The sequence below is a fragment of the Bathymodiolus japonicus methanotrophic gill symbiont genome (assembly GCF_019721995.1).
Lineage (GTDB): Bacteria > Pseudomonadota > Gammaproteobacteria > Methylococcales > Methylomonadaceae > Methyloprofundus.
This window is the reverse complement of sequence record NZ_BLYC01000005.1, coordinates 1-198,920: the sequence shown is the minus strand read 5'-3', so window position 1 is coordinate 198,920 and position 198,920 is coordinate 1. Positions and strand designations below refer to the sequence as shown.

Here is a 198,920-nt window from a genome sequence, read left to right as displayed (position 1 = left end):
ATTTGCTCTGGGTGAAGGAGAAGGCAATGGTCAAACAAAAGACTCAGAATCAGGCCACGGCTTGATCCCTCTTCATCTAATTGTTTGGCCTCACGCCCCCATCCTTCATAAAGCTTCCAGTCCTCAAAGAAAACCTCAATCAGCCATCTCAACGTATAGGCTTGAATAATATCTTGTGTGCGCCAAGTCAGGTCTGTCGCCACTAAATAGCGATAGTCGTTTTCACCGTCATATTTTAAGGCAATGACAAAGCGTTTTTTACTGTGAGAACTCACCTTTAATCGTGCACTGCTGACAGTCACTTTAATCTCTTTGCCGCCACGTACACGTATTATCTGATCAATGCCTTTGTTAATCGAATTAAAGTAGCTCTCGACTGACCTTATTCTACCTCTATATTCAATATTTTGGTTTTTACGTAATTGGCTAATCACCTGCGAGCCTCCAGATTCTTTAGCGGCTTCGTCCATAAAGGCTTTTTCACCATACAGCGCATCAGCCAGTACGCCTTTAATTTTAATCAGGCTATGCGCAACTTTAAACTCTTTTAATAAGCCTAATGCAATCTCTGTTTTGGTCGGGTAGGCACTGTCACGTTCAGGCTTAATAGGCCGATCTTTTTTTGCTATACCGCTCTTTTTCAACCGTTTATCTTCTTTATCCCACTGCTTTAAGGCTGGATCCGGCATATAAAAGAAAAAACCGACAGGCACTGTAATGGATGAGGTAACTAGCAGCAATAATACTATCGTTTGTCCATTAACATACCCGCCGGAGCCTTTGTGTTTCTGCTTGTAAACCTTATAAATACGTTTTGTAGACTTAGATCGTGCTCGGTCTGATTCATCAAAGGCCAACACACCTTCAGTAATGCCATAACGTTTTAAAATTAAGACCACACTCACCCGTAGCAACCAGTCCCAGGGTATACTTGCTTTACGAAACACCCAGGATAATGCGGCTACTTTGCAATCTCCAAGGCTTGCTCGCTCAAACTTAGCCCAGCAAACAGAGTTCATTAGCAGTATGCACGTTAAACAAGTGCCCAACCAAGCGGCTTGCGCTGTCAGCCCCGGACGGGCTGATAGTCTCCAGAAGGCGCAGGGAAATTTGCCAATCCGAAGTGCGCGATAGCGCGCGAGGGAGGCTAAAATTTTATCCCGAATAGCCGTAGAGCCATTTGTGGTAGCCATGACTGAGCTGCTTTGTGCTCAGTCTGTGGCGGACGCAGGGCGGCTGGAGCATCTCCTATTCGCTGCGTAGGTGAACGAATTACGGCGACAGGAGTCCCGGAATTTCGTGAGGTAGCATGGCGCGCCTGAATCCGTGTCAAAGCGGCTCCGGGTTTTAGCTGATTGAGCGCATCATTTAAATCGTCAATATAGCTTTGGATAAAGGTGGCTGGGGCATTCATTAACATGGGCTTACACCGATAAAATTACAACAACCTCAGAATACCTGATTTTACCTTCTCAATATCAAAAACTTGAACATCGAGTGTCAGCTACTCAATAATTGGGAAACTTCAGTTTAGGAAACAGGTCGTTAATAAAGATTAAATCACCTGTGCCCCAGGTAAGTATCTGCCGGCCAAATTTAATATCCATAAATGAAAATGGACTAAAGGCAATATTTGCTTCACGTAAGTCCACCCAGCCATTACCTGTTTGCAGGTCTGCATGCTGATTTAGCGCGATAGGGTCATAAAGAAAGTCAGAGACGATGTTTATTGACACCGGGCCGATATCTTTTTGCAGGTCGATTTGTAACGGGGAGTCGCTATTTTTGCGAAAGCTTGTTTTGGGCATCCCAGCCCAAGCAAGCAGCAAAAACTTAACGCGACCACTTATGCCTCCGGCGGCCCCGATTCGTCCTCGTCACCTCGTCCCGACCCAACAAGGGGTCGGAACATAGGCTCCAAATGACTTGACGCCGTGTCGGATGGCCTTTTATTTTGTCTCCACCTTCGCTAACGCTCAGACTCCGACAAAATAACGGCCCTACGGCTATCGCGGACTAAAAATCATCACTTCGCTTAGGCTCCGTTTCCCTGATTTTCAGCGGACGCGTTTCACCTAAAGAGAACTGGTCTTCGTAGGGATCATTCTGGGTGCGCACGCCACCGCGTATGTCCCAGAAGCCACTCACATTAACAAACGGCTCATCGGGATCAAATAGACTAAAGTTTTCATCTTCGTCTTCTTGGTCTGTCTGACTACTTTCGCTGTCAGCCCCGGACGGGCTGATAGTCTCCAGAAGGCGCAGGGAAATTTGCCAATCCGAAGTGCGCGATAGCGCGCGAGGGAGGCTAAAATTTTATCCCGAATAGCCGTAGAGCCATTTGTGGTAGCCATGACTGAGCTTCTTTGTGCTCAGTCTGTGGCGGACGCAGGGCGGCTGGAGCATCTCCTATTCGCTGCGTAGGTGAACGAATTACGGCGACAGGAGTCCCGGAATTTCGTGAGGTAGCATGGCGCGCCTGTGGTTGGTCACTGCCTGCGCATTTCGACACTGACTTTTCTGACTCCCTATGTCTTGCTTGAGCTCTTTGAACCCGGATTCTATTTTCCATCGCGCACCATAATACTCAATAATCTGTGTGACGGATAAACTTAGATCGGTCGTAAACAAAGCAATCCACTGTGTGCGACGAAACACCCAGACAACCTGAACGGGTCGTTTCAATGTTTTCAGCATGACAACGCGACTATAAGCCCTGACTTCACGCTGTTTTCCATAGAGATTCACGGTATACGATCGGGCCTTTTGTTGTACTGTTTTTGCCATGTCTGTGGCTGCCCCGAGACGCTGCCCGTACTTTTTATTCCGCCCCCTCTGCTTGGGTTTTCTTTTTTCTGGACGATCGTACAGTACATTATTGCACCTTAACCTAGAGAGAATATTAAACCGGCTTCCGATAGCTTTGTAAACAGGCTTCCATAGGCCATTGTTGCCAAACCAGCTATCAGTGACTGTCAATATAGGAGCGGTGGAAAAATGTTCTGCAATTGCAATCAGCATTTGAGCCGCCTGAGTCATCTTGGTCTGGAAAGGAACGACATCACCTCTTATCGTGGCGGTTTCTTTTTTTTCCTGAATTGTTTTTAAGGGTAGATAAAATCGGAAATCTAAAAATAGGCACGCCCAGCGACCTTTGACCTGTTTCAGCAACCCTACCGATACAATGTTTTTTGCCCATGGATATTTGCTTTGATTCGATTTGGCCGCGTGGTCAAAAATGGCTTCACAGCCGAAGATCTTCTTGCCTACTTTAGTGATAATGGATTCATCCAGTGCAACCAATATGCGCCCATCTGTTTCAGGAGACGGAATCAGCTCCCAGATAGTTTTCCACAGCCCAGCCCACGGCAAAGTTGAAGAAGCCATGAAAGTGTAAAAGCGCTTATTCTTGATCTCAAACCCAAACAACGTATCAAGGCAACGCCAAAGATTAGATGTCATCGACGACGTAAAGGGAACGATAATAGACAGGATCGTGTAAACAAACAGAGAGGCTCGTTCGCGGCCTAAAGTGGTTTTGTAAAAATGATCTTGAAGTGGAAGTAAAGTATCGCGTAAAATGAATATGAATGAGGCCTGTTTGTTTGTATAATCAATGTGTTAGAAACTTTCATTATACACTAAAACTAGGCCTCATTCACGATTAACCTGTTGTTTTTAAAAATAATTCAAGGCTTTTAGTCAGCGGAATGTCATTAATATTAGTAATATCTAATATTTCAGAAAAATAAGCATTAGCTGATATTCTTATGCTTTAAAAACTAGGAAACTTCAGTCTAACTATAACTCAGGATAACCAAATGGCATCTCATCAAGAGAGCACAAAAGCTTCACATAATGTCGGTTTTACCTATCTTTCCCAGGAAGATTTACTAGATGCTGGCTGTTTCGATTTGCGCATGGCAATTGAAGTCGCCGAGAAAGCGATGCTTGCCTATGAAGATCACCGCATTATGTTTCCGGAAAAGGTTGTACAGATTTTTGACCCCGTTAGTCAGGATCGCATTAACTGCCTGCCTGCGACCTTGCTAGATGAAAAAATCTGCGGCGCAAAATGGGTATCGGTTTTCCCACGTAACCCAAAAAAGTATGATGTACAAAATTTATCAGCCATCTTTATTTTATCCGAAATCGAAAAAGGCTTTCCCGTTGCGGTTATGGAAGGCACGCTTGCATCAAATATGCGGGTCGCCGCTATCGGTGCGATTGCAGCAAAGCACTTATCCCGCAAAGATAGCCGCAGCATAGGCTTTATTGGTGCTGGCGAGCAGGCAAAAATGCACCTATTAGGCATGAAAGTGGTGCGCCCTGGCATAAAAGAATGTCGAGTGTCAGCTAAAACCGCACTGGAAGAAGAGCAGTTTATTGATGAACTATCACCTATTCTGCCGGATATAAATTTTATCAGAACCAATACAGTCGCACTCGAAGCCATGCAAGGAGCGGATATTCTTGTCACAGCAACTAGCGCACAGGCGCCATTACTCAAAGCAGAATGGATGAAGCCCGGCGCTTTTTATAGCCATATCGGCGGCTGGGAAGATGAATATGCAGTTGCGCTGCAGTGCGACAAAATTGTCTGCGATGACTGGGATACCGTGACCCACCGTACTCAAACACTGAGCCGCATGTACAAAGAAGGGCTACTCTCGCACAACGATATTCATGCCGACTTGCATGAACTGGTCTCAGGCCATAAACCCGGGCGTGAATCAGATGACGAGCGTACCTATTTTAATGCCGTGGGACTGGCCTATGTGGATATCTCACTTGCGCAAGCAATGTTTAAGCGAGCTGAATCATCACATATCGGATTAAAACTTGACCTGCAGGAAACCATGGTCTATGAGCACCATAATATTATCAGTAAAATCAGGCTATAAACCATGTTTAAACAGCTCCAAAATAATGACCTGGGAAACCTTGAAGTAACTCTTGATGGCTGCAAGATTCTGGTGCCACAAGGAACAAGCGTAGCTGCCGTGGTATTAGCGCAAGGATTACGTTCCACGCGCACAACGCCCATATCGAACAGCCCACGCGCGCCATTTTGCATGATGGGTGTCTGCTATGACTGCCTGATGATTATCGACGGCAAAGCCAATCAGCATAGCTGTGCGACTTATGTAAAACAGGGTATGCACGTTGAGACACAACAAGGCGTAGGCCCCGCTTTGGGAGATGCCAGATGAGAGATCACTATCAGTTAATTATTATTGGCGCAGGGCCCGCAGGTCTTGCAGCCGCTGTCACCGCAACGAATCACGGCATTTCCTGTGCGTTGCTGGATGAACAGGCATCCCCTGGTGGACAAATTTACCGCGCTATCGAGTCCGCTCCAGCAACACGCGCGCAAGTATTAGGCTCCGAATATCAGCAAGGAAAAACACTCGCCGAAGAATTTCGTGCATGCAGTGTCGAGTATTTCCCCGAATGCAAAGTCTGGTCACTTAATAGCGAACGGGAAGTGGGAGTATTGTATAAAGATCAGAGCAAAATCATTAGTGCAGATCAGGTTCTGGTTGCCAGTGGCGCAATCGAGCGCCCCGTACCTTTCCCGGGCTGGACATTACCAGGAGTCATGCAGGCAGGCGCAGGACAAATCCTGTTTAAATCTGCCGGGGTTATACCCAGTGATGGTGTAGTCCTTGCTGGATCGGGACCATTACTGCTTTTACTCGCCTGGCAATATATGCAAGTCGGCGTTGAGATTAAAGCCATGCTGGATGTTACCCCACACAGTAACTTCTTGAGCGCATTAACTAAATTTCCCCGAGCCTTGTTAGCCCATCATTATCTAACCAAGGGGCTGATTTATCAACGCGACCTGAAGCGGGCCGGCATCGTTAGCAAGATGGCCGTCAGCAATCTAAAAGCAGAGGGTAATGGCGAATTACAATCGATCAGCTATCGACACCTTGGCCGCGAGCATTCAATAGAAACGGGTTTATTAATGACTCACTTTGGCGTTATTCCAGATATCTGGCTTACGCAGGCTGCAGGTTGCCAACATCGCAGGGATAGCAGCCAGCAATGCTGGCGGCCCCAGCATAATGAATGGGGTAATACGAGTATAGACGGTATTCTCATTGCTGGTGATGGTGCTGGGATTAACGGCGTCCGATCTGCCGAATATGCCGGCCGCCTCGCAGTGCTACAGGCTTTATTTTCTCTGGGTGTTATTTCACAGGCCGAGCGTAATCAGCAATCGATCAATCCGCGCAAACAGATGCGCAAAGAGCGCCATATCCGGCCATTTCTGGAAGCCTATTTCGCAATTCCACAGAACATGCTGGCAACCACCGATAAGAGCACGATTATTTGCCGCTGTGAGGAAATTACCGCCGGTGAAATCCGTGCTGCGGTCGATAATGCCCATGGCGACAGTAACCAAGTTAAATACCTGTCTCGCTGTGGTATGGGGCCTTGTCAGGGTAGACAATGTGCCAATGCTGTTGCGCATATTGTTGCCGATGCAGGAGGAGAAGCCATATCCGATAGCAGCCTTTTCCGCGGACGACCACCGGTTGCGCCGCTAACATTAGCACAGCTGGCAAGCCTGTCAGCGGAGAACGCATCATGAATACCGATATACTTATTATTGGTGCCGGGCTAATAGGCACCTCTACTGCCTTGCAATTAGCTATGCGTGGATGCCGCTGTATAGTTATAGATAAAGCCAGTCCCGGACGACATGCATCTGGTTCTAATGCCGGGGGGTTACGCCAGCTAAACCGCGATCTAGCTGAAATCCCGCTCAGCGTAGCAGCTGCTAAAATGTGGCACAATATTGAAAATCTGGTGGATTCAGATTGCGATGCGCGATTTCCCGGACAAATACGCGTAGCAGAAAATCAGTCTGATATGCACAAACTGGAACAACGCGCCGCGATGGTTCGATCTATGGGCTATCAGCATGAAGAAATGATTGGCCGCAAAGAACTTTTTCAAATCGTTCCAGCCCTCGCCCCGCATTGCATCGGTGCATTAATTTGCCGGGAAGATGGTTATGCGCGCCCTTACCATGCCTTAACCGCATTTCGCCAGAAAGCAGAGTCTCTGGGCGCAAGCTTCCACTCAGATTGTGAAGTGTACAATATTACTCAGGAAGGTGACGGCTGGTCTGTGCGCACCTCTCAGGGCACTTATAACAGTAGCATTGTGGTAAATTGCGCCGGCGCCTGGGCGGGCGAACTTGCAGCACAAATGCAGGAACCGGTACCGCTAACACCTAAAGCCTTGATGCTGATGGTGACTGAGCGCCTGCCCCATTTTGTCGATCCCGTAATGGGCGCAGAAAGTCGCAAGCTATCCTTTAAGCAAATGCAAAATGGTACGCTGATTATTGGCGGCGCGCTGGTTGCCAAACTTGATTTTGAACAGGAACGCACCGATATCGACTGGCAGCAGCTCGCAGCAAGTGCCAAAACCGTGCTGGATTTTTTTCCACAACTGCAAGATGTGCGCATAGTCCGTGCCTGGGCTGGGATTGAGGGCTTTATGCCGGATAATATCCCGGTGATCAGTGCCTCACACAAAGCGAATAATGCTTACCACGCCTTTGGTTTTTCTGCACATGGCCTACAGCTTTCCCCTGTGATTGGACTTATTATGGCGCAGCTTATACTGGATGGCCTCTCTGAATTGCCCATTGAGCCGTTTAGCATTAGCCGGTTTAATCATTAAAAAATTGGCTTATCAGCTTTTAAAAACTAGACGATTATTTTATTTCCATCCCCCTTATTCTACCCAGCATAGATTAAATACAACTAACCACAAAAAATATGATATTATTCGATTATGCAAGTTGCTTTCGGTAATTGTATAGAAGGCTCTGTAACCCTGATACTTTCAACATAGAAAACAAGTTGAGTGCAAGATTATAGTACAATATATTGATTTAAAAATATTTTCCTGATTACCCGTAACTATCAACCATACTTCGTCATTCCTGCATGCCGTTAGCAGGGTCTCGTAGGTTTAGCATAGATTCCTGATAAAAAATTCGGGAATGGCGTGATTTTTAACCTACTGAAGCTTAAAGTTTTATTCTACTATGGCTGAGAATTGTACGTAATCCGGAAATTTTTTAAACAAACCTTAGCTACACCCATATCAGGTTAAACGGACATCTTTAAGAGTCTTATAATCAATAGCTTACATTAGAAGTCGTGAGCAGCTTATTTTTCTAAGTTAAGCGAGGTGTGTTATGAAAACTCAAACAAAAGCTCAACAAGATCATAGTCTCTTTTTCCTGTTTTTCTCATCAGTGTTCCCCTATCAATTGAGGCCGTGAAACTAACCTCGCCACAAGAGAGCTCATAAAGCACTGTAAAGACATTCCTGTTATTATTGCGTTTTGAACTGCCCGAATGGTATACGAGCTGATACGAGATATTCTTGCCTGGAAAAATAATGGATTCACAAAACGATCTCGTTTTTGGGCCTGTTGCTGCCGCTGAAAATCAGGGAAACGGAGCCTAAGCGAAGTGATGATTTTTAGTCCGCGATAGCCGTAGGGCCGTTATTCTGTCGGAGTCTGAGCGTTAGCGAAGGTGGAGACAAAATAAAAGGCCATCCGACACGGCGTCAAGTCATTTGGAGCCTATGTTCCGACCCCTTGTTGGGTCGGGACGAGGTGACGAGGACGAATCGGGGCCGCCGGAGGCATAAGTGGTCGCGTTAAGTTTTTGCTGCTTGCTTGGGCTGGGATGCCCAAAACAAGCTTTCGCAAAAATAGCGACTCCCCGACTTATCTCCAGAGCCTCGCTATATTTTTTATCCGATGGATGAATCAATTCTGGCTGTTGTGTTTTTGAAATCTCTTCAAACACGCGCATTAAATTATAGCTCATTGCAGTCAGGCGCATTTGATTTTCAAGTGAGCGGGTATTGGAAGACCAAGCTTTCGCTGAAAATCATGGAAACGTAGCTTAGCGAAGTGGTGATTTTTAGTCCCTGATAGGCGACAGGGCAATTCGCTGATTCGACGTGTGCTAGCAGCACGCGAGAGGAGCAAGAATTGCATTCCGAATAGCCGTCCAGCCAGTGAGGTAGTAATGACGAAGCGGCTTTTGTGCGTAGTCGTTGCGGACGCAGGGCGTTCAGGGCATCTCCCATCCGCTGCGTAGGTGAACGAATTATGGCGACAGGAGTCCCGGAATTTCGTGAGGTAGCATGGCGCGCCTGAGTTTCCTTGAAATTACTTTTAGTGTTATTGAATGTCTTTTCAATCGTCCATCGCTTGAAATACAGCATGACAATGGTTCCAGGGTTAATAGTCATTGGCAAGGTTGTCACAAACCGGTGAAGTTTTCCGGTTTCTGGATCACGGTAACGGTGTTTTTCAAGATAGTTTTCGCCTAAATTATTTAAGCCGCTTCATCAGTCCTGTCAGGATTTAATGAAACTGGCCCTGTAGCATCCCAGTTTCTGGTTGAGCCAGACCATCTGGAAGGTTTTTCTTTTTTTTCTTTTTTCTTCTGGAGATATAATTTATCTCGCATTTCAAGAATATTTTTGTCTTTTCCTTCATGTTGTTCCGCAGGTGTGACGAATTTTATTTTGCTGTGCCGGTGCTCGTTGTTATACCATTCGACAAAGTTACCTACCCATTCCCGGGCTTCATCAAGACTATCAAAGCCACTGCCAGGCCAGTCAGGACAATACTTTACCGTTCTAAACAAAGCTTCAGAATAAGGGTTGTCATTACTCACTCGTGGGCGGCTGTATGAGCTGGTTAAGTTTAAATCATACATTTTGCTGCGCAAGGTGAGTGATTTCATTGGTGCGCCATTATCAGAATGGAGCACCAATGGGTTATACATCATTTTTTCCTTTAATAGGCTACGCTCAAGTAGTGTAGCGGCATCTTCGCCACTTTCTTGTTCATACACTTCAGCCCCGACTATTTTTCGGCTATAAATGTCCTCTATCATATATAAATAGTAGAACTGACCCACGATGGGTGTTGGCATGTAGCTGATATCCCACGTCCATACCTGGTTCGCTTTTTCTGCGATATAACTCGTTGGTTTGGAGGTGTTTTTGCGCTCTTTAGCCCGCCCTCTATGTGTGACTTGTTCTGCTTTATGCAACACTCGATAAAATGATGATTCGGAGGCAATGTAGATGCCTTTGTCTGCCAGGATAGGGACGATTTGACTCGGTGGTAAATTGGCATACTCGTCCTCATTACAGGTCATTAAAATAGCAAGTTGCTCATATTCGCTTAATTTATTATTAGGAGATGAACGTATGGCATCCGACCTTCTATCGGCCTCTACTCCTCCGTTAACTTGCCAGTTTTGTAAGGTACGAATGCTGATACCAACAATATCACAGGCTTTGCCCTTTCTGGCACCTTGTCCAATGGCTTCATTGATCCATGTGACATAATTTACGCGCTCTGAGTGAGGAATTAAGCGTCCTCGTTTTCCTCCCAGAGCGCATCCAGCTTTTTTCTAAGCACCAATGCGGGGAGTCGCTATTTTTGCGAAAGCTTGTTTTGGGCATCCCAGCCCAAGCAAGCAGCAAAAACTTAACGCGACCACTTATGCCTCCGGCGGCCCCGATTCGTCCTCGTCACCTCGTCCCGACCCAACAAGGGGTCGGAACATAGGCTCCAAATGACTTGACGCCGTGTCGGATGGCCTTTTATTTTGTCTCCACCTTCGCTAACGCTCAGACTCCGACAAAACAACGGCCCTACGGCTATCGCGGACTAAAAATCATCACTTCGCTTAGGCTACGTTTCCCTGATTTTCAGCGAAGGCCACTGTTTCTGCAAGTGCTTTCTCTTTGCGATTAAGCTCTTTCTTTAATTTTTTGTTTTCACTACGTAATTGTTTTAATACGTTTCTATCTGTTTTTTCTTGCGTCGCGTTTTGCTCTGATCCTTTAATAAAATGGGTCTTCCAGGACTCAAGTTCAGCTTTATAAAGCCCATGTGTACGACAATATTCATTACACTCTTGCTCGCTCAGGGTACTTGTTTCTATAATGGCTGATAATTTTTCCTCGGTTGTCCACTGTATAGGAGAATGGCTTGTGTTTTTAGTGTTTTTGCACTTCTTATCAACATAAGTTTGCTTCCACGTATACAGCGTTCCGTAAGGAATATTTTCGGCCTTAGCTAATTCAGGTACGCTCATATTTAAGGGGGGAAGCATTTTGTTACTGAAGTTTCCCAATAATTATTTATGGTAAAATTGAAACCAGGCGCGCCATGCTACCTCACGAAATTCCGGGACTCCTGTCGCCGTAATTCGTTCACCTACGCAGCGAATAGGAGATGCTCCAGCCGCCCTGCGTCCGCCACAGACTGAGCACAAAGCAGCTCAGTCATGGCTACCACAAATGGCTCTACGGCTATTCGGGATAAAATTTTAGCCTCCCTCGCGCGCTATCGCGCACTTCGGATTGGCAAATTTCCCTGCGCCTTCTGGAGACTATCAGCCCGTCCGGGGCTGACAGCGTATGCTACAACTATATGAAAAAATAGTCTTTTCATTCGTTTCAAATGCTATTGCCTAAGGGGAATTAAGTAGGGGTTTGCTATAAACATGGCAAAACCACCTAAAATAAACCTCGATACACCAGCATTGTGTATTTCAGCTACTCAATAATTGGGAAACTTCAGTACCGTAAATAACGGTTCACCTTTTTGTACCTGCTTGCCTATATAGTCCGCATTTAGCGTACCTATCCAGGCATCATATTTAAGATTAATATCCACCAGACCGGATTCATCATAGCTAACCCGGGCTGCCGCATGGATAGTTTTAGTCATCTTCTGACATAGCACTTCACTGGTGGTCACGCCGATTAGTTGCCGTCGATAGCTATCCACTACAAACATTCCTGTTTGTTCATCTACATGCTCAGCCGATGTTTGCCTGGGCGCCATAGCACTTGAGGTAGCGCTGCTTAGTTTTAGACCCGCACGGCTGGTATTCATATCAAAAACCAGCTCAGCCTTACCCAGTGCAGGCGAAGTAATCTGTATAGCCAGCGGCCAACTACCATTCATCGGCAGGCTAAAATGCCCCTGATAAAACCCGTTGCCTGATTGCTGTACATCCACTACTTCGAGCATTGCCGGCATTGAGCCCATCGCGGGCATTTCTGAACTGGCTTCGAGCGTCGCGTCACTAACAGGCTGATCCTGTTCGTTGCGGATTAATATTCTCAGCGTGTTATTGCCAATTTTAGGCTTGGCAGGGGCCAGCTTAATCTGCACTTTGAAGGCCCCAGCATAATATGTGCTACCAATATTTTCCAACTCAGCAGTTTTTTTATCTGGCTGCTGCAGAAAATAGAACCCTAGCCCAGTCAGTAGTAGCAAGACTCCAACAATAAACTTGAGACTATTTTGTTTCACTGCTGCCTTCCCTGTCACTGTTTATAGAAATTGTGGTCACACTACCCACGGCATATTCAAGCTCGGCAAAACGCCGGTAAGTATCGGCCAGCGCCCGCTCAGTTTGTAATTGTGTTTGCATACGGTTTTTTTCGCTACTGATCAGGGTGAGAAAATCACTTTTTCCTGCCCGGTAATCGGCTATTGCAGCATGCAGATTTTCATCAGCGAGTGGCGTTAGCTGTCGCTGAAAATCCAGGCGCGCCATGCTACCTCACGAAATTCCGGGACTCCTGTCGCCATAATTCGTTCACCTACGCAGCGGATGGGAGATGCCCTGAACGCCCTGCGTCCGCAACGACTACGCACAAAAGCCGCTTCGTCATTACTACCTCACTGGCTGGACGGCTATTCGGAATGCAATTCTTGCTCCTCTCGCGTGCTGCTAGCACACGTCGAATCAGAGAATTGCCCTGTCGCCTGTTTCATCCTGGCTTGCGCTATTTTTTCGGCAGCGATGCGTTTGGCTTGACCCAGCGGCAAGTTAATTCCCACGCCTATGGTAAAGCGCTTATCCTCATTATCCCATAGACTATTGTAACCAGCCGAGAAATCAAAGTCGGGGTAATATTCCAGCGCCGCAAGTTCCATCTGTGTTTTACTCGCATCGAGATTCGCTGCTAATACTTTTAGCTCGGGACGCGACTGTCGTGCTTTGCTACGTAGTGTTTTTAATTCAGGCAAGAATTGAATTTCTGCCAGGCTATGTGGCGGTGGGATAAATGCATCGGGCGAACGGTTCAGCAGGGTATTCATTCGGGCAAGGATAGTTTGCTGTTCACGGTGTAAGACTATCTCGCCTGATGCTTGAGCAAATTCCGCTCAACATCGGCACGCAAAGCATCCTGCTTACTCGCCAGCCCTGCTCCGTAACGAGTCACGGCGATTCTACGAAACTCATCGAATAAATCCCGGTTAACTTGATTGATCCTAATGGCTTGATGAACATAATACCAGTCGGCAAACAGGGACTTTGCCGTTCTAGCCAGGGCTAGTTTTACTGCAGCAATATTTGCGTACTGGGCATCTGCCAGGTGCTCTGCCACTTCCCCACGCAGACGTAGCTTCCATGGCCAGGAAATTTTATGGGATAGTTCAAAGCGCTGCCCGTAACTGGTATTATTGCTGCCTATGGTGAGGGGTGCCATGGTATAGCGAAACTGCGGATCAGCCCAGGCTGATTGAGGTGCTGCTCTCGCACTAGAAGCCTCCCAGACTGCCTGCACCACTTCCATTTGTGGATTGGCTTGTAATATATCTGTGGGTAATTGCGCGGCTTGTATAGAATCGCCGGAGTAAATCAACTCCGATTCATTAGCCTGTGAAATAGAGTGGCTGTATTAAGAACTGAAGTTTCCCAATTATTAAGTAGCTGAAATACACCATGCTGGTGTATCGAGGTTTATTTTAGGTGGTTTTGCCATGTTTATAGCAAACCCCTACTTAATTCCCCTTAGGCAATAGCATTTGAACCGAATGAAAAGACTATTTTTTTCATATAGTTGTAGCATAGTTTCAATTTTACCATAAATAATTATTGGGAAACTTCAGTAAAGTGGGTGTTGCACTTGATAACATAGGTGCATCCAACAATGAAGTACTGCACTATAAACATAATCAGCTTTGTTTAGAGCAGTAATTTGATACCCTCATTGACGACATCCCATTACCCTAAAAACCGCAGTTGAGCACAGAATTTGTGGAAAACCTGTGCAGAGGAGTACACTCACCCAACAAGTGACAAGTTTTTACGATCACTATATTAATATTCAGCTGCTTACAATGTTTTATACTCGATGTTCAAGTTTTTTAACTGATTGATTTTATTGATAATTTTACTGACAAAGAAAGCATCAACATCATTGTAAATCAATCACTTATAAAACAAAGCCGGAAAAATTTACTTTTCTTAGCCCAGTTATAGCTGAAAACTTGAACATCGAGTTATAGCGGTCAACCGCTGTCAGCCCCGGACGGGCTGATAGTCTCCAGAAGGCGCAGGGAAATTTGCCAATCCGAAGTGCGCGATAGCGCGCGAGGGAGGCTAAAATTTTATCCCGAATAGCCGTAGAGCCATTTGAGGTAGCCATGACTGAGCTGCTTTGTGCTCAGTCTGTGGCGGACGCAGGGCGGCTGGAGCATCTCCTATTCGCTGCGTAGGTGAACGAATTACGGCGACAGGAGTCCCGGAATTTCGTGAGGTAGCATGGCGCGCCTGTGCGGTTTCTAGGGTTACGCTCGGTCGAGCCTGAAGACACAAAAGAGCGCTCACTTGACTGCAGAATGGGTATTCGAACCTTCGGGGCAGCGGATACTCTCCTGATGACGAGCGCAGGACGCGCCTACAGGAAGGAGACCTTGAAATACCTACAGAGCAAAAGGGTAGTCTGCCATGCCTGTGCAACCAGACAGGCATGAAAGATACCATAATTGCTAGAAAACAATACCATTATTGATATGTATACGGACATAAAAAAAGCCCAATGCTACGTAAACATTGAGCTTTTAGTGTAATCAATCTGCATTAGAACATTCTAATGGTACCGAGGGCCGGAATCGAACCGGCACTTCCGAAGAAACCGGATTTTGAATCCGGCGTGTCTACCAGTTTCACCACCCCGGCATAGAATATGCTAATAATTATAAGTAATCTTTTTTTATATTGCTAGAAAATTCTATAAAATAGACCCTTTTATTAATTGAGCGGCTTAAGCACTGAATATAGCAAGCATGAAAAAAAGTGATTTTTACTATGAACTTCCTGATGAATTAATTGCTCAGCAGCCATTGCCCGAACGTAGTGCAAGTCGTTTATTATGCCTTGACGAACACAGCAATGCGATTACTGATAAGCAGTTTAGTGACCTACTGGAACTGCTACATAAAGATGACCTGCTGGTGTTAAACAATACCAGGGTTATCCCTGCCCGCCTGTTTGGCCATAAACAATCAGGCGGGAAAGTTGAAATTTTGCTTGAGCGTGTATTGAGCGATGGTGAAGTTCTGGCGCATATGCGCTCTAGTAAATCGCCTAAAGCCGGCGCAATAATCGAATTAGATGCGGGCTTTCAGTGCCTGGTTCTGGGGCGTGTTGATGACTTATTTCACCTGCAGTTTCAAGGCGAACTGGCACTGGCAGATATTTTAGAAGATATTGGGCATATGCCACTGCCGCCATATATAGACCGTGCGGATAATATAACTGACCAGACCCGGTATCAAACGGTTTTTGCTCAGCAAAGCGGAGCAGTTGCTGCGCCAACTGCGGGACTGCATTTCGACGCTGCTATGCTGGATAAAATTCAGGCCAAGGGAGTTGAAATTTCCTATGTTACCCTGCATGTGGCCAGTGGAACATTCAGGCCTGTCAAAGTAGAGAACCTGGCAGAGCATGTGATGCATAAGGAATACTTTGAGGTTCCGCAAGCCACTGTTGAGGCTGTAGAACAAGCTAAAAACAAAGGTGGTCGTGTGGTAGCAATAGGCACGACTGCAATGCGCTCACTGGAATCCGCTTCTCGAAACGGGCATTTAGAAGCCTGTCAGGGCGATACGGATCTGTTTATTACCCCTGGGTATCAGTTTAAGACGGTTGACGCGATGGTGACTAATTTTCATTTGCCTGAATCAACCTTACTCATGCTGGTTTCTGCATTTGCAGGGTATGAGCGGATTAAAAAGGTCTATCAACATGCGATTACTGCAAAGTACCGGTTTTTTAGTTATGGCGATGCGATGTTTATTCAGCGTAAACATTTACCCTGGGCGCTTTGAAATGTTGGTTGTATGATACTTACGGAATATAGGGAAGAGTAATGCACGTTTCCCCGTATTACGCTAAAGCAGGATACGGTCAACATTAGCTTGATGAAACATCGCCTAGTTCTTCATGCTAAATCAAGTGCATGGTAAACTACTGCGTATCTTGTATTGCCTGGCGGACTGAAGTCCGCTCTACAATTTTTACGACTTCAGCTTAATAACTGAAGTTTCCCAATAATTATTGATGGTAAAATTGAAACTATGCTACAACTATATGAAAAAAATAGTCTTTTCATTCGTTTCAAATGCTATTGCCTAAGGGGAATTAAGTAGGGGTTTGCTATAAACATGGCAAAACCACCTAAAATAAACCTCGATACACCAGCATGGTGTATTTCAGCTACTCAATAATTGGGAAACTTCAGCTTAATAATGTCAGATATTCAACCTATTTTTTTACCCGACGTTCCGCATAAAATTAAACAGCCTCTATTCTGGTCTGGTTTAACAGGTTGCGCTGATTCTCTTGCGATTGCGACAGCGATAAAAAACGAATCTCGCTTATTTGTGGTGCTAACGCCCGATAGCCAGACCGCTTTGCGACTGGAACATGAACTGTCTTTCTTTCTACAGGATAAATACCCTATTCTGCATTTTCCTGATTGGGAAGTCCTGCCATATGATGTTTTTTCTCCCTTACCTGAAATTGTCTCCGAACGGCTAAAGGCGCTATCAAAACTACCTGAAGTAACGCGTGGCGCTCTGGTCTTGTCAGTGGCAACCTTAATGCATCGCCTGGCACCTCGGGAGCATATATTAGCCAATAGCTTTTCCATTGATATAGGTAGTATTTTTAATCTGGACTTAAACCGTATTAAGCTAGAAGCCGTAGGTTATCAATGTGTCTCGCAAGTTGTGCAGCATGCCGAGTTTGCAGTACGGGGCGCGATTGTGGATTTATTTCCGATGGGGAGCGAGTACCCGTTTCGTATCGAGCTGTTTGATGAAGAAGTCGAATCTATCAGAACCTTTGACCCGGAAACCCAGCTCTCTATAGAGAAGGTTGATAGCATACAGCTCTTTCCAGCACGTGAATTTCCATTTACTGATGCGGCGATCAATCTTTTCCGGCAGTCATTTCGTGATGCGTTTCCGGATAATCATCAAAATAATACTTTGTATCAAGATGTCAGCAAGGGAATTACTCCCAGCGGAATTGAAGCATATTTGCCCTTATTTGTTGAGAGCACAGAAACACTGTTTGACTACCTACCGCCTACTACCGCTTTTATATTGCCGGAAAACCTAACACAGTTTAGCCAGCAATTTATTGATGAAATTGACGAGCGCTTTCAACAGCGCAAATATGACCTGGAGAGGCCACTATTAGCACCGGAAAAGTTATATATACAGGCAAATGAATTTATCCAGCACATAGAGCAATTTCGCCGTGTGTATATTAGTTCAAAGGTAGAGAATAACTCGTGGCAGGCTAAAAGTGTTGATTTGCCGGAAGTTACGATAGACCATAGGTTAAGAGAGCCAGCCAGCCGGTTAAAGGCATTTGTAGCGAACAGCGACAGTCGGGTGTTATTTGTGGCTGAAACCGCAGGGCACAGAGAAGCCTTAATCGATAAATTACGCAGCTATAAAATCAGTGTAAAACAGTTGGATAACTGGGGGCAGTTTATACAGGCTATTGATTCCCCCTGTATCGTGGTTGCTCCTTTAGACCATAGTTTATATCTACAGCAGGCAGGACTTGCGATTATTACCGAAAGTCAGCTAACAGGTGATAAGGCGCAGCAAAGGCGCAGGCGCAAAAAGTCAGCGGCGCGTGAGCTGGAAAAAATCGTCAATAATCTAAATGAGCTTACCGTAGGCGCGCCGGTGGTGCATCAGGAGCATGGAGTCGGACGTTATTTAGGTCTGCAGGTCTTGAAATTTGGCGATATAGATGCCGAGTTTCTTGCGCTGGAATATGCCAATGAAGATAAGCTCTATGTGCCAGTTTCGGCTCTGGATGTTATAGGGCGGTATACCGGTGTTAATCCTGATACAGCCCCCTTGCATAGATTAGGTGGTGACCAGTGGAGCAAGGCGAAGAAAAAAGCGCTGGAGAAAATTCATGATGTGGCCGCCGAACTATTAGATATTCATGCCAAACGCGCATTGAATAAAGGGCATGCATTTATGTATGAGGAAAGTGAATGCCTGGCTTTTGCCGATGCTTTTCCATTTGAAGAAACCCCAGATCAGCAAACCTCGATTGACAGTATTATTGAGGATATGTCATCCAGTCTACCTATGGACCGGGTAGTATGCGGCGATGTCGGCTTCGGTAAGACCGAGGTTGCGATGCGCGCGACCTTTATAGCTGCACAAAGTGGCAAGCAGGTCGCGGTGTTAGTGCCAACTACTTTATTAGCACAGCAGCATTTTGAGAATTTTCGCGACCGTTTCGCTGATTGGCCGTTTCGCATCGAAGTGCTATCGCGTTTTATTACTCCCAAACAGCAAAAAATCATTATCGCAGACCTGTCAGCAGGCAAGGTCGATATTGTGATCGGCACGCATAAATTACTTTCTAAAGATATAAAATACCGTGAACTGGGCTTAGTAATTATAGACGAGGAGCATCGCTTTGGTGTGCGCCAGAAAGAGCACTTTAAAACAATACGCCAGGAAGTTGATCTCTTGACCCTGACCGCAACACCTATTCCGCGTACCCTGAATATGGCGATGTCTGGTTTACGCGATGTTTCAATTATTGCCACCCCGCCCGCTAATCGGCACTCAATTAGAACTTTTATCACAGAATGGATTGACTCATTGGTTAAAGAAGCCTGTCAGCGTGAATTGAAACGCGGTGGGCAGATGTATTTCCTGCATAATGATGTTAAGTCGATGGATAAAATGGCGCGTGAACTGGAGAAATTAGTACCCGAAGCGCGAGTGGAAATTGCGCACGGGCAAATGCCTGAACGCGAGCTAGAACGCATTATGCTGGATTTTTACCATCAGCGATTTAATGTCTTACTTAGTACGACGATTATAGAAAGCGGTATCGACATACCTACGGCGAATACCATTATTATTAATCGCGCCGATAAGCTGGGTCTGGCGCAATTGCACCAGTTGCGTGGTCGGGTCGGACGCTCGCATCATCGCGCTTATGCTTACTTTATTACCCCACCGAAAAAATTAATCAGCAAAGATGGTCTCAAGCGTCTAGAAGCCGTGGAATCTTCCGGTGAACTGGGCGCTGGATTTTTATTATCCACACATGATATGGAAATACGTGGCGCAGGTGAGCTATTAGGCGATGGGCAAAGTGGACAAATTCAGGAAATAGGCTTTACTCTTTACACTGAATTACTAGACCGCGCGGTGAAAGCCTTAAAATCAGGCAAGCAGCCAGAATTAAATGCGCCGATGCATACGGGTACCGAAGTCGATTTGCAAACAGCCGCACTGATTCCGGAAGATTATTTACCGGATATACATGCACGATTAGTGTTATACAAGCGCATTTCCAGTTGCGACAATAAAGATGATTTGCGCGACTTACAGATAGAAATGATAGACCGATTTGGGCTGTTGCCCGAACAGGTAAAAGTATTATTTTCGATCACTGAATTAAAGCAACAGGCGGAAAAAATAGGCATCAAGAAAATTGATGTTTATGATGAAGGCGGACGGATACTATTTAGTAGCGATCCAAAGCTAAATATGCAGCAGTTGTTGATATTGATCCAGACGCAGGCACATATTTATAAATTTGAAGGCGGAGATAAATTGCGCTTTACGCAGAAATTCGCTACAACAGATGACAAAATAGCATTTTTTAGCACTTTATTGGCACAATTAACGGACGATGATTTATGAGCTATCGATTGAAAATTCAGTACGTGCAGCACCAATTTTGGCAAGCAAAGATCAAAAGATATTTTTTAACACCAAAGCATGATTTCAACAATACATCTATTCACCAAAAGAAAATTGGTGCTGTATTTGCACTTTTAATTTTTTGCTTTAACAGCCGGGCGTTAGCCGATCAACGCTGGTTTCAGCTTGAGTTAATAGTATTTCAGCAACACGCACCTACTAGCGAACAATTTGAGCAAACGACCACAGAAATCACCCCCGTAAACCGCCATGCTCAAGCCAGAGTAGGCAACAAAACCTTGCAAAATACCTATAATAGATTACGCAGATCCGCCGCCTATCGCCCCTTTCATTATCAATCATGGAGAATTCCGGTAGCCAGTGGCAGTGTTAGTCTACCTATTGATGTTTCCGAGCCTGATATAGGCTTAAACGGCTGGATAAAAATTCAGCGCGGGCACTTGTTACATGTCATTGCCGACCTGGAGTTTAGCCCAACAGAATCAGCCGGTGTAATCTATCGCTTAAATGAAAAAAGACGGGTGTTGTTAAATGAAGTGCATTATTTAGACCACCCGAAATTTGCTGCCATAATAAAAGTATCACCCCTAGAAATGGAGAATTTGCAATGAATATAAGAAATAGTGCGTCTGTTGTGCTACTGGTATCAGTGAGCGCCTGTCAAAGCATGCCGGAAAGACCTAGTGATCTGGTCGATTGCCCAGAAGTAAGGCCGCAAGTATGTACCATGATCTATGCACCGGTCTGCGCCATGGAAGAAAATGGTCAGTTCACCAGTTATTCAAGTGACTGTACGGCGTGTAGCCATAAGGAAGTTGTCGGTTATCATTCCGGTGTATGCACTAAGGAAAACAAAGGGATTCGATGAAAGAAAAACTCTAGCCCAGTCTTCGATTTTTAAGTCACAATCATTGATATATTCATCAGTGTTCCCCTATCAATTGAGGCCGTGAAACTAACCTTGCCACAAGAGGGCTCATAAAGCACTGTAAAGACATTCCTGTTATTATTGCGTTTTGAACTGCCCGAATGGTATACGAGCTGATACGAGATATTCTTGCCTGGAAAAATAATGGATTCACAAAACGATCTCGTTTTTGAGCCTGTTGCTGCCTAATCTCCAGAGTCTCGCTATATTTTTTATCCGATGGATGAATCAATTCTGGCTGTTGTGTTTTTGAAATCTCTTCAAACACGCGCATTAAATTATAGCTCATTGCAGTCAGGCGCATTTGGTTTTCAAGTGAGCGGGTATTGGAAGACCAAGCTTTAGTTTCCTTCGCTGTCAGCCCCGGACGGGCTGATAGTCTCCAGAAGGCGCAGGGAAATTTGCTAATCCGAAGTGCGCGATAGCGCGCGAGGGAGGCTAAAATTTTATCCCGAATAGCCGTAGAGCCATTTGTGGTAGCCATGACTGAGCTGCTTTGTGCCCAGTCTGTGGCGGACGCAGGGCGGCTGGAGCATCTCCTATTCGCTGCGTAGGTGAACGAATTACGGCGACAGGAGTCCCGGAATTTCGTGAGGTAGCATGGCGCGCCTGGAAATTACTTTTAGTGTTATTGAATGTCTTTTCAATCGTCCATCGCTTGAAATACAGCATGGCAATGGTTCCAGGGTTAATAGTCATTGGCAAGGTTGTCACAAACCGGTGAAGTTTTCCGGTTTCTGGATCACGGTAATCCACCACATTAAATTTGATGCTCTTGTTTTCGTACACACTGTATGCTTCAACCCCTGTATTGATCTCATGGCGGGAGTCAAAAGGGATAGACTCAACCAGAGTCGCAATTGAATTTTCTTTTAGCATTGAAATCATGTAATTAGCATGTCGTTTCTGCCGATCCCACCAGACAAAGTCGGTGACGGCTTTATCGTAGACATAGAGATGTTTCTGAGAGCTGTTATTTCCCTTGTTTTGCTTTTCAATATGATCTCGTAACACAGGTATTTCTTGATGTCTCTGAGTTCCGTTTGTCAACAGACAAAGAAATCTGAGCAACCCACTTCTGAGATTCAACGCGTAAATCCCCCCGGCCGCATAAACTTTCCCCTTGCTGTTTTTTTCAGTATGGCAGGCATGATCAATAAAATGTCCATCCGCTGCTTCTATGGTGTATTCGTCAAGTTCCGGGAATGCTTTAAGATAATCAATGCCTTGCGATAGCAGTGTTTCAGCGTGAAGATGATAGCTCTGCTGTTCAAATGCCTCAAGCATACTTGTTCGTCTATGCGACTTCAGTGATTTAAAATACGTTGAGTGGGGAAGCAGCTGGCCATAAATCTGTTCATTGGTTTGGAGGAAATGGCGACCACTATCGACTACACTGATACAGCGTAATAACCCAAGGCGAATAAAGTCGATCGCTGAAAATCACATCAGTGTTCCCATTGAAAGAAGAAGTACCTAAACAAAGCAGCCTATAACCTACCTGAAGGTAGCACCACTCGAATATTTCCATCTTTTTGATTTTAATCACTTATAACAGCAAATAGACACTCTGTAGGCACCGTAAAAAAACAACAAATAATTTCAAATAAAGCTTGCAATTGCCGAAAAAATTTTTCTAAAAATTTCCGTTTTAATCACCTCATAAACGGATATCACCCATGCTTAAAGACCTACCACTCTCTGAACATATTCACCAACACTGCAATGAAAGTATGGAACGTGCCCTGTTAGCAGAGCGTCATCCTTTGTGGGCTCGTTCATGCCCAGAGTTGAAGGATATCGACTTTATTCGCCTTGGGTTATTACGCTGTATCAGTGTAGTCGATAGTGGTCGCCATTTCCTCCAAACCAATGAACAGATTTATGGCCAGCTGCTTCCCCACTCAACGTATTTTAAATCCAGGCGCGCCATGCTACCTCACGAAATTCCGGGACTCCTGTCGCCGTAATTCGTTCACCTACGCAGCGAATAGGAGATGCTCCAGCCGCCCTGCGTCCGCCACAGACTGAGCACAAAGCAGCTCAGTCATGGCTACCACAAATGGCTCTACGGCTATTCGGGATAAAATTTTAGCCTCCCTCGCGCGCTATCGCGCACTTCGGATTGGCAAATTTCCCTGCGCCTTCTGGAGACTATCAGCCCGTCCGGGGCTGACAGCGACTGAAGTCGCATAGACGAACAAGTATGCTTGAGGCATTTGAACAGCAAAGCTATCATCTTCACGCTGAAACACGGCTATCGCAAGGCATTGATTATCTTAAATCATTCCCGGAACTTGACGAATACACCATAGAAGCAGCGGATGGACATTTTATTGATCATGCCTGCCAGACTGAAAAAAACAGCAAGGGGAAAGTTTATGCGGCCGGGGGGATTTACGCGTTGAATCTCAGAAGTGGGTTGCTCAGATTTCTTTGTCTGGTGACAAACGTAACTCAGAGACATCAAGAAATACCTGTGTTACGAGATCATATTGAAAAGCAAAACAAGGGCATCAAATTTAACGTGGTGGATTACCGTGATCCAGAAACCGGAAAACTTCACCGGTTTGTGACAACCTTGCCAATGACGATTAACCCTGGAACCATTACCATGCTGTATTTCAAGCGATGGACGATTGAAAAGACATTCAATAACACTAAAAGTAATTTCAAGGAAACTAAAGCTTGGTCTTCCAATACCCGCTCACTTGAAAATCAAATGCGCCTGACTGCAATGAGCTATAATTTAATGCGCGTGTTTGAAGAGATTCCAAAAACACAACAGCCAGAATTGATTCATCCATCGGATAAAAAATATAGCGAGGCTCTGGAGATAAGGCAGCAACAGGCTCAAAAACGAGACCGTTTTGTGAATCCATTATTTTTCCAGGCAAGAATATCTCGTATCAGCTCGTATACCATTCGGGCAGTTCAAAACGCAATAATAACAGGAATGTCTTTACAGTGCTTTATGAGCTCTCTTGTGGCGAGGTTAGTTTCACGGCCTCAATTGATAGGGGAACACTGATGGAAAATCATGGAAACGGAGCTTAGCGAAGTGTTGATTTTTAGTCCCTGATAGGCGACAGGGCAATTTGCTGATTCGACGTGTGCTAGCAGCACGCGAGAGGAGCAAGAATTGCATTCCGAATAGCCGTCCAGCCAGTGAGGTAGTAATGACGAAGCGGCTTTTGTGCGTAGTCGTTGCGGACGCAGGGCGTTCAGGGCATCTCCCATCCGCTGCGTAGGTGAACGAATTATGGCGACAGGAGTCCCGGAATTTCGTGAGGTAGCATGGCGCGCCTGATCCTTCAACTCTGGGCATGAACGAGCCCACAAAGGATGACGCTCTGCTAACAGGGCACGTTCCATACTTTCATTGCAGTGTTGGTGAATATGTTCAGAGAGTGGTAGGTCTTTAAGCATGGGTGATATCCGTTTATGAGGTGATTAAAACAGAAATTTTTAGAAAAATTTTTTCGGCAATTGCAAGCTTTATTTGAAATTATTTGTTGTTTTTTTACGGTGCCTACAGAGTATCTATTTGCTGTTATAAGTGATTAAAATCAAAAAGATGGGAATATTCGAGTGGTGCTACCTTCAGGTAGGTTATAGGCTGCTTTGTTTAGGTACTTCTTCTTTCAATGGGAACACTGATGGATATATTAGATAAATTAAATTTTACGGCATTACGCGGCGTATTTTGGCATTTTTTTAATTCTTGTTTTTAGTATGTGCTGTGTGAATTGTTAGTCACTATTTTCGAACGCTGAGAAAAATATTTTTGATACAACATAAACCTATTTAAGAAACTGCTAGCACTAATGGCTAATAAACATTCTGTACACACTTGGATGCTTATTTAGTTCCAGCTGCTAAACCCTACGCCGACTGAACAAGTACCGTTATAATATACACCATTTACTAGCTACAATAATCACCTGCTTATGCAAGAAAAAGATGTTTTACGCCGTTTTTTATTTGATGGATTAGCCGTTCGGGGAGAGTGGTTAAATTTAACCGCTAGCTGGCAAGCAGCCAAACAACATCATCAATATCCGAAAGCCGTTATGCATTTACTCGGCGAAGCTTTAGCTGCCGCAACCCTGTTATCAGCGACAATAAAATTTGAAGGTAACTTAATTATCCAGGCTCAGGGTGACGGGCCATTAAAATCCCTGGTTGCGCAAAGCACTAATAAGCGAGAAATTCGCGGCTGGGCGCGTTGCGATAAGGCTGTAACGGGCCAAAGCTTAGCCGAAGTACTCGGTACTGGCCGACTGGTTCTCACCATTGAGCCGACGACAGGTGAGCCGTACCAAGGCATCGTGCCATTAGCAGGGACACAGCTTAGTGATGCTGTAGAAGCCTACTTTACACAATCGGAACAATTAAACACACGGCTCTGGGTATTTGCCAATAGTAATCAGGCAACCGCTTTATTTATTCAGGAACTGCCTGCAGAAGAAAATGAAAAATCCCGGGGAGACTGGCAGCGCATAGAAGCATTGGCAAGTACCATTACCGAACAAGAGTTGCTATCGCTACCTTGCAAGGAAGTATTACACCGTCTATTTAATGAAGAGCAAGTACGCCTGTTTGCAGCGGAACCGATTAGCTTTAAATGTCGCTGCTCAACTGAAAAAGTCGAGACGACACTCTTATCGCTAGGTCGTGCAGCAATCGATGAAATCCTCGCCGAGCAAGGTGAGATTATTGCAGATTGTGAATTTTGTAGTAGAAAATATCACTTTGATAAGGTAGATATCGTCCGATTATTTTCAGGTGCTGTAATAAACCCTGATAGCAACACCCAGCATTAATTCAGAATTTTTAAAGAAGATCGAAACTACTCAGCGTAAATAAAGAAAAAAGCTCTTGATACTCGATGTTCAAGTTTTTCCATCCCATTGCCATCACACTCTTACCTTCACCCAGCAGAACAATACTTTAATGATGCTGTTGGCCCTAAGCGCCCTAAATCTCTGCCAGTCATATGTTTTCCTGATGGCATCAGTTGAAACACATCCTTTATTAATTCACCTAACTCTTTCAGCTTATCACCAGGATCTGGAAACTCTAGCAATGACGTGATGAACTCAAGCAGTACATCCATTTGAGACTTGCGCTGTAAGCTTCCTAGGGTATACGCAGGTAGTTTGCTTTCAATGCGGGCTATTTGCTCTGGGTGAAGGAGAAGGCAATGGTCAAACAAAAGACTCAGAATCAGGCCACGGCTTGATCCCTCTTCATCTAATTGTTTGGCCTCACGCCCCCATCCTTCATAAAGCTTCCAGTCCTCAAAGAAAACCTCAATCAGCCATCTCAACGTATAGGCTTGAATAATATCTTGTGTGCGCCAAGTCAGGTCTGTCGCCACTAAATAGCGATAGTCGTTTTCACCGTCATATTTTAAGGCAATGACAAAGCGTTTTTTACTGTGAGAACTCACCTTTAATCGTGCACTGCTGACAGTCACTTTAATCTCTTTGCCGCCACGTACACGTATTATCTGATCAATGCCTTTGTTAATCGAATTAAAGTAGCTCTCGACTGACCTTATTCTACCTCTATATTCAATATTTTGGTTTTTACGTAATTGGCTAATCACCTGCGAGCCTCCAGATTCTTTAGCGGCTTCGTCCATAAAGGCTTTTTCACCATACAGCGCATCAGCCAGTACGCCTTTAATTTTAATAAGGCTATGCGCAACTTTAAACTCTTTTAATAAGCCTAATGCAATCTCTGTTTTGGTTGGGTAGGCACTGTCACGTTCAGGCTTAATAGGCCGATCTTTTTTTGCTATACCGCTCTTTTTCAACCGTTTATCTTCTTTATCCCACTGCTTTAAGGCTGGATCCGGCATATAAAAGAAAAAACCGACAGGCACTGTAATGGATGAGGTAACTAGCAGCAATAATACTATCGTTTGTCCATTAACATACCCGCCGGAGCCTTTGTGTTTCTGCTTGTAAACCTTATACTCGATGTTCAAGTTTTTGATATTGAGAAGGTAAAATCAGGTATTCTGAGGTTGTTGTAATTTTATCGGTGTAATCCCATGTTAATGAATGCCCCAGCCACCTTTATCCAAAGCTATATTGACGATTTAAATGATGCGCTCAATCAGCTAAAACCCGGAGCCGCTTTGACACGGATTCAAGCCGCTTGGTTGGGCACTTGTTTAACGTGCATACTGCTAATGAACTCTGTTTGCTGGGCTAAGTTTGAGCGAGCAAGCCTTGGAGATTGCAAAGTAGCCGCATTATCCTAGCAAGTATACCCTGGGACTGGTTGCTACGGGTGAGTGTGGTCTTAATTTTAAAACGTTATGGCATTACTGAAGGTGTGTTGGCCTTTGATGAATCAGACCGAGCACGATCTAAGTCTACAAAACGTATTTATAAGGTTTACAAGCAGAAACACAAAGGCTCCGGCGGGTATGTTAATGGACAAACGATCATCAGTGTTCCCCTATCAATTGATGCCGTGAGACTAACCTCGCCACAAGAGAGCTCATAAAGCACTGTAAAGACATTCCTGTTATTATTGCGTTTTGAACTGCCCGAATGGTATACGAGCTGATACGAGATATTCTTGCCTGGAAAAATAATGGATTCACAAAACGATCTCGTTTTTGAGCCTGTTGCTGCCTTATCTCCAGAGCCTCGCTATATTTTTTATCCGATGGATGAATCAATTCTGGCTGTTGTGTTTTTGAACTCTCTTCAAACACGCGCATTAAATTATAGCTCATTGCAGTCAGGCGCATTTGATTTTCAAGTGAGCGGGTATTGGAAGACCAAGCTTTAGTTTCCTTGAAATTACTTTTAGTGTTATTGAATGTCTTTTCAATCGTCCATCGCTTGAAATACAGCATGGCAATGGTTCCAGGGTTAATAGTCATTGGCAAGGTTGTCACAAACCGGTGAAGTTTTCCGGTTTCTGGATCACGGTAATCCACCACGTTAAATTTGATGCCCTTGTTTTCGTACACACTGTATGCTTCAACCCCTGTATTGATCTCATGGCGGGAGTCAAAAGGGATAGACTCAACCAGAGTCGCAATTGAATTTTCTTTTAGCATTGAAATCATGTAATTAGCATGTCGTTTCTGCCGATCCCACCAGACAAAGTCGGTGACGGCTTTATCGTAGACATAGAGATGTTTCTGAGAGCTGTTATTTCCCTTGTTTTGCTTTTCAATATGATCTCGTAACACAGGTATTTCTTGATGCCTCTGAGTTCCGTTTGTCACCAGACAAAGAAATCTGAGCAACCCACTTCTGAGATTCAACGCGTAAATCCCCCCAGCCGCATAAACTTTCCCCTTGCTGTTTTTTTCAGTATGGCAGGCATGATCAATAAAATGTCCATCCGCTGCTTCTATGGTGTATTCGTCAAGTTCCGGGAATGCTTTAAGATAATCAATGCCTTGCGACAGCAGTGTTTCAGCGTGAAGATGATAGCTCTGCTGTTCAAATGCCTCAAGCATACTTGTTCGTCTATGCGACTTCAGTGATTTAAAATACGTTGAGTGGGGAAGCAGCTGGCCATAAATCTGTTCATTGGTTTGGAGGAAATGGCGACCACTATCGACTACACTGATACAGCGTAATAACCCAAGGCGAATAAAGTCGATATCCTTCAACTCTGGGCATGAACGAGCCCACAAAGGATGACGCTCTGCTAACAGGGAACGTTCCATACTTTCATTGCAGTGTTGGTGAATATGTTCAGAGAGTGGTAGGTCTTTAAGCATGGGTGATATCCGTTTATGAGGTGATTAAAACGGAAATTTTTAGAAAAATTTTTTCGGCAATTGCAAGCTTTATTTGAAATTATTTGTTGTTTTTTTACGGTGCCTACAGAGTGTCTATTTTCTGTTATAAGTGATTAAAATCAAAAAGATGGAAATATTCGAGTGGTGCTACCTTCAGGTAGGTTATAGGCTGCTTTGTTTAGGTACTTCTTCTTTCAATGGGAACACTGATGCAAACGATAGTATTATTGCTGCTAGTTACCTCATCCATTACAGTGCCTGTCGGTTTTTTCTTTTATATGCCGGATCCAGCCTTAAAGCAGTGGGATAAAGAAGATAAACGGTTGAAAAAGAGCGGTATAGCAAAAAAAGATCGGCCTATTAAGCCTGAACGTGACAGTGCCTACCCAACCAAAACAGAGATTGCATTAGGCTTATTAAAAGAGTTTAAAGTTGCGCATAGCCTGATTAAAATTAAAGGCGTACTGGCTGATGCGCTGTATGGTGAAAAAGCCTTTATGGACGAAGCCGCTAAAGAATCTGGAGGCTCGCAGGTGATTAGCCAATTACGTAAAAACCAAAATATTGAATACAGAGGTAGAATAAGGTCAGTCGAGAGCTACTTTAATTCGATTAACAAAGGCATTGATCAGATAATACGTGTACGTGGCGGCAAAGAGATTAAAGTGACTGTCAGCAGTGCACGATTAAAGGTGAGTTCTCACAGTAAAAAACGCTTTGTCATTGCCTTAGAATATGACGGTGAAAACGACTATCGCTATTTAGTGGCGACAGACCTGACTTGGCGCACACAAGATATTATTCAAGCCTATACGTTGAGATGGCTGATTGAGGTTTTCTTTGAGGACTGGAAGCTTTATGAAGGATGGGGGCGTGAGGCCAAACAATTAGATGAAGAGGGATCAAGCCGTGGCCTGATTCTGAGTCTTTTGTTTGACCATTGCCTTCTCCTTCACCCAGAGCAAATAGCCCGCATTGAAAGCAAACTACCTGCGTATACCGTAGGAAGCTTACAGCGCAAGTCTCAAATGGATGTACTGCTTGAGTTCATCACGTCATTGCTAGAGTTTCCAGATCCTGGTGATAAGCTGAAAGAGTTAGGTGAATTAATAAAGGATGTGTTTCAACTGATGCCATCAGGAAAACATATGATTGGCAGAGATTTAGGGCGCTTAGGGCCAACAGCATCATTAAAGTATTGTTCTGCTGGGTGAAGGTAAGAGTTTGATGGCAATGGGATGGAAAAACTTGAACATCGAGTTATAGCAAACCCCTACTTAACTCCCCTTAGGCAATAGCATTTGAAACGAATGAAAAGACTATTTTTTCATATAGTTGTAGCATAGTTTCAATTTTACCATAAATAATTATTGGGAAACTTCAGTATTTGAATATATTGAGGTGTTTTATAGTCGTGAAAGAATCTATTCTACTAATGATTATATGTCGCCAGTAGATTACGAAATTCAGCATAAAGCTGTGTTACTTTGTGTCCGGAAATGTGTTGACACATCATTACCCTTCTGGATAATGACCATAAGTGTTACACATCAACATCCTTGAAGCTGCAGATGAAATTCAGGAGGCAATCTGTCGCCTAAAACTTGAACAGGCAATGCAGACAGCGAAAAAACAGCCTGTGCTAACGAAGCAAGTAAGCAACTTAAAGACGGTTAGGATAATCTTCGCGACTCAATTATGCGTAAGTTTTCTTGAACACCTCAGCCTTCCTTCTCCTAGTAAAATTATAATCATGTTTAAGGTATTTCTATGAAAAATATAATATTGACAGTTGCACTTGGGGTCTCCATTTTACTTGTAGCGTCTTGTGGGGAAGAATCTACTACGGAAAACATACAAGTAAAATCGAATAAAGTCCAGCGTACTGCGACAGAGACAGTCCATCGTATTGAGGAGGCTGTTTGTACAGGAACTGAAGCAGAATGTTTGGCTAAAAAAGCAAAAAACCGTGCTCAAGAAACAGCTGAGTTTATTAAGGATAAAGCCGAAGAATTAAATAATTAAGATGGGTAATTAATGTAACTTTTGAAGGTATAAACAACTAATGAGGTGAAATTATGGACATAACAGCAATATTAATATTTTAGCCATTGGCGCCGTTGCAGGCTGGTTAGCTGGAACCCACAGGCGCGCCATGCTACCTCACGAAATTCCGGGACTCCTGTCGCCATAATTCGTTCACCTAGGCAGCGGATGGGAGATGCCCTCGCTGTCAGCCCCGGACGGGCTGATAGTCTCCAGAAGGCGCAGGGAAATTTGCCAATCCGAAGTGCGCGATAGCGCGCGAGGGAGGCTAAAATTTTATCCCGAATAGCCGTAGAGCCATTTGTGGTAGCCATGACTGAGCTGCTTTGTGCTCAGTCTGTGGCGGACGCAGGGCGTTCAGGGCATCTCCCATCCGCTGCGTAGGTGAACGAATTATGGCGACAGGAGTCCCGGAATTTCGTGAGGTAGCATGGCGCGCCTGTACTTTAGGGAAATACTGTCTTAATAAGCCATTAGCATTCTCATTTTGCCCTCTTTCCCAAGAGCTGTAGGGAGTCGCAAAATACGTATCACAACCTAGTGCTTCTGCTATTTTTTCATGCAGGGTAAACTCTTTCCCGTTATAAAAAGTAATTGTTTTAACAAAGCTTTTTATAGGATCAAGCATTAAAATAGTTGCGTCTAATACATATTGAGCCTTTTTCCCCGCTAAAGGGAAGGCCAACCGTAATTTAGAGACTCGCTCATCCAACGTTACAATCGATTTTTCCCAATGATTGTATCTGCCTCCCAATCACCTATACGCTCACGGTTGTTGACCTCTTCAGGACGCTCATCTATATCGACTCTATTAGGGATTCCTGTCCTATTATGGGCTGACCCATACCGCTTGCGATAGGTTTTGTTCTGATGCCGAAGATGCTTGTATAGTTCACCCCCTGCCTTTTTGTCCGCCAGAATATGCTGGTAGATTGTTTCATGATGAAGACTAATTATACCCTCTTGTTTTAACCGCCCTGCAATCTGCTCAGGACTCCAGTCATCCTCAATGCGAACATTAACAATGCCTTTTATTTCATCCGTTAATTTAACCTCTTTAGGCTTGTTTATGCCTGTAGCCTCTTTGACCTGTATTGCGTTTAATCTCGCGTGAAATATTGCTTTGGCTTTGTTCTAAGGCTTCTGCTATTTTATTCTGTGAAGTTCCCTTTTTTAATTCAATTTCTATATAATATCTTTCTTCAGGACATAGGTGTGTATAGCTCATTTGTAGCCTCTGTAAATTGTTTGGTAGCTGTTTACTTTACACCTATGTCTTGTCTTAATTCAACAGGTGTTAGTCTAGCCAATACTTGCAGAGGGTTATGCACTTATTATACGAATTCAGGACTTATAACAGCAAATAGACACTCTGTAGGCACCGTAAAAAAACAACAAATAATTTCAAATAAAGCTTGCATTTTCCGAAAAAATTTTTCTAAAAATTTCCGTTTTAATCACCTCATAAACGGATATCACCCATGCTTAAAGACCTACCACTCTCTGAACATATTCACCAACACTGCAATGAAAGTATGGAACGTGCCCTGTTAGCAGAGCGTCATCCTTTGTGGGCTCGTTCATGCCCAGAGTTGAAGGATATCGACTTTATTCGCCTTGGGTTATTACGCTGTATCAGTGTAGTCGATAGTGGTCGCCATTTCCTCCAAACCAATGAACAGATTTATGGCCAGCTGCTTCCCCACTCAACGTATTTTAAATCACTGAAGTCGCATAGACGAACAAGTATGCTTGAGGCATTTGAACAGCAGAGCTATCATCTTCACGCTGAAACACTGCTATCGCAAGGCATTGATTATCTTAAAGCATTCCCGGAACTTGACGAATACACCATAGAAGCAGCGGATGGACATTTTATTGATCATGCCTGCCATACTGAAAAAAACAGCAAGGGGAAAGTTTATGCGGCCGGGGGGATTTACGCGTTGAATCTCAGAAGTGGGTTGCTCAGATTTCTTTGTCTGTTGACAAACGGAACTCAGAGACATCAAGAAATACCTGTGTTACGAGATCATATTGAAAAGCAAAACACAGGCGCGCCATGCTACCTCACGAAATTCCGGGACTCCTGTCGCCATAATTCGTTCACCTACGCAGCGGATGGGAGATGCCCTGAACGCCCTGCGTCCGCAACGACTACGCACAAAAGCCGCTTCGTCATTACTAACTCACTGGCTGGACGGCTATTCGGAATGCAATTCTTGCTCCTCTCGCGTGCTGCTAGCACACGTCCGCTGTCAGCCCCGGACGGGCTGATAGTCTCCAGAAGGCGCAGGGAAATTTGCCAATCCGAAGTGCGCGATAGCGCGCGAGGGAGGCTAAAATTTTATCCCGAATAGCCGTAGAGCCATTTGAGGTAGCCATGACTGAGCTGCTTTGTGCTCAGTCTGTGGCGGACGCAGGGCGGCTGGAGCATCTCCTATTCGCTGCGTAGGTGAACGAATTACGGCGACAGGAGTCCCGGAATTTCGTGAGGTAGCATGGCGCGCCTGGGATCAGCGAATTGCCCTGTCGCCTATCAGGGACTAAAAATCACCACTTCGCTAAGCTCCGTTTCCATGATTTTCAGCGAGGGAAATAACAGCTCTCAGAAACATCTCTATGTCTACGATAAAGCCGTCACCGACTTTGTCTGGTGGGATCGGCAGAAACGACATGCTAATTACATGATTTCAATGCTAAAAGAAAATTCAATTGCGACTCTGGTTGAGTCTATCCCTTTTGACTCCCGCCATGAGATCAATACAGGGGTTGAAGCATACAGTGTGTACGAAAACAAGGGCATCACATTTAACGTGATGGATTACCGTGATCCAGAAACCGGAAAACTTCACCGGTTTGTGACAACCTTGCCAATGACTATTAACCCTGGAACCATTGCCATGCTGTATTTCAAGCGATGGACGATTGAAAAGATATTCAATAACACTAAAAGTAATTTCAAGGAAACTAAAGCTTGGTCTTCCAATACCCGCTCACTTGAAGATCAAATGCGCCTGACTGCAATGAGCTATAATTTAATGCGCGTGTTTGAAGAGATTTCAAAAACACAACAGCCAGAATTGATTCATCCATCGGATAAAAAATATAGCGAGGCTCTGGAGATAAGGCAGCAACAGGCCCAAAAACGAGATCGTTTTGTGAATCCATTATTTTTCCAGGCAAGAATATCTCGTATCAGCTCGTATACCATTCGAGCAGTTCAAAACGCAATAATAACAGGAATGTCTTTACAGTGCTTTATGAGCTCTCTTGTGGCGAGGTTAGTTTCACGGCCTCAATTGATAGGGGAACACTGATGTAGAATACAGGATTGTATTTCGCCATGAAGAACTTGAAGAAAATAAAGAGGCAGAAAAAAGCATTTATCGAAGTGTCTTGCAGTTGGGTGCATAAAACACCATCTAGTTCTTCAAGGTGAAAATATAAAACACTCAGAACTATTTAAATATATACACCTGCAACAGCAACACTTATGTTAATTCAATCTACTTTTAAGCCCGCCTGGTGGTTAAAAAACCCACACCTGCAAACCCTGTATCCGGCTTTATTACGTAAGCCTGAAAATCCATTATTAAAGCGCGAAAGATTGCTTACACCTGATGATGATTTTATAGATATTGACTTCTGCGGTGCAGGCGATCAGCCGCTAGTCATTTTATTGCATGGGCTGACAGGGAGTTCGCAGTCTGTGTATATAAAAGGCCTGCAGCATGCCTTATGGCGACAGGGACTACGTAGTGCAGCACTAAATTTTAGAGGTTGCAGTGGTGAATATAATCACTCATCGCGGTGTTATCATTCAGGAGAAACGGGCGATATCGATTTTTTATATCGTACCCTGCGTGCCCGTGAATCCGATACACAAATGGCTGCAGTAGGTTTTTCCCTGGGTGGCAATGTATTATTAAAATGGCTGGGCGAGCAGGGCAGGCAGGTGCATATGTTTGCTGCTGTCGCAGTATCGGTGCCACTGGTTTTGAGTGTCTGTGCAAGCAAATTGGATAGTGGATTTTCTAAACTGTATCGAGCCAGTTTATTACGCGAACTAAAAGAATATGTGCATTTAAAGCAGCAACATCTGGCATCTTTAGGCAAAAGCGAAGAAGCAGAAATTCTTAGGCAGATAGGCGAGCTGGACAGCATTAATTCTTTTTGGCAATATGATGATCGGGTGATTGCCAAGCTTTATGATTTTGCAAATGTAGAAGACTATTATCAGCGTTCCAGAAACACGCCAGGTATTCGATATTGATATCTCAAGGGTAGTGACAGAATACCAGGCGCAACGGTTGATAAATGGAAAAGGTCAGTGTTTTATCGCTCCTTTTCCAGATGAGGTTACTAAGGCTGCGCAATATGGTAATGGGATAAAAGCCCATGTGGTTTATCTTTCGCAATATCAGTTATTGCCCTACAACCGAATACAGGAGTATTTCGCTGATCAATTAGGTATGCCGATTAGTGAAGGCTCTATCTATAATTTCAATGAACTGGCCTATGAGAAGTTGGCTGGGTTTGAAACTATCAGTAAAGAACACTTAGTCGAATCAGCGTGCATTCATGCGGATGAAACAGGCATTAATATTAATGGTAAGCGCCATTGGCTACATGGGGCCTCCAATGTTCAGTGGACACACTTCTTTCCCCATGCCAAACGTGGCACAGAGGCAATGAATGACATTGGTATTTTACCCCATTTTCATGGGATTTTATGTCATGATCATTGGAAGCCCTACTATAAATATGATTGTACTCATTCGCTTTGTAATGCACATCATTTGAGGGAATTAACGCGCGCCTGGGAGCAGGATAAACAGGAGTGGGCGCTTGAAATGAAACGACTACTTGAAAAAATGAATGATGCCGTCAATGAAGCAGGTGGCATGCTACTACATAAAGAAGCAGAAAAATGGAAGGTACAATACAGAGAATTACTTGGCAAAGCGGAGATCGAATGCCCACCACCCGATAAGCCTAAAGAAGTAAAACGGGAGCGAATAAAACGCAGTAAAGCTAGAAACTTACTGGAAAGGCTGATTAATTATGAAGAGGATGTCTTGCGCTTCATGACAAATACCTGGGTGCCATTTACCAATAATGCCGCAGAAAATTCGATTCGGATGACCAAGGTTCAACAGAAAATATCCGGCTGCTTTCGTAGTACCAAGGGTGCAGAGATATTTTGTCGTGTCAGAGGGTATTTATCAACGTGCCGTAAACAAGGTCTAAGTGCAACTCAGGCAATGACCTTGGTCTTTGAGGGAAAGTTACCTGAATTTGCTTTATAATTTCATTGAACTACTCAGCTTCGCTGAGTAGTTACAGTCAGGTTAAATTAAAATATATCCATTTGATTTTAAAGTTAAAAAACACGCTGAGTAGTTACACACATCCTTTATTAATTCACCTAACTCTTTCAGCTTATCACCAGGATCTGGAAACTCTAGCAATGACGTGATGAACTCAAGCAGTACATCCATTTGAGACTTGCGCTGTAAGCTTCCTACGGTATACGCAGGTAGTTTGCTTTCAATGCGGGCTATTTGCTCTGGGTGAAGGAGAAGGCAATGGTCAAACAAAAGACTCAGAATCAGGCCACGGCTTGATCCCTCTTCATCTAATTGTTTGGCCTCACGCCCCCATCCTTCATAAAGCTTCCAGTCCTCAAAGAAAACCTCAATCAGCCATCTCAACGTATAGGCTTGAATAATATCTTGTGTGCGCCAAGTCAGGTCTGTCGCCACTAAATAGCGATAGTCGTTTTCACCGTCATATTTTAAGGCAATGACAAAGCGTTTTTTACTGTGAGAACTCACCTTTAATCGTGCACTGCTGACAGTCACTTTAATCTCTTTGCCGCCACGTACACGTATTATCTGATCAATGCCTTTGTTAATCGAATTAAAGTAGCTCTCGACTGACCTTATTCTACCTCTATATTCAATATTTTGGTTTTTACGTAATTGGCTAATCACCTGCGAGCCTCCAGATTCTTTAGCGGCTTCGTCCATAAAGGCTTTTTCACCATAAAGCGCATCAGCCAGTACGCCTTTAATTTTAATAAGGCTATGCGCAACTTTAAACTCTTTTAATAAGCCTAATGCAATCTCTGTTTTGGTCGGGTAGGCACTGTCACGTTCAGGCTTAATAGGCCGATCTTTTTTTGCTATACCGCTCTTTTTCAACCGTGATTATCTTCTTTATCCCACTGCTTTAAGGCTGGATCCGGCATATAAAAGAAAAAACCGACAGGCACTGTAATGGATGAGGTAACTAGCAGCAATAATACTATCGTTTGTCCATTAACATACCCGCCGGAGCCTTTGTGTTTCTGCTTGTAAACCTTATAAATACGTTTTGTAGACTTAGATCGTGCTCGGTCTGATTCATCAAAGGCCAACACACCTTCAGTAATGCCATAACGTTTTAAAATTAAGACCACACTCACCCGTAGCAACCAGTCCCAGGGTATACTTGCTTTACGAAACACCCAGGATAATGCGGCTACTTTGCAATCTCCAAGGCTTGCTCGCTCAAACTTAGCCCAGCAAACAGAGTTCATTAGCAGTATGCCCGTTAAACAAGTGCCCAACCAAGCGGCTTGAATCCGTGTCAAAGCGGCTCCGGGTTTTAGCTGATTGAGCGCATCATTTAAATCGTCAATATAGCTTTGGATAAAGGTGGCAGGGGCATTCATTAACATGGGATTACACCGATAAAATTACAACAACCTCAGAATACCTGATTTTACCTTCTCAATATCAAAAACTTGAACATCGAGTGATAGGCGACAGGGCAATTCGCTGATTCGACGTGTGCTAGCAGCACGCGAGAGGAGCAAGAATTGCATTCCGAATAGCCGTCCAGCCAGTGAGGTAGTAATGACGAAGCGGCTTTTGTGCGTAGTCGTTGCGGACGCAGGGCGTTCAGGGCATCTCCCATCCGCTGCGTAGGTGAACGAATTATGGCGACAGGAGTCCCGGAATTTCGTGAGGTAGCATGGCGCGCCTGTATTGCATAACAAGCTGACCGCTTTGCAAAAGCATCAGCCCGAATTGATAGTTACAGCCAATGTAGGCTGCCAATTGCATTTGCAAAGCCAGGCTACTGTGCCAGTTAAGCATTGGATCGAGCTGCTGGATGAAAGTTTTATTTAGCTGATTACAAGTAATATCATAGTGTTTGTTCATGAAGTACCTGAAGATATTAATTGAAGTGTTTTGTGAACTTAGTTACACCTTTTAGATAAATAGCTTTGCGTCTTGCCTTTATTTTCTGTATGACTTTCATGGTGAAAAACAAGATAGACGTACGCGATAATATCTCGCATCAGAATCTACAGTTAGTAAGCAAATATTATGTTTAAATTTTTACCCGGTATTATTTTAATTCAGTTAGCTACTGGCGGTTTGATCATTATGGCACTTAACTGGTCGCATGATTTTCAACTGGTTATTGTAATTGCCATGATTGCATTAATTAGCGCCATTTTATCCGCCTTCTGGTTTTCATCCATTGCGCGTAATATTTACCATGACCAGCAAACAGCACTTCGCGAGCAACACGCGCAAGATAGGGAAAAGCTTTTAAAGGAAGCTGGAGAGGTAAGGGCGAGTGCTATTCAGGAAAAATCGCAACTACAGGATATGCATGCCCGTGAGCGCGAAAGAATACTGCTGGATACCGAACGCGAGAAAAGTAATATTATTGCGGCAAGCTATCAGAAAATTGAAAAAGAAACTCGCAGGGCACATGCTAAAGCAAATTCCAAGGTCGGCGCTGCTTTTGCAACCGCTGTTGGCATGGGAGGTATCATGATATTCAGCCAGCTCGTCACAGTAGGCGTGATGTTTCTGGTAGCCTCGGGAAGTGGTTTAAGCGGTTATATCCTGCGTGCCCGGCAAGAGCGATTAACACGTAATAAACAAACGCTTATTAACGGGCAGCGCTTGTTAACAGATCAGGCAGATACTTCTTCAATCCTGAATTCGTATAATAAGTGCATAACCCTCTGCAAGTATTGGCTAGACTAACACCTGTTGAATTAAGACAAGACATAGGTGTTCGGGGAGTCGCTATTTTTGCGAAAGCTTGTTTTGGGCATCCCAGCCCAAGCAAGCAGCAAAAACTTAACGCGACCACTTATGCCTCCGGCGGCCCCGATTCGTCCTCGTCACCTCGTCCCGACCCAACAAGGGGTCGGAACATAGGCTCCAAATGACTTGACGCCGTGTCGGATGGCCTTTTATTTTGTCTCCACCTTCGCTAACGCTCAGACTCCGAAAAAACAACGGCCCTACGGCTATCGCGGACTAAAAATCTTCACTTCGCTAAAGCTCCGTTTCCAGGATTTTCAGCGAAAGTAAACAGCTACCAAACAATTTACAGAGGCTACAAATGAGCTATACACACCTATGTCCTGAAGAAAGATATTATATAGAAATTGAATTAAAAAAGGGAACTTCACAGAATAAAATAGCAGAAGCCTTAGAACGAAGCCAAAGCAATATTTCACGCGAGATTAAACGCAATACAGGTCAAAGAGGCTACAGGCATAAACAAGCAGAATATTTTGCCCAAGAACGACACAAAAACAAGCCTAAAGAGGTTAAATTAACGGATGAAATAAAAGGCATTGTTAATGTTCGCATTGAGGATGACTGGAGTCCTGAGCAGATTGCAGGGCGGTTAAAACAAGAGGGTATAATTAGTCTTCATCATGAAACACTCTACCAGCATATTCTGGCGGACAAAAAGGCAGGGGGTGAACTATACAAGCATCTTCGGCATCCGCTGAAAATCATGGAAACGGAGCTTAGCGAAGTGGTGATTTTTAGTCCCTGATAGGCGACAGGGCAATTTGCTGATTCGACGTGTGCTAGCAGCACGCGAGAGGAGCAAGAATTGCATTCCGAATAGCCGTCCAGCCAGTGAGGTAGTAATGACGAAGCAGCTTTTGTGCGTAGTCGTTGCGGACGCAGGGCGTTCAGGGCATCTCCCATCCGCTGCGTAGGTGAACGAATTATGGCGACAGGAGTCCCGGAATTTCGTGAGGTAGCATGGCGCGCCTGAGAACAAAACCTATCGCAAGCGGTATGGGTCAGCCCATAATAGGACAGGAATCCCTAATAGAGTCGATATAGATGAGCGTCCTGAAGAGGTCAACAACCGTAAGCGTATAGGTGATTGGGAGGCAGATACAATCATTGGGAAAAATCACAAAGGGGCGATTGTAACGTTGGATGAGCGAGTCTCTAAATTACGGTTGGCCTTCCCTTTAGCGGGGAAAAAGGCTCAATATGTATTAGACGCAACTATTTTAATGCTTGATCCTATAAAAAGCTTTGTTAAAACAATTACTTTTTATAACGGGAAAGAGTTTACCCTGCATGAAAAAATAGCAGAAGCACTAGGTTGTGATACGTATTTTGCGACTCCCTACAGCTCTTGGGAAAGAGGGCAAAATGAGAATGCTAATGGCTTATTAAGACAGTATTTCCCTAAAGTAATGGAGTTGATTGATGTTACGATAAAAGAGGTTTTTATAGCGGTTGATAAGCTAAATAGTCGCCCTAAAAAGTGTCTCAATTACAAAACACCTTATGAGGTATTTGAAGAGCTGACTGGGATAGATATGAAAAATTTATTGGGTTATGTACTTATGACTTGAATTCAGGAATGGATAAAATCAAACGGAAAAATTAAATACCCATGTTCTAAGAACGTGGTTTTGATTTTTAATCAAATGCATCCAGATCAAGTGTGGCTAATTTATGTGCACGATAGGGATTCCGTGTTTACAGCAGGTCTACGCCAAACGCTGGAAGTAGTCTGGCTGTCGCAGGTACGCATCATCAGGCACACCCATACTACAATAAATGCTTAATAGCTTTACGTTCTTCTTTTAATTCCAGCACTGATTCTTTTAGGCGTGCTTTACTAGTGGCATCTAGGTCCAGATCCTGCACGATTGATACTAGGCCAGAGCTTGATACCTGGACAGGGAATGAGCAAAATAGGCCTTTTTCCACACCATAACTGCCATCAGAAATAACTGCCATGCTGACCCAGTCGCTCCAGTCACTGGCTTCGGTACCGAAAACCCATGAGCGCATCTGGAAAATAGCTGCATTCGCAGCAGAAGCAGCACTTGATATGCCTCCTCGTTCTTCGATAACGCTTGCTCCACGGTGTCGTACTGTGGGGATAAATTCATTTTCTATCCAGGCATCACTGACTAATGTTGAGGCACTCAAGCCTTTGACAGTGGCATGCATTAAATCGGGGTACTGCGTTTCGGAGTGATTTCCCCAGACTATAATGTTTTTAACATCTTTTGAGCGTACGCCACACTTTTTAGCCAGCTGAAAGATTGCCCGATTATGATCCAGCATACTCATGGCAGAAAAGCACGTGGGGCTTAAGTCAGGTGCGTTCTTTTGTGTAATCAGTGCATTGGTATTAGCGGGATTTCCAGTAATCAGTACCTTGACATTGCGGTGTGCAACTTCATTCAGTGCATTACCTTGACCGGAGAATATTTCGGCATTGCTTTCCAGTAAATCCTTGCGCTTCATTCCCGGGCCACGAGGTCTTGCGCCTACTAAAAAAGCATAATCTACATCTTTAAAAGCAATTCTAGGGTCGTCTGTCAGAATGACTTTTTGTAATAACGGGTAGGCACAATCATTTAGCTCCATCTTTACGCCGTGTAAGCGGTCTAAGGCGGGAGTGATTTCTAGTAGCCTTAATACGATAGGCTGCTCTAAGCCAAACAATTCTCCTGATGCCAAACGAAATAGTAATGAATAACTAATTTGCCCAGCTGCCCCAGTAACTGCTACGTCAATCGGTGTTTTCATCTATCATCCTTCCTATAGTTATTAATTATGTATGAGATGGGCCTTTAGTCTAGTGTGCCGCATCTATTTTGCTTCTGAAGTTTCCCAATAATTATTTATGGTAAAATTGAAACTATGCTACAACTATATGAAAAAAATAGTCTTTTCATTCGTTTCAAATGCTATTGCCTAAGGGGAATTAAGTAGGGGTTTGCTATAAACATGGCAAAACCACCTAAAATAAACCTCGATACACCAGCATTGTGTATTTCAGCTACTCAATAATTGGGAAACTTCAGTTTTGCTTTAATGGATAGAAAAATTCGTATGTTATTGATACTAAAATTAAAGTTATGATCATTTATTCATCTATCCAACACGGTGCCGCACTAGTGCGAAATTAATATCATCGCGACTAATAAGGCGTTACTATTTTTATACGTTATAATAGCGCTATTTTATATTCGTTTAAACGCATAATTGTTATAAAACTTTTCCCAAACTAATGAAGAAGCTGCTTTTCCAATTTGATACCGATAATTACCCTGCTGTTTTTGATACTGTAGTCGCTTATGATGGTGGTGCTGATCATGTGATTGGTCATGCTAATCTCACCCCGGATAATGTCAGGGCATTGGTAGAAGGCGCTATTTTTACACGTCCGCCTAAAAAGAAAAAAAATACTGCAATTTTTATAGGTGGAAGTAATATGGCCGCAGGCCAGGCTTTATTTAATGCGGTGCAGTCTTATTTTTTTGCTGGCTTCCAGGTTTCGGTAATGCTGGATAGTAATGGCAGCAATACCACGGCAGCAGCGGCTGTTGCTAAATTGGCCAGTAGTGGCGCCTTAAATGGCAAAAAAGCAGTGGTGCTGGCTGGAACAGGCCCGGTAGGGCAGCGCGCAGCGGTAATGCTGGCGGAAGAAGGGGCAGATGTTACCATCGTGTCACGACATATTGAAAATGCGGGCATAGCCTGCCTGAGCATGAAAGAGCGGTTTAATGTCGATTTAACACCAGCAGCGGCAGTTGATTCCGATGAGCGTGGCGAGCTTATAGCCAAGGCGAACATTGTAATGGCAACAGGGGCGGCAGGCGTCGAACTAATAAAGCCTGAACATTGGCAAAATAATAGCAAGCTGGAAATGCTTGCTGATGCCAATGCTACACCGCCTGTAGGGATCGGTGGTACAGATATGATGGATAAAGGCCTCGACCGGCATGGAAAAATAGTCTGGGGTGCGATAGGTTTTGGTTCTTTAAAGCTTGCCTTGCATCGTGCCTGTATCGCCCGTTTGTTTGAGGATAATAAGCAGGTCCTCGATGCAGAATTAATTTATCAGTTAGCTAAAGAAATGGCTTAGTGCAGCACAAGCTATATACGTAGTGAGATTATTCAACATAGGGTGTGTTGTTCTCACTATTTCGAAACTATGCTAACCCAGTTTAAATCATAAATATCTCAACCAGGAGTCCATAATGTATAAAAAATCTATGACCATCAAAGGCTTTGATGATGAACTATTCAAAGCGATAGAGGAAGAACATCAACGTCAGGAAGATCACATAGAACTTATTGCATCGGAGAACTACACTAGCCCGCGTGTACTGGAGGCACTGGGTTCGCAATTAACCAATAAATATGCAGAAGGCTATCCGGGCAAACGTTATTATGGTGGTTGTGAATTTGTTGATAAGGCCGAGCAGCTGGCTATTGAGCGAGCGAAAGATCTGTTTGGCGCGGACTATGCAAATGTGCAGCCGCACTCGGGTTCTCAGGCGAATATGGCGGCTTTTATGGCGATGATCCAGCCTGGCGATACTATTTTAGGTTTGAGTCTGGCAGATGGTGGACATTTGACCCATGGTGCAAAGCCTAATTTTTCAGGCAAAATTTACAACGCTATTCAGTATGGTCTGCATCCGGAAACAGGTGAGATTGATTATGATGAAGTCGAAAGGCTTGCATTAGAGCACAAACCTAAGGTATTAATTGCCGGGTTTTCTGCTTATTCACGTATCTGGGACTGGCAGCGCTTCCGCGATATTGCCGATAAAGTAGGGGCGTATTTGCTGGTTGATATGGCACATGTTGCAGGGTTGGTTGCTGCGGGTCTATATCCAAATCCGGTGCCGATTGCTGATATTGTGACTAGCACCACGCATAAGTCATTACGCGGCCCACGCGGTGGTTTGATTTTATGTAAAAGCAACCCAGACTTAGAGAAAAAACTAAACTCTAATATCTTTCCAGGTATTCAGGGCGGGCCTTTAATGCATGTAATTGCAGCAAAAGCAGTTTCATTTAAAGAGGCAATGCTACCTGAGTTTATAACTTACCAGGAGCAGGTTATTAAAAATGCTCAGGCGATGGCAGGCGTGTTTATCAAGCGTGGCTTTGATGTTGTTTCTGGGGGTACTGATAATCATTTAATGCTGGTTTCTTTAATTCCCAAAGGGATTACTGGTAAGGCTGCCGATGCGGCTTTAGGCAAGGCGCATATTACGGTGAATAAAAATGCTGTACCTAATGATCCTGAATCCCCGTTTGTGACTAGTGGTATTCGGGTGGGCACACCTGCACCCACTTCACGTGGGTTTAAAGAAGCTGAAGTTACTGAAATTGCAGGCTGGATGTGTGATGTCATGGAAAACCTGGAAGATGACGCAGTGATTTCCGTTATACGTGAAAAAGTCTCTGTTTTATGTGCGCGTTTTCCTGTCTATAGCCACTAATAATTAGAGTTTCCGTTCCTGTGCTTTGAATTACTGTCATAAGTTAAGAATCTGAAGTTTCCCAATTATTGAGTAGCTGAAATACACAATGCTGGTGTATCGAGGTTTATTTTAGGTGGTTTTGCCATGTTTATAGCAAACCCCTACTTAATTCCCCTTAGGCAATAGCATTTGAAACGAATGAAAAGACTATTTTTTCATATAGTTGTAGCATAGTTTCAATTTTACCATAAATAATTATTGGGAAACTTCAGTTAAGAATTAAAGCTATTGTAAATAATGTGTTACATCGTAGACTGGGTTAATTCATTGATTTTAATGGCGGTTTTGCATGGAAGGGCTTATGGAAATGAAATATAAATAAAGCCCGCTGTAGATTTAAGCGGGCTTTTTGCGTTTATTGAATACTTGAATTATCTGGAGATGTAAGCATGTCAGACATTGAAATCGCCCAGCAAGCAAAGATGCTGCCTATTATAGGTTTAGCAGTAGACAAACTGGGGATACCAGCCGAACAACTGGAACCTTATAGTCATTACAAAGCCAAAGTGTCGCTGGAATATATTGATAATTTAGCGGATCAGCAAGATGGAAAATTAATTTTAGTGACTGCAGTGAGTCCTACGCCGGCAGGTGAAGGCAAAACGACTACTACTGTTGGTCTGGGTGATGCCATGAATCGTCTGGGCAAAAACACCATGATGTGTTTACGCGAACCGTCTTTGGGGCCCTGTTTTGGCATGAAGGGGGGAGCAGCAGGCGGAGGCTACTCACAAGTTGTGCCTATGGAAGATATTAACCTGCATTTTACTGGTGACTTTCATGCCATCGGCGTTGCGCATAATTTATTATCCGCGCTGATCGACAACCATATTAATCATGGCAATGCATTGAGCATCGATTCACGGCGTATCAAATGGAAGCGTGTGGTGGATATGAATGACCGCGCTTTACGCCAGATTACTGTCGGGCAGGGCGGCTCCGCTAACGGTTATTTACGTGAAGACGGTTATGATATTGTGGTCGCATCGGAAGTGATGGCAATTTTATGTCTGGCAACAAGTCGTGCCGATCTAAAAGAGCGCTTAGGGCGTATTATCGTTGCCTATAAAACCGATAAAGTGACCCCGGTTTATGCACGTGACTTGAATGCACAGGGAGCAATGGCTGCTTTATTAAAAGATGCAATCAAGCCTAACCTGGTGCAAACACTGGAAAACAATCTTGCCATTATCCACGGCGGACCTTTTGCCAATATTGCGCATGGTTGTAATACAGTAACAGCCACCAAGACAGCATTAAAGCTGGCGGACTATGCCATTACCGAGGCGGGCTTTGGCGCAGATTTAGGCGCAGAAAAATTTATCGATATCAAGTGTCGTATGTCTGGATTAAAACCTTCTGCAGTGGTGCTGGTTGCCACGGTAAGAGCGCTGAAATCGCATGGTGGCGTTGCCATAGAGGACTTGAATAATGAAAATCTGCAGGCAGTAGAGGCGGGCTTTGTTAACCTGGAGCGGCACTTAAATAATATTACTCAACACTATGGCTTGCCATGTGTCGTCTGTATTAATCATTTTACTTTTGATACCGAAGCGGAAATTGCGTTAATCATAGAAAAGTGTGCAGCGCTGGAGACAAAATGTGTAGTTTCCAAACACTGGGCAGAAGGTGGCGGAGGTGCAGAGGATTTAGCCAAAGAAGTGTTAGCAATAGTCGATCAGCGTGAGCCTGGTTGTACTTATGTTTACGATGACAAATTACCACTGTGGGAAAAAATTACAGCCGTTGCGACAAAAATATATGGTGCCGAAAATGTGACTGCCAGCCCGAAGGTAAAAGCGGAAATTGAGGCTCTGCAAGAGCAATACGGCCACTTTCCTATTTGTATAGCAAAAACGCAAATGTCTTTTTCCACCAATCCAGCGGCAATAGGAGCGCCGACTGGCCATACTGTAGAAATCACTGAAGCGAGATTAGCTAATGGGGCAGGATTTATAGTGCTGATCGCCGGGAATATGATGACGATGCCTGGTTTGCCCAAAGTACCAGCAGCGGAACGGATAGATATTACAGATGCCGGGGTGATTACCGGGCTGTTTTAAATCAGTAATTAACCCTGCCCTAAAAAATTAGTGGGTTATTAAGCTGCACGTTTCTTTCGATACCAGAATACACCGAGTAAAATAAATACCAGCGCAAAAATCAGTATATTAGCTTGTTTTATATAGTTAATAACACTCTCACCATAGTGAAAATACAAGGTAAAAAAGCTAATCGTTGAGATGGTGCAGGCCAGCAGGTCGGATAAGGCGAATTTGATAAAATTCATTTTCCCAAGGCCTGCTGTTAAAAATAGGGCATTTCTGACACCAAAGGGGATGAAGCGCCCCAGGATTAACGTGATTACGCTATATTTTTTATAATAGGCAGAAATTTTGTTAATTCTTTCCGAGGGTACCATTTTTGCAAAAAAGCGAATGGTAAATAATTTTGGCCCGATAAACCGGCCTAAGCTATAGACTTTCAGAAAATTAATTTCCGAACAAACAAAAACGACAGAGGGGAAACTGGCTTATAATTTTCGTCCCAACACTAACGGAAACAGTCAAAAATGGTATCCCTCACTTTTTCAAAGTCAATTGTAGACCGACTAAAAAAAATATGGCGACAGCTCTCAAGCTAAGTAATATTTGTTTATATCGATTAACTCAAGCTCTACTCTGGTTCAGTGAATGCATGGGAATCAAAGAAATAGCACGCCTAATGGGAGTCTGTGAAAAAACCATTATAAATTGGCTGAAAACATTCATGCATAAAGGTGTCGGTTGGTTAATAGGGCAACACTATCAAGGATGTGGTCGGAAGTCAAAGTTAACTAAAGACCAGAAAAATAGATTGGTTGAGTTGATAAAGAAAGGCCCAGAAGACAATGGATTTCATTGTGGAATATGGAATACTGCGATGATTGCCGAGCTTATTTGGTTAAAATTTGAAGTTCGTTATAACTTGAACTATTTATCAAGCCTAATGAAAAAACTGGGCTTCAGTTATCAAAAAGCTCGTTTTGTGACTGATCGCCAAGAAGAAGAAAAGTACGAGCTTGAAAGAAAAACGTGGCTGGAAGAAACATTGCCTGCCATTATGGAAAAGGCGGTAGAAGAAAAGAGTGTCGTTTTATTCGGTGATGAGGTGTCATTTGCTATGTGGGGTTCATTGGCACGAACCTGGGCTCCAATAGGAGAGCAACCCACAGTGAAAACATCAGGGATTCGAAAAGGGTTGAAAATGTTTGGTACGATCGAACTCGAAGGAGGGAGTTTTCAATACCGAGAATCATTGGCTTATGAGATAAAACCAAAGTCACTTAGACTTTTAAAAGAAGCTGGGCTGCCTCAAGAATTTTTAGCTATTCTTAAAAGCTTAAAAAATGAGAAATATCCAACACAGAAGCTTTTTATGGAAGCGATATATTCTATTGCCGACAACGTCTTAATCGAGAGTTATAAGCCAATGATATTACAACACGCTGAAACATCTGGGCGTTTTAATGGTGAAAGCTATGTTGAGTTTTTAACACAATTGCTGGCTTATTATAAAGGCAAGATTATACTAATTGAAGATGGTGCCCCGTATCATGGAAGCGGTGTTATTAAGGAATTTAAGTTAGCTAATGTAGATCGTTTGACAGTAGAACGTCTCCCTGCGTTCTCGCCGGATTTTAATCCGATTGAGAAATTATGGAAAAATACGAAACGCGATTCGACTCATATGAAGTATTTTAAAACTTTTGAAGATCTTCATGATTCAGTTGTGCAAACTTTTAACACTTATATGTATGATGCCAGTAAAGTGATTTGTGTTATGCAAAAATTGCGGGAAGATTTCGTTGTTACCGCCTAAGTTTAAGCGCTCCAAATTTGGAAATTATTTATCTGAGAAACTATATATGAAATTAAGTCAGAAAAAAAGCACCCAGATAAACAGCTATAAATAAGTGTGGTAAATATTCAGGATGCTTGCTGGCTAAAAGTGCAGAAATAAAAATCATCGCATCTTCTGATACGGGAATGTTAAGGCCTGCTAATAGCAAGGTCGCAAAAATAATATAATGGGCATGGTGGATATTAGCTTGAATAAACGGGATCAATTCTTCCATTATTTTCTTGTGATTAGATGCTATAGGTTGGAAAAAGAAAACTATAGCTTATTATTTTTTGCTTCCAGCTCAGCAATCACCTTATCTAATGACCTCGAGTCTTTAATCATCTGGCTAAAGGTTTCACGATTACTGATCACCAGGCTGATTCCTTCAACTTTTAAATCATAAATTTTCCACCGCCCATTGCGTAAAACCATCGCGTAGTCTATCTTTGCATTTGCTTTTCCTGGTTGTGAAACAATCGTTTTGACCGTGGTGGTTTTATCGCCGTTATGCAGTTTTAAGGGCAGGTATTTAATTGACCAGTCATCAAATTGCTCGGTAAAGGTGGTTGAATAAGTGTTGACCAATAAGGTTTTAAATGCTTCGATAAATTGCTTTTTCTGCTGTTTACTAGCTTTACGCCAATGCTTTCCTAACACTAATGCCGACATGCGCACAGTATCAATGTTGGGAAAAATTGATTGATCTACAAAGGCACGAATTTCAGTTTTATTGCTGGCAAAGGCAGGGTCTTTCAGTTTGGCGAGCAAAGCCTGTGAAGTTAGGTCGATGAGCATTTGAGGCGGCTGTAATTTTTCAGTCGCTGCGCTAGCGATACTGCCTAGTAAAAAGAAAAATCCAAGCAATAAAGTGCGCGCTAATTTGTGAGTCGTCATGGTGTTCATGGTTTTAGTATGGGCGGGGTTTTCTGTACAATAAGTGTAATTATAAGCAATCACTAAAATTTAAGATAGGGTATGAACAATAGCAATTATCTAAAGACACGCATGCGCAGGATGCGCTACCATGATTTTTCACGGCGACTCATGTCGGAGAATCAACTTTCATGTAATGACTTGATTTACCCTGTATTTGTTATTGAAGGTGAAAACAAAACACAAACAATTGCTTCTATGTCAGGTGTAGAGCGACTGTCGATCGATCTTTTAGTGCAGGAAGCTAAACAGTGCTTTGCGCTGGGGATTCCCATGCTGGCCTTGTTTCCAGTGACGCCTGCTGAGGTTAAGTCGGTTGATGCCGCAGAAGCATACAATCCTGATGGATTAGCGCAACGTGCGGTACGGGCGATAAAAGCTGTTTGCCCGGAACTAGGTGTGATGACTGATGTAGCATTAGACCCGTTTACCTCGCATGGTCAAGACGGTCTGATTAATGAGCAAGGTTATGTGGTCAATGATGAAACTGTGGAGGTATTGGTTAAGCAGGCGCTATCATATGCTCAGGCTGGTGCGGATGTGGTTGCTCCTTCAGATATGATGGATGGTCGTATAGGTGCGATTCGAGAGGCTCTGGAAGCAGCTGGTTATATCAATACCCAGATACTCGCTTATTCTGCTAAATATGCCTCCAGTTTTTATGGGCCATTCCGGGATGCTGTGGGTTCTGCAGGAAATTTAGGCAAGGGCAATAAATTCAGTTATCAAATGGATCCGGCTAATTCGGATGAAGCCTTACGTGAAGTGCAACTAGATTTACAGGAAGGCGCGGATATGGTGATGGTTAAGCCGGGCATGCCTTATTTAGATATTATCCGCCGGGTAAAAGATGAGTTTGGCGTACCGGTATTTGCCTATCAGGTCAGTGGTGAATATGCCATGCTAAAGGCCGCGAGCCTTAATGGCTGGTTAGATGAACGTCAGGTGGTATTAGAATCTTTATTAGCATTTAAGCGAGCAGGTAGTGATGCTATTCTGACTTACTATGCCAAGGCTGTTGCACAGTGGCTAAAGGAATCGTAAGCATGAGTCAGGTAGATCAATATGCGGTGTTTGGCTCACCGATAAAACATAGTAAATCTCCCCGAATTCATAAGCTGTTTGCTGAGCAGACCCAGCAAGCTATGCAATATTCTGCAGAATTAGTTCTGGCAGAACAGTTTTCCGGGGCGGTGAACGCGTTTTTTGCTCAGGGTGGGCGTGGCTTAAATTGCACCGTCCCTCTAAAAGAGCTGGCCTGGGAATATGCTGATCTTAGAACTGAGCGTGCAGAGTTAGCTAAAGCAGTAAATACTCTGGCTTTTCAGGGTGATGGACATATTTTAGGCGATAATACTGATGGTATTGGATTGGTAGCCGATATACAAAATAACCATGCAATAAGCTTACAGCAAAAACGAATTCTTATTCTGGGCGCGGGTGGTGCAAGCCGGGGGATTATCCTGCCGATTATGGGCGAAGTGCCGGTTTCGATTACTGTGGTTAATCGTACGGTAGCAAAAGCCGTTACTCTGGCTAATGAATTTAAGCATAAGGGAGCTATAACAGGCTGTGGCTATGCTGATTTAGCAGGGCAGAGCTTTGACTTGATTTTAAATGCGACTTCAGCCAGCTTGAGTGATGAATTACCGCCTTTAGCCGCAGGGCTATTAGCAGAGCAAGGTAGCTGTTATGATCTGGCTTATGCGAATAAAGCAACAGCCTTTGTGCATTGGGGACATGAACAGCAAGCCATTAAAAGTCTTGATGGCCTAGGGATGCTGGTGGAACAAGCAGCTGAAGCTTTTTATGTGTGGCGTGGCGTGCGACCATATACTGCAGCAGTTATTCAGATGCTGGAAGCTGAGCGGAATCTATCGTAATCCGGAGTAAAAAAGCTTGAGCTTTTTTTCTGGTATCAGCAATAGCTAAAGCTATTGCACACCTAATTCGGAGAGCACCTTGACACAATTTTTTAATACCGGCCTGAGTCAGCAGCAGTTTTTACAGCAATATTGGCAGAAAAAACCTTTATTAATTCGCCAGGCATATCCTGCGTTTGAGTCGCCTATTTTAGCTGAAGAGCTGGCCGGGCTTGCCTGTGAGCCGGAGATTGAATCTCGGTTGATTGAAGAGCATGGGCGAAATGGCAACACCTGGCAAGTAAGCACAGGGCCATTTTCTGCCAGCACTTTTTCCCAACTGCCTGAATCTCACTGGACGTTGCTGGTGCAGGATGTTGATAAGCATGTGCCGGAATTACAAAACTTGCTGGATGCTTTTAGCTTTATACCTGAGTGGCGGCGTGATGACCTGATGATTAGTTATGCGTCAGCAGCAGGTGGTGTCGGACCTCATACTGATGCATACGATGTATTTCTATTACAGGCAATGGGCGCACGGCGCTGGCAGATTGGCGACCAGCCCATACATGAGGCAAAACTAATCGATGGCTTAGACTTGCAAATTCTGGCTGAGTTTAGTCCTGAGCAATGCTGGGATTTACAGCCCGGAGATATGTTATACCTGCCACCACATTTTGCACACCATGGGGTCGCACTTGACGAGTGCATGACCTATTCATTTGGCTTTCGAGCGCCAGGTAGCGTGGATATGCTGGATGCGTTAGTGAACACATTGCTGGAGCAAGGGCTGGACAAAGCCCGATATCAGGACCCAGATCTGGTTTTAAATCTGCATAGTGCTGAAATTGACAGAGATGCAGTGGCAAGATTAAAGCAATTATTACACCAGGCGATTGACCAGGCAGTGCCACAGTTAGCAACGGTATTAGGACGGTTTGTTACTGAAACCAAACCCAGCCTGGCAGCTATCGCAGCAGAAGCACGTAGCGATTTACCCGGCATTGATGAACTAAATTCACATTTTGACGCTGGCGCAGTACTACAAAGAAACGCCTATTATCGCTTTGCCTGGACAGCGAATGCGATGGGCGGGCAACTTTTTGTGGCTGGTGAGAGCTATTTAGTCGATTTGCATGGAGTGGCTAATCTACCTAGGCTGACTGAGCACGCTACTTTAAATGCCGCTGACTGGCAGTCCCTGCAGCGAGATGCGCAATCAGCACATATATTGTGTCAGCTTATTGCGTTAGGCGGCTGGTTTTGGCAGGACGCTGTGTAATAGTTCGGAAATCTGCTGAGGTGCAGGGTTGAGGAATAATAAACCCAAAACTTGCAGGAAGTGTTGAGGAACGCAGCGCATCATCTATGGGGCATGGAAACACACTCATCCATTCCTTTTGCCTGTCTTTTTGACCGTCATCAGCATTGTAGTGATGGTTACGTAGCCAGCTATGCGCCTATTGCTATAGTACTGATGACAAACAAAAATCCTGCCGGTATTTGGATGCTTATTTATTTCCAGGTTAAAAGAGTTTGCAGGTATTGGAAACTGATTAAATGACAGAGTATTGCTAATCTGAAGTTTCCCAATAATTATTTATGGTAAAATTGAAACTATGCTACAACTATATGAAAAAAAAATAGTCTTTTCATTCGTTTCAAATGCTATTGCCTAAGGGGAATTAAGTAGGGGTTTGCTATAAACATGGCAAAACCACCTAAAATAAACCTCGATACACCAGCATTGTGTATTTCAGCTACTCAATAATTGGGAAACTTCAGTTGCTAATGAAAAAACCTCAAAGCAATGCTGAAATTTATTGTTTATGCTATTATATTATGTTTTTTATGTACATTTGAGATCTGGTGCGGTTTGTTCAGACAGCTACTGAAAAGTAGCTGGTTTTGGTTTAGCAAAAAGGCTGCTATTCTCGATGTTAAAGTGGTGCACCTGCAAGAAGTTGGCTTAGAACACTCTGAATTTCATGGTTTGGTAAGCATAGAGCCAGATGCTGCTGCGGAGAAGGTTATTAAGCGCCTAAATAAAAAAACATTCATGGGCCGGCCTGTGGTCGTGCGTGAATATCACCGGCGTGATTGGCATAACGACTTGCGCGTTGAGTACCATCCGCAAACAGGAGATACACCCTGCCAACGCAAAACTGACCGTCGGCGGAAAAATCTGGAAGTAGTCAAAGAGATTAGACAAGAATTTTCCGGCGATAAGTCTTTTCATAGGCAGCATAAATAGTGGTTAACCCATCTTCGTCACTTTCATCTTTCTAAGCCATTGATTCATCGGTTTAAGCGATTTTTTGTCGAAAAATTCTCTTTAAAATCAATGGTGTTTTTTTTGAAAGTTTTGTAGTGCCATTTATATTATTTTTGTCGATAAATTCATTGACTTTTGTCAAAAAAATCATCATTATTTGAGTGTAATTTACATGCGACAAAAATACTCTAAAAAATCCAACGTTTTATACAAAAACACAAAATCTGTAGTGCCAACTGGCTACTTTTTAAAATTTCAACCAATTGATTTATAACAACTACATCATCAATAGTGACGAAGATGGGTTAAGGCCGGATAAGCACTCTTCAATGTTATATTAAATCAATGTGTTATGGTAAAAAGTTAATGATGACAATCAAGAATTCTGTTATACTTTTTTTAAATTTCTTGCTTGTTCAGTGTGTGTCTGCATAACGCTGTTGACACTCAATAAAATTAGGAAAAATAAGCTGTATGAATAATGTTTCGAAAACCATAAGCAGACGTAATTTTCTACGCTATACACTAGGCGCAACTGCAGCAATTGCAATGCCGGTTAGCTATGCGGGTATTCAACCCAGCTCTGTGGTAAGAGATTTGAAATTGCATAATTTACATACTGAAGAAAAAATATCTCTCAGTTATTATGAACAAGGCCAGTATGTTTCCGAGGCTTTACGTGATATTAGTTATTTATTACGAGATCATAGAACTGGTGATGTACTGGCAATGGATCCTGGTTTAATCGATTTGTTATATGATTTAAAAGGTGTTCTGGGCACTGATCAGCCCTTTCAAGTTATTTCCGGGTATCGTTCGCCTAAAACCAATGCTGCATTACATAAGAAAAGCTCAGGTGTTGCATCCAAGAGCCTGCACATGCAGGGTAAGGCAATAGATATTTGTATTGAGGGTGTTGCTGTCAGAGATATGCAGAAAGCGGCAATAAGCTTGGCTCGAGGAGGTGTGGGTTATTATCCACGCTCAAATTTTGTGCATATTGATACCGGGCGGGTTAGATCCTGGTAGTCGTTTGTATGCTGGGATGTAGCTTGTGCAGCACCGTATTGGAAAGCCGAATAAATGAATTTTAATATTCAACCCAAAGCATACAAACAACCCTCTCCTTCAGTACCACAAGGTGCTGTACAAGCGTAATCCAAGCATTTTTGTTGCTGGTTTTCGTACCTCTACCCAGCCTACATTTTTTGATGTCCTCTCTCGCTGTCAGCCCCGGAAGGGCTGATAGTCTCCAGAAGGCGCAGGGAAATTTGCCAATCCGAAGTGCGCGATAGCGCGCGAGGGAGGCTAAAATTTTATCCCGAATAGCCGTAGAGCCATTTGTGGTAGCCATGACTGAGCTGCTTTGTGCTCAGTCTGTGGCGGACGCAGGGCGGCTGGAGCATCTCCTATTCGCTGCGTAGGTGAACGAATTACGGCGACAGGAGTCCCGGAATTTCGTGAGGTAGCATGGCGCGCCTGCTCTTCTAGCGCTACCTTTCGAAAAATTGTGCTTAAAAACCTGCGAGCATAGAAGAGGGCGCGGGAGAAAAAAGTTCACTACGTTGGGCTAAGGCATACTTTAATGTACTGTCGTGACCATAGATATCCGGATAAAAAGCAACGCCTTTCTGGTCAGCTAAAGCTGTGCTGTAAAAAATAAGCATCGGGATTTTATGTGTTACATCTATAATGCTGGGCTTATTGGTTCTCAGTACTTTGCGGATCTTTGTCTCATCCCATTCTGGCTGATTGCGTAATACGAACTGTGAGAGTGAATTTGGCTTTTCGACACGAATGCAACATGACTAAAGTCACGTTTACTGCGCTTAAACAAAGAATGCGCAGGCGTGTCGTGTAGGTAGATATTGTGACTATTCGGAAAAATAAACCTGATATGCCCTAGTGCATTTTTTCGTCCAGGACGTTGGCGCAGGTGCAATTGACCGTTGTATAGCCGTTGTATATTCACTTCATTAATCGCGTAGACTGGCGCATTATGCGCAAAGCGCGACACAATTTCCATATTATTTTTCTGTAAATATTCAGGGTCTTTTTCCAGAAGCGGCAGGATTTCCTGGGTCAGGATACTTTTAGGGATATTCCAGTAGGGGTTAAACACTAGGTAGCTTAGTTGGGCGCTGAAAATAGGTGTTTGCAATGCTTTCGCTGAAAATCAGGGAAACGTAGCCTAAGCGAAGTGAAGATTTTTAGTCCGCGATAGCCGTAGGGCCTTTTATTTTGTCTCCACCTTCGCTAACGCTCAGACTCCGACAAAACAACGGCCCTACGGCTATCGCAGACTAAAAATCTTCACTTCGCTAAAGCTCCGTTTCCATGATTTTCAGCGGAGGCGTAATTTACTGACTTCTTTCGACCAGTCCCCCGGATGTAAACTTTCCTCTAGTTCAAAATGCAGTGGCGGTTTAAAGTGCTGCGCTAAACGCCTGTATTTAATTAAAGCCGATTTAAGTTGTTGGTAGGGTTTTAATTTAGGCTCCATGTCTACGGTTAGGTCGTTAACCTCATCTATTTGTATAGCGCCATATAATGCACTCGCCAGGTCGATGATTTTTTTTTGCGGCAGGCGAAAGCCTTGTTGTTGAGGGGAGACGCGACCATAATGCAAGTCATGTAAATAGCGTAGGAAAGTTAAGCTAAGCGCAGTATCGAAAGCTGCGAACTGGTATAAGTCGGGGTTGTTTTGCTGAATATTTTGCCACTGTGTTGCAAGGTGCTGAGTGGTATAGTCGCTACTAATCAACCCTTGTGCAGGTGCATTGGCAAAGAGTTCTAGTAGCTGATTGATGGTCTGAGCAGGGTGCTTGCTACTAAACCAGAGTAGCCGATTTTGATTTAACTGATAGAGTTTTTTGAGATTGCTTTGTTCGGTTTTGCTATAAGGCTGTTGAAAGTAGGGATGACTATTTGATTCCAGTAGAACTTTGAAGATAGCGTCATGTGCCGTCTCCGCATGAAGCACAAATGAGCACAGCAGTCCCATATAAGTATAGCGCTGGTTCTAATGCTCCTCGTCAGCATCATTATCTTCATCCTTATCATGACCTAAATCGGAAATCTCCTTTAGTCGGGAGATTGCTTTGAAGTTTAGGCTATCTTCAGGGTATTCGCCATTTTTATCTTGCTTGCCTACCTGTTTTCCGGTGAGTAGCTCCAGCGCCTGATCGACATTAGCAACGGCATAGATTGCAAAATCACCTGCTGCAACAGCATCAATAATTTCCTGCTTGAGCATTAAATTGCGCACATTCGCCTGAGGAATAATGCAGCCCTGCTCGCCTGTTAGGCCGCGACCTTTGCAGAGTTTGAAAAAGCCTTCTATTTTTTCATTAACTCCCCCGATTGCCTGAACCTCTCCATATTGATTGATAGAGCCGGTTACGGCAAAGCTTTGCTTGATAGGGGTCAGGGTGAGGGCAGAAATAAGACAGCATAGTTCGGCAAGGGATGCGCTATCGCCATCGATATGCCCATAAGATTGCTCCAGAGCTATGCTGGCTGAAATGGCCAGAGGAAACTCCTGTGCATAACAATTTCCCAGGTAACCGGTTAAGATCATTACTCCTTTGGAATGTATCGACAGCCCTAACTCTGCTTCGCGTTCTATGTCGACGATGCCGCGTGAGCCAGGGTAAACAGTGACGGTAATCCGAGAGGGTGCGCCAAAGCTGCTGCCGCCGACTTGCAGTACGGTCAAACCATTTATTTGCCCGATGACACCATCGGAAGTATTGATTAATATGGTGCCATCCAGCATTTCTTCCAGAATGCTCTGGGCTATTCTACCATTACGATATTCGCGTGCGCTCAACGCCTGCTCTATATCTATACTATCAATTTCGTCTGACTGGCAGAGGAAGTTGGCCTCGCCAATAATTTCCAGCGCATCATTAATATGCGCTGATAGGCGCTGCTGGTGTTCAGCAAGGCGGCAGCTGTGTTCCATCAAGCTGATAATCGCTGATTTGGCTAAGGGCTTGGCACCAGAGTCATGCGCTTGCTGCTTCATCAATTGCGCAAAATTGTACATATTGCTTTCAGTGCGCGGAATATCGTAACCAAAGTCCGCGAGAATACGGAACATTTCATTAAATTCATCATCCAGATCTTGCAGTAAATAATAGATTTCGCGCGAGCCGACCAGAATAACCTTGATATTAAGTGGAATAACTTCGGGTTTTAAGGTAACCGTATTAATACCCAATTCGGCATACGGGGACTCAATTCCAATACGCCCCGATTTTAATGCGCGTTTAAGGCCTTCCCAGACAAAGGGGGAATTGAGGAGCTTATCCGCATCCAAAATTAAATAACCGCCATTGGCGCGGTGCAATGAACCGGGGCAGATGCGCTGATAATTGGTGGTTAAAGCACCTTGCTCGCTAGTATATTCTATTCGACCAAACAGATTTTGATAGGTGGGGTTGGGTTCATAAGTCACCGGTGCACCGGAATTTTCCTTGTACTCAATCAATATATTTGGGTGGTACTGATCTTTGAGCAACTGTTTTTTTGTGCTATCAATAATTCCTTCTAGCGACTGGGTTTGTACAAACAGGTCTTTAATAGTTTCGCCCAGGTCTTTTTTTATTTCGCTAAGATAGGTTATCACCGTATCAATATTTTGATAGCGATCAGTCAGCTCTTTAAATAATGGCGAGATAGCCATGCGGATCGTAACATTATCCAGTTGCCGATTTTTTTCAACCAGCGCGCGACACCATTGGGGTAGTTCGATTAAGGCATCGCCCAGAGCGTCTTCTAGCACTTCGGTGTCTTTATGGAAGGCATCGCGTTCCTCCTGGGGCAGTTGGTTAAATTGCTCTTCATCCAGCACCTTGTTGTCGCGTATCGGCGCAAAGGTAATCGACTCGGTATCACGAAACAGAGCAATATTTTTCTCCTTCGATTGTTGTTCGATAACATCAATGGCAGTGTTATACAGCTGATTGAAAGTGCGCTCTATGGAGGTCTTTTTTTGCTGATAACTAGGGCTTTCAAATGCTTCCGGAAAAGTTGCAATTAAATTATCAATCAGACGATTAATATCCTTACAAAATTCGTGCGCCTGTCCTGCAGGTAGTTCAATGGCTACTGGCTCTCTGTTATTTTCAAAGTTTTCGACATAGGCATAGGAAGGCGGTGTTTCCTGGGTTTGGGAAATAGGTGTGAGATGATTGGTAATCATCGATAAGCGTCCGGTGCCCGGTTCGCCCATCACATAAATATTGTAACCGGGGTTTTGCATGGCAACCCCAAATCCAAGTGCGGACTGGGCGCGTTCCTGGCCAAGAATATTAGTGACTCGGCTATTCTGGTCATTGCCAAGAAGAGAGTAATCTACCTGGTTAATTTGTAGTTTTAATGATGCAACAGGAAGTTTTAACGAGTCGGTCATATCCTAAGGTAAATAGCGTAGAAACAGCTGCCGATTTTAGCATTGATGTCGTGCAAAGGGGGCAAATTGTTATATTGTAAGCATCGATTCTTCCCACCTAGACAAGCACCGCCACTTACTTTAAAGGCTTAATCTTTTCAATCAGGTTCCAGGGTAAAAACTGATCCAATGCCTCGGGTTCATAATGTCTACTAGCCTCTTTATGGGCTATTTATTTGTAGATAGTTAGGTGCGATTTTATTAATAATTCCGCTGCACAGAAAAGCGCGCAAGCAGCTCCAGTGCTTGTTTAAACTCAGAGTCTGGTAGATTACTTAGTGCGCCAATAGCCTTTTGTGATTCACTATCAGCGCGTTGCTCTGTATAGGTGATAGCATTAGTTGCTTTAACAACTTCATAGACGGCATTAAATGAATCTCTATCACCTGTTTTGATCGCGTTAATAATTACATCTGCTTGCTCTTTAGTGCCGTTTTCTATAGCATAAATAAGCGGCAAGGTCGGCTTTCCTTCTGCCAGGTCATCGCCTAGGTTTTTGCCAAGCTGGTCTTTGCTGGATGTGTAATCCAGTGCATCATCGATAAGTTGAAAAGCGATGCCGAGGTGTTGTCCATAAGCGGCCATACTTTGTTCAATGGCAGGGCCTGCATTAGCAATAACAGCGGCTAATTGAGTCGCAGCACTAAAGAGAATCGCAGTTTTACGCGAGATAACTTCCAGGTATTTTGCTTCGGTGGTTGCCGGGTTATTGCAATTCAAGAGTTGCAATACTTCGCCTTCAGCAATTGCGGTTGTGGTTTTGCATAGAATCTCCATAACCCGCATATTGCCGGTGCGTACTATCATTTCAAATGCGCTGGAGTAAAGATAATCGCCGACCAGAATACTGGCAGCATTGCCCCATACCGCATTGGCAGAGTCTTTCCCGCGACGCAAGTCAGATTCGTCGACAACATCATCGTGCAATAATGTTGCGGTGTGAATAAATTCGATGACCGCAGCTAATAACAGATGATGGTTGCTTTCCTGATAATCGAGTGCTTTTGCAGTGAGCAATAGCAACATAGGGCGCAGGCGTTTGCCACCACTATTGATAATGTAGTGACCAATTTGATTGATAAGCACGACATCAGAGGTAAGTTCCTCTAGGATTAGCTGGTCGACTGATTGGGCTTCGCTTTCCGTTAAGCGCTGGATTGATGCAAAATCAATAGGTGTGTGTGCTTTATTATTAGAGTGTTGCGAAACTGTCATTATTCGTAGTAGTAAAAAATTAGTAAAGGAGTTTGTTAAGTCATTCAGGGAGGGCTGGCAGTCTTGCTGAGTGCTAGTGCTTGTTGATTAAATGCCTGATTTTTCGGACTTAACATTTTATAATGTCGCTTATGTTACCAGAACAGAGTGCTTAAAAATACCTTATGGTGTTAAATCTTGTCATGTGTTATTTTATTGTACATTAAGTCCTTGTTTTTATTTTTAGTTGACGAGAGTTTCCTTTGCGATTATAATTCTCTGTTCACTTTTAATAGATATTGCTTGATGGAGCTGACGCAAATGTATGCGGTAATTCAAACTGGCGGTAAACAATACCGTGTTGAAGAAGGTACTACCTTAAAAATAGAGAAACTTGAGCTTGGTATGGGCGATAGCGTTGAATTCGACAATGTACTTATGGTCAAGTCAGATGATGCAGTTAAAGTCGGCCAGCCTTATGTGGATGGTAGCAAAGTAACAGCAACTGTGACTGCTCAGGGTAGACATAAGAAAATTAAAATAATTAAATTCAAAAGACGTAAGCACCACATGAAACAGATGGGTCATCGTCAATATTACACAGAAGTCCAGATTACTGGCATTTCTGCCTAACACGAGGATTTACAATGGCTCATAAAAAAGCGGGTGGTAGTACTAGAAACGGTCGTGATTCTAATTCGAACCGACTAGGTGTAAAGCGTTATGGTGGACAAGCAGTCAGTGCGGGTAGCATTATTGTGCGCCAACGGGGAACACGTTTTCATGCTGGAACGAATGTAGGTTGTGGTAAAGATCATACTTTATTTGCAACTATAGATGGGCAGGTTTTGTTTGAGGTTAAAGGCCCTCAAAAGCGTAAATTTGTTAGCATTGTTGCAGCATAGTTCTTAGATATAGCCTATAGCCTATAGCCTGATTCGTCGGGTTATAGTTGATATTTTAGAATAGATAAAAACCTCGTCCGCTAAAGACGGGGTTTTTTTTGCCTATTTTTCGTACAAGGGGTTTTTAGGCTTATGAAATTTGTTGATGAAGCAGAGATTCGCGTCGAAGCGGGTGATGGCGGTAATGGCTGTATAGGTTTTCGTCGCGAGAAATATATTCCTAAAGGCGGACCTGACGGTGGTGATGGAGGTGATGGCGGCAGTGTTTATCTGGTTGCTACAGAGAATGTTAATACTTTGGTGGATTTCCGTTTCCATTCGGTGCACAGGGCGCAGCGCGGTCAAAATGGTATGGGCCGGCAATGCACAGGAAAAAAAGGGGATGATATTTATATCGCTGTACCGCCCGGCACAAGTGTGATTGATAAGCAAACTAATGAAAAATTAGGCGATCTTACTCGGTTGGGTGAAAAATTACTGGTTGCTCAGGGCGGTTTTCATGGCCTGGGTAATACACGCTTTAAAAGTAGTATCAACCGCGCTCCGCAGAAGGCATCAATGGGATCAAAAGGGGAGCAGCGGGTTTTGCAGTTAGAACTAACCCTGATTGCGGATGTAGGTTTGCTGGGCATGCCTAATGCGGGTAAGTCTAGTCTGATTCGTGCGGTATCTTCGGCAAAGCCGCGCGTTGCAGGTTATCCTTTTACTACGCTGGTGCCTAATTTGGGTGTCGTCAGTGTTGATGATCGGCGCAGCTTTGTGATAGCGGATATACCGGGCGTGATCGAAGGTGCTGCAGAAGGAGCCGGGTTGGGCCTGCAGTTTTTAAAGCACTTGGCGCGTACTAAGTTGTTGATGCACCTGGTTGATCTAAAGCCGTATGAGTCTATGGATACGCCGGTAGAGTCAGCTAAGAAAATTATTGCTGAAGTGGAGAAATGGAGTGATGATTTAGCCAATAAGCCGCGCTGGTTAATATTGAACAAGATGGATAGGTTGCAGGATGACGAAGATCAGCAGGCATATTGTCAAGCAATTGTGGATGAATTGAAATGGGCAGGGCCGGTTTATCAAATTTCAGCTTTAAAGTCGGAAGGAACGCGCACCTTAATGTTTGATATTATGGCATTCTTGGAGCAGCAGGCAAGCGAGGAAAAAGAACTGGAAAAACAACATGAGCCGCCGCAGTGAGTTTGCAAAATCTAAGCGCATCGTTGTTAAAATTGGCAGTGCGCTATTAACCGATGGTGGCAAGGGTCTAAACCAGGAGGCTATAGCTGTCTGGGTTGCGCAAATGGCACAATTAAAACAGCAGGGAATTGAAGTGGTGCTGGTCTCTTCAGGTTCGGTAGCTGAAGGCATGTCGCGCCTGGGCTTAACAGCACGGCCAAAAGCCCTACATGAATTACAGGCGGCCGCATCTGTTGGGCAGATGGGGCTGGTACAAAATTTCGAGAGTAATTTTCAGGCACATGGTGTGCATACCGCGCAAGTTTTACTGACGCATGATGATTTATCTGACCGTAAGCGTTATTTAAATGCTCGTAGTACATTGCTGGCGTTATTAAATTATAGTGTTGTGCCGGTTATTAATGAGAATGATGCGGTTGCCACAGACGAAATTCGCTTTGGCGATAATGATACGCTGGCAGCTCTGGTTGCCAACCTGGTTGAAGCGGATTTATTAATTATTTTAACCGATCAGCTAGGTTTGTTTGACTCCGATCCCAGCGTTAATGCCAGTGCGGTGCTTATCGAACAGATCAGTTCTAATGATGAGCGTCTGGAAGCTATGGCCGGAGGAAGTCGTAGTGGCCTGGGTCGTGGTGGCATGGCAACCAAGGTCAGTGCCGCTCGCTTAGCGTCACGCTCGGGTGCATCCACGGTGATAGCTTCTGGCGATATAGGAAATGTACTGACTAAGGTTATCGCCGGTGAACAAGTGGGCACTTATCTATATGCAAATATAGAACCTATTGTTGCGCGCAAGCAGTGGCTGGCCGGGCAGTTACAAGCGAAAGGCCGTTTAGTGCTGGATGCTGGCGCGGTAAATGTCTTAAGAAAATCAGGCAAGAGTTTATTGGCGGTAGGTATTAAGACCGTAGAAGGGTATTTTAACCGGGGCGAACTGGTTGTGTGTCTGGATTCTGCAGGTGTTGAAGTGGCACGGGGGCTGGTGAATTATAAATCCGCAGAAGTCGCTTTGATTAAAGGCTGCGCTAGTAGTCAGTTTGAGAATATTTTAGGTTATGCTGATGATGAGGAAGTCATACATCGGGATAATCTGGTGTTAGTTTAATATAGTTTAGGTTAAATAAAGTGAAGCAAATCAAAGCAGCTTCTTTAATTTCAGGTGGGCTGGATTCCATGTTGGCGACAAAAGCCATTATGGAGCAGGGCGTACATGTAGAAGGTATTAATTTCTTTACCGGGTTTTGTGTCGAGGGTCATACTCATGCGATTCGCAAAAAAGACAAGGAAAAGCAAAAACGTAATAATTCTTTATGGGTGGCGGAAACCCTGGGGATTAAACTGCATATTATTGACATAGTAGAAGAATATAAAGATGTTTTGATTAACCCCAAGCATGGTTACGGCGCGAATATGAATCCGTGCCTGGATTGTAAGATCTTTATGGTCAATAAAGCCAAGCAGTGGATTCAGGAAAATGACTTTGACTTCATTATTACTGGCGAAGTGATGGGGCAGCGGCCTATGTCGCAGCGTCGGGAAACTATGCCAATTATTGCCGCAGAGTCAGGTGCTGATGACCGTTTAGTGCGACCCTTGTGTGGTCAGAACTTGCCAGCGACCTTGCCTGAACGAGAAGGCTGGATTAGTCGTGAAAAGTTATTTGATTTTAGTGGGCGCTCGCGTAAGCCGCAAATGGCTTTAGCCAGCGAGTATGGTTTTAAGGACTATTCGCAACCTGCTGGCGGCTGTTGTTTTTTAACCGATGAAAGCTATTCTGCCAAGCTGGTAGATTTATGGAAAGCGCGTGGTACTAAAGAATACGAGCTGGATGATGTGATGCTATTGAAAGTCGGACGACATATACGTCCGAATCAGAATTTTAAAATTATTGTGGCGCGCGAAGATGGTGAAGGTCGTTTTCTGCAAGGCTATAAGAAAAATTACATTAATATGAATTGCTCTAGTCATAGAGGGCCGTTAGCACTGATTGACGGTGAGCCCAGTGCAGAAGACCTACATGTAGCCGCACAAATTGTTGCACGTTATGGACAAGGTAGAGATGCCGAGCAAGTGGAAGTCGCGGTGAGAGATTTAGCAGGAAATGAGTCCACGCTACAAGTTAAGCCTTTTGGTGTTGATGAAATGCCCAAGGAATGGTTTGTATGAGTCAGTATGAACTGGATGCCCGGCGGCTATTATGCCCAATGCCGGTTATTCGTACTCAGGATAAGGTAAAGCAATTACAGCAGGGTGATGTGCTGACGGTTATTTGTACAGATCCGGGCGTATTACAGGATATTCCAGCCTGGTGCCGTATCAATGGGCATAAGGTGCTAGAAACCCGGTCAGATGAATATGAATATATTATTGTGGTGCAGGTGGGGGAGTAATGCCTGAAGTATATGATGCGCAAAACACAGCCAGGCTAAAAAATAGGGTCACACTTATTGGTGCGCTGGTTAATGTTTTTTTAAGCATTATAAAAATTACCTTTGGTATCCTATAGACTTTCAGAAAATTAATTTCCGAACAAACAAAAACGACAGAGGGGAAACTGGCTTATAATTTTCGTCCCAACACTAACGGAAACAGTCAAAAATGGTATCCCTCACTTTTTCAAAGTCAATTGTAGACCGACTAAAAAAAATATGGCGACAGCTCTCAAGCTAAGTAATATTTGTTTATATCGATTAACTCAAGCTTTACTCTGGTTCAGTGAATGCATGGGAATCAAAGAAATAGCACGCCTAATGGGAGTCTGTGAAAAAACCATTATAAATTGGCTGAAAACATTCATGCATAAAGGTGTCGGTTGGTTAATAGGGCAACACTATCAAGGACGTGGTCGGAAGTCAAAGTTAACTAAAGACCAGAAAAATAGATTGGTTGAGTTGATAAAGAAAGGCCCAGAAGACAATGGATTTCATTGTGGAATATGGAATACTGCGATGATTGCCGAGCTTATTTGGTTAAAATTTGAAGTTCGTTATAACTTGAACTATTTATCAAGCCTAATGAAAAAACTGGGCTTCAGTTATCAAAAAGCTCGTTTTGTGACTGATCGCCAAGAAGAAGAAAAGTACGAGCTTGAAAGAAAAACGTGGCTGGAAGAAACATTGCCTGCCATTATGGAAAAGGCGGTAGAAGAAAAGAGTGTCGTTTTATTCGGTGATGAGGTGTCATTTGCTATGTGGGGTTCATTGGCACGAACCTGGGCTCCAATAGGAGAGCAACCCACAGTGAAAACATCAGGGATTCGAAAAGGGTTGAAAATGTTTGGTACGATCGAACTCGAAGGAGGGAGTTTTCAATACCGAGAATCATTGGCTTATGAGATAAAACCAAAGTCACTTAGACTTTTAAAAGAAGCTGGGCTGCCTCAAGAATTTTTAGCTATTCTTAAAAGCTTAAAAAATGAGAAATATCCAACACAGAAGCTTTTTATGGAAGCGATATATTCTATTGCCGACAACGTCTTAATCGAGAGTTATAAGCCAATGATATTACAACACGCTGAAACATCTGGGCGTTTTAATGGTGAAAGCTATGTTGAGTTTTTAACACAATTGCTGGCTTATTATAAAGGCAAGATTATTCTAATTGAAGATGGTGCCCCGTATCATGGAAGCGGTGTTATTAAGGAATTTAAGTTAGCTAATGTAGATCGTTTGACAGTAGAACGTCTCCCTGCGTTCTCGCCGGATTTTAATCCGATTGAGAAATTATGGAAAAATACGAAACGCGATTCGACTCATATGAAGTATTTTAAAACTTTTGAAGATCTTCATGATTCAGTTGTGCAAACTTTTAACACTTATATGCATGATGCCAGTAAAGTGATTTGTGTTATGCAAAAATTGCGGGAAGATTTCGTTGTTACCGCCTAAGTTTAAGCGCTCCAAATTTGGAAATTATTTATCTGAGAAACTATAGGTCAGTCGGCAGCACTGATTGCCGATGGTGTGCATTCATTATCTGACCTGGCAAGTGATGCTCTGGTTTTAATTGCGATAAAGCTGGGCGCGCGCGAGGGTGATCATGATCACCCTTATGGGCATCGGCGCTTTGAAACCATTGCAACAGTTGTATTAGGCATAGGGTTAATTGTTATTGCCGCCGGCATCGCGTGGGAAGTGTATGAGCGAATGTTGCAGCCAGCGCTAATATTGATTCCGCATCCAAATGCTCTGGCAATTGCTGCTATTTCGATTCTAGCGAATGAATGGTTATATCAGTATACTCGGTGCGTTGCCGATATTACTCGTTCAAAATTATTATTAGCCAATGCCGGGCATCATCGCAGTAATGCGATTTCTTCAATCGTGGTATTGATAGGGGTTGCAGGATCTTTGCTTGGGTACATCTGGGCGGATGCGGTTGCCGCGGTGATCGTTGCCTTAATGGTTGCTAAAATTGGTGTAAATCTGGTATCAAATAGTATTAAGGAGCTGGTTGATACTGGGTTGTCCGATGAGATTGTCGATCAAATTCGTGCCGAAATTACCGCGACCGAAGGTGTCAGAAATATTCATTTATTACGTACCCGGCAAATGGGTGAAGATGTGCTAGTCGATGCGCATATCGTGGTTAATTCCCGGATTACCGTGTCGGAAGGGCATATGATTGCGGATGTGGTCAGGGATGTGTTAATTGCAAAATTTTATGATGTACAGGACGTGCTGGTACATGTAGATCCTGAAAATGATGAGTATGTTATTACGCAAAATAAAATTTTACTGCGTCAGGACATTGATGGCTATTTACACTCGATGTTCAAGTTTTTTAACTGATTGATTTTATTTATAATTTTACTGATAAAGAAAGCATCAACATCATTGTAAATCAATCACTTATAAAACAAAGCCGGAAAAATTTACTTTTCTTAGCCCAGTTATAGCTGAAAACTTGAACATCGAGTTACAGGAATATTTAGCCGAAAACTATCCTTTAATAGATAGTTTCAGAATTCATTATATAAAAGGTAAAGTGGAGCTTGAGGTAGTTTTACCACATACGATGTTCAGTCTCTCGCAACAAGTCAATACGATCAAGAACCGCTGTGCGCTGTTAGAGCAAGAGGTTGAACAGATCAGCCAGGTATTGGTGTTTTTTAAAGCGTAATAATTTGGCATGTAGAGCGGACTTTAGTCCGCTAATCTGCAACTTTATGCTAGCAGTTTATAGTTCTTTCCATGCCTATCTGGTTGCATAGTTTCACATGATTCCATGTAATTATGTGTCTACGCGCTTTTATAACAGCCCCTGTAGGCCAATTACACCAGTTCCAATAGTTGGAGATAGTAATTTGCCATACACTGGATCAGTTTTCCAGGCGTTAACCTGCAATAACCGGATAGGCATGGTTCGTTCTACAGTATTGGCCTGCGATAAATTAGGAGCAAATGATATGGCAGTTGGAAAGTGTGAATTTCCGCATATGCATGCGGTACCAGGAATTAAGTTAGGCACGGCCTGTGCAGGCATCAAGCAAACCGAGCGAGATGACTTGTTATTAATAGAAATGGCAGAAGGGTCCATGTGTGCAGCTGTTTTTACGCAAAATGCTTTTTGTGCTGCCCCTGTGTTAGTGGCCGGGGACAATCTGGTCAAGCAACCACGTTATCTGTTGATTAACTCCGGGAATGCCAACGCAGGAACCGGAGAGCAAGGGCTGCTTGATGTGCGGGCTAGTTGTTCTGCAGTAGCAAAACTTGGCGCAGTTGAACGCGAACAGATATTACCCTTTTCAACAGGGGTGATAGGTGAGCTGTTGCCGGTTGATAAAATAGTGGCTGCATTGCCAGAAGCTCAGGCTAAGTTACAAGCGGATAATTGGACTAAAGCGGCGCACGCTATTATGACTACAGATACCTTTGCTAAAGGCTACTCAAAAGTAATTGAAATAGATGGGCAAGCTATTACCATAACTGGAATGTCTAAAGGCGCGGGCATGATACAGCCGAATATGGCAACCATGCTGGGCTTTATAGCAACAGATGCCAGGGTTTCTCAGGAAAACCTGCAGCAATGTTTATCGGTTGCGGTAGAGCAATCCTTTAACAGAATTACTGTTGATGGTGATACTTCGACTAATGATGCCTGTGTATTAATGGCGAGTGGAAAAAGTTCACTGCCTGAAATTATGCCTGGTAGCGATGCCATGCAGCAATTCCAGGTGGCTATTCAAGAGGCGTGCATGCATCTGGCGGAAGCAATCATTAGAGATGGTGAAGGTGCGACCAAACTGATCAAGATTAAAGTGCAGCAAGCAATAAGTAATGCCGAAGCGCTTGAAGTAGCGAAAACAATTGCTCACTCACCATTAGTAAAAACAGCGTTTTTTGCCAGTGACCCGAACTGGGGGCGTATCCTGGCAGCAGTCGGGCGTTCGGGGGTCGATAACCTGGATGTTAATAAAATTGCTATTTATCTGGATGATGTCTGTATTGTAGAAAACGGTGGTCGTGCAAGCTCGTATACAGAAGCGGCAGGACAAAAAGTAATGGATCTGCAGGAAATCACTGTGACCGTTATGTTGGGCAGAGGGGGGCTGGAGCAGCAGGTATTAAGCTGTGATTTTTCCTATGATTATGTACGCATTAATGCGGAATACAGAACATAAGCAATGCCCAGGATTGATGTTGCAGTTGGAATTGTTCGTGATAAAGATGGGCGAGTCTTAATTACCAGGCGGAAGAAAAATGTTCATCAGGGCGGATTGTGGGAGTTTCCGGGGGGCAAATTTGAGCAATCAGAGACTGATGTTCAGGCTTTAAGCAGGGAGTTACTTGAAGAGCTAAATATACAGCCTGAAAGCTCTAGCCCGTTAATTATCTGTAATTACAATTATCCTGACCTAAATGTGCGGTTACATATACGTGAAGTGCACCGCTTTTTGGGGGAGGCTGTTGGGAGTGAAGGACAGGCATTAAGGTGGGTGAGCCTGGATAAGCTGAATAGCTATGAGTTTCCCGCTGCTAACAAGCCGATTCTATCAGCCATTAAGCTAGGCCGGCAGTACGCAATTATTGGCGGAAATAATATTCAGCAGGTGTTAAGTGGCTTGCAGTGCGTTGCCCAAAAGGGTGTTACGTTAGTGCAGATAAGGGTCAAAGATCTGAGTAGACGAGAAGCTGAGCAGCTATTAGGGCAGATTCGGCTAAAATGTAGTGAATTAAATTTAAATTACTTACTTAATTCGCAAATACCAGCAAAAAGGATTTCAGGTGAAGGGCTGCATCTAGTCTCAACGGATTTGGTGACTGTAAGTGAAAGGCCTAAAGGAGCTGGTTATGTGGCAGCATCTTGTCATAGCTTGCAAGAGCTACGTAAAGCAGAAAGCTTGGCACTGGATTTCGCAGTGTTGTCTCCAGTAAAACAAACGTCCTCGCATCCAGGTGCAAAACCCTTAGGCTGGGGGCAGTTCAAAGAGTGGGTGGCAAAAGTTAATATCCCGGTTTTTGCCTTGGGCGGAATTAAAGCACAGGACTTTGAGCAGGCAATATCCAGTGGGGCGCAAGGAATATCGGGCATAGGTTTATATAAATAGAGTTTCGCGGCTAAAAGAGCCTGTTCAGATTGCCTCAAATTTGCTGCCATAGATGAAATGGCCCTTATAAGTCAAGTGCTTGCAATTAACGTTTTTTGTGTGATCAGGCACTAATAGAAATTAAATTCAGTTTTATTAAAATAAACCCTTGACCGGAGAGTAATGGTGGCTATAATGGTCGGCTCTTCAACGCTAGTTGAGGGCGGGTCTTCGGGTCTGGTTGATGTTTATTATTAGCGGGATTGTGGTGTTTCTGTCGAGTCTGGATTTCCGGATAATTGCTGAAACAAGACAAAAAATAAAAAACAAAAACAAAATGTTGACAACGGGTTTTGACTCAGTATAATAGTCTGACTCAGCAGAGATGAAAGATTCTTGACTTTGACTCTGAGCTCTTTAAAAATACGAATCAAAATAATTTGTGTGGGTACTTGTAGAGATTATTAGTATGATAAAGATAATCGATATAAGAATCTACGCCGTTAATCTTCGGATTAACAAGCGTAAATTCTGACAATCGAGCAAAGATTGGTAACACATCTGATGCTGTTACAAAATGATTTTAAACTGAAGAGTTTGATCATGGCTCAGATTGAACGCTGGCGGTATGCTTAACACATGCAAGTCGAACGGTAACATTGGAGCTTGCTCCAGATGACGAGTGGCGGACGGGTGCGTAACGCGTAGGAATCTGCCTATTAGTGGGGGACAACATGAGGAAACTCATGCTAATACCGCATACGCCCTACGGGGGAAAGCGGGGGCTCTTCGGACCTCGCGCTAATAGATGAGCCTGCGTTAGATTAGCTAGTTGGTAGGGTAAAGGCCTACCAAGGCGACGATCTATAGCTGGTCTGAGAGGACGATCAGCCACACTGGGACTGAGACACGGCCCAGACTCCTACGGGAGGCAGCAGTGGGGAATATTGGACAATGGGCGGAAGCCTGATCCAGCAATACCGCGTGTGTGAAGAAGGCCTGAGGGTTGTAAAGCACTTTCAATAGGGAGGAAAACAGGCGAACATAATACCTCGTCTCTTGACATTACCTATAGAAGAAGCACCGGCTAACTCCGTGCCAGCAGCCGCGGTAATACGGAGGGTGCAAGCGTTAATCGGAATTACTGGGCGTAAAGCGTTCGTAGGCGGTTATTTAAGTTAGATGTGAAAGCCCCGGGCTTAACCTGGGAACTGCATTTAAAACTGGGTAACTCGAGTTTAGGAGAGGGAAGTGGAATTTCAGGTGTAGCAGTGAAATGCGTAGAGATCTGAAGGAACACCAGTGGCGAAGGCGACTTCCTGGACTAAAACTGACGCTGAGGAACGAAAGCGTGGGTAGCAAACGGGATTAGATACCCCGGTAGTCCACGCCGTAAACGATGTCAACTAGCCGTTGGGCCTATATACAGGTTTAGTGGCGGAGCTAACGTATTAAGTTGACCGCCTGGGGAGTACGGCCGCAAGGTTAAAACTCAAATGAATTGACGGGGGCCCGCACAAGCGGTGGAGCATGTGGTTTAATTCGATGCAACGCGAAGAACCTTACCTACCCTTGACATCCAGAGAATCTGTTAGAGATAGTAGAGTGCCTTCGGGAGCTCTGAGACAGGTGCTGCATGGCTGTCGTCAGCTCGTGTCGTGAGATGTTGGGTTAAGTCCCGTAACGAGCGCAACCCCTATCCTTAGTTGCTAGCAGGTCAAGCTGAGAACTCTAAGGAGACTGCCGGTGATAAACCGGAGGAAGGTGGGGACGACGTCAAGTCATCATGGCCCTTATGGGTAGGGCTACACACGTGCTACAATGGTCGGTACAGAGGGTCGCGAACTTGCGAGAGTAAGCAAATCCCAGAAAGCCGATCTTAGTCCGGATTGCAGTCTGCAACTCGACTGCATGAAGTTGGAATCGCTAGTAATCGCGAATCAGAATGTCGCGGTGAATACGTTCCCGGGCCTTGTACACACCGCCCGTCACACCATGGGAGTGGGTTGCAAAAGAAGTGGGTAGTCTAACCTTCGGGAGGGCGCTCACCACTTTGTGATTCATGACTGGGGTGAAGTCGTAACAAGGTAGCCCTAGGGGAACCTGGGGCTGGATCACCTCCTTACAAAGCATGCAATGCTTTATGAGTACTCACAACAAATTATTTTGATTTAGAAAATCGAGACTGACCTTGAACGCACATATTGGGTCTGTAGCTCAGTTGGTTAGAGCGCACCCCTGATAAGGGTGAGGTCGGAGGTTCAAATCCTCCCAGACCCACCAATTTTGCGCTATCTGGCGTTAAATAATTCCTCATGTACTTGCGTACACATTGAAATTATTTGCCTTGGCTAGCACAAAATTCCTGTTTATTATCGAAATGATAAAAAACGGGTTTTACGCAGGAATTTTATTGTTAGGCAAGTACAACGGCGCATAACAAGAAAAAGACCAGTAAAATGGGGCCATAGCTCAGCTGGGAGAGCACCTGCCTTGCACGCAGGGGGTCGGGAGTTCGATCCTCCCTGGCTCCACCATTACTCGATTAAAAAAAGCAGCAAACCACTAATTCTATAAATTTTAAAGGAAAATCACCAAGATTAGCCCTTAGAACTTATAGAATTAGTTTTTTAAAGCTAATAAGCTCTTTAACAATTTGGAAATCTGTAAAGTAACTTAATAATTTATTATTAAAGTTAAGGTGATTATTGAAAGATAATCAAACTAGCAAAAATTATAAACCAAAAAAGTTTCAAACGAGTTTAAAAGCGACGAAGCGACACCGAAGCGAAAGCCCAAAGTGAAGCGGAGTCAACTATTAAATGAGTTCTCAAGCAGAAAAAGCGAAAATGTCAGTGAACATATAATTCAGACGTGCGAAAAGCGCGAGCTGTGTAAGACGTATTTGGGTTATATGGTCAAGTGAATAAGCGCATACGGTGGATGCCTAGGCGATAAGAGGCGAAGAAGGACGTTGTAGGATGCGATAAGCCGCGGAGAGTTTTCAAGCAAACTTTGACCCGCGGATTTCCGAATGGGGAAACCCAATGACCATAAGGTCATTATCATACTCTGAATACATAGGAGTATAGAAGCGAACCGGGAGAACTGAAACATCTAAGTACCCCGAGGAAAAGAAATCAATTGAGATTCCCTAAGTAGCGGCGAGCGAACGGGGACCAGCCGAACAGAATAGAGTTAGTGGAAGCGTATGGAAAGTCGCGCGATACAGGGTGATAGCCCCGTACACGAAAACTCTTTTTTGACATATTAAGTAGGTCGATGCACGTGAAACGTTGACTGAAGATGGGGGGACCATCCTCCAAGGCTAAATACTCCTTATCGACCGATAGTGAACTAGTACCGTGAGGGAAAGGCGAAAAGAACCCCGGAGAGGGGAGTGAAATAGATCCTGAAACCGTATGCGTACAAGCAGTAGGAGCCCCGCCCCTAAATTACTTTAAAAAAGGAAGCTGATGCATTATTTTTATGTGTTGCAAAGTATAGAAGATAAAGGGAAGTTTTATTATGGATGCACAAGCGACTTGCGAGAAAGACTAAAGTCACATAACGCAGGAAACAACAAAGCAACCCAAAGTAATCAATGGCGAGTAGTCTATTATGAAGCGTTTTTAACACTCAGTGGAGCAAGAAAGCGAGAATATCGCATCAAGCATCACGGAAGTGGGAAGCGAAATCTAATGGACAGAATCAAACCAACTCTAGAGTAATTTAGGGGCGGGGTGACTGCGTACCTTTTGTATAATGGGTCAGCGACTTACATTTTGTGGCAAGCTTAACCGAGAAGGGGAGGCGTAGCGAAAGCGAGTCTTAATAGGGCGTATAGTCGCAAGGTGTAGACCCGAAACCGGGCGATCTATCCATGGCCAGGTTGAAGGTGGGGTAATACCTACTGGAGGACCGAACCGACTTATGTTGAAAAATGAGCGGATGAGCTGTGGATCGGAGTGAAAGGCTAATCAAGCCCGGAGATAGCTGGTTCTCCTCGAAATCTATTTAGGTAGAGCCTCGTGTATAACTGTTGGGGGTAGAGCACTGTTACGGCTAGGGGGTCATCCCGACTTACCAAACCGTTGCAAACTCCGAATACCAACAAGTTTCAGCACGGGAGACACACGGCGGGTGCTAAGGTCCGTCGTGAAAAGGGAAACAGCCCAGACCGTCAGCTAAGGTCCCAAAATCTATGCTCAGTGGGAAACGATGTGAAAAGGCCCAGACAGCCAGGAGGTTGGCTTAGAAGCAGCCATCCTTTAAAGAAAGCGTAATAGCTCACTGGTCGAGTCGGTTTGCGCGGAAGATTTACCGGGGCTAAGCATAGTACCGAAGCTACGGATCGACGTTTATTTATAAACGGAGGTGGTAGAGGAGCGTTCCGTACGCCTGCGAAGGTTAACTGAGAAGTTGGCTGGAGGTATCGGAAGTGCGAATGCTGACATGAGTAACGATAATGGGGGTGAAAAACCCCCACGCCGAAAACCCAAGGTTTCCTGCGCAACGCTAATCGACGCAGGGTTAGTCGGGACCTAAGGCGAGGCCGAAAGGCGTAGTCGATGGAAAACAGGTTAATATTCCTGTACTTGTTCTAACTGCGATGGGGTGACGGAGAAGGCTAGATCAGCTTACTGTTGGAAATGTAAGTTTAAGCGTGTAGGCAGAGAGTTTAGGAAAATCCGGACTCTTAATGCTGAGGCGTGATGACGAGTTTTTCCTTGTGAAAAACGAAGTGATTGATGCCCTGCTTCCAAGAAAAACCTCTAAGCATCAGGTTAAAACAACCCGTACCCCAAACCGACACAGGTGGGTGGGATGAGAATTCTAAGGCGCTTGAGAGAACTCGGCTGAAGGAACTAGGCAAAATGGAACCGTAACTTCGGGAGAAGGTTCACCTTTTGTATGTGAAGCCCCTGCGGGTGGAGCAGAAGAAGGTTGCAATAAATTGGTGGCTGCGACTGTTTATCAAAAACATAGCACTCTGCAAACACGAAAGTGGACGTATAGGGTGTGACGCCTGCCCGGTGCCGGAAGGTTAATTGATGGGGTTATCTTCGGAGAAGCTCTTGATCGAAGCCCCGGTAAACGGCGGCCGTAACTATAACGGTCCTAAGGTAGCGAAATTCCTTGTCGGGTAAGTTCCGACCTGCACGAATGGCGTAACGATGGCCACACTGTCTCCAGCCGAGACTCAGTGAAATTGAAATTGCGGTGAAGATGCCGTATACCCGCGGCTAGACGGAAAGACCCCGTGCACCTTTACTATAGCTTTACACTGGACTTTGAACCTACTTGTGTAGGATAGGTGGGAGACTATGAAACCATGTCGCTAGATGTGGTGGAGTCACCCTTGAAATACCACCCTGGTATGTTTGAAGTTCTAACCTAGGCCCCTTATCGGGGTTGGGGACAGTGTATGGTGGGTAGTTTGACTGGGGCGGTCTCCTCCCAAAGAGTAACGGAGGAGCACGAAGGTACCCTAATCCTGGTCGGAAATCAGGAGTTTAGTGCAATGGCATAAGGGTGCTTGACTGCGAGACGGACAAGTCGAGCAGGTACGAAAGTAGGTCATAGTGATCCGGTGGTTCTGAATGGAAGGGCCATCGCTCAACGGATAAAAGGTACGCCGGGGATAACAGGCTGATACCGCCCAAGAGTTCATATCGACGGCGGTGTTTGGCACCTCGATGTCGGCTCATCACATCCTGGGGCTGAAGCAGGTCCCAAGGGTATGGCTGTTCGCCATTTAAAGTGGTACGCGAGCTGGGTTCAGAACGTCGTGAGACAGTTCGGTCCCTATCTGCCGTGGGCGTTTGAGATTTGAGGGAAGCTGCTCCTAGTACGAGAGGACCGGAGTGGACGAACCACTGGTGTTCGGGTTGTCATGCCAATGGCATTGCCCGGTAGCTACGTTCGGACAGGATAACCGCTGAAAGCATCTAAGCGGGAAGCCCCTCCCAAGATGAGATCTCACTGGAACTTAAAGTTCCCTGAAGGGTTGTTGAAGACTACAACGTTGATAGGCTAGGTGTGGAAGCTCAGTAATGAGTGAAGCTAACTGGTACTAATTGCCCGTGAGGCTTGACCATATAACACCAAATAGGTTTTACCTGTTTGAGTTATATGAAAGCGACAAGACGTTTTTACTGTAAGAGAGCGAAGACTCTTAAACTCAGACACAGATTTCCAATTATTTAGCCACAAGCTGAATAAGAGACGATTGATAGCGAGAGACATACCGCACAAGGTAAACATCAAAGCTAGTCAATCAACACCGATTGCTTGGTGACCATAGCGAGCGTGAACCACCCGATCCCATCTCGAACTCGGAAGTGAAACCGCTTAGTGCCGATGATAGTGTGGATTTATCCATGTGAAAGTAGGGAATTGCCAAGCTCTTAATATTAAAACCCATTCTTTAACCAGAATGGGTTTTTTTTTGCTTCGAACTTTGTTGTACAATATCAAACAGTACCTTGTAGGGCGTGGCTTTAGCCAGCCTTTATTATGTTTGCAGCGATTGGGCCGGCTAAAGCCGCGCCCTACGAAAATATTCAGGCTGGTTTATATGCAACAGGCGCGCCATGCTACCTCACGAAATTCCGGGACTCCTGTCGCCATAATTCGTTCACCTACGCAGCGGATGGGAGATCCCCTGAACGCCCTGCGTCCGCAACGACTACGCACAAAAGCCGCTTCGTCATTACTACCTCACTGGCTGGACGGCTATTCGGAATGCAATTCTTGCTCCTCTCGCGTGCTGCTAGCACACGTCGAATCAGCGAATTGCCCTGTCGCCTATCAGGGACTAAAAATCACCACTTCGCTAAGCTACGTTTCCATGATTTTCAGCGGGTGAGTAGCGGCTATATTTTGCTAATGTAGCGGGGTCAGTGTCGCCAATAATTAGTTCCAGCTCTGCAAGGCGTATTCCCTGCTTTACCAGATAGACTATATAAGTATGGGTGATAGATTCTACGTTAATCCCAGGTGTTTCAGGAAATCCGGCATCTGCAGCTGCATAAATAAGCATGGCTTCGAGCATTTTCGGTGTGATATTCTGGTTTTTACTCCATGCAGGGCAGGGCTCTGTCTGCTCAAACAATGCTTTTAACGTGGGGGAGAGCGGTATTGTGCGCGGATCATCTCCGCTGATATGAATGATGTCTGCAGCTAAGTCTATATGTGCTTTATCTAATCTGCTGATTTCGTTCAGTGAAAGCCCACTTAGCAATAAAGTAACGAGTTGCCTGGTTTTAACATCAGCAGTCTCTAGCAAGGTGGTTAATTCTTTAACCTTGAGTTCTCTAGGCAAGCCTGATTCAAGTGCAGGGATCTTTTGTTGCTCTAAAGATTGTGGTGAGCTTGGTGATAACTGTTTATTTGCCTGCGGGTAACCGTTGATCAAGCTCGGTGATGTGCCTGCGTATAGATTGAGGCCAGAGATAGAGATAGCTGCATTTTGTTCTTCTTTGCGAGTCAGGTAATCTACGACCCAAACACTGAAGAGACCTAATAGAATCGATCCAACGAGAGCGATCATTGCATTCCTTGAATAATCTGGTCTGAAAGGTTTACGAGGCTGGAAAGCGCGCTCAATGATTTTAACCTGAGGAAATTTTTCAGCCTGTTTTGCTTCAATCTGCACCACTCTTTCCTGCGTAGTGCGCTGCAGTTTTTCCAGCCCTTCCAGGTCAGTGAGTAGTGCTTCATGTTCGGCAAATTTTGAACTGAATTCTGTAGCTAGTTGTTTATGTTCATCAAGTTGCTGCTTCATTGCGGATAATGATTGCCTTGCCGCATAGTAGTCCTGCTGAGCATCGCTTAATGCAATACTTTGACCAAAGTTACGCTTGGATTGAATCTCCCTTTCCAGTTCTGCAATTTGTTTGGGAAGTACGTTTAAACGTAAGCGTCAATTAAAGTACGCATTCTAAACCAATATAAAAAATGGCAGACTAATACCTCCAATTAACTCAGGAGGAATTTATGAGTCCATCTCAAAATAAAGCGGCTATGCAAAATCATATACCGCAATGGCAAGCCAGTCGTTTAACTCAGGTCGGGTATTGCAAAGCCCATGATATCAAGCCGCATATCTTCAGTTATTACAAAAAGCAATTCAGTTCGCTCGCTCCACCAGTGTTACAAGCCAAGCAATTGGTTCCGGTAACACTGGTTGCAGAGGACATGTTGAACGGATCAGGCGTACCTGCTGATTCATCAGTTATCAAAGTGACTCATTCTAATGGCTTCAGTCTGGAAATTTGTGCCAGTACAGAACTTGCATCATTAAAGCCGCTTCTGAAACTGGTTAGGTCTATCTCATGATAAACGGACTTGTTGTTAATCAAGTGTTTTTGGCGACCGGCGTTACTGATATGCGTAAATCTATCAATGGTCCCCACCGTGTCAGGATAGTTTTCGCCTTATTTGAAAAATAATAACTCAAACAAGGGGCGGAAAAATAAAACCATGACAACTCAATACCCAAAAGAAAGAAAAGATGCCATCATTAACAAAACTGAAGTTTCCCAATAATTATTTATGGTAAAATTGAAACTATGCTACAACTATATGAAAAAAATAGTCTTTTCATTCGTTTCAAATGCTATTGCCTAAGGGGAATTAAGTAGGGGTTTGCTATAAACATGGCAAAACCACCTAAAATAAACCTCGATACACCAGCCAGGCGCGCCATGCTACCTCACGAAATTCCGGGACTCCTGTCGCCGTAATTCGTTCACCTACGCAGCGAATAGGAGATGCTCCAGCCGCCCTGCGTCCGCCACAGACTGAGCACAAAGCAGCTCAGTCATGGCTACCTCAAATGGCTCTACGGCTATTCGGGATAAAATTTTAGCCTCCCTCGCGCGCTATCGCGCACTTCGGATTGGCAAATTTCCCTGCGCCTTCTGGAGACTATCAGCCCGTCCGGGGCTGACAGCGATTGTGTATTTCAGCTACTCAATAATTGGGAAACTTCAGTAACAAAATGCTTTCCCCCTTAAATATGAGCGTACCTGAATTAGCTAAGGCCGAAAATATTCCTTACGGAACGCTGTATACGTGGAAGCAAACTTATGTTGATAAGAAGTGCAAAAACACTAAAAACACAAGCCATTCTCCTACGCTGAAAATCATGGAAACGGAGCTTAGCGAAGTGGTGATTTTTAGTCCCTGATAGGCGACAGGGCAATTCGCTGATTCGAGGTGTGCTAGCAGCACGCGAAAGGAGCAAGAATTGCATTCCGAATAGCCGTCCAGCCAGTGAGGTAGTAATGACGAAGCGGCTTTTGTGCGTAGTCGTTGCGGACGCAGGGCGTTCAGGGCATCTCCCATCCGCTGCGTAGGTGAACGAATTATGGCGACAGGAGTTCCGGAATTTCGTGAGGTAGCATGGCGCGCCTGCTGGCCTCTCTTCTTCGTTTTTGCATGACCAGGTTAAACAGGGCGACACCATAAACGTGCTGGCACCTAATGGTAATTTCTGTCTTCCAGAAAGAAAAAAGCATAATAAATCGGGGAGTCGCTATTTTTGCGAAAGCTTGTTTTGGGCATCCCAGCCCAAGCAAGCAGCAAAAACTTAACGCGACCACTTATGCCTCCGGCGGCCCCGATTCGTCCTCGTCACCTCGTCCCGACCCAACAAGGGGTCGGAACATAGGCTCCAAATGACTTGACGCCGTGTCGGATGGCCTTTTATTTTGTCTCCACCTTCGCTAACGCTCAGACTCCGACAAAACAACGGCCCTACGGCTATCGCGGACTAAAAATCTTCACTTCGCTAAAGCTCCGTTTCCAGGATTTTCAGCGATTGTTATGATTGGTTCCGGAATTGGCATTACGCCGGTGCTGAGTATGCTCAATCATCTGCATAAAAATGGTATTAAACGCGGCTCTGATATCTGGTTCTTTTATGGTGTCCGCAATGGCAGTGAGCAGATTATGAAGCAGCACCTGAAGTCCATTGCTCAGGCAAACAAACATTTAAAGCTACACGTCTGCTACAGCGCTCCAGGCGAGCAGGATACGCAGGGAGAGGACTACCATATTAAAGGGAGTGTTTCTCTGGATTTATTAAAGCAAACATTGCCCGGCAATGATTTCGATTTTTATTTTTGCGGCCCCAGGCCGATGATGGCGGACTTAGCTGAAGGACTGGATGCGTGGGGTGTGCCAGACGAGCGGATTCATTTTGAAGCTTTCGGGCCATCTACCGTCAAGCGCAAATCAGCGCCAGCTAAAGCTGAAAATCAATATCAGGTGAAATTTGATCAGACCGGCAAGGTTCTGAGCTGGACGGGTGAAGCCGATTGCCTGCTAGAATTTGCAGAGGCGAATGGTGTTGCCTTGCCGTTCGGTTGTCGTATGGGGAATTGCGGCTCATGTAGCCAAAAGCTGCTTAAAGGAGAAGTGCATTATCCGGTAGCTCCTTCCTTTACACCTGAGGAAGGATACTGTCTGACCTGTAGTTCTGTGCCTGTGTCTGATATAGAATTGTCTGCATAATCATTGCAAGTGCTATAATCCTGCGCGGCCTATTACTCATTTTCTTGAAAAAGGAAAATAATAATTTCGCCTTCGTGAGTGATGGTAACGTCAAAAATAATGGGCTGACAGCAAACCAGACAGTCTTCGATGTAATTTTGCTGTGCCTCAGATGGATCAATTAGAATCTCAATACTCTCCCCACAGTAGGGGCACTGCTGTTTGCGTTGCTGAAGTTCATGCATATTTAATCTCTTATGGTGTTTTATAGCGGCCAACTTCAGTTATCAGGATTAATAAACATAACAGAGCTAGCCTAAAAAAGGCCAACAATCAGCCTACTAACTCGATGCTTGTTTTTTTACCCTTGAAAAAATATTCTTTACCCTTATATCGTAGAGATAAATTATTTTTATTTTGGAGAGAATTATCAACCATGACCGTTGAAGCAAAAAAAGAAACGCTAGGCTTTCAAACTGAAGTCAAGCATTTATTACACTTAATGATTCACTCTTTGTATAGTAACAAAGAGATCTTTCTGCGTGAATTGATTTCCAATGCATCTGATGCAGCGGATAAACTGCGCTTTGAAGCACTATCAAACGATAGCCTGTATGAAGGGGATAGCGAGCTGAAAATTCGTATCGCTTTCGATAAGGATGCTAATACGATTACCGTTAGTGATAATGGTATTGGTATGACTCGTGAAGAAGTGCAGGAGCATATTGGTACGATTGCAAAATCAGGTACCAAGCAGTTCTTTGACTCACTGACAGGTGATCAGGCAAAAGACAGCGAATTGATTGGTCAGTTTGGCGTGGGTTTTTACTCTGCGTTTATTGTTGCCGATAAGGTGACCTTGACTACGCGTAAAGCCGGTTCTAAAGAAGCGGTTACCTGGGAATCAGCAGGCGAGGGCGAGTACACGCTTGAGACTGTTGGAAAAGAGGGGCGTGGTACTGACGTTGTTCTACACCTGAAAGAAGCAGAAAAAGAATTCCTGGACTATTACCGCCTAAGTTCGATTGTTAAAAAATTCTCTGATCATATTTCTTTGCCTATTATTATGGCTAAAGAAATTCCTGCGGTCACTGACGAAGACGGCAATGAAACTGAGCCAGCTAAAGTCGAAGATGAAACTATAAATAGTGCTTCGGCAATGTGGACCAAGTCTAAAGAGGATTTAGATGATGAAGCATATAATGAATTTTACAAGCATGTAGGGCATGATTTTCAGGATCCTCTTGCGCATATACATAGCAAGGTTGAAGGCACAAACGAATACACCATGTTGCTCTATGTTCCTGCGCGTGCTCCTTTTGATATGTGGGATAGAGATGCCAAGCACGGCGTAAAGCTGTATGTGCGTAAAGTGTTTATTATGGATGATGCCGAGCAGCTGATGCCACGTTATTTACGTTTTATCCGTGGTATGATTGATACTGACTCATTACCACTAAATGTTTCACGTGAATTGCTACAGCAAAGCAAAAAGATCAGCATTATTAAAGCCGGTGCAGTCAAGAAGGTTCTGGGCTTATTAGAAAATATCGCCAAAAACGACAAAGAAAAATATGCTACATTCTGGGAGCAATTTGGTAATGTGATCAAAGAAGGTCCCATTGAAGATCATAAAAACAAAGAGCGTGTTGCGAAATTATTACGCTTTGCTTCAACAGATACGGATACAGAGACGCAGGATGTGTCTTTCGAAGATTATATAGGTCGGATGCAGGAAGGGCAGGACAAAATTTATTATGTCACTGCAGATAGTTTTGCGGCAGCTAAAAATAGTCCACATTTAGAAATCTTCCGTAAAAAATGCATCGAGGTTTTATTATTATCAGACCGTGTAGATGAATGGTTGGTGTCTAACCTGAACGACTTTGATGGCAAGGTATTGCAATCAGTTGCTAAAGGGCAGTTAGACCTGGATAAATTTGATACAGAAGAAGATAAGAAAGAACAAGAAGAAGCGTCTAAAGACTTTGAGTCGGTAATTAACCAGATTAAAGAAGTGCTAACAGACAAAGTCAGCGGTGTACGTTTAAGTCATCGTTTAACTGCATCACCTTCTTGTCTGGTAACCGAGCAAGATGCGATGAGTCTAAATATGGAGCGCATTATGAAGGAAGCGGGCCAGGATATGAGCATGATGATGGGCGGCATGGGTGGCAGTAAGCCTATTTTTGAAATTAACCCTGAGCATGCTTTGGTGGAGCGCTTAAAAGAAGAGCAGGATGATACCCGCTTTGCAGACCTTACCCGTATCCTGTTTGATCAAGCAGTATTAAGCGAAGGTGGGCAGTTAGATGATCCTGCTGAGTTTGTACATAACCTGAATGGATTATTGCAGGGTTTGTTGAAATAACCTCTTGCTTTAACTGATTGGAAAAAGGCCGCTATATGCGACCTTTTTTTATGCTTGTAGAAAACTGAATACAGCTTCTGAGACTGTAATTTGTTTATAGTGAGTCGGGCTGCTTTACTCGACTTCAAAATTGAAATTTACAAAGCAATAACCGTTTGAGTTGCGCTTGAATGTCACACTGCCTTTTACTTTGATATCACTGTGCTCATTAATAAATAACTGCAGGGATTCATTATCGCCAAGATGGGCAACATCTTTACTCCTGAATTCAAGTCATAAGTACATAACCCAATAAATTTTTCATATCTATCCCAGTCAGCTCTTCAAATACCTCATAAGGTGTTTTGTAATTGAGACACTTTTTAGGGCGACTCTTTCCCGTTATCAAAAGTAATTGTTTTAACAAAGCTTTTTATAGGATCAAGCATTAAAATAGTTGCGTCTAATACATATTGAGCCTTTTTCCCCGCTAAAGGGAAGGCCAACCGTAATTTAGAGACTCGCTCATCCAACGTTACAATCGCCCCTTTGTGATTTTTCCCAATGATTGTATCTGCCTCCCAATCACCTATACGCTTACGGTTGTTGACCTCTTCAGGACGCTCATCTATATCGACTCTATTAGGGATTCCTGTCCTATTATGGGCTGACCCATACCGCTTGCGATAGGTTTTGTTCTGATGCCGAAGATGCTTGTATAGTTCACCCCCTGCCTTTTTGTCCGCCAGAATATGCTGGTAGATTGTTTCATGATGAAGACTAATTATACCTTCTTGTTTTAACCGCCCTGCAATCTGCTCAGGACTCCAGTCATCCTCAATGCGAACATTAACAATGCCTTTTATTTCATCCGTTAATTTAACCTCTTTAGGCTTGTTTTTGTGTCGTTCTTGGGCAAAATCTTCTGCTTGTTTATGCCTGTAGCCTCTTTGACCTGTATTGCGTTTAATCTCGCGTGAAATATTGCTTTGGCTTCGTTCTAAGGCTTCTGCTATTTTATTCTGTGAAGTTCCCTTTTTTAATTCAATTTCTATATAATATCTTTCTTCAGGACATAGGTGTGTATAGCTCATTTGTAGCCTCTGTAAATTGTTTGGTAGCTGTTTACTTTACACCTATGTCTTGTCTTAATTCAACAGGTGTTAGTCTAGCCAATACTTGCAGAGGGTTATGCACTTATTATACGAATTCAGAACTGTTGAAAATCAGGCTGTCGACAATGATTCCATCCCATCTCCAGTGCTGCTTTAAAGCTGGGATGCCTTTTATGGTGATTTCTTTCTGGTCGATAATGTATGTGTCTTTTTCTTTGGGTATATTGATAAAATTATTCATAAGTCTCCCTAATGTTGTAGATAACACATCAGTCGCTGAAAATCATGGAAACGGAGCTTAGCGAAGTGGTGATTTTTAGTCCCTGATAGGCGACAGGGCAATTCGCTGATTCGACGTGTGCTAGCAGCACGCGAGAGGAGCAAGAATTGCATTCCGAATAGCCGTCCAGCCAGTGAGGTAGTAATGACGAAGCGGCTTTTGTGCGTAGTCGTTGCGGACGCAGGGCGTTCAGGGCATCTCCCATCCGCTGCGTAGGTGAACGAATTATGGCGACAGGAGTCCCAGAATTTCGTGAGGTAGCATGGCGCGCCTGGTTCCCCTATCAATTGAGGCCGTGAAACTAACCTCGCCACAAGAGAGCTCATAAAGCACTGTAAAGACATTCCTGTTATTATTGCGTTTTGAACTGCCCGAATGGTATACGAGCTGATACGAGATATTCTTGCCTGGAAAAATAATGGATTCACAAAACGATCTCGTTTTTGAGCCTGTTGCTGCCTTATCTCCAGAGCCTCGCTATATTTTTTATCCGATGGATGAATCAATTCTGGCTGTTGTGTTTTTGAAATCTCTTCAAACACGCGCATTAAATTATAGCTCATTGCAGTCAGGCGCATTTGATTTTCAAGTGAGCGGGTATTGGAAGACCAAGCTTTAGTTTCCTTGAAATTACTTTTAGTGTTATTGAATGTCTTTTCAATCGTCCATCGCTTGAAATACAGCATGGCAATGGTTCCAGGGTTAATAGTCATTGGCAAGGTTGTCACAAACCGGTGAAGTTTTCCGGTTTCTGGATCACGGTAATCCACAACGTTAAATTTGATGCCCTTGTTTTCGTACACACTGTATGCTTCAACTCCTGTATTGATCTCATGCTGGGAGTCAAAAGGGATAGACTCAACCAGAGTCGCAATTGAATTTTCTTTTAGCATTGAAATCATGTAATTAGCATGTCGTTTCTGCCGATCCCACCAGACAAAGTCGGTGACGGCTTTATCGTAGACATAGAGATGTTTCTGAGAGCTGTTATTTCCCTTGTTTTGCTTTTCAATATGATCTCGTACGCTGAAAATCCTGGAAACGGAGCTTTAGCGAAGTGAAGATTTTTAGTCCGCGATAGCCGTAGGGCCGTTGTTTTGTCGGAGTCTGAGCGTTAGCGAAGGTGGAGACAAAATAAAAGGCCATCCGACACGGCGTCAAGTCATTTGGAGCCTATGTTCCGACCCCTTGTTGGGTCGGGACGAGGTGACGAGGACGAATCGGGGCCGCCGGAGGCATAAGTGGTCGCGTTAAGTTTTTGCTGCTTGCTTGGGCTGGGATGCCCAAAACAAGCTTTCGCAAAAATAGCGACTCCCCGAACACAGGTATTTCTTGATGTCTCTGAGTTCCGTTTGTCACCAGACAAAGAAATCTGAGCAACCCACTTCTGAGATTCAACGCGTAAATCCCCCCGGCCGCATAAACTTTCCCCTTACTGTTTTTTTCAGTATGGCAGGCATGATCAATAAAATGTCCATCCGCTGCTTCTATGGTGTATTCGTCAAGTTCCGGTAATGCTTTAAGATAATCAATGTCTTGCGATAGCAGTGTTTCAGAGTGAAGATGGTAGCTCTGCTGTTCAAATGCCTCAAGCATACTTGTTCGTCTATGCGACTTCAGTGATTTAAAATACGTTGAGTGGGGAAGCAGCTGGCCATAAATCTGTTCATTGGTTTGGAGGAAATGGCGACCACTATCGACTACACTGATACAGCGTAATAACCCAAGGCGAATAAAGTCGATATCCTTCAACTCTGGGCATGAACGAGACCACAAAGGATGACGCTCTGCTAACAGGGCACGTTCCATACTTTCATTGCAGTGTTGGTGAATATGTTCAGAGAGTGGTAGGTCTTTAACCTATCTTCGTCACTTTTATCTCTTCAAGTCATTGATTTATAATTCGCATTAAAAATTCATCGTAAAAATCCCTTTAGAATCAATGGTGTTTTTTTTGAGGGTCTCTGTAGTGCCATCTTAACTTGCTCTGACCTTTGATTTTCCCTGATTTTTCACCGATGCTAGTGGTATGTATATTCGAAGAACCAAAACAAAAAGCCTTCGCTGAAAATCCTGGAAACGGAGCTTTAGCGAAGTGAAGATTTTTAGTCCGCGATAGCCGTAGGGCCGTTGTTTTGTCGGAGTCTGAGCGTTAGCGAAGGTGGAGACAAAATAAAAGGCCATCCGACACGGCGTCAAGTCATTTGGAGCCTATGTTCCGACCCCTTGTTGGGTCGGGACGAGGTGACGAGGACGAATCGGGGCCGCCGGAGGCATAAGTGGTCGCGTTAAGTTTTTGCTGCTTGCTTGGGCTGGGATGCCCAAAACAAGCTTTCGCAAAAATAGCGACTCCCCGAAAAGACGGCTCAGCTTATTTCACTTACCGCATTGTAGAATCTGTGCGTATAGGAAAACAAGTCAAGCAACGTACATTGCTCAATATAGGTGCGGACTTTACGATTGATAAAAAGTACTGGCCCTTGCTGACGGCCAGAATCGAACAATTACAGCAAGGTTTGGAACCACATCAGGAAGAGCTATTCAATTTAGCCGATGATTTAAATCAACTTCTGGAAGCAACAGCCCAGCGCTATAGCTCACTGATGACTGCAAAACTGTCACAACCGCTAGATTCAAAAACAACAACGCGAGATTTTCATCATGTCGATATTAATCATGTCGAAGCCATTAATGCCCGTAGTATTGGTGTTGAAACCCTGGCACTGCATGCCGCACAGCAGTTACAGCTAGACGAAAAACTCATGGCGCTGGGCTTTAATAAAGTAGATACGGCGACGGCCCTGGGCACTATCATAGGACGTATGGTTTCACCCGGCAGTGAACTGCAAACACATGACTGGTTGCAAAATCGAACAGGCCTGGGCGAATTACTGGGTCATGACTACGGTAACACCAGCCTGACGCGATTATATACAGTCAGTGACAAGCTACTCAAACATCAGGCAACTCTTGAATATTTTCTGGCTGACCGAGAGCAGACGTTGTTCAATTTAAACCGCAAGATTGTATTGTACGATCTGACCAATACTTATTTTGAAGGCCAGTGCGCCCGAAACCCGAAAGCGAAATTCGGTCGCTCTAAAGAGAAACGCACTGATTGCCCGTTGGTTACTCTGGGGCTGGTTCTGGATGGTGACGGCTTTCCATTGAGTAGTCAGGTTTTTCCCGGCAACGCCAGTGAGCCCGCGACCTTGAAACTGATGCTTGACGAACTGCGAGACAAGGATCCCTTTCATCAAATAAAGCCGGTGGTTATCATGGATGCCGGCATTGCCAGCGCTGACAATATTGCCTGGTTAATCGAACAAGATTATCATTATCTCGTTGTCAGTCGAGAACAACATGTAAAAAACCCAAGAGATCAGAAAACTCCGGTAGCGGTCAGGGATACCCGGGACAGCAATGTTGTTGTTTATCGTGAAGTTGATCAAGAAACCGGGGAAACCCGACTCTATTGTCATTCAGAACAAAAAGCAAAAAAAGAACAAGGTATCCGTAATCGCTTCCATGCTCGTCTGGAAGAGGCCCTGGAAAAACTGCACACAGGTCTGAGCAAAAAAGGCACCCTTAAAAAATACGACAAAATACTGGAACGTATCGGACGACTACGTGAAAAACATAGCCGTGTTGCTGCAGATTACACCATTAACGTTATCGCGGATGACAAAAAAAACAAAGCCATCGGTATAGAATGGCAACGTAAACCTGAAAGTGACCAAAAAGATAAGCACTGTGGTGTTTACTGCCTAAGAACGAATATCCCTGACTGGTCGGAAGAACAGTTATGGCTAACCTATACCATGCTGACTGAGATTGAAGCGACCTTTAGAAGCCTGAAAACCGAGCTAGGCTTGCGCCCTGTCTATCACAAAAAAGAAGAGCGGGTTACCGGACACCTATTCATCACATTATTAGCTTACCACCTGGTACATGTACTGCGTTATCAACTTAGATTGCAGGACATCCATCTAAGCTGGGAAAGCATTCGCAACAGGATGTCGACCCAGCAACGCATGACCATTACTTTACCCACGGATAACGATACAATCATTCACCTGCGAACCACAAGCAAAGCAGAAACCAGACAAAAACAAATATACACTGCGTTGAATATTAACCCCGACCCGATTGGAAAAGTTAAAACGATCGTTGATATGAAACCTGTAGTGCCAACTGGGGCCGATTGAAAAATCTAACTCATTGAAATAATGGGAAATTGACTGTATATGTCACGAAGATAGGTTAGCGAAGTGGTGATTTTTAGTCCCTGATAGGCGACAGGGCAATTCGCTGATTCGACGTGTGCTAGCAGCACGCGAGAGGAGCAAGAATTGCATTCCGAATAGCCGTCCAGCCAGTTTGGGGAGTCGCTATTTTTGCGAAAGCTTGTTTTTGGCATCCCAGCCCAAGCAACAGGCGCGCCATGCTACCTCACGAAATTCCGGGACTCCTGTCGCCGTAATTCGTTCACCTACGCAGCGAATAGGAGATGCTCCAGCCGCCCTGCGTCCGCCACAGACTGAGCACAAAGCAGCTCAGTCATGGCTACCACAAATGGCTCTACGGCTATTCGGGATAAAATTTTAGCCTCCCTCGCGCGCTATCGCGCACTTCGGATTGGCAAATTTCCCTGCGCCTTCTGGAGACTATCAGCCCGTCCGGGGCTGACAGCGGCAGCAAAAACTTAACGCGACCACTTATGCCTCCGGCGGCCCCGATTCGTCCTCGTCACCTCGTCCCGACCCAACAAGGGGTCGGAACATAGGCTCCAAATGACTTGACGCCGTGTCGGATGGCCTTTTATTTTGTCTCCACCTTCGCTAACGCTCAGACTCCGACAAAATAACGGCCCTACGGCTATCGCGGACTAAAAATCATCACTTCGCTTAGGCTCCGTTTCCCTGATTTTCATCGGAGGTCATCAGTGTTCCCATTGAAAGAAGAAGTACCTAAACAAAGCAGCCTATAACCTACCTGAAGGTAGCACCACTCGAATATTTCCATCTTTTTGATTTTAATCACTTATAACAGCAAATAGACACTCTGTAGGCACCGTAAAAAAACAACAAATAATTTCAAATAAAGCTTGCAATTGCCGAAAGAATTTTTCTAAAAATTTCCGTTTTAATCACCTCATAAACGGATATCACCCATGCTTAAAGACCTACCACTCTCTGAACATATTCACCAACACTGCAATGAAAGTATGGAACGTTCCCTGTTAGCAGAGCGTCATCCTTTGTGGGCTCGTTCATGCCCAGAGTTGAAGGATATCGACTTTATTCGCCTTGGGTTATTACGCTGTATCAGTGTAGTCGATAGTGGTCGCCATTTCCTCCAAACCAATGAACAGATTTATGGCCAGCTGCTTCCCCACTCAACGTATTTTAAATCACTGAAGTCGCATAGACGAACAAGTATGCTTGAGGCATTTGAACAGCAGAGCTATCATCTTCACGCTGAAACACTGCTGTCGCAAGGCATTGATTATCTTAAAGCATTCCCGGAACTTGACGAATACACCATAGAAGCAGCGGATGGACATTTTATTGATCATGCCTGCCATACTGAAAAAAACAGCAAGGGGAAAGTTTATGCGGCTGGGGGGATTTACGCGTTGAATCTCAGAAGTGGGTTGCTCAGATTTCTTTGTCTGGTGACAAACGGAACTCAGAGGCATCAAGAAATACCTGTGTTACGAGATCATATTGAAAAGCAAAACAAGGGAAATAACAGCTCTCAGAAACATCTCTATGTCTACGATAAAGCCGTCACCGACTTTGTCTGGTGGGATCGGCAGAAACGACATGCTAATTACATGATTTCAATGCTAAAAGAAAATTCAATTGCGACTCTGGTTGAGTCTATCCCTTTTGACTCCCGCCATGAGATCAATACAGGGGTTGAAGCATACAGTGTGTACGAAAACAAGGGCATCAAATTTAACGTGGTGGATTACCGTGATCCAGAAACCGGAAAACTTCACCGGTTTGTGACAACCTTGCCAATGACTATTAACCCTGGAACCATTGCCATGCTGTATTTCAAGCGATGGACGATTGAAAAGACATTCAATAACACTAAAAGTAATTTCAAGGAAACTAAAGCTTGGTCTTCCAATACCCGCTCACTTGAAAATCAAATGCGCCTGACTGCAATGAGCTATAATTTAATGCGCGTGTTTGAAGAGATTTCAAAAACACAACAGCCAGAATTGATTCATCCATCGGATAAAAAATATAGCGAGGCTCTGGAGATAAGGCAGCAACAGGCTCAAAAACGAGATCGTTTTGTGAATCCATTATTTTTCCAGGCAAGAATATCTCGTATCAGCTCGTATACCATTCGGGCAGTTCAAAACGCAATAATAACAGGAATGTCTTTACAGTGCTTTATGAGCTCTCTTGTGGCGAGGTTAGTCTCACGGCATCAATTGATAGGGGAACACTGATGTCGGAGGTAGTAATGACGAAGCGGCTTTTGTGCGTAGTCGTTGCGGACGCAGGGCGTTCAGGGCATCTCCCATCCGCTGCGTAGGTGAACGAATTATGGCGACAGGAGTCCCGGAATTTCGTGAGGTAGCATGGCGCGCCTGACTGTAACAAGCCACATCCGTTGACGGGGTGTGGCTTAAAAAGTTATTGGCACGTTGAATAAGTGATGCCTGTTGAACTTCATGGTCAGCATCGCTGGCGTAAATAAGCTCCGATAACTGATGTAATTTACGCGTCTGATTAAACGCATCTAGTTGTCTGAATTGCGCTTGTTCATTAAGGAGACCGGCAAAGCAGTCGCTAACATTAGGCTTTAAATTATATAAAAAATCATTGCTGGTAAACCTATGCTCACTGACTTCCTTGCTGACTTTGCGCCAGTATAGCCGGTAGTTGGCATCCCGCTCCTGAATTTGCAAAAAGCCGATATTGGAATAGTCGCTGTTCTGGTTTTGTGCATCATAGGCTTGTAATGCAACATAGAAAGCCGCCCCTTGCCATAAATCTATGGCAAAGTCAGTTTCAGTACCCATATCTAGACTGTTGATTGTTGCTAAACCCAGATAGGGGTATGGGGCGTAAGACAAACGATAACCTGCAGCATTATCAACTTCTGACCAGTGCAGTTGCACGTGCAGTCCATCCGTATTTAGCTGCAATACAGGTGAGGCAGGTTGCGCCTGTATATTTACAGTAGTGAATAGGAAAGCAATCGGGGAGTCGCTATTTTTGCGAAAGCTTGTTTTGGGCATCCCAGCCCAAGCAAGCAGCAAAAACTTAACGCGACCACTTATGCTTCCGGCGGCCCCGATTCGGCCTCGTCACCTCGTCCCGACCCAACAAGGGGTCGGAACATAGGCTCCAAATGACTTGACGCCGTGTCGGATGGCCTTTTATTTTGTCTCCACCTTCGCTAACGCTCAGACTCCGACAAAACAACGGCCCTACGGCTATCGCGGACTAAAAATCATCACTTCGCTTAGGCTACGTTTCCCTGATTTTCAGCGTAAGTAACAGCGTTTTTTGCATAATGTGTCCTTTTACTCGATGTTCAAGTTTTTGATATTGAGAAGGTAAAATCAGGTATTCTGAGGTTGTTGTAATTTTATCGGTGTAAGCCCATGTTAATGAATGCCCCAGCCACCTTTATCCAAAGCTATATTGACGATTTAAATGATGCGCTCAATCAGCTAAAACCCGGAGCCGCTTTGACACGGATTCAAGCCGCTTGGTTGGGCACTTGTTTAACGGGCATACTGCTAATGAACTTTGTTTGCTGGGCTAAGTTTGAGCGAGCAAGCCTTGGAGATTGCAAAGTAGCCGCATTATCCTAGGTGTTTCGTAAAGCAAGTATACCCTGGGACTGGTTGCTACGGGTGAGTGTGGTCTTAATTTTAAAACGTTATGGGATTACTGAAGGTGTGTTGGCCTTTGATGAATCAGACCGAGCACGATCTAAGTCTACAAAACGTATTTATAAGGTTTACAAGCAGAAACACAAAGGCTCCGGCGGGTATGTTAATGGACAAACGATAGTATTATTGCTGCTAGTTACCTCATCCATTACAGTGCCTGTCGGTTTTTTCTTTTATATGCCGGATCCAGCCTTAAAGCAGTGGGATAAAGAAGATAAACGCAGGCGCGCCATGCTACCTCACGAAATTCCGGGACTCCTGTCGCCGTAATTCGTTCACCTACGCAGCGATAGGAGATGCTCCAGCCGCCCTGCGTCCGCCACAGACTGAGCACAAAGCAGATCAGTCATGGCTACCACAAATGGCTCTACGGCTATTCGGGATAAAATTTTAGCCTCCCTCGCGCGCTATCGCGCACTTCGGATTGGCAAATTTCCCTGCGCCTTCTGGAGACTATCAGCCCGTCCGGGGCTGACAGCGGTTGAAAAAGAGCGGTATAGCAAAAAAAGATCGGCCTATTAAGCCTGAACGTGACAGTGCCTACCCGACCAAAACAGAGATTGCATTAGGCTTATTAAAAGAGTTTAAAGTTGCGCATAGCCTGATTAAAATTAAAGGCGTACTGGCTGATGCGCTGTATGGTGAAAAAGCCTTTATGGACGAAGCCGCTAAAGAATCTGGAGGCTCGCAGGTGATTAGCCAATTACGTAAAAACCAAAAAATTGAATATAGAGGTAGAATAAGGTCAGTCGAGAGCTACTTTAATTCGATTAACAAAGGCATTGATCAGATAATACGTGTACGTGGCGGCAAAGAGATTAAAGTGACTGTCAGCAGTGCACGATTGAAGGTGAGTTCTCACAGTAAAAAACGCTTTGTCATTCGCTGAAAATCAGGGAAACGTAGCCTAAGCGAAGTGAAGATTTTTAGTCCGCGATAGCCGTAGGGCCGTTGTTTTGTCGGAGTCTGAGCGTTAGCGAAGGTGGAGACAAAATAAAAGGCCATCCGACACGGCGTCAAGTCATTTGGAGCCTATGTTCCGACCCCTTGTTGGGTCGGGACGAGGTGACGAGGACGAATCGGGGCCGCCGGAGGCATAAGTGGTCGCGTTAAGTTTTTGCTGCTTGCTTGGGCTGGGATGCCCAAAACAAGCTTTCGCAAAAATAGCGACTCCCTGAGCCTTAAAATATGACGGTGAAAACGACTATCGCTATTTAGTGGCGACAGACCTGACTTGGCGCACACAAGATATTATTCAAGCCTATACGTTGAGATGGCTGATTGAGGTTTTCTTTGAGGACTGGAAGCTTTATGAAGGATGGGGGCGTGAGGCCAAACAATTAGATGAAGAGGGATCAAGCCGTGGCCTGATTCTGAGTCTTTTGTTTGACCATTGCCTTCTCCTTCACACAGAGCAAATAGCCCGCATTGAAAGCAAACTACCTGCGTATACCGTAGGAAGCTTACAGCGCAAGTCTCAAATGGATGTACTGCTTGAGTTCATCACGTCATTGCTAGAGTTTCCAGATCCTGGTGATAAGCTGAAAGAGTTAGGTGAATTAATAAAGGATGTGTTTCAACTGATGCCATCAGGAAAACATATGATTGGCAGAGATTTAGGGCGCTTAGGGCCAACAGCATCATTAAAGTATTGTTCTGCTGGGTGAAGGTAAGAGTTTGATGGCAATGGGATGGAAAAACTTGAACATCGAGTTTTAGACTCTAGATCACCGTACTGCTTTTATTTTACTCGTGCTATAGACAAGCTATTGAAAAACTAGCATCTGGTAAGCAAGGGATCCAGGCCTTTTTTTAAATCTAGTGCGCGTAAATCATCGAAGCCGCCTATATGCTGTTTGCCTATATAGATTTGCGGCACAGTTCTACGCTTGGTTCTTTGCATCATTTCTTCGCGTAAGCCATGCGTAGAATCGACATTGAGTTCTTTGTAGCTTGCCCCCTTTGCAGTTAATAGACGTTTTGCCATAGTGCAGTAGGGGCATAAGGTGCTGGTATAAATAGTAATTTCAGGCATTTTGTTGTTAGATAAAGTGTAAATAATGAAATCATTATACTCTAAGTAATAACTTTATGCTTAGCCGAAACTATATGGCTTGCCCAGCAATTTATTCAAGGATAAGTACAGTGTTTTGATTATATTTCATGCCAACATAAAAAATGCTAAGTAGTTCAAGGTTTTCTATTGCTGTTTTATCTAACTGAAGTTTCCCAATAATTATTTATGGTAAAATTGAGACTATGCTACAACTATATGAAAAAAATAGTCTTTTCATTCGTTTCAAATGCTATTGCCTAAGGGGAATTAAGTAGGGGTTTGCTATAACTCGATGTTCAAGTTTTTGATATTGAGAAGGTAAAATCAGGTATTCTGAGGTTGTTGTAATTTTATCGGTGTAAGCCCATGTTAATGAATGCCCAGCCACCTTTATCCAAAGCTATATTGACGATTTGAATGATGCGCTCAATCAGCTAAAACCCGGAGCCGCTTTGACACGGATTCAAGCCGCTTGGTTGGGCGCTTGTTTAACGGGCATACTGCTAATGAACTCTGTTTGCTGGGCTAAGTTTGAGCGAGCAAGCCTTGGAGATTGCAAAGTAGCCGCATTATCCTGGGTGTTTCGTAAAGCAAGTATACCCTGGGACTGGTTGCTACGGGTGAGTGTGGTCTTAATTTTAAAACGTTATGGCATTACTGAAGGTGTGTTGGTCTTTGATGAATCAGACCGAGCACGATCTAAGTCTACAAAACGTATTTATAAGGTTTACAAGCAGAAACACAAAGGCTCCGGCGGGTATGTTAATGGACAAACGATAGTATTATTGCTGCTAGTTACCTCATCCATTACAGTGCCTGTCGGTTTTTTCTTTTATATGCCGGATCCAGCCTTAAAGCAGTGGGATAAAGAAGATAAACGGTTGAAAAAGAGCGGTATAGCAAAAAAAGATCGGCCTATTAAGCCTGAACGTGACAGTGCCTACCCGACCAAAACAGAGATTGCATTAGGCTTATTAAAAGAGTTTAAAGTTGCGCATAGCCTGATTAAAATTAAAGGCGTACTGGCTGATGCGCTGTATGGTGAAAAAGCCTTTATGGACGAAGCCGCTAAAGGATCTGGAGGCTCGCAGGTGATTAGCCAATTACGTAAAAACCAAAATATTGAATATAGAGGTAGAATAAGGTCAGTCGAGAGCCACTTTAATTCGATTAACAAAGGCATTCATCAGATAATACGTGTACGTGGCGGCAAAGAGATTAAAGTGACTGTCAGCAGTGCACGATTAAAGGTGAGTTCTCACAGTAAAAAACGCTTTGTCATTGCCTTAAAATATGACGGTGAAAACGACTATCGCTATTTAGTGGCGACAGACCTGACTTGGCGCACACAAGATATTATTCAAGCCTATACGTTGAGATGGCTGATTGAGGTTTTCTTTGAGGACTGGAAGCTTTATGAAGGATGGGGGGCGTGAGGCCAAACAATTAGATGAAGAGGGATCAAGCCGTGGCCTGATTCTGAGTCTTTTGTTTGACCATTGCCTTCTCCTTCACCTAGAGCAAATAGCCCGCATTGAAAGCAAACTACCTGCGTATACCGTAGGAAGCTTACAGCGCAAGTCTCAAATGGATGTACTGCTTGAGTTCATCACGTCATTGCTAGAGTTTCCAGATCCTGGTGATAAGCTGAAAGAGTTAGGTGAATTAATAAAGGATGTGTTTCAACTGATGCCATCAGGAAAACATATGATTGGCAGAGATTTAGGGCGCTTAGGGCCAACAGCATCATTAAAGTATTGTTCTGCTGGGTGAAGGTAAGAGTTTGATGGCAATGGGATGGAAAAACTTGAACATCGAGTAAAAGAAAGTTCAATTGCGACTCTGGTTGAGTCTATCCCTTTTGACTCCCAGCATGAGATCAATACAGGGGTTGAAGCATACAGTGTGTACGAAAACAAGGGCATCAAATTTAACGTTGTGGATTACCGTGATCCAGAAACCGGAAAACTTCACCGGTTTGTGACAACCTTGCCAATGACTATTAACCCTGGAGCCATTGCCATGCTATATTTCAAACGATGGACGATTGAAAAGACATTCAATAACACTAAAAGTAATTTCAAGGAAACTAAAGCTTGGTCTTCCAATATCCGCTCACTTGAAAATCAAATGCGCCTGACTGCAATGAGCTATAATTTAATGCGCGTGTTTGAAGAGATTTCAAAAACACAACAGCCAGAATTGATTCATCCATCGGATGAAAAATATAGCGAGGCTCTGGAGATAAGGCAGCAACAGGCTCAAAAACGAGATCGTTTTGTGAATCCATTATTTTTCCAGGCAAGAATATCTCGTATCAGCTCGTATACCATTCGGGCAGTTCAAAACGCAATAATAACAGGAATGTCTTTACAGTGCTTTATGAGCTCTCTTGTGGCGATGTTAGTTTCACGGCATCAATTGATAGGGGAACACTGATGATGAGCTAGAGAATGAAGAGGGTGAGGTGTTGGCAGAAGGGTTTTTAGTTTGGTTGAAATAAAAAATAGCTATTGTTTTCATCAGTGTTCCCATTGAAAGAAGAAGTACCTAAACAAAGCAGCCTATAACCTACCTGAAGGTAGCACCACTCGAATATTTCCATCTTTTTGATTTTAATCACTTATAACAGCCGCTGAAAATCATGGAAACGGAGCTTAGCGAAGTGGTGATTTTTAGTCCCTGATAGGCGACAGGGCAATTCGCTGATTCGACGTGTGCTAGCAGCACGCGAGAGGAGCAAGAATTGCATTCCGAATAGCCGTCCAGCCAGTGAGGTAGTAATGACGAAGCGGCTTTTGTGCGTAGTCGTTGCGGACGCAGGGCGTTCAGGGCATCTCCCATCCGCTGCGTAGGTGAACGAATTATGGCGACAGGAGTCCCGGAATTTCGTGAGGTAGCATGGCACGCCTGAATGGCATGACGCAGGTTTTTATTAAAAGTCTGCTGGTAGCTGGAAAGTCTGGATTTATCGAAACAACGGCCGGGCAGTATGTTAATGGCATTGGGTCTGAGAATTCTGGCATAGGAACATGTTTCGGCTATCGCTTGTTTAAATTGCTGTTGCTTTTCGGGTACTGCGGCCAGACCCTCGCCACCTTGTAATAAGTCATCGGCGGTAACATTAAACAATACTAGCTTTAATTGTAGCGCGTCTAATTCCTGGCGTATTGTCTCTGCACTTAATTCATAGGGAAATTGAATATCCACTGCGCTAAAGCCTTGTTCTTTTGCGGCTTTAAAGCGTTGTTGTAAAGGAAGCTCAGTAAATAATAAACTTAAATTGGCTGAAAAACGTAGCATAAGAGTTGTTTATCTGTAGAGCGGACTTCAATCCGCAAATGTACATGAATATTGGCTGAGTTGCGGACTGAAGTCCGCTCTACAGGTTTATTCTTCTAGCGGATTTTGGTTTATATACTGACTCAATTTAGCAAAGTCTGCTAATGAGATGGTTTCAGCCCTAAGCGTAGGATTGATGTCTAAGGCAATAATATCCACTTCAGTAATCAATTTTTTCAGTGAATTGCGTAAGGTTTTACGCCGTTGTGAAAAGGCGGTGGTGACTACGGTATTTAACATTTTAACCGAATCCACATTCACTGGAGCTTGTGCGTGTGGTTCCAGACGGACGATAGACGACATAACTTTAGGCGCAGGGTTAAAACTTTCAGGTGGCACGTCAAATAAGTGTTCTGTTGCACAGTAGTACTGCATCATAATGCTGAGGCGGCCGTACTTTTTACTGCCAGGGTCAGCACAAATTCTATCCACCACTTCTTTTTGTAGCATAAAAGTCATGTCGGCTATACTGGGCGTGTTTTCCAGTAAATGAAACATTAGCGGTGTAGAAATATTGTAGGGCAGGTTGCCTAATATATGTAGCTTTTCACCGGTTTTAGCCAAAGCAGAAAAATCAAACCTTAAGGCATCTGAGCTGTGGATGGTGAGCTGGTCATATTGTTCAAATTTGAATCCAAGAAATTTCACCAGGTCTCGATCCAGCTCAACGACATCTAACTGTACGCCACTCTTTAATAAAGGCTCGGTTAGGGCACCTTGCCCTGGCCCAATTTCAACCCAGTGCTGGTCTTGCTGGTAATTAAGTGACCCTAGGATATTGTCAATAATATGCTGGTCATGCAAAAAATTCTGACCAAACCGTTTACGTGCTTTATGTGCCATAGTGTATTGTTGGTTTATTCAAAAAAACCATAGGATGCGTTGAGGTACGAAACGCATCATTCGCGAAAGGTGCATTTTGTACCTAAATATATCTCTATCATCAGTGTTCCCCTATCAATTGATGCCGTGAGACTAACCTCGCCACAAGAGAGCTCATAAAGCACTGTAAAGACATTCCTGTTATTATTGCGTTTTGAACTGCCCGAATGGTATACGAGCTGATACGAGATATTCTTGCCTGGAAAAATAATGGATTCACAAAACGATCTCGTTTTTGAGCCTGTTGCTGCCTTATCTCCAGAGCCTCGCTATATTTTTTATCCGATGGATGAATCAATTCTGGCTGTTGTGTTTTTGAACTCTCTTCAAACACGCGCATTAAATTATAGCTCATTGCAGTCAGGCGCATTTGATTTTCAAGTGAGCGGGTATTGGAAGACCAAGCTTTAGTTTCCTTGAAATTACTTTTAGTGTTATTGAATGTCTTTTCAATCGTCCATCGCTTGAAATACAGCATGGCAATGGTTCCAGGGTTAATAGTCATTGGCAAGGTTGTCACAAACCGGTGAAGTTTTCCGGTTTCTGGATCACGGTAATCCACCACGTTAAATTTGATGCCCTTGTTTTCGTACACACTGTATGCTTCAACCCCTGTATTGATCTCATGGCGGGAGTCAAAAGGGATAGACTCAACCAGAGTCGCAATTGAATTTTCTTTTAGCATTGAAATCATGTAATTAGCATGTCGTTTCTGCCGATCCCACCAGACAAAGTCGGTGACGGCTTTATCGTAGACATAGAGATGTTTCTGAGAGCTGTTATTTCCCTTGTTTTGCTTTTCAATATGATCTCGTAACACAGGTATTTCTTGATGCCTCTGAGTTCCGTTTGTCACCAGACAAAGAAATCTGAGCAACCCACTTCTGAGATTCAACGCGTAAATCCCCCCAGCCGCATAAACTTTCCCCTTGCTGTTTTTTTCAGTATGGCAGGCATGATCAATAAAATGTCCATCCGCTGCTTCTATGGTGTATTCGTCAAGTTCCGGGAATGCTTTAAGATAATCAATGCCTTGCGACAGCAGTGTTTCAGCGTGAAGATGATAGCTCTGCTGTTCAAATGCCTCAAGCATACTTGTTCGTCTATGCGACTTCAGTGATTTAAAATACGTTGAGTGGGGAAGCAGCTGGCCATAAATCTGTTCATTGGTTTGGAGGAAATGGCGACCACTATCGACTACACTGATACAGCGTAATAACCCAAGGCGAATAAAGTCGATATCCTTCAACTCTGGGCATGAACGAGCCCACAAAGGATGACGCTCTGCTAACAGGGAACGTTCCATACTTTCATTGCAGTGTTGGTGAATATGTTCAGAGAGTGGTAGGTCTTTAAGCATGGGTGATATCCGTTTATGAGGTGATTAAAACGGAAATTTTTAGAAAAATTTTTTCGGCAATTGCAAGCTTTATTTGAAATTATTTGTTGTTTTTTTACGGTGCCTACAGAGTGTCTATTTTCTGTTATAAGTGATTAAAATCAAAAAGATGTAAATATTCGAGTGGTGCTACCTTCAGGTAGGTTATAGGCTGCTTTGTTTAGGTACTTCTTCTTTCAATGGGAACACTGATGATCTCTATGGTGATTTATTAACGCTTTTCCTTGTGAAAAAAATACTACACTCTATGGTGATTTATTAACGCTTTTCCTTGTGAAAAAAATTAACTTACTGAGTGCGCGGTATTAGAACTATCAGACATTTGTATTGCGGTTTGTAATGCGTATACCAGACTACCTACATCGGCTTTACCTGTGCCAGCCAGATCCAGAGCCGTGCCATGATCAACCGAGGTGCGGATAATGGGTAAGCCTAAGGTAATATTAACCGCTTTACCAAAGCCCTTGTATTTCAATACTGGCAAACCCTGATCATGGTACATGGCCAGTACGGCATCGGCTTTATCAAGATACTTAGCAGTGAATAAGGTATCTGCAGGTAATGGCCCTTGCAAACTAATACCTGCCTGGCGACATTTTTCTAGCGCAGGCCCGATTACTTCTATTTCTTCACGCCCCATGTGACCGCCTTCACCGGCATGAGGATTTAGCCCACAGACTAAAATATGCGGCTTTTTTATGCCAAACCAATGATGTAAATTAGTATTTAATAAGTGTATGACCGTCACTAATGTTGCTTGAGTTATAGCTTTGCTTACATCGGCTAGGGGCAGGTGGGTGGTTGCCAGAGCAACGCGTAAGCCCTCTGTTGCCAGCATCATCACAGGGTGGCCACCGGTAATTGCCGCAATAAATTCAGTGTGTCCGCTAAATTCGATGCCTGCATCATTAATCACTCCTTTATGTACCGGCGCTGTGATCATGGCGGCAAACAATCCACTCATGCAACCTTTGGTGGCAATCTCGATCGTTTGTAATACGTAATTGCTATTACCGGCATTTAATACACCACAGTCTGCAGCTTGCTTTAGGTTGCAGGGTAGCACTGTTAATGCGCCTGAAACATGCTGTTTAATTTCCTGCTGTGTATCAAAGAAGTTAATGCTCAGAGGTAAGTTAAGTCGCTTTGCACGATCTTGCAGTAGCTCGGGGTCTGCAATAACGATCAGTTCACAGGCCAGTTCATATTGTGCTAATTGTATACAAAGATCAGGGCCTATGCCCGAGGGTTCACCGGATGTTAAGGCGATGCGGGGAAGAGTTTTGGGCACGTTTTTTATTAAATAATCAAAATATGCATTTTAGCATCAAACCCCTGGTTACGTTTATGCTTGAATAATTTAAGTTGTTGAGTTTTTAAAAATACTATATTATCTACCCAAACGAACGTTAGGTATAAATGATGGGCTCTAAAGAAAATATATTAAAAACGGCGGTGACGCTATTTTCCAGGCAAGGCTTTGATGGTGTTTCTATGCGCAAGCTCGCCAAATCAGCAAATATGAGCACAGCCGCTGTCTATCATCATTTCCCCAATAAGCAGGCTTTGTACCTGCAGGCGATGCATTTTGCTTTTGCTAAACAGCAACAGGCATTCGATCAAGTCTGGCAGGCGGATCTTGAGGCGGATGAAAAGCTTAGTCGGTTTGTTCGATGCCTGGCTGAAGTATTAACCACAGATGTTGATTTCAGGCGGTTTATGCAGAGGGAATTGCTGGATGCCGACGATGGGCGTATGCAGCTCCTAGCTAAGCAGGTTTTTCAGGAGCAGTTTAAGCAGTTAATGGCAGTCATCGAGCAGAAAAGTGGCTCGCAGCAACAGGCCCATTTTAGTGCATTAAGTGTAATTTCTCTAGTGTGCGATATTATTCAAATGCAGCCTTTAAGCAGGCATTTACCAGGCTGGAAAAAAGAGCATGAACAGGTAGATTTTATTGCCTGTCAGGTGTTGAATTTATTAATGAACGGAATTAAATCTAAAGGCAGTAAATGATGAAAAAAAATGCATTTTCTAATGGGCTAGGCAGATTCGCTGTAAATCACCCTTGGTGGGTTCTGCTGTTGAGCCTATTATTTATTGGGCTGAGTGGCACAGGCCTGAAAAAACTAGAATTCACCAATAATTACCGGGTGTTTTTCGGCGAAGACAATCCGCAGTTATTAGCTTTTGATGCGCTACAGAATACCTATAGCAAAAGCGATAATGTCATGATACTGGTAGAGCCAAAAAATGGTGATGTATTTACCAGGGAAAACCTGCAGGCTATCGTAGAGCTAACAGAGCAAGGGTGGCAATTACCTTATTCCAGTCGCGTTGATTCGATTACTAATTTCCAGCATACGATTGCAGAAGAAGATGACCTGATTGTTGCTGATTTAATTGTTCAGCCTTTGCAAATGAGCGATGCGCAGCTGCAATATGTAAAGCAGGTTGCCTTAAATGAACCATTGCTAAAAGATCGGCTAGTGTCTAAAACCGGACATGTCTCTGGCGTAAATGTCACTATGCAACTTCCGGGTACTAACCCAATGGAAGCGATGGAAATAGGGACTGTCACACGCGAAATGGCTGCTAAGTTTAAGCTGAAATATCCTGATTTGACGCTGCACTTAAGCGGTATGGTGATGATGAATAATGCCTTTGGTGAAGCGGCGCTGAAAGATAATACCCGACTAATTCCCATTATGTATGGCATCGTGATTCTGGTGTTAATCTTTTGTTTGCGCTCTTTTACCGCAACATTTAGCGTGATTGCGCTGATTGTTTTTTCTATTATTACTGCTCTTGGGTTAGGCATTTATGCAGGAATTAAATTAACGCCTACCTCAGCGATGGCTCCGACCATTATATTAACCATGGGGGTTGCCGACTGTGTACATTTATTGATCACCTTTTTGCATAATATGCGTCTGGGACATGAGAAAAAACAGGCCATGTGCGAAAGCCTGCGGATTAATTTCCAGCCGATGATGTTAACCAGTGTCACTACAGCAATCGGCTTTCTGAGTCTGAATTTCAGTGATGCGCCACCGTTTAGGGATTTGGGTAATATCGTTGCCCTCGGGGTTATTATCGCGTTTATGTTATCGGTCACTTTACTGCCCGCATTGATGACCCTATTACCGGTACGTGTCAAAATAAAAGATGATTTAGATAATACTGCCATGCAGCACCTTGCAACGTTTGTGATTAAGCGGCGTAAACTTTTATTAGTGGGTAATACCATTCTGGCCGTGGCGGTTATGAGTATGATCCCGCGCAACGAAATCAATGATGAGTTTGTAAAATACTTTGATGAAACCATAGAGTTCAGGCGTGCCGCCAATTTTTTGAATGAAAATCTGGGTGGTATTTATAATATTGAACTCTCGATTGATTCAGGTGTCGCTGGTGGAATAAGCGAACCAGGGTTTTTAGCAAAAGTTGAACAGTTCAAATACTGGTTGCAACAACAGCCAGAAGTCGTACATGTAAATAGTATTTCGGATACCTTTAAGCGCCTGAACAAGAATATGCACGCTGATCAGCAAGATTGGTATAAGCTACCAGAAGCTCGGGATCTGGCCACACAATATCTACTGCTATATGAAATGTCCTTGCCTTATGGCCTGGATCTAAATGATCAGATTAATGTAGATAAATCGGGTATCCGCATGATAGCCAGCTTAAAAAATCTGTCTACCACTCAAATGCTGGATATAGAGCAGCGCATTCATAACTGGATAAGGCAGAATTTAAGTGCATATACAGTGAATGCAGCCAGCCCGGTATTGATGTTCTCGCATATAGGGCAGCGTAATATTATCCGCATGTTAATCGGTTCGTTAGCTGCGTTAGTGCTAATTTCCGTGATTTTAATTGCGGCTTTCCGTTCATTAAAATTAGGTCTGATCAGCTTAATTCCCAATTTGATACCTGCCGGGATGGCGTTTGGTATCTGGGGCTTGATTGATGGTCAGGTGGGCTTAGGGTTATCAGTTGTTACCGGAATGACTATCGGTATCGTAGTTGATGATACGGTGCATTTTATTAGTAAATACCGCCGTGCAAAAGTCGAGAAAGGCTTATCTTCGGAAGAAGCGGTACGATATGCTTTTTCTACAGTAGGGGTGGCTTTATGGGTTACGTCCTTAGTCCTGGTCAGTGGATTTATTGTTCTCTCGACCTCTGCATTTGTTATGAATAGTGGTATGGGGTTAATGACCGCAATTACCATCGCCGTGGCATTAATCATGGACTTCTTGTTTTTACCCCCCATTTTGATGACGTTGGATAAAGGCCGTGGCTGAGTCATATGGCTGTAGAGTGGACTTTAGTCCGCAATGCCTGTTTTTATCGTTAGTGTATTTAACCCATCTTCGTCACTTTCATCTTTCTAAGCCATTGATTCATCGGTTTAAGCGATTTTTTGTCGAAAAATTCTCTTTAAAATCAATGGTGTTTTTTTTGAAAGTTTTGTAGTGCCATTTATATTATTTTTGTCGATAAATTCATTGACTTTTGTCAAAAAAATCATCATTATTTGAGTGTAATTTACATGCGACAAAAATACTCTAAAAAATCCAACGTTTTATACAAAAACACAAAATCTGTAGTGCCAACTGGCTACTTTTTAAAATTTCAACCAATTGATTTATAACAACTACATCATCAATAGTGACGAAGATGGGTTAATATTATTTTAGCTAAAGGTACACATAGTCATATTTGATAGCTGGTTTTCAGCGGATACAGGTCGGATTTAATCATGACGGACTAATGCCCGTTCTACCCTGTTTTATATTAGGAGAGAAAAAAATGAACAATATTATCATCGGTTTATTGCTGGCTTTACTGCTGGGACTAGGCTTTGCAGAAGAAACAAGTACAGCACAAATAGACACAGTGGAGATAAGTACAGCTGAGGTTAATACAGAACAAAAAGGCCTGGAAATTATGCGCGAAGTTGATACGCGTGATTTAGGCTGGGGCGACATGTCAACGGATATGAAAATGATCCTGAAAAATAAAAATGGTGATGAGCATGTACGTAGTTTACGCCTGAAAACTCTTGAAATGAAAGATGATGGTGATAAGAGCTTAAGTATTTTTGATAGTCCGCGAGATATTAAGGGGACAGCATTTTTAATTTTTACTCATGCATTGGAGGCCGATGAGCAGTGGTTATATTTGCCTGCGTTAAAAAGAGTTAAGCGTATTTCATCGAGTAATAAATCCGGGCCATTTCTGGGCAGTGAATTTGCCTTTGAAGACCTGACTTCATTTGAATTGAAAAAATACAAATATAATTATTTACGTGATGAAGTGCTGGATGGTATCGATAGTTTTGTGGTTGAAACTTTCCCGCAATACGAACACTCCGGTTACGTGCGTAATATCGTCTGGATTGATAAAGAGCGTTATATTCCTTTAAGAATTGATTATTATGATCGCAAAGATGCCTTGTTAAAAACTCAAAGTTTTATTGATTATCAGCAATATCTTGGGCAATACTGGCGTGCAGATAAATCGCTTATGCAAAATCATTTAACAGGAAAAAGTACCACCCTGCTTTGGGAAAACTATAGTTTTCGTAATGGCTTAACCGAGCGTAATTTCGATAAAAACACCCTTAAACGTTCGCGTTAATAAAAACTATGTAGTCCGGGTAAGATTATCAAGCATTGTGCGATAACCTAACCCGGTAAAGCAGTGTAATGATTCTGGGCAAGATCATTTTTTGCCATGAAGGCGATGCAGAAATGACTGGTTTTAAGAAGGTGTTTTTAAATTGTGTTTATGAACTTTTGTAGCAACTTAGCAGCTTATTCAACAAATTTTTTTCCCTTCATTTTCTTTATGCTCTTCATGGTAATAACAAATAGTGCTGCACTGTGTTGGATAGGTGAATAAATGGATGCACCTTGTCATGTTAAACCACAGATGAATAAGATATCTATTCCTCAAGGGAAGCTAGCTGCCGCACTGATTTTATTCCTGCTATCGATTAAGCCGCTGACTGCCTGGGAATTATCCGGTTATGTTGGTATAGAAGATATGGTGTTTTTTGAGCAGCCTACGGATCCCCAACAATACAATAACTATCTGTCGGGAGTGATAGAGGCGGAGCTATACCATGAATGGGATAATGGTAATCAGATCTTTGCCTTTGTACCATTTTTCCGGGGTGCACAATTTGACAGTAACCGCACGCATTTTGATATACGTGAACTGACTTATGTTTATGCTGCAGAAGCCTGGGAGTTCCGCTTTGGAATTCGTAAAGTTTTCTGGGGAGTAACAGAATCTGTACACCTGGTTGATATTATCAATCAGCGAGATATGGTGGAAAATACCGATGGCGAAGACAAGCTTGGGCAACCGATGATTAATTTTGCCTGGATACAGGACTGGGGAACACTGGACCTTTTTCTATTGCCGGGCTTTCGGGAAATGCCTTTTACAGGCGTTAATGGTCGACCAAGAATACAGCCCGCTGTGGATAGTAGTCAGGCAAGATTTGATAAAAATGGCTTTGCGCGGCAAATGGCTTATGCGATACGCTGGTCACATTCTATAGGCGACTGGGATATAGGCGTATCTAATTTTTATGGTACCAGTCGTGATCCGATTTTTCTGCTAGAAGACGATGCCACAGGGAAAATCAAGATCATACCATATTATCAGAACATCAATCAAACTGGACTGGATTTACAGGCGACGATAGAGAGTTGGCTATTAAAACTGGAAATGATTGTGCGTGTCAGTGAAATTGATACGACCTTTGCAACAGTGGCAGGTTTTGAATATACTTTTTTTAATGTTGGCGAAACCGGGCTAGATATCGGTTTGCTGGCTGAATACCTGTATGATAGTCGAGGTAATAGAGCACCAACCATTTTCCAGGATGATTTTTTTACTGGGATACGCTTTGCATTAAATGATGTGCAAGACACGCAAATTCTGGCTGGCGTGATTGTAGATAGCAATACCTTTGCACAATTTTATAATATAGAGTTCAGTCGATGCTTTTTTGATAATTTTGTATTAGAAGTTGAAGGGCGATTTTCTAATGGCGCAGCTCCCGGTGACCGAGCATATTTTTTTCGTAATGACAGCCATTTCAGGTTTGAGTTAAGCTATCATTTTTAGGTGTTGATAATAACACTTATGTTTGTTAATTCAATCTGTAGGGCGGCGCTTTAGCCCGCAGTTTAGATAATGCGCAATAAATAACCTTCCCAATTCATGATGGCTTTCATTTCTACATCATGAACAGATTGGATGAGTTTGTCAGCTTAGACTCATTTCGTGTTGGAGAAGGCTCTTACTAGGCTGGAGGCTGTAGAGCGGACTTCAGTCCGCTAATGCCTGCTCTATATGCAAATAACGGACTAAAGACCGCTCTACAGCTAACCGGTCAAGCCAATCTATCGCTTTAACTTACTTTTAAGAACCTTGTTAACTTCGCCAGGGTTTGCCTTGCCCTGCGAAGCTTTCATAGTTTGTCCAACAAAGAAGCCAAACACTTTATCTTTACCACTCAAGTACTGCTCAACCTGCCCAGGGTTATCAGCGATAATTTGATCTATAAGCGCTTCTATTGCGCCACTATCGGTGATTTGCTTTAAGCCTTGAGCTTCAATAATGCTATCCGCGCTATCTTCACTACTCCACATTGCTTCAAATACCTGCTTGGCAATTTTGCCGGAGATGGTATTGTCGGCGATACGTTGTAGTAGTCTCGCAAGACGCTGGTAGGAAACCGGTGACTGGTCGATTTGCAGACCTTGTCTATTGAGTGCCGCTATTAAGTCTCCAGTCACCCAGTTGCTGCATATTTTTGCATCACAGGCTGACTCTTTAACTAAAGACTCAAAATAGTTGGCCAGTTCTTTACTGCTGGATAAAATGCCCGCTGTTTCAGCGTCTAATTTGTAGTCAGCAATAAATCGTGCTCGCTTAAGCTGTGGCAGCTCAGGTAGTTCTGCTTTGACTTCGCTGCGTAACTCGTCGCTGATATATACGGGTAACAAGTCAGGATCGGGAAAGTAGCGGTAGTCATTAGCCTCTTCTTTGCTACGCATAGAGCGGGTTTCATTTTTATCCGCGTCATATAAACGGGTTTCCTGAACGATCCTGCCACCCGCTTCGATGATGTCGATCTGGCGCTCGACTTCGATATTAATGGCTTTTTCTACAAATTTGAACGAGTTGATATTTTTCAGCTCTGTACGCGTGCCATATTCTTCTTGAACCACGGGGCGTACAGAAACATTGGCATCACATCGGAATGAGCCTTCCTGCATATTGCCATCACAGATATCCAGATATTGCACCAGCTCATGAATTTTGCGCATATAGGCGACCGCTTCTTTAGCTGAGCGCATATCCGGTTCTGATACGATCTCTAATAAAGGCGTACCAGCGCGGTTCAAGTCGATACCTGTCAAGCCATGAAAATCTTCATGCAATGATTTTCCGGCATCTTCTTCTAAATGCGCGCGGGTAACGCCGACTCGCCTGGTTTCCCCATTGACTTCGATATCCATATGACCGATACCGACGATAGGGTCATCCATTTGGCTGATTTGATAGCCTTTGGGGAGGTCAGGATAGAAGTAATTTTTTCTGGCAAAAACTGAATAAGCTGCGATTTCGGCATCTATGGCTAGGCCAAACTTGACGGCCATACGCAAGACTTGCTGATTTAATACGGGCAATACGCCCGGTAGACCCAAGTCCACTGCGCAGGCCTGGGTATTCGGCTCGGCTCCATAGGCAGTAGAAGCGCCAGAAAATATTTTTGATTTTGTTGCTAGCTGGGCGTGGATTTCCAGTCCTATAACTGTTTCCCATTGCATAAGTAACTCCTTACTCAAAGCTTGTTGGTGTTTGTTGATGCCAGTCGGTAATTTGCTGATATTGGTGTGCCACATTAAGCAGCTTTGCTTCAGCAAAGTAATTACCTATAATCTGCAAGCCCACGGGTTTGTTATCGATAAATCCTGCAGGAATAGACATTGCAGGTAGGCCAGCCATGTTGATGGCAATCGTATAGATATCGGCTAAATACATTTCGATAGGATCGCTGGTTTTTTCACCGATACCAAATGCAGGAGTAGGGGAGACAGGCCCCATAATAACGTCGACCTGCTCTAGTGCCTGTTTGAAATCATCGCTAATTAAGCGGCGAATTTTTTGCGCCTTAATATAATAGGCATCGTAATAGCCTTCAGATAAAGCATAAGTACCTACCAGGATGCGCCGTTTGACTTCTGCGCCAAAACCTTCGCCTCGTGAGCGTATATACAAATCATTCAAATTGGCCGGATTGGCACAGCGATGGCCAAAGCGTACGCCGTCCATACGTGAAAGATTGGCCGAGCATTCTGCCGGAGCAATCACATAATATGCGGGGATTGCGAGCTTTAAATTAGGCATGGAAACTTCGATAATTTCCGCACCCATTTTTTTATATTCATTAACCGCAGCTTCAATGCTTGCAGCCATATCGCTGTTCAGCGCTGCATCAAAGAACTCTTTAGGCAGTCCGATTTTTAAGCCGACGAGGCTGTTGTTTAGCCCAGTACTGTAATCGGGAACTTCACAGTCCACACTGGTTGAGTCTTTGGGGTCAAATCCCGCCATAGCTTGAAGCATGAGTGCAGCGTCTTCTGCCGTTTGCGTCATCGGACCACCCTGATCCAGACTGGAAGCATAGGCAATCATGCCGTAACGCGATACGCGGCCATACGTGGCTTTTAAGCCAGTAATGCCACAAAGAGCAGCAGGCTGGCGGATAGAGCCACCAGTATCTGTTCCTGTTGCACCAGGAATTAAACGTGCAGCAACAGCAGCAGCAGAGCCACCGGATGAGCCGCCGGGTACTGTGTTCGCAGCCCAGGGGTTTTGTACATTGCCATAAAAGCTGGTTTCATTAGATGAGCCCATGGCGAATTCATCCATATTTAATTTTCCCAGAGTAACTGCGCCAGCCGCATTAAATTTCTCGACAACTGTGGCATTATAAGGGGCGATAAAATTATCCAGCATTTTTGATCCGCAACTGGTTTTAATGCCTTGCGTACAAAAGATATCTTTATGCGCAATAGGTACGCCAGTTAGCAACGGCACATTTCCCGTAGCAAGCATGGCATCCGCTTGTTTGGCGCTGGCTATGGCCAGGTCTTCTGTTACTGTAATAAAGCTATTAAGGCTGTGGTGTTGCTTGATACGCGCCAGATAGGACTGCGTCAGTTCTAAGCTGGAATATTCACCAGCCTGCAATCCTTTAGCAAGTTGTGCAATGGTTTTGGTATACATGTTATATCCTTATTCGATAACTTTAGGCACAAGAAACAAGCCTGCCTCAACTTGCGGAGCAATAGCTTGAAAGACCTCACGTTGGCAGGTTTCGGTGACTTGATCCGGCCGTAAGCGCTGTGCCTGATCCAGTGGGTGCGCCATAGGCGCAACGTTATCGGTATCAATAGTACTCATTTGCGCAACGAGCTCCAGCATGCCTGATAAATCTCTGGCATAGGACTCGGTATCCTGGGCATCAATTCCCAGACGTGCTAAATAGGCAATTTTATTAACATCATCAGCTGTTAATGTCATTTTTACTCCACTAAACTATAGGGTTCTTAGGTGATTGTCGGAAAAGAACATACCAGATGCGCAGGATTTTTGTTTGTCTTCAAGGCGCGATAATAGGCACATAGTCATTCTATGTAACTGCTGTCGCAACGCAGAAGACGGACAAAAAGACCAGTAAGTTGGTATATTCTTTGACAGAAATCACCTTAACTGTGTTCTTTCACCTTTTGGACCTGTGTTTCTGGCTCGATCATGGTGAATAACGCAATATGATACTTTATATACTTAGCGCGGTCACGGTTGCGGGATTTATGGTGGGCTGGTTTTAACCGGGAGCAAGGCGCTGAAATAGACGCATAGCTGGCTACGTAACTGTTTCAGTAATGCTTCTATCAGCGTAAAAACAGCAGCTAGAAAAGCGCAACTGTAACCGCGCGAAGTATCTCTTGCCCAAATACCACATTGATTGTTAAAGTAACAATATTTTCTATGTGTTCAGGAACAGGAATTAATGTTTAATAAAATACGCGGTATATTTTCTAATGATTTATCGATTGATTTAGGAACCGCTAATACACTTATTTATATGCCCGGACAAGGTATTGTCCTTAATGAACCCTCTGTAGTCGCCATTAAAGAAGATAGGGTTCGCGGCTCTAAAATGATTGCTGCAGTTGGTGCCGATGCAAAATTAATGTTAGGTCGCACACCCGGTAACATCACCGCTATTCGCCCGTTAAAAGATGGTGTGATTGCTGATTTTGCAGTTACTGAGCGCATGTTGCGTGAATTTATTAAAAAGGTACATGAAAACAAATTTTTTCGTCCCAGTCCTCGTGTTCTGATCTGTGTGCCTTGTGGCTCTACCCAGGTTGAACGACGTGCAATTCGAGAGTCTGCCGCGATGGCGGGTGCACGTGAGGTGTATCTAATAGAAGAACCTATGTCAGCAGCGATTGGCGCAGGTATGCCGGTTGATGAGGCGCATGGTTCTATGGTTCTGGATATCGGCGGTGGTACTTCCGAGGTGGCGATTATCTCGTTGAATGGTATTGTTTATTCTGCTTCGGTAAGAATCGGAGGCGATCGCTTTGATGAGGCGATTATTAATTATGTACGTAGAAATTACGGTACATTAATTGGCGAAGCGACAGCTGAACGGATTAAGCATGAAATTGGTACCGCATATCCGGGTAGTGAAATTATGGAGATTGAAGTTAAAGGACGTAATTTAGCAGAGGGTGTGCCACGCGGATTTACCCTAAATAGCAATGAAATTTTAGAAGCCTTGCAGGAGCCTTTATCGGGTATTGTCGGAGCTGTAAAAGTCGCACTGGAACAAACGCCACCAGAATTAGGTGCTGATGTTGCAACGCGCGGTATTGTATTAACCGGCGGCGGGGCTTTATTAAAAGATATCGACCGGCTGATTTCCGAAGAAACAGGTTTACCTGTTTATATCGCGGATGACCCATTAACCTGTGTTGCCCGGGGAGGCGGTATGGTGCTGGAAAAGCTGGATGAAAAAGGGCTGTCTGCATTTTCTTTAGAATAATCTCATTATTCAACCGGATAAACGACCATAAAACTTTTATTTGCCACTGGCCCATCGATAAATACGCGATTTCTTATCGTCATGCTATTGTCTATTGCACTGATTGCAGTGGATCACAAGAGTGATACCCTAAAGCCCTTGCGTGATCTGTTGTCGGTATTTGTTTATCCGATTCAGAGTGCTGTAAACCTGCCTTCCAGCGTGTTTAATAATGCGGTTGCTTCGTTCAAAAGCTATACGCAATTGCTTAGCGAGAATCAGGAACTCAAAAAGCAGCACTTGATTAATAGTGCGAAATTATTAAAATTTGCAGATCTAGAGAAAGAAAATATACGCCTGCGTTCATTACTGGATAGTTCATTTAAGTTAGGTGAACAGGTGCTGGTAGCGGAGTTATTATCCGTTAATCTTGCGCCTTATGAGCATGTCGTTGTGGTCAACAAAGGTAGTCGATTCGGGATCTCTAAAGGACAGGCGGTGCTAGATGAGAATGGTATAGTCGGTCAGGTTGCCAAAGCCTTGCCATTAAGCTCTGAAATTATTCTAATCACTGACCCTAATCACGCCATTCCGGTGCAGGTGAATCGTAATGGCTTGCATACTATTGCCATAGGTAGTGGTCATTTAAATAAACTGAACCTGCCATTTTTACCGAATAATGCCGATATAGTTCCGGGTGACTTATTAATAACTTCGGGACTGGGTGGGGTATTTCCACGGGGCTATCCTGTGGCTGTGGTGAGTTCTTTTATAGAACAGCCGGATAAGCCGTTTGCAATTATTCAGGCAGAGCCAAGCGCCGCGTTAAATACCAGTCGAGAATTGTTAATCGTGTGGAATAATGATCAGGTTATTCCACTAAGCAAGCAAGTTATTGTCGAAGAAAATGGTACAGAGTAGGCAAGAAACCATACTGGGCTATTGGTTGACAATTATTTTTGCGATGGCTTTAACGATTATTCCCTGGTCTACTCCCGCCTTATATTTGGCGCCAGACTGGGTGTTACTGGTGTTAATCTACTGGGCACTAGCCAACCCAGAGTCAGCGGGGGTAGGTAAAGCCTGGTTTGTCGGTTTGCTAGTGGATGTTTTGACCGGGCAGTTACTGGGGCAGTATGCACTCGCCTATGCCGCCAGCATCTATTTATGCATTAAACAACATAAACGGATCCGGCATAACCCTCTAATTCAGCAGAGCTTATTTGTCTTCCTTATCTTATTGACTGCGCAGATTATTATCTTTTTAGTTGAGCGGGTTAACGGTCAAGCTATGCCTATGCAATTCTGGTTACCAGTCTTGAGCGGCGGGTTTGTCTGGCCGGTGATCTTAATGCTGATGCATAAATTACGTCTGTTTTCCTCCTAATGCGTCGACACCAGGCTATAAAAGATAGTTTTTTAGAGAACCGTATTTTTCTCAGTAGAACGGTCGTTCTCTTTATCTTAATGCTGTTATTGATCAGTGGCCTGATTGCACGGCTGATTTATCTGCAGGTGGCAGGGCATAGCCGGTATCACGGTATGGCAACAAATAACCGTATTAAAGTCACCTCGGTACCCCCTACGCGCGGCATTATCTATGATAAAAATGGCCTAATTCTAGCTGAAAATTTACCATCGTATAGCCTGGAAATTATTCCTGAGCAAATTGATGATATGGATGATACGCTACTGCGACTGCAACTAGCGCTGGCGATTCCCGAAGAGAAAATCGAGTCATTTAAAAAACATAGAAAGCGCTATAAGCACTTCGATAGTATTCCCTTATTAATGCAACTGAGTAATACCGATGTTGCCAGATTTGCAGTACTCAGACATACCTTTCCTGGTGTAGATATACATGCGCGCCTGATACGCCACTACCCCTATGCGGAATTAACCGCGCATGTGGTGGGCTATGTCGGGCGTATTAACGAGCAAGAGATAAAAGTAATCCCTGCAGCCGAGTACCGCTCTATCCACACCATTGGTAAAATCGGCGTCGAGCGTGCCTACGAAGATGTGCTGCGCGGTCATGCAGGTTATTCAGAAATAGAAACCAACGCGCAGGGTAAACCCATTAACGAGCTAGGTAAGATTGAGCCGATTCCGGGCGCCGATGTTTATTTGACCCTGGATGTTGCCTTGCAAAAGGTGGCCTACGATGCTCTAGCTGAATATAATGGCGCAGTAGTTGCGCTAGATCTTGAGACGGGCGGTGTGCTGGTACAGGTGAGCAAGGCCAGCTTTAATCCGAATTTATTTGTCTCAGGTATTAGTCATACTGATTATAACGCGCTTAATAGCTCTAAAAATAAGCCGTTATTTGACCGGGTACTACGGGGGCAATATCCGCCCGGTTCAACTTTAAAGCCATTTATCGGTCTGGCAGGTCTGGAGTATAAAATCACTAATATGCATCAGACTTTGTTTTGCCCCGGGTATTATCAGTTACCCAATAAATCGCATAAATATCGGGACTGGAAAAAATGGGGGCATGGCAAGGTTAATTCAGATATTGCCATTACTCAATCCTGTGATGTGTATTTTTATGATCTGTCACTGGCTTTAGGTATCGATAAAATATCTAGTTTTTTACATAAATTTGGCTTTGGTCAGAGAACGGGGATTGACTTAAAGGGCGAGAAGTCTGGATTATTGCCTTCACGTGAATGGAAACGGGTTAATCGCGAGCAAGCCTGGTTCCAGGGGGAAACACTGATTACTGGTATAGGCCAGGGGTTCACTCAGGTCACGCCGCTTCAATTAGCGCGGGCTACAGCAACACTTGCGAAGCAGGGACAAATTGTCACTCCGTATATCGCAGAACGAATTATTGACGAAGGTCGTGAAATAGAGGTTAAACATCCGGCGCAAAAAAATATACAACTAAAACCTAAAAATGTGCAGGATATTATCGGCGCGATGGTACATGTTGTGCATTCGCCTAGAGGAACGGCAAAGCGTATCGCCAAAGGTATTGATTATCAGATAGCGGGTAAAACCGGTACTGCACAGGTTTATACCGTTAAGCAGGATGAAGAATATAATGAACAGGACATTGCATTCAATATGCGTGATCATGCCTTGTTTATTGCCTTCGCCCCGGCTAATAATCCCAAGATTGCAGTAGCGGTCATCGCTGAGCATGGAAGCCATGGTAGCTCGGTGGCAGCGCCCATTGCGGCAGCTGTGATTAAACAATATCTGGCAGAAAAGAGTGGGCTATTAGATGAATATCCGGCAAAACAATCGAGAAAACACGAATGAAGGTAGAACTCAGAGCTGAGCAATTTAAAGAACACTCTTTAATTGGCAGCTTATTGCGCAAATTACATATTGATATTCCGCTTTTAATCGGGTTGCTATTACTGTTGACATTAAGCTTTATGATGCTGTACAGCACGGGTAATAAGGAAACTGCCTTACTGATACGGCAATCGGCTCGCATGGGAGTTGCTGGAGTATTAATGATAGTTCTGGCGCACGTGGATCCGCGTCAGTTTCAGCGCTTTTCAATTCTTTTGTACAGTGTGGGTGTGATACTGCTGGTAGCTGTTTTACTCGTTGGTGATGTAGGCAAAGGGGCGCAGCGCTGGCTGGATTTAGGTGTATTCCGTTTTCAGCCTTCGGAAATGATTAAAATCACCACGCCGATGATGATTGCCTGGTACTTGTCAGGGCATGAGATTCCACCAAAATGGAGTCATATTCTAATTGCCAGCGGTTTCATTTTAATTCCGACGATATTAATTGTTCGCGAGCCAGACCTTGGAACCTCGTTGTTAGTGGCAAGTTCTGGCGCATCTGTACTGTACTTTGCAGGTTTATCCTGGCGTTTTTTGCTCACCAGTGCCTTCAGTCTGGCTGCGCTTGCGCCAGTGTATTGGCAATTTTTTATGCGTGAATATCAAAAGGATCGGGTGTTGACCTTTTTAAATCCAGAGGCGGATCCGATGGGTAAGGGCTATCATATTATTCAGTCGAAGATAGCGATTGGCTCAGGTGGGGTTTACGGTAAAGGCTGGCAAGGTAATACCCAGTCACAACTGGACTTTCTGCCGGAAAGTTCGACTGATTTTATTTTCGCAGTGTTTGCTGAAGAATTTGGTTTATTGGGTTGCCTGGGTTTATTGGCGGTGTATATCTATATTATTGCCCGGGGATTTTATATCGCAGTACAGGCGCAGGATACCTATGGCCGCTTACTCGCCGGTAGCCTGGTTTGTACGTTTTTTGTGTACGCCTTTGTCAATATCGGCATGGTGATCGGGATTCTGCCGGTGGTCGGTATACCGCTACCTTTAATCAGCTATGGCGGAACTTCTATGGTAACCCTGTTTGCCGGCTTTGGTATCTTGATGTCGATCCATACGCATAAGAAAATTCTGCCTAGTTGATTTGCTTATCCATCAATTTACACTTATGCGATTGAGTACAAGGTTCCTACCGAATGATCTCGATGCGGTATGCTCTTATTCATGATGTAGCGGATTCCAAAGCGAGTGAGGGCTGCACCATGATGGATGATGGACAAAGGTTGATGCTCATGCAAATTGAGCCCTCCTGTCATGGCGGTAATAATCACGTAAAATCTGTGTTGTCTGAGGCCATAATGGGCAGGTTTTTATTTTGGCTACCTTGCTCAGTAGCCGTATCTGGAAGTGCCGGATAAATTGGGCATCCGTGATTTATAGATCAATAATTTCTTGCACACGGGCGCCCGTGTTAAACATCATGGCAGTAATGCATAATTCCGCCGCCCCAGAGCTGTCGAGCGATCGATGCATTCTAAAATGACCTTGATCTCCTCATAATCAAAGTAGTTGATGGCAGCCAAAGATGCACGCTTGAATCTAGAAACGGTAGTTGAGCACAGATTTATTCACAAAACTGCGAAGCAGAGGACACTCACCCAACAGGAGACAAATACATGGAGGAGCAGCTCTGCTGTGAGTGGCTTCGGTAAGCAGAGCTTATTAATCATACAAGCGAGAACTTTCGAGTTTTTCGTGTCTTTCGAGGTTAGACTACTAGTAATCAGTATGGCCTCAGGCTAATTTCTCCAGCATCGCCTTAGCAATGTCTATTGCTTCATCATAAGCGTATTGCTCGATCAGCTTTTCCAGTTGTTTAAGTTCGCTTGCCCCAGCAGTGCCAGCTAATAGATCAATAATTTCCTCCAGCACATCAACGGCATCAGCATCATCATCCATAAGCAAAGCGAGCAGTTTTTATACAAAGAAATAAGTTTTCCCGTATTGACTTTTTTAATACTGGCTGTTGCTATCTCTGGCTCTGATTGAAGTTGCTCCAGACTTTCCAGTACAGGCGTTAAAGTTGCTGCTACGGTAGTTAGTAAGTCCTCTATTTGCTTATTATCCAGTTTTTCTTTGCAGGCTAGTTCCAGAGCCTGAGCTGCTTTTTGTATTTCATGCGCAGCTATATTTCCAGCAACACCTTTTAAGGTATGAGCAACACGCGTTGCGGCATCGGCATCATCGCTTAATTGTGCTTGCTGGAATTTTTCAGTAAAGTCCTGCTCGCTGTGCATAAATTTAAGTAATAAGCGGCGATACAGTTTTCTGTTTCCCTCATCAGTGTTCCCATTGAAAGAAGAAGTACCTAAACAAAGCAGCCTATAACCTACCTGAAGGTAGCACCACTCGAATATTTCCATCTTTTTGATTTTAATCACCTCATAAACGGATATCACCCATGCTTAAAGACCTACCACTCTCTGAACATATTCACCAACACTGCAATGAAAGTATGGAACGTGCCCTGTTAGCAGAGCGTCATCCTTTGTGGGCTCGTTCATGCCCAGAGTTGAAGGATATCGACTTTATTCGCCTTCGCTGAAAATCCTGGAAACGGAGCTTTAGCGAAGTGAAGATTTTTAGTCCGCGATAGCCGTAGGGCCGTTGTTTTGTCGGAGTCTGAGCGTTAGCGAAGGTGGAGACAAAATAAAAGGCCATCCGACACGGCGTCAAGTCATTTGGAGCCTATGTTCCGACCCCTTGTTGGGTCGGGACGAGGTGACGAGGACGAATCGGGGCCGCCGGAGGCATAAGTGGTCGCGTTAAGTTTTTGCTGCTTGCTTGGGCTGGGATGCCCAAAACAAGCTTTCGCAAAAATAGCGACTCCCCGAGGGTTATTACGCTGTATCAGTGTAGTTGATAGTGGTCGCCATTTTCTCCAAACCAATGAACAGATTTATGGCCAGCTGCTTCCCCACTCAACGTATTTTAAATCACTGAAGTCGCATAGACGAACAAGTATGCTTGAGGCATTTGAACAGCAGAGCTATCATCTTCACTCTGAAACACTGCTATCGCAAGACATTGATTATCTTAAAGCATTCCCGGAACTTGACGAATACACCATAGAAGCAGCGGATGGACATTTTATTGATCATGCCTGCCATACTGAAAAAAACAGCAATGGGAAAGTTTATGCGGCCGGGGGTGGGGGGGGATTTACGCGTTGAATCTCAGAGGTGGGTTGCTCAGATTTCTTTGTCTGGTGACAAACGAAACTCAGAGACATCAAGAAATACCTGTGTTACGAGATCATATTGAAAAGCAAAACAAGGGAAATAACAGCTCTCAGAAACATCTCTATGTCTACGATAAAGCCGTCACCGACTTTGTCTGGTGGGATCGGCAGAAACGACATGCTAATTACATGATTTCAATGCTAAAAGAAAATTCAATTGCGACTCTGGTTGAGTCTATCCCTTTTGACTCCCGCCATGAGATCAATACAGGGGTTGAAGCATACAGTGTGTACGAAAACAAGGGCATCAAATTTAACGTGGTGGATTACCGTGATCCAGAAACCGGAAAACTTCACCGGTTTGTGACAACCTTGCCAATGACTATTAACCCTGGAACCATTGCCATGCTGTATTTCAAGCGATGGACGATTGAAAAGACATTCAATAACACTAAAAGTAATTTCAAGGAAACTAAAGCTTGGTCTTCCAATACCCGCTCACTTGAAAATCAAATGCGCCTGACTGCAATGAGCTATAATTTAATGCGCGTGTTTGAAGAGATTTCGAAAACACAACAGCCAGAATTGATTCATCCATCGGATAAAAAATATAGCGAGGCTCTGGAGATAAGGCAGCAACAGGCTCAAAAACGAGATCGTTTTGTGAATCCATTATTTTTCCAGGCAAGAATATCTCGTATCAGCTCGTATACCATTCGGGCAGTTCAAAACGCAATAATAACAGGAATGTCTTTCGGTTGCAGGAAATAAATGGCAAAAATGTTTGCCGCTGCCTATTTTAGCTGCTGATTGAAAACCGCCCAGACGTAATTGTCCTCCACCTATGTTGATAAAGCAATTATCGCCATGGTCTACGCCCACATGTGCAAATAGCTTAGGCATAAAAACAAGGTTTAAGATGAGAAGAGTAATAATTAGAAAAAGAAGACGATTAGGCATCTGTCATAATTGAATGCTATTAAAGGTAGGAAGTTGCTGGGTAGCGGAGCAATAAAATCATACAAGATACGCATACCTGCAGGAGTAAAAAAGCCTTAGCTTTTTGCTAACTGAAGTTTCCCAATTATTGAGTAGCTGAAATACACAATGCTGGTGTATCGAGGTTTATTTTAGGTGGTTTTGCCATGTTTATAGCAAACCCCTACTTAATTCCCCTTAGGCAATAGCATTTGAAACGAATGAAAAGACTATTCTTTTCATATAGTTGCAGCATAGTTTCAATTTTACCATAAATAATTATTGGGAAACTTCAGTTTGCTAATAACAGCAATAGCTAAAGCTATTGCACTCCTTTAAATTGAAAAGCTAACACTCGATGTTCAAGTTTTTCCATCCCATTGCCATCAAACTCTTACCTTCACCCAGCAGAACAATACTTTAATGATGCTGTTGGCCCTCGCTGAAAATCCTGGAAACGGAGCTTTAGCGAAGTGAAGATTTTTAGTCCGCGATAGCCGTAGGGCCGTTGTTTTGTCGGAGTCTGAGCGTTAGCGAAGGTGGAGACAAAATAAAAGGCCATCCGACACGGCGTCAAGTCATTTGGAGCCTATGTTCCGACCCCTTGTTGGGTCGGGACGAGGTGACGAGGACGAATCGGGGCCGCCGGAGGCATAAGTGGTCGCGTTAAGTTTTTGCTGCTTGCTTGGGCTGGGATGCCCAAAACAAGCTTTCGCAAAAATAGCGACTCCCCGAAGCGGCTTCGTCCATAAAGGCTTTTTCACCATACAGCGCATCAGCCAGTACGCCTTTAATTTTAATCAGGCTATGCGCAACTTTAAACTCTTTTAATAAGCCTAATGCAATCTCTGTTTTGGTCGGGTAGGCACTGTCACGTTCAGGCTTAATAGGCCGATCTTTTTTTGCTATACCGCTCTTTTTCAACCGTTTATCTTCTTTATCCCACTGCTTTAAGGCTGGATCCGGCATATAAAAGAAAAAACCGACAGGCACTGTAATGGATGAGGTAACTAGCAGCAATAATACTATCGTTTGTCCATTAACATACCCGCCGGAGCCTTTGTGTTTCTGCTTGTAAACCTTATAAATACGTTTTGTAGACTTAGATCGTGCTCGGTCTGATTCATCAAAGGCCAACACACCTTCAGTAATGCCATAACGTTTTAAAATTAAGACCACACTCACCCGTAGCAAACAGTCCCAGGGTATACTTGCTTTACGAAACACCCAGGATAATGCGGCTACCGCTGTCAGCCCCGGACGGGCTGATAATCTCCAGAAGGCGCAGGGAAATTTGCCAATCCGAAGTGCGCGATAGCGCGCGAGGGAGGCTAAAATTTTATCCCGAATAGCCGTAGAGCCATTTGTGGTAGCCATGACTGAGCTGCTTTGTGCTCAGTCTGTGGCGGACGCAGGGCGGCTGTAGCATCTCCTATTCGCTGCGTAGGTGAACGAATTACGGCGACAGGAGTCCCGGAATTTCGTGAGGTAGCATGGCGCGCCTGTTTGCAATCTCCAAGGCTTGCTCGCTCAAACTTAGCCCAGCAAACAAAGTTCATTAGCAGTATGCCCGTTAAACAAGTGCCCAACCAAGCGGCTTGAATCCGTGTCAAAGTGGCTGGGGCATTCATTAACATGGGCTTACACCGATAAAATTACAACAACCTCAGAATACCTGATTTTACCTTCTCAATATCAAAAACTTGAACATCGAGTAACAGTTATTTTACCGTTTTTTGAAATATGTATTATGATTTTTTAAAAATAGCTACTGCTCATGATAGAATGCTCGGTTACTAAACATTTACGCACCTTGAATGAATCCACATTTAACCCAATTACATCCCTATCCTTTTGAGAAGTTAGCGCAACTAAAACAAGGTTTTGTGCCGCCAGCGGATAAAGTGCATATTGCCCTGTCAATAGGCGAGCCGAAACACGCAACTCCCGATGTAATAGCTAAGGCGTTAGTAGAAAATATTGCTGCATTAGGTCGTTATCCAACAACCAAAGGATTGCCTGAACTACGTGGAGCAATAAGCGAGTGGCTAGCCAGGCGCTTTGATGTGGATATCGATCCCGAAACACAGGTGTTGCCCGTTAATGGCACACGCGAAGCTTTATTTGCATTTGCACAATGTGTGCTTGATGGTCGGGAAAATGCGCGGGTATTAATGCCCAACCCGTTTTATCAGATTTATGAAGGCGCGGCTTTATTAGCCGGGGCAGAGCCTTATTATTTGCACACCCTGGAAGGTAATCAATATTTGCCCGATTTTGCTAGCGTGTCTGCCGAGACCTGGCAGGCTTGTCAATTATTGTATATTTGCTCCCCGGGTAACCCAACCGGGGAGATTATCGATCAGGCTACGCACCAGAAATTAATCAAGCTGGCACTGCAATATGATTTTGTGATTGCTTCGGATGAATGCTATAGCGAAATTTACGCAGATGAAAACCAGCCACCGCAAGGCTTATTACAATCTGCTGATGCTATGGGACATAGCAGTTATAAAAATTGCGTTATATTTCACAGCTTATCCAAACGCTCCAATGCGCCGGGCTTAAGGTCTGGCTTTGTCGCGGGTGATGCGAATATTTTAAGCAAATTGTTTAAATATCGTACCTATCATGGTTGTGCAATGTCCGTACCCACTCAATATGCCAGTATTGCTGGCTGGCAGGATGAGCAACATGTGCTGCAGAACCGACAGTTTTATCGTGATAAGTTCAAGGTTGTTATTGAGATCCTGTCTGAGGTTTGTGAGGTTAGACAACCACCGGCGAGTTTTTATCTGTGGCTGAAAACGACGCTTGATGACGCTGAGTTTGCACAGCAGTTATTTGCTCAGCAAAATATTACTGTATTGCCTGGTAGTTATTTATCCCGTGAAGCAGGTGGGGTGAATCCAGGAAAAAATCATGTACGCATGGCTTTAGTCGCACCGGTACCAGAGTGTATAGAGGCCGCGCATCGAATTAAAAATTTTATTAACTCTTTAATATAGAAAAATGATGAACCAATTAGAAAAAATTATTAACCAGGCCTTTGACAATCGCGCTGAAATTTCACCAACGACTGTGTCAGATGAAGTGCGTAATGCAGTCAAAGACTCAATTAATTTATTAGACTCTGGTCAGGCGCGTGTTGCAGATAAAAACAGTGGCGAATGGGTGGTTAATCAATGGTTAAAGAAAGCAGTGTTGTTGTCTTTCAGAATTAATGAAAACCGTGTGATGGATGGTGGGGCAACGCGTTACTACGATAAAGTGGAAACTAAATTTGCTTCTTACACGCCGGAAGACTTTTCCGAAGCAGGTGTGCGGGTGGTGCCTAATGCCGTGGCTCGTCATGGATCCTACGTTGCGCCGGGTGCCATCTTAATGCCTTCATACGTTAATATCGGTGCCTATGTAGGTGGTGGCACGATGGTTGATACCTGGGTCACTGTAGGTTCATGTGCACAAATTGGTGAAAATGTGCATTTATCGGGTGGTGTGGGTATTGGTGGTGTGTTAGAACCATTACAGGCGGGCCCGACAATTATTGAAGACAACTGTTTTATCGGCGCACGCTCTGAAATTGTTGAAGGCGTTGTGGTTGAGGAAGGTTCGGTTATATCCATGGGTGTTTATATCGGCCAAAGCACTAAAATCTTTAACCGTATGACCGGTGAGATAACTTATGGGCGTATCCCCGCTGGTTCAGTAGTCGTTTCTGGAAACTTGCCGGCAAAAGATGGAACACATAGCTTGTATTGCGCAGTGATTATTAAGCATGCGGATGAAAAAACGCGCAGCAAAACGGAGATTAATGAATTATTGCGAGATTAATTAAAACTGAAGTTTCCCAATTATTGAGTAGCTGAAATACACAATGCTGGTGTATCGAGGTTTATTTTAGGTGGTTTTGCCATGTTTATAGCAAACCCCTACTTAATTCCCCCGCTGAAAATCATGGAAACGGAGCTTAGCGAAGTGGTGATTTTTAGTCCCTGATAGGCGACAGGGCAATTCGCTGATTCGACGTGTGCTAGCAGCACGCGAGAGGAGCAAGAATTGCATTCCGAATAGCCGTCCAGCCAGTGAGGTAGTAATGACGAAGCGGCTTTTGTGCGTAGTCGTTGCGGACGCAGGGCGTTCAGGGCATCTCCCATCCGCTGCGTAGGTGAACGAATTATGGCGACAGGAGTCCCGGAATTTCGTGAGGTAGCATGGCGCGCCTGTTAGGCAATAGCATTTGAAACGAATGAAAAGACTATTTTTTCATATAGTTGTAGCATAGTTTCAATTTTACCATAAATAATTATTGGGAAACTTCAGATTAAAATAATGTGGACTGGGTAAGATTTTTTTAAGTAGCTAATGACTATAATGACTGAAGTTTCCCAATTATTGAGTAGCTGAAATACACAATGCTGGTGTATCGAAGTTTATTTTAGGTGGTTTTGCCATGTTTATCATCAGTGTTCCCATTGAAAGAAGAAGTACCTAAACAAAGCAGCCTATAACCTACCTGAAGGTAGCACCACTCGAATATTTCCATCTTTTTGATTTTAATCACTTATAACAGCAAATAGACACTCTGTAGGCACCGTAAAAAAAACAACAAATAATTTCAAATAAAGCTTGCATTTGCCGAAAAAAAATTTTCTAAAAATTTCCGTTTTAATCACCTCATACGCTGAAAATCCTGGAAACGGAGCTTTAGCGAAGTGAAGATTTTTAGTCCGCGATAGCCGTAGGGCCGTTGTTTTGTCGGAGTCTGAGCGTTAGCGAAGGTGGAGACAAAATAAAAGGCCATCCGACACGGCGTCAAGTCATTTGGAGCCTATGTTCCGACCCCTTGTTGGGTCGGGACGAGGTGACGAGGACGAATCGGGGCCGCCGGAGGCATAAGTGGTCGCGTTAAGTTTTTGCTGCTTGCTTGGGCTGGGATGCCCAAAACAAGCTTTCGCAAAAATAGCGACTCCCCGAAACGGATATCACCCATGCTTAAAGACCTACCACTCTCTGAACATATTCACCAACACTGCAATGAAAGTATGGAACGTGCCCTGTTAGCAGAGCGTCATCCTTTGTGGGCTCGTTCATGCCCAGAGTTGAAGGATATCGACTTTATTCGCCTTGGGTTATTACGCTGTATCAGTGTAGTCGATAGTGGTCGCCATTTCCTCCAAACCAATGAACAGATTTATGGCCAGCTGCTTCCCCACTCAACCGCTGTCAGCCCCGGACGGGCTGATAGTCTCCAGAAGGCGCAGGGAAATTTGCCAATCCGAAGTGCGCGATAGCGCGCGAGGGAGGCTAAAATTTTATCCCGAATAGCCGTAGAGCCATTTGTGGTAGCCATGACTGAGCTGCTTTGTGCTCAGTCTGTGGCGGACGCAGGGCGGCTGGAGCATCTCCTATTCGCTGCGTAGGTGAACGAATTACGGCGACAGGAGTCCCGGAATTTCGTGAGGTAGCATGGCGCGCCTGGTATTTTAAATCACTGAAGTCGCATAGACGAACAAGTATGCTTGAGGCATTTGAACAGCAGAGCTATCATCTTCACTCTGAAACACTGCTATCGCAAGGCATTGATTATCTTAAAGCATTCCCGGAACTTGACGAATACACCATAGAAGCAGCGGATGGACATTTTATTGATCATACCTGCCATACTGAAAAAAACAGCAAGGGGAAAGTTTATGCGGCCGGGGGGATTTACGCGTTGAATCTCAGAAGTGGGTTGCTCAGATTTCTTTGTCTAGTGACAAACGGAACTCAGAGGCATCAAGAAATACCTGTGTTACGAGATCATATTGAAAAGCAAAACAAGGGAAATAACAGCTCTCAGAAACATCTCTATGTCTACGATAAAGCCGTCACCGACTTTGTCTGGTGGGATCGGCAGAAACGACATGCTAATTACATGATTTCAATGCTAAAAGAAAATTCAATTGCGACTCTGGTTGAGTCTATCCCTTTTGACTCCCGCCATGAGATCAATACAGGGGTTGAAGCATACAGTGTGTACGAAAACAAGGGCATCAAATTTAACGTGGTGGATTACCGTGATCCAGAAACCGGAAAACTTCACCGGTTTGTGACAACCTTGCCAATGACTATTAACCCTGGAACCATTGCCATGCTGTATTTCAAGCGATGGACGATTGAAAAGACATTCAATAACACTAAAAGTAATTTCAAGGAAACTAAAGCTTGGTCTTCCAATACCCGCTCACTTGAAAATCAAATGCGCCTGACTGCAATGAGCTATAATTTAATGCGCGTGTTTGAAGAGATTTCAAAAACACAACAGCCAGAATTGATTCATCCATCGGATAAAAAATATAGCGAGGCTCTGGAGATAAGGCAGCAACAGGCTCAAAAACGAGATCGTTTTGTGAATCCATTATTTTTCCAGGCAAGAATATCTCGTATCAGCTCGTATACCATTCGGGCAGTTCAAAACGCAATAATAACAGGAATGTCTTTACAGTGCTTTATGAGCTCTCTTGTGGCGAGGTTAGTTTTACCGCCTCAATTGATAGGGGAACACTGATTTGGGGAGTCGCTATTTTTGCGAAAGCTTGTTTTGGGCATCCCAGCCCAAGCAAGCAGCAAAAACTTAACGCGACCACTTATGCCTCCGGCGGCCCCGATTCGTCCTCGTCACCTCGTCCCGACCCAACAAGGGGTCGGAACATAGGCTCCAAATGACTTGACGCCGTGTCGGATGGCCTTTTATTTTGTCTCCACCTTCGCTAACGCTCAGACTCCGACAAAATAACGGCCCTACGGCTATCGCGGACTAAAAATCATCACTTCGCTTAGGCTCCGTTTCCCTGATTTTCAGCGGATGTTTATAACAAACCCCTACTTAATTCCCCTTAGGCAATAGCATTTGAAACGAATGAAAAGACTGTTTTTTTCATATAGTTGTAGCATAGTTTCAATTTTACCATAAATAATTATTGGGAAACTTCAGTATAATGATAATCGATATAAAATATTTTTTTATACCGGGATTTACTTAAATCCTTACCTAATCTACGCCAGTCACAGGATGCTTCAATGTCAGACACACTTTCTAGCAATGCTATTATTTATGCAATTCTTTCGTTAAACAGCGAAGTTGCTCTACAAAAAGAATACCTGGATTCCCCCGATATCTTGCCCGATGAACGGGAGAATGAAGAAGGCATTTTAGATGACTTAGAACAGGCTTTTATGGAGTTTGTCGGTTTTTATAAGTCTTGCCGAAAACAGGATAACGCATTACCTGAGTTAGATGAGTTATTGAATAGCCAGCTATAGTTTTTAGAGTCTATTCTTGTGCGCTGCCGCTGAAAATCCTGGAAACGGAGCTTTAGCGAAGTGAAGATTTTTAGTCCGCGATAGCCGTAGGGCCGTTGTTTTGTCGGAGTCTGAGCGTTAGCGAAGGTGGAGACAAAATAAAAGGCCATCCGACACGGCGTCAAGTCATTTGGAGCCTATGTTCCGACCCCTTGTTGGGTCGGGACGAGGTGACGAGGACGAATCGGGGCCGCCGGAGGCATAAGTGGTCGCGTTAAGTTTTTGCTGCTTGCTTGGGCTGGGATGCCCAAAACAAGCTTTCGCAAAAATAGCGACTCCCCGAGTTTATAGCAAACCCCTACTTAATTCCCCTTAGGCAATAGCATTTGAAACGAATGAAAAGACTGTTTTTTTTCATATAGTTGTAGCATAGTTTCAATTTTACCATAAATAATTATTGGGAAACTTCAGTTTAATAAAGCCATAGCCCAGTTAAGTGAACAGGAACGACGTGGCATTACTAATGAATGGATTGCGATTAAATATGAAACGGCGACTGATTATAAACTGTTGATAGGTGTGGTTAGCTCGTTAGTACTGATATTTATCTTTTTTCTGTATCACTACTGGCAGCTCAGGAAGTTTAATTGTCGCTTAAGACATTTATCGATTACTGATAAACTGAAGTTTCCCAATAATTATTTATGGTAAAATTGAAACTATGCTACAACTATATGAAAAAAAACAGTCTTTTCATTCGTTTCAAATGCTATTGCCTAAGGGGAATTAAGTAGGGGTTTGCTATAAACATGGCAAAACCACCTAAAATAAACCTCGATACACCAGCATTGTGTATTTCAGCTACTCAATAATTGGGAAACTTCAGCTGATAAATTAACCAATATAAATAATCGCATGAAGCTGGATCAACAGCTCAATGATGTAATGAATCTGGCGCAACGTTACCAACATGGATTTAGTATTATTTTAATCGACCGCTGAAAATCAGGGAAACGGAGCCTAAGCGAAGTGATGATTTTTAGTCCGCGATAGCCGTAGGGCCGTTATTTTGTCGGAGTCTGAGCGTTAGCGAAGGTGGAGACAAAATAAAAGGCCATCCGATACGGCGTCAAGTCATTTGGAGCCTATGTTCCGACCCCTTGTTGGGTCGGGACGAGGTGACGAGGACGAATCGGGGCCGCCGGAGGCATAAGTGGTCGCGTTAAGTTTTTGCTGCTTGCTTGGGCTGGGATGCCCAAAACAAGCTTTCGCAAAAATAGCGACTCCCCAAATTGATCATTTTAAACATATCAATGATGAGTACGGGCACCTGACCGGTGATTATGCAATAAAAACCCTGGCGCAGTTATTGAACAATAACATTTGCGCTGTGGATACCCTGGGCCGGTGGGGCGGAGAGGAATTTTTAATTATTTGCCCTGGGCAGACGATCGAAGGTGGGCGCTTGCTAGCTGAAAAATTACGTAAGATTGTTGATCAATATCAGTTCGATGTATTTTCTCACCTAAGCTGTGGCTTTGGAGTGGCTGCTTATAATCAAGATAAAAATGCTGATATTTTGCTAAAAAGAGCGGATAAGGCATTGTATGAGGCTAAAAGTCAGGGCCGCAACCAGGTTTTCACTAATTAACGATGATTAATAATGACTATTTTGTACGGTATAAAAAATTGCGATAGCGTAAAGAAGGCGCGCTTGTGGTTGGATAATCATGAGATAAGCTATCAATTTCATGATTATAGAGTTGCTGGGCTAAGCCCTGAGCAACTTGCTGTTTTTATTGAAAAGGCGGGGTGGGAAATGCTGTTAAATAGGCGCAGTACTAGCTGGCGGAAATTAACTGATCAGCAAAGAACTGACTTGAATGCGGAAAAAGCCGCTAGTTTGATGTTAAAAAATCTTACCTTAATCAAGCGCCCGGTGCTGGATAATGGTGAGCAATTACTGATTGGCTTTAATAGCGAAAAATACCAGACTTTATTATGAGTGATACCTTAACCTTACTTAAAGAACTTATCAGCCGTGAGTCGGTAACGCCTGAAGATGCGGGTTGCCAGGAATTATTAACTCAGCGCCTGGAGAACATTGGCTTTAAAGCAGAGCAACTGGACTTTGAGGACACTAAAAATCTATGGCTTAAACGCGGTAATAATAAACCGCTTTTTGTCTTTCTCGGGCATACCGATGTTGTTCCTACTGGGCCACTAGAGCAGTGGGATTCGCCACCGTTTATTCCTACTATCCGAGATAATCGCTTATATGGTCGTGGCGCTGCAGATATGAAAGGCGGCATCGCCTGTTTTGTCACTGCGGTTGAGCGCTTTATTGTAAAGTACCCGGATCATCAGGGCGCTATAGCGTTAATGATTACCAGCGATGAAGAAGGCCCTGCAACTAATGGCGTGGTCAAGGTCGTTGAGGTGTTAGAGCAGCGCAATGAAAAGATTGACTGGTGCCTGGTTGGCGAACCATCGAGTGACAAGCAAGTTGCCGATGTGATTCGTGTGGGTAGACGTGGATCCCTTTGCGCGAAATTAGTCGTTAAAGGTATTCAGGGGCATGTTGCTTACCCGGAAATAGCGAATAACCCTATTCATGGTTTTGCCCCTGCCTTACAGGCATTAACCGAAGAAGTTTGGGATAATGGTAATCAGTTTTTCCCGCCGACCAGCTTACAGGTATCCAATATCAATGGCGGCACCGGGGCAGAAAATATTATTCCCGGTGAGCTGGAGTTATTGTTTAATTTACGCTTTTGTACTGAACTGGATGAAGCGACCATCAAGCAGCGTGTGCTAGAGATATTTGACCGCTTTGACTTTGACTATGAAATTAGCTGGCGCTTGTCAGGCAATCCATTTTTAACCTCAGGCGGGGCGTTAATTGACGCGGCTCATGCAGCAATTAAACAAGTGACCGGCCTTGATACGCTGGATGATACTGGTGGGGGGACATCAGATGGGCGCTTTATTGCTCCAACAGGTGCAGAGGTAATTGAGCTGGGTCATTTGAATGAAAGTATCCATAAAATTAATGAAAACATTCTTGTTGCAGATTTGCAGCCCTTATCAGAAATTTATGAGCAGCTATTAGTCGAATTACTGATTAAAAAACTGAAGTTTCCCAATAATTATTTATGGTAAAATTGAAGCTATGCTACAACTATATGAAAAAAACAGTCTTTTCATTCGTTTCAAATGCTATTGCCTAAGGGGAATTAAGTAGGGGTTTGCTATAAACATCATCAGTGTTCCCATTGAAAGAAGAAGTACCTAAACAAAGCAGCCTATAACCTACCTGAAGGTAGCACCACTCGAATATTTCCATCTTTTTGATTTTAATCACTTATAACAGCAAATAGACACTCTGTAGGCACCGTAAAAGAACAACAAATAATTTCAAACGCTGAAAATCAGGGAAACGTAGCCTAAGCGAAGTGATGATTTTTAGTCCGCGATAGCCGTAGGGCCGTTGTTTTGTCGGAGTCTGAGCGTTAGCGAAGGTGGAGACAAAATAAAAGGCCATTCGACACGGCGTCAAGTCATTTGGAGCCTATGTTCCGACCCCTTGTTGGGTCGGGACGAGGTGACGAGGACGAATCGGGGCCGCCGGAGGCATAAGTGGTCGCGTTAAGTTTTTGCTGCTTGCTTGGGCTGGGATGCCCAAAACAAGCTTTCGCAAAAATAGCGACTCCCCGATAAAGCTTGCAATTGCCGAAAAAATTTTCCGTTTTAATCACCTCATAAACGGATATCACCCATGCTTAAAGACCTACCACTCTCTGAACATATTCACCAACACTGCAATGAAAGTATGGAACGTGCCCTGTTAGCAGAGCGTCATCCTTTGTGGTCTCGTTCATGCCCAGAGTTGAAGGATATCGACTTTATTCGCCTTGGGTTATTACGCTGTATCAGTGTAGTCGATAGTGGTCGCCATTTCCTCCAAACCAATGAACAGATTTATGGCCAGCTGCTTCCCCACTCAACGTATTTTAAATCACTGAAGTCGCATAGACGAACAAGTATGCTTGAGGCATTTGAACAGCAGAGCTACCATCTTCACTCTGAAACACTGCTATCGCAAGACATTGATTATCTTAAAGCATTACCGGAACTTGACGAATACACCATAGAAGCAGCGGATGGACATTTTATTGATCATGCCTGCCATACTGAAAAAAACAGCAAGGGGAAAGTTTATGCGGCCGGGGGGATTTACGCGTTGAATCTCAGAGTGGGTTGCTCAGATTTCTTTGTCTGGTGACAAACGGAACTCAGAGGCATCAAGAAATACCTGTGTTACGAGATCATATTGAAAAGCAAAACAAGGGAAATAACAGCTCTCAGAAACATCTCTATGTCTACGATAAAGCCGTCACCGACTTTGTCTGGTGGGATCGGCAGAAACGACATGCTAATTACATGATTTCAATGCTAAAAGAAAATTCAATTGCGACTCTGGTTGAGTCTATCCATTTTGACTCCCGCCATGAGATCAATACAGGGGTTGAAGCATACAGTGTGTACGAAAACAAGGGCATCAAATTTAACGTGGTGGATTACCGTGATCCAGAAACCGGAAAACTTCACCGGTTTGTGACAACCTTGCCAATGACTATTAACCCTGGAACCATTGCCATGCTGTATTTCAAGCGATGGACGATTGAAAAGACATTCAATAACACTAAAAGTAATTTCAAGGAAACTAAAGCTTGGTCTTCCAATACCCGCTCACTTGAAAATCAAATGCGCCTGACTGCAATGAGCTATAATTTAATGCGCGTGTTTGAAGAGATTTCAAAAACACAACAGCCAGAATTGATTCATCCATCGGATAAAAAATATAGCGAGGCTCTGGAGATAAGGCAGCAACAGGCTCAAAAACGAGATCGTTTTGTGAATCCATTATTTTTCCAGGCAAGAATATCTCGTATCAGCTCGTATACCATTCGGGCAGTTCAAAACGCAATAATAACAGGAATGTCTTTACAGTGCTTTATGAGCTCTCTTGTGGCGAGGTTAGTTTCACGGCCTCAATTGATAGGGGAACACTGATGATAAGCATGGCAAAACCACCTAAAATAAACCTCGATACACCAGCATTGCATATTTCAGCTACTCAATAATTGGGAAACTTCAGTTAAAAAATAACCCCTCCCTTTTTTGGGTACTAGTTTTAGCATAACAAATTTTAACCTCTAATGAACTATAAGCAACTCTTTCTCTTGCTAAGCACGCTATTAGCTTGCTTATCTGTATATGCACAGCCCATTCAATTCGCTAATGGCGATACCCTAGACGTTGAATTGAAGTGTCAGAAGGATAAGACGATTACCTTTTCTCACGCTATATTGGGTGAGCAAACGATTGACAAAGCTAAAATCCGTAATTTACAAGAGCTAAATCTTGAGCGCGTTATTAGATTTTCAGAAACGGAACTGAATGATCTTAAAATATTAAAAGCAGCTAAAATAGCAGTGACAGTCGCCAAAGACGGTGTGAGAAATGCTGAGGCAGACCTCGTTAGCGCTAAAAAAGCTGTTGATAATGCAGAAGAAAAAGATAAAGAAATAACCGAAGAAAAGCTGGTTCTCGCTGCAGATAAACTTGCCACTGATCAAGAGGGAGTTACGACTGCTGAAGATAATCTTAAGATGCTTAAGAAGACGGTAGTGGCTGAAGCAGAACTCGTGGTGGCAAAAAATAAGCTTAAAGTTGCCAAAGCGGAAGTGAAGGTAAATGAACTTACAGTTGAAGTTACTGAAGCTCAGGAAGATGCCGTTGAACAGCAAGAAATAATTGCAACAGGGGAAGAGCTGGCCTTGGCAGGCGAAAAATTTGTCGCTAGTCAAGCAGAGGTTAAGGTTTCTGAAGAAGAACTGAGGGTGGTTAGAACCGTTATAAAGGCCGACGATGACCCCGCAATTAATTTAGAAAGTCTCTTGGTTGCTGAGACTGAACCTAAAGGTGCTCAAGCAGAAGTTAATGTTGCCGAGGGAGAAGTTAAAGAGACTGAGCTGAATGCTAAGGTTGCAGCAACAGAAGAAAAACTGAATGAAGAGCCAGGGGTAGTCGTCACTAAGGAAAAACTTGAAATAGCCAAAGACAATGTCGATATTGCTGAAGAAAAAGTTGAAGTGGCGAAGCAAGAAGTTGAAGTTGCCGAAGATAATCTCAAACTCGCTAAAGGCGAAAAGGTTGATGATGGTTTACTCGGGACGGGTTGGTTTAAAGGTTGGGATAGTAGTCTTTCTGTAGGTTTGAGTGGGTCTTCAGGCTCATCGGTTAATAGTACGTTCCGAACAGCATTTAATACCCGTTATGAAGACAAAGAAGGACGTTGGGATTATAAGTCTTTTTATTTCCGTGATTCGGAAGATAAAGTAACGGGTGAAAATCAGGTCAATGCGACCCTGGTTAAAGACTGGTTTTTTGCAGATAGTAAGTGGTTTGCATTTGCCAGAGGCGTTTATGACTGGAATCAATTTAAAGACTGGAATCATCGAATCCAGTTTGGTGGAGGGCCTGGTTATCAGTTTGTTAAAGCGCCTACATGGGAACTTTCTGGAAGGATGGGTGCTACAATTATTACCGAGTTTTGCAAAACTCAATTTGATTCCGATGGTAACCCAATTATTGATTCTAATGGTAAGACAGTCGAAGACAATGTTGTCGGTTTTGAGGGGTTATTAGGTGCTGATGTCACCTGGCATATAACCGCTAAGCAGCACTTTAGTATTTCTAACTACTTTTATCCTAGCTTCACGGATAGCGGTCAATTTAGAAACCTGACAAACATCTCCTGGATACATTCCTTAGGCTGGTTTGAAGGCCTGGCATTGAAATTTGGCATACGTAACGAATATGATACCTCTGAAACAATTCCTAATGAATTTAACTATAACTTTTCAATACTTTGGGGGTTCTAAGTTATACTTCGCGCGGTGACGGATTTTATATCGAGTTGATTATGGTCGAAAGTAAGGAGCTGAAACAGGTGCATAGCAAGCTACGTAACTGTTTCAGCAACGCAGCTATCGGCAATCGGCCGTTAGAAAACTGCAACCGTAGCCGTGCGAGTATATATTAGGATATAAATATTATTTTTACAGGAAATTTAATGATGCAACAAAAAACAAAGGCCGGCTTAAAAGTTTTATTTAGCAGTTTATTCTTGTTAAGTTCTAGTGCATGTTCAATCTTTGCCCCGGCTGAGCCAGAAATGACTGATGCCGAAGCGTGTGTAAAATTACATGAGCTGATAGCTGATCATGCCGAAAATTTTAAGCAGTTTAGAGGGAGCCTAAAAAATACTGGCACTATAAGAAATATGCATAATATGCAAATCTGGAATGCAGAACGAGTGTTTCCCATGGCAAAGAACTGCCAGGTCTGGCAATGGAGTTCAGGCCTGACAAATTATTATTGCGGCTGGGATGAATCTGATCAACAAGATGCGAAAGCCAGCTTCAATCAAGGGGCTGAATTAGTCAATCAATGCCTGGGTAAGAAGTGGCATAGCAAGTTTACACGTACCACAAGCGGTGGTGAAAGTGCACTGTTCTATCAAAAAGGCGGCAAGACGGTGGTTTCTATACGCTATTTTAAAGAGTCACGAACTATTTCTGATAGCTGGATGAGCACTTTATATGTGGGTGATGAAAGTAATTTAAAGGTTAAAGTACAGTAAGCCCATGTAGAAATGAATTACCGGTCTAGCGGCTCCAGCGATGGGCAATAAACTCAACCGCTTCCTGAATATTCAAATCGCGCGTCCCGCCCCCTGTGCGTAAGTAAAATTTTGGCGTATTGCCCTGATTTAAAAATACCGGGCGCGGTGATGCTAATACTATTAAGCGGCATACATGCTTGCCGTCTACTACATGAAATAGCACTTTGACATACTGGCAAAGATCGGCGCCTAACTGAGTAGAAATAGCCGTTATAAGAGTCTGCTCGTAACCATCCTGGTCCTGGCGTTTTATGGATTTATAGTCTTTATCCAGACCAAGGATTTTGCCGCTATCTGACACACCGATTAAAAGTGTACCACCCAGCGAGCTATTTAAATATCCAGCCAGAGTTTTTAATACAGCGGTTTCCAGGGCGCGATTGACCCTGTCTTGCTCTAAATCCCAGCGAAATGAAGACTTAAACTCAAGCAATGGGCCTTCGCCTTGCTGGATCAGTGGGTGTAAGTCCACCGATAATTCACGACTTAAGCGGCCAATTCTTTGTAAGCGCCAGTGCAATAATTCATAAATAAAGGCGATAACCAGGCCAAATACTGCGCCTAGCTGACCAAGAAATAAAGTTTTACCAGGGGTGCCACCCATTAATGATGTTTTAAGCTGGCTGTAAACATAAGTCAGCGCAGTATTTATTTGTACCTGTAAATCTTCGCTAGTGCCTTCATTTTCATAAAAGAAAATAAAGTCATAAATAGGGTAGAAGATAAATATTCCGGTTAATCCACCAATTAGTGCAGCAAAAAAATAGAGTTTAAAGCGTTGCTGCCAGAGCGCCAGTATCAATAACAAAAAACGTCTCATTTAGTTTCCATCGGTAAGCCTGCTCTGCGCCATGCTGTCATATGACCTTGTACATAACGTATGTTCTTGAATCCAGCCATAGAGTAGGCCAGTTTAGCTATTCCTGCACGCGGTCCGTGTTCGCAATAAAGAAAAATGGCTTCCTGTTTATCTTTGTTATTTAGGGCATCTGTGGTGAATGACTGCCAGAAAGAAATATGCTGAGCCTGGGGTATATGACCAGCGTTATACTCTACACTAGAACGAACGTCGATAATGATGGGATGGTTTTGTTCCGAATTCAGGATAGAAAGCAACTCGGCTTGTTTGATATGGGTATCACTAGAGGTGCTACATGCCTGTAAAAAAATGCTGAGTAAGCTTAATATGAAAACTTTCATTTATCCTCCTGTGCTATTCATGTGGCGCATGATAATCGGTTGCTCGTCTAGATTGAACTCATGTTTTTCCGGTTTTATATCCATCGCATCAATCAGCACCTGTTTAATATGCTCAGTATCACCGGGGTGGCTGCGCAACTCTGCTTTTAAGTCTATTGAATGTTCATTGCCCAGGCAAAGCAATAAGCGGCCTTCGGCCGTCAGGCGTACACGGTTGCAGGTGCTGCAAAAATTATGACTATGTGGGGAGATAAAGCCGACTTTTGTTGTAGTACCCTGAATTTGATAATAATCAGAAGGCCCTGCCGTGGTTTCGGCTATTTTTTCCAGCGTAAACCGGGTGGCTAATTCTTCGCGAATCTGATCGCTGGAATAATAAGCCTCGGCGCGATTATGTGAACTAATAACTCCCAATGGCATTTCTTCGATAAAGCTAATATCGATTCCCGAGTCCAGTGCAAATTGAACTAGGTCTATGACTTCATCATGGTTGCGGTTTTTTAAGATAACAGCATTAATCTTTATGCGCTTAAAGCCCGTAGCTATAGCTGTGCGTATGCCTTTAAGTACAGTATCCAGATCGCCGCTACGGGTTAATTCTTTAAACTTGACGGCATCCAGAGTATCCAGGCTGATATTTAGCCGCGATACCTGTGCCTGCTTTAATTGCTCGGCATATTCAGCAAGGTTTGAGCCGTTAGTCGTCATGACTAACTCTTCTAGCAAAGGCAAGTTACCAATTTTTTGCATCAAATCCAGTACATTGCGGCGAATAAGTGGCTCTCCGCCGGTAATTCTTATTTTTGTAACCCCAAGCTCGCTAAAGCACATGGCAAGGTTATAAATTTCTTCCAGACTCAGGATTTGCTCGCGCGGCAGAAAAGTCATCTCTTCAGACATGCAGTATACACAGCGGAAATCACAGCGGTCGGTAATTGAAATACGCACGTAATCCACGCTTCTGCCGAAACGGTCAACTAATTGTTTTGCTTGTTTGGGGTGACGCATTACTTTAGTGTGTGCAGATAAGGCTATAATAGAATACTAATTTTATCATTTATTGCAGTGAATTTTCTAAACTGAAGTTTCCCAATTATTGAGTAGCTGAAATACACAATGCTGGTGTATCGAGGTTTATTTTAGGTGGTTTTGCCATGTTTATAGCAAACCCCTACTTAATTCCCCTTAGGCAATAGCATTCGAAACGAATGAAAAGACTGTTTTTTTCATATAGTTGTAGCATAGTTTCAATTTTACCATAAATAATTATTGGGAAACTTCAGTTTTCTAAACAATCTTTTTAAATTATGAGCATAACAAAGAAAATTATTTATATTTGCATATTACTCAGTAGTCAGTCTGTGTTAGCGGGCGAGAAAACCTTGATTCGTCTGGGAGTATTGGCGTTTGGCACGGTTAACTGGGAACTAAGGGCCATGCAGCAAGCAGGAATAATGGAGACTGAAAATTATCGCCTGCAAGTGCTAAAAATGGCTAACCCGCAGGCGGGGAAAATAGCATTGCAATCGGGAGCTGTGGATATGATTGTTGCAGACTGGATCTGGGTTTCGCTAATGCGTACGCAAGGAAAAGACTATACTTTTTACCCCTATTCAAATTCCACGGGGGCGCTGGTCGTTGCCGAAAATAGCGCAATAAAACAGCTACAGGATTTAAAAAATAAAAAACTGGCAATAGCTGGTGGAGCGCTGGATAAAAACAGCCTATTATTACAGGCCTTAATGCAAAAGCAGGGGCAGGGCGAAGTCTTTGCCAGTACCGAAAAAATTTATGGAGCGCCGCCTTTATTAAGCCAGCAAATGCAGCATCATCGTATAGACGCTTTACTAACCTATTGGCATTATGCCGCACGCATGCAAGCCGAAGGCTATAAAGTGCTAATGACCGGCACAGATATTCTACAGGGATTAGGGGTGCAGGTCAGTGTGCCCAGCATAGGTTACGTGTTTAACCGCGCCTGGGCGAATAAAAATAAACCTGCAGTGCTGGCTTTTCTGGCAAACACCCGACAGATGAAAAATACCTTATGTGCGGATGATATTGCCTGGCAAGGCATAAGCACACTAATACACGCAAAAACTGCGCAAGTAAGCCAGTTATTACGCCAGCAATTTTGTGCCGGACGAGTTCTCAGTTGGGGAGATGCTCAGCATCAGGCTGCTGAAAAGATATATCAGTATTTAAGAAAAGCAAGCACACAGCGCTTAACAGGAAATGCAGAATCTATTCAAGTTGGTACTTTCTGGTTAGAGGGAGAAGGTCTTCAGAAGTAAAGATGCTAGTATTCGGTGCCATATTTGACTGAGGAATAAAGCTATTTTATTAATATTAAAGGTATTAAAGGGGACGCTACCCTTTAATTTTCATTTAGCGTATAATTCATCACAATGCCAAGATTAGCTAGAACTGTATTTCCTGATGTCCCTCATCATATTACCCAGCGGGGTAATCGGCGTGAAGACGTTTTCTTTACTGATGAGGATCGACAACTTTATTTAGAGTGGTTGTTATTTTATAGCCAAAAACATAATGTTGATGTGCTGGCTTATTGCCTGATGACGAATCATGTTCATCTTGTTTTAACGCCCCATTCGGAGGATGGCTTACAAAAAGTCTTAAAACCGCTTCATATGCGTTATTCTCAGTATGTTAATAAGATTAAAGGCTGGAGAGGTCATTTGTGGCAGGGACGGTTTTTTTCTTCACCTTTAGATGATGCTTATACCTGGTCTACGATTCGTTATGTTGAGCGAAATCCTGTACAGGCAGGAATGGTTGAACAGGCGGAAAAATATTATTGGTCAAGTGCTGCAGCACATTGTGGGCTAAAGAGTGATAAGTTACTTACTCAACTTGATGTCATGAATGGGGTTTCACAAGAGACTTGGTCTGAGTGGTTGGCATTGCCGGAAAGACAAAGTACAGCGGATATTATTCGCAGAAATGTGGAGAAAGGGTTACCTTGTGGCAATGACAATTTTATCTCTAGGCTTGAGCTGTTAGCAAAACGCTCTCTTCGCTACAAGCCGCAGGGGAGACCTGTCAATAAAGGGTAACGTCCCCTTTAGAAATGCCTCTTAATATTTATATGCAATGAGAATAAATTTAACAAACAGCTGGTTACTACCTGTATTATCAGGCATATTTATCGGCACCAGTTATATCCCTTTTCCGCCCTGGGCTGCAGTTTTTGGTTTTATTCCATTATGGATGTTCTGGGAACAGCAAACGCGGCTGAAAAATGTCATTCTGGGCGGTATTCTAAGCACTTTTGTTTTTACCATAATCGGATTTAACTGGGTGACGCATTTATTACATGAATATGCGCAAGCACCCTGGTTTGTTGCTGTCTTGGGTATGCTTTTATTCGCCTTGTTTGCACACCTTTTTGTACCGCTAGCCGGGGCGTTGTGGTTTGTAGGGCGAAAACATAATTTCTATACCGGCTGGCAATCTATTCTGGCTATGGCCTTATTAACGGCTCTATCATTGTGGGCGTTGCCCATGCTGTTTAAATGGAATTTCGGCTACTCTTGGTATGGAGCTAAAATCCCTGTATATCACTTGGCTGAATATATCGGCTTTAGTGGTCTCAGCATGCTAACGATATTAGCCAATGTGCCACTTTATTTCGCCTGGCAGAAAAGGCAGGATAGAAAAGGGCGCGTAATTCTGATTCGTGTTGTTATCGTTTTCCTTGGCTTGAACGCGTTTGGCTTAAGTACAAAGGCCTGGCTACCCAAGCCGGATGCTTCCTTTAATACCCTGTTAGTGCAGGCGAATATCGGTAATGCTGAGAAGATGGCAGCTGAATTTGGGCGTGGATTTTATGAGCAAATAATCAATAAATATCAGCAAGTCACGGATAAAGGCTTACAGGAGCATGTGAGTGTTGATATCGATTTTATCATGTGGTCAGAGACTGCTTTTCCATCATTGTTAAACGGTGAATATCAGCAGACTTACTATGCACAGCAATTAATACAATATATTAACAAGCGGCAAGTCGCATTATTGACAGGTGCTTATGCGAAAGACCCCGAGACTGGCTTGATTACTAATTCTTTATTTGTGCTAGATAAAAAAGGCCAGGTGGAATCAAGGTATTACAGTAAAACTATCTTGCTGGCATTTGGTGAGTATATTCCTGGGGAAGAGCAATTTCCGATATTTCGTGAATGGTTGCCTATGGTCGGGCACTTTGGTCGTGGTCAAGGGCCTACTCAATTACTTAGCTTAGAGGATTATAAAATAGGAGCGCAAATCTGTTATGAGAGTCTTTATCCGGATTTTTCTAAGGCATTAGCCGATTTAGGCGCGCAGTTTATAGTTAATGTCACTAATGATTCCTGGTATGGTACCTGGCAAGAGCCGTATCAGCATATGTATATGACCCTGGGACGCGCGGTAGAAACCCGCAGGCCGTTAGTGCGCGTGACCAATACCGGAATTTCTACAGTCGTGCTTGCATCAGGCGAGATTTTGCAGCAATCGCCTATGTATCAAGAGTGGGCAGGGTTATATAGCGTGCCATACATAAGCCAGCCTAAAACGACTTTTTATCAACGTAATTTTGCTTTAATGCCGAGCCTGCTATTGGGCATCTTATTGTTACTACTGCTTAATGGCTACCGCTTGAGTGAGAAATAAACTAATGTTTACCACATTAAATCATCGGGAATCTGGAAATCAGCATAGGGATCATCTGCTGCAACTTCATCTTCGGTTTTGTCATTGAGTACCAGAATATAACTAGCATCGCGCTGTTTGATTTTCTCGGCCACTTGAGCGGGAACCAGTTCATAATTAGTGTCGTACTTAACAATGGCCAATTTTCCGTTACTGATGTTTTTTAATGTGGTCGTATTGACATAAATTGTCTTGACCGCATTATTATCCGAGAAATTATAGGCTACACCGTCCTCATCTTTAGCTTGAATATTGAGTTTAATGAGTTGCTTGATCTGCGCAATAATGGCTTTTTTATCGGCTTGTGCTTTTTTCTGCTGATTTAACTCGCGGTCTTTTGCCTGCTTTTCAGCTAAAGTTTTTTGCGCAAGAAGGACGGCTTCTTCTGTTTGTTCGGTTTTGCTATTGCGTTGTTGCTTTGATTGTTTATACTTTTCTTTTTTTACCTGATTTGCTTTATTTTTCTTGATAAGACCAGCGTTTAAAAGTTGGTCTTGCAGCGAGATTGCCATACTTATTGCCTTTAGATTTCGGGATAGGTTGAAGCATATTTTATATTTAAATAGTGCTGGAGTCATACCTTATATGAATCATTTACCCAAGAAAGTTATGTTGGTGTCTGGAGAGTCCTCCGGTGACCAGCATGGCGCGAATTTATTTCTTGAATTAAAAAAACGTTGTTCGGAAGTGCAAGGCATAGGTATGGGGGGCAAAAAGATGGTTGCAGCCGGGATAGAGATACGTTATGACTCATCCAGGATTGGTGTAATCGGAGTGATCGAAGTGATTAAGCGCTATGCCGAGATCAAGCGAGCCTTAAAAGCTATGCAGGAATTATTGCTAGAGCAGCAACCTGATTTGCTGATCTGTATTGATTACAAGGAATTTAACTTTAAATTAGCAGGCTTTGCCAGAAAAAATGGTATAAAAGTGCTGTTTTATGTCAGTCCGCAAATTTGGGCCTGGCGGCCTGGGCGAGTAGTTAAATATGGCAAAGTTATTGATATGATGGCAGTAATATTTCCGTTTGAGGTGCCTTTCTATGAAAATGAAAATGTGCCTGTCCGTTATGTCGGACATCCCTCGGTGGACACAGCCCATGCTAAACACAGTAGAGAGGATGACTTTAAGGCATACGGTCTTGATCGTGACAAACCGGTGGTGGGAATTTTGCCAGGCAGTCGCTCCGATGAAATCAACCGTATGCTACCGGTTATGCTGCAGGCTGCTGAACTGATACAAAAAACTATTCCGGGAGTGCAGTTTGTTTTGCCACAGGCTGATTCGGTAACAGATGAATTATTACAGGCGTCTTTTCAGCATTCGGGCATTCAGGTAAAGGCCATTAAAAGCCAGTTTCATGACACGGTGCAATGTTGTGATGCAGTGATGACGGTTTCAGGCACTGCGGCACTGGAAATTGCCTTGCTACAGATCCCGATGTTGGTGGCTTATAAATTATCGACCATTACTTATTTGTTAGCAAAAATATTAGTTGATACCGAGTTTATAGGTTTGCCTAATATTATTGCCGGAAAGTCAGTGGTAAAAGAGTTTATCCAGTATCAGGCAACGCCGGAAAACCTGGCGCAGGAAATACTACTGCTTTTACAAGACCCGCAATACGCGCAGACAGTACGTGAAGGTTTGCAAACAGTGAAAATAAAAATAGGTAAGGGTGGAGGCTCTGAGAATATGGCAGAGCTAGCGTTGGAAATGCTGCAGGAATCGTAAGCTAGAGTGCTCTTTGCCAGATATAAAAAAGCCCGGACGAACCGGGCTTTAAAGCAGTTGTAAAAACTAAAGCTTAGTCATTACCGCCAAATACACCTAATAATTGCAACAAACTTAGGAACAAGTTGTAAATAGAAACGTATAAGGAAATGGTTGCAAGTATATAGTTGGTTTCGCCGCCATGAATGATTTCACTGGCCTGGTATAAAATCATGCCGGACATTAACAAGATAAACATACCGGAAACAGCTAAAGACATGGCTGGAATAGAGAATACCATGGCGCCGATACCTGCAAGAAATGCAACTAAAATACCCACCATTAAGAATCCGCCTAAAAAGCTGAAATCCTTACGGGTAGTTAGCGCATAGCCAGATAGCGCGATAAAAATAACACCTGTACCGCCTAATGCAGTCATGACCAGCTCATGGCCATTAGAGTATGCATTCAGGTACATATTAATAATAGGTCCAAGAGTCAGGCCCATAAAGCCGGTTAAGGAAAAAATAAATACCAGGCCTAAAGCACTATTGCTAAATTTTGTGGTCGCAAAAAGTAAACCAAAATAGCCCACCATAGATACTACAATGCCTAATGGGGGCATATTAAGCATCATGGCCAGGCCTGCTGTGACGGCGCTGAAAAGTAAAGTTAAAGAAAGTAGCATGTAGGTGTTTCTTAAAACTTTATTAGTTGCCAATGTACTTGCACTGGCGGGTGTAGCAGCAACATTTAGTCTCATAGTAGTATAGCCATTGTGATAAAAGAAGAAGATCTGTAATCTTACAAGATTTTTAATATTAAACAATCAATTTACACGAAATTAGAAACTGATGACAGAACAACAGACTCCATATCTATTAATGGGTGGTGAAAAAGCGATTTTAAGTCTAGTAGAGCGGTTTTACTTTTATATGGATACCTTGCCTGAGGCAAAAGAACTCAGGGCTATCCACGCGCCTGATCTATCTGTAGCTAAAGACAAGCTGTATAAATTTTTATTTGGCTGGCTGGGTGGTCCGGATTTATTTATTCAGCAATACGGGCATCCACGTTTAAGGCAGCGCCATTTCCCGTTTAAAGTAGACCAGCATGTACGGGATCAGTGGGTGCTTTGTATGCATAAAGCCTTATACGAAATAGCGATGCCGGATGAACTAAGAAAAAATATAAAACAGGCAATAGACGATTTGGCGACCCATTTGATCAATACTGAGTAGTGCATGATCTTGATAGACAGGTATTAATTATTTGGAAATTAACTTTAGGAGGGCTCATTGAAACAAGCCACAACAATAAAATTATTCCTGGTTCATGGTAGTGCGAATGGACTAAGAACGGCAGAGTTATCCAACTGGTCAGGCAAGGCTATTGCAGCACCACGAACCGAGATTCCAGAATTATTAAAGAGAGAGGAGCTAGGTAGACCGGGTATTTACTTTTTAACTGGAGTGGATCCAGATACAGATGATAAGGCAATTTATATAGGTGAAGCTGAAGATGTATCCAAAAGGCTAAAACTCGATGTTCAAGTTTTTGATATTGAGAAGGTAAAATCAGGTATTCTGAGGTTGTTGTAATTTTATCGGTGTAAGCCCATGTTAATGAATGCCCCAGCCACCTTTATCCAAAGCTATATTGACGATTTAAATGATGCGCTCAATCAGCTAAAACCCGGAGCCGCTTGGTTGGGCACTTGTTTAACGGGCATACTGCTAATGAACTCTGTTTGCTGGGCTAACCCATCTTCGTCACTTTCATCTTTCTAAGCCATTGATTCATCGGTTTAAGCGATTTTTTGTCGAAAAATTCTCTTTAAAATCAATGGTGTTTTTTTTGAAAGTTTTGTAGTGCCATTTATATTATTTTTGTCGATAAATTCATTGACTTTTGTCAAAAAAATCATCATTATTTGAGTGTAATTTACATGCGACAAAAATACTCTAAAAAATCCAACGTTTTATACAAAAACACAAAATCTGTAGTGCCAACTGGCTACTTTTTAAAATTTCAACCAATTGATTTATAACAACTACATCATCAATAGTGACGAAGATGGGCTAAGTTTGAGCGAGCAAGCCTTGGAGATTGCAAAGTAGCCGTATTATCCAGGGTGTTTCGTAAAGCAAGTATACCCTGGGACTGGTTGCTACGGGTGAGTGTGGTCTTAATTTTAAAACGTTATGGCATTACTGAAGGTGTGTTGGCCTTTGATGAATCAGACCGAGCACGATCTAAGTCTACAAAACGTATTTATAAAGTTTACAAGCAGAAACACAAAGGCTCCGGCGGGTATGTTAATGGACAAACGATAGTATTATTGCTGCTAGTTACCTCATCCATTACAGTGCCTGTCGGTTTTTTCTTTTATATGCCGGATCCAGCCTTAAAGCAGTGGGATAAAGAAGATAAACGGTTGAAAAAGAGCGGTATAGCAAAAAAAGATCGGCCTATTAAGCCTGAACGTGACAGTGCCTACCCGACCAAAACAGAGATTGCATTAGGCTTATTAAAAGAGTTTAAAGTTGCGCATAGCCTGATTAAAATTAAAGGCGTACTGGCTGATGCGCTGTATGGTGAAAAAGCCTTTATGGACGAAGCCGCTAAAGAATCTGGAGGCTCGCAGGTGATTAGCCAATTACGTAAAAACCAAAAAATTGAATATAGAGGTAGAATAAGGTCAGTCGAGAGCTACTTTAATTCGATTAACAAAGGCATTGATCAGATAATACGTGTACGTGGCGGCAAAGAGATTAAAGTGACTGTCAGCAGTGCACGATTGAAGGTGAGTTCTCACAGTAAAAAACGCTTTGTCATTGCCTTAAAATATGAGGGTGAAAACGACTATCGCTATTTAGTGGCGACAGACCTGACTTGGCGCACACAAGATATTATTCAAGCCTATACGTTGAGATGGCTGATTGAGGTTTTCTTTGAGGACTGGAAGCTTTATGAAGGATGGGGGCGTGAGGCCAAACAATTAGATGAAGAGGGATCAAGCCGTGGCCTGATTCTGAGTCTTTTGTTTGACCATTGCCTTCTCCTTCACCCAGAGCAAATAGCCCGCATTGAAAGCAAACTACCTGCGTATACCGTAGGAAGCTTACAGCGCAAGTCTCAAATGGATGTACTGCTTGAGTTCATCACGTCATTGCTAGAGTTTCCAGATCCTGGTGATAAGCTGAAAGAGTTAGGTGAATTAATAAAGGATGTGTTTCAACTGATGCCATCAGGAAAACATATGATTGGCAGAGATTTAGGGCGCTTAGAGCCAACACCATCATTAAAGTATTGTTCTGCTGGGTGAAGGTAAGAGTTTGATGGCAATGGGCTGGAAAAACTTGAACATCGAGTAAAAGGACATGTAAGTAAAGATTTCTGGAATGCTGCAACCGTTTTTGTTTCAAAAGATGAGAATCTGACTAAAGCACATATTCGCTATCTTGAGGGTAAGTTGATAGAAATGGCTTTAGATGTTGGCTCTGCAGTTGTTATGAATGCTGCGGCTAGTGGAGCTAGACTTCCTGAATCAGATGCCGCCGAAATGGATGTTTATCTGCAAAAATGCCTCCAGTTACTGCCTGTATTGGGTATTTCTGAATTTACTAAACTATCGGAGGATAAGGATTCTGATGAAGAGCTTTTATATTGCAAAATAAAAGGTTTGACAGCGACTGGGAAAAGAACTACGAATGGTTTTGTGGTTTTTTCAGGCTCCCAGGCTGTTTTGGAACATAGAGAGTCAGCCAAAACAATTAGAACAAAGAGAGAGCAACTGATAAACAAGGGGTTACTTGAGCGTAAAGAAGATTAATCAGCAAGTGTGGTCAATTTTGCGCCTAGCTTTGCGGAAGCGATGCCTAAGCCTACGCCTAGAATAAGTGAGAAAGATATAACACAGATAGGGTTATCCCAGCCTAGATTAAGTAATACATCAGTAGATAGTTTATCCGGTGTTTGTAAAAGATAGCCAAAAGTTGCTGAATAGCCAAGTACACTAGCAGGAATTGCAGAAAGTGCTGGGATATTTGCAGCCAGGCACATTGCTATAACTGTGAAAGTGACGATAATTGCCGCCATCATTGGGAAACCAAGTAAAGTATCAGGTGAAATAGTGGCAATTTCATACGCTGCATAGGTTGCAACAACGACACCAAATACACTACACACAGCAGTATTTTTTGCGGCTTCATCGGTACCACCTAAAGCAAAATAAGCTGCCCAGGAAATGGTTGCTGCCCAGATAAAGAACACACCACTTAGAGGGCCGACCGCCAAAAATGTTGCGAGTCCTGCTAAAACGCCAATACTGACAGACAGGGCTGAAAGACCATTCATATTATTATCTCCACATTATTACCTCGGTTAATATAGTTAAGTTGCAGTGAGGCGAAACTGCAATATTAAAATAGCGACTAAACGATTAGGGTAGTCCCTGAAATCGAGTAGGCTATGCCCGCTGATTTAAGCATGTAAATTCAAAATACGCAATCGGATAATTACATTATGCATCGTAAAATCTGAAGTACTGCTTAGTATATAGGGCTGCACTAAAAATATTTATCCATCTGTTTAAATGACGGGTAAAAGTAAACGTATAAAAATAGGGTTCCGATGCCAACAGCACCAAGAATAATGCGGATTTGTTCGTCCAAGTCCTGTTCAAAAATAAACTCAAGAAAACAGGTAATGATTACAAGTTCTGTAATATAGCGAATATTGATATGCTGGTGCTTGGTATAGGAAACCAGCACCTTATAGGCTTTTACTATCACGATAAAAAATACCACCCAGTCCAGCATCTCGGCATCATGTTCTGCTATCCACATATTTCCACTAGCTATTCGTTGTGCAGTAACATATAGGTTACTGAGCATGTATAAAACCAGGCGTAACATGACTAGCGAAACCAGTTTATCGACCCACTGGGTGATTTTTTCAATAAAAAAATTCATGTGTTTTAGGTATGAAAAATAATATGCAAGAATGCACACGGAATAATTTCACTATCTGTAAATGGGGGCTTCGATTCTGGACTTATATATGCGGGGCTGAGGCCCCCGCTTCCAATAGTAGGGTACGGAATTCTTTGCGTATATTTCTTTTAATGTAATTTAATCCGCGAATAAAGCGTGCTTCTAAATAGACTCGAGAGCGTTAACAGGCTGGTTTTAAAATAACCAAATAGCGCGGCCTGATGCATGGTATACAGAGATAAATAAACCACCCGTGCAATAAAACCGCCTATAGTTACCGTGCCCATCAGGTTCCCCATGATATTTCCAACCGTGGTGTACTTGCCTAGTGATACTAGCGAACCATAATCACGATAGACATAGTCTATCGCAGGTTTGTCATGCATGCGGTTGACCAGGGTCTTATGCAGTGTCGATGCTTGTTGATGTGCAGCCTGGGCACGTGGTGGCACAGTTGTATCATGTCCGGGCCAGGGACAGGCAGCACAATCACCCAGTGCAAAAATATTGGCATCGCTAGTCTGCAAAGCTTGAGACACGACCAGTTGATTAATATGATTTATTTCCAGGCCATCAAGGTCTTTAAACCAGTCGGGTGCTTTAATTCCGGCAGCCCATATTTTTAAATCTGCAGAAATAATCTCACCGTCCTGGGTTTCAATGGTGTGGTCAGTAATTTTGACCACACGGCGACCTAATTTTATCTCTACTCCTAGCTTGACCAGTTGTTTTTGGGTCGCAGTTGATAAATTTTCGGGCAGGGCGGCGAGTAATCGAGGAGATGCTTCAATTAGGTGCTTTTGAAATTTAAATGCCTCGGACACTTTATCAAGAAACATACAGTGCTGCTCTACACCATCAATATTAAACGTGTTGCTGATACTGCCCACTGCCATCACTAGGGTGTCGTAATGAAAAGTGCGCTGTGGGATTAACTCTTCCCCTGCATCGTTAAGCGTCGGGCTAACAGTGATTTCCTGCTTTTCCCTATTTAACCCCCGCATTTTACCTAGGCTAAAATGGAAGTGATTGTGGTACGCCTGAGCCATATATTCTAGTTCTTCTGAAGCGTCCAGAGTACCTGCCGCTACTTCATGGAGTAGGGGTTTCCAGATATGTGTTTGGGATGCATCGAGTAAGACAATTTCAGCGATTCCCTGCTTGCCTAGTTTGTTGCCAAGGCTGGTTGCAAGTTCCAGGCCGGCTGCACCACCTCCGGCGATAAGGATTTTATGTAGAGGGGTTGTAGTGCTCATGAGGCTTTCCTATGGGGTATAGATGGTGTAGATACGATACCTTATTTACTTGAGCAGCACCTATTTTGGACACAGGAATTGATGCTCAAAGTTTTTTAAATCAGTTATTTAAAAATATAGCTTATGCATCATACCAACACAGTGCTGACTCGTTCTATTGGCAAAAGATTATTGCGTGATAAATTCCGCAGATAATGGCTTGTACAGGTATAATGTTAAGAATTATTTCCCCTTTCTTCAGGATAGCGTCTTATGCTTCGTTACCTCTTGTTTTGCTTATTCATTTTTTCCAGTGCAGTAAATGCCGAAGAAGAGCTGCCTGAAATAATCGACTCTCAAGAAGTGCCTGAGATGCCGTTACCTGTTCAGGATGGCGAGACGATGGAAGCGGATATTACCATCACTCGACGCGGTGAAAAAACCATACATGAATACCGTGTGAATGGTCAGTTATACAAAATCAAAGTAATCCCGGATATTGGGCCAGCCTATTATTATATTGATCCTGATGGCGATGGTGAGATGGAAGAGGTGAGTGAGAGTGACCTGGATGATTTAATAAAAATTAACCAGTGGACTATTTTTAGCTGGTAGATCATTGTCCGTTTATACCTCGCTCTGCCATGCTGAGATTGAATCAATTCTAAGCGCCTATCAACTTACTCCACTTATTCACTATAGCGGAATAAGCGCCGGAATAGAAAATACCAATTACTTATTACAGACTGCGCAAGGTGATTTCGTATTAACCCTATATGAACATCTTAAGGCTAGTGAAGTAATGCCGTATCTGGATTTACTGGTGCAATTAGGGCTACATGAAAGCTATTATCCAGCCCCACTTGCCGATACACGGCACGAATATTTACAAATAACAGCTGCAAAGCCAGCAGCACTATTTAAATGTTTACCCGGAAAATCTGTGCAGCAAGCAACACGTCATCAGTTGCAGTCAGTTGCAACAGCACTGGGACGATTTCATTTGCATAGTGCGCAGATGGCTTTTAGCAATAAAAACCCTAGAAATATTGCCTGGATACAAGATGTTGCAAAGCAGGTAAGCCCTTATCTGTCAGTGGAGGATGCTCAGTTACTGCAGGCTGAGCTGCAATATCAATTACAACACTCAATTCAGCATTTGCCGCGCGGCATCATTCATGCCGATTTATTTAAGGATAATGTACTATTTGTAGAAGAGCACTTAACCGGCATGCTGGATTTTTATGCGGCTTGTCATGATTGTTATTTGCTGGATATTGCCATTACCTTGAATGACTGGTGTGTTGATGCTCGCGGCTTATACGATCATCAGCGGCAGGTGGATTTTATATCGGCCTACCAGCAGCACAGAGTGATTACGTATGTAGAGCAAAAACTCCTGCCGGCACTCTTACGCCGGGCCTGTTTACGCTTCTGGCTGTCACGGGTAGAACATAAGCTTAATCCACGAGAAGGGGAGATAACCCAGGAAAAAGATCCACAATTTTTCAAAAATCTATTACTGCAACATCGGCAGTGTTATGCATATTAATAATAGCGCATATAGATGTTGGCAGCATGGTACAATCTTTACGCTTGAATTTTATAATAACTATAACTGGAGATGTTTTAATGAAACTGATGCAAACTTTAATTGTAGCCGTGACACTATTGTTCGCAGCTACTGCTAATGCCAAAATTGAACTGGAAGATAATTCAAAATTACTGGGTAAATGGAATCTTTATGCTGAAGCCGCATCTCTGCATAAAGAAAAAGTTGAGCTTTTTTCGGTTTGGGATTTTAGAAAAGATGGCATAATTCACACTGAATCTGAAGACCGTTTTGGACGCACAAAAACGCTAGTGATCGATTTGAAATACTCGGTTGAAAATGGCAATGTTATGAAACAAAAAAATCCAGGACGATCAAAAATGGATACTTGTTCAGTGGTGAAGATGGAAGGCAGAGAGATGATCATGAAATGCCCATTTGTTTACCTGTTTTTCAAAAGATAACAGAAAGTTTAAGGGGGCAGGTTGACGTAAGATGCCTGGAATAAATATTGGATGAATATTTGTTATCAGATATGCCTAAGACCTGTCCTCTAGGCTGACCAGTAATTCTCACTGATAAATTCTTCCAAGGTGCGGCCTTTAGCCCAGTTTTCCAGTTCCAGCATCGGCCTGGAATAAAACTCTTCGACATGGCCAAGACATAAAATCGCAATTGGCTGACTGCCTTCCGGCATTTTTAAAAGAGTAGTCAATTTTTGCGGATCAAACAAGGATACCCAGCCCATACCTAGTCCTTCAGCCCGGGCCGCTAACCAGATATTTTGAATCGCACAGGCAGTTGAGGCAATATCCATTTCAGGTAAGGTTCGCCGACCAAAAATATGTTGCTCACGCTGATCAGGCAGTGCAGCAATTAATAATTCGGCACACTCCAGAATCCCCTCAACTTTAAGCTGCATAAAATCACTCTCACGCTCGCCAAGCGCTTTTGCGGTGAGTCGTCGCTCCTGGTCTACTAATTGATGTATAGCATGGCGTAATGTGTTATCACTGATGCGGATAAAGCGCCAGGGTTGCATTAAGCCGACACTGCCGGCCTGGTGAGCTGCCTGTAATAATTTCGCCAGGATGTCAGCAGGTACCGCTTTATCAATAAAATGACGCATATCACGGCGCTCCGCAATGGCGCGATACACACCCGCTATTTCAGCATCAGAAAATTTATGTTTATCCATAAGCCAGCGCCAGGTTAATTAAAACAAGCGTTTCTACCAGTTCAACGCAGGCACCATACACATCCCCCGTTACGCCTTGTATACGTTGTATAGAAAGGTGTCGTATTCCGACGATCAGCATTAGCACTATAAGCAGAGAGTAGATATTTGTTAGCCAGAAATATATTAGTAATGACACGCACACTATTAACATGGCAGCAAATTTGGGCAGGTGTTTCTGCATAGCACAACCCAGCCCATTTTTTCGAACATAAGGCGTGCTGAGCATCAGCATCAAAATACTTAGCCGGCCTATAAAAGGCGCAAGTAAGAGAAACCCCAGTCCAGAATCAACACGCAGCAGGCTTTGAATTGCTGTCCATTTTAATAGCAAAATCAGCACCAGAATAATCACTGCGATCGGCCCGGCTGCCGGGTCTTTCATGATCTCTAGGCTGCGCTCCGGCTTGCCTAAGCCGCCCGCCCAGGCATCACTACAATCCGCCAGCCCGTCCAGATGCAGGCCGCCGGTTAAAAGTACCCAGGTAGATAAAATGATGCCAGCATTTAGAGCAAGCGATTGATCAGGTAATAGCTGGGAAAGCAATACTAGCATAGTACCAATCAATAATCCTACCAAAGGGTAAAATAGCACCGAGAGCCCGAGGCGCTGATCAGAAACAGTGAGCCCTATATTTAATGGAATACGCGTAAGAAACTGCACGGCAAGCGCAAAAGAAGTAAGTGCAGTAGCTATTTTCTTATGCAGTATTGTGGGGCTTTTAAATTGCGGGTTTAACATTAAAGAGGGTATCTATTCAAAGCTGCTGTACGAGCATGATGAAACTTAGGGAGATGGAAACACATATCATCCAAAACTGCTAGTCTTTTTGTCTGTCTTCTGCGTTGCGACAGTAGTTACATAGAGTGACTATGTGTCTGTTATTGCGCCTTGAAGACAAACAAAAATCCTGCACAATCTGGTATATTCTTTTTCAACAATCACCTTATTGAAAAATCGCCAGGTACGCTAAGGATTATTTTAAAGGTCGGCGCTGCGAATCGAGGTGTATTTTGCCTGCGTATATTAAAAAGCCATCAACCAGTGGCCAGATTATGCCTATGCCAACTGTAACCATGCAAAAAATAGTTTGCAGCACGGCCAGTTTATAAAATCCCAGATACCAGCGATGCCCGGCAAAAAAACCGGTTAAGGGGAAAAGTGCTAACAGCATTGCTGTGCGGCGTGACTTTACTGGTTCTCGATGATCCAGATAGTTACCGATCAGGGTAACCATAGTGGCAGTCTCACCTTCGGCTTCAAATAACACATCAGAGTCAATAATCGGTAATACAGGTTCACTCCAGTCATCAACGTGAAATTCGTAAAACTCCTCATCGCTTTTAATCACACCCGTTTGAGTGTCTTCATCGTAACTTTTAATTTTTCCAATCATGATATAAGCCTTTTAATAATATCCAGCAATTTTACTATACTTAAGCCTGAATAGCGGACTTTAGTCGGGTTTTTTTATCGTTTGTTTTGTAGTGAAGAAATATCAGTAGTGTTCAGTTTTTGTGGTTATGGGTTACCCATAATTTTCTAGTTATAGCTTCATGGCTTGTGTTGCTTACAAAATAAAACTTCCTATTACTCGATGTTCAAGTTTTTCCATCCCACTGCCATCAAACTCTTACCTTCACCCAGCAGAACAATACTTTAATGATGCTGTTGGCCCTAAGCGCCCTAAATCTCTGCCAATCATATGTTTTCCTGATGCATCAGTTGAAACACATCCTTTATTAATTCACCTAACTCTTTCAGCTTATCACCAGGATCTGGAAACTCTAGCAATGACGTGATGAACTCAAGCAGTACATCCATTTGAGACTTGCGCTTCTTTTTTTGCTATACCGCTCTTTTTCAACCGTTTATCTTCTTTATCCCACTGCTTTAAGGCTGGATCCGGCATATAAAAGAAAAAACCGACAGGCACTGTAATGGATGAGGTAACTAGCAGCAATAATACTATCGTTTGTCCATTAACATACCCGCCGGAGCCTTTGTGTTTCTGCTTGTAAACCTTATACTCGATGTTCAAGTTTTTGATATTGAGAAGGTAAAATCAGGTATTCTGAGGTTGTTGTAATTTTATCGGTGTAAGCCCATGTTAATGAATGCCCCAGCCACCTTTATCCAAAGCTATATTGACGATTTAAATGATGCGCTCAATCAGCTAAAACCCGGAGCGGCTTTGACACGTATTCAAGCCGCTTGGTTGGGCGCTTGTTTAACGTGCATACTGCTAATGAACTCTGTTTGCTGGGCTAAGTTTGAGCGAGCAAGCCTTGGAGATTGCAAAGTAGCCGCATTATCCTAGCAAGTATACCCTGGGACTGGTTGCTACGGGTGAGTGTGGTCTTAATTTTAAAACGTTATGGCATTACTGAAGGTGTGTTGGCCTTTGATGAATCAGACCGAGCACGATCTAAGTCTACAAAACGTATTTATAAGGTTTACAAGCAGAAACACAAAGGCTCCGGCGGGTATGTTAATGGACAAACGATAGTATTATTGCTGCTAGTTACCTCATCCATTACAGTGCCTGTCGGTTTTTTCTTTTATATGCCGGATCCAGCCTTAAAGCAGTGGGATAAAGAAGATAAACGGTTGAAAAAGAGCGGTATAGCAAAAAAAGATCGGCCTATTAAGCCTGAACGTGACAGTGCCTACCCGACCAAAACAGAGATTGCATTAGGCTTATTAAAAGAGTTTAAAGTTGCGCATAGCCTGATTAAAATTAAAGGCGTACTGGCTGATGCGCTGTATGGTGAAAAAGCCTTTATGGACGAAGCCGCTAAAGAATCTGGAGGCTCGCAGGTGATTAGCCAATTACGTAAAAACCAAAATATTGAATATAGAGGTAGAATAAGGTCAGTCGAGAGCTACTTTAATTCGATTAACAAAGGCATTGATCAGACTGCGTATACCGTAGGAAGCTTACAGCGCAAGTCTCAAATGGATGTACTGCTTGAGTTCATCACGTCATTGCTAGAGTTTCCAGATCCTGGTGATAAGCTGAAAGAGTTAGGTGAATTAATAAAGGATGTGTTTCAACTGATGCCATCAGGAAAACATATGATTGGCAGAGATTTAGGGCGCTTAGGGCCAACAGCATCATTAAAGTATTGTTCTGCTGGGTGAAGGTAAGAGTTTGATGGCAATGGGATGGAAAAACTTGAACATCGAGTTTTAGTGTTATTGAATGTCTTTTCAATCGTCCATCGCTTGAAATACAGCATGGCAATGGTTCCAGGGTTAATAGTCATTGGCAAGGTTGTCACAAACCGGTGAAGTTTTCCGGTTTCTGGATCACGGTAATCCACCACGTTAAATTTGATGCCCTTGTTTTCGTACACACTGTATGCTTCCGCTGTCAGCCCCGGACGGGCTGATAGTCTCCAGAAGGCGCAGGGAAATTTGCCAATCCGAAGTGCGCGATAGCGCGCGAGGGAGGCTAAAATTTTATCCCGAATAGCCGTAGAGCCATTTGAGGTAGCCATGACTGAGCTGCTTTGTGCTCAGTCTGTGGCGGACGCAGGGCGGCTGGAGCATCTCCTATTCGCTGCGTAGGTGAACGAATTACGGCGACAGGAGTCCCGGAATTTCGTGAGGTAGCATGGCGCGCCTGAACCCCTGTATTGATCTCATGGCGGGAGTCAAAAGGGATAGACTCAACCAGAGTCGCAATTGAATTTTCTTTTACTCGATGTTCAAGTTTTCAGCTATAACTGGGCTAAGAAAAGTAAATTTTTCCGGCTTTGTTTTATAAGTGATTGATTTACAATGATGTTGATGCTTTCTTTGTCAGTAAAATTATCAATAAAATCAATCGGTTAAAAAACTTGAACATCGAGTATTAAATGTATCAGTGTTCCCATTGAAAGAAGAAGTACCTAAACAAAGCAGCCTATAACCTACCTGAAGGTAGCACCACTCGAATATTTCCATCTTTTTGATTTTAATCACTTATAACAGCAAATAGACACTCTGTAGGCACCGTAAAAAAACAACAAATAATTTCAAATAAAGCTTGCAATTGCCGAAAGAATTTTTCTAAAAATTTCCGTTTTAATCACCTCATAAACGGATATCACCCATGCTTAAAGACCTACCGCTCTCTGAACATATTCACCAACACTGCAATGAAAGTATGGAACGTGCCCTGTTAGCAGAGCGTCATCCTTTGTGGGCTCGTTCATGCCCAGAGCTGAAGGATATCGACTTTATTCGCCTTGGGTTATTACGCTGTATCAGTGTAGTCGATAGTGGTCGCCATTTCCTCCAAACCAATGAACAGATTTATGGCCAGCTGCTTCCCCACTCAACGTATTTTAAATCACTGAAGTCGCATAGACGAACAAGTATGCTTGAGGCATTTGAACAGCAGAGCTATCATCTTCACGCTGAAACACTGCTATCGCAAGGCATTGATTATCTTAAACTCGATGTTCAAGTTTTTCCATCCCATTGCCATCAAACTCTTACCTTCACCCAGCAGAACAATACTTTAATGATGCTGTTGGCCCTAAGCGCCCTAAATCTCTGCCAATCATATGTTTTCCTGATGGCATCAGTTGAAACACATCCTTTATTAATTCACCTAACTCTTTCAGCTTATCACCAGGATCTGGAAACTCTAGCAATGACGTGATGAACTCAAGCAGTACATCCATTTGAGACTTGCGCTGTAAGCTTCCTACGGTATACGCAGGTAGTTTGCTTGTAACTACTCAGCGTACGCTTAAAATCAGGGAAACGGAGCCTAAGCGGAGTGATGATTTTTAGTCTCTGGTAGGCGACAGGGCAATTCGCTGATCCGAAGTGCGCTAGTAGCGCGCGAGGGAGGCAAGAATTGCATTCCGAATAGCCGTCCAGCCATCGCTGTCAGCCCCGGACGGGCTGATAGTCTCCAGAAGGCGCAGGGAAATTTGCCAATCCGAAGTGCGCGATAGCGCGCGAGGGAGGCTAAAATTTTATCCCGAATAGCCGTAGAGCCATTTGAGGTAGCCATGACTGAGCTGCTTTGTGCTCAGTCTGTGGCGGACGCAGGGCGGCTGGAGCATCTCCTATTCGCTGCGTAGGTGAACGAATTACGGCGACAGGAGTCCCGGAATTTCGTGAGGTAGCATGGCGCGCCTGTTGAGGTAGACTTAACTGAGCAGGGTTTTGTGCGTAGTTGAGTAGTTGAGACGGACGCAGGGCGACCAGGGCATCTCCCATTCGCTGCGTAGGCGAATGAATGTTGGTGACAGGAGTCCCAGAATGTTGTGAGGTAGCATGGCGCGCCTGAATAATTAAAAAAGTTCTTGACACTCGATGTTCAAGTTTTTTAACTGATTGATTTTATTGATAATTTTACTGACAAAGAAAGCATCAACATCATTGTAAATCAATCACTTATAAAACAAAGTCGTAAAAATTTACTTTTCTTAGCCCAGTTATAGCTGAAAACTTGAACATCGAGTGACAGGGTTTTAGTCTGGTTTTTGTGATTTTTAGTAAACTGCCCAACAGTCGATTAATCCACGCTTTATTGCTTCTATCGCTATAGTCATCACAAAATGTCCCCTTAAACATCTACGACCTCGAAGAGCTTTTTTATTCGCCTTACAATCGCTTAGAACAAGGAAAATTCGGGATTTAAAACCCATGAGATAATAAGCCCGTCCTTAAAGCAATACAGGTTACCCTTTGAAAATAGACTTCATCGATGTTGATTCCGCAATCAGTCATGCCAAACAGTTACTTGAAACTGAGCGTGATATATCGCCTGCGCTAAAATCAGCACTGGAAGTGATTCTATTATTAGTCACGGTATTACTCAATGGAGTGACACTGAACAGCAAAAATAGCAGTAAACCACCTGCAAGTGATCCCAACCGTAAAAAAGGGAATCGAAAAAAATCAGATAAGCCTTCTGGCGGACAAAAATCGCATGTCGGCACGACACTTCAAAAAATAGATGACCCGGATGAAATCGAGATCATTACCATTGATCGCCGTACCTTGCCAAAAGGGCGATACACGGCAGATGGCTTTGAAACACGCCAGGTATTCGATATTGATATCTCAAGGGTAGTGACAGAATACCAGGCGCAACGGTTGATAAATGGAAAAGGTCAGTGTTTTATCGCTCCTTTTCCAGATGAGGTTACTAAGGCTGCGCAATATGGTAATGGGATAAAAGCCCATGTGGTTTATCTTTCGCAATATCAGTTATTGCCCTACAACCGAATACAGGAGTATTTCGCTGATCAATTAGGTATGCCGATTAGTGAAGGCTCTATCTATAATTTCAATGAACTGGCCTACGCTGAAAATCAGGGAAACGGAGCCTAAGCGAAGTGATGATTTTTAGTCCGCGATAGCCGTAGGGCCGTTATTTTGTCGGAGTCTGAGCGTTAGCGAAGGTGGAGACAAAATAAAAGGCCATCCGACACGGCGTCAAGTCATTTGGAGCCTATGTTCCGACCCCTTGTTGGGTCGGGACGAGGTGACGAGGACGAATCGGGGCCGCCGGAGGCATAAGTGGTCGCGTTAAGTTTTTGCTGCTTGCTTGGGCTGGGATGCCCAAAACAAGCTTTCGCAAAAATAGCGACTCCCCGATGAGAAGTTGGCTGGGTTTGAAACTATCAGTAAAGAACACTTAGTCGAATCAGCGTGCATTCATGCGGATGAAACAGGCATTAATATTAATGGTAAGCGCCATTGGCTACATGGGGCCTCCAATGTTCAGTGGACACACTTCTTTCCCCATGCCAAACGTGGCACAGAGGCAATGAATGACATTGGTATTTTACCCCATTTTCATGGGATTTTATGTCATGATCATTGGAAGCCCTACTATAAATATGATTGTACTCATTCGCTTTGTAATGCACATCATTTGAGGGAATTAACGCGCGCCTAGGAGCAGGATAAACAGGAGTGGGCGCTTGAAATGAAACGACTACTTGAAAAAATGAATGATGCCGTCAATGAAGCAGGTGGCATGCTACTACATAAAGAAGCAGAAAAATGGAAGGTACAATACAGAGAATTACTTGGCAAAGCGGAGATCGAATGCCCACCACCCGATAAGCCTAAAGAAGTAAAACGGGAGCGAATAAAACGCAGTAAAGCTAGAAACTTACTGGAAAGGCTGATTAATTATGAAGAGGATGTCTTGCGCTTCATGACAAATACCTGGGTGCCATTTACCAATAATGCCGCAGAAAATTCGATTCGGATGACCAAGGTTCAACAGAAAATATCCGGCTGCTTTCGTAGTACCAAGGGTGCAGAGATATTTTGTCGTGTCAGAGGGTATTTATCAACGTGCCGTAAACAAGGTCTAAGTGCAACTCAGGCAATGACCTTGGTCTTTGAGGGAAAGTTACCTGAATTTGCTTTATAATTTCATTGAACTACTCAGCTTCGCTGAGTAGTTACGTTTGCTTTCAATGCGGGCTATTTGCTCTGTGTGAAGGAGAAGGCAATGGTCAAACAAAAGACTCAGAATCAGGCCACGGCTTGATCCCTCTTCATCTAATTGTTTGGCCTCACGCCCCCATCCTTCATAAAGCTTCCAGTCCTCAAAGAAAACCTCAATCAGCCATCTCAACGTATAGGCTTGAATAATATATTGTGTGCGCCAAGTCAGGTCTGTCGCCACTAAATAGCGATAGTAGTTTTCACCGTCATATTTTAAGGCAATGACAAAGCGTTTTTTACTGTGAGAACTCACCTTTAATCGTGCACTGCTGACATTCACTTTAATCTCTTTGCCGCCACGTACACGTATTATCTGATCAATGCCTTTGTTAATCGAATTAAAGTAGCTCTCGACTGACCTTATTCTACCTCTATATTCAATATTTTGGTTTTTACGTAATTGGCTAATCACCTGCGAGCCTCCGCTGTCAGCCCCTGATAGGCGACAGGGCAGTTCGCTGATTCGACGTGTGCTAGCAGCACGCGAGAGGAGCAAGAATTGCATTCCGAATAGCCGTCCAGCCAGTGAGGTAGTAATGACGAAGCGGCTTTTGTGCGTAGTCGTTGCGGACGCAGGGCGTTCAGGGCATCTCCCATCCGCTGCGTAGGTGAACGAATTATGGCGACAGGAGTCCCAGAATTTCGTGAGGTAGCATGGCGCGCCTGATGCAATCTCTGTTTTGGTCGGGTAGGCACTGTCACGTTCAGGCTTAATAGGCCGATCTTTTTTTGCTATACCGCTCTTTTTCAACCGTTTATCTTCTTTATCCCACTGCTTTAAGGCTGGATCCGGCATATAAAAGAAAAAACCGACAGGCACTGTAATGGATGAGGTAACTAGCAGCAATAATACTATCGTTTGTCCATTAACATACCCGCCGGAGCCTTTGTGTTTCTGCTTGTAAACTTTATAAATACGTTTTGTAGACTTAGATCGTGCTCGGTCTGATTCATCAAAGGCCAACACACTTTCAGTAATGCCATAACGTTTTAAAATTAAGACCACACTCACCCGTAGCAAACAGTCCCAGGGTATACTTGCTTTACGAAGCACCCAGGATAATGCGGCTACTTTGCAATCTCCAAGGCTTGCTCGCTCAAACTTAGCCCAGCAAACAGAGTTCATTAGCAGTATGCCCGTTAAACAAGTGCCCAACCAAGCGGCTTGAATCCGTGTCAAAGCGGCTCCGGGTTTTAGCTGATTGAGCGCATCATTTAAATCGTCAATATAGCTTTGGATAAAGGTGGCTGGGGCATTCATTAACATGGGCTTACACCGATAAAATTACAACAACCTCAGAATACCTGATTTTACCTTCTCAATATCAAAAACTTGAACATCGAGTAAAAGTAATTTCAAGGAAACTAAAGCTTGGTCTTCCAATACCCGCTCACTTGAAAATCAAATGCGCCTGACTGCAATGAGCTATAATTTAATGCGCGTGTTTGAAGAGATTTCAAAAACACAACAGCCAGAATTGATTCATCCATCGGATAAAAAATATAGCGAGGCTCTGGAGATAAGGCAGCAACAGACCCAAAAACGAGATCGTTTTGTGAATCCATTATTTTTCCAGGCAAGAATATCTCGTATCAGCTCGTATACCATTCGAGCAGTTCAAAACGCAATAATAACAGGAATGTCTTTACAGTGCTTTATGAGCTCTCTTGTGGCGAGGTTAGTTTCACGGCCTCAATTGATAGGGGAACACTGATGATTAAATGTCAAATTGCAGGCGGAATGTTATAACTAAGCTGGCACTTAGGGAGATGGAAACACGCATCATCCAAAACTGCTGGTCTTTTTGTCCGTCTTCTGTGTTGTAGTAACTTTACGTAGCCTGCTATGCGCCTGTTACTACGCCTTGAATACGAACAAAAATCCTGTCCAATATTGGACAATTATTTATTTCCAGCTCCCTTAAACTGAGTATATACAAGCTTTATAAGCTTGTATATACTCAGTTTATTGATAGGCAAATGATAAATAGAAAAATTCAGGTGGTACCATTATCCCGGTAGAAATTCTAAAGAAACTGAATTTAAAAGAAGGTGATTAGGTGGATATTCAAGATCAAAAAGGGCGCATCATTTTTGTGCTCGAGAGAATAAATTCTGGGACAATAGGGGGCAGATTGAGACTCCCTATTATTTAATAAATTGAAGATAATCTGGCTCTCAGTATTTTCATGCCCTTCATGGTGAAAATTAAGCAAACGGCATCACGCATGCGAATCTAACGTGTAGGCATTTTCTCGCGTAGTTTTAAAAAACGCTGATAGCGAGCCAGTGAAATAGTACCATTTTCTACAGCGACTCTGACCGCACAGCCTTTATCAAGCAAATGCCTGCAATCATTGAATTTACACTTTTCTATAAATGCCTGGAATTCTCGGTAGCCATAGGCTAATTGATTTTCTGAGAGGCCAGCCAGGCCAAAAATTGCGACCCCGGGGCTATCGATTAAATCCCCGCCTGCAGGCAAATGATAAAGTGTAGCGGCGGTGGTCGTGTGCCTGCCATGTTTGGTGGTTGCTGAGACAGTATTGGTTTTTAATTCTTTATCCGGAATTAGGGCGTTGGTTAATGAGGACTTGCCTACACCTGATTGACCAGTAAAAATACTGATTTTCTTACATAAGGCCTGCTGTAATTCAGCGATCCCCTGGTTTTTTATGGCACTCACGCGAAACAGCGTATAGCCAAGGTTTTGATAAGTAGCCAGTTCCTGCTCAATACTGTCTACCGTGGCTAAGTCTGATTTATTGTAGATTAAAAGTGCATTGATATTACGATTTTCACAAATAGCCAGATATTGATCTATTAATAGAAAATCACAATAAGGCTCGGTGGCAAAGGCCACAAAAATCTGGTCAATATTCGCTGCAACCGGTCGGGTTTTTCGCCCTTTATTGGGTCGTTCCAGTAGTGAATGGCGAGGTAGAAGCTGTTCAATGCGTCCCTGATCTTTAGCGACGATAGTTATCATCACCTGATCGCCTGCAGCAACCGTCTCTAACTTGCGCCGGGTCTGGCAAAGTATAATATTACCGTCAACTTCAACCGCAACCCCTTTACCTAAGTGGGAAATAACTAGACCGGCATGTAATTCTGTCATACAGACAAGCTCAAAAAATTGTCTTTATTACATAGAGTATAAAGCATTATAGTTTTGGCTCCAGATGTGCGATACGGATCGCGGCAGGTGGGTGGCTATAATGGAATGCTGAAAATAAAGGATCAGGTGTTAAGGTGCTGGCATTTTCCTTGTATAGCTTGACCAGGCCGCTGATTAATTTGCTGGCCTGTGCATGCTCTGCAGCAAAGTCATCCGCTTCAAATTCAAATTTACGCTGAAAATAGGCACTTATAGGCGTCATAAATGTAGTGAACACGGGGGAGACCAGCATAAACAGCAATAGAGCAGCTGCATTAGATGGTACATCAACGCCTAGTCCGGTAAAAAACCAGTTTTCAGTAATCAGCCAACCTAACACATCTAAGCTGACCAGGCTCATAATCGAGCTTGCGACTAACATCTTAATGACATGTTTGCGCTTAAAATGTCCCAGTTCATGCGCTAATACAGCTTCCATTTCATCATCATCTAGAGACTCAGCCAGGGTATCAAAGAAGACGATACGTTTGTTACTGCCCATGCCAGTAAAATAGGCATTACCGTGGCCAGAGCGCTTTGAGCCATCCATAATAAAAATACCATTGCTACTAAAGCCGCAGCGTTCCAGAAGCTGGTTGATGCGGTCTTTTAATGCACCATCTTCTAGAGGTGTGAATTTATTAAATAATGGTGCAATCAATGTAGGATAAAGCCAGCTGAGCAATAGTGAAAAACTGATTAATATAGCCCAGGTCCAGATCCACCATGTATTTCCTAGTGCTTCCATAACCCAGAGTATAAGTGCCAAAAGCGGTAGCCCAATGATGGCAACTAGTGCTAGTTGCATAAGCTGATCCTTAATAAACTGGCTTACAGTGCTTTTGTTAAAGCCAAATTTTTCTTCGATCACAAAAGTGAGGTACAGGTTAGTTGGTAATTCAAACACGGACATTATAAAGAAAACAGACCCTAATGCAGCGATGCCGGTCATGATAGGGGATAATTCAAACCCCGCCCAAAAGTTAAACACCAGGTTTATTCCTCCACCCAGGCTTAAGGCCAGGAGAAAGATAATGCCAACGACGCTGTCTATATCACCCAGCTTGCCTTTTGCTATGGTGTAGTCAGCAGCTTTCTGATGCGCTTCCAGGTTAATCGACTCGGTAAAAGCGGCGGGTACTTCAGCGCGGTGTTTAAGCACGTAGGTTGATTGACGTCTGGATAGCCAGAATTGCACGGAATAGGATAATACCAATGCGATTAAGAAGATATATGTAAAAGTATTCATTGCTTGTATGCTTGATAAAAAGAAGGGGGTTAATACAAATAGTCTGCATTTATATAGATAAACGTGTATTTTAAATTATTATGCATTATTTTGTTAAAATTGCTGTGAATAAATGCTGATCGACAAAGCGGATGACAAAATTGCAACTGAATTTACACAGTTACGCAGGAAATTCTGTGCAGTAGCGAAGGGTCTCAATAGCGGATATGCTATGGCTATACACCATAGCCAATGCTACAATTCAGCGCAACAAAATATCAATTATGGATAGCTAAATGGCACAACAGCAAGAAAATCTGGTTTGGCTCGACTTGGAAATGACCGGACTGGATCCGGATAATGACCTGATTATCGAGATAGCAACGGTAGTTACTGATCAATATTTAAACGTTCTAGCAAATGGCCCCGTGCTGGCGATACATCAGACCGATCAGGCACTTGCTGCGATGGACGACTGGAACCAGCAGCATCATGGCAAATCGGGTCTAATTGGGCGAGTTAAAGCGTCAGACGTAAATGAAGCAGATGCAATGCGGCAAACACTGGCATTTATTCAGCAGTGGGTTGGTGTGGGTGAATCGCCTATGTGTGGTAATAGCATAGGCCAGGATAGGCGGTTCTTGTACCATTATATGCCAGCACTGGAAAAATACTTTCATTATCGTAATATCGATGTGTCGACAATTAAGGAACTTGCCCAGCGCTGGGCACCTGATGTGTTTGCCAAGGTGCAGAAAAAAGAAACCCATCAAGCGCTGGATGATGTGCTCGAATCGATAGAAGAACTCAAGCATTATCGCGAGCATTTTATTAAAATCTAGAGCAAGTTAAATGAATCCATTCATTGCAATTGCATTAGGCGGTGCTTGTGGCACTGTATTGCTTTTTTTAGTTTCAAGCGGAAGTTTATCAATGCTTAGGGCGAGGTTTCCCCTATGGCACCTTAACCGTTAATGTACTGGGTTCTTTTTTAATCGGCTTGTTAACCGAAGTTTTAGTTTTGCAGCGTATTGCAATTGCTATGGAATACCGCTCGGCAATTCTAGTTGGCTTGTTCGGCTCGTTTACAACGTTCTCTACATTTTCATTGGAAACCCTGTATTTGATTGAACAGGGCAATTTGCTTAAGGCCGCACTAAATATATTAATCAGTGTCAGTGTCAGTGTCTGTGCCTGTGTATTTGCAGTCTAGCTGGGTTTGTTAGTTAGGAAATATAGCTGGTAGATTACTGCGGTACGCTAACATCAAATATGATAGAATTATCCAGGAAAGGTGGGCGGTAGACCGATGACAGATCAAAATATAAAATTAGAATTAAACAAGATGCTGACCCAGCAGCAGCTATGGCATGCGCTGTCAGCCCCGGACGGGCTGATAGTCTCCAGAAGGCGCAGGGAAATTTGCCAATCCGAAGTGCGCGATAGCGCGCGAGGGAGGCTAAAATTTTATCCCGAATAGCCGTAGAGCCATTTGTGGTAGCCATGACTGAGCTGCTTTGTGCTCAGTCTGTGGCGGACGCAGGGCGGCTGGAGCATCTCCTATTCGCTGCGTAGGTGAACGAATTACGGCGACAGGAGTCCCGGAATTTCGTGAGGTAGCATGGCGCGCCTGACGAGTTTGAATAAAAGTATGCAGAATGCGCTCAACGCGAAAAGCATTGGTGGTGGCAAAAAGGGTTCTGGTTGGTGGTTGCCAGTATTTCATTAACCGCCTTGCTAATGAAGTTATTAATGTCACTACTCTCTTAAATAATCCACCCATTCAGGCGATAAATAAAAGGACTATTCGTAGTCCTTTTTTATTGTCTGGTATTTACGTAGGTAATAGTATAGCCTCTACTGGATTTCCTCTATAATCCTAGAAACCGCAGTTGAGCACAGATTTATTCACAAAACTGTGCAGCGGAGGATGCTCACCCAGTAGGTGACAGGTTTTTACGATCATTATTTTTAATATTCAGCGGTTTACAATGTTATATAGCGGTCAACTGCGGTTTTCAGGATAATCATTGCTAGTAATAGTACTTATATGTTTAAAGGTTACAAAGAATTATGTTAGATCCTCATTTATTTAGATCAGAGCTTGAGTTCGTACAGGCGCAATTAAAAAGGCGTGCGATTGACTTTGATGTAGATTTTTATACGGGTTTGGAAAATAGGCGTAAGGCAGTTCAGGTTAAAACTCAGGAGCTACAGAATGAACGTAATTTGCGCTCTAAATCCATCGGAAAAGCCAAAGCAAAAGGAGAGGATGTACAGCCATTGCTAGACCAAGTCCAAGGCTTAGGTGAGCAATTAAAAGCTGCAGAAACAGAACTTTCTGATATTCAGGCGCAAATGAAAAACCTGATGGAAGGTTTGCCTAATATTCTAGATGCATCAGTACCAGCGGGTAATGATGAGGATGATAATGTGGAAATCAGCCGCTGGGGTGAATTACCAGTATTTGACTTTAAGATCAAAGATCACGTTGTTCTGGGTGCTTTGCATAAAGGGATGGATTTTGAAGTAGCTGCAAAAATTACGAGTGCCCGATTTGTTGTATTAAAAGGCAATATTGCTCGCCTGCAACGGGCGATTATACAATTTATGCTAGATACCCATGCGAATGAGCACGGTTATTCAGAGACCTATGTGCCTTATATTGTTAATGCCGATAGTTTGTATGGTACTGGGCAGTTACCAAAATTTGCTGATGACTTGTTTAAAGTCAGTAGCGATCCGGATTTATATTTAATTCCGACGGCAGAAGTGCCGGTTACCAATATCGTGCGTAATGAAATTGTTGATAATGCTGAAATGCCAGTCAAAATGGTTTGTCATACACCGTGTTTTCGTAGTGAGGCGGGTGCTTATGGAAAGGATGTACGTGGTTTGATTCGCCAGCATCAATTTGAAAAAGTTGAACTAGTACAGATTGTTAAAGCTAGCGAATCTGAGCAGGCGCATGAAGAGCTGACTAATCATGCTGAAAATATCCTGAAGAAATTAAAACTGCCGTATCGTAAAGTCTTGTTATGCTCCGGTGATACCGGCTTTTCCTCGACTAAAACTTATGACCTGGAAGTCTGGTTGCCTGGGCAAGATACGTATAGAGAAATTTCATCATGCAGTAATTTCAACGATTTTCAGGCACGACGCCTTAAAGCGCGGTGGCGTAACCCGGAAACTGGAAAGCCGGAGTTAGTGCATACCATCAACGGCTCTGGCCTGGCTGCCGGGCGAACTTTAGTTGCCATTATGGAAAATTATCAGACAGCCGCAGGAGATATTGTTATTCCTGAAGTATTGCAGCCTTATATGGGCGGCCTGAAAGTTATTGATGTTAAAAATTAATGGTGGTTGCTAAGGATGAAGAGGCCCAGCTTAATAGGTAGTGGCTTGATTGTTAGCAGCGTTCTTTGCCTGAGTGCTTGTGAAGAAGGTGTTGAGGCAGGAAAAAGAAACAGCATTGTTAATCATGCTATCGATTCGCCAGTGGAAGATGTAGGCGCCGCCAAGAAAAAGCAGTAAAAGTTGGATAAAGAACCGCAGCTTACTGGTGAATCAGTGGAGCAGCCGGTTAATGATGGAGGCGACTGGGAAGTGCGCCCAGAGCTGGATTTTCACTTAATTTTGATCTGCTGGAACTGAATCGTTTTTCTAATAACTTTGCTAAACAGAGCAAAGAACCTTTACGAGGTATTTTTGCTTCAGAAGAAGAGGCTTCTAGGATAGAGCTTGAGGCGCATTTCGAAAGGCCTCATAATGAAAATACAGAAATGGAAACGTCACCTGATGGTGCGGGGGTAAAGTTTAGAACTGAAGTTTCCCAATAATTATTTATGGTAAAATTGAAATTATGCTACAACTATATGAAAAAAAATAGTCTTTTCATTCGTTTCAAATGCTATTGCCTAAGGGGAATTAAGTAGGGGTTTGCTATAAACATCATCAGTGTTCCCATTGAAAGAAGAAGTACCTAAACAAAGCAGCCTATGACCTACCTGAAGGTAGCACCACTCGAATATTTCCATCGCTGTCAGCCCCGGACGGGCTGATAGTCTCCAGAAGGCGCAGGGAAATTTGCCAATCCGAAGTGCGCGATAGCGCGCGAGGGAGGCTAAAATTTTATCCCGAATAGCCGTAGAGCCATTTGTGGTAGCCATGACTGAGCTGCTTTGTGCTCAGTCTGTGGCGGACGCAGGGCGGCTGGAGCATCTCCTATTCGCTGCGTAGGTGAACGAATTACGGCGACAGGAGTCCCGGAATTTCGTGAGGTAGCATGGCGCGCCTGCTTTTTGATTTTAATCACTTATAACAGCAAATAGACACTCTGTAGGCACCGTAAAAAACAACAAATAATTTCAAATAAAGCTTGCAATTGCCGAAAAAAGTTTTCTAAAAATTTCCGTTTTAATCACCTCATAAACGGATATCACCCATGCTTAAAGACCTACCACTCTCTGAACATATTCACCAACACTGCAATGAAAGTATGGAACGTGCCCTGTTAGCAGAGCGTCATCCTTTGTGGGCTCGTTCATGCCCAGAGTTGAAGGATATATCGACTTTATTCGCCTTGGGTTATTACGCTGTATCAGTGTAGTCGATAGTGGTCGCCATTTCCTCCAAACCAATGAACAGATTTATGGCCAGCTGCTTCCCCACTCAACGTATTTTAAATCACTGAAGTCGCATAGACGAACAAGTATGCTTGAGGCATTTGAACAGCAGAGCTATCATCTTCACGCTGAAACACTGCTATCGCAAGGCATTGATTATCTTAAAGCATTCCCAGAACTTGACGAATACACCATAGAAGCAGCGGATGGACATTTTATTGATCATGCCTGCCATACTGAAAAAAACAGCAAGGGGAAAGTTTATGCGGCCGGGGGGATTTACGCGTTGAATCTCAGAAGTGGGTTGCTCAGATTTCTTTGTCTGGTGACAAACGGAACTCAGAGACATCAAGAAATACCTGTGTTACGAAATCATATTGAAAAGCAAAACAAGGGAAATAACAGCTCTCAGAAACATCTCTATGTCTACGATAAAGCCGTCACCGACTTTGTCTGGTGGGATCGGCAGAAACGACATGCTAATTACATGATTTCAATGCTAAAAGAAAATTCAATTGCGACTCTGGTTGAGTCTATCCATTTTGACTCCCGCCATGAGATCAATACAGGGGTTGAAGCATACAGTGTGTACGAAAACAAGGGCATCAAATTTAACGTGGTGGATTACCGTGATCCACAAACCGGAAAACTTCACCGGTTTGTGACAACCTTGCCAATGACTATTAACCCTGGAACCATTGCCATGCTGTATTTCAAGCGATGGACGATTGAAAAGACATTCAATAACACTAAAAGTAATTTCAAGGAAACTAAAGCTTGGTCTTCCAATACCGCTCACTTGAAAATCAAATGCGCCTGACTGCAATGAGCTATAATTTAATGCGCGTGTTTGAAGAGATTTCAAAAACACAACAGCCAGAATTGATTCATCCATCGGATAAAAAATATAGCGAGGCTCTGGAGATTAGGTAGCAACAGGCTCAAAAACGAGATCGTTTTGTGAATCCATTATTTTTCCAGGCAAGAATATCTCGTATCAGCTCGTATACCATTCGGGCAGTTCAAAACGCAATAATAACAGGAATGTCTTTACAGTGCTTTATGAGCTCTCTTGTGGCGAGGTTAGTTTCACGGCCTCAATTGATAGGGGAACACTGATGATAAACATGGCAAAACCACCTAAAATAAACCTCGATACACCAGCATTGTGTATTTCAGCTACTCAATAATTGGGAAACTTCAGGTTTAGAATTGGGTTTTAATTGTTTGTGCTAATTCAAAAAAAGTCCCCTAACAATAAACAGTGTTAGGGGGGGGGGCTTTTTGAATTACCTGGGGTTTTTATCTAGCAGTAATGCTAAATCCTACGCGACGGTTTTTTGCACGCCCTTCAGCAGTATCATTTGGTGCAATAGGGTTTGTTTCACCAAAACCTTTAGTGGTTAAGCGGCTGGCATCAATGCCTTGCTCTACCAAGTGGTTTTTAACAGCCTGCGCTCTGCGCTCTGAAAGACCCATGTTATAGGCTTCAGGGCCAGTGCTGTCAGTATGACCTTCAAGTTGAACAGTCATGTTTGGGTTCTTTTTTAAGGTCTCAACTGCATTTTTGAAAAGAGGTTCAAAAGCTGGAGTGATTTTTGTAGAATCAAATCCGAAATCTACACTATTGTATGACCAGCAGCCTTGCGAATTAACGACTGCGCCAGCTGGAGTGTTTTTACATTTATCATAAGCATCATCAACACCATCACCATCGCTATCTCTTGAAGTAACTACATGAGAAGTAGCTGCCATTTTAGTATATAGCAGACCCTCTACAAAACCGGCCATGCCTGTGCTTGACGTCACGTCAGCAACATTTACACTGTTTCCGCAGTTGGAAATATTAGATAATTCCTGTAGCACAACTTGTCCAGATGTATCGTAGCTGTTGCCTACCCAGATTGAGTAGATACATAGACGCTGACCAAATTTATCTTCTAGCGCCTGGGCTTCAGCAAGTGTACCATCAGGGATCTGCTGGCCATCACTGAGGATTAATAAGGCAATGTTACCGTTTGCTTTTTCAAGCTCCGCCGATGATTCGGCAATAGCTTTATTCATTGGAGAGCCGCCACTTGCGCATTGTACCTGGTCGAGACCAGCCTGAAAGTTTTTGGCAGAATGTCTGGTAACGCCCTGATCAACTTTGGTAGAACTCCAGTCTAAACAATGTCCAGAGCCAAAGCTTTGTATTCCGGTAGAAAGATTAATATTTGCTGGGATGGTTTTGTTTAAGCGGTACAATGTCTGTTTTTCAACATCAAACTTTGAATCGCCTGAGTCGTTGCCATCATACGTGACGTTAGTAGATGAAGATGCGTCTAAAACAACAAAAACAGTATTTGTTTTTTGCTTAAACTGTGCTGTTGACGTTGCTTGTGCAACTGGGGCAGCTGTAAAATTTGGATACGATGTTGGTTCAGTTGCGCAACCTGATAACAGGGCAAGGCCTGTAATGGATGCGATAGGAATGATTATTTTTTTTAGCATATGTTCTCTCCGGAAAAAGTGAATGTAACAGTTATTTTAACACTTTCAATTTGTAAGTTAAGCATGAAATAACTGAAGTTTCCCAATAATTATTTATGGTAAAATTGAAACTATGCTACAACTATATGAAAAATAGTCTTTTCATTCGTTTCAAATGCTATTGCCTAAGGGGAATTAAGTAGGGGTTTGCTATAAACATGGCAAAACCACCTAAAATAAACCTCGATACACCAGCATTGTGTATTTCAGCTACTCAATAATTGGGAAACTTTAGATAATAGATATGCAAGTTATTTTACTAAAAGAGGTATAAATGAGAATAATACAAACAATGGTTTTGGGCTGTTTATTGATGTTCAGCATGAATAGTATAGCAGGTACATTTTCGGATATTGAGAAAAAAGCCGAGCTGGGGGACTCTTTGGCGCAAGCGCAGATGGGGGCTATGTACCAATTAGGCCGGAATGGAGCCAAGAAAGATGCAGCGCAATCGGCAAAATGGATGTTAAAAGCGGCAAATCAGGGGATGGTAGAGGCCGAAGTGTTTATGGCGGCACTCTATGACCGTGGTTTAGGTGTGAAACAGAACGTTAACACGGCGACTCAGTGGTACGAAAAAGCAGCTGCACAACAGCATGGTACGGCATTAGCTATTCTAGGTAGAAATGATGCGTCAATCGGGGAGTCGCTATTTTTGCGAAAGCTTGTTTTGGGCATCCCAGCCCAAGCAAGCAGCAAAAACTTAACGCGACCACTTATGCCTCCGGCGGCCCCGATTCGTCCTCGTCACCTCGTCCCGACCCAACAAGGGGTCGGAACATAGGCTCCAAATGACTTGACGCCGTGTCGGATGGCCTTTTATTTTGTCTCCACCTTCGCTAACGCTCAGACTCCGACAAAACAACGGCCCTACGGCTATCGCGGACTAAAAATCATCACTTCGCTTAGGCTACGTTTCCCTGATTTTCAGCGAGGGTAGTGTGGCTTTTAATTATAAAAATATTAGGCGCGCCATGCTACCTCACGAAATTCCGGGACTCCTGTCGCCGTAATTCGTTCACCTACGCAGCGAATAGGAGATGCTCCAGCCGCCCTGCGTCCGCCACAGACTGAGCACAAAGCAGCTCAGTCATGGCTACCACAAATGGCTCTACGGCTATTCGGGATAAAATTTTAGCCTCCCTCGCGCGCTATCGCGCACTTCGGATTGGCAAATTTCCCTGCGCCTTCTGGAGACTATCAGCCCGTCCGGGGCTGACAGCGGCGGCTAATGGCCTCTAAACAAATTCCGGTAGAATATTCCAAGCGATTTTTAAAACAGCAATAGACTTATGACAATGAAAACACGTTTTGCACCTAGCCCAACAGGATACTTACACTTAGGTGGTGCACGCACGGCATTATTTTCCTGGTTACATGCCAGAAAAAATAATGGCACTTTTGTATTACGTATCGAAGACACTGATATAGAACGCTCCACACCGGAGTCGGTAAATGCAATTCTTGAGGGTATGCAATGGCTAGGCCTTGATTATGATGAAGGGCCTTATTATCAGACGCAGCGATTTGATCGTTATGCTGAGGTTATTCAGCAGTTAATTGACCAAGGGGATGCATATTACTGCTATTGCTCAAAAGAAGAATTAGATACGTTGCGTGAGCAGCAGATGGCAGATAAGCAAAAGCCGCGCTATAACGGTAAATGTCGTGATAATACTGAGCAGCAAGAGGGAATGAACCGGGTGGTGCGTTTTCGAAATCCAGAGGAGGGTGAGGTGGTGCTGAATGATCTGGTAAAGGGTGAAATTGTGGTTGCCAATAAAGAACTGGATGATCTGATTATTGCGCGGACTGACGGTACACCTACTTATAATCTAACGGTCGTCGTGGATGATCTGGATATGGGGATTACCGATGTGATACGTGGTGATGATCATGTCAATAACACCCCGCGACAAATAAATATTTTAAAGGCACTGGGCGCTGAATTACCTCGTTATGCGCATTTACCGATGATATTAGGTGATGATGGTGCCAGATTATCAAAGCGTCATGGGGCGGTTGGGGTGATGCAGTATCGGGATGATGGTTTTTTGCCTGAAGCATTATTGAGCTACTTGGTGAGATTAGGCTGGTCATATGGTGATCAGGAAGTATTTGCCAGGGAAGAAATGATCGAGTTATTTGATATAAGCAAGGTGAATGTTTCCGCTTCAGCCTTTAACACTGAAAAATTAATATGGCTTAATCATCAATATATTATGAATGCTGAGCCAGAGCTGGTTGCTGGGCATCTTGAATGGCATATGCAGCAACGCGGAATAGATGTGGCAACACAAGGTCCGGCATTAGTTGATATTGTTAAGGCGCAGCGGGAACGGAGTAAAACCCTGGTGGAAATGGCAGATGCCAGTATCTACTTTTATCAGGATTTTACTGAATATGATGCCAAGGCCGCAAAGAAGAACTTCAAGCAAGGAACGGACGAGGTTTTACAGGCTCTACTTGATGCATTTAGTGAGTTGTCTGATTGGCAAGGCGATACCTTGCATGCACTGGTTTTGCAGATTGCAGAGCAGCTGGAATTAAAACTGGGGAAAGTGGCTCAGCCTTTACGTGTAGCTGTCTGTGGCATAGGCATGTCGCCTTCTATTGATGTTACTTTAGCCTTGTTGGGTAGGGATAAAACCTTGCTGCGTTTACAGCAGGCAATTAACTATATTAAAGAAAATAGAAGCTAGACAGCTAATGATTATGGTGTATAATTGTCGGACTCAACTAAGGGGTCATAGCTCAATTGGGAGAGCGCAACACTGGCAGTGTTGAGGTCGGCGGTTCGATCCCGCCTGGCTCCACCAAATACTTAGTTTAAAAAGTTCTTAGTCCCCATCGTCTAGAGGCCTAGGACACCGCCCTTTCACGGCGGTAACGGGGGTTCGAACCCCCCTGGGGACGCCATTACATAAACTCATAGGAATTGAGTTTAGGCTTGTAAAAGCTATTTTATTTTAAAAAGGAAGAGCGCTACGCGCTGACAAAAAAGTTCTTAGTCCCCATCGTCTAGAGGCCTAGGACACCGCCCTTTCACGGCGGTAACGGGGGTTCGAACCCCCCTGGGGACGCCATACAAAAGAAAGGGTTATCTATCTATTTATTTAGATAGCCCTTTTTTGTTTCTATCAAAGTGATAGTAATCTGACTTTCCATTCTCGAAAACTCCCAATTTAGTTCATATCTCAAAATTTCACGCTATCGTACGCTGAAAATCATGGAAACGGAGCTTAGCGAAGTGGTGATTTTTAGCCCCTGATAGGCGACAGGGCAATTCGCTGATTCGACGTGTGCTAGCAGCACGCGAGAGGAGCAAGAATTGCATTCCGAATAGCCGTCCAGCCAGTGAGGTAGTAATGACGAAGCGGCTTTTGTGCGTAGTCGTTGCGGACGCAGGGCGTTCAGGGCATCTCCCATCCGCTGCGTAGGTGAACGAATTATGGCGACAGGAGTCCCAGAATTTCGTGAGGTAGCATGGCGCGCCTGAATCAGTAATTTCTTTCAGATATGCTTATCTTTGTTATAGTTCATATGAATATGCAGTGATATTGTTTCTTCATTTGTGTTTATTGTGACCCAATCCACCGCAGTAGCGATGTTAACGCACCAGTTGCAGTTATTGGTTGAATCTAGGGATTATTGTTTCCTGTCCCTTTTTCATAACAAGGAGGCCATTCGTGCGGCAAGTGTGTTAGCGTTTTAAAAAATCTCCTCAACTTTGCACCTAGATTTTTTTCTAAAACAACAATAACCGCGTTGCGTTATTAAGGAAGGTCTCAACATGAAATCAATCGTTATTTTATTTCAAAATCGCTTAATATCATTTGTTGTATTGATTGTCTTATTACACGCAGGCAAGGTGCTGGCATTGAGTCCAGTGGTTGGGTCGATCAATACACAAGTGATATTCAATACTGCAGCGATGGCCTCTCACGCTGAAAATCATGGAAACGGAGCTTAGCGAAGTGGTGATTTTTAGTCCCTGATAGGCGACAGGGCAATTCGCTGATTCGACGTGTGCTAGCAGCACGCGAGAGGAGCAAGAATTGCATTCCGAATAGCCGTCCAGCCAGTGAGGTAGTAATGACGAAGCGGCTTTTGTGCGTAGTCGTTGCGGACGCAGGGCGTTCAGGGCATCTCCCATCCGCTGCGTAGGTGAACGAATTATGGCGACAGGAGTCCCGGAATTTCGTGAGGTAGCATGGCGCGCCTGTGGGGATTACGCCCTGAGCCGACATGATGCAGGTTTCAGGATTACTCGACCAGGTATGCAAGACGTCATTATTTCTAAGCCAGCCGACTTTGAAGACCCCATTCAGTCGCTGAAAATCATGGAAACGGAGCTTAGCGAAGTGGTGATTCTTAGTCCCTGATAGGCGACAGGGCAATTCGCTGATCCGACGTGTGCTAGCAGCACGCGAGAGGAGCAAGAATTGCATTCCGAATAGCCGTCCAGCCAGTGAGTTAGTAATGACGAAGCGGCTTTTGTGCGTAGTCGTTGCGGACGCAGGGCGTTCAGGGCATCTCCCATCCGCTGCGTAGGTGAACGAATTATGGCGACAGGAGTCCCGGAATCTCGTGAGGTAGCATGGCGCGCCTGCTTCTTATGCTTTTATTGGTACTGATGGCATCAGTGTTCCCCTATCAATTGAGGCCGTGAAACTAACCTCGCCACAAGAGAGCTCATAAAGCACTGTAAAGACATTCGCTGAAAATCAGGGAAACGTAGCCTAAGCGAAGTGATGATTTTTAGTCCGCGATAGCCGTAGGGTCGTTGTTTTGTCGGAGTCTGAGCGTTAGCGAAGGTGGAGACAAAATAAAAGGCCATCCGACACGGCGTCCGCTGTCAGCCCCGGACGGGCTGATAGTCTCCAGAAGGCGCAGGGAAATTTGCCAATCCGAAGTGCGCGATAGCGCGCGAGGGAGGCTAAAATTTTATCCCGAATAGCCGTAGAGCCATTTGTGGTAGCCATGACTGAGCTGCTTTGTGCTCAGTCTGTGGCGGACGCAGGGCGGCTGGAGCATCTCCTATTCGCTGCGTAGGTGAACGAATTACGGCGACAGGAGTCCCGGAATTTCGTGAGGTAGCATGGCGCGCCTGAAGTCATTTGGAGCCTATGTTCCGACCCCTTGTTGGGTCGGGACGAGGTGACGAGGACGAATCGGGGCCGCCGGAGGCATAAGTGGTCGCGTTAAGTTTTTGCTGCTTGCTTGGGCTGGGATGCCCAAAACAAGCTTTCGCAAAAATAGCGACTCCCCGACCTGTTATTATTGCGTTTTGAACTGCCCGAATGGTATACGAGCTGATACGAGATATTCTTGCCTGGAAAAATAATGGATTCACAAAACGATCTCGTTTTTGAGCCTGTTGCTGCCTTATCTCCAGAGCCTCGCTATATTTTTTATCCGATGGATGAATCAATTCTGGCTGTTGTGTTTTTGAAATCTCTTCAAACACGCACATTAAATTATAGCTCATTGCAGTCAGGCGCATTTGATTTTCAAGTGAGCGGGTATTGGAAGACCAAGCTTTAGTTTCCTTGAAATTACTTTTAGTGTTATTGAATGTCTTTTCAATCGTCCATCGCTTGAAATACAGCATGGCAATGGTTCAAGGGTTAATAGTCATTGGCAAGGTTGTCACAAACCGGTGAAGTTTTCCGGTTTCTGGATCACGGTAATCCACCACGTTAAATTTGATGCCCTTGTTTTCGTACACACTGTATGCTTCAACCCCTGTATTGATCTCATGGCGGGAGTCAAAAGGGATAGACTCAACCAGAGTCGCAATTGAATTTTCTTTTAGCATTGAAATCATGTAATTAGCATGTCGTTTCTGCCGATCCCACCAGACAAAGTCGGTGACGGCTTTATCGTAGACATAGAGATGTTTCTGAGAGCTGTTATTTCCCTCGCTGAAAATCAGGGAAACGGAGCCTAAGCGAAGTGATGATTTTTAGTCCGCGATAGCCGTAGGGCCGTTATTTTGTCGGAGTCTGAGCGTTAGCGAAGGTGGAGACAAAATAAAAGGCCATCCGACACGGCGTCAAGTCATTTGGAGCCTATGTTCCGACCCCTTGTTGGGTCGGGACGAGGTGACGAGGACGAATCGGGGCCGCCGGAGGCATAAGTGGTCGCGTTAAGTTTTTGCTGCTTGCTTGGGCTGGGATGCCCAAAACAAGCTTTCGCAAAAATAGCGACTCCCCGCTGTTTTGCTTTTCAATATGATTTCGTAACACAGGTATTTCTTGATGTCTCTGAGTTCCGTTTGTCACCAGACAAAGAAATCTGAGCAACCCACTTCTGAGATTCAACGCGTAAATCCCCCCGGCCGCATAAACTTTCCCCCGCTGAAAATCAGGGAAACGGAGCCTAAGCGAAGTGATGATTTTTAGTCCTCGATAGCCGTAGGGCCGTTATTTTGTCGGAGTCTGAGCGTTAGCGAAGGTGGAGACAAAATAAAAGGCCATCCGACACGGCGTCAAGTCATTTGGAGCCTATGTTCCGACCCCTTGTTGGGTCGGGACGAGGTGACGAGGACGAATCGGGGCCGCCGGAGGCATAAGTGGTCGCGTTAAGTTTTTGCTGCTTGCTTGGGCTGGGATGCCCAAAACAAGCTTTCGCAAAAATAGCGACTCCCCGATTGCTGTTTTTTTCAGTATGGCAGGCATGATCAATAAAATGTCCATCCGCTGCTTCTATGGTGTATTCGTCAAGTTCTGGGAATGCTTTAAGATAATCAATGCCTTGCGATAGCAGTGTTTCAGCGTGAAGATGATAGCTCTGCTGTTCAAATGCCTCAAGCATACTTGTTCGTCTATGCGACTTCAGTGATTTAAAATACGTTGAGTGGGGAAGCAGCTGGCCATAAATCTGTTCATTGGTTTGGAGGAAATGGCGACCACTATCGACTACACTGATACAGCGTAATAACCCAAGGCGAATAAAGTCGATATATCCTTCAACTCTGGGCATGAACGAGCCCACAAAGGATGACGCTCTGCTAACAGGGCACGTTCCATACTTTCATTGCAGTGTTGGTGAATATGTTCAGAGAGTGGTAGGTCTTTAAGCATGGGTGATATCCGTTTATGAGGTGATTAAAACGGAAATTTTTAGAAAACTTTTTTCGGCAATTGCAAGCTTTATTTGAAATTATTTGTTGTTTTTTTACGGTGCCTACAGAGTGTTTATTTGCTGTTATAAGTGATTAAAATCAAAAAGATGGAAATATTCGAGTGGTGCTACCTTCAGGTAGGTTATAGGCTGCTTTGTTTAGGTACTTCTTCTTTCAATGGGAACACTGATGACTGATGGCGTGATTGTCAGCTTTTCATGGTCTAACAATACTAGTTCCAAGGAAAACATAGTCTTTAAAAAATTAGACAGTGACGATTCTACGATAACGCTTTTGGATCATGACACGTTTGCCCTCAACGCCCCGAGCAGTCAACTTTTAAAAAGTGCCGATAACCTGATTCTGTTTACAATTACGATAGAAGCCCCGTCGGCTAATGATAATGTGTTTAATATCGCTTTATTCAGAGGAGACAATGGTGCCAGTTTGTGTGAAATGCAACCTCAAAGTAGTGTTTCAGGTGATCAATTTATTGCAAGAGTCACGGGACAGGATGGCATGGCAGACGGGTTAACATTAACTCGTCACAACCAAAATTTTCAGGATATTGTAGTAGTTTGTCCTTTACCTGAAGCAAATTTGACAGTAACACCTCAAACGTTATATTTTGGTTTGGTTGCTAATAATGCGTCGCCACAATTGACAGTGATACTCAGTAATCCAGGACAATCTTTCGATGATCCAGTGACGATTACCAATATTGCGAATACGGTTAATTGCGCTACGGTGGGTTTTACGCCACCATTGACACTGAACCCAGGAAATTCAGCGCAGGTTGTTGTGACTTTAAACCATTCCAATCTACCTGGGCAAGTAGCAACGATTAATAATATGATGATTACACGTAATCCTGCCGTAGGTCCAAATAATATTAACTGTATTGCTGAATCGAGGGATCCTGTTCCTCAAGCGGTATATAGTGCCACTGGACTGAATTTTGGACAAGTTAATGTTGGTGGTTCAGATAGTAGGAGTTTTACGGTAACTAATCAAGGCGAATCTAACTTGCTCATCACAAATATAACACCGCCTGGGTTAGCGGTGTATACACTGGCACCAGCGGCTTTTCCTGTCACCTTGGCACCGACATAGTCGACTAAGATTTTCAGGTCTCTTTTTCGCCCACTATGGAGGCTCAATCGCTGTCAGCCCCGGAAGGGCTGATAGTCTCCAGAAGGCGCAGGGAAATTTGCCAATCCGAAGTGCGCGATAGCGCGCGAGGGAGGCTAAAATTTTATCCCGAATAGCCGTAGAGCCATTTGAGGTAGCCATGACTGAGCTGCTTTGTGCTCAGTCTGTGGCGGACGCAGGGCAGCTGGAGCATCTCCTATTCGCTGCGTAGGTGAACGAATTACGGCGACAGGAGTCCCGAAATTTCGTGAGGTAGCATGGCGCGCCTGTTCCCGACCAATTAACAATAACCACCAATGACCCAAACAATAGTAATCAACTGATCACATTAGGTGGCGAGGGGCATATTCCGAGACCACAATTTGGTTTAGATCCCACACTCGCTGAAAATCATGGAAACGGAGCTTAGCGAAGTGGTGATTTTTAGTCCCTGATAGGCGACAGGGCAATTCGCTGATTCGACGTGTGCTAGTAGCACGCGAGAGGAGCAAGAATTGCATTCCGAATAGCCGTCCAGCCAGTGAGGTAGTAATGACGAAGCGTCTTTTGTGCGTAGTCGTTTCGGGGAGTCGCTATTTTTGCGAAAGCTTGTTTTGGGCATCCCAGCCCAAGCAAGCAGCAAAAACTTAACGCGACCACTTATGCCTCCGGCGGCCCCGATTCGTCCTCGTCACCTCGTCCCGACCCAACAAGGGGTCGGAACATAGGCTCCAAATGACTTGACGCCGTGTCGGATGGCCTTTTATTTTGTCTCCACCTTCGCTAACGCTCAGACTCCGACAAAATAACGGCCCTACGGCTATCGCGGACTAAAAATCTTCACTTCGCTAAAGCTCCGTTTCCAGGATTTTCAGCGGCGGACGCAGGGCGTTCAGGGCATCTCCCATCCGCTGCGTAGGTGAACGAATTATGGCGACAGGAGTCCCGGAATTTCGTGAGGTAGCATGGCGCGCCTGGAGTCCATTGGAATATGGTGAAGTTGAGCAGGGTTATCGTTTTGGTAAGGGAGTGCGTATTACCAACGATGGTGATGCAGACCTGACATTTACGCTGGAGGTTACAGGTAATGAACGTTACGGTTTTACCGATCAAACCGATCAGCCTGGAGTAGGGCAAAGGGGGGGGCGAGAAATTTTACCATTCCTCCCTCTTCTGAGCATATTTACAGAGTAAGCTTTACTGGTACAGCACCGCTTGGCGGCTCCTATACAGGTGACTTGGAGATTACTAATATTAATGATCCTACTGCAGGAAATCGAGATGTTGCTTTGTCCGGAGATGTTATTCAGGGAAAAACGCTTGATGTGGCTATGGTGCTTGATCGTTCATTCAGTATGAATGATCCAGTGACAGGCGGCACTAAGAGTAGTTCACTAAGAAACGCTAGCGAATTGTTTATTAAATTGATGCGACCAGATGTCAATGACCGTATAGCGCTTGTCTCTTATAACACAGAGAGTACATTGATCCAGCCGCGAATAGAGTTGAATATTCAAAATAGACAAACCTTGCTTGATCTTGTCAATCAAACACCAGATCTAAATCCGTCTGGAGAAACCTCCATTGCCGCTGGCCTATTGACAGGGTTTAACGAGCTGAATGATGGTGCCCGTGATGTGAGAGCGGTATTGCTCGTCACTGATGGTAAAGACAATGTTTCTGCTCAAACAGCCAATGGGTCGGTTGATTTAGATACAGTTCAAGTGCCTGCTGGTATTGGTGTGCATTCCGTGGCTTTGGGAAGGGCAGAGGATGTAGATTTTGTTAGGTTAACGAATATTGCTAATACTTCGGGTGGCAGTAGCGTTAATACAGGAAATCTTACGGGATTAAGCCAATTTGATTTAGAGAAATTTTTTCTCCAGGCGGCAACCGCTTAACCCATCTTCGTCACTATTGATGATGTAGTTGTTATAAATCAATTGGTTGAAATTTTAAAAAGTAGCCAGTTGGCACTACAGATTTTGTGTTTTTGTATAAAACGTTGGATTTTTTAGAGTATTTTTGTCGCATGTAAATTACACTCAAATAATGATGATTTTTTTGACAAAAGTCAATGAATTTATCGACAAAAATAATATAAATGGCACTACAAAACTTTCAAAAAAAACACCATTGATTTTAAAGAGAATTTTTCGACAAAAAATCGCTTAAACCGATGAATCAATGGCTTAGAAAGATGAAAGTGACGAAGATGGGTTAAAATCAGGGAAACGGAGCCTAAGCGGAGTGATGATTTTTAGTCCCTGGTAGGCGACAGGGCAATTCGCTGATCCGAAGTGCGCTAGTAGCGCGCGAGGGAGGCAAGAATTGCATTCCGAATAGTCGTCCAGCCATTTGAGGTAGTCTTAACTGAGCAGGGTTTTGTGCGTAGTTGAGACGGACGCAGGGCGACCAGGGCATCTCCCATTCGCTGCGTAGGCGAATGAATGTTGGTGACAGGAGTCCCAGAATTTCGTGAGGTAGCATGGCGCGCCTGTACTATTCTGGGTAATCAAACCGTACTTGCCCCCTTATATACAATCCATCCTGGAGAGACATTTGAAACCCTATTCCCACTGATTCCAGCCGACAAAGAGGTTACCATCGTACTCATCTTCATGCGAGGTGTGTTACTTTATGGAGTCATTGCGCCAGATGGCACAGTCTATCCAAACGAGGCTCCTCCAGCGGGTTTTGGGCAATTGGTGGAAGATTTACCCACCACTCGGATTTTTAAACTGACTTTACCATCGGATCACCCTGAACGCTATAGTGGCACCTGGCATGTGCGCGTGCGGCACGATGGTTACTACTTGAGTTACAATAGAAAAAACGACTCCTTCACCCATGAAAAAAGTAGTAAACCCATTAATTATGCCATAGCTGTTTCAGCGGGTAGTAACTTACGGATGTTTGCTTATGTTGCACCGCAACCAATCTATGTGGGGGATCCGATTCAACTTAATGTGACTTTGGTAGAGGAAGGTGCCCCGGTTCATGGTACTTCTATCGACGTAACGCCAACCTATCCGAACGGTAGTATGGCAAATATCGTTACTTTAAAGGACGATGGTAATCATCACGATGGTGCAGAAAATGACGGTGATTATGGTGGCGTGTTTACACAAACGACCCAATCGGGAGGTTATTCTTTTGCTTATCATGCGTATGGACAAAGTGCCCGTGGAAGGGGAGTTTGTACGTGAACAGGTGTTGGGTAAGGTTGTTCAGCAGCACTCGTAAATCGGGAAAACACCCGATGGAAAACCCAGTGACCCAGCAGTGTACTGGTGGATAATGATTGCTATACTTTTACTGAGCTTGTGGTTTAGTTGGTATAAACGTTCCAAAATAAAACAGCAGCAGACTACATTCGCTGAAAATCATGGAAACGGAGCTTAGCGAAGTGGTGATTTTTAGTCCCTGATAGGCGACAGGGCAATTCGCTGATTCGACGTGTGCTAGCAGCACGCGAGAGGAGCAAGAATTGCATTCCGAATAAGCCGTCCAGCCAGTGAGGTAGTAATGACGAAGCTGCTTTTGTGCGTAGTCGTTGCGGACGCAGGGCGTTCAGGGCATCTCCCATCCGCTGCGTAGGTGAACGAACTATGGCGACAGGAGTCCCGGAATTTCGTGAGGTAGCATGGCGCGCCTGACCGCGTTAGTTGCTATTAGCGCGTAGCGCGCTAAAAATATAAAAGGACATCACAATAGTGTCAGATCTTTATTTTTGCGGCAAAAGTAAAGATCTGAACCTATTGATTCTCTTATCGTCTAGGAGGGGGGGATACTCTATTTTGTGTTAAAACGCTTGAACCAATACCCAGGTCTTAATAACCACAGCCCAAATCAGCGCATCATTTTCTATCCATAATGCAGCCTGCTGGTCAGTTACAAGATGTACTTGCTGGTTTTGCATCCATAACTCTACCTGGGTTTTATCATCTTTGGAAAAAGCATCTGCTACGTCTACTAGATCGAGTTCCGGCTCTACACTAACGGCTAGGCCTTGGGCAAAAAAGCGCTGCAGTTCAGACCAGGGAATTTTGGATGTTTCCTGATTTACTTTTTGTTTACTTAAATCTACTTCAGTCATTGTCGTGTAGTGAGTGTGTGTTTCAGGTTTGACAGTGGGTGCAATAAACTGTGCTTCTTTGTGCCTGTTTGATTTCTATGAGTGGTCGTGCGCATTGTTTGCAGGGTTGTCCCGAGCGGCCATAGGCGCTAAGCTGCAGTTTAAAATATCCCGGTTTGCCATCGCCCCCTACAAAATTACGTAATGTGGTGCCACCTTGTTCAATTGCCTGGTTAAGCGTGTTTTTTATCTGCGCAACCAGAATATTGTAGCGCTTTAAGGAGATATTGCCAGCCGCACGCACAGGGCTTATTCTTGCGTAAAACAGCACTTCTGTGCAATAGATATTGCCCACACCGGTAACAATATTCTGGTTCATTAAAAACTGCTTGATGCTAACTTTTTTCTGTCGGGACTGCTCGTAGAGGTACAATCCGGTTAATTGCTCATTTAATGGTTCGGGGCCTAATTTGCTGAGTAAACGATGTTGAAAGGGTTCTATGCCTAGCCATAAGACTGCGCCAAAGCGTCGTGGATCGGTTAGGCGGATACTCTTATTATGTGCAAACACGATTTCGAAATGATCATGTTTGGCTACTGGCGTTTTTTCAGTGATTACTCGCAGGCTACCAGACATGCCCAAGTGGATTAATAAAGTACCTGTGTCAAAATGGAGTAACAGGTATTTTGCTCTGCGGCTAAGATCTAGAAGAGTGTGCTGTTCTATTAAATCGGGGAGTTCGGCAGGTATAGGCCAGCGCAGTTTAGGCTGACGTATAATCACTTTGCTAACGAGCTGATTTTTAATATGTGGGCTGATGCCACGTAAGGTCGTTTCAACTTCAGGTAATTCGGGCATTACTATGTTGCGATGTGTTAGTAATGTAATAAACTATGTATTTCGTAATTTTCCAGCTTTTCCCGGCCATTGATAAAATCTAATTCGATAATAAAGGCCAGTGCTTCCACAGTCGCGCCTAGTCGCTCCACCAACTCGCAGCTTGCCTTTGCCGTACCGCCTGTTGCGAGTAGGTCATCGATTAATAGAACCCGATCATCTTTATCGAGGGCATCGGCATGAATTTCCAGGCTGGCAGTGCCATATTCCAGGTCATATGAAACACTTTGCGCATCATAAGGCAGTTTCCCTGGTTTTCTTAGAGGAATAAATGGAAGTTTAAGTTCCCAGGCAACCAGTGAGCCGAAAATAAAGCCTCGTGCTTCCATGCCGGCAACGGCAGTGATGTTACGCTCACGAAAAGGCTGGGTTAGTTGTGCTACGGCGAAGCTTAGGGTGGAAGGGTCTTTTACTAATGGTGTGATGTCTTTAAATATAATTCCAGGCTTCGGAAAGTCAGGAATGTCGCGAATTCGGTCTTTTATTCGTTGCATTAGTGCTGGATATTTTTCTTGTAAAATGAGCTAGGGCGAAGTTCATGAACGGCTAATGGCTTGATGATGCAAAAAGCATCTTTAATAATATGAAAAACATTAGCTAGGTTCATTTTGTTTTTCTCGGTCAGATTGATAATGCACAGCCATGCGACACTGAAAAAATGCTTGATTAGCGAAGTAGGGTTTTTGTTAAGACCCGCTAGCAAGGAGATAGGGCCACCTGAATTATCGCCACCTTTACGCAAGTATTCAAATACTCCTTGTTTAAGCAGGTCGTTGGACATTACTCCGTAGAGTGCATTGGCCATAATATTGACATTGGTATTGGCGTGGTATCGATCCTGATAGTATGATTCCAGTTTTTCATGTAACAGTTTAGGGTCATTAAAATCAGGCATTGCCAGCAAATGGGTGCTCAGTAGATAGACATCACTAAAAACAGCAGTCAAGCCCCCGCCGGTAATAGGATGGCGCATGTTTAGGGCGTCGCCTAAGAGTACCGCGCCTTCTCTCAGTACCGGTTTTGCGGGCATATAGTGGTTAGGCATGACTTTAAAATCATTTTCAGCCATCGCGTTGGTAAAGCATTCTTTAAACTCTGCCGGTAAGAATGGCGCGACTTTAGTCAGGACGTGCTTCCGTATATCATCTTTTTTAGGTGCTTTTTCCCCGGGAAAGTCAATCAGTAAGCGTGTCTCAGTGCTGGAAATCGGATAACAGATAAAGGGGGTCGGGGCAGATAAAAAAACGTGGCCATGATTAGGAAAAGGGAGTTCGCAGTCTTTCAATATCAGGCCAATAAAAAACGAAGTCACCGTTTTAACATTATTGCTCAGATCTTTACGAAAGCTGGAAAAGAAACCATCGCTGGTAATAGTCAGTTTTGCCTTGACGGTTTTGAATTCCCTGGTGTGTTTTTCGCGATATTTGACACCTGTGACCACGCCTTTGCTATCTTCCACAAGCTCAGAAACGGTACCGTGAATCTGAGTAACACTCTCGTTGTTTAGTACATCTGCACGAATCTTTTGTAAAAAACGGCCGTTATGTGATCCGACACCATGATAGTTAGTGCTGTCATCTGGATTATATGAAATAGAAAACTGCTTACCATTATTAAATAGTGCGTAACCATAAACGGGTTGCGCATCAAAGCCTTCGAGCAAATGCTCTAGATTCATTTTTTTCAGAGTTTCCACTGCTCCAGGCTGTAAAAGCTCGCCCACGATGCGCCTTTTTTCAGTATATTCTCTATCTATAAGTGCAATTTTAATGCCTTTAGGTGCGAGATATGCGCCAATTGTAGCGCCAGCCATACCGGCACCGACTATACAAATATCAAAAATATCATTATCTTCAGCAAGAGTGTTCATAAGCAATCTTTTTTATGGCTTTAACCATTTAATTTTAATACGAATAACTAAACTTTAATAGCCTTTATGTTGATAAAAGCGATTTAAGGCCCAGATAGGGAAAATATTTCGGTATGAGCTATAAGTAATCATGCAATTATAGTTAAAAACACCTGATATGTTTTCCTGCGGCCAATCGCCATTGTCTAGCTGTCTCTCTAACAGTAAATTTATACCGCGTTGAATCGCTTCTTTATTGTTTTGGGTTGCAGCTTGTAGAGCAAGCAACGCCCAGGCTGTATTAACAACTTGTGACGTTTTCGCCTGCGTGTACACCATATCCGAACACGATTCATAGGTTTCTCCCCAGCCGCCGTCTGACATTTGTTTGTTAAGCAAAAAATCGCAGGCTTTATTAATGCAGTTTAATCTTAGCTCAGGGTCGATAAAATCCTTACCCTGCACTAAAGCTTCTACTGCAAACCAGCTTGCATAGGTAAAGCATACAGCCCAGCCACCATACCATGAACCATCGGCATTTTGCTGCTTAACTACAAATTGCAATCCTCTGCTGATGGCCTGCGGTATCTCCCGGGTTTTATACTCAGGGTAGTGCTCTAGTATTTCAAGCAAAGCAATTACGCAAGCTGAACTACACTCAGTCCACGAGTAATCAATCATGATGTCGGCAAAAATTTCCGATGGATTGAGTTTTTCTAGCCATTTTGGTGAACGGCTTAATTCATAAGTAGGCCAGCCGCCATCCTTGTTTTGAAACGACAGGATCACATCGACAGCTTGTTGTATGCGATGATCGCTAATACCGGATTTAATTAAGCCGGTTTTATGCACGGCTAAGGTCGCACTGATTCCTTCTGCGGTGCAATCCGCAACTGGCCAGCCCTGTTCTGCGGTAGAAAATGGCCAGCTACCGATCATCGGGTGACGGAAAAATTCCTGATGGGTTTCGTGTTCGGCCAGAATCTGCATGTTATCAATAAATTGATAGCTCTTCTTGATGGTTTCTGGGAATAATAGGCCTAAATCACTTTCCAGCATCGCCCGCGTGGTAAAAGCAACATCCCATAATTGTGAGCCATTATAACCGCTCATCTTCATGCCATCTTCAGCTACCCATAAATAGTCATACCAGCGGGCGACGTGCTTTTTGAATTGCTCAGAGTCTTTGCCGTAGGCATGCCAGGTGCAGATGGAGTTAATCGCTTGACTAACCGGACCTATGTCCAGATAGTCAGTCTGCGCATCTTCAGCATTAATATACCGTATTAGATAAGCACTGGTTTTGGCTCGTAACCAGGCAGGATTAAATTTTTCAAAAGTATTAGTAAACAGGTTCATCCATTTTAAAATTGGCGATTGCTTAGTATAGCAATCCTTTTCACAGACTCTGTTTCTCTGTTTCTCCCAGTCTATAGTGTCATAGTCTTCATTATAGATTTCCTTTCTTAAAGATAGAATTAAGTCATCTTCAACTGCCTGAATGCGGTGTGACTGACAATAGGCCATAGGCAAATAGACCATACGGCTGTGGCACCAGTATCTTGACGGGTGTACCGGTAGCCAGGTAGGCAGTAGCCACATTTCCGGGAATAAGCTATTAAAGCCATCCCAGTGGTATAAATTAAGTATAGAAAGGTAAAACTTACCCCAGGATGGAATGCTGGCGGCACCACCATTTTCTTTAATCCAGGCGCTTGCCTTGCGCAATCGTGCATCATCTTTATCAATGCCTAATAGGCGCAGTGAGACATATTGCATAACCGTGCTAAACATGGTCGGCTGTCCTTCGACGTGCATACCCCAGCCGCCATCGCTATGTTGATGGCTGAATAGGTATACCTGCATCATTTCCTGGTGTGGTTTAGGAAATGGCGTGTCTGAAATATAGGCGGTAATCAATAGACCAGGGAGTAAAAATAAAGGACCGCCATAGTCGCCAGGCCAGTGCCCTTCATCGGATTGTAACTGACTAAAGTAGTGCATGCCTTTGATCAGGCTGTCGATTAACGTCTGTTCTTCTGCCGTTTCCACTTTAGGTATGTCGCCACTATAATGATGTCCGTTCTTTTTTATAGCGTGATCTCTGAAAACCTGATCAGCGGATGTAGGGTTTAGTTGACGGTTGTATGCAAAGTCGTCACTAAACGCGTGCAATTCCTGCTCGGAAAAATTATCCGCATGTTTTAAGTGATCATCAATGTTTTGCGAGTCAGCCTTAAATGCCCATACTTGGCGGCCATTTTTGGTGAGTAGTTTCCAATGATCCCAGCTAGATTTATTTTGTGGCATAGCAGTTTTGTTTGAGACCTTGATTTATAGTGGTAGCAATAATAGTCGTTTTAATTATACAACAAGCGCAACAAAATGTGATGTAATTAACACAAAAAAAACAATAGTTTAATTGTTGTATATGATGATAAATATTTATTTATCAATAAGATGTGGTTTTTTTAAAGAAAAAAATACCATTGGTTTATGGTGTAAACTTGAATTGTCGGGTTAAGACCACTATACTCAAAGTATGAAAAAATTAATTTTTGTTGTTTTTTTGCTATTTTATACCCAGTGTGCTTATGCTGACCCCATGCAAGAGAGTGTGGCAAAAATTGAAGCAAGCTGGGTTAATACTAGTGTAGCAGCGCCTGCGCCAGAGCGGAAAAATATGTTTTTACAGCTGGCAGATGATATTAGCAATGTAGTGACGGCCTTTCCAAGGCATGCTGAGCCACTTATTTTAAAGTCAGCTATTTTATTAACCATGGCTGAAGATGCTTCCAGTTTTGTCGCGCTAGGCTTGGTCAAGCAGGCAAAAGAATTATTAGCCAAAGCAATTGTTATTGATCCAAGTGCGCGTGAAGGTTCCGCTCTGGTGACTATGGGTATACTTTATTATAAAGTTCCCGGATGGCCCATTGCTTTTGGTGACGATAAGCAGGCGGAAGCTTATTTATTGCAAGCGCTAGAAGTTAACCCAGATGGTGTGACCAGCAATTACTTTTATGCCGAATTCTTGTTAGAGCAGGGTAAAGACGATCAGGCTGTCAGTTATCTTAACAAGGCCATTGGTGCAACATTAGACCCAAAACATACATCTTTTAAAATCAAGACTAAGCAAAAAGCAAAAGCAAAAGCGGCGTTAGCAAATTTATCCTAATATTCTTGGTCTGCTGCAGCAGCTATTTAGATTTGCTGGATGGAAATATTTGTATGACATTGATAATGAATTTTAAAAATATAACTATTTATTGATCTATCCAACAGTGCTGCACAAACCGTAGGCACTGCTTCCAGTGTCTACTCTGGCGCAATCCTGTGCCGATTTCATATCTCCTGCTTTATTTAACTCGATGTTCAAGTTTTTCCATCCCATTGCCATCAAACTCTTACCTTCCCCAGCAGAACAATACTTTAATGATGCTGTTGGCCCTAAGCGCCCTAAATCTCTGCCAATCATATGTTTTCCTGATGGCATCAGTTGAAACACATCCTTTATTAATTCACCTAACTCTTTCAGCTTATCACCAGGATCTGGAAACTCTAGCAATGACGTGATGAACTCAAGCAGTACATCCATTTGAGACTTGCGCTGTAAGCTTCCTAGGGTATACGCAGGTAGTTTGCTTTCAATGCGGGCTATTTGCTCTGGGTGAAGGAGAAGGCAATGGTCAAACAAAAGACTCAGAATCAGGCCACGGCTTGATCCCTCTTCATCTAATTGTTTGGCCTCACGCCCCCATCCTTCATAAAGCTTCCAGTCCTCAAAGAAAACCTCAATCAGCCATCTCAACGTATAGGCTTGAATAATATCTTGTGTGCGCCAAGTCAGGTCTGTCGCCACTAAATAGCGATAGTCGTTTTCACCGTCATATTTTAAGGCAATGACAAAGCGTTTTTTACTGTGAGAACTCACCTTTAATCGTGCACTGCTGACAGTCACTTTAATCTCTTTGCCGCCACGTACACGTATTATCTGATCAATGCCTTTGTTAATCGAATTAAAGTAGCTCTCGACTGACCTTATTCTACCTCTATATTCAATATTTTGGTTTTTACGTAATTGGCTAATCACCTGCGAGCCTCCAGATTCTTTAGCGGCTTCGTCCATAAAGGCTTTTTCACCATAAAGCGCATCAGCCAGTACGCCTTTAATTTTAATCAGGCTATGCGCAACTTTAAACTCTTTTAATAAGCCTAATGCAATCTCTGTTTTGGTCGGGTAGGCACTGTCACGTTCAGGCTTAATAGGCCGATCTTTTTTTGCTATACCGCTCTTTTTCAACCGTTTATCTTCTTTATCCCACTGCTTTAAGGCTGGATCCGGCATATAAAAGAAAAAACCGACAGGCACTGTAATGGATGAGGTAACTAGCAGCAATAATACTATCGTTTGTCCATTAACATACCCGTCGGAGCCTTTGTGTTTCTGCTTGTAAACCTTCGCTGAAAATCCTGGAAACGGAGCTTTAGCGAAGTGAAGATTTTTAGTCCGCGATAGCCGTAGGGCCGTTGTTTTGTCGGAGTCTGAGCGTTAGCGAAGGTGGAGACAAAATAAAAGGCCATCCGACACGGCGTCAAGTCATTTGGAGCCTATGTTCCGACCCCTTGTTGGGTCGGGACAAGGTGACGAGGACGAATCGGGGCCGCCGGAGGCATAAGTGGTCGCGTTAAGTTTTTGCTGCTTGCTTGGGCTGGGATGCCCAAAACAAGCTTTCGCAAAAATAGCGACTCCCCGAATAAATACGTTTTGTAGACTTAGATCGTGCTCGGTCTGATTCATCAAAGGCCAACACACCTTCAGTAATGCCATAACGTTTTAAAATTAAGACCACACTCACCCGTAGCAACCAGTCCCAGGGTATACTTGCTTTACGAAACACCCAGGATAATGCGGCTACTTTGCAATCTCCAAGGCTTGCTCGCTCAAACTTAGCCCAGCAAACAGAGTTCATTAGCAGTATGCCCGTTAAACAAGTGCCCAACCAAGCGGCTTGAATCCGTGTCAAAGCGGCTCCGGGTTTTAGCTGATTGAGCGCATCATTTAAATCGTCAATATAGCTTTGGATAAAGGTGGCTGGGGCATTCATTAACATGGGCTTACACCGATAAAATTACAACAACCTCAGAATACCTGATTTTACCTTCTCAATATCAAAAACTTGAACATCGAGTTTAAGCAAAAAATCTCAGATATATTTTATATCTGAAGTTTCCTGGTTTTTAAAGCATAAGAATATCAGCTAATGCTTATTTTTCTGAAACATTAGATATTACTAATATTAATGGCATTCCGTTGACTAAAAGCCTTGAATTCTTTTTAAAAACAACAGGTTAATCGTGAATGAGGCCTATTTTTAGTGTATAATGAAAGTTTCTAACACATTGATTATACAAACAAACCGGCCTCATTCATGTTCATTTTACGCGATACTTTACTTCCGCTTCAAGATCATTTTTCCGAAACCACTTTAGGCCGCGAACGAGCCTCTCTGTTCGTTTACACGATCCTGTCCATTATCGGGTAGTGGGTTAAACCTGTGTTTAGCATGAGAGCAATAGAATAAGAAAGTGATTTATTGCATAATTCCCTCATGAAATATTATCAAGAAATCACCTGCCCTAACTGTACTAATTCCAACCTGATGAAATCAGGTAGTAGCGATCGTGGTGTGCAGCGATATCGTTGCCAGACCACAGCTTGCTCAACCAACACCTTCATGTTGGAATATTGTTATAAAGCATGTGAATTTGGAACCAAAGAACACGTTGTCGAAATGGCTATCAATAGTAGTGGCACTCGAGACACGGCTAGGGTTCTTAAAATCAATAAAAATACGGTGACTCGTACTTTAAAAAACAAAGAAAACAGTCTTGTTCAAGTGAACCCTCTTTTTCAGACCTTTGATCAAGGGAAACCATTGGAAGTCAGACTAGAACAGGTCTGCTGTGATGAAGCCGAAATGGATGAACAGTGGTCTTTTGTAGGAAATAAAAGCAATCAACGCTGGCTATGGCATGCTGTTGATCATAAAACCAACACGGTACTCGCTTATGTTTTTGGCAAGCGTAAGGACATTGTTTTCAAAGAATTAAAAGCGTTACTTTTGCCTTTAAATATCAGTCGTTATTACACCGATGACTGGGGCGCTTATGAACGTCATCTCGATGCTGAGAAACATGAAATAGGTAAGAAAAACACCCAAAAAATTGAACGTAAAAACTTGAATTTTAGAGCATGGATAAAACGATTAACTCGTCGAACAATCTGCTTCTCTAAGTTAGAGAAAATGCATGATATTGTGATTGGTCTGTTAATAAATAAGGTGGAATTTGGCAGGGATATTCATGCAAAAACACAGATTTAACCCACTACCCATTATCGTTCCTTTTACGTCATCGGCTGTGAAGCCATTTTTGACCACGCGGCCAAATCGAATCAAAGCAAATATCCATGGGCACAAAATATTGTATCGGTAGGGTTGCTGAAACAGGTCAAAGGTCGCTGGGCGTGCTTATTTTTAGATTTCCGATTTTATCTCCCCTTAAAAACAATTCAGGCAAAAAAGAAACCGCCACGATAAGAGGTGATGTCGTTCCTTTCCAGACCAAGATGGCTCAGGCGGCTCAAATGCTGATTGCAATTGCAGAACATTTTTCCACCGCTCCGATATTGACAGTCACTGATAGCTGGTTTGGCAACAATGGCCTATGGAAGCCTGTTTACAAAGCTATCGGAAGCCGGTTTAATATTCTCTCTAGGTTAAGGTGCAATAATGTACTGTACGATCGTCCAGAAAAAAGAAAACCCAAGCAAAGGGGGCGGAATAAAAAGTACGGGCAGCGTCTAGGGTCAGCCACAGACATGGCAAAAACAGTACAACAAAAGGCCTGATCGTATGCCGTGAATCTCTATGGAAAACAGCGTGAAGTCAGGGCTTATAGTCGCGTTGTCATGCTGAAAACATTGAAACGACCCGTTCAGGTTGTCTGGGTGTTTCGTCGCACACAGTGGATTGCTTTGTTTACGACCGATCTAAGTTTATCCGTCACACAGATTATTGAGTATTATGGTGCGCGATGGAAAATCGAATCCGGGTTCAAAGAGCTCAAGCAAGACATAGGGAGTCAGAAAAGTCAGTGTCGAAATGCGCAGGCAGTGACCAACCATTTGAACTTCTGTATGATGGCAACAACGCTGACGTTCCGGATCGTTTAAAAACCGATCCGGAACGTCGGCACAAAGTGAAGGGGCGAGCCAGTTTCGCCTTTTCAGATATCCGCCGCATCATTGCCGAAGCGGCTTTGGATCCGGATTTTGAAAGGGTTTGCCCCAAATACAGCAGCTCCTCTGTAAATTCGGTGGTAGCCGTTTTATTGCGAATGGTTGCTTGATGAATTTCTAAGAAACTTCAGCAGGAATAATATGAAGGAATTAATTGCTAAATTTGTCAATGAAGTCTGGTATAAAGATCATTTTATTGGCACCTGGCTTATGCCTTTTTCTTTTATATTTACAGATGTGGCAAAGTTCCGGCGCTGGATGTATAAAAAAGGCTATAAGTCGGTAGAAAAACTGCCAGTACCCGTTATTATTGTGGGCAATATTACCCTGGGGGGCACGGGCAAGACACCGCTGGTCATATATCTGGTTGAAAAGTTAAAGGCGGCGGGATTTAAGCCTGGAGTGATTAGTCGTGGCTATGGCGGGAAATCTGAAACCTGGCCGCTTAGAGTCACCGCAGAGAGTGATGCCGCACTTATTGGCGATGAACCCTTGTTGATTGCTCAGCAGGCAGATTGCCCGGTAGCAGTAGGACCTGTTCGAGCAGACTCAGCCAGCTTATTACTGGAAGAGGGTGCGATAGATGTGATTATTTCCGATGATGGCCTGCAGCATTATGCATTGCATAGAGATATAGAAATCATTGTAATTGATGGCGTGCGCCGCTTTGGTAATAACTTTTGCTTACCCTCGGGACCTTTACGCGAACCTCAGGAGCGCACTCAGGAAGTTGATTTTGTTGTATGCAATGGCTGCGAGCCGGAAGAAAATGAAATTCTGATGCAATTAGACGGGATGGATGCCATTAATCTGAAAACTCAGGAGCGTAAACCCCTGGCTGAATTTAGCGCGATGAAGTGTCATGCTATTGCGGGTATTGGTAATCCGGAGCGCTTTTTTGATTTACTGGAAAAGCAGGGGGGCAAGTGCCAAACGCATGCTTTTCCAGACCACTATGCATTTGCCGCAAAAGATATTAGCTTTAAATCAGCACAAGCTATTTTTATGACCGAAAAGGATGCTGTTAAGTGCCGCTCATTTGCATCTGCACAACACTGGTATGTCCCAGTAAAGGCAACAGTGGATAGTAACTTTATAGAAAAGCTGATTGCTTTATTGAGAACAAAATAACTCTGACACGGTCATTCTCATCAGGCTTTAGATTAATTACACGATCGCATGGCAATGTTTTGGGCAAGATATTCTTGATATTCGTCTGCACTATCAATAATGGCTACGCCGCGGATTAGTTCACGGTTTGAGATGTTGCGTAGTGATAAATCGGTTTTGCTAACGCACAGGTTGAGGTGGGCAAGAGCCCTCTTGGTCAGCGATGACTTGATATTTTCTTGTTTAGCAGCATAGACAGCATTATCTTTTAAGATAATTGTGTCGCCTGAGTGCATTCGCTGAAAATCATGGAAACGGAGCTTAGCGAAGTGGTGATTTTTAGTCCCTGATAGGCGACAGGGCAATTCGCTGATTCGACGTGTGCTAGCAGCACGCGAGAGGAGCAAGAATTGCATTCCGAATAGCCGTCCAGCCAGTGAGGTAGTAATGACGAAGCGGCTTTTGTGCGTAGTCGTTGCGGACGCAGGGCATTCAGGGCATCTCCCATCCGCTGCGTAGGTGAACGAATTATGGCGACAGGAGTCCCGGAATTTCGTGAGGTAGCATGGCGCGCCTGTTGTTAAGGTAGAAATTTCACATTAAATAGTTGTGATAAGCTTATAAAATATAAAGGTTAAAATTAATAATAGTACACTTTAATTGACTTCCCAAATAGTTTATTAAAATTTAATGTAATTTATTAGGTTAATATGGTTAAGTAATTGAATTTATTAAGAATAGATATTGCTGTGAATATGGAAAAAATCATCGACAGGGCGCAACAATACTGGATATTAGCGCGCTTTGATAAGCCGATTGGGATATTGATTTTATTATGGCCTGCTTTATGGGCGCTATGGATAGCAAGTTCAGGTCAGCCGGATATGCTGGTATTGACAGTTATTTGCTGCGGTGTGGTATTAATGCGTGCCGCAGGCTGTGTGATTAATGATTATGCTGACCGGGACTTTGACCCACATGTAGAGCGCACAAAATTACGGCCGATTGCTGCCGGTAAAGTTAGGCCTAAAGAAGCGCTGGTCGTGTTTGCGCTACTTTGCTTAACTGCCTTTACATTGGTGTTATTGCTTAATCCTTACACTATCATGCTGTCTTTTGGTGGCGCATTTCTGGCGGCGAGTTATCCGTTTATGAAGCGCTATACCCAGCTGCCTCAGGCCTATCTTGGCATCGCCTTTGGCTGGGCGGTACCTATGTCGTTTGCCGCGCAAAGCAATGAGATTCCAGCAGTTGCATGGGTGCTGTATCTGGCGGTAGTGCTCTGGGCGCTGGTCTATGACACCATGTACGCCATGGTGGATAAAGAAGATGATCTGAAAATTGGGGTTAAGTCTACAGCGATATTATTTGGCAATAAAGATCGTGAAATCATGGCAGGATTACAAATAATCATCCTGCTATTATTGATACTAGTTGGCAGTATGCAGGGTCTATCCTGGATATACTATGTCGCCTTATTCTGTGCCAGTGGCTTTTTTATCTATCAGCAAAAACTGATTTTTTGCCGTGATAAGGCCGATTGCTTTAAAGCCTTTTTAAATAGTAACTGGTTTGGTTTTACAATTTTTGTGGGTTTGGTGCTGGAATATATGTAACGTATAGCCGTATTACTCGATGTTTATTTAGATTCAGAGAGCATTAATTAAATAGTGATCTAGTGCAGCACTTGTTCAATATGTAATACAAGAATAGCATAAGCAAAAAGTTTATGCGATTGGCAGCCATTCAATAATATGTTCTTCCAGGTCATCAACCTGGGACTCTTTTATTGCGTAGCTGCTAATAGAAACACCTGCTTCTTTAACGCTTTCCGGTGTGCTTGAAATTAATGGGTGCCAGTTAGGTAACGGCTTGCCATCGCTTAGCAGGCGGTACGCGCAAGTGTCCGGGAGCCAGGTGTATTCAGAGAAGTCATGCTGCTTTAAATCAATGCAGCCTGGCACTCGTGTTGTGCGTTCTGAGTAACGGGTGCAGCGACAGGTATCCAGGTTGATTAAATCGCAGACGACACTGGTAAAATATATCTGCCCACTGGCTTCATCCTCTAGTTTATTTAGACAACATTTAGCGCAGCCATCACATAGGGATTCCCATTCGGCAGTTGTCATTTCTGATAATGTTTTGGTTTCCCAGAATTTCATAGCAGCTTGTTTGCGCAGGAATACGCGTTTATTGATTTGCAAAGTCGTTTTATCGGTACGGCTATTATAACATGGCTATGGATAGCATCAGTGTTCCCCTATCAATTGAGGCCGTGAAACTAACTTTGCCACAAGAGAGTTCATAAAGCACTGTAAAGACATTCCTGTTATTATTGCGTTTTGAACTGCCCGAATGGTATACGAGCTGATACGAGATATTCTTGCCTAGAAAAATACAGGCGCGCCATGCTACCTCACGAAATTCCGGGACTCCTGTCGCCGTAATTCGTTCACCTACGCAGCGAATAGGAGATGCTCCAGCCGCCCTGCGTCCGCCACAGACTGAGCACAAAGCAGCTCAGTCATGGCTACCACAAATGGCTCTACGGCTATTCGGGATAAAATTTTAGCCTCCCTCGCGCGCTATCGCGCACTTCGGATTGGCAAATTTCCCTGCGCCTTCTGGAGACTATCAGCCCGTCCGGGGCTGACAGCGTTGGAAGATCAAGCTTTAGTTTCCTTGAAATTACTTTTAGTGTTATTGAATGTCTTTTCAATCGTCCATCGCTTGAAATACAGCATGGCAATGGTTCCAGGGTTAATAGTCATTGGCAAGGTTGTCACAAACCGGTGAAGTTTTCCGGTTTCTGGATCACGGTAATCCACCACGTTAAATTTGATGCCCTTGTTTTCGTACACACTGTATGCTTCAACTCCTGTATTGATCTCATGCTGGGAGTCAAAAGGGATAGACTCAACCAGAGTCGCAATTGAATTTTCTTTTAGCATTGAAATCATGTAATTAGCATGTCGTTTCTGCCGATCCCACCAGACAAAGTCGGTGACGGCTTTATCGTAGACATAGAGATGTTTCTGAGAGCTGTTATTTCCCTTGTTTTGCTTTTCAATATGATCTCGTAACACAGGTATTTCTTGATGCCTCTGAGTTCCGTTTGTCACCAGACAAAGAAATCTGAGCAACCCACTTCTGAGATTCAACGCGTAAATCCCCCCGGCCGCATAAACTTTCCCCTTGCTGTTTTTTTCAGTATGGCAGGCATGATCAATAAAATGTCCATCCGCTGCTTCTATGGTGTATTCGTCAAGTTCCGGGAATGCTTTAAGATAATCAATGCCTTGCGATAGCAGTGTTTCAGCGTGAAGATGATAGCCCTGCTGTTCAAATGCCTCAAGCATACTTGTTCGTCTATGCGACTTCAGTGATTTAAAATACGTTGAGTGGGGAAGCAGCTGGCCATAAATCTGTTCATTGGTTTGGAGGAAATGGCGACCACTATCGACTACACTGATACAGCGTAATAACCCAAGGCGAATAAAGTCGATATCCTTCAACTCTGGGCATGAACGAGCCCACAAAGGATGACGCTCTACTAACAGGGCACGTTCCATACTTTCGCTGTCAGCCCCGGACGGGCTGATAGTCTCCAGAAGGCGCAGGGAAATTTGCCAATCCGAAGTGCGCGATAGCGCGCGAGGGAGGCTAAAATTTTATCCCGAATAGCCGTAGAGCCATTTGTGGTAGCCATGACTGAGCTGCTTTGTACTCAGTCTGTGGCGGACGCAGGGCGGCTGGAGCATCTCCTATTCGCTGCGTAGGTGAACGAATTACGGCGACAGGAGTCCCGGAATTTCGTGAGGTAGCATGGCGCGCCTGCATTGCAGTGTTGGTGAATATGTTCAGAGAGCGGTAGGTCTTTAAGCATGGGTGATATCCGTTTATGAGGTGATTAAAACGGAAATTTTTAGAAAGATTCTTTCGGCAATTGCAAGCTTTATTTGAAATTATTTGTTGTTTTTTTACGGTGCCTACAGAGTGTCTATTTGCTGTTATAAGTGATTAAAATCAAAAAGATGGAAATATTCGAGTGGTGCTACCTTCAGGTAGGTTATAGGCTGCTTTGTTTAGGTACTTCTTCTTTCAATGGGAACACTGATGATGGATAGAGTAATTTGTTTGGCTGTATCAGGTGATTTATCCAGACGATGCTCATATAATAAGCGCTATAAATAATTAGAGCGCATTCGACTATGCTCTTAGCGTGAATAAAATCAGGATAAAAAAATGAAAATCGCCATTGCAGGAACTGGGTATGTAGGCTTGTCAAACGCAATGCTACTCGCACAAAATCATGAAGTTGTTGCAGTAGATATTATTCCCGAGAAAATTAACTTACTGAATGCGAAAAAGTCACCGATCGTTGATACTGAAATTGACGATTTTTTGCAGAATAAACCGCTTAATTTTAGCGCGACTCTGGATAAACACGCTGCTTATAAAAATGCAGATTTTGTAATTATTGCCACGCCGACAGATTATGATATTGAAACCAATTATTTCAATACTCAATCTGTAGAATCAGTGATTAAAGATGTGATGCAGATAAATCCAGATGCGGTAATGGTGATTAAGTCAACGGTTCCGGTAGGGTATTGTGCTCAAATTAAACAGCAGCTAGGCTGTGATAATATTATTTTTTCACCAGAATTCCTAAGAGAAGGGCGGGCTTTATACGATAATCTTTACCCTTCGCGCATTATCGTTGGCGAGCAATCTGAGCGAGCCGAGCAGTTTGCGGGTTTATTAGTAGAAGGCGCGCTTAAAGAAGATATCGATGTATTGTTTGCCGACTCTACTGAAGCCGAGGCGGTTAAATTATTCTCCAACACTTATTTGGCAATGCGGGTTGCTTATTTTAATGAGTTAGACAGTTATGCTGAAACGCATGGCCTGAATACCCGGAAAATCATTCAGGGCGTAGGGCTGGATCCGCGTATTGGCAGTCATTATAACAACCCTTCATTTGGCTATGGTGGCTATTGCCTGCCTAAAGATACCAAGCAGTTGAGGGCTAATTATCAAAATGTTCCAAATAGTTTGATAAGCTCAATTGTGGATGCAAATAGCAAGCGCAAAGACTTTATTGCCGATTCAATTATTAAGTGTAATCCCAAGATCGTGGGTATTTACCGCTTAATTATGAAAAGTGGCTCGGATAATTTTCGCGCCTCTTCTGTACAGGGAATTATGAAGCGCATTAAAGCGAAGGGCATAGACGTGATCGTTTATGAGCCGGTATTTGAGGAGGATGAATTTTTTAATTCTAAAGTGATTAATGATTTAGCCGAGTTTAAGCGCAAGGCAGACGTAGTGGTTGCCAATCGTCTTGCGGATGAGCTTAAGGATATAGAGGATAAGGTTTATACGCGTGACTTGTTTGGTAATGATTAATTTCATTTATAAAGATTGCGCTAGATAAGGTAAAATGGAAAATTTTTGCCAGACTCACATTGCCTGGTCTAAACAGTTATCAAACGAGAATTTTA

The 198,920-nt window shown here is 43.6% G+C and carries 269 protein-coding genes, 6 tRNA genes, 3 rRNA genes and 10 pseudogenes; 159 read left to right on the top strand and 129 right to left on the bottom strand.

What is annotated here, in order from left to right:
• Positions 1–1,193, bottom strand: a 1,193-nt coding sequence (locus tag K6984_RS09825; RefSeq protein WP_221895360.1) for a transposase, incomplete at its 3' end; no start/stop codon positions are given.
• Positions 1,194–1,508: 315 nt separating this feature from the next.
• Positions 1,509–1,808: a hypothetical protein gene (locus K6984_RS09820; protein ID WP_221895381.1), complete on the bottom strand. Its 300-nt coding sequence runs from the start codon at positions 1,806–1,808 to the stop codon at positions 1,509–1,511.
• Here K6984_RS09820 and K6984_RS33085 point away from each other — a divergent pair.
• Entirely contained in the window at positions 1,786–1,914 is a 129-nt protein-coding gene (locus tag K6984_RS33085) for a hypothetical protein (RefSeq protein ID WP_263458596.1), read from the top strand. The two genes, K6984_RS09820 and K6984_RS33085, sit on opposite strands and share 23 nt — an antisense overlap.
• 102 nt (positions 1,915–2,016) lie before the next feature.
• On the opposite strand, the gene K6984_RS33080 is transcribed toward K6984_RS33085, so the two are convergent.
• The 3 genes from K6984_RS33080 to K6984_RS09810 form a co-directional block, all read right to left on the bottom strand.
• Positions 2,017–2,148 carry a hypothetical protein gene (locus tag K6984_RS33080; RefSeq protein WP_263458700.1) on the bottom strand — a complete coding sequence of 44 codons (132 nt, stop codon included), beginning with the start codon at positions 2,146–2,148 and terminating at the stop codon, positions 2,017–2,019.
• Entirely contained in the window at positions 2,145–2,354 is a 210-nt protein-coding gene (locus K6984_RS09815; RefSeq protein ID WP_221895359.1) for a hypothetical protein, read from the bottom strand. The genes K6984_RS33080 and K6984_RS09815 overlap by 4 nt, the downstream gene beginning before the upstream one ends.
• 79 nt (positions 2,355–2,433) lie before the next feature.
• Complete coding sequence (locus K6984_RS09810; protein WP_476693188.1) at positions 2,434–3,510, bottom strand: IS701 family transposase; 1,077 nt, start codon at positions 3,508–3,510, stop codon at positions 2,434–2,436.
• Between the two features lie 311 nt (positions 3,511–3,821).
• Here K6984_RS09810 and K6984_RS09805 point away from each other — a divergent pair, with 311 nt between their 5' ends.
• Genes K6984_RS09805 through K6984_RS09790 form a run of 4 tightly spaced genes read left to right on the top strand, consistent with a single transcriptional unit; the run spans position 3,822 to position 7,707 of the window.
• The gene (locus K6984_RS09805) at positions 3,822–4,904 is read left to right on the top strand and encodes an ornithine cyclodeaminase family protein (RefSeq protein WP_221895357.1); all 1,083 of its coding nucleotides are present in this window, start codon (positions 3,822–3,824) and stop codon (positions 4,902–4,904) included.
• A gap of 3 nt (positions 4,905–4,907) precedes the next feature.
• Complete coding sequence (locus tag K6984_RS09800) at positions 4,908–5,213, top strand: (2Fe-2S)-binding protein (RefSeq protein ID WP_221895356.1); 306 nt, start codon at positions 4,908–4,910, stop codon at positions 5,211–5,213.
• A complete protein-coding gene (locus K6984_RS09795) occupies positions 5,210–6,604 on the top strand; it encodes an FAD/NAD(P)-dependent oxidoreductase (RefSeq protein WP_221895355.1) in 1,395 nt (464 codons plus the stop codon). Before K6984_RS09800 ends, K6984_RS09795 begins: the two co-directional genes overlap by 4 nt.
• Complete coding sequence (locus K6984_RS09790) at positions 6,601–7,707, top strand: NAD(P)/FAD-dependent oxidoreductase (protein ID WP_221895354.1); 1,107 nt, start codon at positions 6,601–6,603, stop codon at positions 7,705–7,707. The genes K6984_RS09795 and K6984_RS09790 overlap by 4 nt, the downstream gene beginning before the upstream one ends.
• Before the next feature lie 580 nt (positions 7,708–8,287).
• On the opposite strand, the gene K6984_RS09785 is transcribed toward K6984_RS09790, so the two are convergent.
• The 4 genes and pseudogenes from K6984_RS09785 to K6984_RS09775 all read right to left on the bottom strand — a co-directional run.
• Positions 8,288–8,446, bottom strand: coding sequence for a hypothetical protein (locus tag K6984_RS09785; protein WP_221893805.1), 159 nt, complete (start codon positions 8,444–8,446; stop codon positions 8,288–8,290).
• A 180-nt stretch (positions 8,447–8,626) separates the two neighbouring features.
• Positions 8,627–8,755 carry a hypothetical protein gene (locus K6984_RS33075; RefSeq protein WP_263458596.1) on the bottom strand — a complete coding sequence of 43 codons (129 nt, stop codon included), beginning with the start codon at positions 8,753–8,755 and terminating at the stop codon, positions 8,627–8,629.
• Between the two features lie 143 nt (positions 8,756–8,898).
• A complete protein-coding gene (locus K6984_RS09780; RefSeq protein WP_221895353.1) occupies positions 8,899–9,141 on the bottom strand; it encodes a hypothetical protein in 243 nt (80 codons plus the stop codon).
• 251 nt (positions 9,142–9,392) lie between these two features.
• A pseudogene (locus K6984_RS09775) lies at positions 9,393–10,484 on the bottom strand (IS3 family transposase); the annotation flags it as partial.
• A gap of 29 nt (positions 10,485–10,513) precedes the next feature.
• Between K6984_RS09775 and K6984_RS33070 the strand changes: the two are divergent.
• Both K6984_RS33070 and K6984_RS09770 read left to right on the top strand, forming a co-directional pair.
• A complete protein-coding gene (locus tag K6984_RS33070) occupies positions 10,514–10,642 on the top strand; it encodes a hypothetical protein (protein ID WP_263458596.1) in 129 nt (42 codons plus the stop codon).
• A gap of 27 nt (positions 10,643–10,669) precedes the next feature.
• On the top strand, positions 10,670–10,831 hold the full coding sequence (locus K6984_RS09770) for a hypothetical protein (RefSeq protein ID WP_221895352.1): 162 nt from the start codon (positions 10,670–10,672) through the stop codon (positions 10,829–10,831).
• On the opposite strand, the gene K6984_RS09765 is transcribed toward K6984_RS09770, so the two are convergent.
• Positions 10,764–11,213, bottom strand: coding sequence for a transposase (locus tag K6984_RS09765; RefSeq protein WP_221895351.1), 450 nt, complete (start codon positions 11,211–11,213; stop codon positions 10,764–10,766). The genes K6984_RS09770 and K6984_RS09765 overlap by 68 nt on opposite strands.
• Positions 11,214–11,216: 3 nt before the next feature.
• Entirely contained in the window at positions 11,217–11,354 is a 138-nt protein-coding gene (locus K6984_RS09760; RefSeq protein ID WP_221895350.1) for a hypothetical protein, read from the bottom strand.
• A 12-nt stretch (positions 11,355–11,366) separates the two neighbouring features.
• Between K6984_RS09760 and K6984_RS09755 the strand changes: the two genes are divergently transcribed.
• Complete coding sequence (locus K6984_RS09755; protein ID WP_221895349.1) at positions 11,367–11,516, top strand: hypothetical protein; 150 nt, start codon at positions 11,367–11,369, stop codon at positions 11,514–11,516.
• A 125-nt stretch (positions 11,517–11,641) separates the two neighbouring features.
• Here K6984_RS09755 and K6984_RS09750 read toward each other — a convergent pair whose 3' ends face one another.
• The 3 genes from K6984_RS09750 to K6984_RS33065 are packed head-to-tail and all read right to left on the bottom strand — an operon-like array spanning position 11,642 to position 12,751.
• Positions 11,642–12,403, bottom strand: a complete 762-nt coding sequence (locus K6984_RS09750) for a FixH family protein (protein ID WP_221895348.1) — start codon at positions 12,401–12,403, stop codon at positions 11,642–11,644.
• Positions 12,390–12,650, bottom strand: a complete 261-nt coding sequence (locus K6984_RS09745) for a hypothetical protein (protein WP_221895347.1) — start codon at positions 12,648–12,650, stop codon at positions 12,390–12,392. Before K6984_RS09745 ends, K6984_RS09750 begins: the two co-directional genes overlap by 14 nt.
• Positions 12,620–12,751: a hypothetical protein gene (locus K6984_RS33065; protein WP_263458698.1), complete on the bottom strand. Its 132-nt coding sequence runs from the start codon at positions 12,749–12,751 to the stop codon at positions 12,620–12,622. Before K6984_RS33065 ends, K6984_RS09745 begins: the two co-directional genes overlap by 31 nt.
• Here K6984_RS33065 and K6984_RS30825 point away from each other — a divergent pair.
• Entirely contained in the window at positions 12,708–12,914 is a 207-nt protein-coding gene (locus tag K6984_RS30825) for a hypothetical protein (RefSeq protein ID WP_230988000.1), read from the top strand. The genes K6984_RS33065 and K6984_RS30825 overlap by 44 nt on opposite strands.
• A gap of 2 nt (positions 12,915–12,916) precedes the next feature.
• On the opposite strand, the pseudogene K6984_RS36085 reads toward K6984_RS30825, so the two are convergent.
• The 3 genes and pseudogenes from K6984_RS36085 to K6984_RS09730 all read right to left on the bottom strand — a co-directional run.
• A pseudogene (locus K6984_RS36085) lies at positions 12,917–13,198 on the bottom strand (TolC family protein); the annotation flags it as partial.
• 35 nt (positions 13,199–13,233) lie between these two features.
• Positions 13,234–13,746: a TolC family protein gene (locus K6984_RS09735; protein ID WP_221895345.1), complete on the bottom strand. Its 513-nt coding sequence runs from the start codon at positions 13,744–13,746 to the stop codon at positions 13,234–13,236.
• Positions 13,747–14,319: 573 nt separating this feature from the next.
• Positions 14,320–14,532: a hypothetical protein gene (locus K6984_RS09730; RefSeq protein WP_221895344.1), complete on the bottom strand. Its 213-nt coding sequence runs from the start codon at positions 14,530–14,532 to the stop codon at positions 14,320–14,322.
• A gap of 12 nt (positions 14,533–14,544) precedes the next feature.
• Between K6984_RS09730 and K6984_RS09725 the strand changes: the two genes are divergently transcribed.
• Positions 14,545–14,694, top strand: a complete 150-nt coding sequence (locus tag K6984_RS09725; protein ID WP_221895343.1) for a hypothetical protein — start codon at positions 14,545–14,547, stop codon at positions 14,692–14,694.
• Positions 14,695–14,980: 286 nt separating this feature from the next.
• On the opposite strand, the gene K6984_RS09720 is transcribed toward K6984_RS09725, so the two are convergent.
• Positions 14,981–15,065: transfer RNA gene (locus K6984_RS09720), tRNA-Leu, on the bottom strand.
• A 107-nt stretch (positions 15,066–15,172) separates the two neighbouring features.
• On the opposite strand from K6984_RS09720, the gene queA reads away from it, so the two are divergent.
• The 3 genes from queA to K6984_RS09705 all read left to right on the top strand — a co-directional run bounded on the left by queA (position 15,173) and on the right by K6984_RS09705 (position 20,724).
• The gene (gene queA / locus K6984_RS09715; protein WP_221895342.1) at positions 15,173–16,216 is read left to right on the top strand and encodes a tRNA preQ1(34) S-adenosylmethionine ribosyltransferase-isomerase QueA; all 1,044 of its coding nucleotides are present in this window, start codon (positions 15,173–15,175) and stop codon (positions 16,214–16,216) included.
• Between the two features lie 420 nt (positions 16,217–16,636).
• Positions 16,637–20,092, top strand: a complete 3,456-nt coding sequence (gene mfd / locus K6984_RS09710) for a transcription-repair coupling factor (protein ID WP_221895378.1) — start codon at positions 16,637–16,639, stop codon at positions 20,090–20,092.
• On the top strand, positions 20,089–20,724 hold the full coding sequence (locus K6984_RS09705) for a CsiV family protein (RefSeq protein WP_221895341.1): 636 nt from the start codon (positions 20,089–20,091) through the stop codon (positions 20,722–20,724). The genes mfd and K6984_RS09705 overlap by 4 nt, the downstream gene beginning before the upstream one ends.
• Positions 20,725–21,036: 312 nt before the next feature.
• On the opposite strand, the gene K6984_RS09700 is transcribed toward K6984_RS09705, so the two are convergent.
• Positions 21,037–21,525, bottom strand: a complete 489-nt coding sequence (locus K6984_RS09700; RefSeq protein WP_221895340.1) for a hypothetical protein — start codon at positions 21,523–21,525, stop codon at positions 21,037–21,039.
• Positions 21,480–22,328 carry a transposase gene (locus tag K6984_RS09695; RefSeq protein WP_221895339.1) on the bottom strand — a complete coding sequence of 283 codons (849 nt, stop codon included), beginning with the start codon at positions 22,326–22,328 and terminating at the stop codon, positions 21,480–21,482. Before K6984_RS09695 ends, K6984_RS09700 begins: the two co-directional genes overlap by 46 nt.
• 392 nt (positions 22,329–22,720) lie before the next feature.
• On the opposite strand from K6984_RS09695, the gene K6984_RS09690 reads away from it, so the two are divergent.
• A complete protein-coding gene (locus K6984_RS09690) occupies positions 22,721–23,011 on the top strand; it encodes a hypothetical protein (protein ID WP_221895338.1) in 291 nt (96 codons plus the stop codon).
• Here K6984_RS09690 and K6984_RS33060 read toward each other — a convergent pair.
• Complete coding sequence (locus K6984_RS33060) at positions 22,956–23,078, bottom strand: hypothetical protein (RefSeq protein ID WP_263458697.1); 123 nt, start codon at positions 23,076–23,078, stop codon at positions 22,956–22,958. The genes K6984_RS09690 and K6984_RS33060 overlap by 56 nt on opposite strands.
• Before the next feature lie 12 nt (positions 23,079–23,090).
• Here K6984_RS33060 and K6984_RS09685 point away from each other — a divergent pair, with 12 nt between their 5' ends.
• Both K6984_RS09685 and K6984_RS09680 read left to right on the top strand, forming a co-directional pair.
• A complete protein-coding gene (locus tag K6984_RS09685; RefSeq protein ID WP_221895337.1) occupies positions 23,091–23,237 on the top strand; it encodes a hypothetical protein in 147 nt (48 codons plus the stop codon).
• A gap of 10 nt (positions 23,238–23,247) precedes the next feature.
• Complete coding sequence (locus K6984_RS09680; RefSeq protein ID WP_221895336.1) at positions 23,248–24,072, top strand: transposase; 825 nt, start codon at positions 23,248–23,250, stop codon at positions 24,070–24,072.
• Here K6984_RS09680 and K6984_RS09675 read toward each other — a convergent pair.
• A complete protein-coding gene (locus K6984_RS09675) occupies positions 24,051–24,281 on the bottom strand; it encodes a hypothetical protein (RefSeq protein ID WP_221895335.1) in 231 nt (76 codons plus the stop codon). The genes K6984_RS09680 and K6984_RS09675 overlap by 22 nt on opposite strands.
• Before the next feature lie 710 nt (positions 24,282–24,991).
• On the opposite strand from K6984_RS09675, the gene hslO reads away from it, so the two are divergent.
• Positions 24,992–25,867 carry an Hsp33 family molecular chaperone HslO gene (gene hslO / locus K6984_RS09670; RefSeq protein WP_221895334.1) on the top strand — a complete coding sequence of 292 codons (876 nt, stop codon included), beginning with the start codon at positions 24,992–24,994 and terminating at the stop codon, positions 25,865–25,867.
• 107 nt (positions 25,868–25,974) lie between these two features.
• On the opposite strand, the gene K6984_RS09665 is transcribed toward hslO, so the two are convergent.
• Positions 25,975–27,039 carry a transposase gene (locus tag K6984_RS09665; RefSeq protein WP_221895333.1) on the bottom strand — a complete coding sequence of 355 codons (1,065 nt, stop codon included), beginning with the start codon at positions 27,037–27,039 and terminating at the stop codon, positions 25,975–25,977.
• A gap of 66 nt (positions 27,040–27,105) precedes the next feature.
• Between K6984_RS09665 and K6984_RS09660 the strand changes: the two genes are divergently transcribed.
• Positions 27,106–27,318 carry a hypothetical protein gene (locus K6984_RS09660; RefSeq protein ID WP_221894258.1) on the top strand — a complete coding sequence of 71 codons (213 nt, stop codon included), beginning with the start codon at positions 27,106–27,108 and terminating at the stop codon, positions 27,316–27,318.
• Positions 27,294–27,566 carry a hypothetical protein gene (locus tag K6984_RS09655; RefSeq protein WP_221895332.1) on the top strand — a complete coding sequence of 91 codons (273 nt, stop codon included), beginning with the start codon at positions 27,294–27,296 and terminating at the stop codon, positions 27,564–27,566. Before K6984_RS09660 ends, K6984_RS09655 begins: the two co-directional genes overlap by 25 nt.
• Here K6984_RS09655 and K6984_RS09650 read toward each other — a convergent pair.
• Positions 27,508–28,806, bottom strand: coding sequence for a transposase (locus tag K6984_RS09650; RefSeq protein WP_221893851.1), 1,299 nt, complete (start codon positions 28,804–28,806; stop codon positions 27,508–27,510). The two genes, K6984_RS09655 and K6984_RS09650, sit on opposite strands and share 59 nt — an antisense overlap.
• Positions 28,807–29,024: 218 nt before the next feature.
• Between K6984_RS09650 and K6984_RS09645 the strand changes: the two genes are divergently transcribed.
• The gene (locus tag K6984_RS09645) at positions 29,025–30,041 is read left to right on the top strand and encodes a transposase (protein ID WP_221895331.1); all 1,017 of its coding nucleotides are present in this window, start codon (positions 29,025–29,027) and stop codon (positions 30,039–30,041) included.
• 556 nt (positions 30,042–30,597) lie between these two features.
• A complete protein-coding gene (locus tag K6984_RS09640) occupies positions 30,598–30,852 on the top strand; it encodes a hypothetical protein (RefSeq protein ID WP_221895330.1) in 255 nt (84 codons plus the stop codon).
• 71 nt (positions 30,853–30,923) lie between these two features.
• Here the strand turns inward: K6984_RS09640 and K6984_RS09635 are convergent, their stop codons facing one another.
• Positions 30,924–31,187 (bottom strand): hypothetical protein, encoded by a 264-nt coding sequence (locus tag K6984_RS09635; protein ID WP_221895329.1) that lies wholly within the window; start codon positions 31,185–31,187, stop codon positions 30,924–30,926.
• A 12-nt stretch (positions 31,188–31,199) separates the two neighbouring features.
• Between K6984_RS09635 and K6984_RS30820 the strand changes: the two genes are divergently transcribed.
• Positions 31,200–31,385 carry a hypothetical protein gene (locus K6984_RS30820; RefSeq protein ID WP_230987999.1) on the top strand — a complete coding sequence of 62 codons (186 nt, stop codon included), beginning with the start codon at positions 31,200–31,202 and terminating at the stop codon, positions 31,383–31,385.
• Here K6984_RS30820 and K6984_RS36075 read toward each other — a convergent pair.
• A pseudogene (locus K6984_RS36075) lies at positions 31,319–32,101 on the bottom strand (IS30 family transposase); the annotation flags it as partial. The gene K6984_RS30820 and the pseudogene K6984_RS36075 sit on opposite strands and share 67 nt — an antisense overlap.
• Before the next feature lie 253 nt (positions 32,102–32,354).
• Between K6984_RS36075 and K6984_RS09615 the strand changes: the two are divergent.
• The 5 genes and pseudogenes from K6984_RS09615 to tnpC (K6984_RS09595) form a co-directional block, all read left to right on the top strand.
• On the top strand, positions 32,355–33,233 hold the full coding sequence (locus tag K6984_RS09615; protein WP_221895326.1) for a hypothetical protein: 879 nt from the start codon (positions 32,355–32,357) through the stop codon (positions 33,231–33,233).
• A gap of 37 nt (positions 33,234–33,270) precedes the next feature.
• Complete coding sequence (locus K6984_RS09610; protein WP_221895325.1) at positions 33,271–33,423, top strand: hypothetical protein; 153 nt, start codon at positions 33,271–33,273, stop codon at positions 33,421–33,423.
• Positions 33,375–34,193 (top strand): transposase, encoded by an 819-nt coding sequence (locus tag K6984_RS09605; RefSeq protein ID WP_221895324.1) that lies wholly within the window; start codon positions 33,375–33,377, stop codon positions 34,191–34,193. The genes K6984_RS09610 and K6984_RS09605 overlap by 49 nt, the downstream gene beginning before the upstream one ends.
• A 176-nt stretch (positions 34,194–34,369) precedes the next feature.
• Complete coding sequence (locus tag K6984_RS09600) at positions 34,370–35,149, top strand: YheT family hydrolase (protein ID WP_221895323.1); 780 nt, start codon at positions 34,370–34,372, stop codon at positions 35,147–35,149.
• Positions 35,124–36,185, top strand: a pseudogene (gene tnpC, locus K6984_RS09595) (IS66 family transposase); the annotation flags it as partial. The gene K6984_RS09600 and the pseudogene tnpC (K6984_RS09595), both read left to right, overlap by 26 nt.
• Positions 36,186–36,227: 42 nt before the next feature.
• Here the strand turns inward: tnpC (K6984_RS09595) and K6984_RS09590 are convergent.
• From K6984_RS09590 to K6984_RS09580, 3 genes are read right to left on the bottom strand one after another with little or no spacing between them, the layout of a single operon-like run.
• Entirely contained in the window at positions 36,228–37,082 is an 855-nt protein-coding gene (locus tag K6984_RS09590) for a transposase (protein WP_221895321.1), read from the bottom strand.
• Complete coding sequence (locus K6984_RS09585) at positions 37,079–37,600, bottom strand: hypothetical protein (protein WP_221895320.1); 522 nt, start codon at positions 37,598–37,600, stop codon at positions 37,079–37,081. The genes K6984_RS09590 and K6984_RS09585 overlap by 4 nt, the downstream gene beginning before the upstream one ends.
• 44 nt (positions 37,601–37,644) lie before the next feature.
• Positions 37,645–37,839, bottom strand: coding sequence for a hypothetical protein (locus K6984_RS09580; protein WP_221894995.1), 195 nt, complete (start codon positions 37,837–37,839; stop codon positions 37,645–37,647).
• Between K6984_RS09580 and K6984_RS33055 the strand changes: the two genes are divergently transcribed.
• From K6984_RS33055 to K6984_RS36070, 6 genes and pseudogenes are all read left to right on the top strand, one after another.
• A complete protein-coding gene (locus K6984_RS33055) occupies positions 37,796–37,918 on the top strand; it encodes a hypothetical protein (protein WP_263458696.1) in 123 nt (40 codons plus the stop codon). The genes K6984_RS09580 and K6984_RS33055 overlap by 44 nt on opposite strands.
• Positions 37,908–38,054 (top strand): annotated as a pseudogene (gene glcF, locus K6984_RS30815) (glycolate oxidase subunit GlcF); the annotation flags it as partial. The gene K6984_RS33055 and the pseudogene glcF, both read left to right, overlap by 11 nt.
• Positions 38,055–38,255: 201 nt before the next feature.
• A complete protein-coding gene (locus tag K6984_RS09575; protein WP_221895319.1) occupies positions 38,256–38,930 on the top strand; it encodes an MICOS complex subunit MIC19 family protein in 675 nt (224 codons plus the stop codon).
• 48 nt (positions 38,931–38,978) lie between these two features.
• Positions 38,979–39,107, top strand: a complete 129-nt coding sequence (locus tag K6984_RS33050) for a hypothetical protein (RefSeq protein WP_263458596.1) — start codon at positions 38,979–38,981, stop codon at positions 39,105–39,107.
• A gap of 27 nt (positions 39,108–39,134) precedes the next feature.
• Entirely contained in the window at positions 39,135–39,263 is a 129-nt protein-coding gene (locus tag K6984_RS33045; RefSeq protein WP_263458695.1) for a hypothetical protein, read from the top strand.
• 31 nt (positions 39,264–39,294) lie between these two features.
• Entirely contained in the window at positions 39,295–39,741 is a 447-nt protein-coding gene (locus tag K6984_RS36070; protein WP_221895318.1) for a helix-turn-helix domain-containing protein, read from the top strand.
• On the opposite strand, the gene K6984_RS09565 is transcribed toward K6984_RS36070, so the two are convergent.
• Positions 39,627–39,899: a hypothetical protein gene (locus K6984_RS09565; RefSeq protein WP_221895317.1), complete on the bottom strand. Its 273-nt coding sequence runs from the start codon at positions 39,897–39,899 to the stop codon at positions 39,627–39,629. The two genes, K6984_RS36070 and K6984_RS09565, sit on opposite strands and share 115 nt — an antisense overlap.
• A gap of 83 nt (positions 39,900–39,982) precedes the next feature.
• On the opposite strand from K6984_RS09565, the pseudogene K6984_RS09560 reads away from it, so the two are divergent.
• Positions 39,983–40,567: pseudogene (locus K6984_RS09560) on the top strand (IS30 family transposase); the annotation flags it as partial.
• A 199-nt stretch (positions 40,568–40,766) separates the two neighbouring features.
• Here K6984_RS09560 and K6984_RS09555 read toward each other — a convergent pair.
• Entirely contained in the window at positions 40,767–41,759 is a 993-nt protein-coding gene (locus K6984_RS09555; RefSeq protein ID WP_221895316.1) for a malate dehydrogenase, read from the bottom strand.
• Between the two features lie 484 nt (positions 41,760–42,243).
• Here K6984_RS09555 and K6984_RS09550 point away from each other — a divergent pair, with 484 nt between their 5' ends.
• The 3 genes from K6984_RS09550 (at position 42,244) to K6984_RS09540 (ending at position 46,578) form a co-directional block, all read left to right on the top strand.
• On the top strand, positions 42,244–43,101 hold the full coding sequence (locus K6984_RS09550; protein ID WP_221895315.1) for an NADP-dependent methylenetetrahydromethanopterin/methylenetetrahydrofolate dehydrogenase: 858 nt from the start codon (positions 42,244–42,246) through the stop codon (positions 43,099–43,101).
• Between the two features lie 115 nt (positions 43,102–43,216).
• Positions 43,217–44,473 (top strand): serine hydroxymethyltransferase, encoded by a 1,257-nt coding sequence (gene glyA / locus K6984_RS09545; protein ID WP_221895314.1) that lies wholly within the window; start codon positions 43,217–43,219, stop codon positions 44,471–44,473.
• A 431-nt stretch (positions 44,474–44,904) separates the two neighbouring features.
• A complete protein-coding gene (locus K6984_RS09540) occupies positions 44,905–46,578 on the top strand; it encodes a formate--tetrahydrofolate ligase (protein WP_221895313.1) in 1,674 nt (557 codons plus the stop codon).
• Between the two features lie 38 nt (positions 46,579–46,616).
• Here the strand turns inward: K6984_RS09540 and K6984_RS09535 are convergent, their stop codons facing one another.
• Positions 46,617–47,003 (bottom strand): DedA family protein, encoded by a 387-nt coding sequence (locus K6984_RS09535; protein WP_263458703.1) that lies wholly within the window; start codon positions 47,001–47,003, stop codon positions 46,617–46,619.
• A 134-nt stretch (positions 47,004–47,137) separates the two neighbouring features.
• Here K6984_RS09535 and K6984_RS09530 point away from each other — a divergent pair, with 134 nt between their 5' ends.
• A complete protein-coding gene (locus tag K6984_RS09530) occupies positions 47,138–48,376 on the top strand; it encodes an IS630 family transposase (protein ID WP_221895312.1) in 1,239 nt (412 codons plus the stop codon).
• A 52-nt stretch (positions 48,377–48,428) separates the two neighbouring features.
• Here the strand turns inward: K6984_RS09530 and K6984_RS09525 are convergent, their stop codons facing one another.
• Positions 48,429–48,632, bottom strand: a complete 204-nt coding sequence (locus K6984_RS09525; protein ID WP_221895311.1) for a hypothetical protein — start codon at positions 48,630–48,632, stop codon at positions 48,429–48,431.
• 41 nt (positions 48,633–48,673) lie between these two features.
• Complete coding sequence (locus tag K6984_RS09520; RefSeq protein WP_221895310.1) at positions 48,674–49,303, bottom strand: MlaC/ttg2D family ABC transporter substrate-binding protein; 630 nt, start codon at positions 49,301–49,303, stop codon at positions 48,674–48,676.
• Positions 49,304–49,414: 111 nt separating this feature from the next.
• Here K6984_RS09520 and hemB point away from each other — a divergent pair, with 111 nt between their 5' ends.
• The 5 genes from hemB (at position 49,415) to mepK (ending at position 54,499) form a co-directional block, all read left to right on the top strand.
• Positions 49,415–50,377: a porphobilinogen synthase gene (hemB, locus tag K6984_RS09515; RefSeq protein ID WP_230987997.1), complete on the top strand. Its 963-nt coding sequence runs from the start codon at positions 49,415–49,417 to the stop codon at positions 50,375–50,377.
• Positions 50,378–50,379: 2 nt separating this feature from the next.
• The gene (aroE, locus tag K6984_RS09510; protein WP_221895375.1) at positions 50,380–51,216 is read left to right on the top strand and encodes a shikimate dehydrogenase; all 837 of its coding nucleotides are present in this window, start codon (positions 50,380–50,382) and stop codon (positions 51,214–51,216) included.
• Positions 51,217–51,295: 79 nt separating this feature from the next.
• Complete coding sequence (locus K6984_RS09505; RefSeq protein WP_221895308.1) at positions 51,296–52,477, top strand: JmjC domain-containing protein; 1,182 nt, start codon at positions 51,296–51,298, stop codon at positions 52,475–52,477.
• Positions 52,478–53,071: 594 nt separating this feature from the next.
• Positions 53,072–53,449, top strand: a complete 378-nt coding sequence (locus K6984_RS09500) for an RNA-binding protein (RefSeq protein ID WP_221895307.1) — start codon at positions 53,072–53,074, stop codon at positions 53,447–53,449.
• Between the two features lie 495 nt (positions 53,450–53,944).
• A complete protein-coding gene (gene mepK, locus K6984_RS09495) occupies positions 53,945–54,499 on the top strand; it encodes a peptidoglycan L,D-endopeptidase MepK (RefSeq protein ID WP_221895306.1) in 555 nt (184 codons plus the stop codon).
• 61 nt (positions 54,500–54,560) lie between these two features.
• On the opposite strand, the gene K6984_RS09490 is transcribed toward mepK, so the two are convergent.
• Positions 54,561–54,824, bottom strand: a complete 264-nt coding sequence (locus K6984_RS09490) for a hypothetical protein (RefSeq protein WP_221895305.1) — start codon at positions 54,822–54,824, stop codon at positions 54,561–54,563.
• A gap of 12 nt (positions 54,825–54,836) precedes the next feature.
• Here K6984_RS09490 and K6984_RS09485 point away from each other — a divergent pair, with 12 nt between their 5' ends.
• Positions 54,837–55,004 carry a hypothetical protein gene (locus tag K6984_RS09485; RefSeq protein WP_221895304.1) on the top strand — a complete coding sequence of 56 codons (168 nt, stop codon included), beginning with the start codon at positions 54,837–54,839 and terminating at the stop codon, positions 55,002–55,004.
• Positions 55,005–55,181: 177 nt separating this feature from the next.
• Here the strand turns inward: K6984_RS09485 and K6984_RS09480 are convergent, their stop codons facing one another.
• The 4 genes from K6984_RS09480 to K6984_RS09465 form a co-directional block, all read right to left on the bottom strand.
• The gene (locus K6984_RS09480; protein ID WP_221895303.1) at positions 55,182–55,631 is read right to left on the bottom strand and encodes a L,D-transpeptidase family protein; all 450 of its coding nucleotides are present in this window, start codon (positions 55,629–55,631) and stop codon (positions 55,182–55,184) included.
• A gap of 183 nt (positions 55,632–55,814) precedes the next feature.
• Positions 55,815–56,474: a L,D-transpeptidase scaffold domain-containing protein gene (locus tag K6984_RS09475; protein WP_221895302.1), complete on the bottom strand. Its 660-nt coding sequence runs from the start codon at positions 56,472–56,474 to the stop codon at positions 55,815–55,817.
• An 18-nt stretch (positions 56,475–56,492) separates the two neighbouring features.
• On the bottom strand, positions 56,493–58,889 hold the full coding sequence (locus tag K6984_RS09470; protein WP_221895301.1) for a Lon protease family protein: 2,397 nt from the start codon (positions 58,887–58,889) through the stop codon (positions 56,493–56,495).
• A gap of 240 nt (positions 58,890–59,129) precedes the next feature.
• Positions 59,130–60,143, bottom strand: coding sequence for a polyprenyl synthetase family protein (locus K6984_RS09465; protein ID WP_221895300.1), 1,014 nt, complete (start codon positions 60,141–60,143; stop codon positions 59,130–59,132).
• 300 nt (positions 60,144–60,443) lie between these two features.
• On the opposite strand from K6984_RS09465, the gene rplU reads away from it, so the two are divergent.
• From rplU to rrf, 16 genes are all read left to right on the top strand, one after another.
• A complete protein-coding gene (gene rplU, locus K6984_RS09460) occupies positions 60,444–60,755 on the top strand; it encodes a 50S ribosomal protein L21 (RefSeq protein WP_221895299.1) in 312 nt (103 codons plus the stop codon).
• Positions 60,756–60,769: 14 nt separating this feature from the next.
• Positions 60,770–61,027, top strand: a complete 258-nt coding sequence (gene rpmA / locus K6984_RS09455) for a 50S ribosomal protein L27 (protein ID WP_221895298.1) — start codon at positions 60,770–60,772, stop codon at positions 61,025–61,027.
• A 132-nt stretch (positions 61,028–61,159) separates the two neighbouring features.
• Positions 61,160–62,218 (top strand): Obg family GTPase CgtA, encoded by a 1,059-nt coding sequence (gene cgtA / locus K6984_RS09450; RefSeq protein WP_221895297.1) that lies wholly within the window; start codon positions 61,160–61,162, stop codon positions 62,216–62,218.
• Entirely contained in the window at positions 62,202–63,326 is a 1,125-nt protein-coding gene (gene proB, locus K6984_RS09445) for a glutamate 5-kinase (RefSeq protein ID WP_221895296.1), read from the top strand. The genes cgtA and proB overlap by 17 nt, the downstream gene beginning before the upstream one ends.
• A 68-nt stretch (positions 63,327–63,394) precedes the next feature.
• Positions 63,395–64,387, top strand: a complete 993-nt coding sequence (locus K6984_RS09440) for a tRNA (5-methylaminomethyl-2-thiouridylate)-methyltransferase (protein WP_221895374.1) — start codon at positions 63,395–63,397, stop codon at positions 64,385–64,387.
• Positions 64,384–64,611 carry a sulfurtransferase TusA family protein gene (locus tag K6984_RS09435; RefSeq protein WP_221895295.1) on the top strand — a complete coding sequence of 76 codons (228 nt, stop codon included), beginning with the start codon at positions 64,384–64,386 and terminating at the stop codon, positions 64,609–64,611. Before K6984_RS09440 ends, K6984_RS09435 begins: the two co-directional genes overlap by 4 nt.
• Before the next feature lie 258 nt (positions 64,612–64,869).
• A complete protein-coding gene (locus K6984_RS09430) occupies positions 64,870–66,108 on the top strand; it encodes an IS630 family transposase (protein WP_221895294.1) in 1,239 nt (412 codons plus the stop codon).
• Positions 66,109–66,183: 75 nt separating this feature from the next.
• A complete protein-coding gene (locus K6984_RS09425) occupies positions 66,184–67,011 on the top strand; it encodes a cation diffusion facilitator family transporter (protein ID WP_230987996.1) in 828 nt (275 codons plus the stop codon).
• A gap of 115 nt (positions 67,012–67,126) precedes the next feature.
• Complete coding sequence (locus tag K6984_RS09420) at positions 67,127–67,342, top strand: hypothetical protein (RefSeq protein ID WP_221895293.1); 216 nt, start codon at positions 67,127–67,129, stop codon at positions 67,340–67,342.
• A 286-nt stretch (positions 67,343–67,628) separates the two neighbouring features.
• A complete protein-coding gene (argJ, locus tag K6984_RS09415) occupies positions 67,629–68,843 on the top strand; it encodes a bifunctional glutamate N-acetyltransferase/amino-acid acetyltransferase ArgJ (protein ID WP_221895372.1) in 1,215 nt (404 codons plus the stop codon).
• A gap of 3 nt (positions 68,844–68,846) precedes the next feature.
• The gene (locus K6984_RS09410) at positions 68,847–69,770 is read left to right on the top strand and encodes a Nudix family hydrolase (protein ID WP_221895292.1); all 924 of its coding nucleotides are present in this window, start codon (positions 68,847–68,849) and stop codon (positions 69,768–69,770) included.
• 564 nt (positions 69,771–70,334) lie between these two features.
• A 16S ribosomal RNA gene (locus K6984_RS09405) occupies positions 70,335–71,874 on the top strand.
• Between the two features lie 81 nt (positions 71,875–71,955).
• A tRNA-Ile gene (locus K6984_RS09400) sits at positions 71,956–72,032 on the top strand.
• A 178-nt stretch (positions 72,033–72,210) separates the two neighbouring features.
• A tRNA-Ala gene (locus K6984_RS09395) sits at positions 72,211–72,286 on the top strand.
• A gap of 379 nt (positions 72,287–72,665) precedes the next feature.
• Positions 72,666–75,850 (top strand): 23S ribosomal RNA (locus K6984_RS09390).
• Positions 75,851–76,042: 192 nt separating this feature from the next.
• Positions 76,043–76,157, top strand: a 5S ribosomal RNA gene (gene rrf / locus K6984_RS09385).
• The 16S, 23S and 5S rRNA genes sit together here with 2 tRNA genes alongside, the layout of an rRNA operon.
• A 168-nt stretch (positions 76,158–76,325) precedes the next feature.
• Here rrf and K6984_RS33040 read toward each other — a convergent pair.
• Positions 76,326–76,448 carry a hypothetical protein gene (locus K6984_RS33040; RefSeq protein ID WP_263458693.1) on the bottom strand — a complete coding sequence of 41 codons (123 nt, stop codon included), beginning with the start codon at positions 76,446–76,448 and terminating at the stop codon, positions 76,326–76,328.
• Here K6984_RS33040 and K6984_RS09380 point away from each other — a divergent pair.
• Complete coding sequence (locus K6984_RS09380) at positions 76,405–76,620, top strand: hypothetical protein (protein WP_221895291.1); 216 nt, start codon at positions 76,405–76,407, stop codon at positions 76,618–76,620. The genes K6984_RS33040 and K6984_RS09380 overlap by 44 nt on opposite strands.
• On the opposite strand, the gene K6984_RS09375 is transcribed toward K6984_RS09380, so the two are convergent.
• A complete protein-coding gene (locus tag K6984_RS09375) occupies positions 76,588–77,538 on the bottom strand; it encodes a site-specific integrase (protein WP_221895290.1) in 951 nt (316 codons plus the stop codon). The genes K6984_RS09380 and K6984_RS09375 overlap by 33 nt on opposite strands.
• 212 nt (positions 77,539–77,750) lie before the next feature.
• Here K6984_RS09375 and tnpA point away from each other — a divergent pair, with 212 nt between their 5' ends.
• Positions 77,751–78,092: an IS66 family insertion sequence element accessory protein TnpA gene (gene tnpA / locus K6984_RS09370; protein ID WP_221893783.1), complete on the top strand. Its 342-nt coding sequence runs from the start codon at positions 77,751–77,753 to the stop codon at positions 78,090–78,092.
• A gap of 333 nt (positions 78,093–78,425) precedes the next feature.
• Here tnpA and K6984_RS09365 read toward each other — a convergent pair whose 3' ends face one another.
• Positions 78,426–78,566: a hypothetical protein gene (locus tag K6984_RS09365; RefSeq protein WP_221895289.1), complete on the bottom strand. Its 141-nt coding sequence runs from the start codon at positions 78,564–78,566 to the stop codon at positions 78,426–78,428.
• 12 nt (positions 78,567–78,578) lie between these two features.
• Here K6984_RS09365 and K6984_RS09360 point away from each other — a divergent pair, with 12 nt between their 5' ends.
• On the top strand, positions 78,579–78,752 hold the full coding sequence (locus K6984_RS09360; protein WP_221895288.1) for a hypothetical protein: 174 nt from the start codon (positions 78,579–78,581) through the stop codon (positions 78,750–78,752).
• Positions 78,753–78,842: 90 nt separating this feature from the next.
• Here the strand turns inward: K6984_RS09360 and K6984_RS09355 are convergent, their stop codons facing one another.
• Positions 78,843–79,103 carry a hypothetical protein gene (locus K6984_RS09355; RefSeq protein WP_221895287.1) on the bottom strand — a complete coding sequence of 87 codons (261 nt, stop codon included), beginning with the start codon at positions 79,101–79,103 and terminating at the stop codon, positions 78,843–78,845.
• Here K6984_RS09355 and K6984_RS09350 point away from each other — a divergent pair.
• The 4 genes from K6984_RS09350 to K6984_RS09345 all read left to right on the top strand — a co-directional run bounded on the left by K6984_RS09350 (position 79,060) and on the right by K6984_RS09345 (position 80,273).
• Entirely contained in the window at positions 79,060–79,200 is a 141-nt protein-coding gene (locus K6984_RS09350) for a hypothetical protein (RefSeq protein ID WP_221895286.1), read from the top strand. The two genes, K6984_RS09355 and K6984_RS09350, sit on opposite strands and share 44 nt — an antisense overlap.
• Positions 79,201–79,299: 99 nt before the next feature.
• Complete coding sequence (locus K6984_RS33035) at positions 79,300–79,428, top strand: hypothetical protein (protein ID WP_263458596.1); 129 nt, start codon at positions 79,300–79,302, stop codon at positions 79,426–79,428.
• Positions 79,429–79,455: 27 nt separating this feature from the next.
• Entirely contained in the window at positions 79,456–79,587 is a 132-nt protein-coding gene (locus tag K6984_RS33030; protein WP_263458692.1) for a hypothetical protein, read from the top strand.
• Between the two features lie 35 nt (positions 79,588–79,622).
• A complete protein-coding gene (locus K6984_RS09345; protein WP_221895285.1) occupies positions 79,623–80,273 on the top strand; it encodes a 2Fe-2S iron-sulfur cluster-binding protein in 651 nt (216 codons plus the stop codon).
• A 32-nt stretch (positions 80,274–80,305) separates the two neighbouring features.
• On the opposite strand, the gene K6984_RS09340 is transcribed toward K6984_RS09345, so the two are convergent.
• Positions 80,306–80,497, bottom strand: coding sequence for a CPXCG motif-containing cysteine-rich protein (locus K6984_RS09340; protein WP_221895284.1), 192 nt, complete (start codon positions 80,495–80,497; stop codon positions 80,306–80,308).
• Positions 80,498–80,688: 191 nt separating this feature from the next.
• On the opposite strand from K6984_RS09340, the gene htpG reads away from it, so the two are divergent.
• The gene (gene htpG / locus K6984_RS09335; protein WP_221895371.1) at positions 80,689–82,623 is read left to right on the top strand and encodes a molecular chaperone HtpG; all 1,935 of its coding nucleotides are present in this window, start codon (positions 80,689–80,691) and stop codon (positions 82,621–82,623) included.
• A gap of 268 nt (positions 82,624–82,891) precedes the next feature.
• On the opposite strand, the pseudogene K6984_RS09330 reads toward htpG, so the two are convergent.
• The 7 genes and pseudogenes from K6984_RS09330 to K6984_RS33025 all read right to left on the bottom strand — a co-directional run bounded on the left by K6984_RS09330 (position 82,892) and on the right by K6984_RS33025 (position 86,337).
• A pseudogene (locus K6984_RS09330) lies at positions 82,892–83,696 on the bottom strand (IS30 family transposase).
• Positions 83,697–83,802: 106 nt separating this feature from the next.
• Positions 83,803–83,985, bottom strand: a complete 183-nt coding sequence (locus K6984_RS09325; RefSeq protein WP_221895282.1) for a hypothetical protein — start codon at positions 83,983–83,985, stop codon at positions 83,803–83,805.
• Positions 83,967–84,899 carry a transposase gene (locus K6984_RS09320; protein WP_221895281.1) on the bottom strand — a complete coding sequence of 311 codons (933 nt, stop codon included), beginning with the start codon at positions 84,897–84,899 and terminating at the stop codon, positions 83,967–83,969. The genes K6984_RS09325 and K6984_RS09320 overlap by 19 nt, the downstream gene beginning before the upstream one ends.
• Positions 84,900–85,005: 106 nt before the next feature.
• A complete protein-coding gene (locus K6984_RS09315; RefSeq protein ID WP_221895280.1) occupies positions 85,006–85,143 on the bottom strand; it encodes a hypothetical protein in 138 nt (45 codons plus the stop codon).
• Between the two features lie 27 nt (positions 85,144–85,170).
• Positions 85,171–85,806: a hypothetical protein gene (locus tag K6984_RS09310; protein ID WP_221895279.1), complete on the bottom strand. Its 636-nt coding sequence runs from the start codon at positions 85,804–85,806 to the stop codon at positions 85,171–85,173.
• 168 nt (positions 85,807–85,974) lie between these two features.
• Positions 85,975–86,181 carry a hypothetical protein gene (locus K6984_RS09305; RefSeq protein WP_221895278.1) on the bottom strand — a complete coding sequence of 69 codons (207 nt, stop codon included), beginning with the start codon at positions 86,179–86,181 and terminating at the stop codon, positions 85,975–85,977.
• 27 nt (positions 86,182–86,208) lie between these two features.
• Positions 86,209–86,337, bottom strand: coding sequence for a hypothetical protein (locus K6984_RS33025; RefSeq protein ID WP_263458596.1), 129 nt, complete (start codon positions 86,335–86,337; stop codon positions 86,209–86,211).
• A gap of 2 nt (positions 86,338–86,339) precedes the next feature.
• Between K6984_RS33025 and K6984_RS09300 the strand changes: the two genes are divergently transcribed.
• The gene (locus K6984_RS09300; protein WP_420831654.1) at positions 86,340–88,205 is read left to right on the top strand and encodes an IS1634 family transposase; all 1,866 of its coding nucleotides are present in this window, start codon (positions 86,340–86,342) and stop codon (positions 88,203–88,205) included.
• Between the two features lie 5 nt (positions 88,206–88,210).
• Here the strand turns inward: K6984_RS09300 and K6984_RS09295 are convergent, their stop codons facing one another.
• Both K6984_RS09295 and K6984_RS09290 read right to left on the bottom strand, forming a co-directional pair.
• Positions 88,211–88,417, bottom strand: a complete 207-nt coding sequence (locus K6984_RS09295) for a hypothetical protein (RefSeq protein ID WP_221895276.1) — start codon at positions 88,415–88,417, stop codon at positions 88,211–88,213.
• Complete coding sequence (locus K6984_RS09290) at positions 88,389–88,547, bottom strand: hypothetical protein (protein ID WP_221895275.1); 159 nt, start codon at positions 88,545–88,547, stop codon at positions 88,389–88,391. The genes K6984_RS09295 and K6984_RS09290 overlap by 29 nt, the downstream gene beginning before the upstream one ends.
• 12 nt (positions 88,548–88,559) lie before the next feature.
• Here K6984_RS09290 and K6984_RS09285 point away from each other — a divergent pair, with 12 nt between their 5' ends.
• From K6984_RS09285 to K6984_RS09260, 8 genes are all read left to right on the top strand, one after another.
• Positions 88,560–88,706: a hypothetical protein gene (locus K6984_RS09285; RefSeq protein ID WP_221895274.1), complete on the top strand. Its 147-nt coding sequence runs from the start codon at positions 88,560–88,562 to the stop codon at positions 88,704–88,706.
• 464 nt (positions 88,707–89,170) lie between these two features.
• Positions 89,171–90,469, top strand: a complete 1,299-nt coding sequence (locus tag K6984_RS09280; protein WP_221895273.1) for a transposase — start codon at positions 89,171–89,173, stop codon at positions 90,467–90,469.
• 772 nt (positions 90,470–91,241) lie between these two features.
• Positions 91,242–91,370, top strand: coding sequence for a hypothetical protein (locus K6984_RS33020; protein WP_263458691.1), 129 nt, complete (start codon positions 91,242–91,244; stop codon positions 91,368–91,370).
• Positions 91,371–91,397: 27 nt separating this feature from the next.
• Positions 91,398–91,526, top strand: a complete 129-nt coding sequence (locus tag K6984_RS33015) for a hypothetical protein (RefSeq protein WP_263458690.1) — start codon at positions 91,398–91,400, stop codon at positions 91,524–91,526.
• Positions 91,527–91,633: 107 nt separating this feature from the next.
• Positions 91,634–91,846 carry a hypothetical protein gene (locus K6984_RS09275; RefSeq protein ID WP_221895272.1) on the top strand — a complete coding sequence of 71 codons (213 nt, stop codon included), beginning with the start codon at positions 91,634–91,636 and terminating at the stop codon, positions 91,844–91,846.
• Complete coding sequence (locus K6984_RS09270; protein WP_221895271.1) at positions 91,847–92,197, top strand: transposase; 351 nt, start codon at positions 91,847–91,849, stop codon at positions 92,195–92,197. It begins immediately after the preceding gene.
• 78 nt (positions 92,198–92,275) lie between these two features.
• Positions 92,276–92,449 carry a hypothetical protein gene (locus tag K6984_RS09265; RefSeq protein WP_221895270.1) on the top strand — a complete coding sequence of 58 codons (174 nt, stop codon included), beginning with the start codon at positions 92,276–92,278 and terminating at the stop codon, positions 92,447–92,449.
• Complete coding sequence (locus K6984_RS09260) at positions 92,409–92,816, top strand: hypothetical protein (RefSeq protein WP_221895269.1); 408 nt, start codon at positions 92,409–92,411, stop codon at positions 92,814–92,816. Before K6984_RS09265 ends, K6984_RS09260 begins: the two co-directional genes overlap by 41 nt.
• Here K6984_RS09260 and K6984_RS09255 read toward each other — a convergent pair.
• Both K6984_RS09255 and K6984_RS33010 read right to left on the bottom strand, forming a co-directional pair.
• Positions 92,786–92,932: a hypothetical protein gene (locus K6984_RS09255; protein ID WP_221895268.1), complete on the bottom strand. Its 147-nt coding sequence runs from the start codon at positions 92,930–92,932 to the stop codon at positions 92,786–92,788. The two genes, K6984_RS09260 and K6984_RS09255, sit on opposite strands and share 31 nt — an antisense overlap.
• Positions 92,933–92,959: 27 nt before the next feature.
• The gene (locus K6984_RS33010) at positions 92,960–93,088 is read right to left on the bottom strand and encodes a hypothetical protein (RefSeq protein WP_263458596.1); all 129 of its coding nucleotides are present in this window, start codon (positions 93,086–93,088) and stop codon (positions 92,960–92,962) included.
• A 56-nt stretch (positions 93,089–93,144) separates the two neighbouring features.
• Here K6984_RS33010 and K6984_RS09250 point away from each other — a divergent pair, with 56 nt between their 5' ends.
• The gene (locus K6984_RS09250; RefSeq protein ID WP_221895267.1) at positions 93,145–93,594 is read left to right on the top strand and encodes a hypothetical protein; all 450 of its coding nucleotides are present in this window, start codon (positions 93,145–93,147) and stop codon (positions 93,592–93,594) included.
• A gap of 110 nt (positions 93,595–93,704) precedes the next feature.
• On the opposite strand, the gene grxC is transcribed toward K6984_RS09250, so the two are convergent.
• Positions 93,705–93,962, bottom strand: a complete 258-nt coding sequence (gene grxC, locus K6984_RS09245) for a glutaredoxin 3 (protein WP_221895266.1) — start codon at positions 93,960–93,962, stop codon at positions 93,705–93,707.
• Positions 93,963–94,396: 434 nt separating this feature from the next.
• Between grxC and K6984_RS09240 the strand changes: the two genes are divergently transcribed.
• Genes K6984_RS09240 through K6984_RS09235 form a run of 3 tightly spaced genes read left to right on the top strand, consistent with a single transcriptional unit; the run spans position 94,397 to position 96,422 of the window.
• A complete protein-coding gene (locus tag K6984_RS09240) occupies positions 94,397–95,419 on the top strand; it encodes a transposase (RefSeq protein WP_230987995.1) in 1,023 nt (340 codons plus the stop codon).
• Complete coding sequence (locus K6984_RS30810) at positions 95,400–95,756, top strand: hypothetical protein (protein WP_230987994.1); 357 nt, start codon at positions 95,400–95,402, stop codon at positions 95,754–95,756. The genes K6984_RS09240 and K6984_RS30810 overlap by 20 nt, the downstream gene beginning before the upstream one ends.
• Before the next feature lie 24 nt (positions 95,757–95,780).
• Positions 95,781–96,422 carry a transposase gene (locus K6984_RS09235; RefSeq protein WP_221895265.1) on the top strand — a complete coding sequence of 214 codons (642 nt, stop codon included), beginning with the start codon at positions 95,781–95,783 and terminating at the stop codon, positions 96,420–96,422.
• Positions 96,423–96,602: 180 nt separating this feature from the next.
• On the opposite strand, the gene K6984_RS09230 is transcribed toward K6984_RS09235, so the two are convergent.
• Positions 96,603–96,827, bottom strand: a complete 225-nt coding sequence (locus K6984_RS09230) for a hypothetical protein (RefSeq protein ID WP_221895264.1) — start codon at positions 96,825–96,827, stop codon at positions 96,603–96,605.
• 57 nt (positions 96,828–96,884) lie between these two features.
• Between K6984_RS09230 and K6984_RS09225 the strand changes: the two genes are divergently transcribed.
• A complete protein-coding gene (locus K6984_RS09225) occupies positions 96,885–97,088 on the top strand; it encodes a hypothetical protein (RefSeq protein ID WP_221895263.1) in 204 nt (67 codons plus the stop codon).
• Positions 97,089–97,373: 285 nt separating this feature from the next.
• Here the strand turns inward: K6984_RS09225 and rsmA are convergent, their stop codons facing one another.
• From rsmA to pdxA, 3 genes are all read right to left on the bottom strand, one after another.
• Positions 97,374–98,168, bottom strand: a complete 795-nt coding sequence (rsmA, locus tag K6984_RS09220) for a 16S rRNA (adenine(1518)-N(6)/adenine(1519)-N(6))-dimethyltransferase RsmA (protein ID WP_221895262.1) — start codon at positions 98,166–98,168, stop codon at positions 97,374–97,376.
• A 100-nt stretch (positions 98,169–98,268) separates the two neighbouring features.
• Positions 98,269–99,567: a transposase gene (locus K6984_RS09215; RefSeq protein ID WP_221893851.1), complete on the bottom strand. Its 1,299-nt coding sequence runs from the start codon at positions 99,565–99,567 to the stop codon at positions 98,269–98,271.
• Between the two features lie 322 nt (positions 99,568–99,889).
• Positions 99,890–100,897, bottom strand: a complete 1,008-nt coding sequence (gene pdxA / locus K6984_RS09210) for a 4-hydroxythreonine-4-phosphate dehydrogenase PdxA (RefSeq protein ID WP_221895261.1) — start codon at positions 100,895–100,897, stop codon at positions 99,890–99,892.
• 128 nt (positions 100,898–101,025) lie between these two features.
• Here pdxA and K6984_RS09205 point away from each other — a divergent pair, with 128 nt between their 5' ends.
• From K6984_RS09205 to K6984_RS09190, 4 genes are all read left to right on the top strand, one after another.
• Positions 101,026–101,619 carry a TetR/AcrR family transcriptional regulator gene (locus K6984_RS09205; RefSeq protein ID WP_221895260.1) on the top strand — a complete coding sequence of 198 codons (594 nt, stop codon included), beginning with the start codon at positions 101,026–101,028 and terminating at the stop codon, positions 101,617–101,619.
• Entirely contained in the window at positions 101,616–103,916 is a 2,301-nt protein-coding gene (locus K6984_RS09200) for an efflux RND transporter permease subunit (RefSeq protein ID WP_230987993.1), read from the top strand. Before K6984_RS09205 ends, K6984_RS09200 begins: the two co-directional genes overlap by 4 nt.
• Before the next feature lie 508 nt (positions 103,917–104,424).
• Positions 104,425–105,255, top strand: coding sequence for an outer membrane lipoprotein-sorting protein (locus K6984_RS09195; RefSeq protein WP_221895259.1), 831 nt, complete (start codon positions 104,425–104,427; stop codon positions 105,253–105,255).
• A gap of 264 nt (positions 105,256–105,519) precedes the next feature.
• Entirely contained in the window at positions 105,520–106,758 is a 1,239-nt protein-coding gene (locus tag K6984_RS09190) for a hypothetical protein (protein ID WP_221895258.1), read from the top strand.
• A 278-nt stretch (positions 106,759–107,036) separates the two neighbouring features.
• On the opposite strand, the gene gatB is transcribed toward K6984_RS09190, so the two are convergent.
• From gatB to gatC, 3 genes are read right to left on the bottom strand one after another with little or no spacing between them, the layout of a single operon-like run.
• Complete coding sequence (gene gatB / locus K6984_RS09185; RefSeq protein WP_221895257.1) at positions 107,037–108,470, bottom strand: Asp-tRNA(Asn)/Glu-tRNA(Gln) amidotransferase subunit GatB; 1,434 nt, start codon at positions 108,468–108,470, stop codon at positions 107,037–107,039.
• Between the two features lie 10 nt (positions 108,471–108,480).
• Positions 108,481–109,932 carry an Asp-tRNA(Asn)/Glu-tRNA(Gln) amidotransferase subunit GatA gene (gene gatA / locus K6984_RS09180; RefSeq protein ID WP_221895256.1) on the bottom strand — a complete coding sequence of 484 codons (1,452 nt, stop codon included), beginning with the start codon at positions 109,930–109,932 and terminating at the stop codon, positions 108,481–108,483.
• 9 nt (positions 109,933–109,941) lie between these two features.
• Complete coding sequence (gatC, locus tag K6984_RS09175; protein ID WP_221895255.1) at positions 109,942–110,229, bottom strand: Asp-tRNA(Asn)/Glu-tRNA(Gln) amidotransferase subunit GatC; 288 nt, start codon at positions 110,227–110,229, stop codon at positions 109,942–109,944.
• A 490-nt stretch (positions 110,230–110,719) separates the two neighbouring features.
• Here gatC and K6984_RS09170 point away from each other — a divergent pair, with 490 nt between their 5' ends.
• Genes K6984_RS09170 through rodA form a run of 5 tightly spaced genes read left to right on the top strand, consistent with a single transcriptional unit; the run spans position 110,720 to position 116,142 of the window.
• Entirely contained in the window at positions 110,720–111,763 is a 1,044-nt protein-coding gene (locus K6984_RS09170; protein WP_221895254.1) for a rod shape-determining protein, read from the top strand.
• A 27-nt stretch (positions 111,764–111,790) separates the two neighbouring features.
• Positions 111,791–112,663 carry a rod shape-determining protein MreC gene (mreC, locus tag K6984_RS09165; protein WP_263458702.1) on the top strand — a complete coding sequence of 291 codons (873 nt, stop codon included), beginning with the start codon at positions 111,791–111,793 and terminating at the stop codon, positions 112,661–112,663.
• 25 nt (positions 112,664–112,688) lie between these two features.
• Positions 112,689–113,129 (top strand): rod shape-determining protein MreD, encoded by a 441-nt coding sequence (gene mreD / locus K6984_RS09160; protein WP_230987991.1) that lies wholly within the window; start codon positions 112,689–112,691, stop codon positions 113,127–113,129.
• On the top strand, positions 113,129–115,012 hold the full coding sequence (mrdA, locus tag K6984_RS09155) for a penicillin-binding protein 2 (RefSeq protein WP_221895253.1): 1,884 nt from the start codon (positions 113,129–113,131) through the stop codon (positions 115,010–115,012). The genes mreD and mrdA overlap by 1 nt, the downstream gene beginning before the upstream one ends.
• Entirely contained in the window at positions 115,009–116,142 is a 1,134-nt protein-coding gene (rodA, locus tag K6984_RS09150; protein ID WP_221895252.1) for a rod shape-determining protein RodA, read from the top strand. Before mrdA ends, rodA begins: the two co-directional genes overlap by 4 nt.
• 651 nt (positions 116,143–116,793) lie before the next feature.
• Here rodA and K6984_RS09145 read toward each other — a convergent pair.
• Together K6984_RS09145 and K6984_RS09140 are read right to left on the bottom strand one after the other, a co-directional pair.
• A complete protein-coding gene (locus K6984_RS09145; RefSeq protein WP_221895251.1) occupies positions 116,794–116,958 on the bottom strand; it encodes a hypothetical protein in 165 nt (54 codons plus the stop codon).
• Positions 116,904–117,440 carry an Hpt domain-containing protein gene (locus tag K6984_RS09140; RefSeq protein ID WP_221895250.1) on the bottom strand — a complete coding sequence of 179 codons (537 nt, stop codon included), beginning with the start codon at positions 117,438–117,440 and terminating at the stop codon, positions 116,904–116,906. Before K6984_RS09140 ends, K6984_RS09145 begins: the two co-directional genes overlap by 55 nt.
• 20 nt (positions 117,441–117,460) lie before the next feature.
• Here K6984_RS09140 and K6984_RS09135 point away from each other — a divergent pair, with 20 nt between their 5' ends.
• Complete coding sequence (locus K6984_RS09135; RefSeq protein WP_221895249.1) at positions 117,461–117,604, top strand: hypothetical protein; 144 nt, start codon at positions 117,461–117,463, stop codon at positions 117,602–117,604.
• Here the strand turns inward: K6984_RS09135 and K6984_RS09130 are convergent.
• Together K6984_RS09130 and K6984_RS33005 are read right to left on the bottom strand one after the other, a co-directional pair.
• Positions 117,541–117,720, bottom strand: coding sequence for a hypothetical protein (locus tag K6984_RS09130; RefSeq protein ID WP_221895248.1), 180 nt, complete (start codon positions 117,718–117,720; stop codon positions 117,541–117,543). The two genes, K6984_RS09135 and K6984_RS09130, sit on opposite strands and share 64 nt — an antisense overlap.
• A 27-nt stretch (positions 117,721–117,747) precedes the next feature.
• Positions 117,748–117,876 (bottom strand): hypothetical protein, encoded by a 129-nt coding sequence (locus tag K6984_RS33005; RefSeq protein WP_263458596.1) that lies wholly within the window; start codon positions 117,874–117,876, stop codon positions 117,748–117,750.
• Between K6984_RS33005 and K6984_RS09125 the strand changes: the two genes are divergently transcribed.
• Together K6984_RS09125 and K6984_RS09120 are read left to right on the top strand one after the other, a co-directional pair.
• On the top strand, positions 117,840–118,232 hold the full coding sequence (locus K6984_RS09125; protein WP_221895247.1) for a hypothetical protein: 393 nt from the start codon (positions 117,840–117,842) through the stop codon (positions 118,230–118,232). The two genes, K6984_RS33005 and K6984_RS09125, sit on opposite strands and share 37 nt — an antisense overlap.
• Positions 118,229–119,011 carry a transposase gene (locus K6984_RS09120; protein WP_221895246.1) on the top strand — a complete coding sequence of 261 codons (783 nt, stop codon included), beginning with the start codon at positions 118,229–118,231 and terminating at the stop codon, positions 119,009–119,011. The genes K6984_RS09125 and K6984_RS09120 overlap by 4 nt, the downstream gene beginning before the upstream one ends.
• A 607-nt stretch (positions 119,012–119,618) precedes the next feature.
• On the opposite strand, the gene K6984_RS09115 is transcribed toward K6984_RS09120, so the two are convergent.
• From K6984_RS09115 to K6984_RS09110, 3 genes are read right to left on the bottom strand one after another with little or no spacing between them, the layout of a single operon-like run.
• A complete protein-coding gene (locus K6984_RS09115; protein WP_221895245.1) occupies positions 119,619–119,780 on the bottom strand; it encodes a hypothetical protein in 162 nt (53 codons plus the stop codon).
• A 27-nt stretch (positions 119,781–119,807) separates the two neighbouring features.
• Positions 119,808–119,936, bottom strand: coding sequence for a hypothetical protein (locus K6984_RS33000; RefSeq protein ID WP_263458596.1), 129 nt, complete (start codon positions 119,934–119,936; stop codon positions 119,808–119,810).
• On the bottom strand, positions 119,885–120,595 hold the full coding sequence (locus K6984_RS09110) for a transposase (protein WP_221895244.1): 711 nt from the start codon (positions 120,593–120,595) through the stop codon (positions 119,885–119,887). The genes K6984_RS33000 and K6984_RS09110 overlap by 52 nt, the downstream gene beginning before the upstream one ends.
• Before the next feature lie 12 nt (positions 120,596–120,607).
• Here K6984_RS09110 and K6984_RS09105 point away from each other — a divergent pair, with 12 nt between their 5' ends.
• The 3 genes from K6984_RS09105 to dapD all read left to right on the top strand — a co-directional run bounded on the left by K6984_RS09105 (position 120,608) and on the right by dapD (position 123,052).
• Positions 120,608–120,820 carry a hypothetical protein gene (locus K6984_RS09105; RefSeq protein ID WP_221895243.1) on the top strand — a complete coding sequence of 71 codons (213 nt, stop codon included), beginning with the start codon at positions 120,608–120,610 and terminating at the stop codon, positions 120,818–120,820.
• 215 nt (positions 120,821–121,035) lie between these two features.
• Positions 121,036–122,226 carry a succinyldiaminopimelate transaminase gene (gene dapC / locus K6984_RS09100; protein ID WP_221895242.1) on the top strand — a complete coding sequence of 397 codons (1,191 nt, stop codon included), beginning with the start codon at positions 121,036–121,038 and terminating at the stop codon, positions 122,224–122,226.
• Positions 122,227–122,233: 7 nt separating this feature from the next.
• Positions 122,234–123,052 carry a 2,3,4,5-tetrahydropyridine-2,6-dicarboxylate N-succinyltransferase gene (dapD, locus tag K6984_RS09095; protein ID WP_221895367.1) on the top strand — a complete coding sequence of 273 codons (819 nt, stop codon included), beginning with the start codon at positions 122,234–122,236 and terminating at the stop codon, positions 123,050–123,052.
• Positions 123,053–123,150: 98 nt separating this feature from the next.
• On the opposite strand, the gene K6984_RS09090 is transcribed toward dapD, so the two are convergent.
• The 3 genes from K6984_RS09090 to K6984_RS32990 all read right to left on the bottom strand — a co-directional run bounded on the left by K6984_RS09090 (position 123,151) and on the right by K6984_RS32990 (position 124,178).
• Positions 123,151–123,375, bottom strand: coding sequence for a hypothetical protein (locus K6984_RS09090; protein ID WP_221895241.1), 225 nt, complete (start codon positions 123,373–123,375; stop codon positions 123,151–123,153).
• A gap of 515 nt (positions 123,376–123,890) precedes the next feature.
• Complete coding sequence (locus K6984_RS32995) at positions 123,891–124,022, bottom strand: hypothetical protein (protein WP_263458689.1); 132 nt, start codon at positions 124,020–124,022, stop codon at positions 123,891–123,893.
• Between the two features lie 27 nt (positions 124,023–124,049).
• A complete protein-coding gene (locus K6984_RS32990; RefSeq protein WP_263458596.1) occupies positions 124,050–124,178 on the bottom strand; it encodes a hypothetical protein in 129 nt (42 codons plus the stop codon).
• 31 nt (positions 124,179–124,209) lie between these two features.
• Between K6984_RS32990 and K6984_RS09085 the strand changes: the two genes are divergently transcribed.
• The 3 genes from K6984_RS09085 (at position 124,210) to K6984_RS32985 (ending at position 125,915) form a co-directional block, all read left to right on the top strand.
• On the top strand, positions 124,210–124,512 hold the full coding sequence (locus K6984_RS09085; RefSeq protein WP_221895240.1) for a hypothetical protein: 303 nt from the start codon (positions 124,210–124,212) through the stop codon (positions 124,510–124,512).
• A 71-nt stretch (positions 124,513–124,583) separates the two neighbouring features.
• Positions 124,584–125,768, top strand: a complete 1,185-nt coding sequence (locus K6984_RS09080; RefSeq protein WP_221895239.1) for a transposase — start codon at positions 124,584–124,586, stop codon at positions 125,766–125,768.
• A gap of 18 nt (positions 125,769–125,786) precedes the next feature.
• Positions 125,787–125,915, top strand: a complete 129-nt coding sequence (locus K6984_RS32985; RefSeq protein WP_263458596.1) for a hypothetical protein — start codon at positions 125,787–125,789, stop codon at positions 125,913–125,915.
• Positions 125,916–126,453: 538 nt separating this feature from the next.
• Here K6984_RS32985 and K6984_RS09075 read toward each other — a convergent pair.
• Entirely contained in the window at positions 126,454–126,672 is a 219-nt protein-coding gene (locus tag K6984_RS09075; protein ID WP_221895238.1) for a hypothetical protein, read from the bottom strand.
• A 27-nt stretch (positions 126,673–126,699) separates the two neighbouring features.
• The gene (locus K6984_RS32980) at positions 126,700–126,828 is read right to left on the bottom strand and encodes a hypothetical protein (RefSeq protein WP_263458596.1); all 129 of its coding nucleotides are present in this window, start codon (positions 126,826–126,828) and stop codon (positions 126,700–126,702) included.
• Between the two features lie 511 nt (positions 126,829–127,339).
• Between K6984_RS32980 and K6984_RS36065 the strand changes: the two genes are divergently transcribed.
• Positions 127,340–127,504 (top strand): diguanylate cyclase domain-containing protein, encoded by a 165-nt coding sequence (locus K6984_RS36065; protein WP_420831653.1) that lies wholly within the window; start codon positions 127,340–127,342, stop codon positions 127,502–127,504.
• Between the two features lie 143 nt (positions 127,505–127,647).
• Here K6984_RS36065 and K6984_RS32975 read toward each other — a convergent pair whose 3' ends face one another.
• Positions 127,648–127,776, bottom strand: coding sequence for a hypothetical protein (locus tag K6984_RS32975; protein WP_263458596.1), 129 nt, complete (start codon positions 127,774–127,776; stop codon positions 127,648–127,650).
• Here K6984_RS32975 and K6984_RS09065 point away from each other — a divergent pair.
• Genes K6984_RS09065 through dapE form a run of 3 tightly spaced genes read left to right on the top strand, consistent with a single transcriptional unit; the run spans position 127,740 to position 129,664 of the window.
• On the top strand, positions 127,740–128,153 hold the full coding sequence (locus tag K6984_RS09065) for a GGDEF domain-containing protein (RefSeq protein ID WP_221895237.1): 414 nt from the start codon (positions 127,740–127,742) through the stop codon (positions 128,151–128,153). The genes K6984_RS32975 and K6984_RS09065 overlap by 37 nt on opposite strands.
• Positions 128,154–128,165: 12 nt before the next feature.
• Positions 128,166–128,507: an ArsC family reductase gene (locus tag K6984_RS09060; RefSeq protein WP_221895236.1), complete on the top strand. Its 342-nt coding sequence runs from the start codon at positions 128,166–128,168 to the stop codon at positions 128,505–128,507.
• Positions 128,504–129,664, top strand: coding sequence for a succinyl-diaminopimelate desuccinylase (gene dapE / locus K6984_RS09055; protein WP_221895235.1), 1,161 nt, complete (start codon positions 128,504–128,506; stop codon positions 129,662–129,664). Before K6984_RS09060 ends, dapE begins: the two co-directional genes overlap by 4 nt.
• Before the next feature lie 202 nt (positions 129,665–129,866).
• Here the strand turns inward: dapE and K6984_RS09050 are convergent, their stop codons facing one another.
• Together K6984_RS09050 and K6984_RS32970 are read right to left on the bottom strand one after the other, a co-directional pair.
• Entirely contained in the window at positions 129,867–130,046 is a 180-nt protein-coding gene (locus tag K6984_RS09050) for a hypothetical protein (protein WP_221895234.1), read from the bottom strand.
• 27 nt (positions 130,047–130,073) lie between these two features.
• Positions 130,074–130,202 carry a hypothetical protein gene (locus K6984_RS32970; RefSeq protein ID WP_263458596.1) on the bottom strand — a complete coding sequence of 43 codons (129 nt, stop codon included), beginning with the start codon at positions 130,200–130,202 and terminating at the stop codon, positions 130,074–130,076.
• Between the two features lie 78 nt (positions 130,203–130,280).
• Here K6984_RS32970 and K6984_RS09045 point away from each other — a divergent pair, with 78 nt between their 5' ends.
• From K6984_RS09045 to K6984_RS09030, 4 genes are all read left to right on the top strand, one after another.
• Positions 130,281–130,787: a hypothetical protein gene (locus tag K6984_RS09045; protein WP_221895233.1), complete on the top strand. Its 507-nt coding sequence runs from the start codon at positions 130,281–130,283 to the stop codon at positions 130,785–130,787.
• On the top strand, positions 130,763–131,578 hold the full coding sequence (locus K6984_RS09040) for a transposase (RefSeq protein ID WP_221895232.1): 816 nt from the start codon (positions 130,763–130,765) through the stop codon (positions 131,576–131,578). Before K6984_RS09045 ends, K6984_RS09040 begins: the two co-directional genes overlap by 25 nt.
• Before the next feature lie 146 nt (positions 131,579–131,724).
• Positions 131,725–133,452, top strand: a complete 1,728-nt coding sequence (locus K6984_RS09035) for a DUF481 domain-containing protein (RefSeq protein WP_221895231.1) — start codon at positions 131,725–131,727, stop codon at positions 133,450–133,452.
• 293 nt (positions 133,453–133,745) lie between these two features.
• Complete coding sequence (locus K6984_RS09030) at positions 133,746–134,213, top strand: hypothetical protein (protein ID WP_221895230.1); 468 nt, start codon at positions 133,746–133,748, stop codon at positions 134,211–134,213.
• Between the two features lie 25 nt (positions 134,214–134,238).
• Here the strand turns inward: K6984_RS09030 and K6984_RS09025 are convergent, their stop codons facing one another.
• Genes K6984_RS09025 through moaA form a run of 3 tightly spaced genes read right to left on the bottom strand, consistent with a single transcriptional unit; the run spans position 134,239 to position 136,463 of the window.
• Positions 134,239–135,063, bottom strand: a complete 825-nt coding sequence (locus K6984_RS09025; RefSeq protein WP_338024476.1) for an AlbA family DNA-binding domain-containing protein — start codon at positions 135,061–135,063, stop codon at positions 134,239–134,241.
• Between the two features lie 8 nt (positions 135,064–135,071).
• A complete protein-coding gene (locus tag K6984_RS09020) occupies positions 135,072–135,455 on the bottom strand; it encodes a rhodanese-like domain-containing protein (protein WP_221895228.1) in 384 nt (127 codons plus the stop codon).
• Positions 135,456–136,463 (bottom strand): GTP 3',8-cyclase MoaA, encoded by a 1,008-nt coding sequence (gene moaA, locus K6984_RS09015; protein WP_221895227.1) that lies wholly within the window; start codon positions 136,461–136,463, stop codon positions 135,456–135,458.
• A 299-nt stretch (positions 136,464–136,762) separates the two neighbouring features.
• Between moaA and K6984_RS09010 the strand changes: the two genes are divergently transcribed.
• The 3 genes from K6984_RS09010 to lnt all read left to right on the top strand — a co-directional run bounded on the left by K6984_RS09010 (position 136,763) and on the right by lnt (position 140,126).
• Positions 136,763–137,749, top strand: a complete 987-nt coding sequence (locus K6984_RS09010; protein ID WP_221895226.1) for an ABC transporter substrate-binding protein — start codon at positions 136,763–136,765, stop codon at positions 137,747–137,749.
• A 114-nt stretch (positions 137,750–137,863) separates the two neighbouring features.
• Positions 137,864–138,532, top strand: coding sequence for a transposase (locus tag K6984_RS09005; protein WP_221895225.1), 669 nt, complete (start codon positions 137,864–137,866; stop codon positions 138,530–138,532).
• 37 nt (positions 138,533–138,569) lie between these two features.
• Entirely contained in the window at positions 138,570–140,126 is a 1,557-nt protein-coding gene (gene lnt, locus K6984_RS09000) for an apolipoprotein N-acyltransferase (protein ID WP_221895224.1), read from the top strand.
• A gap of 8 nt (positions 140,127–140,134) precedes the next feature.
• Here the strand turns inward: lnt and K6984_RS08995 are convergent, their stop codons facing one another.
• Positions 140,135–140,677 (bottom strand): DUF2058 domain-containing protein, encoded by a 543-nt coding sequence (locus tag K6984_RS08995; protein WP_221895223.1) that lies wholly within the window; start codon positions 140,675–140,677, stop codon positions 140,135–140,137.
• A gap of 73 nt (positions 140,678–140,750) precedes the next feature.
• Here K6984_RS08995 and lpxB point away from each other — a divergent pair, with 73 nt between their 5' ends.
• Positions 140,751–141,899: a lipid-A-disaccharide synthase gene (gene lpxB / locus K6984_RS08990; RefSeq protein ID WP_263458701.1), complete on the top strand. Its 1,149-nt coding sequence runs from the start codon at positions 140,751–140,753 to the stop codon at positions 141,897–141,899.
• Positions 141,900–141,972: 73 nt separating this feature from the next.
• Here lpxB and K6984_RS08985 read toward each other — a convergent pair whose 3' ends face one another.
• Entirely contained in the window at positions 141,973–142,641 is a 669-nt protein-coding gene (locus tag K6984_RS08985; RefSeq protein WP_221895222.1) for a Bax inhibitor-1/YccA family protein, read from the bottom strand.
• A gap of 91 nt (positions 142,642–142,732) precedes the next feature.
• On the opposite strand from K6984_RS08985, the gene K6984_RS08980 reads away from it, so the two are divergent.
• From K6984_RS08980 to K6984_RS08960, 5 genes are all read left to right on the top strand, one after another.
• A complete protein-coding gene (locus tag K6984_RS08980) occupies positions 142,733–143,119 on the top strand; it encodes a group II truncated hemoglobin (protein WP_221895221.1) in 387 nt (128 codons plus the stop codon).
• Positions 143,120–143,176: 57 nt separating this feature from the next.
• Positions 143,177–143,479 carry a GIY-YIG nuclease family protein gene (locus tag K6984_RS08975; protein WP_221895220.1) on the top strand — a complete coding sequence of 101 codons (303 nt, stop codon included), beginning with the start codon at positions 143,177–143,179 and terminating at the stop codon, positions 143,477–143,479.
• 18 nt (positions 143,480–143,497) lie between these two features.
• The gene (locus K6984_RS08970) at positions 143,498–143,668 is read left to right on the top strand and encodes a hypothetical protein (protein ID WP_221893762.1); all 171 of its coding nucleotides are present in this window, start codon (positions 143,498–143,500) and stop codon (positions 143,666–143,668) included.
• Between the two features lie 344 nt (positions 143,669–144,012).
• Positions 144,013–145,206, top strand: coding sequence for a transposase (locus K6984_RS08965; RefSeq protein WP_221895219.1), 1,194 nt, complete (start codon positions 144,013–144,015; stop codon positions 145,204–145,206).
• 156 nt (positions 145,207–145,362) lie between these two features.
• Positions 145,363–145,713 (top strand): hypothetical protein, encoded by a 351-nt coding sequence (locus tag K6984_RS08960; RefSeq protein WP_221895218.1) that lies wholly within the window; start codon positions 145,363–145,365, stop codon positions 145,711–145,713.
• Here the strand turns inward: K6984_RS08960 and K6984_RS08955 are convergent.
• The 3 genes from K6984_RS08955 to K6984_RS08945 all read right to left on the bottom strand — a co-directional run bounded on the left by K6984_RS08955 (position 145,710) and on the right by K6984_RS08945 (position 148,131).
• A complete protein-coding gene (locus tag K6984_RS08955) occupies positions 145,710–146,237 on the bottom strand; it encodes a DUF1097 domain-containing protein (protein WP_221895217.1) in 528 nt (175 codons plus the stop codon). The genes K6984_RS08960 and K6984_RS08955 overlap by 4 nt on opposite strands.
• Positions 146,238–146,449: 212 nt before the next feature.
• Complete coding sequence (locus K6984_RS08950) at positions 146,450–146,776, bottom strand: hypothetical protein (RefSeq protein ID WP_221895216.1); 327 nt, start codon at positions 146,774–146,776, stop codon at positions 146,450–146,452.
• A 227-nt stretch (positions 146,777–147,003) separates the two neighbouring features.
• Positions 147,004–148,131 carry an NAD(P)/FAD-dependent oxidoreductase gene (locus K6984_RS08945; protein WP_221895215.1) on the bottom strand — a complete coding sequence of 376 codons (1,128 nt, stop codon included), beginning with the start codon at positions 148,129–148,131 and terminating at the stop codon, positions 147,004–147,006.
• A 252-nt stretch (positions 148,132–148,383) separates the two neighbouring features.
• Here K6984_RS08945 and K6984_RS08940 point away from each other — a divergent pair, with 252 nt between their 5' ends.
• From K6984_RS08940 to K6984_RS08930, 3 genes are all read left to right on the top strand, one after another.
• Positions 148,384–148,725: a DUF2782 domain-containing protein gene (locus K6984_RS08940; RefSeq protein WP_221895214.1), complete on the top strand. Its 342-nt coding sequence runs from the start codon at positions 148,384–148,386 to the stop codon at positions 148,723–148,725.
• A gap of 4 nt (positions 148,726–148,729) precedes the next feature.
• Complete coding sequence (locus K6984_RS08935) at positions 148,730–149,662, top strand: homoserine kinase (RefSeq protein ID WP_221895213.1); 933 nt, start codon at positions 148,730–148,732, stop codon at positions 149,660–149,662.
• An 80-nt stretch (positions 149,663–149,742) separates the two neighbouring features.
• A complete protein-coding gene (locus K6984_RS08930; protein WP_221895212.1) occupies positions 149,743–150,126 on the top strand; it encodes a hypothetical protein in 384 nt (127 codons plus the stop codon).
• 89 nt (positions 150,127–150,215) lie between these two features.
• On the opposite strand, the gene bluB is transcribed toward K6984_RS08930, so the two are convergent.
• The 5 genes from bluB to K6984_RS08910 form a co-directional block, all read right to left on the bottom strand.
• Entirely contained in the window at positions 150,216–150,860 is a 645-nt protein-coding gene (gene bluB / locus K6984_RS08925; protein WP_221895211.1) for a 5,6-dimethylbenzimidazole synthase, read from the bottom strand.
• Positions 150,853–151,641: an adenosylcobinamide-GDP ribazoletransferase gene (locus tag K6984_RS08920; protein ID WP_221895210.1), complete on the bottom strand. Its 789-nt coding sequence runs from the start codon at positions 151,639–151,641 to the stop codon at positions 150,853–150,855. The genes bluB and K6984_RS08920 overlap by 8 nt, the downstream gene beginning before the upstream one ends.
• Positions 151,642–151,876: 235 nt before the next feature.
• On the bottom strand, positions 151,877–152,296 hold the full coding sequence (locus K6984_RS08915; protein WP_221895209.1) for an NINE protein: 420 nt from the start codon (positions 152,294–152,296) through the stop codon (positions 151,877–151,879).
• Positions 152,297–152,601: 305 nt separating this feature from the next.
• On the bottom strand, positions 152,602–152,724 hold the full coding sequence (locus tag K6984_RS32965) for a hypothetical protein (protein WP_263458648.1): 123 nt from the start codon (positions 152,722–152,724) through the stop codon (positions 152,602–152,604).
• Positions 152,708–152,941 carry a hypothetical protein gene (locus K6984_RS08910; RefSeq protein ID WP_221895208.1) on the bottom strand — a complete coding sequence of 78 codons (234 nt, stop codon included), beginning with the start codon at positions 152,939–152,941 and terminating at the stop codon, positions 152,708–152,710. The genes K6984_RS32965 and K6984_RS08910 overlap by 17 nt, the downstream gene beginning before the upstream one ends.
• 66 nt (positions 152,942–153,007) lie before the next feature.
• On the opposite strand from K6984_RS08910, the gene K6984_RS30800 reads away from it, so the two are divergent.
• Together K6984_RS30800 and K6984_RS08905 are read left to right on the top strand one after the other, a co-directional pair.
• Positions 153,008–153,220 carry a hypothetical protein gene (locus K6984_RS30800; RefSeq protein WP_230987886.1) on the top strand — a complete coding sequence of 71 codons (213 nt, stop codon included), beginning with the start codon at positions 153,008–153,010 and terminating at the stop codon, positions 153,218–153,220.
• On the top strand, positions 153,196–154,044 hold the full coding sequence (locus tag K6984_RS08905; RefSeq protein ID WP_230987989.1) for a transposase: 849 nt from the start codon (positions 153,196–153,198) through the stop codon (positions 154,042–154,044). The genes K6984_RS30800 and K6984_RS08905 overlap by 25 nt, the downstream gene beginning before the upstream one ends.
• Here K6984_RS08905 and K6984_RS08900 read toward each other — a convergent pair.
• A complete protein-coding gene (locus tag K6984_RS08900; RefSeq protein WP_221895207.1) occupies positions 153,954–154,403 on the bottom strand; it encodes a hypothetical protein in 450 nt (149 codons plus the stop codon). The two genes, K6984_RS08905 and K6984_RS08900, sit on opposite strands and share 91 nt — an antisense overlap.
• 596 nt (positions 154,404–154,999) lie before the next feature.
• On the opposite strand from K6984_RS08900, the gene K6984_RS08895 reads away from it, so the two are divergent.
• Entirely contained in the window at positions 155,000–155,554 is a 555-nt protein-coding gene (locus K6984_RS08895) for a hypothetical protein (protein WP_221895206.1), read from the top strand.
• Positions 155,555–155,665: 111 nt separating this feature from the next.
• Here K6984_RS08895 and K6984_RS08890 read toward each other — a convergent pair whose 3' ends face one another.
• Complete coding sequence (locus K6984_RS08890) at positions 155,666–155,914, bottom strand: hypothetical protein (RefSeq protein ID WP_221895205.1); 249 nt, start codon at positions 155,912–155,914, stop codon at positions 155,666–155,668.
• 680 nt (positions 155,915–156,594) lie between these two features.
• Between K6984_RS08890 and K6984_RS08885 the strand changes: the two genes are divergently transcribed.
• The gene (locus K6984_RS08885; RefSeq protein WP_221895204.1) at positions 156,595–157,242 is read left to right on the top strand and encodes a DUF6444 domain-containing protein; all 648 of its coding nucleotides are present in this window, start codon (positions 156,595–156,597) and stop codon (positions 157,240–157,242) included.
• 121 nt (positions 157,243–157,363) lie between these two features.
• Here K6984_RS08885 and K6984_RS32960 read toward each other — a convergent pair whose 3' ends face one another.
• Positions 157,364–157,492 (bottom strand): hypothetical protein, encoded by a 129-nt coding sequence (locus K6984_RS32960; protein ID WP_263458596.1) that lies wholly within the window; start codon positions 157,490–157,492, stop codon positions 157,364–157,366.
• A gap of 18 nt (positions 157,493–157,510) precedes the next feature.
• Between K6984_RS32960 and tnpC (K6984_RS30795) the strand changes: the two are divergent.
• Positions 157,511–158,299 (top strand): annotated as a pseudogene (gene tnpC, locus K6984_RS30795) (IS66 family transposase); the annotation flags it as partial.
• On the opposite strand, the gene K6984_RS08870 reads toward tnpC (K6984_RS30795), so the two are convergent.
• Entirely contained in the window at positions 158,294–159,643 is a 1,350-nt protein-coding gene (locus tag K6984_RS08870) for a transposase (protein ID WP_221895201.1), read from the bottom strand. The pseudogene tnpC (K6984_RS30795) and the gene K6984_RS08870 overlap by 6 nt on opposite strands.
• Before the next feature lie 139 nt (positions 159,644–159,782).
• Here K6984_RS08870 and K6984_RS08865 point away from each other — a divergent pair, with 139 nt between their 5' ends.
• Positions 159,783–160,091, top strand: coding sequence for a hypothetical protein (locus tag K6984_RS08865; RefSeq protein ID WP_221893923.1), 309 nt, complete (start codon positions 159,783–159,785; stop codon positions 160,089–160,091).
• 521 nt (positions 160,092–160,612) lie between these two features.
• On the opposite strand, the gene rsgA is transcribed toward K6984_RS08865, so the two are convergent.
• Together rsgA and K6984_RS08855 are read right to left on the bottom strand one after the other, a co-directional pair.
• Positions 160,613–161,494 carry a ribosome small subunit-dependent GTPase A gene (gene rsgA, locus K6984_RS08860; RefSeq protein ID WP_221895200.1) on the bottom strand — a complete coding sequence of 294 codons (882 nt, stop codon included), beginning with the start codon at positions 161,492–161,494 and terminating at the stop codon, positions 160,613–160,615.
• A 46-nt stretch (positions 161,495–161,540) separates the two neighbouring features.
• The gene (locus tag K6984_RS08855) at positions 161,541–162,782 is read right to left on the bottom strand and encodes a M48 family metallopeptidase (RefSeq protein ID WP_221895199.1); all 1,242 of its coding nucleotides are present in this window, start codon (positions 162,780–162,782) and stop codon (positions 161,541–161,543) included.
• A 275-nt stretch (positions 162,783–163,057) separates the two neighbouring features.
• Here K6984_RS08855 and orn point away from each other — a divergent pair, with 275 nt between their 5' ends.
• Together orn and crcB are read left to right on the top strand one after the other, a co-directional pair.
• A complete protein-coding gene (gene orn / locus K6984_RS08850) occupies positions 163,058–163,603 on the top strand; it encodes an oligoribonuclease (protein ID WP_221895198.1) in 546 nt (181 codons plus the stop codon).
• A gap of 10 nt (positions 163,604–163,613) precedes the next feature.
• Positions 163,614–163,956, top strand: a pseudogene (gene crcB / locus K6984_RS36060) (fluoride efflux transporter CrcB); the annotation flags it as partial.
• Between the two features lie 52 nt (positions 163,957–164,008).
• Here crcB and K6984_RS08840 read toward each other — a convergent pair.
• On the bottom strand, positions 164,009–164,266 hold the full coding sequence (locus tag K6984_RS08840) for a hypothetical protein (RefSeq protein WP_221895197.1): 258 nt from the start codon (positions 164,264–164,266) through the stop codon (positions 164,009–164,011).
• Positions 164,267–164,834: 568 nt separating this feature from the next.
• On the opposite strand from K6984_RS08840, the gene serS reads away from it, so the two are divergent.
• Positions 164,835–166,118 carry a serine--tRNA ligase gene (gene serS, locus K6984_RS08835; RefSeq protein ID WP_221895196.1) on the top strand — a complete coding sequence of 428 codons (1,284 nt, stop codon included), beginning with the start codon at positions 164,835–164,837 and terminating at the stop codon, positions 166,116–166,118.
• A gap of 560 nt (positions 166,119–166,678) precedes the next feature.
• Here the strand turns inward: serS and K6984_RS08830 are convergent.
• On the bottom strand, positions 166,679–166,930 hold the full coding sequence (locus K6984_RS08830; protein ID WP_221895195.1) for a hypothetical protein: 252 nt from the start codon (positions 166,928–166,930) through the stop codon (positions 166,679–166,681).
• Positions 166,931–166,942: 12 nt separating this feature from the next.
• Between K6984_RS08830 and K6984_RS08825 the strand changes: the two genes are divergently transcribed.
• The 5 genes from K6984_RS08825 to K6984_RS08810 all read left to right on the top strand — a co-directional run bounded on the left by K6984_RS08825 (position 166,943) and on the right by K6984_RS08810 (position 168,505).
• Positions 166,943–167,092, top strand: a complete 150-nt coding sequence (locus K6984_RS08825) for a hypothetical protein (protein WP_221895194.1) — start codon at positions 166,943–166,945, stop codon at positions 167,090–167,092.
• A gap of 113 nt (positions 167,093–167,205) precedes the next feature.
• Complete coding sequence (locus K6984_RS08820) at positions 167,206–167,370, top strand: hypothetical protein (protein ID WP_221894278.1); 165 nt, start codon at positions 167,206–167,208, stop codon at positions 167,368–167,370.
• On the top strand, positions 167,307–168,206 hold the full coding sequence (locus tag K6984_RS08815) for a transposase (RefSeq protein WP_221895193.1): 900 nt from the start codon (positions 167,307–167,309) through the stop codon (positions 168,204–168,206). Before K6984_RS08820 ends, K6984_RS08815 begins: the two co-directional genes overlap by 64 nt.
• Positions 168,197–168,319, top strand: a complete 123-nt coding sequence (locus K6984_RS32955; RefSeq protein ID WP_263458688.1) for a hypothetical protein — start codon at positions 168,197–168,199, stop codon at positions 168,317–168,319. The genes K6984_RS08815 and K6984_RS32955 overlap by 10 nt, the downstream gene beginning before the upstream one ends.
• A 27-nt stretch (positions 168,320–168,346) precedes the next feature.
• Positions 168,347–168,505: a hypothetical protein gene (locus K6984_RS08810; protein ID WP_221893805.1), complete on the top strand. Its 159-nt coding sequence runs from the start codon at positions 168,347–168,349 to the stop codon at positions 168,503–168,505.
• Between the two features lie 183 nt (positions 168,506–168,688).
• On the opposite strand, the gene K6984_RS08805 is transcribed toward K6984_RS08810, so the two are convergent.
• Positions 168,689–169,879: an OmpA family protein gene (locus K6984_RS08805; protein ID WP_221895192.1), complete on the bottom strand. Its 1,191-nt coding sequence runs from the start codon at positions 169,877–169,879 to the stop codon at positions 168,689–168,691.
• Between the two features lie 313 nt (positions 169,880–170,192).
• Between K6984_RS08805 and K6984_RS32950 the strand changes: the two are divergent.
• From K6984_RS32950 to K6984_RS08775, 8 genes and pseudogenes are all read left to right on the top strand, one after another.
• Positions 170,193–170,504, top strand: a pseudogene (locus K6984_RS32950) (tetratricopeptide repeat protein); the annotation flags it as partial.
• 69 nt (positions 170,505–170,573) lie between these two features.
• Positions 170,574–170,702, top strand: coding sequence for a hypothetical protein (locus tag K6984_RS32945; RefSeq protein ID WP_263458596.1), 129 nt, complete (start codon positions 170,574–170,576; stop codon positions 170,700–170,702).
• A 27-nt stretch (positions 170,703–170,729) separates the two neighbouring features.
• Positions 170,730–170,858, top strand: a complete 129-nt coding sequence (locus K6984_RS32940) for a hypothetical protein (RefSeq protein WP_263458687.1) — start codon at positions 170,730–170,732, stop codon at positions 170,856–170,858.
• A 152-nt stretch (positions 170,859–171,010) separates the two neighbouring features.
• A complete protein-coding gene (locus tag K6984_RS08795) occupies positions 171,011–171,160 on the top strand; it encodes a hypothetical protein (RefSeq protein ID WP_221895191.1) in 150 nt (49 codons plus the stop codon).
• Between the two features lie 50 nt (positions 171,161–171,210).
• On the top strand, positions 171,211–172,620 hold the full coding sequence (gltX, locus tag K6984_RS08790) for a glutamate--tRNA ligase (RefSeq protein WP_221895190.1): 1,410 nt from the start codon (positions 171,211–171,213) through the stop codon (positions 172,618–172,620).
• A gap of 41 nt (positions 172,621–172,661) precedes the next feature.
• Positions 172,662–172,737 (top strand) — tRNA-Ala (locus K6984_RS08785).
• Between the two features lie 24 nt (positions 172,738–172,761).
• Positions 172,762–172,837 (top strand) — tRNA-Glu (locus tag K6984_RS08780).
• Between the two features lie 91 nt (positions 172,838–172,928).
• Positions 172,929–173,004, top strand: a tRNA-Glu gene (locus K6984_RS08775).
• Between the two features lie 124 nt (positions 173,005–173,128).
• Here K6984_RS08775 and K6984_RS08770 read toward each other — a convergent pair.
• Both K6984_RS08770 and K6984_RS08765 read right to left on the bottom strand, forming a co-directional pair.
• Complete coding sequence (locus tag K6984_RS08770; protein ID WP_221895189.1) at positions 173,129–173,347, bottom strand: hypothetical protein; 219 nt, start codon at positions 173,345–173,347, stop codon at positions 173,129–173,131.
• A 427-nt stretch (positions 173,348–173,774) separates the two neighbouring features.
• On the bottom strand, positions 173,775–174,074 hold the full coding sequence (locus K6984_RS08765) for a hypothetical protein (RefSeq protein ID WP_221895188.1): 300 nt from the start codon (positions 174,072–174,074) through the stop codon (positions 173,775–173,777).
• On the opposite strand from K6984_RS08765, the gene K6984_RS08760 reads away from it, so the two are divergent.
• Positions 174,031–174,303, top strand: a complete 273-nt coding sequence (locus tag K6984_RS08760) for a hypothetical protein (protein ID WP_221895187.1) — start codon at positions 174,031–174,033, stop codon at positions 174,301–174,303. The genes K6984_RS08765 and K6984_RS08760 overlap by 44 nt on opposite strands.
• Here K6984_RS08760 and K6984_RS08755 read toward each other — a convergent pair.
• Positions 174,246–174,461, bottom strand: a complete 216-nt coding sequence (locus tag K6984_RS08755) for a hypothetical protein (RefSeq protein WP_221895186.1) — start codon at positions 174,459–174,461, stop codon at positions 174,246–174,248. The two genes, K6984_RS08760 and K6984_RS08755, sit on opposite strands and share 58 nt — an antisense overlap.
• Here K6984_RS08755 and K6984_RS08750 point away from each other — a divergent pair.
• Complete coding sequence (locus K6984_RS08750) at positions 174,418–174,555, top strand: hypothetical protein (protein WP_221895185.1); 138 nt, start codon at positions 174,418–174,420, stop codon at positions 174,553–174,555. The genes K6984_RS08755 and K6984_RS08750 overlap by 44 nt on opposite strands.
• A 5-nt stretch (positions 174,556–174,560) precedes the next feature.
• Here the strand turns inward: K6984_RS08750 and K6984_RS08745 are convergent, their stop codons facing one another.
• The 7 genes from K6984_RS08745 to K6984_RS08715 form a co-directional block, all read right to left on the bottom strand.
• Positions 174,561–174,758, bottom strand: coding sequence for a hypothetical protein (locus K6984_RS08745; protein WP_221895184.1), 198 nt, complete (start codon positions 174,756–174,758; stop codon positions 174,561–174,563).
• Positions 174,727–174,903 (bottom strand): hypothetical protein, encoded by a 177-nt coding sequence (locus K6984_RS08740; RefSeq protein ID WP_221895183.1) that lies wholly within the window; start codon positions 174,901–174,903, stop codon positions 174,727–174,729. The genes K6984_RS08745 and K6984_RS08740 overlap by 32 nt, the downstream gene beginning before the upstream one ends.
• Before the next feature lie 131 nt (positions 174,904–175,034).
• A complete protein-coding gene (locus K6984_RS08735) occupies positions 175,035–175,532 on the bottom strand; it encodes a hypothetical protein (protein WP_221895182.1) in 498 nt (165 codons plus the stop codon).
• Positions 175,533–175,541: 9 nt separating this feature from the next.
• Entirely contained in the window at positions 175,542–175,748 is a 207-nt protein-coding gene (locus K6984_RS08730; RefSeq protein ID WP_221895181.1) for a hypothetical protein, read from the bottom strand.
• Between the two features lie 244 nt (positions 175,749–175,992).
• The gene (locus tag K6984_RS08725) at positions 175,993–176,244 is read right to left on the bottom strand and encodes a hypothetical protein (protein ID WP_221895180.1); all 252 of its coding nucleotides are present in this window, start codon (positions 176,242–176,244) and stop codon (positions 175,993–175,995) included.
• A 172-nt stretch (positions 176,245–176,416) separates the two neighbouring features.
• Positions 176,417–176,905 (bottom strand): hypothetical protein, encoded by a 489-nt coding sequence (locus K6984_RS08720; protein WP_221895179.1) that lies wholly within the window; start codon positions 176,903–176,905, stop codon positions 176,417–176,419.
• Positions 176,842–177,006, bottom strand: coding sequence for a hypothetical protein (locus tag K6984_RS08715; protein WP_221894278.1), 165 nt, complete (start codon positions 177,004–177,006; stop codon positions 176,842–176,844). Before K6984_RS08715 ends, K6984_RS08720 begins: the two co-directional genes overlap by 64 nt.
• A gap of 218 nt (positions 177,007–177,224) precedes the next feature.
• On the opposite strand from K6984_RS08715, the gene K6984_RS08710 reads away from it, so the two are divergent.
• Positions 177,225–178,160 (top strand): choice-of-anchor D domain-containing protein, encoded by a 936-nt coding sequence (locus tag K6984_RS08710; protein ID WP_221895178.1) that lies wholly within the window; start codon positions 177,225–177,227, stop codon positions 178,158–178,160.
• Between the two features lie 33 nt (positions 178,161–178,193).
• Here the strand turns inward: K6984_RS08710 and K6984_RS08705 are convergent, their stop codons facing one another.
• The gene (locus tag K6984_RS08705; RefSeq protein WP_221895177.1) at positions 178,194–178,340 is read right to left on the bottom strand and encodes a hypothetical protein; all 147 of its coding nucleotides are present in this window, start codon (positions 178,338–178,340) and stop codon (positions 178,194–178,196) included.
• Positions 178,341–178,352: 12 nt separating this feature from the next.
• On the opposite strand from K6984_RS08705, the gene K6984_RS08700 reads away from it, so the two are divergent.
• Positions 178,353–178,499 (top strand): hypothetical protein, encoded by a 147-nt coding sequence (locus K6984_RS08700; RefSeq protein WP_221895176.1) that lies wholly within the window; start codon positions 178,353–178,355, stop codon positions 178,497–178,499.
• Positions 178,500–178,566: 67 nt separating this feature from the next.
• Here K6984_RS08700 and K6984_RS08695 read toward each other — a convergent pair whose 3' ends face one another.
• Positions 178,567–178,800 (bottom strand): hypothetical protein, encoded by a 234-nt coding sequence (locus K6984_RS08695; protein WP_221895175.1) that lies wholly within the window; start codon positions 178,798–178,800, stop codon positions 178,567–178,569.
• On the opposite strand from K6984_RS08695, the gene K6984_RS32935 reads away from it, so the two are divergent.
• The 3 genes from K6984_RS32935 (at position 178,778) to K6984_RS08685 (ending at position 180,079) form a co-directional block, all read left to right on the top strand.
• A complete protein-coding gene (locus K6984_RS32935) occupies positions 178,778–178,906 on the top strand; it encodes a hypothetical protein (RefSeq protein ID WP_263458596.1) in 129 nt (42 codons plus the stop codon). The genes K6984_RS08695 and K6984_RS32935 overlap by 23 nt on opposite strands.
• A gap of 202 nt (positions 178,907–179,108) precedes the next feature.
• Positions 179,109–179,372, top strand: a complete 264-nt coding sequence (locus tag K6984_RS08690; RefSeq protein WP_221895174.1) for a hypothetical protein — start codon at positions 179,109–179,111, stop codon at positions 179,370–179,372.
• Between the two features lie 44 nt (positions 179,373–179,416).
• A complete protein-coding gene (locus K6984_RS08685) occupies positions 179,417–180,079 on the top strand; it encodes a vWA domain-containing protein (protein ID WP_221895173.1) in 663 nt (220 codons plus the stop codon).
• A 404-nt stretch (positions 180,080–180,483) separates the two neighbouring features.
• On the opposite strand, the gene K6984_RS32930 is transcribed toward K6984_RS08685, so the two are convergent.
• Positions 180,484–180,609: a hypothetical protein gene (locus K6984_RS32930; RefSeq protein WP_263458686.1), complete on the bottom strand. Its 126-nt coding sequence runs from the start codon at positions 180,607–180,609 to the stop codon at positions 180,484–180,486.
• 19 nt (positions 180,610–180,628) lie between these two features.
• Between K6984_RS32930 and K6984_RS08680 the strand changes: the two genes are divergently transcribed.
• Positions 180,629–181,387: a choice-of-anchor X domain-containing protein gene (locus K6984_RS08680; protein WP_221895172.1), complete on the top strand. Its 759-nt coding sequence runs from the start codon at positions 180,629–180,631 to the stop codon at positions 181,385–181,387.
• Positions 181,388–181,548: 161 nt separating this feature from the next.
• Here the strand turns inward: K6984_RS08680 and K6984_RS08675 are convergent, their stop codons facing one another.
• The 6 genes from K6984_RS08675 to K6984_RS08650 form a co-directional block, all read right to left on the bottom strand.
• Positions 181,549–181,767 (bottom strand): hypothetical protein, encoded by a 219-nt coding sequence (locus K6984_RS08675; protein ID WP_221895171.1) that lies wholly within the window; start codon positions 181,765–181,767, stop codon positions 181,549–181,551.
• A gap of 216 nt (positions 181,768–181,983) precedes the next feature.
• Positions 181,984–182,277, bottom strand: a complete 294-nt coding sequence (locus K6984_RS08670; protein ID WP_221895170.1) for a DUF2288 domain-containing protein — start codon at positions 182,275–182,277, stop codon at positions 181,984–181,986.
• A gap of 22 nt (positions 182,278–182,299) precedes the next feature.
• A complete protein-coding gene (mutM, locus tag K6984_RS08665; protein WP_221895169.1) occupies positions 182,300–183,115 on the bottom strand; it encodes a bifunctional DNA-formamidopyrimidine glycosylase/DNA-(apurinic or apyrimidinic site) lyase in 816 nt (271 codons plus the stop codon).
• A 17-nt stretch (positions 183,116–183,132) separates the two neighbouring features.
• Positions 183,133–183,648: an adenine phosphoribosyltransferase gene (locus tag K6984_RS08660; protein WP_221895168.1), complete on the bottom strand. Its 516-nt coding sequence runs from the start codon at positions 183,646–183,648 to the stop codon at positions 183,133–183,135.
• Positions 183,648–185,024 (bottom strand): FAD-dependent monooxygenase, encoded by a 1,377-nt coding sequence (locus tag K6984_RS08655; RefSeq protein ID WP_221895363.1) that lies wholly within the window; start codon positions 185,022–185,024, stop codon positions 183,648–183,650. The genes K6984_RS08660 and K6984_RS08655 overlap by 1 nt, the downstream gene beginning before the upstream one ends.
• Before the next feature lie 54 nt (positions 185,025–185,078).
• Complete coding sequence (locus K6984_RS08650; protein ID WP_221895167.1) at positions 185,079–187,313, bottom strand: terpene cyclase/mutase family protein; 2,235 nt, start codon at positions 187,311–187,313, stop codon at positions 185,079–185,081.
• A gap of 232 nt (positions 187,314–187,545) precedes the next feature.
• Here K6984_RS08650 and K6984_RS08645 point away from each other — a divergent pair, with 232 nt between their 5' ends.
• Positions 187,546–188,178: a hypothetical protein gene (locus tag K6984_RS08645; RefSeq protein WP_221895166.1), complete on the top strand. Its 633-nt coding sequence runs from the start codon at positions 187,546–187,548 to the stop codon at positions 188,176–188,178.
• 96 nt (positions 188,179–188,274) lie between these two features.
• Here the strand turns inward: K6984_RS08645 and K6984_RS08640 are convergent, their stop codons facing one another.
• The 4 genes from K6984_RS08640 to K6984_RS08630 are packed head-to-tail and all read right to left on the bottom strand — an operon-like array spanning position 188,275 to position 190,114.
• Positions 188,275–189,399 (bottom strand): transposase, encoded by a 1,125-nt coding sequence (locus tag K6984_RS08640; protein ID WP_221895165.1) that lies wholly within the window; start codon positions 189,397–189,399, stop codon positions 188,275–188,277.
• Positions 189,400–189,404: 5 nt separating this feature from the next.
• The gene (locus tag K6984_RS08635; protein ID WP_221895164.1) at positions 189,405–189,584 is read right to left on the bottom strand and encodes a hypothetical protein; all 180 of its coding nucleotides are present in this window, start codon (positions 189,582–189,584) and stop codon (positions 189,405–189,407) included.
• 27 nt (positions 189,585–189,611) lie between these two features.
• Positions 189,612–189,740: a hypothetical protein gene (locus tag K6984_RS32925; protein WP_263458596.1), complete on the bottom strand. Its 129-nt coding sequence runs from the start codon at positions 189,738–189,740 to the stop codon at positions 189,612–189,614.
• On the bottom strand, positions 189,689–190,114 hold the full coding sequence (locus K6984_RS08630; RefSeq protein WP_221895163.1) for a hypothetical protein: 426 nt from the start codon (positions 190,112–190,114) through the stop codon (positions 189,689–189,691). Before K6984_RS08630 ends, K6984_RS32925 begins: the two co-directional genes overlap by 52 nt.
• A 498-nt stretch (positions 190,115–190,612) precedes the next feature.
• On the opposite strand from K6984_RS08630, the gene K6984_RS08625 reads away from it, so the two are divergent.
• The 5 genes from K6984_RS08625 to lpxK all read left to right on the top strand — a co-directional run bounded on the left by K6984_RS08625 (position 190,613) and on the right by lpxK (position 193,434).
• The gene (locus tag K6984_RS08625; RefSeq protein ID WP_221894694.1) at positions 190,613–191,386 is read left to right on the top strand and encodes an IS1 family transposase; all 774 of its coding nucleotides are present in this window, start codon (positions 190,613–190,615) and stop codon (positions 191,384–191,386) included.
• 143 nt (positions 191,387–191,529) lie between these two features.
• The gene (locus tag K6984_RS08620) at positions 191,530–191,913 is read left to right on the top strand and encodes a transposase (RefSeq protein ID WP_230987988.1); all 384 of its coding nucleotides are present in this window, start codon (positions 191,530–191,532) and stop codon (positions 191,911–191,913) included.
• Between the two features lie 9 nt (positions 191,914–191,922).
• Positions 191,923–192,237: a transposase gene (locus K6984_RS08615; RefSeq protein ID WP_230987987.1), complete on the top strand. Its 315-nt coding sequence runs from the start codon at positions 191,923–191,925 to the stop codon at positions 192,235–192,237.
• A 26-nt stretch (positions 192,238–192,263) separates the two neighbouring features.
• Positions 192,264–192,413, top strand: coding sequence for a hypothetical protein (locus K6984_RS08610; RefSeq protein WP_221895380.1), 150 nt, complete (start codon positions 192,264–192,266; stop codon positions 192,411–192,413).
• Positions 192,406–193,434, top strand: coding sequence for a tetraacyldisaccharide 4'-kinase (gene lpxK / locus K6984_RS08605; RefSeq protein ID WP_338024474.1), 1,029 nt, complete (start codon positions 192,406–192,408; stop codon positions 193,432–193,434). Before K6984_RS08610 ends, lpxK begins: the two co-directional genes overlap by 8 nt.
• A 32-nt stretch (positions 193,435–193,466) precedes the next feature.
• Here lpxK and K6984_RS08600 read toward each other — a convergent pair whose 3' ends face one another.
• Together K6984_RS08600 and K6984_RS08595 are read right to left on the bottom strand one after the other, a co-directional pair.
• Positions 193,467–193,709, bottom strand: a complete 243-nt coding sequence (locus tag K6984_RS08600) for a DsrH/TusB family sulfur relay protein (RefSeq protein ID WP_221895161.1) — start codon at positions 193,707–193,709, stop codon at positions 193,467–193,469.
• A complete protein-coding gene (locus K6984_RS08595; protein WP_221895160.1) occupies positions 193,682–193,921 on the bottom strand; it encodes a hypothetical protein in 240 nt (79 codons plus the stop codon). The genes K6984_RS08600 and K6984_RS08595 overlap by 28 nt, the downstream gene beginning before the upstream one ends.
• A gap of 247 nt (positions 193,922–194,168) precedes the next feature.
• On the opposite strand from K6984_RS08595, the gene ubiA reads away from it, so the two are divergent.
• On the top strand, positions 194,169–195,029 hold the full coding sequence (ubiA, locus tag K6984_RS08590; RefSeq protein WP_221895361.1) for a 4-hydroxybenzoate octaprenyltransferase: 861 nt from the start codon (positions 194,169–194,171) through the stop codon (positions 195,027–195,029).
• Between the two features lie 111 nt (positions 195,030–195,140).
• Here ubiA and K6984_RS08585 read toward each other — a convergent pair whose 3' ends face one another.
• The 4 genes from K6984_RS08585 to K6984_RS08570 form a co-directional block, all read right to left on the bottom strand.
• The gene (locus K6984_RS08585; RefSeq protein WP_221895159.1) at positions 195,141–195,575 is read right to left on the bottom strand and encodes a YcgN family cysteine cluster protein; all 435 of its coding nucleotides are present in this window, start codon (positions 195,573–195,575) and stop codon (positions 195,141–195,143) included.
• Between the two features lie 64 nt (positions 195,576–195,639).
• Positions 195,640–195,927, bottom strand: a complete 288-nt coding sequence (locus tag K6984_RS08580; RefSeq protein WP_221895158.1) for a hypothetical protein — start codon at positions 195,925–195,927, stop codon at positions 195,640–195,642.
• A gap of 152 nt (positions 195,928–196,079) precedes the next feature.
• Positions 196,080–196,985, bottom strand: coding sequence for a transposase (locus tag K6984_RS08575; protein ID WP_221895157.1), 906 nt, complete (start codon positions 196,983–196,985; stop codon positions 196,080–196,082).
• A complete protein-coding gene (locus tag K6984_RS08570; protein WP_221895156.1) occupies positions 196,967–197,122 on the bottom strand; it encodes a hypothetical protein in 156 nt (51 codons plus the stop codon). Before K6984_RS08570 ends, K6984_RS08575 begins: the two co-directional genes overlap by 19 nt.
• 12 nt (positions 197,123–197,134) lie before the next feature.
• On the opposite strand from K6984_RS08570, the gene K6984_RS08565 reads away from it, so the two are divergent.
• Together K6984_RS08565 and K6984_RS08560 are read left to right on the top strand one after the other, a co-directional pair.
• The gene (locus K6984_RS08565) at positions 197,135–197,287 is read left to right on the top strand and encodes a hypothetical protein (RefSeq protein WP_221895155.1); all 153 of its coding nucleotides are present in this window, start codon (positions 197,135–197,137) and stop codon (positions 197,285–197,287) included.
• A gap of 371 nt (positions 197,288–197,658) precedes the next feature.
• Positions 197,659–198,825, top strand: a complete 1,167-nt coding sequence (locus tag K6984_RS08560) for a nucleotide sugar dehydrogenase (RefSeq protein WP_221895154.1) — start codon at positions 197,659–197,661, stop codon at positions 198,823–198,825.
• Positions 198,826–198,920 lie beyond the last annotated feature (95 nt).

Bases quoted from the DNA above. Each gene is read 5' to 3' on its own strand.
- K6984_RS09820 (WP_221895381.1), bottom strand. From the start codon at position 1,808: ATGCCCAAAACAAGCTTTCGCAAAAATAGCGACTCCCCGTTACAAATC.
- K6984_RS09815 (WP_221895359.1), bottom strand. From the start codon at position 2,354: ATGGCTACCACAAATGGCTCTACGGCTATTCGGGATAAAATTTTAGCC.
- K6984_RS09805 (WP_221895357.1), top strand. From the start codon at position 3,822: ATGGCATCTCATCAAGAGAGCACAAAAGCTTCACATAATGTCGGTTTT.
- K6984_RS09800 (WP_221895356.1), top strand. From the start codon at position 4,908: ATGTTTAAACAGCTCCAAAATAATGACCTGGGAAACCTTGAAGTAACT.
- K6984_RS09795 (WP_221895355.1), top strand. From the start codon at position 5,210: ATGAGAGATCACTATCAGTTAATTATTATTGGCGCAGGGCCCGCAGGT.
- K6984_RS09790 (WP_221895354.1), top strand. From the start codon at position 6,601: ATGAATACCGATATACTTATTATTGGTGCCGGGCTAATAGGCACCTCT.
- K6984_RS09780 (WP_221895353.1), bottom strand. From the start codon at position 9,141: ATGGGAGATGCCCTGAACGCCCTGCGTCCGCAACGACTACGCACAAAA.
- K6984_RS09770 (WP_221895352.1), top strand. From the start codon at position 10,670: ATGGCCTTTTATTTTGTCTCCACCTTCGCTAACGCTCAGACTCCGACA.
- K6984_RS09755 (WP_221895349.1), top strand. From the start codon at position 11,367: ATGGCTACCACAAATGGCTCTACGGCTATTCGGGATAAAATTTTAGCC.
- K6984_RS09745 (WP_221895347.1), bottom strand. From the start codon at position 12,650: ATGGCGCGCCTGGATTTTCAGCGACAGCTAACGCCACTCGCTGATGAA.
- K6984_RS30825 (WP_230988000.1), top strand. From the start codon at position 12,708: ATGGGAGATGCCCTGAACGCCCTGCGTCCGCAACGACTACGCACAAAA.
- K6984_RS09730 (WP_221895344.1), bottom strand. From the start codon at position 14,532: ATGGCTACCTCAAATGGCTCTACGGCTATTCGGGATAAAATTTTAGCC.
- queA (WP_221895342.1), top strand. From the start codon at position 15,173: ATGAAAAAAAGTGATTTTTACTATGAACTTCCTGATGAATTAATTGCT.
- mfd (WP_221895378.1), top strand. From the start codon at position 16,637: ATGTCAGATATTCAACCTATTTTTTTACCCGACGTTCCGCATAAAATT.
- K6984_RS09705 (WP_221895341.1), top strand. From the start codon at position 20,089: ATGAGCTATCGATTGAAAATTCAGTACGTGCAGCACCAATTTTGGCAA.
- K6984_RS09700 (WP_221895340.1), bottom strand. From the start codon at position 21,525: ATGGCTACCACAAATGGCTCTACGGCTATTCGGGATAAAATTTTAGCC.
- K6984_RS09695 (WP_221895339.1), bottom strand. From the start codon at position 22,328: ATGCTTGAGGCATTTGAACAGCAGAGCTATCATCTTCACGCTGAAACA.
- K6984_RS09690 (WP_221895338.1), top strand. From the start codon at position 22,721: ATGCTTAAAGACCTACCACTCTCTGAACATATTCACCAACACTGCAAT.
- K6984_RS09685 (WP_221895337.1), top strand. From the start codon at position 23,091: ATGGCTACCACAAATGGCTCTACGGCTATTCGGGATAAAATTTTAGCC.
- K6984_RS09680 (WP_221895336.1), top strand. From the start codon at position 23,248: ATGCTTGAGGCATTTGAACAGCAAAGCTATCATCTTCACGCTGAAACA.
- K6984_RS09675 (WP_221895335.1), bottom strand. From the start codon at position 24,281: ATGGGAGATGCCCTGAACGCCCTGCGTCCGCAACGACTACGCACAAAA.
- hslO (WP_221895334.1), top strand. From the start codon at position 24,992: ATGCAAGAAAAAGATGTTTTACGCCGTTTTTTATTTGATGGATTAGCC.
- K6984_RS09660 (WP_221894258.1), top strand. From the start codon at position 27,106: ATGTTAATGAATGCCCCAGCCACCTTTATCCAAAGCTATATTGACGAT.
- K6984_RS09650 (WP_221893851.1), bottom strand. From the start codon at position 28,806: ATGCTTAAAGACCTACCACTCTCTGAACATATTCACCAACACTGCAAT.
- K6984_RS09645 (WP_221895331.1), top strand. From the start codon at position 29,025: ATGGGAACACTGATGCAAACGATAGTATTATTGCTGCTAGTTACCTCA.
- K6984_RS09640 (WP_221895330.1), top strand. From the start codon at position 30,598: ATGAAAAATATAATATTGACAGTTGCACTTGGGGTCTCCATTTTACTT.
- K6984_RS09635 (WP_221895329.1), bottom strand. From the start codon at position 31,187: ATGGCTACCACAAATGGCTCTACGGCTATTCGGGATAAAATTTTAGCC.
- K6984_RS09615 (WP_221895326.1), top strand. From the start codon at position 32,355: ATGCTTAAAGACCTACCACTCTCTGAACATATTCACCAACACTGCAAT.
- K6984_RS09605 (WP_221895324.1), top strand. From the start codon at position 33,375: ATGGCGCGCCTGGGATCAGCGAATTGCCCTGTCGCCTATCAGGGACTA.
- K6984_RS09600 (WP_221895323.1), top strand. From the start codon at position 34,370: ATGTTAATTCAATCTACTTTTAAGCCCGCCTGGTGGTTAAAAAACCCA.
- K6984_RS09585 (WP_221895320.1), bottom strand. From the start codon at position 37,600: ATGTTAATGAATGCCCCTGCCACCTTTATCCAAAGCTATATTGACGAT.
- K6984_RS09580 (WP_221894995.1), bottom strand. From the start codon at position 37,839: ATGGGAGATGCCCTGAACGCCCTGCGTCCGCAACGACTACGCACAAAA.
- K6984_RS09575 (WP_221895319.1), top strand. From the start codon at position 38,256: ATGTTTAAATTTTTACCCGGTATTATTTTAATTCAGTTAGCTACTGGC.
- K6984_RS33045 (WP_263458695.1), top strand. From the start codon at position 39,135: ATGGCCTTTTATTTTGTCTCCACCTTCGCTAACGCTCAGACTCCGAAA.
- K6984_RS36070 (WP_221895318.1), top strand. From the start codon at position 39,295: ATGAGCTATACACACCTATGTCCTGAAGAAAGATATTATATAGAAATT.
- K6984_RS09565 (WP_221895317.1), bottom strand. From the start codon at position 39,899: ATGGGAGATGCCCTGAACGCCCTGCGTCCGCAACGACTACGCACAAAA.
- K6984_RS09555 (WP_221895316.1), bottom strand. From the start codon at position 41,759: ATGAAAACACCGATTGACGTAGCAGTTACTGGGGCAGCTGGGCAAATT.
- K6984_RS09550 (WP_221895315.1), top strand. From the start codon at position 42,244: ATGAAGAAGCTGCTTTTCCAATTTGATACCGATAATTACCCTGCTGTT.
- glyA (WP_221895314.1), top strand. From the start codon at position 43,217: ATGTATAAAAAATCTATGACCATCAAAGGCTTTGATGATGAACTATTC.
- K6984_RS09540 (WP_221895313.1), top strand. From the start codon at position 44,905: ATGTCAGACATTGAAATCGCCCAGCAAGCAAAGATGCTGCCTATTATA.
- K6984_RS09530 (WP_221895312.1), top strand. From the start codon at position 47,138: ATGGCGACAGCTCTCAAGCTAAGTAATATTTGTTTATATCGATTAACT.
- K6984_RS09525 (WP_221895311.1), bottom strand. From the start codon at position 48,632: ATGGAAGAATTGATCCCGTTTATTCAAGCTAATATCCACCATGCCCAT.
- K6984_RS09520 (WP_221895310.1), bottom strand. From the start codon at position 49,303: ATGAACACCATGACGACTCACAAATTAGCGCGCACTTTATTGCTTGGA.
- hemB (WP_230987997.1), top strand. From the start codon at position 49,415: ATGCGCTACCATGATTTTTCACGGCGACTCATGTCGGAGAATCAACTT.
- aroE (WP_221895375.1), top strand. From the start codon at position 50,380: ATGAGTCAGGTAGATCAATATGCGGTGTTTGGCTCACCGATAAAACAT.
- mepK (WP_221895306.1), top strand. From the start codon at position 53,945: ATGAATAATGTTTCGAAAACCATAAGCAGACGTAATTTTCTACGCTAT.
- K6984_RS09490 (WP_221895305.1), bottom strand. From the start codon at position 54,824: ATGGCTACCACAAATGGCTCTACGGCTATTCGGGATAAAATTTTAGCC.
- K6984_RS09475 (WP_221895302.1), bottom strand. From the start codon at position 56,474: ATGGGACTGCTGTGCTCATTTGTGCTTCATGCGGAGACGGCACATGAC.
- K6984_RS09470 (WP_221895301.1), bottom strand. From the start codon at position 58,889: ATGACCGACTCGTTAAAACTTCCTGTTGCATCATTAAAACTACAAATT.
- K6984_RS09465 (WP_221895300.1), bottom strand. From the start codon at position 60,143: ATGACAGTTTCGCAACACTCTAATAATAAAGCACACACACCTATTGAT.
- rplU (WP_221895299.1), top strand. From the start codon at position 60,444: ATGTATGCGGTAATTCAAACTGGCGGTAAACAATACCGTGTTGAAGAA.
- rpmA (WP_221895298.1), top strand. From the start codon at position 60,770: ATGGCTCATAAAAAAGCGGGTGGTAGTACTAGAAACGGTCGTGATTCT.
- cgtA (WP_221895297.1), top strand. From the start codon at position 61,160: ATGAAATTTGTTGATGAAGCAGAGATTCGCGTCGAAGCGGGTGATGGC.
- proB (WP_221895296.1), top strand. From the start codon at position 62,202: ATGAGCCGCCGCAGTGAGTTTGCAAAATCTAAGCGCATCGTTGTTAAA.
- K6984_RS09440 (WP_221895374.1), top strand. From the start codon at position 63,395: ATGTTGGCGACAAAAGCCATTATGGAGCAGGGCGTACATGTAGAAGGT.
- K6984_RS09435 (WP_221895295.1), top strand. From the start codon at position 64,384: ATGAGTCAGTATGAACTGGATGCCCGGCGGCTATTATGCCCAATGCCG.
- K6984_RS09430 (WP_221895294.1), top strand. From the start codon at position 64,870: ATGGCGACAGCTCTCAAGCTAAGTAATATTTGTTTATATCGATTAACT.
- argJ (WP_221895372.1), top strand. From the start codon at position 67,629: ATGGCAGTTGGAAAGTGTGAATTTCCGCATATGCATGCGGTACCAGGA.
- K6984_RS09410 (WP_221895292.1), top strand. From the start codon at position 68,847: ATGCCCAGGATTGATGTTGCAGTTGGAATTGTTCGTGATAAAGATGGG.
- K6984_RS09380 (WP_221895291.1), top strand. From the start codon at position 76,405: ATGGGAGATCCCCTGAACGCCCTGCGTCCGCAACGACTACGCACAAAA.
- K6984_RS09375 (WP_221895290.1), bottom strand. From the start codon at position 77,538: ATGAAGCAGCAACTTGATGAACATAAACAACTAGCTACAGAATTCAGT.
- tnpA (WP_221893783.1), top strand. From the start codon at position 77,751: ATGAGTCCATCTCAAAATAAAGCGGCTATGCAAAATCATATACCGCAA.
- K6984_RS09360 (WP_221895288.1), top strand. From the start codon at position 78,579: ATGGCTACCTCAAATGGCTCTACGGCTATTCGGGATAAAATTTTAGCC.
- K6984_RS09355 (WP_221895287.1), bottom strand. From the start codon at position 79,103: ATGGGAGATGCCCTGAACGCCCTGCGTCCGCAACGACTACGCACAAAA.
- K6984_RS33030 (WP_263458692.1), top strand. From the start codon at position 79,456: ATGGCCTTTTATTTTGTCTCCACCTTCGCTAACGCTCAGACTCCGACA.
- K6984_RS09345 (WP_221895285.1), top strand. From the start codon at position 79,623: ATGCTCAATCATCTGCATAAAAATGGTATTAAACGCGGCTCTGATATC.
- K6984_RS09340 (WP_221895284.1), bottom strand. From the start codon at position 80,497: ATGCATGAACTTCAGCAACGCAAACAGCAGTGCCCCTACTGTGGGGAG.
- htpG (WP_221895371.1), top strand. From the start codon at position 80,689: ATGACCGTTGAAGCAAAAAAAGAAACGCTAGGCTTTCAAACTGAAGTC.
- K6984_RS09320 (WP_221895281.1), bottom strand. From the start codon at position 84,899: ATGATTTCAATGCTAAAAGAAAATTCAATTGCGACTCTGGTTGAGTCT.
- K6984_RS09315 (WP_221895280.1), bottom strand. From the start codon at position 85,143: ATGGCCTTTTATTTTGTCTCCACCTTCGCTAACGCTCAGACTCCGACA.
- K6984_RS09310 (WP_221895279.1), bottom strand. From the start codon at position 85,806: ATGGAACGTGCCCTGTTAGCAGAGCGTCATCCTTTGTGGTCTCGTTCA.
- K6984_RS09305 (WP_221895278.1), bottom strand. From the start codon at position 86,181: ATGGCCTTTTATTTTGTCTCCACCTTCGCTAACGCTCAGACTCCGACA.
- K6984_RS09295 (WP_221895276.1), bottom strand. From the start codon at position 88,417: ATGCCAAAAACAAGCTTTCGCAAAAATAGCGACTCCCCAAACTGGCTG.
- K6984_RS09285 (WP_221895274.1), top strand. From the start codon at position 88,560: ATGGCTACCACAAATGGCTCTACGGCTATTCGGGATAAAATTTTAGCC.
- K6984_RS09280 (WP_221895273.1), top strand. From the start codon at position 89,171: ATGCTTAAAGACCTACCACTCTCTGAACATATTCACCAACACTGCAAT.
- K6984_RS33015 (WP_263458690.1), top strand. From the start codon at position 91,398: ATGGCCTTTTATTTTGTCTCCACCTTCGCTAACGCTCAGACTCCGACA.
- K6984_RS09275 (WP_221895272.1), top strand. From the start codon at position 91,634: ATGTTAATGAATGCCCCAGCCACCTTTATCCAAAGCTATATTGACGAT.
- K6984_RS09265 (WP_221895270.1), top strand. From the start codon at position 92,276: ATGGCTACCACAAATGGCTCTACGGCTATTCGGGATAAAATTTTAGCC.
- K6984_RS09255 (WP_221895268.1), bottom strand. From the start codon at position 92,932: ATGGCCTTTTATTTTGTCTCCACCTTCGCTAACGCTCAGACTCCGACA.
- grxC (WP_221895266.1), bottom strand. From the start codon at position 93,962: ATGCCTGAAATTACTATTTATACCAGCACCTTATGCCCCTACTGCACT.
- K6984_RS30810 (WP_230987994.1), top strand. From the start codon at position 95,400: ATGAAGGATGGGGGGCGTGAGGCCAAACAATTAGATGAAGAGGGATCA.
- K6984_RS09235 (WP_221895265.1), top strand. From the start codon at position 95,781: ATGGAAAAACTTGAACATCGAGTAAAAGAAAGTTCAATTGCGACTCTG.
- K6984_RS09230 (WP_221895264.1), bottom strand. From the start codon at position 96,827: ATGGGAGATGCCCTGAACGCCCTGCGTCCGCAACGACTACGCACAAAA.
- K6984_RS09225 (WP_221895263.1), top strand. From the start codon at position 96,885: ATGGCACGCCTGAATGGCATGACGCAGGTTTTTATTAAAAGTCTGCTG.
- rsmA (WP_221895262.1), bottom strand. From the start codon at position 98,168: ATGGCACATAAAGCACGTAAACGGTTTGGTCAGAATTTTTTGCATGAC.
- K6984_RS09215 (WP_221893851.1), bottom strand. From the start codon at position 99,567: ATGCTTAAAGACCTACCACTCTCTGAACATATTCACCAACACTGCAAT.
- K6984_RS09205 (WP_221895260.1), top strand. From the start codon at position 101,026: ATGATGGGCTCTAAAGAAAATATATTAAAAACGGCGGTGACGCTATTT.
- K6984_RS09200 (WP_230987993.1), top strand. From the start codon at position 101,616: ATGATGAAAAAAAATGCATTTTCTAATGGGCTAGGCAGATTCGCTGTA.
- K6984_RS09195 (WP_221895259.1), top strand. From the start codon at position 104,425: ATGAACAATATTATCATCGGTTTATTGCTGGCTTTACTGCTGGGACTA.
- K6984_RS09190 (WP_221895258.1), top strand. From the start codon at position 105,520: ATGGATGCACCTTGTCATGTTAAACCACAGATGAATAAGATATCTATT.
- gatB (WP_221895257.1), bottom strand. From the start codon at position 108,470: ATGCAATGGGAAACAGTTATAGGACTGGAAATCCACGCCCAGCTAGCA.
- gatA (WP_221895256.1), bottom strand. From the start codon at position 109,932: ATGTATACCAAAACCATTGCACAACTTGCTAAAGGATTGCAGGCTGGT.
- gatC (WP_221895255.1), bottom strand. From the start codon at position 110,229: ATGACATTAACAGCTGATGATGTTAATAAAATTGCCTATTTAGCACGT.
- K6984_RS09170 (WP_221895254.1), top strand. From the start codon at position 110,720: ATGTTTAATAAAATACGCGGTATATTTTCTAATGATTTATCGATTGAT.
- mrdA (WP_221895253.1), top strand. From the start codon at position 113,129: ATGCGTCGACACCAGGCTATAAAAGATAGTTTTTTAGAGAACCGTATT.
- rodA (WP_221895252.1), top strand. From the start codon at position 115,009: ATGAAGGTAGAACTCAGAGCTGAGCAATTTAAAGAACACTCTTTAATT.
- K6984_RS09145 (WP_221895251.1), bottom strand. From the start codon at position 116,958: ATGGATGATGATGCTGATGCCGTTGATGTGCTGGAGGAAATTATTGAT.
- K6984_RS09135 (WP_221895249.1), top strand. From the start codon at position 117,461: ATGCTTAAAGACCTACCACTCTCTGAACATATTCACCAACACTGCAAT.
- K6984_RS09130 (WP_221895248.1), bottom strand. From the start codon at position 117,720: ATGGCCTTTTATTTTGTCTCCACCTTCGCTAACGCTCAGACTCCGACA.
- K6984_RS09115 (WP_221895245.1), bottom strand. From the start codon at position 119,780: ATGGCCTTTTATTTTGTCTCCACCTTCGCTAACGCTCAGACTCCGACA.
- K6984_RS09110 (WP_221895244.1), bottom strand. From the start codon at position 120,595: ATGGCTACCACAAATGGCTCTACGGCTATTCGGGATAAAATTTTAGCC.
- dapC (WP_221895242.1), top strand. From the start codon at position 121,036: ATGAATCCACATTTAACCCAATTACATCCCTATCCTTTTGAGAAGTTA.
- dapD (WP_221895367.1), top strand. From the start codon at position 122,234: ATGAACCAATTAGAAAAAATTATTAACCAGGCCTTTGACAATCGCGCT.
- K6984_RS09090 (WP_221895241.1), bottom strand. From the start codon at position 123,375: ATGGGAGATGCCCTGAACGCCCTGCGTCCGCAACGACTACGCACAAAA.
- K6984_RS32995 (WP_263458689.1), bottom strand. From the start codon at position 124,022: ATGGCCTTTTATTTTGTCTCCACCTTCGCTAACGCTCAGACTCCGACA.
- K6984_RS09085 (WP_221895240.1), top strand. From the start codon at position 124,210: ATGCTTAAAGACCTACCACTCTCTGAACATATTCACCAACACTGCAAT.
- K6984_RS09075 (WP_221895238.1), bottom strand. From the start codon at position 126,672: ATGGCCTTTTATTTTGTCTCCACCTTCGCTAACGCTCAGACTCCGACA.
- K6984_RS09060 (WP_221895236.1), top strand. From the start codon at position 128,166: ATGACTATTTTGTACGGTATAAAAAATTGCGATAGCGTAAAGAAGGCG.
- dapE (WP_221895235.1), top strand. From the start codon at position 128,504: ATGAGTGATACCTTAACCTTACTTAAAGAACTTATCAGCCGTGAGTCG.
- K6984_RS09050 (WP_221895234.1), bottom strand. From the start codon at position 130,046: ATGGCCTTTTATTTTGTCTCCACCTTCGCTAACGCTCAGACTCCGACA.
- K6984_RS09045 (WP_221895233.1), top strand. From the start codon at position 130,281: ATGCTTAAAGACCTACCACTCTCTGAACATATTCACCAACACTGCAAT.
- K6984_RS09035 (WP_221895231.1), top strand. From the start codon at position 131,725: ATGAACTATAAGCAACTCTTTCTCTTGCTAAGCACGCTATTAGCTTGC.
- K6984_RS09030 (WP_221895230.1), top strand. From the start codon at position 133,746: ATGACTGATGCCGAAGCGTGTGTAAAATTACATGAGCTGATAGCTGAT.
- K6984_RS09020 (WP_221895228.1), bottom strand. From the start codon at position 135,455: ATGAAAGTTTTCATATTAAGCTTACTCAGCATTTTTTTACAGGCATGT.
- moaA (WP_221895227.1), bottom strand. From the start codon at position 136,463: ATGCGTCACCCCAAACAAGCAAAACAATTAGTTGACCGTTTCGGCAGA.
- K6984_RS09010 (WP_221895226.1), top strand. From the start codon at position 136,763: ATGAGCATAACAAAGAAAATTATTTATATTTGCATATTACTCAGTAGT.
- K6984_RS09005 (WP_221895225.1), top strand. From the start codon at position 137,864: ATGCCAAGATTAGCTAGAACTGTATTTCCTGATGTCCCTCATCATATT.
- lnt (WP_221895224.1), top strand. From the start codon at position 138,570: ATGAGAATAAATTTAACAAACAGCTGGTTACTACCTGTATTATCAGGC.
- K6984_RS08995 (WP_221895223.1), bottom strand. From the start codon at position 140,677: ATGGCAATCTCGCTGCAAGACCAACTTTTAAACGCTGGTCTTATCAAG.
- lpxB (WP_263458701.1), top strand. From the start codon at position 140,751: ATGAATCATTTACCCAAGAAAGTTATGTTGGTGTCTGGAGAGTCCTCC.
- K6984_RS08985 (WP_221895222.1), bottom strand. From the start codon at position 142,641: ATGAGACTAAATGTTGCTGCTACACCCGCCAGTGCAAGTACATTGGCA.
- K6984_RS08980 (WP_221895221.1), top strand. From the start codon at position 142,733: ATGACAGAACAACAGACTCCATATCTATTAATGGGTGGTGAAAAAGCG.
- K6984_RS08970 (WP_221893762.1), top strand. From the start codon at position 143,498: ATGTTAATGAATGCCCCAGCCACCTTTATCCAAAGCTATATTGACGAT.
- K6984_RS08960 (WP_221895218.1), top strand. From the start codon at position 145,363: ATGGCTTTAGATGTTGGCTCTGCAGTTGTTATGAATGCTGCGGCTAGT.
- K6984_RS08955 (WP_221895217.1), bottom strand. From the start codon at position 146,237: ATGAATGGTCTTTCAGCCCTGTCTGTCAGTATTGGCGTTTTAGCAGGA.
- K6984_RS08950 (WP_221895216.1), bottom strand. From the start codon at position 146,776: ATGCTCAGTAACCTATATGTTACTGCACAACGAATAGCTAGTGGAAAT.
- K6984_RS08945 (WP_221895215.1), bottom strand. From the start codon at position 148,131: ATGAGCACTACAACCCCTCTACATAAAATCCTTATCGCCGGAGGTGGT.
- K6984_RS08940 (WP_221895214.1), top strand. From the start codon at position 148,384: ATGCTTCGTTACCTCTTGTTTTGCTTATTCATTTTTTCCAGTGCAGTA.
- K6984_RS08930 (WP_221895212.1), top strand. From the start codon at position 149,743: ATGAAACTGATGCAAACTTTAATTGTAGCCGTGACACTATTGTTCGCA.
- bluB (WP_221895211.1), bottom strand. From the start codon at position 150,860: ATGGATAAACATAAATTTTCTGATGCTGAAATAGCGGGTGTGTATCGC.
- K6984_RS08920 (WP_221895210.1), bottom strand. From the start codon at position 151,641: ATGTTAAACCCGCAATTTAAAAGCCCCACAATACTGCATAAGAAAATA.
- K6984_RS08915 (WP_221895209.1), bottom strand. From the start codon at position 152,296: ATGATTGGAAAAATTAAAAGTTACGATGAAGACACTCAAACGGGTGTG.
- K6984_RS32965 (WP_263458648.1), bottom strand. From the start codon at position 152,724: ATGGATGTACTGCTTGAGTTCATCACGTCATTGCTAGAGTTTCCAGAT.
- K6984_RS30800 (WP_230987886.1), top strand. From the start codon at position 153,008: ATGTTAATGAATGCCCCAGCCACCTTTATCCAAAGCTATATTGACGAT.
- K6984_RS08900 (WP_221895207.1), bottom strand. From the start codon at position 154,403: ATGGCTACCTCAAATGGCTCTACGGCTATTCGGGATAAAATTTTAGCC.
- K6984_RS08895 (WP_221895206.1), top strand. From the start codon at position 155,000: ATGCTTAAAGACCTACCGCTCTCTGAACATATTCACCAACACTGCAAT.
- K6984_RS08890 (WP_221895205.1), bottom strand. From the start codon at position 155,914: ATGGCTACCTCAAATGGCTCTACGGCTATTCGGGATAAAATTTTAGCC.
- K6984_RS08870 (WP_221895201.1), bottom strand. From the start codon at position 159,643: ATGTTAATGAATGCCCCAGCCACCTTTATCCAAAGCTATATTGACGAT.
- K6984_RS08865 (WP_221893923.1), top strand. From the start codon at position 159,783: ATGCGCCTGACTGCAATGAGCTATAATTTAATGCGCGTGTTTGAAGAG.
- rsgA (WP_221895200.1), bottom strand. From the start codon at position 161,494: ATGACAGAATTACATGCCGGTCTAGTTATTTCCCACTTAGGTAAAGGG.
- K6984_RS08855 (WP_221895199.1), bottom strand. From the start codon at position 162,782: ATGAATACTTTTACATATATCTTCTTAATCGCATTGGTATTATCCTAT.
- orn (WP_221895198.1), top strand. From the start codon at position 163,058: ATGGCACAACAGCAAGAAAATCTGGTTTGGCTCGACTTGGAAATGACC.
- K6984_RS08840 (WP_221895197.1), bottom strand. From the start codon at position 164,266: ATGGCTACCACAAATGGCTCTACGGCTATTCGGGATAAAATTTTAGCC.
- serS (WP_221895196.1), top strand. From the start codon at position 164,835: ATGTTAGATCCTCATTTATTTAGATCAGAGCTTGAGTTCGTACAGGCG.
- K6984_RS08830 (WP_221895195.1), bottom strand. From the start codon at position 166,930: ATGGCTACCACAAATGGCTCTACGGCTATTCGGGATAAAATTTTAGCC.
- K6984_RS08820 (WP_221894278.1), top strand. From the start codon at position 167,206: ATGCTTAAAGACCTACCACTCTCTGAACATATTCACCAACACTGCAAT.
- K6984_RS08815 (WP_221895193.1), top strand. From the start codon at position 167,307: ATGCCCAGAGTTGAAGGATATATCGACTTTATTCGCCTTGGGTTATTA.
- K6984_RS32955 (WP_263458688.1), top strand. From the start codon at position 168,197: ATGCGCCTGACTGCAATGAGCTATAATTTAATGCGCGTGTTTGAAGAG.
- K6984_RS08805 (WP_221895192.1), bottom strand. From the start codon at position 169,879: ATGCTAAAAAAAATAATCATTCCTATCGCATCCATTACAGGCCTTGCC.
- K6984_RS32940 (WP_263458687.1), top strand. From the start codon at position 170,730: ATGGCCTTTTATTTTGTCTCCACCTTCGCTAACGCTCAGACTCCGACA.
- K6984_RS08795 (WP_221895191.1), top strand. From the start codon at position 171,011: ATGGCTACCACAAATGGCTCTACGGCTATTCGGGATAAAATTTTAGCC.
- gltX (WP_221895190.1), top strand. From the start codon at position 171,211: ATGACAATGAAAACACGTTTTGCACCTAGCCCAACAGGATACTTACAC.
- K6984_RS08770 (WP_221895189.1), bottom strand. From the start codon at position 173,347: ATGGGAGATGCCCTGAACGCCCTGCGTCCGCAACGACTACGCACAAAA.
- K6984_RS08765 (WP_221895188.1), bottom strand. From the start codon at position 174,074: ATGGGAGATGCCCTGAACGCCCTGCGTCCGCAACGACTACGCACAAAA.
- K6984_RS08755 (WP_221895186.1), bottom strand. From the start codon at position 174,461: ATGGGAGATGCCCTGAACGCCCTGCGTCCGCAACGACTACGCACAAAA.
- K6984_RS08745 (WP_221895184.1), bottom strand. From the start codon at position 174,758: ATGGCCTTTTATTTTGTCTCCACCTTCGCTAACGCTCAGACTCCGACA.
- K6984_RS08740 (WP_221895183.1), bottom strand. From the start codon at position 174,903: ATGGCTACCACAAATGGCTCTACGGCTATTCGGGATAAAATTTTAGCC.
- K6984_RS08735 (WP_221895182.1), bottom strand. From the start codon at position 175,532: ATGCTGTATTTCAAGCGATGGACGATTGAAAAGACATTCAATAACACT.
- K6984_RS08730 (WP_221895181.1), bottom strand. From the start codon at position 175,748: ATGATTTCAATGCTAAAAGAAAATTCAATTGCGACTCTGGTTGAGTCT.
- K6984_RS08720 (WP_221895179.1), bottom strand. From the start codon at position 176,905: ATGCCCAGAGTTGAAGGATATATCGACTTTATTCGCCTTGGGTTATTA.
- K6984_RS08715 (WP_221894278.1), bottom strand. From the start codon at position 177,006: ATGCTTAAAGACCTACCACTCTCTGAACATATTCACCAACACTGCAAT.
- K6984_RS08710 (WP_221895178.1), top strand. From the start codon at position 177,225: ATGGGAACACTGATGACTGATGGCGTGATTGTCAGCTTTTCATGGTCT.
- K6984_RS08705 (WP_221895177.1), bottom strand. From the start codon at position 178,340: ATGGCTACCTCAAATGGCTCTACGGCTATTCGGGATAAAATTTTAGCC.
- K6984_RS08695 (WP_221895175.1), bottom strand. From the start codon at position 178,800: ATGCCCAAAACAAGCTTTCGCAAAAATAGCGACTCCCCGAAACGACTA.
- K6984_RS08690 (WP_221895174.1), top strand. From the start codon at position 179,109: ATGGCGACAGGAGTCCCGGAATTTCGTGAGGTAGCATGGCGCGCCTGG.
- K6984_RS32930 (WP_263458686.1), bottom strand. From the start codon at position 180,609: ATGGGAGATGCCCTGGTCGCCCTGCGTCCGTCTCAACTACGCACAAAA.
- K6984_RS08680 (WP_221895172.1), top strand. From the start codon at position 180,629: ATGTTGGTGACAGGAGTCCCAGAATTTCGTGAGGTAGCATGGCGCGCC.
- K6984_RS08675 (WP_221895171.1), bottom strand. From the start codon at position 181,767: ATGGGAGATGCCCTGAACGCCCTGCGTCCGCAACGACTACGCACAAAA.
- K6984_RS08670 (WP_221895170.1), bottom strand. From the start codon at position 182,277: ATGACTGAAGTAGATTTAAGTAAACAAAAAGTAAATCAGGAAACATCC.
- mutM (WP_221895169.1), bottom strand. From the start codon at position 183,115: ATGCCCGAATTACCTGAAGTTGAAACGACCTTACGTGGCATCAGCCCA.
- K6984_RS08660 (WP_221895168.1), bottom strand. From the start codon at position 183,648: ATGCAACGAATAAAAGACCGAATTCGCGACATTCCTGACTTTCCGAAG.
- K6984_RS08655 (WP_221895363.1), bottom strand. From the start codon at position 185,024: ATGAACACTCTTGCTGAAGATAATGATATTTTTGATATTTGTATAGTC.
- K6984_RS08650 (WP_221895167.1), bottom strand. From the start codon at position 187,313: ATGCCACAAAATAAATCTAGCTGGGATCATTGGAAACTACTCACCAAA.
- K6984_RS08645 (WP_221895166.1), top strand. From the start codon at position 187,546: ATGAAAAAATTAATTTTTGTTGTTTTTTTGCTATTTTATACCCAGTGT.
- K6984_RS08635 (WP_221895164.1), bottom strand. From the start codon at position 189,584: ATGGCCTTTTATTTTGTCTCCACCTTCGCTAACGCTCAGACTCCGACA.
- K6984_RS08630 (WP_221895163.1), bottom strand. From the start codon at position 190,114: ATGTTAATGAATGCCCCAGCCACCTTTATCCAAAGCTATATTGACGAT.
- K6984_RS08625 (WP_221894694.1), top strand. From the start codon at position 190,613: ATGAAATATTATCAAGAAATCACCTGCCCTAACTGTACTAATTCCAAC.
- K6984_RS08600 (WP_221895161.1), bottom strand. From the start codon at position 193,709: ATGCACTCAGGCGACACAATTATCTTAAAAGATAATGCTGTCTATGCT.
- K6984_RS08595 (WP_221895160.1), bottom strand. From the start codon at position 193,921: ATGGGAGATGCCCTGAATGCCCTGCGTCCGCAACGACTACGCACAAAA.
- ubiA (WP_221895361.1), top strand. From the start codon at position 194,169: ATGGAAAAAATCATCGACAGGGCGCAACAATACTGGATATTAGCGCGC.
- K6984_RS08585 (WP_221895159.1), bottom strand. From the start codon at position 195,575: ATGAAATTCTGGGAAACCAAAACATTATCAGAAATGACAACTGCCGAA.
- K6984_RS08575 (WP_221895157.1), bottom strand. From the start codon at position 196,985: ATGGAACGTGCCCTGTTAGTAGAGCGTCATCCTTTGTGGGCTCGTTCA.
- K6984_RS08570 (WP_221895156.1), bottom strand. From the start codon at position 197,122: ATGGCTACCACAAATGGCTCTACGGCTATTCGGGATAAAATTTTAGCC.
- K6984_RS08560 (WP_221895154.1), top strand. From the start codon at position 197,659: ATGAAAATCGCCATTGCAGGAACTGGGTATGTAGGCTTGTCAAACGCA.